The sequence below is a fragment of the Bradyrhizobium sp. USDA 4369 genome (genome assembly GCF_054056435.1).
Genome location: NZ_JBSRYH010000001.1, coordinates 5276303 through 5505439, shown reverse-complemented (window position 1 = coordinate 5505439; position 229137 = coordinate 5276303). Strand labels below are relative to the sequence as shown.

Sequence of the window (229137 nt, the reverse complement as noted above, 5' to 3'; positions counted from 1 at the left end):
GATGTTGTGCTCGAGGCACATCAGCACGATCTTGGCGGCGTCGACGACCGAGCCGCCGCCGATCGCCACAACGAGGTCGGCCTTCGCCTGCGCGGCATGGCCGGCGGCCTCGACCACCGAATCCCGCGTAGTGTGTTGCGGCACCTGATCGAACGTGCCCGCATAGCGCTCGCCGAGCGCCGACCTGATCTTGTCAATCTCGTCCGTCGTCGTGTTCAGCGTTCGGCTTGCGATCAGGAAGACGCGCTGCGCGCCCTTCCGCTCGGCCTCCTCGCGCAACGCGAGGCCCGCCGGCTTGCCGAAAATGACCTGCTCCATCGGAGGATATTGATGCAGTCCCACCTTGGTCATGGACGTTTCCTTGTTCGTTATCGTTTGTAGGAGCGAACGTGCTCCGTCGCTTCCGGCGGACCCTCGCCCGTCTGTCGGCCAAGCGACAGTCGCCGTCATGGCCTGCGACGAATTCCGGCACACCGCGTTCCAGCGGGACCGACATCGACGTGCCGATATTTAAAGTTCTTTTTTTGAACTCGTCAAGCAAGCAACATTCGAATGCTGGTCGACCTGCCGGGCGTGACGCGATGGCACCGCAGCTCCCCGCTGCAATGATGAGTATTTGGCTACACTATGATGGCGGTGGGTTCTGCATCCGGAAGCATAAGGATCCTTCGCGTAGCTGCAATCGACGCTTGAAGCTCAAGACATTTCACCAGCGCGTTGCACGGGCAATCAATAACATTCCAAAAAAGAACCATTGACGGAGGTGCTTGCATCAGCAAACCTTCGACGCGGGCCGTGGGCATCTTCCGTGCAGCCTCAAGGCGGCTCCGCAAGCGGTTCCTCGCGCTCGACCGGCTGCGGACGGAGGTCCTTGGACAACAAGGAAATCAATAAGGAAACAGACCCGATGAACGACCGCCCAGCGCCCACGCTGCTCTCACTCGGAGTCTTCACCGGGGTACCACAACACGAGAATTTCTGTCGGCTGAAGGATCTGCTGCCGAGCAGGCGGATGGCGGCCGCAACGACACCACGTCCGTTCGCGGCGGGCGAGCCGATCACGTTGCCGCCGTCCTACACCTTCGACGGGACAGCCAGACCGACCGCGGATTTCCTGGCCGCGACGGATACGGCCGCGCTGCTGGTGCTTAAGGACGGGCAAATCCGGCTCGAGCAGTACGCACTGACCGGCGGTCCGGACGTGCCATGGATGTCGTGGTCGGTGAGCAAGAGTTTTGTTTCCGCTCTGGTCGGGATCGCGATCGATGAAGGACTGATCGGCGGAATCGACCAGCCGCTCAGCGATTACGTTCCCGTCAAGCCCGGCTCGGCGTATGACGGTGTCAGGATCAAGGACGTGTTGCAGATGTCGTCCGGCGGCCGTTGGAGCGAGGTCTACAGCGATCCCAATTCCGATATCTTTCGGCTGGGCGCGGCGATGGCAGGTGCCATCACGCTGGACGAATTCGTTGCGACCACCGTTCCGGAATCTCCGCCCGGCACCGTCTGCCGTTACAGCTCGGCCGACACGCAGGCGCTCGGCACCCTCTTGGTGAAGGCCACCGGCCGCTCGCTGACCGACTACATGCGCGAGAAGATCTGCGATCCCCTCGGCTTCGAATCCGACAGCTACTGGCTGATCGACCCGTCGGGCCGCGAGATGGCGTTCGCCGGCCTCAATCTCACTGCGCGCGATGCCGCGAAGCTCGGCGAACTCTACCGCAACCACGGCCGCAGCCACGGCCGCCAGATCGTGCCGGAGGCATGGGCGAGAGCCTCTGTCCGGGCGGACGCGCCGCATCTGCAACCGGGGCGCACAATGATCGGCACCCAGGCGACATCGGTCGGTTATGGATATCAGTGGTGGCTGCTCGACGGCGATCGCAGCGAGTTCGCGGGAATGGGCGTGTACAATCAACTGATCTATGTCGATCCATCCCGCGGCGTCGTGATCGTCAAGCTCTCAGCCAACCGCAGCTACGGCACCTCGACGGAGGAGTCGGCCAACCGCAACGCAGAGAATTTCACCTTGCTTCGCGCCATCAGCGCCAGTCTCGGCGATTAGACCATGAAGCGGCCAGCGGCGGCCGCAACTTAGAGGGCGCGCCGGGCCGCACGGTCGGGCACGGCATGTCCGACGGCGAGACCCCGCTCGCTGAACATACCACCTCGATCTCCACCCCGCTCTCAGGAGAAGCGACATGAACGCACCGTTCCATCGCCGCACCGACATCGTGGTCATCGGCGCCGGAGCCGCCGGTCTTTACGCGGCGCGGGAGTTGAAGCGCGCAGGCAAACGCGTCCTCCTGCTCGAGGCCCGCGACCGCGTCGGCGGCCGCACCTTGAGCGAGACGATCGGCGGCGTCACCATCGACCTCGGCGGCCAGTGGGTCGGGCCAACTCAATCACGCGTCCACCAGCTCATTGCCGAATACGGCCTTTCGACCTTTCCGACGTTCTGCGAAGGCGACTCCGTTCTCTGGATGAAGGGCGAGCGGGCCGTCCACTCCGCGATGTTTCCCAGCCCAAATCCCGAGATCGGCGCCGAACTCGAAGCCGCGTTCGCGACGATCGACGCGGTCGGCGCGACCATCCCGCTGGAGACGCCATGGATGACCCCCGGGGCCGCGGAGCTCGACGGCAAGAGCTTCTACACCTGGGTGCGCGAAACCGTTCAAAGCGAGTTCGCGCGCTTTGTGTTCGACAGTCTTGCGGCGACGCTGTTCTCGTCCGATCCGCGCGATCTCTCGTTCCTCCACGTCGCCGCCTACATCGCTGCCGCGGGAGGCTTCGAGACGATCACTCAGACGGCAGGCGGCGCCCAGGACCGACGGTTCGTGACGGGCTTCCAGGATGTCAGCAAGCGGATGGCCGCGGAACTCGAGGCCGAACTGATCCTATCGAGTCCGGTGTTCAGGATTCAGCATGACGCCAAGGGGGCCGTCGTCCATGCGGAGAAGGCCACGATCCGCTGCGAGCATGTCATCGCCACGCTTCCACCGGCGCTTGCGTCCCGGATTGCCTATGATCCACCGCTGCCGGCGCTGCGCGATCAGCTCACGCAGCGGATGCCGATGGGCACCGCGGTCAAGCTCATGTTGTTCTACGAGCGGCCATTCTGGCGCGACGAAGGTCTCAGCGGCCTGGCCTTCTCCGATCTTCCCGTCGGCCTTACCTATGACAACTCTCCCGCGGATACTTCTTGCGGTATCCTTGTCGGCTTCATCGAAGGGAGCTACGGGCGTTTGTGGGGCGCGAAGTCTCCCGGGGAACGCCAGGCGGAGGCCCGTCGCAGCTTCGAACTTTACTTCGGAGCCGAGGCCGGTCGCCCGACCGGCTATGTCGAGAAGTATTGGGCAGACGACGAATGGTCGCGCGGTTGCTACGCCGGAATCATGCCGCCGGGCGGCTGGACCGGATTTGGTCCAGCGCTGCGGCAGCCGGTCGGCCGCATCCATTGGGCCGGCACCGAGACCGCGACCGAATGGATGGGATATGTCGAAGGCGCGCTGCAATCCGGCGAGCGCGCCGCGCGGGAGGTCCTCGCAGCGTGAACGTCATACCGGATGCGTTGCTCCGAACAAAGCTATCCGAGCAAGGCAAAACTAGGTGATCGGCGCACCGAAGACCGGACGCGCTGATCCCGCGCAATCAGCGCGTCGCCTTGCGGCCAGCCGCTATGATCAGTTCGCGGTTATGCGGATCACGACGATTTGGCACGGGGGCGGTGTTCGCCAGCAGATTTCGGCGGCTCAATCAGACACTGCTGCGTCTCGGTCGCAAGCAGTTCGCGCCGGAGATCGCTCGACGCCGGCATGGCGCGGGCCAGCATCAACGCCCCGACCATGCGGCAGATCAAGTCCACCGCCTCCTCGCGCGCCATGGGCGTCGCTGACGACGCGTTCTGCACCCAGTCGATCATGCGTTCGATGCCTTCGGCAAAGACCTCCTTGATGGCGTCCGGCTGCCGCGCAATATCGCCAGCCAGCGACGCGGCCGGGCACGTCGTGCCGGGCGCGTCGCGAGCCGCGTCCGACAGATAGGATTTCACAAAGGCCTCGCGCCCCGGCGTGGTCTCGCGGACACGCTCCATCTCGTGGAACGCATGCGCGAGCGCCTCGCCGGCCAGCGCGCTCTTGGACTCGAAATGATTGTAGAAGCCGCCATGGGTGAAGCCGGCGGCCTTCATCAGCGCCCCCACCGAAATATTCTCGAAACCGCGCTCTCGAAACAGCCGGGCCGCCTTCGCGACCACCTTCTGCCTGTTCTTCAGCGTCTGACTCTCGGTAATCCGCACCGATCATCCCTCCAATTACCATTCCCATAACAATGATAGACGTCATCAATGGAGATTGACAACCGCTGAAACAATGATGATGATTGTCATCATAGAGAGGCCGCCACGGGCCATGAGGGAGGTTTCATGCCGTTCTGGAAGATCTATCATCCGGTGGGAGCGTTCACCGCCGAGGATAAGCGCGCGCTGTCGGAGCGCATCACCGGCTGCTATCGCGGGCTGCCGAAGTTCTACGTCATCGTCCTGTTTCAGGAGGTGGCGCCGGACTCGTTCTACAAGGGCGGCGAAGAGGCGAGCAATTTCGTGCGGATCTGGGTCGACCATATCGCCCGGTCCTTCCCGCCTGATGCCAAGGAGCGGAAAGCCAAATGGCTGAGCTGGGCCGAAGCCGCTCTCGCGCCCTACATCAAGGACAGGGGATTCGATTGGGAAATCCACATCGACGAAACCCCGTTCGATCTCTGGCAGATCCAGGGCATCGCGCCGCCGCCGCCGCATTCCGACCACGAGAAGCTGTGGGTTCAGGAGAACAAGCCGGTGCCCTACCCCATCCAAGACCCGGCTCCAGCCGCTCAATCGGAGACTTGATCAATGAGTGATCACCAGCGTTTCGCAGTTGTCACCGGCGCGTCGTCGGGGATAGGCGTCGCCTATGCGGAGCGCCTCGCCGCCCGCGGCTATCATCTGATCCTCGTCGCGCGCCGCCGCGAGCGTCTCGAAGAGACCGCTCGCAACATTCGCGCCAGGACGAATGTCACGGTCGAAATCGTGACGGCCGACCTCGGCGACAGCAACGACCTGTCCCGCGTCGCCACGCTGATCGAGGGGCGCGAGGACATCGATATGCTCGTCAACAATGCCGGACTCGGCGCGCTCGGCCTGACCGCACAGGTCTCCGCGTCGGCACTCGACAATCTGATCAAGATCAACGTGCAGGCGCTGACGCGCCTGACCCAGGCGGCGCTGCCTGGTTTCCTGCGCCGCGACCACGGCACGATCATCAACATCGCCTCGATCATCGCGCTGATGCCGACCCCGACCGGCGCCGGCTATTCGGGTTCGAAGGCGTATGTGCTGAACTTCACCCGCTCGCTCCAGAGTGAGCTGGCGAACACCAAGGTGAAAGTCCAGGCCGTCCTTCCCGGCCCGGTCCGCACCGAGTTTTTCGAAGCCTCCGGCCTGAAGCAGGCGCCATTCCCCGACGAATTGTTCATGACGGCGGAGGAGCTGGTCGACACCGCGCTCACGGCGCTGGATCAGGACGAACTCATCTGCCTTCCCGCGCTGCAGGACCTGTCGGCGTGGACAGCCTACGAAGCCGCTCGCGGCGAGCTGATCCGCGCGCTGACCCAGTCCGGCCGGCCGGCGACGCGCTACGCCAAGCAGGCCGGCTGATACAGCGAGCCCATGCAGTCTGCAACGTCTCGGCGCCAGCCACGCGACCGGCGCCGAGGCTACGATGTCGTCGGGCAGCGAGTTCGCGATGGTTCCCGCGCGCCGGCAGGCCGCAGTGCTGCCGAGCGCCGGATCAAGCGTGTTGAACCTGCACTGCGGGATGGGGGCTCCAGACATCACGAGACGCGCGCCGCGAAGCTCGCTAAACATCTGACGATGACGGACACCGAACATGCGAACGCCCCGCCGGGGTTACCTCGGCGGGGCGTCTTCGGCATGTCCTGATGAGCTCGGCGCTTACGCGACTTTCCGCGCGCCCGAGATATCACCGTCCAGGAAGCCGGTCAGCCGGCTGCGGATCAGGCTCTCGGCCTCCGCCATGATCCGGTCGATCAGCTCCTTGACGGTCGGGATGTCGTGGATCAGGCCGACCACCAGCCCGCAGCTCCAGGCGCCCGCGTCCATGTCACCGTCGACCATCACCTTCGGGTAGACTCCGGCGACTTCGTCATGAATGTCCTGGATGGTGAGGTTCTTGCCCTTCTCGCGTTCGATCTCGATCAGACGCTCGACACCCTTGTTGGTCAGCACGCGTTCGGTGTTGCGCAGCGCCCGCATGACCAGCCTGGTATCGAGTTCGGTGGCTTTCAGCAGCGCGTCCTTGACGTTCTGGTGCACCGGCGCCTCCTTGGTCGCGATGAAGCGCGTGCCCATGTTGACGCCGGCCGCGCCGAGCGCGAGCGCGGCCACCAGGCTGCGTCCGTCAGCCATACCGCCGGACGCGATGAACGGAATCGCCAGCTCGTCGGCGGCGCGCGGCAGCAGGATCATGTTCGGCATGTCATCCTCGCCGGGATGACCGCCGCACTCGAAACCATCGACGCTCACCGCATCGCAGCCGATCTGCTGGGCCTTCAGCGAGTGTCGCACCGAGGTGCACTTATGGATGACCTTGATGCCTGCCGCCTTCAGCGCCGGCATGTACTGCTCCGGACTGCGGCCCGCCGTCTCGACGACGCGGACGCCGCCTTCCTTGATGGCGGCGATGTATTCCGGATAAGGCGGCGCGGTGAACGTCGGCAGGAACGTCAGATTGACGCCGAACGGCTTGTCGGTCATGTCGCGGCAGCGCGCGATTTCCTTGGCGAGCAGTTCGGGCGTGCGCTGCGTCAGGCCGGTGATGACGCCGAGGCCGCCGGCATTCGACACCGCGGCGGCGAGTTCGGCGAATCCGACATAGTGCATTCCGCCCTGGACGATCGGATGTTCGATCCCAAGCATTTCGGTGATGGCTGTCTTCACGCGCGTTTCTCCAATGTCTCTTGTTGTCGATGAGCCCTAGCGTTGGCCCTTAGTGCACGATTTCGAGCAGGCCCGCGGCGCCCATGCCACCGCCGACGCACATCGTCACGACGGCGTATTTCGCCTTGCGCCGCCGTCCCTCGATCAGCGCGTGGCCCACGAGCCGCGCCCCGGTCATGCCGTAGGGATGGCCGAGCGCGATCGAGCCGCCATTCACGTTCAGCCTCTCCGGGTCGATGCCGAGCTTGTCCCGACAATACACCACCTGCACCGCAAAGGCTTCGTTGAGCTCCCACAGATCGATGTCGTCGACCTTCAGCCCGTGGCGCGCCAGCAGCCGCGGCACGGCGAGCACCGGGCCGATTCCCATCTCATTCGGCTCGCAGCCCGCTGAGACGAAGCCGCGGAAGATGCCCAGTGGTTTCAGGCCCTTTTGCGCGGCCAGGGTGTCGCTCATGATCACGGCCGCGCTGGCGCCGTCGGACAATTGGCTGGCGTTGCCGGCAGACACGGTGAAGCCGGGTCCCTTGGCCGGCTTGAGTCCGGCGAGCCCCGCAGCCGTCGTGTCCGGACGCGGCCCCTCATCGGTCGACAGCGTCACCGGCTGATAAGAGGTGGTGCCGGTCGCCTTGTCGGTGACCGCCATGGTGGTGCTGATCGGCGCGAGTTCGTCATTGAAGCGACCCGCCTGCTGCGCCGCCGCGGTGCGCCGCTGGCTCTCGAGGCTATATTCATCCTGCCGCTCCCGCGAGATGCCATAGCGCTCGGCGACCACCTCCGCGGTGTCCAGCATCGCGATATAGGCGTCGGGCTTCATCGCGTGAAGCTCCGGATCGACCGCATGGAACGCGTTCATCTTGTCGTTCTGAACCAGGCTGATCGATTCACCGCCGCCGGCGATCGCCACCGTGACGCCGTCGAACAGGACGGAACGCGCCGCCAGCGCGATCGCCTGCAGGCCGGAGGCGCATTGGCGATCGATCGTCGTCGCAGCGACGCTCACCGGCAGGCCAGCCCGCAGCAGAGCCTTGCGGGCGATGTTGGAGCCCGTCGTCCCCTGCTGCATCGCGCAGCCCATCACCACATCCTCGACCTCGGCGCCGTCAACCCCCGAGCGGGACAGCGCCGCCGAGATCGCGTGGCCGAGCAACGTCGCGCCTCCGGTGTGGTTGAGTGCTCCCTTATAGGCCTTCCCGATCGGGGTGCGGGCCGTCGAAACGATCACAGCTTCGGTCACTTGTAGTCCTCCGGTTGAGGCCAGGCCTTGGGGGCGATGAGGCAAGCTCAGCTCTGCTGGGCGTAGCGCATCAGATGAAATGTGGGATCGCCGAACTGGATGTTGATCGCGCTGATCCGCTTGAAGTAATGGCCGACATTGAGCTCGTCGCTCATGCCCATGCCGCCATGCAGTTGGACGGACTGATCGGCGACGAAGCGCGCGGCTGTTCCGACCTTGGACTTGGCTCCCGACGCCAACCGCGAGAGGTGCGGTTCGTTGGACGCGAGACTGAGGTTCAGGTGCTGGGTGAGCGAAATCGACTCCTCGAGCGCGATGAACGTGTCCACCATCCGGTGCTGCAGCACCTGAAACGTTCCGAGCGTCACGCCGAACTGCTTGCGGGTCTTGCTGTACGCCAAGGTCGCGGCATTCAGCTCGGTCATCGCGCCGACAGCCTCGGCGCATTGGGCGGCGATCGCGCGGTCGCGGCAGGCTTCGAGCGCGGCCGCCCCCTCGCCCTCGGCGCCCAGCATGTCCTCCGCCGGAACCCTGACCTCCATCAGCACGAGTTCGGCGGCGCGCCGTCCGTCGATTGTCCGAAAGCTCTGCAGATGCAGATTGGCGGCATGACGGTCGACCACGAACAGGCTGAGCCCGCTGTTGCCGTCACCCGCGGTCCGCGCCGAGACGATCAGCCTGTCGGCCCAGGGCGCGGCTGTCACGCCGACCTTCTTGCCGCTCAGAACGTAATGCTCACCGTCGCGCCGGGCGGTGGTTTCGACCTTGTCGACATCGTAGCGCGACGGCCGCTCGGCCCAGGCCAGCGCCCAGATCGTGCTGCCGTCCATGATCTTCGGCAAGTAGTCGGCGCGCTGCGCGGCGCTCCCGATGGCGGCGATCAGGCCTCCGGCGAGCACCACCGTTTCGAAATAGGGCTCGACCACCAGATGGCGGCCGAACTCCTGCATCACGATCATGGTGGCGAGCGCGCCGCCGCCCAGACCGCCGACGCTCTCATCGAATGGCGCGGCGCAGAGCCCGAGGTCCGCGAGCGCCGTCCAATGCCTGCGACTGAAGCCTTCGTCGCTCGCCACGATCTTGCGGCGCGCATCGAAGGTGTACTGATCGTGCAGCAGCCGCTGGATGCTGGCACGCAGCAGCTCTTGTTCTTCGGTGAATTGAATGTCCATCGGTGCCTCGTGCGAACCGGTCAGAGACCGAGGACCGCTTTCGCGATGATGTTGTGCTGGATCTCGTTCGATCCGCCGTAGATGCTGAGCTTGCGCGCGTTGAGATATTTCTCGGCCGCGGTGTGGCCGTAGTCGGGCCCGGGCATGAAGCGATTGGCGCTGAACGGCTGCTCGCGCAGCGCCAGCCCGTCATTGCCGATCGCCTGATGCGTCAATTCGGTGATGCGCTGGAAAATCTCGGTGCCCCGGATCTTGAACAGCGACGCCGCAGGTCCAGGATCGATGCCGCGCGCCATCTGCGCGACGATGCGCAGCTCGGTCGCCTCCAGCGCGAGCAGATCGAGTTCGACCCGCGCGATCTCCCTGATGAACTCGCGATATGTCGAATCGTCTTCGGCGATCTCGGTTTTGACGATCTGCTTCAGCCGCTGCAGATAGCGGGTGGAGCGGCCGATGCCGGCCATGCTGGTGCGCTCATTGCCCAGCAGGAATTTGGCGTAGGTCCAGCCCTTGTTTTCCTCGCCGATCAGGTTCTCCACGGGAACGCGGACATCCTCGAGAAAGACGTCGTTGATCTCGTGCGAACCGTCGATGGTGATGATCGGACGGACCGTGACGCCGGGCGTCTTCATGTCGATCAGCAGAAACGAAATGCCCGCCTGCGGCTTGGCGGAGGGATCAGTCCGCACCAGGCAGAAGATCCAGTCGGCATGCTGGGCCAGCGTGGTCCAGGTCTTGTGCCCGTTGACGACGTAATGATCGCCGTCGCGCACCGCCCTGGTGCGCACCGCGGCGAGGTCGGAGCCGGCCCCCGGCTCCGAATACCCCTGGCACCACCAGTCGTCGCCAGAAAGAATGCGCGGCAGAAACCTGGCCTTCTGCGCCGCATTGCCGAAGGTGTAGATCACCGGTCCGACCATGGTGACGCTGAAGGCGAGCGGCGGCAGCGTGCCGGCGCGCGAGGTCTCCTGCTCGAAGATGAAGCGCTGCGTAATCGACCAGCCCGGGCCGCCATATTCCTTCGGCCAGAGCGGCGCAATCCAGCCCTTGCGATACAGGATGCGATGCCACAGCAGCGACTGCTCCTTGGTGAGATCCGTCTCCGGATTCGGCACGCGCATCTCGGCCGGATAATTGTCGGCGATGAAGGCGCGAACCTCATCGCGGAACGCCGCGTCTTCCTTCGACAGCTTCAGCTCCATCGCTGCGGCTCCCCCGTCACCATTTCTCGCCGAACGGGCGGATTTCCAGCTCGAAGGTCCAGGCACTGCGCGGCTGCTGATAGAGCTGCCAGTACGAACTGGCGACCGACGATGGCGGCATCAAGAGATCGGGATTGTCGAGCGCGGCCGGGCCGAGCGCCTCGAGCCGGCGCTGCCGCACCCATTCGGTGTCGACGCCGGAATCGATGATGAGATGCGCGACGTGAATGTTCTTCGGCCCGAGCTCGCGAGCCATCGCCTGCGCCACGGCGCGCAGGCCGAACTTGGCACTGGCGAACGCCGCATAGCCCGAGCCGCCGCGCAGGCTCGCGGTCGCACCGGTGAAGAAGATGTTGCCCTGCCCGCGCGGCACCATCAGGCGCGCCGCCTCGCGTCCGACCAGGAAGCCCGAATAGCACGCCATCTCCCAGACTTTGCGGAAGACGCGCTCGGTGGTGTCGAGGATCGGAAAATTGACGTTCGCGCCGATGTTGAAAATACAGACATCGAGCGGAGCGTGCTTGTCGGCGTCCTGCAGAAAGGCGACGACCTCCTCTTCCTTGCGGGCGTCGAGCGACCGCGCGTGGATTTCGCCGCCGGCCTGCTCGATCTCCTTGACGAGAGGCTCGAGCTTGGCGCCGTTGCGGCGCCCGGCGAACACCGTAAACCCTTCCGCGGCGAACTTCTTGGCGATCTCGCCGCCGATGTAGTCGCCGGCGCCGATCACGGCGACGGTTGCGTTCCTCTTCTGCAAGGGTCTTCTCCCGCTGGGTTGATTGGATGGCAAAGGCAATGCGCCGCACTCAGCCGGCGCGGCGCCGGACACCGCATCGGATCATCGGAACGGCCGCGACCCGCGCTGCGGCTGAAGCTTCCGGCATGGCGACCTCCCGATCGATGGGCGCCGGCTTCGTGGCGAGCGCACCAGGCGTTACAGTTCTTTTTTGGAATGAACTGGTCGTGAGCGTCATCACCGGATCCTCGCTGTTCGCGCAGCGGCAGGCTGCGAGACGCCGCTCGCGGCTACTCCTCAGCCTGTCTGCGACGCCGGCCGCCGGGTCTGCTCGACGATCGATTCCTCGACGTCGCGGAGCTGATCCTTGCCGAAGAACATTTCGTCGCCGACGAAAAAGGTCGGCGAACCGAACGCGCCACGACGGACCGCGTTTTCGGTGAGCTCGATCAACCTCTTCTTGACATCGTCCTGCTGCGCCCGGGCAGCGAGCCTGTCGATGTCGACCCCTGATGACAGAAACGCGCTGCGGAAGATCGCGGGATCGTCCATCTTCTTGGGCTCTTCCCACATGTGGTGATAGGCGGCGCGGAAATACGGCTCGAACAGGCCTTCGAACTGCGCCGCGACGGCGCCTCGCATGAGCATCAGGGTATTGACCGGAAAAAACGGATTGGAACGGAACTTGGCGATGCCGTGCCGGCGGATGAAGCGCTGGGTCTCGAGCGCCTGATACTCCGGCTTGTTCTTGATGCCGCGAAGCGAGTCGAATGGCGACATGTTGCCGGTCGCCTTGTAGATGCCGCCGAGCAGCACCGGCACGTAGTCGAACTTCACGCCGGTGCGCTGCTCGATACCCGGGATGGCGACCTCCGCCAGATAGGCATTGGGGCTGCCGAAATCGAACAGGAACTCAACCTTCACAGTCATGACCGCCTTCTCCCCGACCGCGTTTCTGGCCCGGCGCAGAGGCCCGACCGATTATCTGGCTGCCATTCTTATGGTTCTAAATTAGAACTGTCAAACGCATTGTAACTGGATTTTTCACGCCTCCGCGATCAGGCGGCGGAGATCTTCTCTGGCTTTGCTCGCGCCGCGCTTTCCGCGCGACGTCAAGACAAGCCGTCGCCGCGCCTGACAGCGCCGGGGTTGTTCGGGGCTCAGTACCGATCTAGAATGGATATTCCGGGGGAGCCGATGCGGCTCGGCCCCTCCGGCGGGGCGGGCTGGAGACGTGCATGAAGTGGAAGGAACTTGAGGAAGAACCGTGCTCGATGGCACGGACGATCGCGGTGATCGGTGATCGCTGGACTCTGCTGATCCTGCGCGAGTGCTTTCTCCGCAAGCGGCGCTTCGAGGCGTTTCAATCCTCGCTCGGCATCACCCGCCACCTGCTCGCCGAACGGCTAAAGAAGCTGGTGCGCCAGGGCATTCTGCGCCGCGTCCCCTATCAGGAGTCGCCGAAGCGCCACGAATACATCCTGACGCAGAAGGGCCTCGATCTGTACCCGATCATGATGGCGATCGTGCATTGGGGCGACACCCATATGGTCGACGAACGTGGCCGGCCCGTGCTGCACGAGCACAAGAAGTGCGGCAAGCACTTCGACCCGGTGATGGTCTGCTCGGAATGCGGCGAACCGCTGCTGGCCAAGGAAGTCCACACACATCCGGGACCGGGTGGGTGGGCCGGTTCGGCACCCCTGCCGCCCGATTCACCGCCCGAGCCAACCACCGGCCCCAAAGCAGACCGCGCCAAGGCAAAGTCGCGCGCCCGGGCGGCCTGAGCCGGCCCGGGGCACTCTCCGGCCTAGCGCCAGCCTAGCCTCACAAACGGACCACCTCGGAATATGGCTCGGCGGCGTACAGCCGTTCGACATGCTCGCCGCGGTGCTTGAGCACCGCGCGCTGGTTGACATAGGCCTTGTCGGTGATCTCCCCCGCGGCCATCGACGCGGGCTCCTTCAAGAGCAGGAACGCGCCCACCCGCTCGCTGCTGCCGACCGTGGCGTTGTACTCGCTGAGCCTCTCCTTGAGGAAAGCGGCCACGCCGGGGTCGGCGGTCAGGTCGGAGTCGGGATCCGCCGCCACGCGCTTGGCTTCTGCCGGATTGAGCCAGCCCAGCAGGGTGCAGGAGTCGCGGTTCTCTCCGGCGATGACGATGTCCAGCAACACGCCGCGGGTCGCCGCCAGGATCGAGGCGCGCATCGCGCCGATCGAGACCCAGGTGCCGTTCGCCAGCTTGAAGTTCTCCGAGATGCGCCCGGTGAAGCGCAGCCCGCGCTCCGGCCGGTCCGGATCGATGAACGAGACCGTATCACCGATGCGGTAGAACCCCTCCTCGTCGAACGCCATCGCGGTCAGATCAGGCCGGCCGAGATAGCCCGGCGTGACGTTCGGCCCCTTCACCCGCACCTCATAAGTATCGGACACCGGGATCAGCTTCAGTTGCAGCCCTGGCGCCGGCAGGCCGATTTCGCCCGGCTGATCGGTCGCCCAATGCGTCGTGCTGATCGTCGGCGCGGTCTCGGTCGTGCCATAGCCCGACATCACCGGAATTTGGCGGCCGGTGATCGACGACGTCAGCCGATACAGCTTCTCCAGCGTCCCCTCGGAGATGGCGGCTCCGGCGTAGCTCAGCCGATCCATGCGTTTGAACACCCGCGCACCGATGTCCGCATCCCGCTCGATCGCCTCGCACAGCAGATTGTAGCCGGCGGGCACGTTGAACATCGCCGTCGGCGAGATCTCGGTGAGATTGGCGATCGTCTTGTGGAAGAGTTGCGGCAAGGGCCGGCCATCATCGATATAGAGCGTCCCGCCATTCTTGAGAGTGCCGTGAAGAATGACGTTGCCGCCCATGGTATGATGCCAGGGCAGCCATTCGACCTGGATCGGATGCGGCGACGGCGACACCAGCAGGATGCCCATCTGCAGCGCGCTGGCCATCATGCGGTGGGTATTCAGGACGCCCTTCGGCAGGCCGGTCGAGCCCGAGGTGAACAGGACCTTGGCGACGGCGTCGCAGGGCAGTGCTGCGGCAGCCTGGGCGAACCCGTCTCCGGGCGCCTTGGCGGCGAGTGAGCGGAACGGAATCGTCTCGGGCGCACCGTCGACACTGATCCAGGTCGCTGCGGCCAATTCCGGAATGGCGCGCCCTGGGGAGAATTGCGGGCCGCTCTGCACGAACACGAAGCGCGGCTGCAGCACCTCGGCAATGTCCTTCAAGCGCGCCAGCCCGCCCGGCATCATCGAGTAGTTCGGCGACACCGGCGCCACGATCACGCCGATCGACATCGCAGCGAACGCCACGATCGCATGCTCGATCGAGTTGCCGGAGAGAATCGCCAGCCGGTCGCCCGTCGTGGCGCCCAGGTCGAGCAGGCTCTGGCCGACCGCCTGAACCTGCAGCCAGGCTTCGCCATAGCTGATCTCGTCCCATCCGCCGGCCTGGTTGCGCTGCGCGAGAAAGACGCGGTCCGGAGCCGCCCCGGCCCAGTGCGGAAGAAAATCAGTGATCCGCCATTCGCACGGACTCCATGCGATCGGCGAGCGCAGAATCAGCGTTCCATCAGCCCGGGCGTCGATCGACAGCTCCCTCGGCGCAAATGTCAGCGTATGTGTCGACATTGAGATCTCCCACCCGGATTGCAGCAAGAACCAAAGATGACGGCCCGGCATGGCGCCGGCCGCAAGCAGGGACGCACACCGCCGCAATCAGGCGGTACACCTCACCGGGTACGGATGCCGCCGCGGCGGCACCCGACTGGCGCGAAGGATCAGTCAGACTGTGTCAGTCAGACTTATCAGTCCGATTTGGCGTCCAGAACGTCGCCGAAGGCGTCCCAGGCCGAACCGGTCCAGCGTTGCAGACGCATCTGGGTCCAGATCATGTTCTCGGTCTCGCTGGTATTGACCTTGATGCCCGGAAGCGCCGTCGGCACGACGACGTCGCGCAGATTCTTGGCCTGGGCGAGGATGTTCTTGCGCGACAGGTCGTCGCCGCATTGCTTGAGAATCTGCTCCAGCACCAAGCCCTGCTGATAGCCGGTCAGATAACTGCCGTTGGACAGGTCGGCGCCCTGCAGATACTTGTCGAAGAAAGCCCGATAGGCCTGCACGCCCGGATCGCTCTTCCACGACTCGTCGAGCACATCCTTGTTGGTGCTGCCGACGATCACCCCGACCGACTTGTCGAGCCCCGCCGGCGCCAGCGTCCCGCCGACCGATCCGGAAGGAAAATTGACGATCACCGTGGCTTTCCAGCCGATCACATAAGCCTGCCGGATCGCCTGCGCGGCGAATTTCGGCGTGCCGGCGATCACCAGCGCCTCGGCACCCGAGCTCTTCAGATTGGTGACCTGCGAATCGATCGTCGGCTCGCTGACCTCATAGGAGGCGCTGACGACCTTCCTGTCGAAGTCCTTGCCGAGATAGGACCTGAAGGCGTTGAGGTAGTCTTTTCCGAGATCATCGTTCTGATAAAGAATGGCGTATTTGGCGTTCGGCAGCGCCTTCGTCAGGTACTTCGCGTAGATCTTTCCTTCGGTATCGTAGCTGACGAGCCCGGTGGTGATCAGCGGATAGTCCGCGACATTCGTGAACTTCGACGAGCCGCTGATGATGGCGATGCTGGGCACCCCCTTCGTCCGCAGATACTTCGCGGTCGCCGAGATTCCTGGCGTCCCGAGCTGGCCATACATGAAGGCGACCTCGTCGCTCTCGACCAGCTTGCGGACGTGCTCCACCGTCTTGGGCGGGCTGTAGCCGTCATCATAGGCGATGTAGTTGATCTTGCGCCCGTTGATGCCGCCGCGGTCGTTGAGCGACTGGATGTAGGCAATCAGCCCGCGGCCGACGAGCCCGAGCGACGAGGCTGGCCCGCTGAACGGGAACACGCCGCCGATCTTGATTTCCGTCGACGTAACGCCGGGCATGTCTGCGGCGACGGCCGCTTGGCCGGCGACAAGCGACAGCGCCGCAGCAATAATCCACTGTGTCTTCATTCGTTGTCCTCCCCAACCCGCACCTTTTGGCGCGTGGCACACGATTGTTCTCTGCGTGCTGGCGTCTCCCCGCGAGGGAGCGCGCACAGCGAAGCAGCATGGCCATCGCGTTCGGCACGGACGAGAGCCTACAGTTCTATTTTTGAACTCGTCAAGGGACAATCGGTCTCAGGCCTGTGCCGCAAACAGGATGTCGCTATCGCTCATTCGGGCTACATGCGCCGCTTCGCGTGACTCGTACGACGTCGTCAAGATCTGCCTCGACGCAAGCGGCCGCCATCGTTTCGGATGTTCGTTCTGATTTCGAACCGAATGCGCATTGGGTCGCGGCAGGCTGCGGCTTATGACGATTTCGTCGATGATGCTGGTGAGGCCTCGCAAGGGCGGTCCGGCCGCCATGGTCTGCGCACTCCATCGTGGAGCTACGGGCCGTTGTCGCGAGTTGGGGATATCGTCGCCGCCGGAAGCTCACGGCGGATACCGTCAGATCACGTCCGAGCCCCCGATGCGATCCAGTCGACACGCTGCCGGCCCTCGGCGGCCTGTCGATGACTCGAGGTGTCACGAGGTGATTGGATGGTGGGGGAGGCAGGACTCGAACCTGCGAAGCCATGAGGCGGCTGATTTACAGTCAGCTCCCTTTGCCACTCGGGACACTCCCCCGTGTCGATGGCAGTTGAAGGCCGGCCGCGGAACAGCGGTTGGGGACCATCAGCGCCATGGAGACGGTAAGACCGCGGAGCCCAAATGAGGGGCGTGCGCGGCCGGGGCCCTTATGATCGAACCGCCCCCTCAAAGTCAACCAAGGACGACGATTTTTCCCGCCTCGGCGGTGCCAAATTGCCAGAATCCGTTCGCCGTGACAGAAGCTCTGGCATGAGCGACCGCGACCGAAAGCCCCCGTTTCCCCGCCAAGGCGGCAAATCTTCCAGCAAATTCGCCGGCAAGCCGCGCAAATTCGAGCGTCCGCAGCCGTGGCGGGACCGCGACCAGGGGTCAGATGGCCCTGTCATCCTCTACGGCTGGCACACCGTGACGCTGGCGCTCGGCAATCCGAAGCGCAGGATTCGCAAGCTGTATCTGACCGAAAATGCCGCGCACCGGCTCGCCGACGAGCGGATCGAGACCAGAGTGACGCCCGAGATCGTGCGTCCGAGCCAGATCGACCAGCGGCTCGGCCCGGACGCCGTGCATCAGGGCCTGCTCGCCGAAGCCGATCCCCTGCCCTCGCCCGACATCGACACGCTGGCGGCCGAGGGCATGATCCTGGTGCTCGACCAGATCACAGATCCGCACAATGTCGGCGCCATCCTGCGGTCGGCGGCGGCGTTCGACGTCAGGGCGATCGTGACCACCGCGCGCCACAGCCCGGAGGCCACCGGCGTGCTGGCGAAGTCCGCGTCCGGGGCGCTGGAGCTGGTGCCGATCATCACGGTGCAGAACCTCGCCCGCGCACTGAGCCGGCTCGACGAGCGCGGCTTCCAGACGGTCGGCCTCGACAGCGCCGGTCCGACCGACATCGCCGCGGTGGCGCTGCGCGAGCCGCTGGCGCTGGTGCTCGGGGCCGAGGGCAAGGGCCTGCGGCAGCTGACGCGCGAGACCTGCAGCGTTGTCGCCCGGCTCGACATGCCCGGCGCGATCAAGAGTCTCAACGTCTCCAATGCCGCCGTGCTCGCGCTCTATATCGGCGCGAGCCGGCTTGGATTGATGCCCAAATGACGAAACGCCCGCGCGCCGGAGCGCACGGGCGTTTGCGATCAGCTCAGCCGAAGGCTCAGTAGTAGCGGCGCAGCACGCGGTGGCCGCGATAATAGGACGAGGCGCCCCAGCGATAGGCGCTGCGGGGATGGCCATACACCATGGGAGGGGCGACGCGGGTCTCCTCATAGGCGTGGTGGCGATGGTGATAGCGATACACCGGGATCGCGCTCTCCTGGTAGACGGGATAAGGCGCGAACGCGCCCGGACCAGTGTAGGTCGGCCCCTGGTTGACGTAGTAATATTGATGCGTCGGCTCGGCGAGACGCTCGTAACGCACGCCGCAGCTGCCGCAGCCCGCCGCGCCATAGGCATAGCCGTAATGATAGCTGTAGGCCGGCTGATAGGCGACGCTCGGCGCGCACGGGCTCGCATAGCCGCACGGCGCACATGAGGAATAGCCGCAGGCCATCGCGGGCGCGCTGCCCGCAAGAGCGAGGCCGGCAATGCCGATAAGTCCTGAAATCACGCGACGCATTATCTTCTCCTGGATCTGCTTTTTTGTTTCGAACTACGTCAACTCAACCGGCGCATCAGGCTGCCGCTAACGTCGATAGGGCCGCGGTGGCGTATCGTAGCCGCGCGGCCCGCCCCGCTCCGGCGCAAGGATGACGGCGGGCGGATACATCGGCACCTGCGGTTCAGCCGGCTGCATCATGGATTCGGCGCCCCATGAGCGGGAATAGCTCTCGGCCGGCTTCGGCAGCTTGCGCTCGGCCGGCGGCTCGATTTCCATCCGGCCATAGCCCGGCTTCGATCCGAGACTCGGATAGTAATGGCCGACATGCGGCTCGGGCTCGACCGGCCGGCCGCCATAGATCGTGGGCTGCATGTAGTTGCCTCTGCCGAGACCGTACTGGCCTTCGACCACGGCGTAGGAGGCGTCGATGCCGTTGATGACGACGGGTACGCCGGGGCGCTGCGGAATCACGATCTCGAAGCCTTCGCTGGCGAGGGCGAGCGGCGCGGTGCCGATCAGAATCGCAATAGCTGCTGCAAAACGCATGAATTCCCGCCCCGGTTGCCCTACCAGAATTACCGCAGCGCGCGCTCCGATGGGTTAAGAGCACGGCTCAATCTGACGGTAAGCCTAACGCATCGGCCATTCATCCGAGTTAAAGCGTAAGGCGGCTTCACGACGGACGGTTAACGACTCATCATCATGCGAACGTGGTGGTGAACACCGTGCGCAAGCCGATCGCGCGCGTGGCCAAGCAAAAACATTGGGGGGCGGCGGAACATCACAACGATCACGTGCTTAGGAGTCGGGGCGCAACGACGGAGTTACAAATGATCAGATCGGCAATTCTCGGCGCTTCCCTTGTCGCGACGGCCTTGGCCGGCCCGGCGATGGCACGCGACATGCACCACCGTCACATGGCCCGCCACGACGCCGCGATGATGCAGCAGCGCGACGATGCGGGAATGATGCAACGGCGCGGCGATGCAGGGATGATGCAGCGCCGCGGCGATGCGGGCTGGAACAATGCCGGCTGGAACAACAACGGCTGGAATAATGACTGGAACCGCCGCAGCACGGGATTCTGGCCGGCCGACGTCGCGGCTGGCGCCGTTGGCACCGCTGCCGGCGTGGCTGGCGCGGCGATCGGAACCGCTGGCGCCATCGCCACAGCGCCGTTCCGCACCCCTGACGCCTATGCCTACGATGCCGGTCCCAATCGATTTGGCCAGCCGACCTATGACCGCGGTCCGAACGGCTATTACGGCGACTGGAACAGCTACGCCACCCGCAACGGCCTGGTCTGCCGTCCCGGCACCATGTTCAAGGGTAGCGACGGCGCGATGCACATCTGCCAATAACGTCCACCGCGGACAGCGTCGTAAAGGGCGGCCTCACGGCCGCCCTTTTTATGACCTGCAAGCGACCGCCAAGACGGTGTGACGGCAGTAGCCTCGATCGAACAACTCTGGTAGGAACACCGCGCTTCGAGGCTCGCGCCCGCGATTTGAGCGCGAGACCTCCGCGCCACTCGCGTCGCCTCTCATGGTGCGATTCCTGGCGCCATTCGCCGGCTTAGCTCAGCGGTAGAGCAGCGGTTTTGTAAACCGAAGGTCGGGGGTTCAATCCCCTCAGCCGGCACCATCGACCAGCGCCGCCGGATCAGGGCTCGGCCCGCAGCTCGCGCTCAATTTGCCTTCATCTTGATCGGTGCTGCTGCCGGGGGCTTGACGGCCGGAAGCGCCTTTGGCGCGGCCCATTCTGGATCGGCCACCGGTCCCCCGCCCTCGCCGGTGGTGGCGACGAGTTGACCCGGCACCAGATCCGTCGTCAGCACCCAGCCCTGGGTGGCGCAGAACAGGCCGAGCAGGCAGCCTTTGACGGCGAGCATCTTCGGGCCCTCGCGCCAGATCGAGACGCTGTAGGTCTTGCCGTCCTCGGCGTTATAGACCTCGCCGGCATGGCGGCCATCTGCGCTCAACTTCAGGCCCAGCAGCATCTGATGGCCGAGCAATGGCCGGCTGCGCCGCGCCGGATCAGGGTTCAGCCGGTCGCGGAATGGCTGCCCCTTGGCGTCGACCGTCTCCTTCATCCAGACCACGTAGCCGCAAATGCGATCGATCATCGCGCCACAGCGTTCGATCCGGATCCGGGCGCGGCCGTCCTCCGTCAGCCAGGTGCCAAGCGGATCGCTGACGGGCGCGGCATGACCGCGGCCCTCCGCCATGGACAGGAGCAGGCTGACGACGATGCGCAGACCGACGCGCAAGACGAATCTCAATGTCATGTCCAGGACCCTCATTGTCTCCACCGCCTCGAGCCAGGCACTCGGGCGGCGCTTGCGATATTGCGGCCGGGGTGCCGCCCTGCAGCCCGGCTGATCGTCTGTCGCGATGCCGCGCGACCTCATCGCGATGCCGGTGCCTTCGATTCCAAGCCCTGCCCGAAGCCCTGCGCCCCCAGGCGCGGCACGACGCGGCAGGCACTGACATGCGCGCGCCGGCGCCCGGCGGCCGCTCACTGCAGCTGGGCGACCAGGGCATCGGCGCCCTTGTCGATCCCGGCTTCGGCGGCCGCGAGCGCGCCGACACTGGCCTTGATGTCGTAGGGGGTGGGATATTGCTTGCTGACGAAGGCGTTCAGTAGCCGGCCATCGGCGGCATCGAAGATCTCCGCGGCGTAGAACACCGATCCGGTGAGCAGGCCCTCGCCATCGCGCGCACTCTGCACGCCGTTGTAGACGGCGCCGGCGAGATCGAAGCGCGAGGCCGTGCCGAGCACCGGCGTGTTGGCGACCGCGCCCGTCAAAGTGAGCCGCACCCGCAGCGTGTTCGGGCCGCGCCGATGGACCGGCCGGAAGCGCGCCGACAGGCTGTCCAGGAAGCGCATCCGCATGTAGCCGGCGAGCCTCGCTTTGTCCGCCTCTGACATGTCGCCGAACTGGTGGTCCCTGCCGCGATAGATCACGACGGGATCGAGCATCACCTTGTCGTAGCTGCGCCAGTCGGCAGGCGCGCTGTAACGATAAGGCATCCGCCCCGAGGCATCGGCGGCGTTCGGCGCGAGATAGCGCGCCGATGCCACCTCGGAATAGGCTACCGGCGTCACCGTATTGCAGCCGGCGCAAAGCCCGGCCACGGCGACCGCCACAATACGGGACGCGCGGACTCGAACCGTCATCATCATCTCCCTTGCATGCTCCGGATGTTGCAAGCACAACCATCGCCATCAATAAAACCGACTAGACGGTTTGTAAAGAGCAACGATCTCCTCGAGAGAATCCCCCCGTTCCTGCCCTCTTCCTGCAAGGCGTGCTGGGCGGCTGCATGCCGGTGAAAGACCGGGCAGCTCCCGGCCGAGCGCCGGGGCTCAGCGCTGAGGATCGGCCTGCGCGAATCCGGCCCATTGCCGGTCATCGAGCAGCCGGGCGAATAGCCGATCCAGCTCCGCCTGCTCCAACGGCGAGACCCGCAGCATCGCCATCAACGCCAGCCCCCGCGCCGCCGCCCAGCGGAGCACGGCGAGATCGGCGTCTTCAGCCTCACCGCGGATCTCGGCCACCCTCTCGCCATCCTTGGTGCGGGCGTCGGCGAGCAGACCGGGCTCCTGAGCGAGCGCGCCCAGCATGGCCTGCGCCACCGAATATTGCTGGGCGATCAGTTCGCGCGAAATCGCGATCTGCGTGGCCAGTTCAGGCTGGTTTGTCGCTGGTCCTGCTTCAGCCCTGAACTTGCGGGCGAATTCGTCGAAATGCGCGAATTGCTGTTCAAGCAGAGCCTTAAGCACAGCCTCCTTGTTGGGAAACTGGTGCATCAGCCCCCCCTTGCTCAGCCCGCTCTCGCGCGCGATCGCGTCGAGCGTCAGCCGCCCCGGCCCATCGCGAGCGATGATGGTGAGAGCGGCGGTGAGCGCGGCCTTGCGCGACCGCTCGGAGCGCGACGGGTTGTCCATTGGGAAATTGCGGGGTGCGCCGGAGGCGTCCAGGTTGCGAGCTGCAGGCGTCCCGACGTCCGGGCTGCCCTGGCACGTCATGACGAGAGCCACCCTGCTCTGTCAAGCCGAGCAGAAAAAGCCTATATGCACGGGAACCATCTCAACGCGCTTTGCGTTGAGCGTACCGCTTTGGGTAGACGGCCTCCATGGCCGCCTCAAGTGTGGCGATATTGTTGCCACATCTCATAGCCGGCTCTCATTTGTCCCCAGAAGCTGCTGGTAGGTCAGCTTGATTTGAATCTCGGGCTTTGCTGCAATTGTGGCAGCGACGGGGGATGAGCGTGATGACCTGGAAGGAAGATCGCGACGCCTTGATCGCGCAGACGATGGCGTTTGTGCAGGCGGTCACCGGCAAGCCGGCTGATTTCTCGCAGTTCGAATTGCCGTCTGCGACGACGAAAGCACCGATCTCACCACAACCGCCCGTCACCGCACTCCCCGTCAGCGCACTGTCCGTCACACCGTTGCCTGATACGGCGCGCACCGCGTCGACGACGGCCGCACTGGCGTCCTTGGCTCCCGCTCCGGAGTGGCGCGAGCCGCCGCGTGACGTCCCCGAGCGATCGGGCCAGGCTGAGCCGTCCGATCTCAACCTCACAGCGGACGCCGAGACGCGTCGCCTCGATCTGACGCGGGCAGATCGGCCGCTGCGGGAGGCCTTCACCAGCATCGCCTCACAGCTTGATCTGCAGCGCGACATGCAGGCGGAAATTCGCGCCCGGGTCGCCCGTTTCCGGGCTCACCAGGAGCGCTTCAATCGTGAGCGCCAGGAATATTTCAGCGCGACGCTGGAACGGCTGAAGGCCTCGGCCGCCGGGACCGTGATCCCCGAGGATTGAGGCGGCCCGCAGCGCCGCCTGTCTTGAACCACCACGCCGCCATGACGATCGAAATGAAGCCGGACATCGACGTGCTTGCGCTACAGCCAGGCGCACAGCAGCGCCACATTGGCGACAAAGGCGAGCAACAGCCCAAAGGCGAGCGTGAGCTGGATCCGCCCGCAAAAGATGTGGAGATCGGTTCCCATGGCTTAACCATCTGGCGATTCTAGCCCGGGAGTCCCACGCTTTATTTTTCCAAAAATTTAGGACTCGTTTACGACTCGGACGAACCGAAAAGGCCGCTTTCCGGCCCAGAACACGCCTGTCTCTTGCTGCAACCGCCATTCATCCTCGGTTCATCCTTCGCCTCTTTGGAGCTGTTTGGAATGCCCTATGCCCTGTTCTGTAACGAAGCCAAGTTGAGCAAGGCCTATCCAACCGAGGGGGATGTCTGGAGATTAGCGCGGCAGAGCGGGCTTGTGGTTGACGTGACGATCAGCGCCCGCCGATCATCGGTGCATCTGCAGCTCGACAATGATTACGAGATCCGGGCCTGCGCCCCGGAGCCGGAGGAAGATCCCTGGCAGAACCGCGCCGAAGCCGAGCAGGAGTTCAACATCCCATTCGCGTCCTGACGCGCAGGTGATCGCGCGCCGAACACTTGTCGTTCAGACGCGCGAAGCATGCCCGGAACGACCGGTCGCTTCGCGCTTGGCGTCGGTGAGACCGCGCGCGATACAGCAGCCAATAGCGGGATGCAGCCTGTATCGGGATAAAGCGAATCGCCGGGCAGCCCTGGGAGCAGCCCGCCGGATAGTCGCCATGAAGGCAGACCCTTACGACGCAGACCTTACGGCGTCGCAGTTGCCAGCGAAGCGGTTTCGGCCGGGAGGGCGACACAGGAGCGCTTGCGGCTGACGCCGCGGATCGCCCCGGTCACCTTCAGCACCTTCCCTGACGGGCAGGATGCGGCTTGCACCAGCGCGACCTCGTAAGGCGCCAGCATCAACGGTTCGGACTTCAAGACGGTCTGGGCGGAGCACGGCAAAGCAGCCGCGGACAACAACAGCACGGACACCAAGATACGCATTTGGGATGATCCATCAAACCGGCGGACTCATAATAACAACTCGTGTCGAAAGTTTCACGACGGTGTGAAATTTTTTTTGCAGTGCGTGAGCGTCTTCGAAACCACCGCCCCCGCGCCCCGCCGGACAGCAAAACGCCCGCGGCTTGCGCGGGCGTTTCCAAATCCTTGACGTCCATATCGCCGGCCCCTGGGGGCCCGCGACGCGGTCAGTACTTGCTGGTCGGGCCACTCCACCCAAAGCGATAGTTCACACCGACCTTGACGGTATGCTCGTCGCTGTTGAAGCGGCTCCCCACCACCGGGGCTGGACCTCCCGTAAAGGTGGTATTGCCAAAATTATAGTACTGATACTCGGCTTTGGCTGACCAGTTCGGCGCAAACATGTATTCCAGGCCGCCGCCAACGGTATAGCCATCCTTGGTGTTGCCGCTGGTGGTGAACCCGGCGGGCACGCCGGCGACGTTCACGCCGAGCGCATTGCCGTCACGCCAAGCATAACCGCCCTTTGCATAGAGCAGCGCCGGTCCCCAGGTGTAGCCCAGCCGGCCGGTGACCGAGCCGAGCTGATTGGCCCCGGTCGAGCTCACCACCGTGGCCCCCGGGAAGCCGAAATTGGTCGTGTTGCGATCCATCCAGCTGTACTGGGCCTCGATACCCAGCACCCAATTCGGCGCGAACTGGTAATCGAACCCGCCCTGGACGCCCCCGAGGAAACGGCCGTTATTGCCCTCCAGGCTGTTGTTGCCCGCGAAGGCGCCGCCGAGATGACCGCCGATATAGAAGCCGGTCCAATTATAGATCGCCTGTGGCGGGGTGTAGACCGGCGCCTTGGTGTAGGTGCGGGCCGGCATGTCCGCGGCGAATGCCGGCGCAGCCAAAGCAGTCAAAGCCACTGCACTCAAAAAAACGCGTTTCATGGGACGTCCCCGTTCTTCATTTGCGACATCTATCGAACATCATGGCCGCATTTGGGTTGCCCGATGGCGGTGACGCAGCTGTGATTGGTCCGCGCATGTCACCAGCGAGCAACAAAGGCCTTTTGTTCCATAGGCTTCCCGAATATTTCGTGAAGCTGCACGCCACCCCCGATATTTGGTCGAGATGAGGCGGCAAAGCGTTTGAACCCGTCTCGCAGTTGTGATCGCCAAGCCGCCCCGACAAGCCCCTGCGACGACGTGGCAGAGATGCAAAGCTGCAGGGAGCGAGCAGCCCGCCAAGCCTGCCCGCGGCCCCCGTCTGTTGCTTCCGCCAGTGCCGATCGGCGCCCGCTCATCCGGGCAACGGCGGCGATGTGACGGGCGCTACCGGGTAAGGCTGGCCAGTTCGGGAAACGCAACATAGGTCGATCCGGCACAGAGCTCACCGGCCTCCTCGATCAGGCGATCGAAACGGCCGTCCACGAACACCGCCGCGCGCTCTCGCGGCGAACGGTAGCTCCCGTCGGACTCGCGCGCCGCAAAGCGCAGACAGCTGACATAGCGCAGGCGCCCGCCGACGGTCCTTTGCACAGGCTCTGCCATCACGCCGTCGCGCACACCGACCGGATTGTTCAGATAGGTTTTGAGATAGGCCAGGATTTCACTGCGGTAGTTCGGCGGAAAAGGCTGGGTGCCGACGCCGCGATCGCCCGTGTAGGAGATGCCGCGGCTATCCTCGCTCATGAACGCCGCGGGACCGCCGCTCGCACATCCCATCAGCAGCAGCGCCAGCAACGCCGGCCACCAGCTCGTTTTCCCTATGCCCAAAGCGCCCGACCCTGAAGACCTCTCCGCGGGTGCTTCTAGCCCAAAGCAGGCCGCGAGCCTATCCGTCACGCCTCACACTGGCGTCAGCCGGCTGCCGCCGGCCGCGCCCAGGGCGCTCCGGCGGCAGACTCCACTCTATCCGTGGCCAGGGATCGCCGCTCACCCGCGGCGGGTCGCCTGGGTCACGCGCTTGAGGCTCAGCTTGGCGTGGGCCGACTTCTTCACGGCGGCGTGCGAGACCTTCACGTTGTGGTGATGGCGCAGGTGAGCAACATGGCGATGCTTGTGACGGAGCAGCGACGCATGAGGCTTGCCCTTCGCCTTGTCGACGGCCGGCTTCATCTCGTTGCTCTTGTCGCCGGCCTGCGTTCCGCCGGCAGGCTTGGAGGCATCGGTCTTCGTCGCCTCGGGCTTCGTTGCATCGCTCTTGGCCGTGCCCGTGGTCTGGGTGGACTTCGCCGACGTATCGGTTTTTGCAGGACCAGCGGCGAAGGCAGGCGCAGCCAGGATGGAAGCGGCGAGCAGCGCAACGGACATTTTCTTCAGCATGGTCGTCTCCGTGATGTGAAGATCTGGAGGCACCATCCCGTCTGGATGGGCTCGTGATCATGGAAACGACGATAAGGAACCGGCACTGAACCCACCCTGAAGTAAAGCGGGGATTTCGGTTCATCGACATGAAGGGATGGTCATCGAGATGACTAGCCTGTCACCAAGTGGCCAGTATAATGCACCGATCGCGGCGCAAAATCCGCGCAAATGGCCGGGAATATTTCGCAGCTGCGGAAGTTCTTCTCCGCATGCAGTCACCTGTTGGATCGACAACTCGGGAGATACGAATGAAAAAGTCTGCGATCAGGATCGCCACGCTGGCGCTGTTCTCGATGGCCGTGGCCTCCGGGCCGCTGCTTCTGTCGAAGGCCTATGCCGCGGGCAGCGACACCCCGTCGTCGCCGCCGGCCTCGGATTCGTCCAAGAAGAAGAAGGACAAGAGCTCGAGCATCGAAGATCCCAAGTTCCTCGCAGCCTATCGCACGGCCTACACCTCGATCTACGACCGCGGCGACTACACCACCGCGATCGAACAGCTCAAGGCGCTGAACCGTGAGGACGTCGCCGACGTCGCCAACCTCATCGGCTATTCCTACCGCAAGCTCGGCAACTACCAGGCCTCCAAGCAGTATTACGAGCAGGCGCTGGCGGATGATCCGAACCATGTGCGCACCTGGCAGTATTACGGCCTGTGGCAGCTCGAACAGGGCAACCGCGAGCAGGCCAAGTACCACCTCGACAAGGTGGCGCAGCTCGCCGGCACCAACAGCGCCGAATATCGCTCGCTGGCCGACGCGCTAGCGAAGCAGCCGGGCACCGGCCTCGTCTACTGAGACGCGATCGGCCAGAGCCGATCTCGACAGTGGCGCAACCCGAAAGGGTTGCGCCATTTTCGTTTGTCCATCGCCGCTTGTCGGCTAAGGAGGAGCGATGGCTGCAGGCCATTTTCATTTCGTCTTTTGAACGGGAGATTGCCTCGTGGAGCCCTGGCTCGGTGCCGCCCTCGGTTACATCAAGGATTGGCTGGCGTTCCAGGTCGAGGTCTCCGACCAGCCGGGCTGCATCCTCGCGATCGCTCATCGCGGCGAGATCGTCCTGGAGGCAGCCTTTGGCTACGCCAATCTCGACAGCGGCGAGAAGCTGACGCCGCGGCATCGCTTCCGGATCGCCTCGCATACCAAGGCGTTCACGGCCGCCGGCATCATGCGGCTGCGCGAGCAGAAGCGGCTGAAGCTGGATGATCCGGTCGGCGACTACGTCAAGGATCTGCATCCGGACGTCGCCACGGCCACGCTCAGCCAATTGCTGTCGCATACAGCGGGCCTGATGCGGGACGGCGCCGATTCCGGGCAGTTCACCAATGGGCGGCCTTACCTCGACAAGGACGAACTGCTGACCGAGCTGAGGCTCGCGCCGGCGATCGAGCCAAACAGCCGCTTCAAATATTCCAACCATGGCTATGGCCTGCTCGGTCTCGTGATCGAACAGATCACCGGCGAGCCCTACCCGGCCTGGCTGCAGCGCGAGATCATGACGCCGCTGGGCTTGCGCGAAAGCGCACCCGACATGACGCTGCTTGGGAAGAGCGTCCCGTTCGCCCGCGGACATTCGCGCACCGTACCGGTGGGCCGCCGCGTGGTCATTCCCGGCGACAACCCGACCCATGCCATCATGGCCGCCGCCGGTGTGGTCGCCACCGCCGCCGACACCGCGCGCTTCTTCGCCCAGCTCGCGCCCAACGCGAAAAAGAGCCTGCTGTCGGTCGCAAGCCGCCGCGAGATGATCCGCCGGCAATGGCGCGTCCCGCAGGATGTCGAGGAAGCCTATTACGGCCTGGCGCTGATGAGCGGCACCACCGCGGGCTTCGACTGGTTCGGCCATGGCGGTGGCTTCCAGGGCTACATTTCGCGGACCTCGGTGATCCCCGCGCGGGAGATCGCGATCACCGTGCTGACCAACGCCATCGATGGCTGGGCGCCCGGCTGGGCCAACGGCGTCAAGTTCATCCTGCAGGCCTTCGCCACCCATGGCGCGCCCTCGCGCACCACCCGTGACTGGACCGGACGTTGGTGGACGCTCTGGGGCGCCGTCGATCTCGTGCCTTTCAACACGCAGGTGATGGTCGCCAATCCGGTGTTCATCAACCCATTCCTGGATGCCGCCCGCATCGAGGTCACCGGCCGCGACACCGGCCGCATCGTGCAGGCCTCCGGCTATGCCAGCCATGGCGAAGCGGTGAGACGTGTCCGCACCAAATCCGGCGTCAGCGAGATCTGGCTCGCCGGTGCGCGGGTCCGCCCCGAACGCGTGCTCCGGGCGGAAATGGAACGCAAATACCCGAAGGGCCGCCGCACGAAGGGGACCTAGCTGCGATAGTCCGGATGAGCGTAGCGACGTCCGGGGTCAAGCCATGCGCGACGCTCCCTCCAGCGTCATTGCGAGCGCAGCGAAACCCTCCCGCATTGGCGACTGGCCTGCCCTACTTCATCAGCGCCTCGGCCTCGGCGCGGAACGCCTGCCGTGCGTCGTCGCGCGAATAGAACATGTGGCCGCCCGGATAGACCACGAGCTTCACCCGCGGTGGCCGCGCGAAGGCGGGCAATTGGTCGAGCAGGATCTTGGAGCCGTAATACGGCGTCGCGAGGTCGAACAGACCATGGCCGACCAGGAGCTTGAGCTTGGGATCGAGCGCGAGGATCTGCCGAAGTTCGCTGGTCGACTCCGGCGGGCTGATGCCGCGGCCGAAATCCCAGGAGCGGTTCACCGCCGCGCTCAGAAGTTCGTAGGATCCGTCGGGCCGCCAGTTCAGCTTGCGAGTCGTCAATTCGACGGCCGCGCTGGTGAGCGGCGCCGTCAGCACATCGCCGGAGGGATCGGCGCTCCGTGATCGGCTCGAATCCGGATAGGGATCGATGCCCAGCACCGAGCCGTCATAGCGGCCGGCGATGCGGCTGTTCTTGCGATCGAACTCGCGGCGAAACTCGGAGACGTCGAAGCGCCCGGCCAGCCTGCGACTGACCGCCGGGTCGATCCCGGTCAGGCTCGCCACTTTGTCGGCGAGCCGGTTGGTCGCATCCATATCGGCCTCGCCCTTGACGAGATCGAGCAGGAAATCGCCGCTGGCGTAACGCTCGACATCGGCAAGATCAGCGCGGGTCACCGGTCCCTTGAGCTGCTTCGCCACGGCGGCATAGCTTGGCAGGCTGGCGACATATTGCATCAGGCTCGAGCCGGAATAGTCGCGGAAATCCATCAGCGGCGACAGCAGGATCAGGCCATTGATGCCGATGCCCTGATCGTGCTGCAGGTTGTTCACGATCTTCGGACCGCGGATGCCGCCATAACTCTCGGCCGCGATGAATTTCGGCGAGGCCAGCCGGTCGTGCTTCTCCAGCCAGCGGCGCATCACCAGCGCCAGCGAGCGCACATCGCCATCGACCGAAAAGAAGCGCTTGCGGACCTCGTCGCCGGACGCGACGAAGCGGCTGTAGCCGGTGCCGACCGGATCGATGAAGACAAGATCGGTGAAATCGAGCCAGGTGTCGGCATTGGGCATCAGATCAGGCTTCGATGAGGGCGTGATGCTGGCCGCATCGATCGAGATCCGCCACGGACCGGCGTTTCCGAGCTGCAGATAGGCCGAGGGACGCGCCGGGCCCGCCATTGAAGAAGAACGTGACCGGGCGGCTGGCGCGCGCGGTGCCTTCGAGCTGATATGAGGTGTAAGCGACGTCGGCCTGCGGCTCGCTCTTGTCGTCGAACAGGCGGATCGATCCCGCCGTCGCGCTGAAGGAGAGCGTGCGGCCGGGCAGTTCGATCGTCTGGCTGGTCGTGGAATCCGCCGGCAGCTTGTGCTGATCGGCGGTCGACGGCGAGGCCGGCGCGTTCGCGGCGCGGTTGCCGGCGGAACCGCTGCGCGGGCCGCTGCCGGACGCCGCGTGCTCCTGCGCCGCTGCTGGCGCATCCTGGGCATGCAGGGCCGGGCCGGCAACCATGAGCGCCAGGGCCAACACCGCCAGACCCGAGACCACCAGACCCGGCCGCACGACCACCGACTTCAAACCCGCCATCAACTCACTCCCTCAGCTGCGCATCAACGCGGTCGCGATCTCATGCAACGCATCAACCGCGGCTTGGGACCAACCTCAACCAACTCTTCCGTGATCCAGGTCACATCGGGGCGATGCCTGTTGCCCCTGGGTATGCTATGCGCTCGAACCTCTCGATCCCCTCCGACGTCCCACCACTGGGACAGCTGCGGTTGGGGACAAGGCGCCGCCGGTTGCGATCACGGAGCTCATCATGAAATTACCGACGTTCATCGTCGCAGCCCTGGCCGGGCTCGCCGCACTGGCTCCTGCCGGGCCGCAGGCCGCTTGGGCCGGGCCCGCCGCCGCCCTGGTCGAGGACGTCCAGGGTGAGGTCGCCGGCGCCGAGCTGATGGATTACGTCGCGCCCGGACAGGTCATCAAGCTCGGCCCCGATGGCGCGGTGGTCATGAGCTATCTCAAATCCTGCCGCCGCGAGAGCGTCAGCGGCGCCGGCAGCGTCACGGTCGGCCCCTCCGAGAGCAAGGTCGACGGCGCGACGCTCAAGAGCGACATCGTCAATTGCGACGCCAGCCACGCGCAGGCGACCTCCCGCGAGACCAGCGAAGTCGCGGCGACGATCGTACGCAGCGTCGGGCCGGACAGCGCGCCGGTGGCACAGGCGGTCATCTACGGCGCGTCGCCGATCTTTGAAGCCAAGGGCCGCGGCACCCTGATCGTCGAGCGCATCGACCAGCCCGGCGAGCGCCAGCAGGTCGAGCTCTCCGGCCGGCAATTCAAAGGCCGCTTCTACGATTTTGCCGGCACCAGCCACCCTCTGACTCCGGGTGGCATCTATGCCGCGAGCTTCGGCCCGTCCCGGATCGTCTTCAAGGTCGACGCACAGGCCAAAGCGGGCCCCGGCCCTGCGGTCGGGCGGTTGATCCGGCTCAACTGAGACTGAACGCAGGTGGCGGTGGCGATCGGACGCCGGACGCGCGACGCGCTCGCCGTGATCGCCATCGCGCTGGCCTGCGCGGCGTTGTTTGCGTCGCCCGCCTTCGACCGCGCCCGCGGCCTGTCGCTGGATGCGCTGACATGGCTGCGCTTCGAGGCCTTCGGCAACCGGCACGACGCCGCAACAAGTCCGGCGGTGGTGGTCGCCATCGACGAGGAGAGCTACCAGGCGGCGCCGTTCAAGGGCGCCCCGCTGCTGACCTGGACCGGCGAGATCGGCCGCGTCCTGACCGCGCTGCTCGACGGCGGCGCCAAGGTGGTCGGCTTCGACATGGTGTTCCAGACCTCGATCGAGCAGTCCGAAATTCCGCTCGGGGACGCCACGCTCGGCGAGAAGACCCGCGGCTTCGACCGCGATTTCCTGCGCGCGCTGGCGGCTGCCGCCGGCGGCGGCAAGGTCGTGCTCGGCGAGATCTTCGGCGAGCCGCCGATCCTGCCCGCTCCCGGCCAGCGCATCGCGGTGCGCCAGCAGCAAAATCTGCGACCGCTCAACACCTACACCGACAGCGACGATGTCGTCCGCCGGCACCCGCTGACGCTGTCGGCCGAAGGCAAGGCTGTGCCGAGCATGGCGCTGGAACTGGCGGCGCGCAGCCTCGGGCTCGCGCCGCGCATCGCGCCCGATGGCGTGACGCTCGGCGACTACACGGTCCCCGGCAGCGTGGCGGGCACCATGACGCTGAATTTCGCCGGCGGCGCGCAGGATATCCCGACCTATTCCTTCGCCGATCTGCGGAGCTGCGCGCTGAAAGGTGACAAGGACTATTTCCGCCGCGAGTTTGCCGGCAAGGTCGTCCTGATCGGCACCGTCGGCATCGAGGATCGCCGGCTGACCTCCAAGCGGTTCGCGACCCGGGCGGAGGGGGCGCGGCGGCCCCGCTGCGTGCTGGGCGAGCGCGCGGTGCCCCAGAGCTTCGCGCGCAGCACGATTGCCGGCGTCTACATCCACGCGACCGCGGTAAACAACCTGGTGAGGCAGGATGCCGCGGTCGAGCTGAAGCGGCCCGCGGTGGTCGCGATCGCCGCCGCGCTGGCGCTGTTGGCCGCGGCGCTCGCCCGCGTGCTGCGGCCGGCCTCTGCCGCCGCGATCCTGGCGCTGCTGGCCGTTCTCTACACCGCGCTGGCCACCGCCCTCTTCAATCACGCTTATGCGCTGCCGCTTGCGGAGCCGCTCGCAGCCGGCGTGCTCGCGCTGGCAGCCACCACCGGCTATCGCTTCATGGTCACCGACAAGGACCGCAGGCTGCTGCAGAAGAGCTTCGCGTATTATCTGGCGCCGCGCGAGATCGAGCGCATGCTGGCCTCGCGCCGCCTGCCGCAGCTCGGTGGGGAGACCCGCGAGGTCACCGTGTTCTTTTCGGACATTGAGGGCTTCTCGCGCATCGCCGAGCAGATGTCGCCGGAACAGCTGATGGCGTTGACCAACCAATATCTGTCGGCGATCACGGACGTGATCGAAAGCCATGACGGCTATGTCGACAAATATATCGGCGACTCCGTGGTCGCAATGTTCGGTGCACCGCTCGATGACCCCGACCATGCGCGAAGCGCCGCGCGGGCCGCGCTCGACTGCCGGGCCAGGCTCGCCGAGCTGAACCGCACATCGACGGCGTTCCAGGGCATCAAGGTGGCGCAGCGCATCGGCATCAACAGCGGCGCCGCGCTGGTCGGCAATTTCGGCTCGCAACGGCGTTTCAACTATTCGGTCATGAGCGATGCCGTGAACGTGGCATCGCGGCTCGAAGGCGCCAACAAGTTCTACGGCACCACAATCATCGCCTCCGACAGCACCGTGAAGCTCGCGGGCGACGAATTCGCCTGGCGCGAGCTCGACACGATCCGCGTCAAGGGACGTGAGCAGTCGCTGAGCATCTACGAGCTGCATGGCCGCGCCGACGCGCTGACGCCTCAGGACCGCCGCCTGCTCGACGGTTACGCCGCCGGTCTTGCACATTGGCGCGCCGGAGAGCTTGCGCAGGCTGCGGAGTGCTTTGCTGCTGCCGCGCCGGTCGACACGCCCAGCGCGTTGTTCGCCGCCCGCGTCACCGCCGCCTGTCAGGTCGGCCCCGCCGCCTGGGACCCGGTGCGCGCGCTGCAGGAGAAATGAGAGGTTTTTGGAATGACAGGCTTACGAAATGACAGGCCGATGACACGCTCTTGGCCGAAATGAGCGACAGCTGGCGCGCAACGCGCGGGCGTCGGCGTCGTCATTCGGCCACGCCGACGTTCCCCCGCCGCATTGCCGCCCTACCGCTCCCGATGGACAAGGACCGCCAAGGTCGGCTAGACGACACGGCGCCTTACCGGCAACCGACCAGCGAGCCCTGCGACGCATGACCACGCCCAAGCGATATGAGCGGATCGCCTTCGTCGCGAGCCCGAGTGCCGAGGCCCAGGCCGCGCTAACGCAGCTCACCGCCCTCTATGGCAATGCCGATCCGGATCTCGCCGAGGTGGTGGTCGCGCTTGGCGGCGACGGCCTGATGCTGCAGACGCTGCACGACCATATGCGCTCGGGGAAGCCGATCTACGGCATGCATCGCGGCACGGTCGGCTTCCTGATGAACGAGTTCAGCACGCACGACCTGCATGGGCGGCTGGCGGCGGCGCAGGAATCGGTGATCCACCCGCTTTTGATGCGGGCCACCGATGCCAGCGGCGTGGTCCACATTCATCACGCCATCAACGAGGTCTATCTGTTCCGCCAGACCGCGCAGACCGCGCGGCTGCGCATTCTGATCGACGAACGCGAGCGCATGCCGGAGCTGATCGCCGACGGCGTGCTGGTGGCGACGCCGGCCGGCTCCACGGCCTATAATCTGTCGGTGCAGGGTCCGATCCTGCCGATCAATGCAGCGCTGCTGGCGCTGACCCCGATCAGCGCCTTCCGGCCGCGGCGCTGGCGCGGCGCCCTGCTCCCGAACACCGCCTATGTGATCATCGAGGTGCTCGAAGGCGACAAGCGCCCGGTGGCGGCGGTGGCCGACCATGACGAGGTCCGCAACGTCCTGCGCGTCGAGGTGCTCTCCGACAAGACGATCTCGATGCGCATGCTGTTCGACGCCGGTCACAGCCTGGAAGAACGGATCCTGAGCGAACAGTTCGGGTATTAGCGGCAAGCCCGTCGCCCCTGGCACGGATGGCCGACAGCCGATGCCCGCAGGACGCGGGCGATCGCGAGATCCGGGCCGACGTCTCGTACCAGGCGACATCCCTCCACGCGTCATTGCGAGCGCAGCGAAGCAATGCAGAGTCCCGCCCACGACTCTGGATTGCTTCGCTGCGCTCGCAATGACGGAGAGAGAGAGTCGTGAGAAGCTGGCGAGCGTGGTGCGTGCCGTCGCCGCGCGCCCGAAACAGGCCGCGCCGCAACGCTTTGTTAACCCGGCACTCCGTATGGTTAATGCGCGTTGAGCACCGTCACCGGTGATGCCTTCAGGCCGACCAAATGTATCGCATCGACTTCAACAAGCTGCGCTTCCTCGTCTGCGACGACAACCCGCATATGCGCCGTATCCTGCGCACGCTGTTGCACTCCTTCGGCGCCCGCGAGGTCAATGAAGCCGAGGACGGCGCCACCGCGCTCGAAATGTACACCCATTTCTCGCCCGATATCGTGATCACCGATTGGGCGATGCCGATCTTCGACGGCCTGGAACTGGCGCAGATGATTCGCCAGCCGGAAGCGAAGGGCAATCCTTATGCCCCGATCATCATGCTGACAGGGCATTCGGAGAAGCGCCGCGTGACCGTGGCGCGCGATGCCGGCGTGACCGAGTTTCTGGCCAAACCGATCTCGGCCAAGGGCCTCTACCAGCGCATTCTCAACGTGGTCGCCAATCCCCGGCCCTTCATCAAGACCAAGACCTATTTTGGACCGGACCGGCGCCGCAACACCAACACCGCCTATATCGGCCCCGAGCGCCGCGTCGGCGGCGAGGCGGAGATCTTCCAGCAGCCGTCACTTCTGGATAAAGCGCGCTCCGCAGTTTGAAGCCGCGGCAGTGAGCCTCTGTTAACGGCGTCCGGGAATCGCGGACCAGCGCGCCCGCATCCTCGGCTATTGTTCACGTCACTCAGAGTGCGCTGGTCGGCATACGCAGGACATCGAGATGGCGAAAGACAAAGCCCCGGCGATCCAGGTCAAGAGCTATCCCACGCATCATGTGATCACCCAGCCCAATCCGCTGAAGAAGGTGCTGAGCCGCGCGGAGGAGAAGGATCTCGATGATCCCGTCGCGCGCGCCGAAGCCGCGCTCGCCGGATTGTCCGGCGAGTTCAAATCATGGATGGACACCGAAGCCGAGCGCCTGACGAAAGCCTACACGGCCGTGCTCAAGACCGGCTTTGACGACGACGCCTGCGAGGAGATGTTCCGCGCCGCCCACGACATCAAGGGCGATGCTGCGACCTTCGGCTATCCCGCCGCTGCCGAGGTCGCCGACAGCCTGTGCCGGATCATCGAGCATGCGCCCGATCTCGACAAGGTCCCCGCCGAACTGTTCGAGCATCACGTCAACGCCGTCCAGGCGATCGTGCATGATCACACCAGATATCACAGCCCCACTGTCGCCGCCGAGCTGAGCCGGCGGCTCCGCCGCGTCGCCGACGACTATCTGATCCAGGTGAATCGCAACCGCCCGGAGCATCTGGAAGCGATCCTGGCCCCGAGCCTCGTGCCGAGTGATCTGCCATAGGCTGACGAGCAGAGCATCGGCGCCGAAAATTCTGAACCTTCGCTGCGTTTACAATGACGATGGGCAGACTGCGAAGCCCCGGATGAGCGCAGCGACGGTCTCACGCGCTCCTCGTGAGGTCCCGGATGTCGCTCCCGCCTGCGCCCCTTTAAGGCGCAGCCGTCCGCTCATCCAGGCTACAACACGACGGCACGGAGCCAGGTTTCAGGCCGCGATCAGGCCGAACTCCAGTCCGGCGACGAAATCCTCCGCGATCACCTCGTCGCAGAATTCGCGGGCCTCGTCGCGGGCGGATTCGGTGGCGAAGCGGCGCAGCAGGATCAGAAGCGGCTCGGCGGCGTCGCGATCGGTCGCGCAATGCGTCAGCACGCGTTCGACCATCTTACGGCGCAGGATGGCCGCGCCGCTCAACGTATCGGCAAACCCATTCTCGCGGCAGACATCCAGCGCGATGGCGAAGGCCTCGAAGGTGGTGTCGGGAATCCCGGCCTTGCGCAACAGCCCCTGCAGACTGGCGCGGCCGCGATCGTTGAGCAGCGACGACACCCGCGCGCGCGGCATGTCGGCGAGCTCCGACAGCGCGGTCTCGAACAATTCGACATTGCCCGACAGCAGCGCGCGCAGGATGAGGCCGGCGGTCAGTTGCGCCGTCGCCCGCAGATGCTGGACGAGGCCACGCAGCTCCTCGCCTCCCGACCGCGCGGCAATCGTGATCGTCGAGCGGTCGCGCGCCTCGCTGGTGATGCGCCCTGCCCTGTCGGCGCTGAGCCAGTTCCGGGCGACCACGAACTGCGCCAGAGTCTCGGAGAGCTTGTCGACCAGCGCCGCACGGGTCGCGGCGGGCAGATCGTCCAGCACCAGCATGGCTTCGCGGATCGCGGCGAGATGGCCGTGGCGCTCGACGATGCGGTCCCAGGAGAACGGCGGCAGTTCGGCATAGGCGTTCTCGATCAGTTCGAGCGCGGCCGCCGCGCTGCCGACTTCGGCGATGGCGGCACAGACCGGCGCCGGCAGGCCGATCCGCCGCGCCACCGCGCATTGGGTCTCAGAATTGCCGGTCGCGACGATGTCGACGAGGTCGGCATCGATCAATAGCGGCGAATGTTCGAGGATGATGGCCGCGACGGACGGCTGGTCGGTGGCGAGCGCCTGAACGATGGCGGCCGGTGCATCCGCCGAGCGGGCGAACACGTCCGCCATGGCCTGGCGCACCAGCGGCGACGGATCGTCGAGGAGCATCAAGAGCGCGCCTTCGGCGGCACCCCGATCCTCATCAGAGAGATCCGACAGCAACCACGCGCGGGCCAGAGCCCGGGTGGCCTCTGCCCGCTCACCGGCGGGCGCGGTTCTGACCCAACTGAGAAACTGCCGAACGATCATGGTCTTTCCGGCTTACGCAACTTGCAAAACAAGGCCACGAGGGCCTCAACAGCACCGAAAATAAACCACGACGCTTAACAAAGCGTTCACCATAAGTAGCTGGTTTTGTTGATGTTTTGTTAAGACCGGGCATAAAATCCGCCTTATGATACCGTTCGACGTACCGTTTTGCCGTAATTGGACGGGGAAAATGCGGCTGCAAGCGGCGGCGCAGAGCGCAACCGAGCGGCAAACACGCATCTGTTGATCAAGTGGGCCTGTCGCCGCACGGCGTTCGGCCAGCGCCCCCGCCGCGCCCGGCGGCCAGGAGGATGCGCCGTCAGTCAGCCAAACAACGATCGTCCCGCCATGACCAGGACATCACTCCCCCCGGGCGATCCAGTGCGGACCGGAACGAGGTCGCTTTGGCTCTCGCGCGGGCTCAGCCAAGCCCCCGGCCTCTAGCCTTCGCCCGAGAAAGTCCCGCTGGGATCGCTGAACAGATCGAGCCGGCGCGACGCGCTGGTATTGGTATTGCTGCCCTCACCCGCGGCATTGGCCGCGGTGGACCCCGACGAGCGGCCCCACAATTCGCGCACGGTCGCGGAGACCGCTTGGTTCGACTGGCCGTCGACCTGGAACAGCGAACGAAATGTCGGATCCGCCGGCCGGTTCGCGCTCGATGCGTCGGCGGTGACGGCCGCACCGGACCCCCGCGCGTCCGGGAACATCGACAGGAAGGTCGCGGTGTCCGTGGTCGGCAGCGCGCCGCCGCCCGCCGCATTGGCGGACGTCCCGCCGCCATAGAGCGCCAGCGCGCCGCGGGTTGTCGAGGAGTTGGCCGCACCGGCATAGCGCGTGTTCAGGACCGAATAGACCTGGCCGACGCTGCGCGCCTGGCCGTCGCGATCATAGAAGATGGACCGGTTCGCCGCAGCGGCACTGGGAAAGAGTTGGGCCGCTGACGCGTTTGGCGTTTCCTGAGCGCTGGTGATCAGCTTCGCGGCCCCGCCGACCCCCATGAAATGCGCCATATAGAGTTCGGCATCGGTCGGCCGCCGGCCGATCTTGGCCGTCAGCTGGAAGCTGTTGGATTGCGTCAGCGCGGCCGCCATGGCCGACGACGCCTGCGGATCGTCGCGCAGCTTCATGATCGCCTGTCGCATCGCCGGATCGCTGACCGTGTAGTCGCCGGACGAGGTCTTGGTGATCGCGTCGGCATATTGGCCATAGCCGAGATCGGGGCCGGCTTCCTTGACGGTGCCGAGCCAGGTCTGGTCGATGAACTGGTAGAGCCCGCGCGCCGAAGACGTTGATGCCCCTGCGGTCGGGTTGAAATCCGACTCCATCTTGGCGGTCGACAGCAGATATTCGAAGCTGGCGCCGACGCTGTCGGCCGCCTGCTTGATCGCGCCGGCAACCCGCGCGCGGACGCCGTCGAGAATCCCGGTTGGCGATGAGTTGGAGGCGTCGACCGACATGAGATGACCCGCTGTTTGGCAGACGAACGCGCCGGAAACATCAGGCAAAATGCGGCCGTTATGGTTAATGCTCGGTTAACCCGGCGGCCGGATCAGGCCAATGGACGAGCCGTGCGCCACCGCAGGCAGGTCTCTGACCTACTTGCGATAGACCGCATCGGGATCGAACAGCCTGTCGGCATCGACGAAGACGAGACGAGCCCCGCCATCCGCTTCGGTCCGCTCGACCCGGCGATAGAAGCAGGAGCGACGCCCGGTGTGGCAGGCCGCCCCGGTCTGCTCGACACGCAGCCAGACCGCGTCCTGGTCGCAATCGGTCCGCATCTCGATCACGCGCTGGGTCTGCCCCGAACTCTCGCCCTTCCGCCACAAGGCGTTGCGCGAGCGGCTGAAATACCAGGCCTCGCCGGTCGCGACCGTGCGGCGCAGGGCCTCGTCGTTCATATGGGCGACCATCAGCACGTCGCCGGTCGCAGCATCGGTGGTGACGCAGGTGACGAGGCCGCCCGCGTCGAATTTCGGCAGGAAGGCCAGGCCCTCCTCGCGCTCGGCTGAGGATGAAGACAAGGGACTCTCGCTTGAAATCCTGGGGCAGCTCACCGTTGCGGCGAGCGCACCATCGACAGGAAACGGCTCTGCTCGGCCGGATTATCGCGGAACATGCCGGTGAAGCGGCTGGTGAAGGTCACCGCGCCATGCTTGGCAACGCCACGCACCGACATGCAGGTGTGCTCGGCCTCGATCATCACGGCAACGCCGCGCGGCTTCAGCACCTCGTCGATGGCCGCCGCGATCTGCGCCGTGAGATGCTCCTGCGTCTGCAGGCGGCGGGCGAAGATATCGGTCAGGCGCGCCAGCTTGGACAGGCCCACCACCCGCTCGACGGGCGTGTAGGCGATATGCGCCTTGCCGTAGAAGGGCATCATGTGATGCTCGCATTGCGACGTGAACTCGATGTCGCGAATCAGCACGAAATCGTCATAGCCGGCAGTTTCGCCGAAGGTGCGGTCGAGCACCTCGGCCGGGCATTGGTGATAGCCCTGGTACAGCTCGTCATAGGCTTCGACGACGCGGCGCGGCGTATCGACCAAGCCCTCGCGGGTCGGATCCTCGCCGATATAATTGAGCAGGGTATAGACCGCGGCCTCAGCCTCGGCGCGCGACGGCCGGGGGCGATCAGCCCGCACAGCGGCGGCCAGGAACTCGGCCGGGTCGAGCTCCGCAGCTCGGGCGTTGGCCTCGGACGGCTTGGTCTCCGGCTTGTTCGCGCGCAGCGTCTTGATCAAAGTGTCCATCTCATCTCCGTTCGACCGGCCGGAGATCCGACCGGAGTGTCACCGGCAGAGCGTCACCTTGAGGGCGTCACCTGCAGAGGTGTGACCCGCAGGCTTGGCGCTTATCGCGCCGGACGCCTGTGGATGTGGCTGGAATTCCTGCCAATCGTTTCCATATAGTCGCAATATAGGGCGATGAAACCCGGCCGCCAAGGCCGACCGCCGGTAATTCCGGGGACGTCAGGCACATGCTGAACGACATCTACAATAAGCGGATCATCGAACTTGCCGGCAATATTCCGCGGCTCGGGCGGCTCGACCACCCCGATGCGACCGCAACCGCCCATTCCAAGCTGTGCGGTTCGACCGTCAAGGTCGACCTCAAGATGGACGGCCCGGTGGTGACCGACTTCGCCCATGACGTGAAGGCCTGTGCATTGGGCCAGGCGTCCTCCTCGATCATGGCCCGCCACGTGGTCGGTTCCAACGCGGCCGAGCTGCGCGAATTGCGCGAGACCGTCCGCCGGATGCTCAAGGAGAATGGCGCGCCCCCGGAGGGCAAATGGGCCGATATCGCCCTGCTCGAGCCGGTGCGGGACTATAAGGCCCGCCACGCCTCGACCCTGCTGACGTTCGACGCGGTCGTGGATGCCATCAACCAGATTGAGGCCAAGGCGGAGGTCAAGGCGGAAGCCGCGCCGGGCTGAGCCCCACAAGCCCGCCATGCCGAGACCCGTAGCCCGGATGAGCGAAGGCATGCGCTCGAAAGGGCGAAGGCTGGAGCGACATCCGGGTTCGCCGAGACGGCGCGAGAGAACCCGGATATCGCTATCGCCTGCGCGCGTGCCGCGCACAGGCTGATGCTCATCCCGGCTACTGGACTGTACCGCGGACCGAAAGAACCGGGGCGCCGCTTATTGTTGCGGGGTCGCCGCGATCGTGGCTGGCGGCAAGGCTTCCGCCGTGCGCGACAGCTGTGCCTTGTCGCGATCGGTCGCCACCGGGAAGCGGTCCTGCTGCTTGTCCTTGACCTTTTCGGGCGCTTTCGGCGCGAGCTCGGCCACCGGCACCGTTCCCTTGGACGGCAGCACGTCGGCAATCATGTCGGTGGTGACGAGATTGGTCAGCCGCAGCTCGGCGCGCGACAGCTCGTGGAGATCCTCCCACGGCGGCACGTTCAGCGCCAGCGACAGCAGATCCCCCGCCCCGCCCATGTCGAACGTGTATTTGGCAAGACGGCCGATGTCGCGCTCGACGATCATGAGGTCCTGCGCGGTGTAGCTCGCGGCCTTGGCGTCGTCGGCGCGGTCGCCCATCCAGATCTGGTGAACGCGGACATGAGCCGCGTCGGGGACGTAGCGCGTGGTGCCAGCCAGCAGCAGGAACACGCACATCGACTCGCAATAGGCATCCGATGCTACCCGCGGCCGCTCATTGGTCCGGCTCGGCCGCAACGTCGTGCCGACCGTGGTACGCAGTTTCAGAGCGCGGAACCGCCGTCCCAAAGTGATCGCGTCGTTGACCGAGCCGCCGCTGGAATCGAGCACGAGGCTCGCCCCGCTCAAATCTCGATCCCTGGCAAATTCCTCGAAATCCTTGGGCGTGTCACCGGTGACGATGCCAACCGCGCTGACCCAGCCGCAATTGGGCTCACAGGCCACCCACTCGAACCGCATCGGCAGCTTGCGCTCTTCGAGCGCGCCCCCGGCGCGCGCCGTATTGGACATGACGGTGATCGCCCCACCGAGCACCGTCCCAAGCGCAGCGACACCGAGAAGTATCCAGCGCATTTCACGCGACCGCAGCAATTTCACGCCCAATCCGCCCCCCTCGCAAAGCTCGGTACGCAGTTCATCGTTTCCTTCGCGGCAAGACCTGACAGACTGGCCTCAAATCCGTTATTAGTCTGTCACATCCTTGTCGAGAAACGTATCCGGGCAATCCCCGACCGTCCAGCTGCGGTGTGCTGCAGCGCCGCTGAAAACCTGTCATTGTTGCATCACGTCACCACAAAAGCGCGCGAGCTGTGGTTCCTTGCCCGGGAACCGATCAAACGTTCGCTCAACGATCCGGCACGGCGCTCATGAAGCCCTCATCTTCTCATCCCGACGACCATCCGCTGCAACCGTCACCGGCCTTGCTGGCCCGACTCCCGCGACGCGCCGCGCGCGGGCTGATCTGGCTGTATCGCCACAGCCTGTCGCCGCTGGTCGGCTACAACTGCCGGCATCTGCCGACCTGCTCGGTCTATGCCGATCAGGCCATCGAAGCGTACGGGCTCTGGGCCGGCGGCTGGATGACACTCGCCCGTCTGTTGCGCTGCCAGCCGTTCGGCACCTCCGGCATCGACAACGTCCCGGCCGAAATCCCTCCCCGCGCCCGCTGGTACCTGCCCTGGCGCTATGCGCGCTGGCGCGGAGTCAACGGACCGACCTGATGTGCATCGCAACAGGCGGCCTCTGCGTCTCTTGATCTGCAGCAAGTCAGTTGAGCAAAACGTCGCGCTATGATGATGGTGATGAGATGAGGGGCGGCGCCGCCAAGAGGAACGCCGCCATTCGGTTCTGCATTGATGTGACACTTCCTGTCGGGAGGAAACAACGATGCGCTGGACAATCAGCCCTGGACCTGGCCGGTCCGACAAGAGCCCAGGCCATGACGGAACGGAGCACGACCCGCGCCAGCTGGACATGCTCTGCATCATCGCCCTTGTGATCGTCATCATCGGCGCCTGGCGCTATCTGGCCGACAGCAGCACCCTGCCCCCGACCACGACATCCTACATCGTTCCGAGTCAGAGCGTGCATTGGTGAGGCGTGCATGACGAGCCGCAACGCCCTCACCAGCGCGGCCAGAACATGAAGTCGTCGCGGCGCGGCGGCGGCGGATACATGGGAATGAACTCCGGCGGACGCGGCGTGCGGCGCGCACGCGGCGGCTGATAGCTTGTTTCCGCAGGGCCGGTCGCCTCGGCCGAGATCGTGGTGTCGCTCGACGGCGTTCTGACCGACAGCAGCAGGTTCGATTCCCGGGTCCGCCAGCGATAGCCGATCCCGAAATCCAAAGGCGGCGCGTGCTCAAACAGCGCGGCATAGCCCGGTTGATATTTGTCGGGAAACTTGTCGATCGGCCCGAGATAGCGGCCGAACGGAAAGAACCGCCAGGCCCTCGGATCGTAGCTCGCAAGCGGAATGCCGGAATCATCCTGGATGATCGTGGCGCTGTTCTTCAATAGCCAGCTGCGAACCTGCGAGAAGCTGCGCTCGTGCAGCAGATAGGAGGCGCTCTTTCAGCGGAGTCTCAGCAGGCTGTTGGCTGGCGCCAGCGGCTCGCAGAACTTGAGAAAGCCGCTCGCTTTCACCCCGGAGTCCGACAGGTCGGTGGAAAAGTAATCGAGTGTCTTTTCCACGCCGTCGGCGCCGGCGAATTTGATGCGGGCGCCCCTGGTCGCGTTGCGTGTCGCCGGCTCGTTGCCGGCATGCAATCCCCCGTTCTCATCCAGCCAGATCAAGCTCGCACTTCGGATGGTCTTGCCGGTGCGCGCCAGGAAGACATAGAGGATCGGCAGCGTCCCCTCGATCTCGCCGTCGCGCAGATCCGATTTCATATTCTTGGTGATGAAGAACGAGAAGCTCAGGATCGACTGCAAGGAGCGCTCGACATAGGACAGCGCGGGTCCGATGCTGCCGGGCGGCAATCTCGTGAGGTCCGGCACCGGACCCGGCGGTTCGAGCGCAGCCATCACATAGGTCGTGGCCTTCGAATGGAAAGCATCGGCGTAGAGAAAATCCGGACCTGAGAAGAAATAGAACATGGCCGGGCGCGGTGCCGCGAGATTGAGATCGGCCCAGCCCCGGATTCGCGACAATTGCCGCTGATCGAGCAGGTTGAAGGCATTGTCGAGGAAGGCCGCGTGGCGCCGCCACGCCGGGTCCTGCGTCACGGCGGCCAGCGGCGATCCCGCCGACGGCGCCATGCCCGCGAGCACGCGCGCGGTGTCGTCGGCTGTGACGGTTTGCGCCCGCGCCGGACCGCTCATCGAGATGAGCAGACAGGCGAGGACCAGCCAGGCTTTCGTCAGCACGCCCATGCTCACTCCGATCCCGACACGGCTGCGGCGTCGGCCCGGCCCGGCCGCGCGTGAGCGAACCAATAGATCAGCAATCCCGAGACCATGGCCAGCGCGCCGAGACCCGCCTGCCAGGGCCGCGCTGTGACGAGGTAGTAGATCATGAAGCCGGTGACGCCGAGGAAGACCAACGGCGTGATCGGATAGCCCCAGGCCCGGTACGGGCGCGCGAGATCCGGCTTGGTGACGCGCAACGTGATCAGGCCGAGCACCGTCAGGAACGAACAGCACAACAGCGAGAACTGGACGAGATCGAGAACCGCCTCGAAGCTCTCGGTGAACAGCATCAGGGTGGCCACGGTGAGCTGAAACAGGACCGCGTAAGTCGGCGCCCCGCCGCGCGAGCGGCGCGCAAAGACGGCCAACGCCGGAACGTCCTCGCCCATGGTCATCAGCACGCGCGGACCAATCCACATCATCGCGGCGATCGAGGGAATGAGCCCGACGCAGATCATCGCGGCCACGAACCGCCCACCCGTCTCGCCAAAGATGTGAGCGCCGGCAATGCTGGCCACCTGAAGTTGGCCGGCGAGATCCTGCATCGGAACAGCGCGGAGGAACGCCGCGTTCAGCGCCATATAGAGCACCAGCACAACCGCCGTCCCGACCAGCAGCGCGCGTGGCAAGGTCCGCTCCGGCGCGTGCAGCTCACCGATGATGTAGGTGGCCGCGTTCCAGCCCGAGAACGCGTACATCACGAATACCAGGCCGGTCGCGAACGCGGCACTGGTGACATAGCCGATATCAGCCGCCGCGGGCCGGAACGAGACCGGTTGCGGGACCGTGATGACGTAGCCCGCGATCAGGAAGGCCGCGATCAGGCCGAGCTTCAACACCGTGGACAGCAGCTGGAAATGGCCGGACCGGCGGATGCCGCCGAGCTGCACGGCTGTCACGAGCCACACCGCGCCGACCGCGAGCATGAGCGGGGACATGCCCGGCAGCACGGCGCGGCCATATTCGCCGAAGGCCATCGCCGCGAGCGCGACCGGCGCTGCGAAGCCGACGGTCGACGACACCCAGCCCGCCATGAAGCCGACCGCCGGGTGAAATGCCCGCGTCAGGAAATTGTACTCGCCGCTAGACCGCGGAAACATCGTGCCGAGCTCGGCGTAGGACAGCGCGCCGCACACGGAGACGAGGCCGCCGACGGCCCACAGCACCAGAATGGCAAATCCGGAGGGGATGTCCTTGACCTGAAAGCCGAGGCTGGTGAAGACGCCGACGCCGATCATGTCCGCGATCACGACGGCGGTCGCGACCGGCCATGACACGGACGCCACGACGGAACTGCCTGACCGGCCCGCCCAGGTCGCCTGATCCATCTCGGATGCAGCCATCTCGATCAGGGACGCCAAGCGCCCCTTTCCCCTGCTTTCGGGCCCATGTTCCGGCTGAAGCATTCAAGCATAGTTAACGCGCGTTAAATATGGCGGGCTTCGTTCGTTGAATGGTCATGGCGAACCGATGGCGCTCGCCGGGCGCTGCGCCCTGCATCGGGCGATGCCTCCCACAATCGCGACACAATCGCGTGGTGTGTCGTCGGTGCTGCGCCAGGGTATCCTTAACGCGACGTCAATTACGCCGGCGCAAATTGAGCGAAACCGTTGTCTGCGGGCCGCGATCCGGCTCGTTTCCTGGGGACGCATGATCGGGACCGGTCCGAGATCGTCGGGATGTCAGCAGCAGCGCGCCGCAGCGCGGCCGCGTCTGCGTGCCCCCCGCTCGGCCCATCCCTCTCGACGCGCAACCCTTGGCGCCGCTGCTGGCGCGCTCGGCCTGGGCCTGACACTTGGCCTATCCTTGACACAAGGCAGCCAGGCGCCCGAGCCCGCAGCGCTGGCCGCCAATGCCGCGCCAGCCAGCGAGTTCACCTTCGAACAGCGCTTCCCGCCCCCCGAATTTCGCGATCGCTTTCCAACGGCGAGCGAAAGCCTCGCGCTTCACACACAATCTGAATTTGCGCCCAAGCCGCCGCCCACTCAGCTCGTATCGCTCGAACCGCAGGCGCCGGCGTCTCCCCAGCGCGACAACGTCACCACGCTCGTCAGCATGGCGTCGTCAGCCTTTCCCTATTTCGGCAACAATCCGGCGTCCGACGCCCCCTTCCTCAACGTGTCGAGCGGCGACCGCCGCGGCCACCGCAGCTTTTCGGGACGGGTCTACTGGCAGGACCAGACCTACAATGACAGCCGCGTGCTGGTGCATGTCCCCGAACGATTCGACGCCCGCAAGCCCGGCGTGATCGTGGTGTTCTTCCACGGCAATGGGGCCACGCTGGAGCGCGACGTGCGCGACCGGCAGATGGTGCCGCAGCAGATCACCGACTCCGGCGTCAATGCGGTGCTGCTCGCCCCGCAAATGGCCGTCGATGCCGCCGATTCGAGCGCTGGCAAATTTTGGCAGCCCGGCGGCTTCAAGCGCTTCATGGATGAGGCCGCGGTGCATCTCGCCCGCCTGACCGGAGATCCGGCAAACGCCAAGACCTTCGCCGGCATGCCGATCGTGATCGTCGGCTATAGCGGCGGCTTCCTGCCGACGGCCTGGAGCCTCGAGGTCGGCGGCATCAGCGACCGTGTGCGCGGCGTCGTGCTGCTCGACGCGGTGTACGGCCAGCTCGATAAATTCGCCAATTGGATCGAGCGCCATCGCTCAGGATTCTTTATCAGCTCCTACACTCGCTATACCGCGCACCACGATCAAGAATTGATGGCCATGCTGCGCAGCCGCGGCATCGACCTTCTCGAAGGCGACGTTCTCAAGGGCCAGGATCGGCCACTGCGTCCGGGCAGCGTCGTCTTTGTCGAGACCGATGAAGCCATGACGCATCGGGATTATGTCACGCAGGCGTGGACGCGACTTCCGATCAAGGACGTACTGACGAGAATGGCGGCGGCGCAGCCACCCATCCGGATTGCCGCGAGCACGCCTGAGACGCGCGACAGATGACGACGCGCGATAGATGACCCGCACAGACGCTCAAGCATGAGCTGAGATCGCTGACACAGGCTGCGGGCATCGAAGAGAGACAAAGACATCTCTCAAAAGAAGTCACCGAACACCGAGCAAGGATCGCCGCCACGCACAGATCGGCACCGAGAGGCAATTCACGCCATATAGCCGCCATATAGCGCGTGCACGCAATGTGGCGCGGTTTAGAGTTGCGTGCAAATTCCACAAGCGGAACGCGGCAGGCCAGACCTTGCCGCGTTCCCTTACTTCAATCCAGCGTCGGAACGACTTGTCCGCGCTACTGTACGTGCACGCTTACTACATCGTGCACGCTACTGCATCGTGAAGGTGCCGGAGGCCGCGTTGGTGCCCGTCGTTCCATTTCCGCTGCAGTTCGGACGACCACCGGTCCCCTTATAGGCGGAGACCGACACAAGGGCGACCGGGAAGGGTCCGAATGGACCCTGGGACTGATACTGCAAATCGAACCGGCAGCCATTCGCACCGTTCTGATAGCTGACCGAACATTGCAGATCGCTCGAAGCTGCCGATGCGCTGAACGTCACCGTGGCGCCGCTGGCGATGCTTGCCGGCGGGGAGAAGGTGGTGCTCGGCGTGCAGCTCGACGTATCCAGAGTAATAACCGCCCCAAACGAATTCGTCACCGTGTAGTTGACGCTCACCGTCTGCGCCGATTGTGACGACGCGCTGCCAGCACCGGCAACTGCGATCGCAGCCGCCAGAACCGCAACGCACGCCCGTCTCGATCCATACTTGTTCATTTAAAACTCCTAAGGTTCACCCTTGCGCTGATCTCATGTCGATATCCGACCTCGGAGAAAACGCCATTCCATGAACTGCCACCCGGCGCTTCGCCGATCTGATCGGCTCGATTGGCCGACGCGGGCAGAAAGAGAATGAGACCAACACCAAGACCTTCAAATCGACGCGGCGAATAGACACGCCGGGCTCACCTAACTCAATCTTAGGTTTTATCAACTTGACACTCAAACGGCACCATGGAACGCGATTCCTCTGCAAAGCTGAACAGTTCAATACACGCATTCAGCGCTTGTGATTCCGACGTCGACCTCATCTTGTATGCCAACGCGTTCGTTCGCCTATCGCAACGCCCTTGTATCCGCATCAAAATCGCACTCGGCACAGCTCGAAAAATAATCAACCGATGGTTGAGGTAACTGCGTTCGCGACTCCGATCGATTGCAGTCTAACGCAGAAGTCATCACCGTTCGATCTTGTCACCGCAAAGCTTCATCTACTAACATTGCATTCAGCAGCGCGAGCCACATCTACGCTTGAGAACGATGCGCTTACAGGCAGGAAAACGATGAGTTGCAAATGCGAATCGGCATGTGAACGAATTGCGCGGACCACCTCTTTGAGCGAGCTCTCGAACGTGCTGTCAGAAACCCGTCACGAATATGAGCTCGCACATCTCGTCTACAATGCGCGACATTTGCCCCGGACGGAGGAACCGAATCCGCTCTTGCTGCTCACCTATGACGCCGAATGGGTTCAACGCTACAAGACTCAGGACTACTTCCAGATCGATCCCGTGATCAAACACGGCCTGACGAACCTGCTTCCACTCGACTGGAGCAACCTCGAGAGCGGCGAGGCCGACGTACGCGCGTTCTTCCGTGAAGCCCGATCGTTCGGCGTCGGCCGCAACGGCATGACCATTCCGATCCGCGGTCCTCATGGAGAGCGCGCGTTGTTTTCGCTGACGAGCAATCATTCCGCTGGCCAATGGCAGACCACGCGTCTCGCGATGATGCGTGACTTCATGATCATCGCGTATTTCTTTCACGATCAGGCCGTGCGGCTCAGCGGCATGCGCGATCTTCCCGGGATGGGGCGCCCGCTGTCGCGCCGCGAACGCGAGACGCTTCAGTTGGCGGCTCGCGGCTTCGCACCGAAGCAGATTGCCGCCGATCTGCGCGTATCGACGACAGCTGTCCGGCTCTATCTGCAGACCGCGCGGACCAAGCTCGAATGCACCACGCTGACGCAGGGGATTGCCAAGGCCATCAGCCTCGATCTCATCCGCGCCTGATCCGCTGCGACTGCGCGACAAGCAGACCTCAGACGCGTGATGTGTCGACCGTTGCCGAAACGAACCGATTCAATCGATTGCTCTTGGTCCGATCCGGCAACGCGACCCCATCCATCGCCTGGACTTAGTCACGCCTGGACTTAGTCACGACAGGACTTGGTCACGACAGGACTTGGTCAGTATCTGATGATCGAGATTCTCACGAGAGCAGATGAGCCGCGCGCTCCCGCCTGGTTCGACCAGATGTTTTGCGGCCGCGCCAAAGTGTTCCATGAACGCCTCCGATGGCGGGTGGTCGTCAGAGACGGCCGAGAAATGGACCGCTATGATGAGCACGAGCGGACCATCTATCTCATGGCCATCGACAGCGCCGGACAGGTGGTCGGCTCATTGCGCCTGCTTCGCGCTGTCGGCGAAACGATGCTGGACAACGAATTTCGCGATTTCTTCTCACCTCCCATTGTCATTCGGAGCGCGGAGATCCTGGAATGCACCCGGTTTTGCGTTCACGGCGACCAGACGTCCTCGAAGCCAAATGCAGTCTCCTCAGAGCTCATGATCGGGCTCTGTGAATTCGCGCTTGCCAACGGCATTCGCGAGATCATCGGGCTCTACACTTCCGGGATGACCCGCATTTATCGCCGTGTCGGCTGGGAGCCCCGTGAGATCGCCGTTGCCAAGCCGGAATTCGGGCGTCTCATGCTGGGCACCTGGGCCGTATCGACAGCCGCGCTGCAGACCATGACATTGCGAGCGGGCTCTTCTCGCGAGCGGGCTCCCTCCGCGCAATGAGCTGGTTGCCTGCCTCACTCGACCGCCACGACATCTCCCTCCTCTAGCCCGGAGAGAATCTGCACCGATGTCGGCGTCGTCACCCCAAGCCGGACTGAACGCTCCTGCGATTGTCCTGACGTCAAATCGATCAGCTTCACGGTTGTTGCGCCGGATGGGCCGCGCCGGACGGCCCCGATCGGAACGAACAGCGCTCCCGGCCGAGCATCCAGCTCGATGGTCATGCGCGCGGACATTCCGATCCGGATGCCCTCCTTCTTCGTGTCGTCGATCAGGACACGAACATTGAACATCGCGGTTTGATTGGCGCTGTCCTGGGCTGCTTCGGAGCTGACGCCCACAACATGTCCGCGCAGGGGAAGACCAGGAAATGCGTCGCTGGAAATGGCGACAGATTGGCCGATGCGGATTTGATTGACGTCGATTTCGTCGACCTTGCCGTCCACGATCAGGCTCGACAGGTCGGCGACCGAGAACAGGGTTTGGCCCCGCTGGACGCGTGCGCCGGCTTCGACGGTCTGCGGCACCGCTCCGCTCGCATTAACCGCTGGCGGCTTCACGATCACGCCGGCAACCGGCGCACGGACAATCGTGCCGTCCGCCTGACGCTGAACGTCCGCCAATCTCGCCTTCGCATTTTCAAGCTCGAGCTCGGCGAGACGCCGGGAATCGGCCCCGCCCCGCGCCAGGGTCGCGGTCAGGTCCTGCTCCGCCGTCGCAACGGTGAATGCTTGATTGTCGCGCTCCTGCTCGGCCGCCTCGAACTCGACCCGCGACACGATCCCGCGGTCGTAGAGTTGCCTGGTGTCGTTCACCTTGCGCTCGAGCCGGGCGAGCACGGTCCGGGCAGCCTCCACGCCTCGCCTGGCGCGCGTCACCTCGGGTCCGGCCTCCCAATGCGTCAACGCGTCCAGCGCAATGGCAGCCTTCAAGGTCGCCGACCTGGCTTCCCGCCCCCGGCTCTGGATGTCCTCAGCGTTCATGACAATCAGAACGTCCCGTTCGGCGACAGTGTCACCGAGCGCGACCTTCTTCTCAGCGATCGAACCGTCATAGGGCGCCGTAACCGCAACGCTCCGCGCAGGCGCCACGGTGCCCATCGCCACGAGCTGTCGGGCCGCCGTTCCGGCCGAGACCCGGACCGACCGCAGCGCCGGGGATGGCGGTGCGGCGCTGCCAGCCTTGTTGCCCCAGGGCGTTCCCAGCCATGCGGCAGCGGCGATCAGGATGAGCAGCGCAGCGCCGGCCGTGATCAGGCCGTGCCGGCCCCGAGGTGAGCTCGCGCTTGCGGCGAATGGCCCGGCGCGGGTCCGCGGATCAGTGTCGTGCAGCAGCGGAACAGGTCCGGCGATTGGGTCGCGGACTTCTAATCCGCGAGATCGATGTGCCATGTCTTCAGCGTGGTTCCGAGGGCCATGTCGAGCGTGGTCAGAGCGTTGAGGTAAGCGATGGCGGAGTTCAGCTGCTGCTGCTCGGCATCGCGAAGATCGGCCTCCAACGAGCGGATCTGAAACGCCGACGACCGGCCGGCCCGGAGCTTTTCGTTCTCGATGGCGAGCGCGCGTTCAGCCAGAGTGCGTGCCTTTCTTGCCACTTCGAGCTGACTCCAGGACATCTCGATATCGGTCACCGCGGAGCGCACCTGAAGCTCGACACCCTGCCGGATCGCGGCCAGTTGCAGCTCGGAGGTTCGCAGCGCGGTCGAGGCCTGTACGGCCGGCTGCTCGCGCTGCAGTCCGGTCAGCGGCATGTTGAACTGCACGCCGACGACGCCATCGGCGATGCGCTGGCTGTCTTTGGCCGCAGCGGTGGTGACTGTTCTGCCGCCGAAGCTGCCGCTGGCGAACACCGAGAGGTCCCACAGCTTCTGGTTCTCAGCGACTGTGAGGCCGAGCTTGTTCTGCTCCACCACACAGAGCTGCCCGAGGAAGTCAGGTCGCTCCGACAACGCGATCCGCATGACGTTGCGCAGATCGGGGCGGAGGCGCTCAGGGCTGGTGCTCTCTCCCGCGATGACTGCAGTCCCCAGATCGATCGACAGCAATTGCAGCAGATTCAACCGCGCGATCTCGATGCTCCTGGCCGCGGCGAGCACGCGGATCTGCTGGTTCTCGACATTGGCCTCGCTCTGGACGATCTCGACCGCCGCCATGCGGCCGGCCTGGATCAGCGACCGATTCACGTCGACGAGCTCGCGGGCGCGCTTCAGCGAATTCTGCGCCAACTGCCAGCTTTCCTGCGCCTGCAGCAGACTGCGGTAAGCGAGAATGACCTGCCCGATCGTGTTCGAGACCGTCCGCTTGAGATTGAGCCGATTGATCCGTTCGGTCAGGCGCGCAATTCCGAGCGGCGCCATGGTGACCTCGGTGCCTCCGCCGCGCAGCAGAGGCTGGCTGATCGTCACGTCGGCAGTCGATCGTCGCGTCTGGGTCCCCGCGACGTCGGTGAAGGAAGTGTTCCATGCGAAGCCGAGAGTCGCGCCGGTCGGCAGCAAGATACTGGCCCCAGGCGAGACTTGAACGGTGCTGGTACCGATCGCGCCGATCGACTGGCGCACGGCCGATCCGGACACGCCCAACTGCGGTGAGAAACGATCCTCAGCGACGCGAAGATCGAATTTCTGCGCGATCCTGTCGATATAGGCGCTCCTGATGGCGCGGTTGTCGCGCAGTCCGAGAAATACGGCGTCGGCGAGCGTCAGCGTGGAGCCCTTGATCGGACTGTCCTGCTCATCGGCGGCGCGCTTTTGCGGCATCGGAGATGGACGGCTGGACCGTTGCGCCTGGGCTCCCGCCCCCTCGGCCGGCGCCGCCTGACACCAGGCGCTGACGGTCACGCCCAGAACCAGCGCGCGGAATCCAGGCCCGCCAAAGCCATGCTGCGCGCGCCGGCTGCGGGGATGGCGGAACGGCGCGGATGGCAACCTGAGCACCATGTCATTCCGCTCGCAACGCATCGATCGGATTGAGGTTGGCGGCTCTGACGGCCGGATAAAGACCGAAGAACAGCCCGACACAGACGCTCATCCCGACGCCGAGAGGCAGGGCGGCCCATGCCGGGCTGAATGTCCAGCCGCTGATCTTTGCGAAGGCAAATCCGACGGCCGAGCCGATGATCGTCCCCACGACAGCGCCGATCGCCGACAACAACATCGACTCGGTCAGGAACATCACCACGATGTCCTGCTGCCTGGCGCCGATCGCGATCCTGACGCCGATTTCGCGCCGCCGCTCCATGACACTCATCAGCATCACGTTCATGACTCCGACGCCTCCGACGACCAAAGAGACGGCGCCAATCGCAAGCAGCAGCAGACTGTAGATCCGCACCTGTTCGTCGACACTGGCAATCAGTTGCCGTGCGGTCTGGATCTGCAGCGCGCCGCCCTGCGGCACTTGCTGCCGAAAGGCCGCAGCGATCGCCGAAGTCGCGACAGCACTGTCGACCCCTGCCGAAAACTTCGCAGCAATGCGCGAGATCGAAACGGCCGACGCCGGCACCAACCGCCGCGCAGCCATCAGCGGAATGACGACGGACCGGCTCAAATCGAGGTTGAGGACGAAGTTCTGTTCCGTCGGCTGAAGAACACCGACGACCGTCATGATCTGATCCTGAATCCTGATCTGATCTCCCGGACCGGGCTCCTGCCCTGTCGCCGCCCGCACCTCCCGGGCAATACCAGCTCCAAGAACCACGAACGGCGCAAATCCATCGAGGTCCGAGATCGCACGCCCGCGCGCAAAGTCCGCCTTGGCCAGTTCGAACAACTGATCATTGGATGCGATGAGGGTCGCACCAATGCGTTGGCGCCCGGCATGAAGCGTCGTCCCGGCGCTGATGATCGGGGCTGCGCTTGCGATTCCGAGAGACGGCTGCAACAGCATGTGGACGAAGCTCTCCGGAATGGCCGGGAGCCGGGTTGCCGTCCCCACCGCGACGATACTCAAGCGGTCGATTCCCAAGGATTGGAAACGACGCATCGATTCGACGCGTGCCGTGTGCCCGATGTGAAGCATCGCAATCACCGCAGCGGTCCCGATTGCGATTCCAATCAGTGCCAGCAGCGCGCGGCCTCTGAGGAGATGCACTTCGGCGATCGCCTCTCTGATGAGCTCCAGCAGCAGCGGAGAGGTCGATATCTCGGTCCCCTCAACAGGGTCCGGCATCGCGCAGCTCATCGCGATTGTCGTCGACGACGCGACCGTCACTCACGACGATCCGACGCGGACAGCGCGCCGCCACCGTCGGATCGTGCGTCACCAGAATGATCGTGGTCCCGTGATTCCTGTTGAGATCGAGAAACAGATTCATGATGCTCTCGGATGTCGCCGTATCCAGGCTCCCGGTCGGCTCATCGGCCAAAATGACGGCCGGTTGCCCAGCCAACGCGCGCGCGATGGCGACGCGCTGACATTGTCCTCCGGACATCTGGTTCGGGCGGTGGTCGATCCGGTCTTGGAGACCCACCCGCGCCAAAGCGGATCTCGCAATGTCCCGGCGCGCAGGTCGTGACACGCCGCGGTACAGCAGAGGGAGCGCAACATTTTCAAGCGCCGAAAGCCCCGGGAGCAAATTGAACGATTGGAAGACGAAGCCGATCAGCCGATTGCGCAGCCTGGCCTGCTCGTCCGCACCAAGGCGGTCCACCCTCAGGCCGGTGATTTCGATCCGACCCGCGTCCGGTCGATCCAGTAGCCCGATCATACTCATCAAGGTGCTCTTGCCGGAGCCGGACGCCCCCTTGATCGCGCACAATTCAGATCGGCCGACCACCAGGGAGACGTCCTGAAGAACCGGCAGCGCACCATGCCTGCTCGGATAGGTCTTCGAGACGCCGAAGACGGCAAGTACAGGCCGCTCTATCACGGGGCAGCCTCCGAACCCTCGTCGTTACGGGAGGCCATATCACCGGCGTGCGCGCGTCCGCACAATCTTGCGTTTTCTTAGCTTGACAAGTAGTTCGGCTCGCCCCGCGCGCCTCACAATGCAGCCAACTTTTTGCCGGGGAGGCCTCGCCCTCCCCGGACCTGGCATCACGTCTTGGGCAGCTTCGGCATGTTCTCGACGAAACCATTGAAGCAGGCGAGCCGCTCGTCCTCCTCCTTGGTGAACTTGCAGTCGGCCACCGCCTTCGCCTTCATCGCCTTCGGCTTGGCGGCGGGCGGGATCACGGCGTCATAGCAGTTCAACCGCTCTTTGGTTCCGTCGTCGATCTCCAGGCACGCCTGGAGCTTCACTGCGGCCGATTGCGGCTTGGCTGGCGCGGCGGCCGCGGTCTTCGCACCTTTCGGCTTCACCTGTACCAGCGGGCGATCACCGACCATCGGCGCGTTCTGGGCCAGCGCAGAAGTGCAAAACAGCGCTGCGGCAAGGCTCAATATCGTCTTTTTCATGCCATGTCTCTTTCATCCAAACCGTGGGCGCGCGAGATCGACCCGGTCGAGATGATCCGCCTCCTCTGGCGCCATCTCCGCCCCACAGCCTCCCACCACAGCGGCTTTAATCCGGTCCGACCGGTTTTGCCAAGCGCCAAGCCGCTGATCGCGGGGGACTTCAGGCCAGGACGGCGACGGGCAGCCGCGGCCGGCTGGCCAGGATGGCGAGCAGCGCCAGCATCGCGAAGCCCATCGCGGCATAGCCGGTGGCATCGAGCCAACCGTGCGCGAACAGGCTGCCGCCGAGCGCTGAACCGATCGCCTGGCCGATATAGAGCACGGAGGTGTTGAGCGAGACAGAGGCTGACGCCAGCGGCGGGGCCGCCGCCACGAGGCGGACCTGCTGCATGGAATTGGTGGACGCAAAGCCCAGGCCCCAGATCGCCACGGCAACCGCCATCAGGGAATAGGATCCCGCGCCGAGGGTCCAGACCGCGATTCCTGCGAACAGGAGGCAACTGAACAGGAGCGACGTCCGATAGGCTCCCCAGCCGTCGACGATCCGGGTGGCAATGACGACACCGAAGAAGCCGCAGGCCCCGTAGATCGCGAACACCAGCCCGACCTGGTTGGCATCGGCACCGGTCAGCCTGTTCAATAGCGGTCCCATGAAGGTGAAGATGACGAACTGCCCTGACATCTGCAGCGTCGTGATCAGAAGCAGCAGCACGACCATGCGGTTGCGGGCGAGCTCGGTCCAGGTCTTGAGCGCGACGGGCGCGCCCTTCAAGCCCGATGGCAGGCGCCATGTCAGCAGCAGCAGGCTGATCGCGCCGGCCGCCCCCACCGCGAGATAGGCCGCCCGCCAGCCGGAATGGCTGCCGATGAAGGTGATCAGCGGCAGTCCGACGGCGGCCGCCAGCGACCAGCCGAGAAACACATAAGCAATGGTGCTGCCGCGTGTCTCCACCGGGCTGATCAAGGCTGCGGTGCCCGCGGCCTGCGGCGTATACAGCGCACCGACCGCCAGCATCAGCAACCGCAGTGCGAGCAGACCTGCATAGTCCGGCACGAACGCAGACCCGAGATTGCCCAGGGTCAGCACGAGCAGGGTCGCCGCCAGCAGCAGGCGGCGATCGAAACGGCTGGTGAGCCACGCGGTCAAAGGCGAACAGATACAGAGCACCACCGCCCCGAAGGTGATCAGCAGGCCCGCGGTGTGAATGCCGATCCCGAGACCGGCGGCGAGTTCGGGCAACATGCCGGCGGGCGCGAGCACCGAACAGCCGGTGACAATGTTGCCGAGCATCAGTGCCGTCGGGGCGAAGCGGGGTGGAGTTTGATGGGACGTCATCGCCCTTCAATAGCAGAAAATTTAATGCACTTGCATGAAAATGTCTCATGGCGCCCATGACATTCTCGTCGATCGCACTCAGGGCGCTGGCTGAGCCGCCGCCTGTGGGGACGAGCCTTGCGTCCGGGAAACCGCCGCTCCGGGCGGTTGAGCGACCACTCTTGACGGCGGACAGGTATCCGCCAGCCGCTTCAGCGCGCTCTGCAGCCCGTCGCTCGCAACAGGGAACGGCCCGAGCTTGGGACGCGCAGCATTCGCTCCGGCATCGCCGAACTCGACCAGCGGCGCCGCGGCCAACGCCCTGATCTGACCAGCGTTCAGGAAGACGCCCCAGGTTTCGCGGTCGCCGGACCGTCGCGGCGGCCACAGGAAGTTGAGCTTGGCATTGCCGCTCGCTAAGACTAGGCCGGCACCGCCCAGTCTGGTGGGCGCGTTGCGCTCGACATCCAGCTCGAAGCGATCCTGGTCGAAGCAGACCAGCTGCAGCCGCATGGTCCGGAACGAGGTCTCGCCATCCTGGCGCGAAAGAACGGTCTTGTAGACAATGCCCCGGGCAGCGGCCTCGAACATCCAGGAGCTTTCCACACGGTCGCGGCGATCGAGCGCAAACCGCGCGATCTCCCTCCCGGGTCAGGATGCGCATGCCCTCGAACGGCACCGATCGCGCCACCGTCAGCAGACCCGGGTCCGCGCCGAGCCGAGCCATGTACCCGAGCACCATCTTGTCCGAGCGCTCCATTGCCCGCTGCATGGCCTGCGCCCTGAGCTCGCGGCTCGGCACCCCGCCGGTGAAGTTCAGGATGACCCGCGGCGAATGCACCGCGAGCGTGACGTCTGGAGCAATCTCACGCGAGGACGCGCCGAGGATGAGGTAGGGACAGGCCGAGTTGCAAATCGCGCCGCGGGTCCAGACATCGCCGTGCAGCTCGCGCCCGGATTGCTTGAGCCTGGTGCAGGCCTCGCCCTCCTGGGGCTCGAAGCCACACTCTTGCAGGGTGGTGCGACCCACCCGGACGGTGGCCTTCTTCTCACGCAGGATGTTGCCGATCGCGAGCGCCTGCTCGAGATTACCGCCGGGTGAGTTGAAGTAGATCGGCAGCTTGCGGCTGCCGATCTGCTTCATGAATTTGCGAAAGCGCGCCGCGGCGCTGTTGTCGATCTTGCCTTCGGCCGCGATCCAGCTGTCGCAGCCCGGTCCGCAGGCGTCAGGCGCGCCTTTGACGAGGGCAAAGGAAATGGCCGCGGCCCCATCCACGCTCCGCCGCGCGGCCGCCGCCGGTCGAGACGCCGGCTTGACCGGCATTGCCGGCTTGGCCTGATCGGCCGGCTTCGCCTGGGACGCTGGTCTGACCTGGATGGCTGACCTGGCCGGCGCTGCGGGTTTGCCCGTCGGCGCGACCGCCGCCTGCAGCGATGCACCCGGCGCGATGAGCGCGATGAGCGCGGCTGCAACCCGAATGCGGCCCCGCCGGAAGAAAACAGACAGCGGCGCCTCCCTTGCAGACACCATCGCCAACGCGTCCCCATATCCCAAACACTTGAAGTTGTATCATACCAGCCCGCCGCGACAATCTCCGCAGCGGCCTACCGGGTCGGATCGACCGGTTTTCCCGCCCTGCGCCGCCGGTTGCAGCCTCCGAATCCCCTGCTATACCGCTTTCTCCCGCTTACCTGCGCTCGTTCGCAGGAGTGAGCTCAAGGAGAGAGACAATGCCTGACTCGAAATCCCCCGATTCGAAATCCGACCATTCCAAATCCGGCTTCCAGTACAGCCTCAGCAATCTGAAGCCCGCCGCCCCGGTCGAGAAGATCACGATCGCCTTCCCCGACGGGGCCAAGCGCGAATATCCGCGGGGCACCACCGGCCTCGATATTGCCAAGGGCATCTCGCCCTCGCTCGCCAAGCGCACCGTCGCGATGGCGCTGAACGGCGACGTCGCCGACCTCAACGATCCCATCACCGAGGATGCCAAGCTCGAACTCGTCGACCGCGACGATCCGCGCGCGCTGGAATTGATCCGGCACGATTGCGCGCATGTGCTCGCCGAGGCTGTGCAGTCGCTGTGGCCGGGAACCCAGGTGACGATCGGCCCTGTCATCGAGAACGGATTCTATTACGACTTCTTCCGCAACGAGCCGTTCACCCCCGAGGATTTCGCCGCGATCGAGAAAAAGATGCGCGAGATCATCGGCCGCGACAAGCCCTTCACCAAGGAGGTGTGGGATCGCGAGAAGACCAAGCAGGTGTTCCGCGACAAAGGCGAGGCATTCAAGGTCGAGCTGGTCGACGCCATTCCGGGCGACGAGCCGATCAAGATCTACTACCAGGGCGACTGGTTCGATCTGTGCCGTGGCCCGCACATGACCTCGACGGGGAAGATCGGCAACGCCTTCAAGCTGATGAAGGTGGCGGGCGCGTATTGGCGCGGTGATTCCAACAATCCGATGCTGACCCGCATCTATGGCACCGCCTTCGCCAGGCAGGAGCAGCTCGACGCCTACCTCAAGCAGATCGAGGAGGCCGAGAAGCGCGACCACCGCAAGCTCGGCCGCGAGCTCGATCTGTTCCACTTCCAGGAGGAAGGTCCGGGCGTCGTGTTCTGGCACCCCAAGGGCTGGAGCATCTTCCAGGCGCTGATCGCCTATATGCGGCGGCGCCTCGCCGGCGAGTATGACGAGGTGAATGCGCCGCAGATTCTCGACAAGTCGCTGTGGGAGACCTCCGGTCACTGGAACTGGTACCGCGAGAACATGTTCGCGGCGCAGTCCGCCGGCGACGAGGCCGAGGACAAGCGCTGGTTTGCGTTGAAGCCGATGAACTGCCCAGGTCACGTGCAGATCTTCAAGCATGGGCTGAAGAGCTATCGCGATCTGCCGCTGCGGCTCGCCGAATTCGGCGTCGTGCATCGCTACGAGGCCTCCGGCGCGATGCACGGATTAATGCGCGTGCGCGGCTTCACCCAGGACGACGCGCACATCTTCTGCACCGAGGATCAGCTCGCCGAGGAATGCCTGAAGATCAACGATCTCATTCTCTCGACCTATTCCGATTTCGGCTTCGAGGGCGAGTTGACGGTGAAGCTGTCGACCCGGCCGGAGAAGCGCGTCGGCACCGACGAGATGTGGGACCATGCCGAGCGCGTGATGGCCACCGTGCTGAACGAGATCAAGGCGCAGCGCAACAACATCCGCACCGAGATCAATCCGGGCGAAGGCGCGTTCTACGGGCCGAAGTTCGAATATGTGCTGCGCGACGCCATCGGCCGCGACTGGCAGTGCGGCACCACGCAGGTCGACTTCAACCTGCCCGAACGGTTCGGCGCGTTCTATATCGACGCCGACGGCGCCAAGAAGGCGCCGGTCATGGTGCATCGCGCGATCTGCGGCTCGATGGAGCGCTTCATCGGCATCCTGATCGAGCACTATGCCGGCAGTTTTCCGCTGTGGCTCGCGCCGACCCAGGTCGTCGTCACCACCATCACCTCGGAAGGCGACGAATACGCCAAGCAGGTGCTGGCGGCGCTGCGCCGGGCGGGTCTGCGGGCGGAGATCGACCTGCGCAACGAGAAGATCAACTACAAGGTCCGCGAGCACTCGCTGCAGAAGATCCCGGCTCTGCTCGTCGTCGGCAAGAAGGAGGCCGAGACGCATTCCGTCTCCGTCCGCCGGCTCGGCCGCGACGGCCAGACCGTGATGCCGACCGCCGACGCCATCGCCGCCTTGGTCGACGAGGCGACGCCGCCGGACGTCCAGCGCCGCCAGCGCGAGGCGGCGTGAGGCCTGAATGGCCGCACGAGGCGTATAGCCCGCATGAGCGCCCGCCGAAGCCCAACGGGCTTCGGCGCAAGCGACATGCGGGTTCTCGGCCAGGGCACGAGAGACCCCTGCGGCTGGGTGACACCTGCGCTACGCCGACAGGCTGGCCGCAGCATCCGCCCCACGCCCTTCCCTCCCCGCCGCCTGCAGCGCGATCTCGGCGCATTCGGCCATGTAGAGAAACATCGTTGCCATCATGTGCGCGAGCGCCTCGCGTCCGCGCGGCAGGATGGTGATGGCGTCCATCGCGGCGCCGCCACGTCTGAGAAGTCCATTGGCCTCGGCTTCGCGCAGCAACGTCAGCACGTGCTTGCGCGACACCGAAAACTGCTTCGCGAGGGCGTTGATGGACAGCGGCACGGCGTCCACAGGCGGAAACGGCCGGTCCGCGGCGCCGGCCAACGCCAGGCTGAACAGAATGACCATGCCGGCCGTGCGCTCGGCAAACGGCTCCAGTTCTGGCGCGCCGTCGAGCACGCGAAGCCCGGCGATGAAGCGTTGGCCGAGCTCGCGCACGAAGGCCCTGACGAAGCTGGAATCGCGCAAGGCCGCCCGATAGGCGACAGCCGTCGGGATGACGGCGCTCATGGCGTCGAACTGCCCGCCCCAGCGCTCGCGATGCAGCGCCATCAGCCGCTCGGTCGGCACCAGCGGCCGCCGCCGTCGATCCTGACGCGGGGCCGCCGCCACGAGACCGACGGCACGCATCAGCGCCAGCATCGCCTCGCAGCGGCCGGGACTGCACAGATCGAGCCGCACGCACATGTCCTTCATGGCGCCGACCGTGAGTCCGCGCTCGCCCTCACACGGCCCAGCATAGTGCAGGTACAGCACGACATGGGGAAACAGCGCCCGCGCCCGGTCGCTCAACAGCGCATTGAGGATACGATCGCCGCGGTACAGGTAGACAGCCGCGGCGGCCGAGGCCCGCATCGCATCGGGAAAGCCAGGCTGGCTGCAAAGACGGAGCACGGCGTCAGGTGACAGTGTCAGCGGGGTCATTCCTACGGCAGATCCGGACTCTTGCCGGCCAGGGCCGGACGGTGTCGTCATCGTTTTACCGATCAGCCCGAGGGTCCACAATCGCGGCGGGGTTGGCTCGCGCGGACGGTTGGCCGCCAACCGGCAGTGCCGGCGCAAAGCCGAGAACCGATCAAAACGCCGTGCCACGGTCTCGTTGCCGGCCCTGGCCCATGCTATCTCTGCCCCGAAACGCAACAGAGACCCTGCCCAGTGCCCGACGCCCTTGAACTCCTGAAGACCCGCCGCTCCGTGAAGCCACGCGAGATGAGCGGTCCAGGCCCCTCGCCCGCCGAGCTCGACACCATCCTGACCATCGGCGCCCGCGTGCCCGACCATGGCAAGCTTGCGCCCTGGCGCTTCATCGTATTCGAGGGCGACGGCCGCCGCCGCGCCGGCGAGGTGATCGCATCGGTCTTCGCCAAGACGCACCCGCAGGCGACCCCCGCCGAGCTCGAGGTCGAGAGGAACCGCTTCATGGAGGCGCCGCTGGTGGTCGGCCTCGTCAGCTTCACCAGGCCGCATCCGAAGGTGCCGGCCTATGAGCAGGAACTCTCGGCCGGCGCCAGCGCGATGAACATCCTGACCGCCGCAACCGCGCTCGGCTATGGCGGCTGCTGGCTGTCCGGCTGGTTCATGTTTGACCGCGACGTGCTCGACGGCTTCGGCCTGAAGCCGGAGGAGAAGCTCGCCGGCCTCATTCATATCGGCAAGCCGACCAAGCCGAGCGAGGACCGCCCGCGCCCGGCACTCGCGGACATCGTGACGCGGTTTTGATGAGGGAGCGAGTGGCGAATAGCGCGTAGGGAGTGGCGTCCACTGCGCTCGCCTCTCGTCATTACGAGCGCAGCGAAGCAATCCAGACTGTCTCCGCGGATGGATTCCTGGATTGCTTCGCTGCGCTCGCAGTGACGTGGAGAGAGCGGAGCACCCTACTCGCCATTCCCTATTCGCTACTCCCCATTCGTCATTCGCTCCCCGGCTCACGCCGCCTTCGACGATCGTGCGCCGAACCGCGCCAACAGGCCTGCAATCTCCGAGGCGGGCCTGGCAGCGCTGAACAGATAGCCCTGCACCTGGTTGCAGCCTTCGGTGCGCAGCCAGTCGAGCTGGTCCGATGTCTCGACCCCTTCGGCCGTGGTGATGATGTTCAGGCTGCGGCCAAGGCCGGAAATGGCGCGGACGATCGCCAGGCAGTCGGAGCGTTGCGCCAGATCCTTCACGAAGGAGCGGTCGATCTTGATCTTGTCGAACGGGAAGCTTCTGAGATAGCTGAGGCTGCAATAGCCGGTGCCGAAATCGTCCATCGATATGCGGACGCCGAGCTGGCGCAGCTGATGCAAGGTCGCCAGGTTGGCATCGGTCTCGGCGAGCAGGATCGACTCCGTGATCTCCAGCTCGAGCCGCTCCGGGGCGAGGCCGGATTGCGCCAGCGCCTGCATCACGACCTGCACCAGGTTGCGGCTGCGGAACTGCACGGCCGACAGGTTCACCGCGACCTTGATGCCATCGGGCCAGCGCGATGCTTCGTGGCAGGCCTCGCGCAACACCCATTCGCCGAGCGGCACGATCAGCCCGATGTCCTCGGCAACAGGGATGAACTCTGCCGGCGAGATCATGCCCTTGTCCGGATGACGCCAGCGCAGCAGACATTCGAATCCGCTGATGATGTTGCTGGCGACATCGATGAGCGGCTGGTAGTGCAGCTCGAACTCGGCCTGCGCAAAGGCGCGGCGCAGATCGTGCTCCATGTCGCGCCGCTTCTGCGCCTGCAGATCCATCTCCCGCTCGAAAAAGCGGTGCACGCGGCCGCCGTGCTGCTTGGCGCGGTACAGCGCCATGTCGGCATTCTTCATCAGCTCTTCGCAGCTCGTGCCGTCCAGCGGGGACAACGCGATGCCGATCGAGGCGCCGATGACGAGCTCGTTGCCGTCGATGTCATAGGGCGCGCTGAGCACCGAGATCAGGCGGGCCGCGAACTCGCCCGGCTCATCAGCGTCGCCCTGACTGACGATCGCGGCAAACTCGTCGCCGCCGAGCCGCGCCGCCAGATTGCCGCCGTGCATCTGCTGCTTGAGGCGGCCGGCGACGGCCTGCAGCAGACGATCGCCCATCGGATGGCCGAACGAATCGTTGACGGTCTTGAACAGGTCGAGGTCGATGCACATCACGGCGAGCGGCCTCGCCCCTGACGCGGCTTCATCGAGCTCCTGCGCCAGGCGCTGCTGGAAAAACTCCCGATTCGGCAGGCCGGTGAGACCGTCGTGATGCGCCATATAGACAATCCGCGCCTCGGCGCGACGGCGCTCGGTAATATCGACGATGGCCATCAGCACGCCGTCGCGGCCGTCGTAACTGATCTCCCGTCCGTAGGTCAGGACCTCGATCTCGCTTCCATCGGCTTTGCAGTGGCGGCAGTCGCGGTGAAACAGATCGCCATCGGCCAGCCGCGTCAATGCATCGTCGACCGTGCCCCACTCGCCCGGCGGCCACAGATCCCACACGTTCATGCACAGGAGATCCGCGCGGCTGTAACCATAATGCCGGAGCATCGCATCGTTGACGTTGAGGATCTGCGCAGTCTTCCCGCCGAAGATGCACATCGGCATCGGATTGGCGTCGAACAGCAGCCGGAACGAGGCCTCACGCCGTTTGAGCGCGGTCACGTCGGCAATGGTCATCGAGACAATGTCACCGAACGCATGGACGCCGAGCCGGAGGTTGCGGTCGTCGCTATCGAGCTCGAACTGGTCGCTTCCTCCATGGGCCACGACCTCGAACAGCCGCGCCATCACGTCCGGGCCGCACAGCACGTGGCCGCCCTGCTTCAGGCGGTGCCATTGCAGGTCGCGCGACGGCAGCCTGAGCAGCTCGGCCGCCGCGCGATTGTGATGCACAACCTGGAAATCGCGCGGCGCTCCGGCGCTGTCGCGGATGGTTGCAAGCGAGATCACCCCGTCGTCCGTCGTCGAGAAGATCGCATCGAGCAGATTATATTGCGCGGCGCGCTCGTTGATATAGGTCCCCACCAGCGTGCTGCCCCAGCGCGAGCTGGTCGGCAGCGCCAGCACATCATAGGTGCGAACCATGCCATCGCGCACGCAATGCGCCGTCGCCGCATGCGGCTGCCGGCTCGACAGCGCGGAGCTCGCCGCCTCCGTCAGCACCGTGGCGCAATCCGGCGACACGGCTGCGACGGCGATGTCCCATCGCTCGTCCTGCAGCCATTGCTGGACATAACGGCCGCTGCGCGAGATCTCCAGCACGCCGCCGTCATTCTTCAACACCGCGATATGGTCGGCGAGACGACCGAGGCTGCCGAGCATCACGTCCTCATAGCGCGGCAATATCTGGCCCGGCTTCAACGCCGCCTGCCATTTGCGCTTGAGCACCGGGATATCGTCGAAGAGATCGTTGCTGATCTTTTCTAACGTCGTCTTGGCGGCACTCATTGCATTCCTCACGTCTTCAGTACGATCCGCCCTGCAGACGGTTCCTGCGTACCCATGCGTCGAGTGCGTCTAATGAGTTGTAAAGGCCGCGTGCGTTCTGCAGGCCACGCGCAACTATGACAGTTTTAAGTGTTTCCATGGTTAGTGCGCGTTAGCGACTATGACAGCGCGGCGCCGCTCTGAACGCATCACCATGACAGCGCGATCCCGCAGCGGAGATCCGCCCGGGTGGCAGATCGTTGAGTCCCTCAACGAAGGGCACAGGAAGGACCGGACCTCGACTGAGGCCCGTGGCCCGCCTGCGAAAAAGAATGCAGGCGGCAGGTACCACAGGTTCAGCCGGACAGACCCGGCCCTTCCTGCGCGATGGCTTTAGCGGCTGCTTCGCGTTCTCCCTGGTGCACCGGGCTTTCTGGCCACCATATCGCGACAATGCGCTTGCGCGCATTGCGCGGGACATCAGCATCGGGATGTCAGGACCGCGCGACTTGACCGTGCGCAGCAGATTGTTCGTCGGCGCGGGCAACCCGCGCTGCAATCCACCACGCCCACCGCTCCCCGCCCCGCGTGCCGTGACGACCGCGATACGCCCCTTGTCTCGGGACGGGAGGCGCGGAAAGATCGATCTGATTTGCCCGACGATGCAACGAAGAAGAAGTGCGACAAAGTAACCCGACGGGCCGTTTGCGCAGCGCTGAGATGCGATCAACGCTGACCAGGTGGGACGTGCCGATTTCAGATCCGCAAAGAACCTTGCGACGCGTCGTCGCTCCGTTGTTCAGATCCTGCGCCGCGGCCCGCCCTCCGCGATCCGCTTCGCATGCATGACATGCGGTCCTGCCTCCGGTACGCCCTCCGCGTCCAGCGCACCGAGATAGCGGCCGGTGATGGTGGCAAGGCCGAAATCATCCATCTCGTCAAAGCCGCATTTGCGCAGCGCGTCGGCCATATCGGAAGGATCGAAATAGCTCAGCCAGGGCTCGCCGATCGCGGCGGTGCGCGCCGCCAGCGCCGCGACATTGGCGCGGCGCTCCGGGGCGTAGTTGTGGAGCGGCTCGGTGTAGTCGAACACGACCTCGGCGCCGGGGACGCTGGCCATGAATGTCAGCACGGCCAGGATCGCCTCCCGCCTGAGATAGGGCACGACCCCGAGCCAATGAAAGAAAGCGGGCTGGTCCGGCCGAAAGCCGGCCACAGCGAGCGCCTCGCCGAGATGCTGCCGCTCGAAATCGACCGGCACAAAGGTGAGCGAGGCGGGCAGATCATGCCCGGCTGCGGCGATGCGCTCCCGTTTCCAGGCCTGCGTGGCTGCATGATCGGCCTCGAACACGCGCAGCCCGCTCGCTTCGTGGGGATTGCGCAGCGCGAATGAGTCGAGGCCCGCGCCGACGATCACGACCTGACGGACGCCGCGTGCCACGGCTGCGGCCAGCGCATCCTCAGCGAAGCGGCTGCGCGCGGCCATGAACAACCGCAGCTGCCGCTTGGTCTGGTCGGCCGAAGCGGCCGCGATAAGCGCGTCAGCCTCGTCACCAAGGAGCGCGCGGGCCAGCGGATCGACAAAGATGCAGGCGCCGTCGACAGTCTGATGCGCCGCGCGGAGAATTGCCGCTCCGAAGGCGGTCCGGCTGGGCTGTCCGATCTGCATGGTGATCTTCTCTCCTCGCGCACGGCGCCCCCTGTTGCGCAGTGTGATCTGATAACGCATAATTCTAACACTGTAAAGATTGAGCTGGGGGGCGTGGCGCATGGCCAAGCCGGCGAAGAAGCCGCGCAAGACCTATCATCATGGCGATTTGCGCAACGCGCTGCTGACGGCGGCGCGCCAGGTGCTGGAGGAGCGCGGCCCGTCGTTCCTCGGCCTGCGCGAGATCTCGCGCAGGGTCGGCGTGTCCGCGCCGTCCGCCTATCATCATTTTCCGAGCCGCGACGCCATCGCGCTCGGCCTCGCCGAGCAGGGCGCCGCGGAGCTCGCCGCCTGTCTCGCCGCCGCGCCCCCGAACTCAGGCGGCTCCCTCCTGACCTATGGCGAGGCCTATGTCGGGTTCGTGCAGGCCAATCCCGCACTCTACCGGCTGATGTTCGGCGAGGGCTTCCCGGCCGTCTCGCAGCACAGCCCGGCGATCCGAGCGCTGCGGACGCGCAGCTACGAAATCATGAAGGCGAGCCTCGCATCCCGGCTGCCCGCCGCCGAGCTGCCGATTGCGGGATTGTTTCTGTGGGCGCTCGTGCACGGCCTGGGATTGCTTCTCGTTGACGGCCAGATCGTGCGCGACGACAATCTGAATGACGTCATCCGCCAGGTTCTGACGCTGGCAGGAACGGGCCTCATGCAGGGCCAAGGACGTACCGATGGACCTCCAGCCCGCCCACCGTCACGACGGAGACCGCGTTCCGCATAGGCGCGGGGATCGGACGCGATGTGAGCGGGGCCTTTCCCTCCCCGTGCTTGCGAGCGCAGCGAAGCAATCCATCATCCCTCAACGAAGAGCGTGCGGCCGGCTCGTGCTCCGGGATATTTCCGTTTGGCAAGGTACGGCCGGCGGTGTTAGCCTGATGATTGTGACGGCCATGTTGCACATCTGTTTTCATGTCACGACTTTTCATGTCACGAAGACCATTATTGTGAGCGGTCCAGGTGGATACAGGTCCGGCGGACGGCAGGCTCATTGCAATTGTCGAATCGATCTATGATGCGGCATCGGATCCGCTGCGTTGGCCACAGGCGCTGAAAGCGATCGCCGACCAGTTCGGCGATGCCGGCGCCCTGCTGATGTGGCGCCGAGCCGACAATTCCTACGCTACAATCGTGTCGCCTGATCTCGTCGAGGCTCAGCGGGACTACGAAGCCAATGGCTGGATGATGCGCGACACGGGCGCGTTGCGGGCCACCGAGCGCGGCTATTTCTTCAGCGGGCATCCCTATGCCACCCGACACCTTTGCTCGGAGCAGGAAATCGACACCGATTCGTTCTTCGTGCAGTTCAGGATCAGGCATGGTCTCGGACCCTTTGCCGGCGTGGCGGTGTCGCCCGATGCCGAGATCGGCGTGCTGCTCAGCCTGCAGGGCAAGGTGGGCCGGCGCGACTATTCGGATGCGGAGCTCGATTTGCTCAGCCGCATCGGACGGCATGTCGAGAAATCACTTCGCCTCACCATCCGGCTCATCGATGCGGAGCTTGCCAAGTTCGGGCTCGGCGACGCGCTGGCACGGCTCGGCATCGGCGTGTTCGTGCTCGATTCCCTTGGCCGCGTCGTGTTCTGCAATCCCGCCGGACAGGCTCTGCTGGGGGGCGACCTGCAGATCGCGCGCGATCGGCTGCGCATCCGCACCGGGGCGACAGGCGCGGCAATCGACGACATGATCGCCCTTGCGTCGCGCGACGATCACCGTCATGTCGTCGCCGACCCCAAGCCGATCCTCGTCAGCTCCGGCACGACGAGCCGGCTCGTCGTGTATCTGTTGCCTATCTCGCCGCAAGCGAGCCCGGCCCAGATGTTGTTCTCCGATGCACGGACCATCGTGCTCGCGATCCAGCAGAAGCTCGATGAGCCGGCGGATCCGGCCGTCGTCCGCGACGTGCTCGGATTGACGTTGGGCGAGGCCCGGGTCGCGGCCCTGGTCGGCGCCGGACTACCGCCAAAGGATGCCGCCAGCCGGCTGGGCATCGCCGAAGACACGGCGCGCAACGTGCTCAAGCGGGTGTTCCAGAAGGTCGGCATTTCCCGGCAGAGCGAGCTGGTGGGCCTGCTGGCAAGGCTGGTGCTGCGCTAGAGCATGGCACGAAGTTCGTGCCCGAAGGCAGATCATGCCAGAGGGTCGAGAGCGACCTCGACGAGCAGCGTCAGCCCGGTGGCATCGCGCGCGATCCGCAGCCCGCACAGGTCGAAGCCGGCTTCTGCGACGAGCCTGGTGATGTCGGCCTCGGACCGGTGGATCAGGTGCCAGTTCGCAATCGCCTCCATCCAGACCCGGAACGGGTTGCCTTCGGCGATATTGGTGAACAGGACCGATCCCCTGAAGGTGAGGAGGCGTTCCCGGATGTCCTTGAGCAGGACGATGATCATGCGATCGTCCAGATAGTCGAACAGCCCGCCGCACACGACGCGTTCGAAAGGGCCGTCGTCCTGAGCCTTGCGCAGCCCTCTGCGGAGGTCTGCGCAGATGGTGCGGACGTCGCAATATCGCCTGAGCCGATCCTCGGCGAGCAGCAATGCGTCCTGATCCAGGTCGAGGAGCACGATGTGCGACCGTTCGAAACGATCCGGGCCAAGGTTGAAATCAGCGCCACCCCCGCATCCCAGCGCAAGAATATGCGCCGGCGTGACGGCGCTCATCCGCTGATATTGCCACCAGATCTTGTTGCGGTGCTGTTGGCCGATCGCCGTGTTGAGCGCGTACCAGTCGATCCAGCTGCGGGGGTCTGAGCTGGTGGGAAGCCCGGCTCCTTGAACCAGGAGCTCTATGGTCTCGAAATCGCCAGGATAGCCCCGCGGCCATTCGCGCAGACGGCGCAAGAAAGGCGATGCGGCGTGCAGCCTGATCGCAGCCTGGAGCACGTCCTGGATGTCGCGCGATCGCCACAGCTCCCGCGGATGCCGCGCCAGCGCGGCGCAGAGCGCGTGCATGTGTGACACGGTGCCGTGCATCGCCTCAGCCGGATTCGTCGGCATCGACGCGAAGAACCGGCAGAACGCGGCAACCTCGCGCTCCAGATCCGAAAGGTCCAGCCTGTCCAAGATATCGCTCTTCCCAGCCCACCGACGAGCTTGAGCTGTGCCACCGCCGGCGTGATCCGGCATGACCCAAATGGGCTAAGAGCGCGACCGGTTGAGCGGCTCTGCGGGCTACGGCACCTGCGCGCTCAGCGCGCCAGCACCTCAACTTCGCCGTCGACGCCGTTGACGACGCTGAAGGAGCGCTCGAACACCTTGCCTTCGTTCTTGGCGATGGCGCGGTAGTCGCCTTCGGACAGCACGACCTTCGGGAAGGCGCCGATCGATTCCTTGATCACGTCGCCGCCGGGGTTGATGACCGACCAGGCGGTGTTGGCGAGCGCCTCGCCGCCTTTGTCGGAGACGAGCTTCAAGGTGATCACGGCGGCGCGGTGGGTGACGGTGACGTCCGTCAGCTTGCTGGCCTGCACGCGAATGTCGGAGCGCACCACCGAATTGGCGTCGCCATAGTTGGAGACGATGTAATAGGTGCCCTCGGGCAGCATCAGCACGTCGCCGGCCGCGACGTTGGGAACGATCGGCGCCCGCTCGCGGCCGTCGAACTGGCTGCCCTTGTAGATGGCGAAGGAGATCTGGTTCGGCGGGATCTTGCTGGTTCCCACCCGCCCTTCGAGCCGCAATCCGCCGGCCGGCAGCACGAACGACTCGCGATCGGTCTCCGCCTTCAGGTTCACGGCCTTGACGGCGCTGACGAGACCGAGGGCGACATGAACGACGTAATTGCCGGGCGGCAGCACGATGTTGGGCGTCGCGCCACGATCCTCGCGCAGCATCTTGAAGGCGCCGCTCTCGTCCGGCCGGTCGGCGAAGACGCGCCAGATGAGACCGCCATTGATGTTCGGCAGATCCTTGCCGTAGCGCGCCGACAGCGACAAGACGCCCTGGTTGGGCGCCGCCGGCGGCGGAGCTGCGACCGGCGGCGGTCCAGCCGGCGCGCCCGGTGGAATCGCGGCGACCGGCGGCCCCGGCAAGGCCTGCGGCACGGCTGGTGGAGGCGAGACAGGACCGGCGCCGGGGCCAGAAGGCGGCGCCAGGTTGATCGCCGGGCCAGGATCGGGCACCGACGCCGGCGGAACCGGGGGCGGCCGATCACTGAACAGCTGGGCTGCGGCTGGCGATATCGCGAGGCCGGTGAGCGGGCACGACAAAGCGAGCACCAGCCAAAGCCGCCCGCTGCGCCGGAATCTGGAGAACCCGCGACCTGTCGTCATCATCCTGCTTTTGACCGAAAACGCGGCAAATTCAAGCCTCTACTGAGCGCACCCGGAGAACCCCCGCCGCGCATCCCCGCTCGCGCCTGTTGTCAGCTCGCGCGGCCGCTCATTGCGGCAACATCAAATCGGCGGCATCTCATAGCGCCGTCAACCGGTATAAAACGTGCTTCTGGTAGGATTGGCTTGAGACTCGGTGACGATGTGCCGCGGGCCGGTTCCTCGTCCCCGAATGGCGTATGCGTGGAGATGACCGTGCTGGACATGTTGATGGGACGCCGCCAGAGCGGAGCAGAGGGAAACAATGTCGGTCTTGGCACGATTCGCAAGCCGGTGATCGGCCTCGCCCTTGGCGGCGGCGCAGCCCGCGGCTTCGCCCATATCGGGGTGATCCGAACCCTGATGGCGCATGGCATCGTGCCCGATGTCGTCGTCGGAACCTCGATCGGTGCCGTGGTCGGGGGGGCCTATGCGGCCGGCCAGCTCGACACGCTCGAGGAATGGGCGCGCAGCCTGCAGATGCGCAACGTGCTCGGCTATCTCGACATCCGTCTCAACGGCTCCGGCCTGATCGGCGGCGAGAAGCTCGCCGCCCAGCTCGAGGCGTCGCTCGGGCGGGTCGCCATCGAGGAGCTGCCCATGAAGGTCGCCACGGTCGCGACCGAGATTCGCACCGGACACGAGATCTGGCTGACCCATGGCAGCCTGGTGGACGCGATGCGCGCCTCCTATGCCCTGCCCGGCATCTTTGCGCCGGTGCTGATCGGCGACCGCTGGCTGGTCGACGGCGCCATGGTCAATCCGGTGCCGGTGTCGGCCGCGCGCGCGCTCGGCGCCGAGATCGTGATCGCCGCCAACCTGTCGAGCGACGTGTTCACGCATTCGACCACGATCTATTCGCACGGCCAGCCGGTCGAGGTGCCGGAGACGGTGATGGAGAGCGCGCCGCCGCGGCGGCGATTCGGCAAGCTGTTCTCGCCCGAGCGCGCGGTGAAGCGGCAGTTCTTCGGCGGCGGCGGCCGGCCGGGCATCTCCTCGGTGATGGTGGACGCCTTCAACATCATGCAGGACCGCATCACCCGTGCCCGCCTCGCGGGCGACCCGCCGGACCTGTTGATCTCGCCACGCGTCGGCCAGATCGGCTGGTTCGATTTCCATCGTGCAGCCGATCTGATCGCGTTCGGCACCAGGGCGGCCGAACGTGCGCTGGATTCGATCCAGGAGGCGATCGGCCAGCCGACCGGAGCCGCGGCGCCGACCAGCAGCGGGGCTACGCCGTCTTGATGTACTGACGCAGCGCTTCCTGCTCGGCCTCGTATTCCTGGACGCGCCATTTCACGACGTCGCCGATCGAGATCAGCCCGACCACCAGTCCGCCGTCGATGACCGGCAGATGACGGAACTTGCCGGTGGTCATCGTCTCCATGATCGACGCAACCGTGTCGGCCGGCCGGCAGCTGACGACGCGGCGCGTCATCACGCCGGATACGGGCTCGGTGAGAACCGAGGCGCCGCGCTCGCCGAGCGAGCGCACAATGTCGCGCTCGGAGAGGATGCCCTCCATCCGCGAGCCCGACATCACCAGCACCGCGCCGATCTTGCGGTCGGCGAGCAGCTTGGCGGCGTCGGCAAGTGTGGTCTGGGGCTCGACGCTCTCGACCTGATGGCCCTTGATGTCGAGGATCGCACGTACTGTCATTGCTCGTCTCCTTGGAAGGCCGGTGCGCCCTTCTCATCGAGGCGTCGTGACGGCCGATGCTTGCAGCAGATTTCAGTCAGCGAGTCTTGAGGTAGTGAGTCTTAGGAGCAGTGAGTCTTAGGATCAGTTGGTCGACGCCGTGGACGCGAGCAGCACCATACGTCTCGGAGCCCATCTCACGCAGCGTCTATCGAGAGCCAGCGTCCACGAGTCTGACAATGCACCAGTCGCGTTCTGGTTGCACTGCACTGACAGGCCGCATCATGATCTCATGAAAACAGCCTGCTTTGTTCGCCCGGAGTCGTGCCCCGGTTGCACCTGTTCCAAATGATGAATGAAATCGGCACCGCTCGCAAGCGCAGGATTTCGGCAACTAACGATCGATCACATCCGACGGCAGCGCAGGTGCAGCATCATCACGCACATGCGGGATCGGATCGAACAGCGCGAACAGGATGAGGCCGGCGACAAAGCCGCCGATATGGGCCTGCCACGCCACATTGCCGCCCTCGGCGCCGATCGACAGGCCGCCTGCGCCGAACACGATGTTGACGCCGAACCAGATCGCCAGGAACGCCAGCACCCGCGGATTGCGCAGCGCACGCGACAGCGACAGTGCCGGCACTCTCGCTGCCGCATCCGCATCGCCGCGGCTGAAGGACAGGAAGCTGCCCTTCACGAACGCAAAGCGCATCGCGGCCGCCATCGTCCCGGACACCGAGGCTGAGGCGCCGATCATCGGGGCCAGCGCGTGCTCATGGGTGAGCAGATGCGCCAGCGCGCCGGCGGCCGCCGTGACCGCCATGAACAGATAGAACCTGAATGCGCCGAAGCGGCGCGCCAGCGCGCTGCCGAACGGCAGCAGCCACAGCACGTTGAAGCCGATATGCGCCAGATTGGCGTGCAGCAGCGAATAGGTGACGAACGTCCAGACCTTGGCCGGCGTCCCGCCGGGAAACGCCCCATCCATCAGCGTGGGGTCGTATCGTTTCGGGACGAAGGCGAACAGGTCGATGACCAAGGTGTCCCAATCCTCCGGCAGCAGAACGCGCAGATGGATGGCCGCGATCAGGACGATGTAGGCGGTCAGCGCCCCCGGCAGGTTCAGGATCGGTTCCCGCGGCGTAGCCAGCGGCGGATCTTGCGGGAGGTCTGACGGGGAATCCAAAACGAACGCCTTCCACGGGAGGAACAGACCCGTCAGATAGGCGGCTTCCGCCGATCTGCGCAAGCGCGCACATGCAGAGTTGAAGACGAGCGCGGCGGGCGGCGCGAGCCGCGACCCAAGCGACTGAAACAATGGACTAAAAGAACGGAACCAAATCAAAGCGACCAAATGAAAGAGGGAGGGTTCTGAGAAAACCCTCCCTCGATATCCGCCAGCCTTTCCATCGCGGGAAGCCCGGGGGTCGTTCCCCACCCCTCCCCGTCGCGGTGACCGGACTGTTTGACGCCGCCTCGTGTCTTCACCCGATCCGCGGCAGACCTTCCACCTTCCGCCGCGATTTGGTGAACGCGATCTTAACGGTCGCGGCGCCGTCGCCAAGCACATCGTTAATTTAACCTTAACGCGCGGAAGCCAAGGAGAAGGCCGGCACGATCGCACCATCGGCATGGACGCTGCACAGCCCCTCCTGCACAACAAACCAGGGAGGCGCCTGGACGAAAACGAGACAGCGATGTTTCGGGGAGCGTCGACGGCGCGAGGGGTCATCCAGATGAAACATCCGTCCAATCGCGAGTTCTTCGCCTATTGGAACGATCGGCGCGGCCATGCCAAGGCGCCGGAGCGCGGCGACTTCGAACCCGCCGCTGTGCGCGAACTGCTCGGCGACAGCTTTGTCCTGTCCTGCGATGCCGACAGCGGCTTTCCGTTCCGCATGGCCGGCACCCGGCTGTGCGCCCTGCTCGGCGGCGATGTGAAGGACAAGAGCTTTCCGGCACATTTCTCACCGGCGAGCCGCCGCGAGATCGAGGAGATCACGACCGTCGTCTGCGAGGAGACACTGCCCGCCATTGCGGGCGTGACCGCACAGGCCCCCGATCGCACGACAGCCCATTTCGAACTGCTGCTGCTGCCGTTCGCCACTCGGGCGCATGAACCGATCAGCCTGACCGGCCTGCTCGCGCCGTTCGAAACGCCGCAAGGCGCGCTCGGACCGCTGGAGATCGCGTCCTGGCGTTACCTCCATGTGCCGACCGAGCCGATCGTGCCGCGCGCGCTGCGCAAGCTCGCCCTCGCCCGCGGCCTGATGGTCTATGAAGGGCTGCGCTGAGGGCCGTCGTCGCCCGAAGCGCCCCTGACGGATGCGGGCCCGCGCTCACCTTGGCTTACGTAGTTCCCGTAAAACGCGAACCACATGCATGAGCGCGGTGCTGCGATAACGCTGAATTAACCCTGCAGCATTTAGTTTCGTTGCTGGATCGTCCGGCCCTGTTAAGAGCCGGCTTTGAGTGGCGAAACATGGCGTTGCCGAACAAAAAACTGTCTCTGCCGGCCGCCGAGGAGCGTCGCCGTTTCCAGCGGGTCAAGGTCCACCTGCTCGGCCGCTACATGCTGCCGGATCGCCGTGAGTTTCCCTGCCAGGTGATCAACATGTCGCCCGGCGGCTTGGCGCTGCTGGCGCCCGGCATCGGCAATGTCGGCGACCGCGTGATCGCCTATCTCGACCATATCGGCCGCGTCGAGGGCAAGATCACCCGCATCATCGACAACGGCTTTGCGATGACGATCGGCGCGACCGCGCGCAAGCGAGACAAGCTCGCCGCCCAGCTCACCTGGCTCGCCAATCGCGACATTCTCAATCTGCCGGAAGATCGCCGCCACGACCGCATCATTCCGCGCAACCCGATCGCGGTGCTGACGCTCGAGGACGGCACCAAGATGACCTGCCGCATCATCGACATGTCGCTGTCGGGCGCGGCCATCGCCGCCGAGACCCGGCCGCCGATGAAATCACAGGTGATGCTCGGCCGCGTGCAGGCGCGCGTGGTGCGAAATCTCGAAGGCGGCTTCGCCATCGAGTTTGTCCATCCGCAGCTTGCCGAAACGCTCGAAGAGAGCGTTACCGCGCGGTAAAGCCGCAAGTTCCGCAAATCCCGCAACTCCACGGAGCACACGGCGCCCGCCATCGCGGGCGCCGTGTCGCGTTCGGCCACCGCCCAAGCCGTCCATCGCAGTTAATGAGCGAGGCTGAGCGTGCGCGCAATGCTGCAATTACAGCCCTCCGCGGCTTAATGCAGCGCATTTGAACTAACTGCGATCGATTCAAATTTTAGGCTTATTCGATTCAACAGGGATTCGAATTATCCCTTTGTTTTATTTGGATTTACGTCAAATCCATCGTGGCGATTTAGCGGCAGCGAAAAATCTTTGTGAGACACATGGTCCCAACAAAACGGGGGCCAAAATGGTCAAGCGGACGGGACAGGCGAAAGGGTGGGCGGTGATCGCCATCCTGATGGCGATGGGGGCAGCTGCACATGCCGGTGATGACCGGGTGCTGTATGCGAGCCTCGGCGACACCACGCGGGCCCCGATCGGCTGGATCGAGTTCTGCACCGAGGCCCCCGAGGAGTGCCGCGGCGGCGCGTCACAGCCCCGCGACATCGTGCTGTCCCAGACGGCGTGGCGCGACCTGATAAAGGTCAATCGCTGGGTGAACGAGAACGTCAAGCCCATCACCGACATGGACCATTGGGGCGTGGTCGAGAAATGGTCGCTGCCGACCGATGGTTACGGCGACTGCGAGGATTACGTGCTGTTGAAGCGCAAGCTGCTGATCGATGCCGGCTGGCCCCGCGAGGCGCTGCTGATCACGGTGGTGCGCGACAAGAAGGGTGAGGGCCACGCGGTCCTCACCGTGAAGACCGACAAGGGCGAATACGTTCTCGACAATCAGAACGAGAACGTCGTCGCCTGGACCGAGACCGGCTACCGCTTCGTCAAGCGGCAGTCGCAGAGCGACCCGAATGTCTGGGTTTCGCTCGGCGACGGTCGCCCGGCCGTGGCAACCGCCAGCGCGAAGGAGCGCTGATCAGAAAGGCTTCGAGACCACATCATTCGAGTTACGCGACCCGGTCACATCCCCACCCCTCCCCGTCCCAGACCGGTTCGCGCGCGGCCAGGCCTCCCCCAAGGCCTGGCCGCAACTTTTTTCAAGCCTTGCTTGGCCCGGAGGTCAGGCCGCAGCGCGCTTGCTCCGACCGGCAGACATCGACCAACGCGATGGCGACATCTGGGGGCCGCCAATGGACGTGGCGGTCGATGCGTTGGATCGCGACGAGGGATATCGGCGTGGCAAGCAGCATTTGTTAGCTTCGCATGGCTGGCTCGAACGCCACGCAGCGCGCGACCGAAGGCAGGCAGTCCTGTCCGAGCACCGCTGCAAACGTTGGCCGCAACTTTTTTCGGCCTTGCTTCGCGTGTAAGTTCAGGTCGTGGCCGACTCGGCCAACCAAACTTCTTTCCCGGAACTGTCGGGGTCAGGTTATTGGCATGATGATCATCCTGCGAAGCGCGACGCTGCTGGCCGCGGCCCTGACGCTGGCGAATTGCTGCATGTCGGGAACCGTCTGCACCGGTCCGCTGGCCTCGGCCGACGTTCCCGCGGCCGCCCCAGCAATGGCGGCTGCGCCGACCGGCGCCGGCCCGCAGACGGCCATCGCTGCGGCCGATCTGGACGGCCGTCTCGCCTCCTCAGATACCGATCCGGTCATGGAGCCGGATATCAGCTCGCCGCGCAAAGGCGGCAAGCGCAGCAGAGGCGACTCGCGGGTCGACGTGATGTCCTCGCAATCGGGCTCGGCCTCCCGCGGCCGGATGAGCTGGGAGGAAGAACAGGCCGCAGACCTCGCCGACGAGGCCCGCTTGAAGCAGAAGCTCACGATCTGCCGGAACTGCAATTCCCCCCAATAGACAATAGCCTTCCGACGTTGCTGGCGCTGACGGCCTGAAGCGGCGCCGGCCCCGGCACCGACCGCGACATATCGGGACGATCCGGCCGTGCGGTTGCCCCGCCGCGTCCAACTCCGCCCGAGTTCGCGACCGCAGGGCGCGGGCGCACAGCACGGGCGCCGTTTTTTGGACGCACGAGCCTCTCTTTTGTCGGATTCCCCGATCAAACCCTCAGGACTTGGTTCGTCCGTTAGGCGCCAATGATCCGGGCTGAGCGGACAACATCCTTTGCTCGAGCTTTCCGCCTCTCCCGCATTTCGGGAGTGAATCCGAGAACCTGTTTTCGATTAGGGTGGTTTCGTGATGAACCCGGTGACGCGCGACACCAGACTGTATCTCGACAAATCCAGCACCAGCCCCGCGGGGAGCTCACAGCCGATCGCGCTCGCGGCCGCCACCTTGGCAGTGCTGATCGCCGGCATCGGCGGTATCATGCTATGGCGCGCCTATGGCGGCAGCCCACCCGAGACCGAACGCGCCGTCGCACTGACCAAGCAGATACAGGCCCGGACGGTGCAGGCGTCCGAGCAACTCGTGGAGAAGACCAAGGGCCTCGAAGCGAGCCAGCAGGAATCGATCGATCAGCTGCAGAGCATGCAGGAGGAGCTGCAGAGCATGCGCCGTCTGCTGGCCGCCCAGCAGGCCGATACCAAGCGCCTGACCGACCAGGTCTCGACCTTGAAAGACACGGTCGACGGGCTGCGGCAATCCTTCGCCAGCACCCAGGCGTCGGAGCAGGCCTCACCCGCGCCCCGGAATCGCAACATCCGAAGCCGCGCCCATGCCAGCCGCAGCGGTCACCGGCATCGCCGCAGCCGATCCTGACACCAAACGGTAGAATTGCTGCCGAATTTTTCCGGGGTCGTGTGAAGTGTTTCACAAAACCCCGCCACGAGTTGGGCCATCTTCGGCTTACCGGATGGCGAGCCAATTTCAGGATGGCGCAGGGCCAATTTCAATATCCGGGGCTGGCAAGGTCGTTGGCGTCATACTGCGCCGACGGCCTTGTTTTTTTGAGCTCCCTTTGCGGTGCAACAGGAATCTCGCAGTGCAGCAGGGATCTGATTGAGGGCGGCCGTCTCGCCGGCTGGTGACTTGCTTTTCACCGGTCATTCTCTGCTCAATACCACCCCCATGCAGAGGAGCTCCCCATGTCCGTCGAACCTGCCCCGACGTCCGATGTCATCGGACTGACCAAAGCCGCTCCCTTCTCGCGCCGTGGTTTCATGACGGCCTCCGCGGCCGTCACCGCGGGCTACACGCTGGCCGCCGGTCCGGTCAGGGCGGAGGTCATCACCACCGATACCAACGGCCTCAACGCTGGCGACGCCAAGATCAAGGTCGCCGACGGCGAGATGCCGGCCTATTTCGCAAGGCCCGCCAGCGCCAGCAATCCTCCAGTCATCCTGGTCGCGATGGAGATCTTCGGCCTGCACCAATACATCAAGGACGTCACTCGCCGCCTAGCCAAGCTCGGCGCGCTCGCGGTCGCACCCGACTATTATTTCCGCAAGGGCACCGACCTGACCAAGATCGCCGAGATCAAGGACCTGCTGCCGATCGTAAATGCAAAACCGGATGCGGAGTTGCTGACGGATCTCGACGCGACGGTGACCTGGGCGAAGTCACAGGGCGGCGACACCTCGCGGCTCGGTATCGTCGGCTTCTGCCGCGGCGGCCGGAATGTCTGGGAATATGCAGCCCACAATGCCGGGCTGAGGGCCGCCGTCGCGTTCTACGGTCCGCTGACCGATGCGCCCAACCCGCTTTGGCCGAAGAACCCGACGCAGCTCGCGCCCGAGATGAAGGCCCCCGTGCTCGGTCTTTACGGCGAAGCCGACACCGGCATTCCCGTCGCCAGCGTGGAGGCGATGAAGGCGGCGCTTGCGGAGAACAAGAAGACCGCCGAGTTCAAGATCTATCCCGCCGCGCCGCATGGCTTCCATGCCGACTATCGCCCGAGCTATCGCAAGGACGCCGCCGAGGATGCCTGGGCTCAGATGCAGGCCTGGTTCAGGAAATACGGCGTGCTGAGCTGAGCACGCCTGCCGACCACACGCTCGCCATCAAGATTTCGCTCCGGTACAGCAGCACCGGGCGCATCCCGCTTCGTACGGCGGCGAACCAGTGGGCTTGGCAATCAGCGGCCTTGGCAATCAGCCGATCCGGGGCGGGTCGCGGCGGATCTTCGCCGGCTGCCGCGCGCCCTGCTCCAGCTCATAGACCATCCAGACCAGCGCAGTGCCGAGGCTGAGGACGACGCCTATGAAAAGCATCGTAAGTTCGGGGGATGTGAGTGAGTTCATCATGCCTGTGTCCCATGCAAGGGTTTCGTTCGATGCAAGCAGTGCGCCAGCTCTGTCCCGATCGCCGCTCAATCCAGCGGAGCGGCGATCAAGGAAGACGGATCGTGACTAACGTCGGGTGATCGCCCAACGCGTCCCCCCGCGCTCGGGTTCACTCGCAAACTTCGACGCGGCGATAGCGCCAGCCGTGCGCTGTTCGCACGCGCTTGCGCGCGACATAACAGCCGCCCAGATCCTCGTATGTGTAGGGGTAGTAGTAGGTAGGGCCGTAGTAAAAGGGCGAACCGAAGCCGAACCCGAGTGCGAAGCCGGGACCGAAGCCGTGATAGAATCCGCCGTGATGAAAGTGGTGAAAGCCGCCCGGCCCGTGCGCCGAAGCCGTCCCCGGTGCAAGCATCATCGCCAGCACGCCGCCGGCCAGCAATCCCATTAATCTCATGCGCATCGATGCGTCTCCAAATCCAACCCACGCAATGACAGCATCATTGCGTCACCGCATCGTTTAAGCCGGATTTGGAACACGACGCAGGCAGGCCCGCTCACATCTGCGCGATCTTGGTATCTCGATATAGCCGCCGCCGCAGCGGGCAATCTTCAGCAACCGCGGCAGATGCTCTTGACCTTCCGATCGACGGTGCTGTTCTCCTGCTGGATCGCCGCATCGGTCGAATCCCCGGCACGGTGGGGTCCCGTGGCCGCCGTGCCTCCTGCGCCACGTCCAGCGCCGGTCGTAACACCCGCATTGGAGCCCGATCCGCTCGCGCCCGAGCCGGAGGGCGCCGTGCCGAGACTGTTGGTGCCATTGGTGCCGGGCGCGCCGGGTTGCGACAGCGCCGCGCCATTGCTGGCGCCGTTCGTGCCAATGCCGCTCGCCCCAATGCCGGTTGTTGCTGCATTGGCACCGCCGGCGGTGCCCGCCGCGCTCCCCGCTCGTTGTGCTGCCGGATGCCGCTCCGCCGCCACCAGATGCTGCCCCGCCGGCGCTGGCACCACCACCTGCTCCGCCGCCACCACCACCGCCGCCTTGCGCGAACACAGCGGTCGCCGTGGTGAGACCTGCAATCACGATCAAGGTGCCCAATGGAAATCTGGCCATAGGATGCTCTCCCTTTCCCCCTTCAACCCGACCGCGCAGGCCGCGTTCCGGAACGAAATCGGATCCAAGAGGATTGATGGGATGAGGATAGTAGAGGCGCTGCGCAGGCAGGGCCTGAAACATGCCTGCGCAAGAGCGCTGCTGATCGCGGCGCGTTGGCGGGCAAAGCGGGCCGCCAACCGACGACGAGGAGCCAAGTATCCGCATGAGCACCGACCCCGATCCGTTCGAACAGGGTGAGCGCGCCGCGCGTGAGAACATTCCAGCCGAGGCCAATCCCTATCAGGACGGCAGCGAGCAGCATGCGCTGTGGGCGAGTGGCCATGAGCGCGTTGCCAGCGCGCGCGAGGCGAATGAGTCCGAGGGGACGTGAAGCGAGCCCACCGCGCAACGCGCGGCAGGCCTCAGCCGATCTTCTTCAGGCCCTTGGTGTAGCGTGGCCCCTTGGCAATATAGGCCTTCGCGGCAATTCCCATCCGTTCGACCTGCTCGGGCTCCAGCGTGCGAACGACGCGCGCGGGCGCGCCGATGATCAGCGAATATTCCGGAAAGTCCTTGCCTTCGGTGATGATCGCGCCAGCCCCGACGACGCTGCCGCGGCGAATATGCGCGCCATTCATGATGATCGAGCCCATGCCGATCAGCGCGTCGTCCTCGACGGTGCAGCCATGCAGGATCACATTGTGGCCGACGGTGCAATTCCTGCCGACGCGCAGCGGGAAGCCCGGGTCGACATGGCAGGTGGCGTTGTCCTGGATGTTGGAGCCCTCGCCGATCTCGATCCAGTCATTGTCGCCGCGAATGACCGCGCCGAACCAGACGGTCACCTCCTTGGCGAGACGAACACGGCCAATCACGGTCGCGTTGTCGGCGATGTAGTAATGTCCGTCCGCCGGCAGCTCGGGCGCCTGCCCGTCGAGTTCGTAAATGGCCATCAAGGTCTCCCGTTCGCGGCGGACCTTCGCACAGCCTTGACGCGATGATCAAGCAACCGCGGAGCTGACAACAACGCCGGGAACTAGGTCAGCACCCCCGCGGCACGGAGTGTCATCACGACGAAGGTGCCGGACATCATGCTCCAGAAGCCGGCGATCACGGTGGCCAGCATCACGAACTCGAAGCGGCGGCGCTCGATGCGGGCGCCTCGCAGCGTGTTGCGCATGATGATGAAGGGAGCGGCAAATACCAGGAACGGCACGGCGGCGAAGCTGTGCGGCGTGACCCCCTGCTGCAGCAACTCGAAGCCGGCGGGGCGCTCGGAATAGGCCTGATAGCCGCTCGCCAAGGCGCCGGCCAGGGCGAAACCGATCAGAAGCGAGAACAGGGAATTGAACGCCTCGGCCGACATCGAACGCACCCTCACACTGCAGAACTTGCCGAGACAGGTTGGCAAAATCCCAGCCCGCCCGCCACATTAGCCTTAAGGAAGGGTTAATTCGGCCCGCGCGAGGCGCGCGGCCACCTGACGGCATGGGTCTGCAGAAACCGCATCGCCGTGGCATAGTCCGGACTGATTCGGTCCAGAGATCCCCTGCCCGCCATGACGATGTTTTCGGTCCGCAGTGCCCGTCCTTCGAACGGCTATGGTCATGCCGTGCCGATCATCGCCGGCGCCGTGCTGGCAACGCTGGCGGCGGCCTTGGTTGCCTATCTGTTGTGGCCGACATGGCGCGCCAGCGCGTTCAAGGGACCGGAGCGCCTGCCGGTCAGCATAGGCGGCACCGTGTTCAACGCGCCCGCGGCAGCCATTCGGGTGAAGATCCAGCGTCACACCGGCCCGCAGGAGCGCGTCGATCTCGGCTTCGACTATCCGTCGCTGACGCCACCGGAGGCACCGCATCACGTCAGCGCCGACCAGATCGATCAGGCACCGCACCCGATCGATCGCATCTTCGTGTCGATCGCAGCGCATCACGATGCGCTGTCGCCGGAAGCGCGGCTGAAGACGATCTATCCGCGCTATCTCAACCCGAATGTCGTGTCGGTGCAGGACGGGTTGAGCATGCGCAACTTCCGCTCCGGCACGCCTTACGATGTGGAGGATCTGTTCCTCGCAGAGCAGCCGATGCTGGTGGCGCGATGCACGCGTGATGCAGCGACGCCGGGCATGTGCTTGAGTGAACGCCGGGTCGAGGGAGCGGATCTCATCTTCCGCTTTCCACGCAGCTGGCTGTCGCAATGGCAAGACGTCGCGGCCGCGATGGATCGGCTGACCGCGCAGATGCACCCGACCAGGTAGTTCGCGCTGCAGAGTTGCCTGGCGACGCCTGGAATGTCGACAGGGTCGACATCCGCGATCTCATGCACTGTCCCGGTGACCCCCGCATGTCGCTTGCGCCGAAGCCCGCCGGGCTCCGGCTCACGCTCATGCAGGCGACGCCATCGCCCGGACGGACGCAGAATCCCTTGAGCGCGCGCGTCCTACTCGACGAGATCGTCTTCCAGGATGGCCATCTGGAATTGGAACGAACGATCATCGTCCTCGTCGTCGACGAACAACACGCCGATGAACTCTTCGCCGATATACACCTCGGCGGAGTCTTCCTTCTTCGGCCGCGGCACAACACGGATCTTCGGATTGCCGAACACGCGCTTCAAATACGCGTCGAGCTTCCTGACTTCCTGAACGTCCACGGGTGAATCTCCAATTGCAGCGAGGTTTGCGTGTTGTCTGAAGGACGTGACGGAGCGACACGCCCGTGTCCTTGAGCTCGATCATCCAGCCCGTTGATCTTGGCGAGGCAGCGCAAGCGTTATCGAACCAAGCGTTGTCGCACCAAGCGTTATCGAACGAAGCTGAAGGAGACGCCGTGGATCTCACATTCATTCCGCCGAGACAATGACGGATCGTCAGATCCACGGACGGTCCGTGTGTTCGCACGAAATTCCGCGGTTGAAAAGCTCTTGACTTCGAGATTGACGCAGCTGCCTTCCAGCTCAGATCCCGATCGCGTTGATCATCTGGTCCATGGTGCGCGACGGCTCCGCGCAGCCCGCCTCACCCACGATCTTGGCCGGCACACCTGCAACCGTGACGTTGTTCGGGACCGGCTTCACGACGACGGATCCAGCAGCGATACGCGCGCAATGACCGACCTCGATGTTGCCGAGCACCTTGGCACCTGCGCCGATCAGCACGCCATGGCGAATCTTCGGGTGGCGATCCTCATTCTCCTTGCCGGTGCCTCCGAGGGTCACGCCGTGCAGGATCGAGACGTTGTCCTCGATGATGGCGGTCTCGCCGCAGACGAAGCCGGTGGCGTGATCGAGGAAGATGCCACGGCCGATCCGGGCCGCCGGATTGATGTCGGTCTGGAAGACGGCTGAGGAGCGGCTCTGCAGATAGAACGCGAAATCCTTGCGGTTCTTGCGATGCAGCCAGTGCGCCAGACGGTGCGTCTGCAGCGCATGGAAGCCCTTGAAGTAGAGCAACGGATCGATGAAGCGCGCGGTGGCCGGATCGCGATCATAGACCGCGACGAGATCGGCGCGAAAGGCGTGGCCGAGGTCCGGCTCGTCGCGCAGCGCGTCGTCGAAGGTCTGGCGGATCAGGTCGCCCGACAACGCGGAATGATCGAGCCGGTCGGCCACACGATGCACGACCGAATCTTCCAGCCTGCTGTGATGCAGCACGGTCGAATAGATGAAGGTCGCGAGCTCTGGCTCGCGGCGGACGATCTCTTCGGCCTCGTGGCGGATCCGATCCCAGATCGGATCGAGCGCAGCAAGCTTTCCGCCCTGTGGGTTGGTCTGATGCATGGCCATGGCAGCTTCTCGCATATTCAATCGGCAGGGATTATAGCACAGCGCGTGAAACGGTGTCCTCCGCGAGCTGCTCGGGGTGACCGATCCATTCCAGCCTGCCTCGCCCCCAGAGAACACGGGATTGAGACAATTCCGTTACTTGCCGGCTATACCGCGGCGTCCGGCGGCCCCGCGTCGGCTCAAATTGGTCGGTCGGAACCGGAAATCAAGGCGAGGCACGCCCTCGCGGTGGCGGGTTCCGCCTGGTTCAGAGGCTTGACGTCAGGGTTGGCGTCAGCCTGGTGTCAGCTTGGTGCGAGACAAGTCCAGGCCTCGACCCGTCCGTTGCGGCAAAAAGGAACCACGGCAGCACAGATGACTGGCCGTCCCCCGCTGGAACACGGGGTCGGCTTTACCATCCATCATGCTGCGTCTATTGATGAATACCGCAAGGGCCATGTTTTGGCCATGGTGCTCCGAACCGGGGGACACAGGCATCAGCAACACTCAGATCCTGGACGAACGCGCGAGTGAGGCCGGATCGGCCTGGCTCCCCCTCATCGTCATTCCGCTCTTCCTGGTGGCGCCCGCGCTGTGGAACGGTTATCCGCTGCTGCAGTGGGACACCGGCGGCTATCTCGCGCGCTGGTATGAAGGCTATCTGGTGCCGAGCCGCTCGACCGTGTTCGGGCTCTATTTGCACTGGGGCGAAGGGTCCAGCTTCTGGCTCAATCTCGGCCTGCAGGCGCTGGCGACGCTGTGGATCCTGCAGCTGACCTTGCGTGTGCTCGGGCTCGCCCAGCCGCTGCGCCTGCTCTGGATCGGCCTGCTGCTGATCCTGACCACCGCATTGCCCTGGCTCGCCAGCATGCTGCTGACCGACATCTTTGCCGGACTGTCGGTGCTCGCGCTGTTCATCCTGGTCACGCAGGCGCGCCGCATCTCGCCGCTCGAAAAATGTGCGCTGTTCGGCTTCGTCGCGTTCGCCTCCGCCACCCATAGCGCCACGCTCGGCGTGCTGTTCGGGCTGTGCTGCGCCGGTTGGATCGGCTATCCGTGGCTGCGTCGGCAGATCGCGCTCTCCGGCCTTGTGCAGGCCAGCCTGACCATCGTTGCCGGAGCCGCGATGCTGCTCGCGGCCAACTTCGCCTTGTCGGGCCAGCTGGCATGGACGCCGGGCGGCACCGGCGTCGCCTTTGGCCGCATGCTCCAGGACGGCATCGTCACGCAGTACCTGAAAGACCATTGCGCGCGCGAGAAGCTCAAGCTCTGCCCCTATCGCAACGAGCTGCCGCCCACGGCGGATGACTTCCTGTGGGGCAACAGCATGTTCAACAAGCTCGGCCGCTTCGAGGGCATGAACGACGAGATGGGGTTCATCGTGAAGCAGTCGCTCACGGCCTATCCGCTGTGGCAGGCCAAGGCGGCGGCGGTCGCCACGGTCGAGCAGCTGCTGCATGTGGCGACCGGCGAAGGCACCAATGGCTGGGTGCCGCACACCTATGGCATCATCGAGCGCTACATTCCGTCCCAGACGAAGCAGATGCGCGCGGCGCATCAGCAGCACTGGGAGATCAATTTCGCGGTCGTGAACTGGCTCCACGTACCGGTCGCGCTCGGATCCATGCTGGCCGTGGCTGCCATCGCCGCCCATGCGATCTGGCGCCGGCGCCGCGATGACGTCGCCCTCCTGGCCGTCACCGTGACGCTCGCTTTGCTCGGCAACGCCGTGATCTGCGGCGTGATCTCAGGTCCCCACGACCGCTACGGCGCCCGCCTGGTCTGGATCGCCAGCTTCACCGCTTTGATCGCCGCTGCACGCTGGTTCGGCGGCGAACGCGTCGACGCAGCGCCGTAGAGCGTGGGCACCGCGGCCGCCTCCGCTGCATTGTTTGGTGGGTACAATCTCTCTCCACGTCGTTGCGAGCGAAGCGAAGCAATCCAGAGTCCCGCCCGAGCCCCTGGATTGCTTCGCTCGCAATGACGGAGGAGAGAGCGAGCGCGGATCTGGATCTACGACCGGGCCGTGACACAACGCCGAGCGCCGTGGCCGGCTGTTGGCCCATCAGCTCGCGCGTGGATCGACCGTCAGCGCCGTGAGAGGAAATCGATCACGCCGGCCTTGTAGACCTTGTCGCCGACGGCGCGCATGTGATCGCGGTTGGGAATGTCGAGCACCTCCGCGCCGGGAATGAGCGCGCCGAGCGCCGGCCCGGAGCCTGCGACCTCGTCGGCGGTGCCGACGGCGACCAGGACGGGCACGGCGATGCGGCCGACCTGTTCGCGCGAGATCAATCCGCGCGAGCCGCGCATGCAGGCGGCCAGGGCCAGCCGGTCGGAGCGGGTCTGGTCCGCAAAGGCGCGGAAGGTGCGTCCGACGGGATCGGTCACCTCGTCGATCGACGGCGCCTCCAGCGCCGCAGCGACGTTCTCGCCCGGCCCGCCGCCCTCGATCATCGCCATGCCGATGCCGCCGAAGATCGCCGAACGCAGGCGCTCGGGCGTGGCGAGGGCGATATAGGCGGCGATGCGACCGCCCAGCGAGTAGCCCATGACATCGGCGCTTGCGAGCCCGAGATGGTCCATCAGCGCGGTGACATCACTGGCCATCTCCGCGATCGCGTAGCTCGCGGGATCGTAGAGCTTGGCCGAGTCGCCATGGCCGCGATTGTCGAGCGCGATGACGCGGCGGCCGTCCTTGCGCAACTCGGACACCCAGGCCGGATAGACCCAGTTGACGTTCTTGGTCGACGCGAAGCCGTGGACGAGCACGATCGGATCGCCCTCCCCCTCATCGATGAAGGCGATTTCGACGGCGCCGTTGTGAAAGCTCGGCATCGGCCTGAGTCCTGGAATCGAGAATGAAAATGCTGCGACGGAGTTTAGCCGCAGGAGGCGGCGGCGACCAGTTCGGGTCTGGCCGCGGCGGCCTGCACCTGCCGCAATCGCCGCCGCTTGCCGCGATCGATCACAGCCTGCGTGGCGCGCTCCGCCATCGATTTGAGCGAGCCGAGCACCCCGAACAGCGTCATCAGGGCACCGAACAGCCAGAGTGCGAGGTTGAACGCACCCGCCGTCAGCAGCAGCGCGCCACGGCCGAGCAGTTTCAGGATCGCGCGCGTCTGGCCGCCCTTGGCCTCGGCCAGACGGGCCGCGCGGGCGACGTCCTTCGGCCCCTCCGCGAGCTTGAGCGAATCGAGCGCGCCGCGCGTTCCGGCCTTCTCGGTGATGCGGCCGACATCCTTGCCGAGCCGCACCAGGGCACCGGCCTTCTCGGCCCGGAACGCCGCCCTTATCGCAGTCGCGGTCTCTCCGGGACGCAGCACCGAGCCCGAGGCAACCGCCTGCTGCAGCATCGGCGCATCGACCACCTCGCGCGCGGACCGTCCGGCCCAGGCCGCCAGTCCCTCGCCGAGCCGGCCGACCTTGCGGGCATCCTTCACCAGGGTCAGACCGGCGCGCACCGGCGCCGCGGTGCCGGCAGAGACATAGGTCGCGGCGGTCACGGCAAGGCCGGCCGCGGCAAGACCCAGCACGAGGCGGTCGGTCTCCTCGCCCATCACCAGATGCTTGCCTTCGCGCACGGCGTCGCGGATGTCACCGAACACGAACAGATCGCCGGCGACAGTGCCGGAGAGGCTGGCGACATCATCGGCCTGGCCGGTAACGAGCCCGGTCGCAAAGCGCTTCGCCACGCTCGCCGGCGCCTTCTCCGCGGCCAAGGCATCAGTCACCCGCTGCACCTGGCTCTCATCGAGTGCGAGATGATGCGCGTTTGCGAGTGCGACGAAGCTGTCCGCGAGATCCGGATCGCCGGCGGCAAGCGCCTCGTCGATCCCGGTGGAGATGCGCACCGGATCGCTTTGCAACAGCGGCGCGATCTGCAGCTCCGAAAGCCGCGCCGGATCGTCTGCCGCGTCGAGCACGGCTCCGGCATGATAGGCATGCGGATACAGCGCCGCGCCGATGGCGATGCTGATGGCAAGGCCCGCCAATGCCAGACCGATACCGCGATTGATTCGATTTGAGATCACGCCGTGTTCACGTTTTCGCGTGGATATTCAGTTGAAAACATAGGATGTCCGGCCCGGGACACAACGGCCCCGACGAAAGAAGGGCTTCTCGGGCGCATCTGGTTTGTGTCGAATCCACAAGCGCAAAAATAACGGCGTGCGTCACACCCAACGCAGGTTCCCAATCCTAGGAATTGGCCTTATGGCTCAGTATGGTGCGCCGCCGTTTCGCGACGGCACGGCGTATCGTTCCTGTCCCGTCGGCCGATTCCCCGTGCTGATCCGCTCTGCTCTTCTTGCCACTCGAGGTGAAACCGATGGCCGATAACATCGTCCCGCATTTCCACAACGACGCCGGTGTGCCCGTCATCGAGATCGGCTCGCGTGAGTTCATGTGCGTGGGAGCGAACCCGCCGTTCGATCATCCGCACGTGTTCCTCGATCTCGGCAACGACAAGGAAATCATCTGTCCCTACTGCTCGACGCTGTACCGCTACGCGCCTGACCTCGCCGCCGGCGAGGCGCGGCCGCCGGAATGCGTGCTCAAGGACGTGGCCTGATCGGCCGATCGTGGCATCGCGTACCATCTTCGTTGCAGGCGCCGGGATCGGCGGCCTGACAGCAGCGCTCGCACTGGCCACCAAGGGCTTTCGTGTCGTCGTGCTGGAAAAGGCCGAGCGGCTCGAAGAGGTCGGCGCCGGGCTGCAGCTGTCCCCGAATGCCAGTCGCATTCTGATTGATCTCGGATTGGGGCCGCGGCTTGCCGCCCGCGTGGTGATGCCGGAGGCCGTCAGCATCCTCAGTGCCCGGGCCGGCGGTGAAATCGCGCGGCTGCCGCTCGGCGCGGCGGCGAGCGAGGCTGCCGGCGCGCCCTATTGGGTCGTACATCGCGCCGATCTGCAGGCGGCCTTGGCGGCCGAGGCGATGGCGCATCCGGACATCGAGCTGCGCCTGGGCTGCCAGTTCGAGGACGTGGCGGCCCACGCCAAGGGGCTCACCGTGGTGCATCGCCGCGGCGATGAGCGCCGGCAGGACGTGGCGCTGGCGCTGATCGGCGCCGACGGCGTCTGGTCGGCAGTACGGCATCATCTGTTTCCACAGGTCCGCGCCGAATTCTCCGGCCTGATCGCGTGGCGCGGCACGCTCGACGCCCGGCAATTGCCACGCGACCATGCCAGCGCGCGGGTGCAGCTCTGGATGGGACCCGGTGCTCATCTGGTCGCCTACCCGATCTCGGCCGGGCGGCAGGTCAACGTCGTCGCGGTGGTGCCCGGCACCTGGAACCGGCCGGGCTGGAGCGCCGAGGGCGATCCAGCGGAGCTGAAGGCGGCGTTCGGCCCGCCACGCTGGCCGGCCACGGCCCGCTTGCTGCTCAATGCGGTTGATGGCTGGCGCAAATGGGCGTTGTTCGGGGTTCCCGAGGGCATCGCGTGGACCGCAGGCAATGTCGCGCTGCTGGGCGACGCGGCCCATGCGATGCTGCCGTTTGCGGCGCAGGGCGCGGGCATGGCGATCGAGGACGCAGCCGTGCTCGCCAAGACCCTGAGCGAAGCGCGCCCGGATGGCCCTGGCGCCATCGAGGGGGCATTGCAGCGCTACGCCAGGCTGCGCCGCCCCCGCGTCGGCCGGGTACAGCGCACGGCGCGCCAGCAAGGGCGCGTCTACCACATGACGGGTCCGCTGGCGCTGGCGCGCGACCTCAGCATCAAGGCGCTCGGCCCGCAACGGCTATCGGCGCGGCAAAGCTGGATCTACGATTGGCGGCTGTAGCCCATGAATGCGTTGCCACGGAAACGCATCATGATCTGATGTTGCGGCCTCAATAGACCGAACCGTCCCGCGGCAGGGTCGAAGGACCGGCCGAACCGGTGGCGGCCATCGGCCGCGCCGGACGCGCCGGTTTGGCCGGCTTGCCACCCTTGGCGGCCGCAGGCGCCGGCGGTGGGCTTTCCTGGCACTTGTTGCGGCGCCACGCCTCTTCGGCGAATTGCGACTGGCCGCGGATCGCCACGTAATCGTTGCGATAAGCGAGCTCCGCCACCACGGCGCCGCCGGTCCCGGTCTCCGCCTTGGCCATCAGGCCCTGCAACTCGGCGGTGCGCGCAGCTAACGACTTGCGCTCGGTTTCGAGCTGCTTGCAGTCGTACAGATCGTATTTGGCCGGATCGGCGAAAGCCGTCGACATGTTGTCGCTCATGCCGGCACAACCGGACAGCAGCGATCCCAAAGCGATCAACCCCGCGGCGAGCGCAAGGCGCCGATGGCTTGGGCGGTGGCAGTCAGTGGTCATGCAGCCTCGTTAAAGCAGCCGTCTTAAAACATCGTCTCGCCCCGAAGGGAAGCGCATCGGGCTTGGCCTCGCCGACCGCACGATCCGCAGCATCGACAGTGCCCGCCCCGTCCGGATCCGGTTCACCCGCCCCGCCAGCTGGATCTGCCGAGCGCCCGATTTCAGAAAGACATCCGCATCTTGCAAGTGCCCTTTGGCGCAGCTGTTGAATGACGCGGCTCGCTTGCTTCAGATCAGATGCCATCTCAAAGCAGCTGGTGACGGCCGGATTGAGGCTTTACCAAGGCGACCGCCTTGGCTTAAGCAGAGGATGAGCCTCAGGGCACCGAAAGCTTCATTCCTTCTGCACGAAGGCTGGGCTAGGTCTCTGATCCCAAACGCGGACGTGGCGGAATTGGTAGACGCAAGGGACTTAAAATCCCTCGATGGCAACGTCGTGTGGGTTCGAGTCCCACCGCCCGCACCAGGCCCTCGCCGTTTCATCCTCTGCATGATGCGAGATTGCTGCAGCGTCAACGGCTGCACGGCGCGCGCCGGCCGGTCGTCTGATGAGACGATGAAGTCATCCGGCCGGCTCGTCCGTCATACCGGCTAATAGCCGGGCGGAGCCTGGAAGGGGCCGAGCTCGCGTTCGACCAGACGGGCAAAACGCAAGGTGGTGCGGTCGCCCAGGAACGGTCCGATGATCTGGACGCCTGCCGGCACCGGACCGACCAGCGCGCCGGTGGGCATCGCAGTCGCCGGCAGATGGGCGACCGTAGCGAGGCCCGGCCATGCCAGATTGTCGAGATAGGGGATCCGGCGGTCGCCTACCGCCACGGTGCGGACGAACTGGGCCGCAAAATCCGACCGCTCGAAGTCATGCGGGAACGCCACGGTCGGCGTCACCGGGCAGATCAGGACGTCGTAGTCGGCAAAGAAATCGCTCCACGCCTGGCGGAGCCGATGGCGCTCCTCCCGGATCGCGAGATAGCGCTGCAAAGGCTGCCGAATGGCATCGGCCACCTGCCGCGGATAGCTGCCGGCTTCCGCCGCATCCCCTTCCGCGAGCAGGGCCTCCTGGTCCAAGCGCGGAAGGCCAGCCCCGATGATCCCGAACAGAGTCTGAATGTAGGCGCGGTGGCTGGCCGCGGCGTCGATGGCCGGGCGGGCCGCTTCATCGACCTGGACTCCGCAACGCCTGAGACAACCGACAAGATGATCAATCGCCGCAGCATAGCCGGGATCGAGCGGAAAGGCGTCGGTCCACACCCCGACCCTGAAACTTTGCAATTCGTCGCGACGCGGGGCCGGCAATCGGAGCTCGGCTCCCGCGCGCTCGATCTCGGCAGGTCCGAGCAGGATGTCGAACAGCATTTCCAGATCCTCGGCGCTGCGCGCGAGAGGTCCGACGACAGAAAGCCCGGACGGCGCAATCTGTCCGGGCGGAGGCGGAACATGTCCTGCGATATCGACCAGACCGTAGCTCGGCTTGTGTCCGTAGACGCCGCAGAAATGCGACGGGACGCGGATCGATCCGCCGATGTCGCTGCCGAGCTCCAGCGGGGTCAAGCCCGCAGCCAGTGCTGCAGCCGAGCCGCCGGACGAGCCGCCCACGGTGCGCGTCAGATCCCACGGATTGCGGCTCAATCCGAACAGCGTGTTGTAGGATTGATGGTCCTTTGCCGCGGCCGGGACGTTGGTCTTGCCGAAGATGACCGCTCCGCTCGCCCGGATCCGCGCCACCGCCGCAGCGTCCCGCTGCGGACGGTAGTCACGCAGTTCCTCCATGCCGCAGGTCACCGCCATTCCCGTCACAGCGAACGAGTCCTTGATGGTCATCGGCAGACCAAGCAGGCGTCCCGCACACGGGTTTCGGACGATGGCCTCGTCGGCGGCGCGCGCGCTCCGCCGCGCCCCCTCCTCATCGAGAGCAATCACCGCGTTGCACTCCGGATTGAGCCGCTGCACGCGATCCAGATGCAGGTCCAGCAGCTCGGTCGCACTGATGCGCCGCTCCGCCAGCATTTTCAACTGCGCCGTCGCGCTGAGATAATGCGTGTTCGTCATGGTCTGAGAGTCCCTGGGCTATCGTTGTTCGGTTCGTCCTGCAGCAGAAGGCGCGGCGCTTTGCGTTGGACGCTCATGAAACGCAGGCCCCAGCGCGCACTCAGCGCCGGCCACAGCCCGCGCGGCGACCACAGCATCGTCGCCACCGCCGCGCTCCCCAGGGCGACGAGATACCAGCCGGCCGACAGTCCAAGCTGGCCGGTGACGATCTCGCGCAGAGCGAAGAACAGCAGCGTACCGATGATCGGCCCCTCCAACGTTCCAATGCCGCCGATCACGACGATGAACATCATGTCGACGACCCAGCTGACGTCGAACGCCGAAGCCGGGCTGAGATAGAGATTGCTGAGGAAGTTGACGGCGCCCGCCGTGCCACATCCGGCAGCGGAGACGACAAAGACGATGAGCCGATTGCGCTGGACATCGACGCCGACGCTCATGGCCGCAACGTCGTTGTCGCGCACGCTCATGATCCCGAGACCGAGTTCAGATCGCATCAACAGCAAGAGCCCCGCCGTCGCTGCCAGCGCCATCGCGCTCGCAAGCCAGAACAGCGTCGGCTCGAACCAGTCGAGATCGATCAGCCTGCCGGTCTTGAGCGGCACGCCGGCCGTCGCGCCGGTCAGGGATGATTTCGTGACGAGGGTCGCGACGATCTCGGAAAACACCCAAATGCCGATCGAGAAATAGGCCTCGCGCAACCGAAACAGCGGCAGCGCGATCAGCGCTGCCAGGCCCGCGGCCGCCAGCGGAGCCAAGGGCAACACCAAATAAGGCGAGACGTCCAACGCTTCCGCTGCGAGGAACAGCGCGTAAGCGCCGGCTGCCACGAACACCTGATGCCCGAGCGAGACGAGACCCGCATAGCCCGCGAGCTGGTTCCACATCTGCGCCATCGTGAGAATGAGCAGAGCCTCCGTCCATAAGCGCAGCGCGCCGTCGCCGAGCACGAAAGGCGCGACGGCGCTGAGCAGGATCGACAGGACGAGACCGGACACCAGACGGCGATGCATCGTCAGCTCCGGCTCGCCACCAGCCCCGACGGGCGGAGCAGGATCATGACGAAGAACAGCAAGTGACAATAAAGCAGGCCGGCGTTGGGATCCCATTTCAGGCCGACGAGTTGCGTGACGCCCAGCGCGAGACCGCCGATCAACGGTCCCCAGAACGAGCCGATGCCGCCCAGCACCACGACCTCGAACGCGATGAGCAGGCGCTCGACGCCGGAAAACGGCGTGAAGCTCGCGCGCACCGCGAGAAGAAAGCCGGCGATGGCGCTGAGCGACAGGGACATCGCCATGACACACGCGTACACCCGGTCGGGCTTCACGCCGAACAACCGAACGATATCGCGACGATCCGCCGTTGCGCGAATGATCCGACCGAATGACGTCCGCTTCAGCATCCATTGCAGCAGCAGAAACAGCACGACAGAGGTGACGAGCGTCAGCAGTGGCACGACACCGATGCTGATATCGAAGATCGCGATGCTGGCGCGCGACAGCGATCCGAGTTGCAGCCCACGCAGATCTGCGCCGAATAGCTCCACCATGACGTTGCGCAGGATGATCGACACCCCGAAGGTGAGGAGCAGCGGCGCGAGGGGGTCCGCAGACTGCATGGCTCGGTTGACGATCCAGCTCTGATACACATAACCGAGGCAGAAGGAGAATAGGATGGTGAGAGCGAGAATGATCAGTGGGTGGAGATCCGGTGCAGCTGCCACGACGATCACCGCGAAGAAAGCAGACAGCACCATGAACTCGCCTTGGGCGACGTTGACCACCCGCATGACTCCGAAGACGAGGGCAAGCCCGATTCCGATCAGGCCGTAGAGGCCTCCCAACAACAGGCCGTTCACCACGGTTTCGATCCACGCCATACTCACCCCTGCCCCGCTCTCAAGCGCCGAAATAGGCGCGCGTCAGATCCTCGACCCTCACGGCACCTGCGGCGGTCTCCAGTGAAATCCTTCCCTTGAGCAGGCAATAAAGCCTGTCCGCGGCAGCGGAGGCGCGCTTCACGTCCTGCTCGACCAGCACCAGGGCCGTGCCCTGCCTGCCGATCTGCGCGAATGCGGCATACATCTGCTCGACCATGAGCGGTGCCAGCCCGAGCGAGATCTCGTCACACAGCAGCAGTCGCGGGTTGCAGATCAACGCCCTGCCAATCGCGACCATCTGTTGCTGGCCGCCCGAGAGCTGACGCGGCATCGCGCTGCGCCGCTCGGCCAGGATCGGAAACAGATCGAAGACCCGCTTCAAGGTCCAATAGCCGCGGCGCCCGAGCACCTGCCCCATCATCAGATTTTCCACGACCGTGAGGCTGTCGAACAACATGCGGCCTTCGGGCACCATGCAAAGCCCTGCGCGAGCGATGTCCTCCGCGGATGCCGCGGAAATCTCGGCATCATCGAAGCGGACCCCCCCCTGCTTGCTGGCAATCAGGCCGACAAGCGCGCGCATCATCGTTGTCTTGCCGGCGCCATTCGCGCCGACGAGCGCAACCACCTCACCTTCGCCAACGCGAAGGTCGAGATCGAAGATCGCCTGGAGATCACCGTGAAAGACGTTCAGCCCGGACACATCAAGCAACGTCATCAGCAAGCCCCATATAGATCCGTCTGACCGCAGGACTTTCCATGACCTCGCGCGGCGCGCCTTCGAGCACCTTGCGGCCAAAATCGAGCACGAGAATGCGGTCCGCGGCTGCGCGCAGCGCATGCGGGATGTGCTCGATCCAGATCATGGCGTAACCGGCCTTGACGCTGCCGATTACCTCGGTGAGGCGCGCGACCTCCGGCTCCGTCAAGCCGGCCGCGATTTCGTCGAGCAGGATCAGCCGCGGCCGGGACGCCAACGCCTTGGCGAATTCCAGCCGCTTGCGATCGATCAATGGCAGCCCGCCGGCCAGCAGCTCCGCCTTGGCGGACAGCCCGGTCAATTGCAGCACCTCGATGGCCGCTTCCGCAGCAGCAGCGTCATGCATGCCACCGGCAAAGGTGGCTGCTGCGAGGACGTTTTCGTAGACGGTCAGATGCGGGAAAGGCTGCGGAATCTGAAAAGCGCGGCCGATGCCGCGACGCGCCCGGAGATGCGGCCGCAGCCCGGTGATGTCGCTTCCGTCGAGGATGATGCGGCCTGAGTCGGGCCGTATCAAACCCACGATCAGATTCAGAAGCGTGCTCTTTCCAGCTCCGTTCGGACCGATCACGCCGAGACATTCCCCCAGTTCGAGCCGGAAACTGAGATCGTCTGCGACCTTGATGGCACCGAAGCTCTTGCTCAGAGACCTGACGTTCAACACTTCGACCATGCGTCGCGCTCTGCCGCCGGCCTGCTCACGAGAGCTTGGACAGCAGAACGAGATCCGACTGCCTGGGAATAAAGGGCGCTGTCCCGTTATGGACGATCAACAATTCATATGGCGCCTTGCCCGCTTTCGCCTTGCGCCACTGCCCGCCGGACAGCGAGGTCACGGCAACATTCTTGATCGGACTGTCCTTGAATTTGACAGGACCAACCACGGTCTGCAGGTCGAGGCCGGCGATCGCATCGCACAGAGAAGTCCTGTCCTTGGGATCACTGTTGCGAAGCGCGGCGAGGCCGACCTCCCAGAGCGCATGTGCGTAGCCGATCGGCTGCGTCCACTGCCGTCCGGTCGTCTTCTCCCAATCGGCAGCGAGCTCGGCCGCGCTCTGCCCGGTCAAGGACGACTTGAACGGATAGGCCGGCGTCCACCAGACCTCGGTCGACATTCCGTCGCCACGTTCGCCCAGCGCATTGACCGCGCTGGGGAACAGAAACGCCGCAGCGACCGTACAGATCTGCGGCTTGAAACCAGCCTGCGCCGCCTGATTCCACAGCGTCACCCAATGCGGTCCATAGGCAAATCCGGATACGATATCGACGCCTTCATTCTTGAGCGCCGAAATCTGATTGGAGAAATCATCTGTCGTCACCTGGTAGCGACCGGCCGGAACTTCACGATATCCCGCTTGCGCGAGTCCTGCCGGAAGACCCTGTCTTGGATCTGCAAAGGCCACACCGGCCGCATTGTCGATGTACAGGGTTCCGACCTTCCTGTTGGACTCCACGGACTGCCACATGCCGATGAAGTTCTTCACGACATCATCGGCGCCCCAGAAGAAGTGGAACGTGTAGGGAAAGCCCTTGTCGGGCGTCGACTTGCGGGGAAACATCCAGGCCTGCCAGGGCAACATCGTGGAGATGGTCGGAACACCCCGCGCGTCGGCGAGTTCTCCGACCGGAATTTGCGCCTCGCCATCCTGGACGAGAATGAGATCGCACTTCTCTCTGAGCACGAGCTCGCTCGCCACCGTCGCAGATCGGTTCGGATCCGACTGATTGTCCTTGATAACGAGCTCGACATTGAAGGTCTTGCCACCAATCTTCAGGCCGTCCTTGAGATAGGCCTTCATGCGCTCATGGATCCAGGGATCCGGCTCCGCAAAGGGCGCACGAATGCCTGACAAGGAGCCCACCCAGCCGATCTTGATCGTGTTCGAGGCGGCCTTGGCAATGTTGGCAAGCGCGACGCTGCCCGAGCCGGCCAGCCCGAGCGCACCCGCCGCCTTGAGCAGCTGCCGACGGCTGATGCGGCGGCTCACCTTGGTCAAAGACTTGATCCTGTCACCCACGGATGTTCTCCCCAGAGGTCTGGTCGAATGAAAGCGCGACGGCGACGGCGCGCCGCTCGCAAGCGGCCTCACCACGAAGACCGCCGCGCGACGGCTCGACGAAGAGCTATTTCGTCACGAGCGGGCGCCGAGGGGCTGGCTGATCCGGCGCCCAGAGACGAAAGCTCACATTTGCGTAGACCGAGTAGCCCTTGGTGATGGATGCCGTATCGACACCCGGCCGCCCGGCCGTGCCGCCCGAAGCGGACGCAGCAAACTCATGCGTGGCCCATACGTTCAACTGCACCGGCCCGAAATCGTAGCCGACGAGCGCTCCCGCGGCCCAAAGCGAGTATCTGTTGTTCCTGATGGCTCCGCCATAGAACGCACTGGACTTGTCGTCGCTCACCTGGCCCGCATAGTAGGCAACCGGCCCGACCGTCCAGTTGCCGATCGCCTTGGTCGCCGTGAACTCGGCATGCAGCACGTTGCCGCTCCGATATTGCGTCCGCGGGTTCGTCGTATTGAACTCGGCAAAGATGTTGGCCGTGAGATTCCAGCCATCCTTTAAATAGGATACGATGAACTCCGGCTCGAACGTCCACCAGGGAACACCGACGCTGTCGAGCCCTGTCACTCCCTTGATCGTGCCGGTCGGCGCGTAGATTCCCAGCCCGGTCTTGACGAAGAAGCCGCTGTCACCGAGTTTCCAGCTCAATTCGGCCGGAACGATATAGGTATTGATCATCCCTGCCGGCGTTACGTTTATCGGACTTCCGACATCCGCCATCACCCATGGCTGCACGACGACTGCGTCATAGGTCGCACCGAAGATCGTCCATCCGGGGACCCATAGCAGTCCCGACGCTTCACCTGCCGCCCGCGACGGTGTCGCACCGCCTCCAGCATTCGGCGCTCCGGAGCCGACGATCCCGCTCTGATAGGTGAAGACCTGATTGAAGCTGTACAGACCGGGCGGCGGCGCTCCGGCCGTTCCTCCCCCCAGGGTGAGGCCGGGCTTCTGTGCCCACCCCACTGAGCCGAACTCGAACGCGAGCGCAGGTGTCGCGGTCGCCGCCATCCAGCCGCAGGCCATCGCGCCCGCGATGAACTTCAATGTCATCCTCTCCCCCTCTTATCGTTTTGACAGACGCGCATTCCAGGCCGCGGCTCGCCCCCCGGCGGCCACGCCATACGCATGCTCTCAAGAGGGAAGGTTATGAACGGACCGCATCGGCGCGTTATCCGAAATCGGCAACGGAGCGCTGCATCATCGAAAAATCATTCGGAGGCCGATCGAAGCGGCAACGACCGGGCGGGGAGAAACACACAGGACCGCGGTCAGTCACCGCAGCAGGGATCAACGCCGGGCCGCGCACATCATCTTTGCCTGTGCGAAACGACGATTAGTCCGCCCTCGCCCGCGCTCCAAACCGCCGAAACGTCTCGGAAGGGAGTTCGCCGAACAACCCGCGATAGTAGGACGTAAAGCGACTCCAATGCCAAAACCCCCACCGCGCCGCAATATCTCCGATCGAGGGCGGCACGCTGTTGCCGGCCGATGCCATCAGGTCACGGCGAACGGCGTTGAGTCGAACAACACGCAGGAATTGCGTCGGGGCCAGCCCGAACGCCCCCTGAAAGCCATCCTGTAAGCTCCGGCGGCTGACGCCGAGTTGCCGGCAAAGATCGGAAATGGTCGGCGGCTCATCTGGACTCGCCAGAACGAGCTCCCAGGCGCGATCCGCCAGGCGGCGTTGCAAGGTCACGCTCGTCAACGTCCGTCGTCGCGTCACACGCATCGACTGCATCAAAGCATGCAACAAATCGTCCTCGATGGCGCGCCGGCTTTGTTCGAAACCCAACACCCGCTCAGTGATGCCGCTGCTCCCGCAGAGCTGGAGACTCACATCCTTGACGACCGGCAGACTCGTCGGCTCGACCTGCAGACAAGTGAGTTGGCGCTTGCTGATCATCATGTCGGCCAATTCGGATTCGCCGAGCTCGGTCAACCATCGCAGGAGGTGGGCCTTGTCGACCACCAAGGTCGCGACATCGAGATATTGCGGAGTCCGAATGGACGGGAGGGCTCCGCCACCGAGCAGACAAGGGTCTGGATAGCCGATCATGTGGCCATTCACGTAGCCCGGCCCGGACGCCTGCAGAGGCTGCGAGAAGACGATCTGATCGTCGCCTGTCTCCACGTCCTTCAGCAGCGCCTGGGTCGTCCGCTCACGAACGAATTGAATGTTGTCGAGATGCAACCCGATGACTTCGGCTCTCAGCCGGCCCGCCGAGAGCTGCTGCAGGCGAATCTTCCATCCGCCAAGACCCTTGACGTGATCGAGGACATCGTCCGATTGCCGCACAACCAACCGTGGCCCAAACGTCTGCAGAGACTGTGTTTCAGGCGGCACTAACAGTCCCCTCCGGTCGCAGGGCGCTTCTCCGCAATGTCGTGCGAGTTGCACGCTCAACTCTCCGGGGGATCAGCACCGCGCCCCCCCCGACGCAAATGCAGATCCTGAAGTCCGGATGCCGATCGCAAACGCTAGCCTTGATGCCAGCAATAATCAACAAGCCGAACGATGCCGGTCGGGGCTGGCGCAGGGGGCGAGGAGCGCACGAACCGCGCGAGGGGCGAGGCGGCAACGCACCCCTCTTCGTGTGCGCCTGCAACTGCAGGGATCAGTCCGCACCGGCTCGGCTCATCAACAGTCCCGCCGCCGCGGCCGGATCGTTCTCATCAGCACGGCCGCGGCGTGCTGATCTCAGGCCGTGCTCGCGCCGGCCATCAAGCGCGCCATGGTGGTGGCCTGGAAGCTCGGCCGGGCCTCCAGCCGTTCGATCCAGGCGACGAGATTGGAATAAGCGGCGGTCAAGCTCGTCCATTCCGGCGTCAACGACAGGAAGCTCGCCTGCGGCGCGACCTGGACGTCGGCGAGCGACAGCTCGTCGCCGGCCATGAAGGGCTGGTCTGCGAGCAGCCGCGACAGCTCCGCGAAGACGGTCCGGGCCTGCGGCATGGCACGCTCGATCACGGCTTCATCCGGCGTGGTGCCGAAGAACTGCGGGCCGACAATGCGCTGAAAGGCGATGACGCTGCAGACGCCTTGAAACAGATACCAGTCGCTGATGTTCATCACCTGATCCATCCGCGCTGCCAGCCTCAAATCGGCGGGCGTCAGGGCCGGCTCGGGACACACGCGATCGAGATAACGCAGGATGGCCTGGGTCTCGTAGAGCACGAAGCCGTCATGATCGAGCACCGGCACGCGACCGAACGGATGTCGCGCGAGATGAGCCGGCGCCTTGGACTCGCCCGGCGCCAGCGCCGCAAGACGATACCGCGCGCCTTTCTCTTCCAGCGCAATCAGCACGCTGCGCCCGAACGGGCTTCCCGGCACGGAGTGAACGACGAACTCGGACATCACGATCTCCACGTTGATGGTGAGTTGCTCAAGACGGCGCGGCTTGGCGTTCCGCCTCTGCCACGAAGCGCTGCAGCAGGCCGGGCCAGCCGCCATCCACATCCCTGCGCATCGATGCGCCGGCCGCCTCGCCCATCGTTTCGAATCTGTGGTGCAGCAGTTCGACCCGCGTCGTCTCGGCGGTTTCGGCGAAGAAGCGCACATCGACCTCCGAACGCATCGCCGCATCCGGCTGCCATTGCGCATCGACCTGCCACAGCATGACGAAGCGATGCGGCGGCTCCCAGAGCGTAATGGTCGCGACCGCCGTCTCGGTGCCGTCCTCGGCGATCTCCAGCCAACGGCCGCCAAGCCTGGGCTCAAGCAGCACCTTGGTGATCGGCTTGCGGCCGACGCCATGCGTATGCGGCCACCATTGCGTCAGACCGCTGGTGAAGACCGCGAAGGCATGGTCGATCGGCGCCGTGACACGGACCTGCTTCTGCACCGGCGCGATCATCGCTCGCTCATTCATCCGTCTTCCCTTTCAACTGCCGGTGCGATCGCTCCGCTTCGATCTTGAACGCCAGCAGGGCATCGTCCCAGAAGCCGTCGAGCCACTCACGCAGCTCGGCGAGCCCTTCCCTTCGCAGCGCATAGATGCGACGGGCGCCTTCGCTGTGCTCCTCGACCAGCCCGGCGTCCTTCAACACCTTCAGATGCTGCGACACCGCGGGCCGCGACACCGGCAATCCGGCCGCAATGGCGTTGACCGGCCGAGGGCCGTCGCGGAGGCGCTCGAACACCTGCCGCCGCGTCGGATCTGCAAGCACTGTCAATGCTAATCCGTAAGCCATAGCTTACCGTAAGTCACGACTTACACCATGTCAAGCGCGCCGCCATACGCAAGGCCGAGCAGATCTCACCACCGGCAGTTGCAGCGGGAAACCATTTGGTAACCAAACTGCAAGCAAGTTGGAGCCGAGGGTCGCCGCCAGCCGAGTCGACGGCATGCAACGTGTGCAGCGGTCATCGCTGGAGAGGACACATGCTGGGTTTCCGCAGCCGCAAGAACGACCAACCGGATGCTCCCGCCCTGTTGGACGCAGCCGCGCTCGGGGCCTTCCAGGACACCTTGGCGCTGTGCCTCGACGATTGGGCCGCGGGCGAGCTCAACCGCGAGGTCGCCGACCTCGACGCGGCAGCGCTGCGCGCCAAGATCAAGCCTGAACTCATCGAGGCGATCCATCGCCTGGGCACTGCGCTTGCCGCACGCGCCTCCCAGGACCTGGATTCCATCGTCGATCTCTGCATCAACAGCAACGAGGCCTCAATCAGCGCCGCGCGCCTGATCGGCGCCTCGAACAATCAATCGGAGCGCTGCCAGAGTCTCGCCTCCGCGTCGGTCGAGCTGCAGGCCTCGGTCCAGACCATCAGCGCGACAACGACCGTAGCAGCCAATGAGGCGGCTGCGACCCGGCGGGCGGTGGAGGACAGCGTGACGGCGGTGCGTCACACGCTGCAGACCATGAACGGAATTGCGAGCTCGGTGCGGGACACCTCGTCCAAGATCGCCGATCTTAGCGCAGCCTCGGCAGAGATCGGCTCGATCGTCGGCACCATCGATGCGATCGCCAATCAGACCAATCTGCTGGCGCTGAACGCCACCATTGAAGCGGCGCGCGCGGGCGAGTTCGGCAGGGGGTTTGCCGTCGTCGCGGCCGAGGTGAAGAACCTGTCACAGCAGACCACGAAGGCCACCGAGGACATCAAGGGCCGCATCGAACGGCTGCAGGCGGAAATGAGCGGCATCGTCGAGGCGATGGCCGGCGGAGCCAAGGCCGTCGAGATCGGCATGACCGAGATGACCAATCTGGCGCAGACCATCGACGAGGCCGGGACCCGCACCGCCGTGGTCAGCTCCAAGATGGACGAGATCTCCGGCATTCTCACCGAGCAGAACGCGGCCACCGACGAGGTGGCGCAGGGCATCACCCTCCTCGCGGATCTGGCCACGGCCAATGCGAACGAGGTGATGTCGCTGGCCGACACGATGGGCAAGACCGATGCGAAGGTCGGCAAGATGCTGGCCGAGATCGCCAAGCTCTCGCTCGACAATCAGGTGGTGCGGCTCGCCAAGGCCGACCACGTGATCTGGAAGAAGCGGCTGGTCGACATGTCCGTCGGCCGGCTGCAGCTCAGGACCGACGAACTCAGTGACCATCACAATTGCCGTCTCGGCAAATGGTACTATGGCGAGGCCGGCCAGCGCCTCGCCGGTGACACCGCATTCCGCCGCCTCGAACGCCCGCATGAAGCGGTGCACCGCCACGGCAAGGAGGCCGCGCGGCTGTTCAGCGCGGGCCACATCGACGAGGCGCTCAACGAGATCGGCAAGGTCGAGATCGCCTCGACCGAGGTGCTGGCGGCGCTCGACGATATCAGGGCCTCATAGCGTAGCCCGGATGAGCGACAGCCGGCGCCCGAAGGGCGCGGGCGACAGCGACATCCGGGGTCTCACGCGCTGTGGAGGAGACCCCGGATGTCGCTACGCTCATCCGGGCTACAGGCGCCGCGGGCCGCGGCCGACATCACGTCACTCGCTCTTGTCGACGTTCCAGAACACGGGCACCGCCTGCCCTTCCAACATGCCGGTGATTGATTTCCGCCAGGCGCTCGGTGCGAACCACTGGCCTAGCGGGACATAGATCACCTGATCATAGATCTCCTGCTGAATATCGGCGGCGATCTTCTTCTGCTCGGCAAGGCCGGGAGCGCGGGCAAAGGCGTCGCGCAGCTCCTCGATCTTCGGATCGTTCGGCCAGCCGAACGGACTCTTCTGGCCGCGGGCGCTGACGAAGGTGCTGCCGATCGGATTGCCGGAATCGGCGATTACCGAATTGGTGAAGAACATGTTCCAGCCGCCTTCCTTCGGCGGCTTCTGGCTGGCGCGGCGCGTCACCACGGTCTGCCAGTCGGTGGTCTGAAGATCGACCTTGAAGCCGGCGGCGCGCAACAGCTGCGCGGCGACGACCGGCTGGGCCTTCAAGGTGATCGCGTCGCCCGGCGCCAGGATGACCACCGGCGTGCCGTCGTAGCCGGCCTCGGCGAGCAGCTTCTTGGCCTGCTCGACGCCATTGCCCTTGACCAGGGTCTCTGAGCCGACATCGGTCTCGAGCGGCGTGCCGCAGCCGAACACCGCGCCGCAGATGCGGTAGAATTTCGGCGTGCCGACCAGCGCATCGAGCACGTCCTTCTGGTTCAGCGCCAGGAAGGCGGCGCGGCGCAGCTTCACATTGTCGAATGGCGGAAACAGGAAGTTCATCCGGCCCAGCGTCTGATAGCCGAACTTGTTGAGCACATTCATGGTGAGGTCGGGATTGGCGGCCAGCACCGGCTCCAGATCCATCGGCGGAAATTCCATGAAGTCGATGTCGCCGGCCTGCAGCGCATTCACCGCCGTCTGCGCATCGGGCATCGAGATCCATTCGACGCGGTCGACCTTCACCACCTTGCCGCCGGCCGTCCAGCTCGGCGGCTCCTTGCGCGGCACGTAGTCGGTGTTCTTCTCATAGACCGCCTTCACGCCGGGCTGGAATTCCGTCTTGACGAATTTGAACGGGCCGGAACCGATCTGCTCGGCGATCTGCTGATTGGCCGGCGTCTCGGCCAGACGCTTCGGCATCATGAACGGCACGTAGGAAGACGGCTTGCCGATCGATTCCAGAACCAGACCGTAAGGCTGCTTCAGCTTCAGCGTGATCGTCTTGGCATCGGTGGCCTCGAGCGAGGCCGCCGCCTCCATCAGCTTCTGGCCCATGCTGTCATTGACGCTCCAGCGCTTCAACGAGGCGATGCAGTCCTCCGCGGTGACCGGCGTGCCGTCGTGCCATTTCAGGCCGTCGCGCAGAGTGAAGGTGTAAGTGAGCTTGTCGTCCGAGACCTTCCATTCCGCCATCTGCGGCTGCACCTGGAAATTGGCGTCGGTGCCGAGCAAGGTGTCGTAGACCATATAGCCGTGATCGCGGGTGATGTAGGCCGGCGTGAACACCGGATCGATCACGCGCAGATCGGAATGCATCACCGCCGTGATCGTCTTCTTGCCGGCCGCGAGTGCCGCCGGCGCAAGCCCTGCCGAGGACAGCGCCATGACCGAGGCGACGAGCCATGAAACGAGCGCGGAGGACGGCCGGCGCGGAGAATGTGACATGCGATCTCTCTTGACGTGAAGCTTTCATCGAACCGCTTGGCGCAGGCGCAAGCCGTCCTTCATCGTCGAGACTTGCAGCAGTTCCCCCGCGCGTCAATCGCCAGAGACGCATGGGCGGCGACGACCAACCATGCACGGGATGCCGGCGTGACGATCACGTCCCGCGTTCTGGAACTCGGCGGCTGCTCGCTCGTTTTCCAGCCAACGCAAGGAGCTCTTGATGCCCAACCAAGCCGACGCCCCCGAGCGCAATCGTCCGACACCGCCGCCCCCTCGGCCGCCGTCCCAGGATCAGGTCACGCCGCCCCTGATCGTCGACGGCGTGGAAGCCGTCCGCGATCCGTATTGTTGATGAGGACCCGGTCGCTCACGGGCACAGCGTGCGAGCGCGCGTGGGCGTAGCGATTACGGGCTCTCGCCCGCTCTCCGCCGTGATTGCGAGCGCGGCATCGCTGCGCTCGCAATGAATTGGGGAACGATCTTGGCTCCAAGCAAGACTCGTCGCTCAAGTCAGGTCGGCCTCCGCATGAGCAACAGCCTGCGCCATCACCGGCGAAGACCGCTGCTGATCGGGATCATGACGCCCGCCTACTGCTTCTTCTCGATGTTCCAGAACACCGGCGTCGCCGGACCGTCCAGCACGCCGGTCAAGGATTTGCGCCAGACGCTCGGCTGGAGATACTGGCCGAGCGGGATATAGATCACGCGCTCATAGTTCAGCTTCTGGATCTCGGCGGCGATCTTCTTCTGCTCGTCGAGCGAAGACGCGCGCGCATAGCCGTCGCGCAGCTTCTCGATCTCGGCATCCTCGGCCCAGCCGAACCAGCCGCCCTTGGTGCCCCGGCCGCCGACAGAGACATTGACGACGGGATTGGCGACGTCGGCGCCAACCCAGTTGGTGAAGAACATGTTCCAGCCGCCGTCCTTGACCGGCTTCTGGCTGGCGCGGCGCGTCACCACGGTCTGCCAGTCCGTCGCCTGCAGGTCGACCTTGAAGCCGGCCTCACGCAGCAGCTGCGCCGCCACGATCGGCTGCGGCTTCAGCGCACCGACATCGCCTGGCGCCATGATCGCGATCGGCGTGCCGTCATAGCCGGATTCGGCCAGCGCCTTCTTGGCCTCGGCCATGCCGTTGCCCTTGATCAGCGTCTCCGCACCGACATCGGTCTCCAGCGGCGTGCCGCAGACGAACACCGCGCCGCAGATCTTCTGATATTTGGCATTGCCGACCAGCGCGTCGAGCACGTCCTTCTGGTTCAGCGCCAGGAACGCCGCGCGGCGCACCTTCACATTGTCGAACGGCGGATTGAGGAAGTTCATCCGTCCCAATGTCTGAAAGCCGAACTTGTTCAGTACATCGATCTTCAAATCCGGGTTCGCTTCCAGCACGGGCAGAAGATCATAGGGCGGCGCCTCCATAAGATCGATATCGCCCGACTGCAGCGCGTTCACAGCGGTCTGCGCATCGGCCATGGTGATCCATTCGACGCGGTCGACCTTCACCACCTTGCCGCCGGAGGTCCAGCTCGCCGGCTCCTTGCGCGGCACATAGTCGATGTTCTTCTCGTAGACCGCCTTCACGCCCGGCTGAAATTCCGCCTTGACGAATTTGAACGGGCCGGAGCCGATCTGCTCCGGAATCTGCTGGCCCTGCGGCGTCTCGGCGAGGCGCTTCGGCATCATGAACGGCACCAGCGACGACGGCTTGCCGATCGACTCCAGCACCAGGCCATAAGGCTCCTTCAGCTTCAGCACGATGGTCTTGGCGTCCGCAGCTTCCAGGCTCGCGGTGAAGTCCATCAGCTTCTGGCCCATGCCGTCATTGCGGCCCCAGCGCTTCAGCGAGGCGACGCAATCTTCCGCCGTCACCGGCGTGCCGTCATGCCATTTCAAGCCATCGCGCAGGGTGAAGGTGTAGGTCAGCTTGTCGTCCGAGACCTTCCAGTCCGCCATCTGTGGCTGGATCTTGAAGTTCGAATCGGTGGCGAGCAGCGTGTCATAGACCATGTAGCCATGGTCGCGGGTGATGTAGGCAGTGGTGAAGCCGGGATCGATCACCCGCAGGTCGGAATGCATCACGGCGGCGATGGTTGTCTTGCCGGCGGCAAGCGCCTGCGGCGCAAGGCAGGGTGATAGCAGGACGGCGGACGCAACAAGCCAGGATGCGAGCACGGAATGAGCCCGGCGCGGATGAGGTGACATGCGATCTCTCTTGACGTGACGGGGTGAACGACTGCCTCGGAACTAAGCGAGACACGGCGATCCGCCGAGCGTCGCGGCCGCGTTCTGCGATCCTCGGCTCAGCGTTCATTCCGCGGTCGAAGAGTTGCAACAGTTCTGGTGCCCGTCAATCGGCTTTGCTGGCGCAGGCCGCACGGCCAGCGCCCCCGCCGCTCCCGCAAGATGGGCATTGGTACAGACATGCCATTTGAACGAGCGCCATGCGGGGCGGCGGCCCCGTCGTCGGCCTACCCCAGGCGACCTGCGGGTCTCCCCGTACCATCCGGACCGATGCGCTGGCTCCGTTGTCATTGCAAGCGCAGCGCGCGCTGCAATGTGGACGGCCTCAGCGGAGGAGTTCTGCGGTGCGTCGCTGCGTTCGCAATGGTGCAGGCCATCTTGCGATTGCAGCGAGGGGCGCGCATCGCAGCCGCGTTGTCTACTCTCACAGTCCCCGAAAACAAATGCGGCGGAGTTGCCTCCGCCGCAGGGTCGTATGCTGATGGCAGAGCCGTGGTGGCGCCCTACTCGCTCTTGTCGATGTTCCAGAAGATCGGCGTCGCCGGACCGTCCAGCACGCCGGTCAGCGATTTGCGCCAGCCGCTCGGCAGAAGATACTGGCCGAGCGGGATGTAGATCACGCGCTCATAGTTCAGCTTCTGGATCTCGGCGGCGATCTTCTTCTGCTCGTCCGGCGAAGACGCGCGCGCATAGTCGTCGCGCAGCTTCTCGATCTCGGCATCCTCGGCCCAGCCGAACCAGCCGCCCTTGGTGCCGCGACCACCGACCGACACGTTCACAACGGGATTGGCGACGTCGGCGCCGACCCAATTGGTGAAGAACATGTTCCAGCCGCCTTCCTTGACGGGCTTCTGGCTGGCGCGGCGCGTCACCACGGTCTGCCAGTCCGTCGCCTGCAGGTCGACCTTGAAGCCGGCCTCACGCAGCAGCTGCGCGGCCACGATCGGCTGCGCCTTCAACGTCGTGACGTCGCCGGGCGCCATGATCGCGATCGGGGTGCCGTCATAGCCGGATTCGGCCAGCGCCTTCTTGGCCTCGGCCATGCCGTTGCCCTTGATCAGCGTCTCCGCACCGACATCGGTCTCCAGCGGCGTGCCGCAGACGAACACCGCGCCGCAGATCTTCTGATATTTGGCATTGCCGACCAGCGCGTCGAGCACGTCCTTCTGGTTCAGCGCCAGGAACGCCGCGCGGCGCACCTTCACATTGTCGAACGGCGGATTGAGGAAGTTCATCCGTCCCAGCGTCTGGTAGCCGAACTTGTTCAGCACATCGATCTTCAGATCCGGGTTCGCTTCCAGCACCGGCATCATGTCGTAGGGAAGGTTCTCCATGAAGTCGATGTCGCCCGACTGCAGCGCGTTCACTGCGGTCTGCGCATCCGGCATCGTGATCCATTCGACGCGGTCGACCTTCACCACCTTGCCGCCGGAGGTCCAGCTCGCCGGCTCCTTGCGCGGCACATAGTCGGTGTTCTTCTCGTAGACCGCCTTCACGCCCGGCTGAAATTCCGCCTTGACGAATTTGAACGGGCCGGAGCCGATCTGCTCCGGAATCTGCTGGCCCTGCGGCGTCTCGGCGAGGCGCTTCGGCATCATGAACGGCACCATGGAGGACGGCTTGCCGATCGACTCCAGCACCAGGCCATAAGGCTCCTTCAGCTTCAGCACGATGGTCTTGGCGTCCGCAGCTTCCAGGCTCGCGGTGAAGTCCATCAGCTTCTGGCCCATGCCGTCATTGCGGCCCCAGCGCTTCAGCGAGGCGACGCAATCTTCCGCCGTCACCGGCGTGCCGTCATGCCATTTCAAGCCATCGCGCAGGGTGAAGGTGTAGGTCAGCTTGTCGTCCGAGACCTTCCAGTCCGCCATCTGTGGCTGGATCTTGAAGTTCGAATCGACCGCCAGCAACGTGTCGTAGACCATGTAGCCATGATCGCGGGTGATATAGGCGGTGGTGAAGCCGGGATCGATCACGCGCAGGTCGGAATGCATCACCGCCGTGATGGTCTTCTTGGCGGCGGCAAGCGCCTGGGTGCTCAGCGCCGTGGACAGCGAAAGCACGGAAACGGCCAGGCTCGTGGCGAGCGTAAGACCTTTCCAGCGCGGGATGTGGAACATTACGGAGTCTCCTGACGGGGATATTTTGATGCCAAACTGATCAGAGCCAGATCATTCGTTGAGCGGAGCGGTCAATCCTTGTGCGAACTAACAGACGCAAGCCGCTGAGATTCAACACTTGCACTGGCTGCCCTGCACGTCAATCCGCATTCGCTGCATGGCAACAATGGCCGGCAACGCCGTTAACGACTGCATAGCTTTCGCTTTACAAAGCTCGCGCGACTCCATCTCGTGTGAGCCGATCGTGACCAAACCTTGAAGAGACCAAGATGAATCCAGCCAATCTCCCGTTCGATACCGAGGCCATGCTGCAGGGTTTGCGCGGCTGGGTGGAGTGCGAAAGTCCGACCTGGGATGCGGCCGCCGTCGAACGGATGCTCGACCTCGCCGCGCGCGACATGGCGATCATGGGTGCGACGATCGAACGCATCGCCGGACGCCAGGGATTCGCCGGCTGCGTCCGCGCCCGCTTCCCGCATCCGAACCAGGGGCAGCCGGGCATCCTGATCGCCGGCCACATGGACACGGTTCACCCCGTCGGCACCCTCGCCAAGCTGTCCTTTCGCCGCGAGGGCAACAAATGCTACGGTCCCGGCATCTGCGACATGAAGGGCGGCAACTACCTCACGCTGGAGGCCATCCGCCAGCTGATCAAGGCGTCGGTGACGACGCCGCTGCCGATCACGGTGCTGTTCACGCCCGACGAAGAGGTCGGCACGCCGTCGACGCGGGACATCGTCGAGGCCGAGGCGCAGCGCAACAAATACGTCCTGGTGCCCGAGCCCGGCCGCCCCGACAATGGCGTGGTAACCGGCCGCTATGCGATTGCACGATTCAATCTCGAAGCGGTCGGCCGGCCGAGCCACGCCGGCGCCCGGCTCGGCGCCGGCCGTTCCGCCATCCGGGAAATGGCCCGCCAGATCCTCGCGATCGACGCCATGACCGGCGAGGACTGCACCTTCTCGGTCGGCATCGTGCATGGCGGCCAATGGGTCAATTGCGTCGCCACCACCTGCACCGGCGAGGCGCTGAGCATGGCGAAACGACAGGCCGATCTCGATCGCGGCGTCGAACGCATGCTGGCGCTGTCCGGCACCCATGACGATGTCAGCTTCACGGTCACCCGCGGCGTCACACGTCCGGTATGGGAGCCGGATTCCGGAACCACGGCGCTGTATGAACACGCGCGCGGCATCGCCGAGCAGCTCGGCCTGTCACTGCCGCATGGCTCGGCGGGCGGCGGCTCGGACGGCAATTTCACCGGCGCGTTGGGCATCCCGACGCTTGACGGCCTGGGCGTGCGCGGCGCCGACATGCACACGCTCAACGAGCACATCGAGGTCAACAGCCTTGCCGAGCGCGGCCGCCTGATGGCCGGCCTGCTCGCTACGCTCGCCTAGATGGTGACGAGATCATGACGCCGGACGCGCCGCATCAGCCCTGCAGCTGTGCATGGATGAGGCGGCGCGCTCATCCTCTCGCCAACGCTGATTTACGCGCGGCCGCCCACGCGGCCATGCCAAACGGCACCACGCAACTCCGGGCGCTGCTGCGCAGCAGTTTAGTTTCATTTTACGGGACGGCGACAGCGCCGGTGGACATTCCCGCGTCGGCGCGCAAGTAATGGCATGGGCCTTGCAAAGTTTGCGCGAGCTCCTTCGCACATGCGATGAAGCGCTATGATCGCGAGATGTCGCATCCGTCGGCCGGACAGCGGAGACCTTGAAAGCGATGGACATCAGTGACATGCAGACTCGGTCGCGCAATCTGCCTTCCCCAGGGATCATGAACACGGTTCTCTCACGATGATCGGTTATCTGCTTCGCCGCATTCTCGCATCCATCCCGGTGATGGGCGTGGTGGCGCTGTTCGTCTTTCTGCTGCTGCGCCTGACACCCGGCGATCCCGCAGCGATTCTCGCCGGCGACAATGCAACGCCCGAGCAGCTCGAGCGCATCCGCACCACGCTCGGCCTGAACGAGCCGCTCTACGTCCAGTTCCTCACCTGGATCAATCAGCTGCTGCATGGCGATCTCGGCGTGTCGCTGATCTCCAAGGTGCCGGTGCTGCAGATGATTGGCCAGCGCGTCGAGCCGTCGATCTCGGTTGCGATCTCGACCATCATCCTGTCGATCCTGGTCGCGGTCCCGCTCGGCGTCATCGCCGCATGGAAGCACGGCACCTGGATCGACCGCTTCGTGATGGGCCTGTCGGTGCTCGGATTCTCGGTGCCGGTCTTCGTGATCGGCTACATCCTGATCCAGATGTTTGCGATCAATCTGCGCTGGGTCCCGGTCCAGGGCTTCCGCAGCATCACGGTCGGCTTCGGCCCGTTCTTCGAGCGCATCATCCTGCCGACCTGCGCGCTGTCCTTCATCTACGTCGCGCTGATCGCACGCATGACGCGCGCCGCGATGCTCGACGTGCTTGGCGAGGATTTCGTGCGCACCGCGCGCGCCAAGGGCGTCAGCGAGGTCGCCGTGCTGCTGCGCCACGCGCTGCGCAACGCCGCGGTGCCCGTCATCACCGTGATCGGCTCCGGCTTCGCGCTGCTGATCTCCGGCGTCGTCGTCACCGAGAGCGTGTTCAATCTGCCGGGCATCGGCCGGCTCACGGTCGATGCCGTGCTGGCGCGCGACTATCCGGTCATTCAGGGCATGATCCTGCTGACCTCCTTCATCTATCTCGCGGTCAATCTGCTGATCGACCTTGCATACACGCTGCTCGACCCCCGCATCCGCTACTGAGGCCTTGTTCCGATGGCAATCGTCACCACTCCTGAGCCGTCGATTCCGGTCACCACGCGACTGGGGCCCAAATTCGGCTTTCTCACCTCGACCCCGATCATCGCCGTGGCCACGGTCTGCCTGTCGCTGATCGTGCTGGTCTCGATCCTGGCACCGCTGCTGGCGCCCCATGATCCGGTGCTGCTGGCGCCGGCGCAGCGGCTGAAGCCGTCGAGCGCGCAATACCTGCTCGGCACCGACGCCTATGGCCGCGACCTGTTGTCGCGCACCATCTATGGCGGCCGCATCTCGCTCCTGGTCGGCGTCGGCGCCGCCGTCATCTCGATCGCGATCGGGCTGGTGATCGGCCTCGTCTCCGGCTTCTTCCGCTGGGTCGACGCCATCATGATGCGGGTGATGGACGGCCTGATGGCGATCCCGAGCATCCTGCTCGCGATCGCCGTGGTGTCGCTGTCGGGCGCCAGCGTCGCCACCGTGATGATCGCGATCACCATCGTCGAGATTCCGCGCGTCGCGCGCCTGGTCCGCTCGGTCGTGCTGACCGCGCGCGAGGAGCCCTATGTCGAAGCGGCGATCTCATTGGGCACCTCGATGCCCAAGATCATGTGGCGGCATCTGATGCCGAACACGATCGCGCCGCTGATCGTCCAGGGCACCTATATCTGCGCCGCCGCGATCCTGACCGAGGCGATCCTGTCGTTCCTCGGCGCCGGCATCAGCCCGGAAACGCCGACCTGGGGCAACATCATGGCCGAGGGCCGCTCCTACTTCCAGATCAAGCCGTCGCTGATCTTCTGGCCGGGCCTGCTGCTGTCGATCGCCATTCTCTCGATCAATCTGATCGGCGACGCCGCTCGCGACGCACTCGACCCGCGCATGAAGCAGCGCGAGGCGAAATGACCATCTCACTTTTCGTCGTTGCGAGCGAAGCGACGCAATCCAGGGCCGCGCCTGGGACTCTGGATTGCGTCGTCGCTTCGCTCCTCGCAATGACTGCGGAGATTTAGCAAGATGACCGACACCATCCTCGACATCGACAATCTCGTCGTCACCGTCGGCAAGACGAAGAACCCGAATGGGCCGCGCATCATCGACGGCGTGTCGATCAAGGTCGCCAAGGGCGAGACGCTGTGCGTCGTCGGCGAGAGCGGCTCGGGCAAGTCCGTGACCTCGCTGACCACGATGGGCCTGTTGCCGAAGAACGCGCTGCATGCCGTCGGCGGCAGCGTCAAGCTGGTCGGCGAGGAACTGCTCACCGCCAGCGATCGCCGGCTGCGCGAACTGCGCGCCACACGGATGGCGATGATCTTCCAGGAGCCGATGACCGCGCTCAATCCGGTCGTTCCGGTCGGCCGCCAGATCGACGAGGTGTTGCGCGCGCATACGTCGCTCGACACAAGGGCGCGCCGCAAGCGCATCCTCGACATGATGGAGCAGGTCCACCTGCCCGACGTCGAGCGCATCTTCGCCTCCTACCCGCACCGCCTGTCCGGCGGCCAGCGCCAGCGCATCATGATCGCGATGGCTTTGGTGCTGGAGCCGAAGCTCCTGATCGCCGACGAGCCGACCACTGCCCTCGACGTCACCACGCAGAAGCAGATCCTCTCGCTGATCCGCGAACTGCAGCGCGATCACGGCACGGCGGTGCTGTTCATCACCCACGACATGGGCGTCGTCGCCGAGATCGCCGATCGCGTATCCGTCATGCGCCAGGGCCGACTGGTCGAGACCGGCCCGCTCGACAGGATCCTGCGCAGCCCGGAAATGGACTACACGCGCAACCTGCTCGCCGCGGTGCCGAGCCTGATCCCGCGGCCGCCGCGGCCCGAGACGAGCGAGCCGGTGGTGCTGGAGACCAACGAGCTCGGCAAGGTCTATCGCGAGCGCTCGTTCATCGGCAAAGCGCGCGAGGTCGTCGCCGCGCAGAACGTCACCCTCACCTTGCGCAAGGGCCGAACGCTCGGCATCGTCGGCGAGAGCGGCTCCGGCAAGTCGACGGTGGCGCGCTGCATCGTGCGCCTGATCGATCCGACTTCGGGTGGCGTCCGCCTGGCGGGCAACGAGATCTCGATCCTGACGCGCCGGCTGCTGCAGCCGCACCGCAAGCGCATCCAGATCGTGTTCCAGGATCCCTACCGCTCGCTCAACCCGCGGCTGACGGTCGGCGAGAGCATCGCCGAGGGCCCGGTCAATTACGGCACCCCGCACGACAAGGCGATGGCGCGGGCGCGCGAGCTGCTCGAGCTGGTCGGCCTGCCCGCGGACGCGATCTCGCGCTACCCGCACCAGTTCTCCGGCGGCCAGCGCCAGCGCATCGCGATCGCTCGCGCGCTCGCGCTCGATCCGGACGTGCTGGTGGCCGACGAAGCGGTCTCCGCGCTCGACGTCTCGGTGCAGGCACAGGTGCTGGAGCTGCTCGACGAGATCCAGCGCCGGCTCGGCATCGCGATCCTGTTCATCACCCACGATCTGCGCGTCGCCGCCCAGATCTGCGACGACGTCGTGGTGATGCAGAAGGGCCGCATCGTCGAACAGGGTCCGGCCGGCGAGATCTTGACCCATCCGAAGGAAGCCTACACCAGGTCCCTGCTCGAAGCCGCACCCGGCCGCCACTGGGATTTCGCCAACTTCCGTCCGGTATCGGAGGCCGTGGCGTAGCAGCGGCAGACACTGCTGTCATTCCGGGGCGTGCGCAGCACGAGCCCGGAATCCCTACGCTCGGACGGATGCGGTGGCCTCCGCTGGTCTATACGCGTGCCTCCCAACACCGGCCTGTGGTTATGGATTCCGGGCTCATCGCGACGCGATGCCCCGGAATGACAGGCGGAGAAAGTCTACCGTCTCAGCACGCGCGTCGGGCGCTGCCGCCGCATGCAAAACGGCATCGCTCCTTCGCTTGCCTGCGCCGCGAGCGACGGTCTAACGTCACGCCCAAATCAACGGCCTGAGGTTAAGGGATGGCGCGCGTCGCGATTGGCGGCTTCCTGCACGAGACCAATACATTTGCACCGACCAAGGCTGATTACGACGCCTTCATGCATGGCGGCGGCCGTGCCTCGATCGACGATGCAGCCAGCGTGCTCACGACCATGCGCGGCATCAATGCCGGCCAGGCCGGTTTCATCGCGGTCGCGGACGCCAATGGCTGGGACATCGTTCCCACCATCGCCTGCGCGGCCAGCCCCTCGGCGCATGTCACCGAGGAGGCGTTCGAGCGCATCACCGCAACGATGGTCGACCGCATCAAGGCCGCCGGCCCGCTCGACGGCGTCTATCTCGATTTGCACGGCGCCATGGTGAGCGAGCATCTCGATGATGGCGAGGGCGAAATCCTCGCCCGCGTGCGCCGGGTGATCGGTCCCGACGTGCCGGCTGGTCGCGAGCCTCGATCTGCACGCCAATGTCACGCCCGAGATGATGGCGCAGGCCGATGCGCTGATCGCCTATCGCAAATATCCGCACACCGACATGTCCGACACCGGCCGCGCCTGCGCCGAGCACCTCGCACTGCTGCTGCGGGCGCGCGCACCGCTGGCGAAGGCTTTCCGGCAACTGCCCTTCCTGATCCCGATCAGCTGGCAGTGCACCAACGACCAGCCGACCAAGGGCATCTATGAGAAGCTCGCGGCGCTGCAGAGCGATGTGGTGCCGACGCTGTCCTTCGCCCCGGGCTTTCCCGCCGCCGACTTTGCCCATTGCGGCCCCAGCGTGTTCGCCTATGGCCTGACACAGGCGGACGCGGACTCGGCGGCGGATGCGATCGCGGCGATCGTCACCGGCCACGAGAATGATTTCGACGGCCGCATCTACACCCCGGATGAGGGCGTGCGCCATGCGATGATGCTGGCCAAGACAGCGCGCCGCCCGATCGTGATCGCCGACACCCAGGACAATCCCGGCGCCGGCGGCGATTCCGATACGACGGGCATGCTGCGCGCACTGGTGCGCAACCGCGCCAGCCGCGCCGCGATCGGCATGATCTATGATCCGCAAGCGGCGCTGGCTGCGCATGCCGCCGGCGAAGGCGCGACGGTGACGCTGTCGCTCGGCGGCAAGAGCGGCATTCCCGGCGATGCGCCGTTCGAGGAGAGCTTCATCGTCGAGGCCATCTCCGACGGCCGCTTCATCGCGCCCGGTCCCTTCTATGGCGGCCGCAAGATGGAGATGGGCCCGTCGGCCGCTTTGCGCATCGGCGATGTCAGGGTTGTCGTAGCCTCGCACAAGTCGCAGCTCGCGGACCAGGAGATGTACCGCTTCGTCGGCATCGAGCCGACCGAACAGGCGATCCTCGTCAACAAGAGTTCGGTGCATTTCCGCGCCGATTTCGAACCGATCGCGGAAGCCCTGCTGATCTGCGCCGCGCCCGGCGCGATGCCCGCCGACCCCTCCACTTTGCCCTGGACCCACTTGCGTCCGGGCATCCGCCTCAGGCCGAACGGCCCGGCGTTCAAAGCTTAAACCTTTCCAAGGGAAACACACATCATGCCCACCATCGACCGCATCCAGGCCTACGCTGACGAGCTCACCGCCATCCGCCGCGACCTGCACGCCCATCCCGAGATCGGCTTCGAGGAGACGCGGACCTCCGGCATCGTTGCCGAGAAGCTGTCGCAATGGGGCATCGAGGTGCATCGCGGCCTCGGCGGCACCGGCGTGATCGGCGTGCTCAAGGGCAAGGGCGACAGCAGCAAGCGCATCGGCCTGCGCGCCGACATGGACGCGCTGCCGATGGAGGAGAACACCAACCTGCCCTGGCGTTCGACCATCCCCGGCCGCTTCCACGGCTGCGGCCATGACGGCCACACCACGATGCTGCTCGGCACCGCGCGCTATCTCGCCGAGACCCGCAATTTCGACGGCACGGTGCATTTCATCTTCCAGCCGGCCGAGGAAGGCCTCGGCGGCGCGCGCGCGATGATCAAGGACGGCCTGTTCCAGAAATTCCCCTGCGACGAGCTCTACGGCCTGCACAATGCGCCTGATCTTGCGCATGGCGAGATCGCCATCCTGCCCGGCCCCGCAATGGCCGGCGCCGACTTCTTCGACATCAAGATCTCCGGCTATGGCGCCCATGGCGCGATGCCCGAACGTTCCAAGGACGCGGTGGTGATCGCCACCAGCGTCGCGCAGGCGATCCAGACCATCGTGAGCCGCAATGTCGAGCCGCTGCAGGCCGCCGTCGTCTCGATCACCCAGATCCATGCCGGCTCGGCCTACAACGTCATTCCGGGCGATGCCTGGCTGTGCGGGACGGTGCGTGCGTTCTCCGATAGCGTGCGCGCACTGGTGCGCGAGCGCATGCGCGCGATCTGCGCCGGCATGGCCGCGGCCTTCAACTGCGAGATCGACGTCGACATCCGCGACACGTTCAGCGTCCTGGTGAACCAGGAGGAGCAGTCCAAGGTCGTCGAGGAGGTCGCACGCACCGTGGTCGAACCGTCCAAGGTGCTGACGCGCTCGACGCCGAAGATGGGCAGCGAGGATTTCGCCGACATGCTGCAGACGATCCCGGGCGCCTATTTCTGGGTCGGCCATGACGGCTCGGTGCCGGTGCATAATCCCGGCTACGTGCTCGACGACAAGATCCTGCCGATCGGCGCCAGCATGTTCGCCCGCATCATCGAAACCCGTATGCCGGCAGCTTAGCTTGATCTGACATGCGTCAATGAGCGGGTGTCGATCTCATACGAAGTTCGGTAACGGAGTCTCAGCATGCACAAGCCCGCCTCGGACGATGTCACCTCGCTGCACGACCTTTCCGCCGTCGATCTGATCGCCGGCTACCGCGCGCGCCAGTTCTCACCGTCCGAGGTGATGGACGATGTGCTGGCGCATGTCGCGGCCTGGGAGCCGCACATCAAGGCGCTGTACCTGCTCGACGTCGACGCCGCGCGCGCCGCCGCCAAACTCTCGACCGAGCGCTGGGCCAATGACGAGCCGACGGGCGTGCTCGACGGCGTGCCGGCGACAGTGAAGGACAACATCGCCACCAAAGGCCAGCCGATGCCGCTCGGCGCGGCAAGCGTCACGCGCACGCCGCTCGCGGCCGACGCGCCGCCGGCGGCGCGGCTGCGCGAGGCCGGCGCGATCATCTTCGCCAAGACGACGATGCCCGATTACGGCATGCTGTCGTCGGGTCTGTCGAGTTTCCATCCGCTGACGCGCAATCCGTGGGATCTCCGGATGAACCCTGGCGGCTCCAGCGCCGGCGCGGGCGCGGCCGCCGCGGCGGGCTATGGCCCGCTGCATGTCGGCACCGATATCGGCGGCTCGATCCGGCTGCCGGCGTCGTGGTGCGGCCTGGTCGGGCTGAAACCGAGCTTCGGACGGGTGCCGCTCGATCCGCCCTATGTCGGTCGCGTCGCCGGCCCGATGACCCGCATCGTCGATGACGCCGCGCTGATGATGAGCGTGCTGGCGAAGCCGGACCGCCGCGACGGCACCAGCCTGCCGCCATCCGACCTGCACTGGAAGATCGCGGAGAAGCCGGTGCGCAAGCTGCGCATCGGCCTGATGCTCGATCTCGGCGGCGTCGGCCAAGCGCTGGAAGAGCCGGTGCGGGCCACAACGCTCGCCGCGGCAAAGGCCTTCGCGGACGCCGGCGCCGTGGTCAGCGAGGTCAAGGGCTTCCTGACGCGGGAGATGCTCGACGGCCTCGACAATTTCTGGCGCGCGCGGCTGTGGGACGACCTGGCCCGGCTCGCCCCCGAGGTCCGCGCCAAGACCCTGCCCTACATCCTGCAATGGGCCGAGCGCGGCGCGACACTGTCCGGCGTCGAGGTGATCAGGGGCTTCAACGTGACGATGGTGCTGCGCGCGGCGGCGGCCAGATTGTTCACCGAATACGACTACATCATCTCGCCAGTCTCGCCCGGCGTGAAGTTTCCGGCCGAGTTCGCGTCCCCCGTCAACGATCCGCAGGCGCCGTTCGAACACATCACCTACACCGTGCCGTGGAACATGTCGGAGAACCCGGCGATCTCGCTCAATGCCGGTTACGACGCCGACGGCTTCCCGATCGGCCTCCAGATCGTCGGCCGCCGCTTCGACGATGTCGGCGTGCTGGGGTTGGCGAAGACGTTCGAAGGATTGCGCGGCGAGCAGCTTCCGTGGCCTGTGCCGCCGGCGCAGTAGCCCGGATGAGCGCAGCGACATACGGGTTCACCGACGCAGCCCGTGAGACGCCGCCTGTCGCGACGCTCATGCGGGCACCAGGCTTTTTGTCTGAGAGGGAGATGTTTCCACGCGTCATCGCGAGCGCAGCGAAGCAATCCAGGACGGGGAGAGAGCATGGGGCGTCGCTCGCATAAGTACAGGATAGCACCGTTCTTTTCGGTGCGTCTTGCGTGCAGCGGATGGGCACACCGTCGCGCGCCGTTCCATGCTACGGAATGATTTCGCAGGACCTTGCCGTGGCGTAACGCTGAACTATTGTATTCATGTCGCGGGTCTTGGTTGCGTCGTCATTCCGGGGCGTGCGAAGCACGAGCCCGGAATCCATACTCACGATCGTGATTATGGATTCCGGGCTCACGCCCCACGGGCGTGCCCCGGAATGACAGCGGCATTTCTGGCTCGCCTAACTAAGAACAACAACGGATCAGGAAACCCCCATGGCCTACCAGACCATCCTCTATGACGTCGCCGACAAGATCCTCACCATCACGCTGAACCGCCCAGAGAAGCTCAACGCCTTCACCGCGACGATGCAGCAGGAGCTGATCGACGCATTCGATCGCGCCGACAAGGACGACGACATCAGGGCGGTCATAGTCACCGGATCGGGTCGCGCGTTCTGCGCGGGCGCCGACCTCTCCTCCGGCGCCGACACGTTCGATCGCGATGCCAAGCGGGGGCCGGTGAAGCGCCATGCCGATGGCCGCGTCGACTACTCCGATCCGCAGGTGCGCGACGGCGGCGGCCAGGTGACGCTGCGGATCTTCAAATCGCTCAAGCCGGTCATCGCCGCAGTCAACGGCCCGGCCGTCGGCATCGGCGTCACGATGCAGCTCGCGATGGACATCCGCATTGCGTCGGACGCGGCGCGGTTCGGCTTCGTGTTCTCCCAGCGCGGCATCGTGCCGGAAGCCGCGTCGAGCTGGTTCCTGCCGCGCATCGTCGGCATCTCGCAGGCGCTGGAATGGTGCTACACCGGCCGCGTCTTTCCGGCGCAAGAGGCGCTCGCCGGCCGTCTCGTCAGCAAGGTCGTGCCACCGGACGAGTTGTTGCCGACTGCGCGTGCCCTGGCGCGCGAGATCGCCGAAAAGACCGCGCCGGTGTCGATCGCACTGATCCGCCAGATGATGTGGCGCATGATGGGCGCCGACGATCCGATGGAGGCGCACAAGATCGACAGCCGCGGCATCTACGCGCGCGGCCGCTCCGATGACGTCAAGGAAGGCGTGGTGTCATTCCTGGAGAAGCGCCCGGCCCAGTTCAAGAACACCGTCACCGCCGACATGCCCGACTATTTTCCATGGTGGGACGAACGGGAGTACAAATAGTCGCTGACCGTCATTGCGAGGAGCGGCGCAGCTTGTAGCCCGGATGAGCGCAGCGACATCCGGGTTCATCGACGCAGCTCGTGAGCCCTCGCATGTCGTTACGCTCATGCGGGCTACACGCTGTCATTGCGAGGAGCACTTGCGGCGAAGCAATCAAGACTCTTTCCGAAGCCCCTGGATTGCTTCGCGCTCGCAATGACGGCACCAAACAGGAGCTGTCGTCCCGGACAAGAGCGCAGCACGAGCGCGCCGTGCCTCAATCCATCACCAGCGCCACCCGGCCGATCGCCTTGCGATCGATCAGCAGCCGCATCGCGCGCGCATAGTCCTCGAACGGCACGCGATGTGAGACATTGGGACGCAGTCTGCCCTGCTCTGCCCAGGCGAGCAGCGCGGCCATGCGGCGCTCGCCGAGCGCGGGATCCTGGCGCACGGCCTCGCCCGCGCGGACGCCGAGCACGCTGGCGCCCTTCATCAGGATCAGATTGGTGCGGGCGAGCCCGATGCCGCCGGTGAAGCCGATCACCAGCATCCGCGCGCCCCAGGCGATGCAGCGGACGCTGTTCTCGAACACCTCGCCGCCGACTGGATCGAACACGACGTCGACGCCGCGGCCGTCGGTGATGCGCTTGACGGCATCGCGAAACGGCTCGCGCGCATACAGCACCAGATGATCGGCGCCGCGCGCGCGGGCGACCGCGAGCTTCTCCTCGGACGACGCAGCAGCGATCACCGTCGCGCCGAGGAGCTTGCCGAGCTCCACGGCAGCGAGCCCGACGCCGCCGCCGGCGCCGTGCACCAGCAGCATCTCGCCGGGCCTGAGCTGGCCGCGATCGACCAGCGCATGATGCGCGGTGCCGTGGCCGGCGAGATAGGTCGCGCCTTCGGCGTAGTCGAAGGTCGAGGGCAGCGGAGTGAGCTGGCTCGCGGCCACCACCGCCTCCTCGGCATAGGCGCCGAAGCGCATGCGCACGATGACGCGGTCGCCGGCCGCGTAACCGCTGACGCCGGCGCCCAGCTCGATCACTTCGCCAGCCGCCTCCACACCAGGCGTGAACGGCAGCTCGGGCTTGAGCTGATACCCACCTGCGGCCATCAAAATGTCCGGAAAGTTGATGCCGGCGGCGCGGATCTTCACCCGCACCTTTCCTTCCCGTAGTGGGCGCTGCGGCAGCTCTTCGAACCGCAACGACTCCGGCGGCCCGAGCTCGCGACAGACGATCGCCCGCGGCATCAGGCGGTCCGCCGCTTCGCCAGCGCCTCGCGGATCAGCGGCAGCCGGTCATTGCCGAAATACATGTCGATCACATCGACGAAGATGGTTGGCGAACCGAAGCCGCCGCGCTTCACCACCTCCTCGGTGTTGATGCGCAACTGGTCCTTGATGCCCTGCTGGGCGATGCCGTCGAAGAACGCCTTCGGATCGATGCCGACGCGCCGGCACACCTCGGTCAGCACCGCATCCTGCGAAATGTCCTGGTCCTCGCCCCAGTAGATCTCGAACACGGTCTGCGCGAACGGCACCATGTCCTGCCCCAGCCAGATGCAGCCGCGCATCGCCTTAACGCTGTTCACCGGGAACACCGATGGCGGCATCTTGATTTTGAGCCCGGCCGAGCGCGCCCAGTCGCCGAGGTCCTTCAGCATGTAGGCCGCCTTGGCCGGCACCGGCTTTTCGCGCTGGGCGTAGACGCTGGGATTAACCGTGTTGAAGATGCCGCCGACCAGAATCGGCCGCCAGACGATGTCGACGCCGAATTCTTTCGCGAGCGGCTGGATGTTGTGGAAGGCGAGATAGGTCCAGGGGCTGGAGCAGTCGAAGAAGAATTCGATCATGTGTGTTTCCTCAAGGTCTTGATGAGTCCGTCATTGCAGGCGCAGCGCGGTCATTGAGATCATTCTTGTGGCCCCTGGATTGCTTCGCTGCGTTCGCAATGACGGCGGAGAGAGTTGGCGTGAACGGTTATCTCCGTCATTGCGAGGAGCGGAGCGACGAAGCAATCCAGGGGCTGCAACGCACAGTCTGGATGGCTTGGCGCCACACCGCTCGCGCTTTTGCGAAGCCGCTCACGACCTCCCCATCATCTCCTTCGCCTGTCCGCCGAACATGACGTGACGCGACTGCTCATTGAACGGCTCTTTGACGAACTTGCCGATCGCAAGCCCGGCCTGCAGCTTCGGCCGGGCCCGCAAGGTCGCGTACCAGCGCTTGATGTTGGAGAAGTCGTCGAGCGTGAACCCCTGCGCCTTGTGCGTCATCATCCAGGGAAAGCAGGCGATGTCGGCGATCGAGTAGTCGTCTCCTGCGACATAAGCGCCGGTCCTGCCGAGCTGCACATCGAGCACGTGGAACAAACGCGCGACCTCGTCACGATAGCGCTGGATCGCGTAAGGGATCTTCTCCGCGGCGTAGAGCGCGAAATGTCCATGCTGGCCCATCATCGGCCCCAGCCCAGCCATCTGCCACATCACCCATTGGATCACGCGCGAGCGCGCCCGCATCTCCTGCGGCAGGAATGTCCCGGTCTTGTCGGCGAGGTAGATCAGGATCGCGCCGGTCTCGAACACCGAGAAGGGTGCCCCGCCATCAGCCGGCGCATGATCGACGATCGCGGGAATGCGGTTGTTCGGGCTGACGGCCAGGAAATCCGGCTTGAACTGGTCGCCGGCGCGGATGTCGACCGGAGTGACGGTGTAAGGCAGCCCGAGCTCCTCGAGCATGATCGAGATCTTCCAGCCGTTCGGCGTCGGCGCATAATAGAGGTCGATCATGCTTCCACGTTTCCCTGTCCCCTTGTCCTGCCCGGACGGTTATGCCGCGCCGCGGAACGCAAGCGGCGGCTTCGTTCTTCTGTACCTGAAGGGTAAGCCATGGCAGACAGGCGCTCAAGCCTGACTGCCCCCTCAGCCGGAGAGTCCGACCATGCTGTTTCCATCGACCATTGCGGGATCGCTGCCGAAGCCGGAATGGCTCGCCGAGCCGAACGTGCTGTGGGCCCCGTGGAAGGCGAAGGGCGAAGAGCTGGCCCGCGCCAAGCGCGATGCCACCATCCTGGCGCTGAAGCTGCAGGAGGATTCCGGCATCGACATCCTCACCGAAGGCGAGCAGTCGCGGCAGCATTTCGTGCACGGCTTCCTCGAGCGCGTCGAAGGCATCGATTTCGCCCACAAGGTCGAGATGGGCATCCGCAAGGACCGCTACAAGGCGATGGTGCCGCAAGTGGTGGCGCCGCTGTCGCTGAAGGGCCGCGTCCATGGCGACGAGGCGCGGATCACGCGCACGCATACGACGCGCGCCGTGAAGTTCACCCTGCCCGGCCCAATGACGATCATCGACACCATCGCTGACAACTATTATGGCGACCGTGTCAAGATGGCGTTCGCCTTCGCCGAGCTGTTGAACCAGGAGGCCAAGGCGCTGCACAACGACGGCATCGACATTATCCAGTTCGACGAGCCCGCCTTCAACGTCTACATGGACGAGGTGCGCGACTGGGGCATCAAGGCGCTGGAGCGCGCCGCCGAAGGCCTGACCTGCCCGACCGCGGTCCACATCTGCTACGGCTATGGCATCAAGGCCAACACCGACTGGAAAGAGACTCTGGGCAGCGAGTGGCGGCAGTATGAGGAGACCTTCCCGGTCATCGACGCCAGTTCGATCCAGCAGGTCGCGGTCGAATGCCGCAATTCGAAGGTGCCGATCGAGCTGCTCGGCCTGTTGAAGACCAAGATCGTACAGGCCGGCGTCATCGACGTCGCCAGCGATGAGATCGAGACCGCCGAGGACGTCTGCAAGACTCTCGAGGAGGTCATGAAAGTGGTGCCGAAGGAGAACATCATCGCCACCACCAATTGCGGCATGGCCCCGATGCGGCGCGAGGTCGCCGAAGCCAAGCTGATGGCGCTCGGCACCGGCGCGAAGCTGGCGCGGCAAAGGTTTGCCTGATCGGCTGTGAGCGGCAAACGCAAGCGCTCGGCCCGCCAGCACCCGCTGCCCACTCCTCACCCATGACGTGCGGCGAATTGCAGCACGCCATTGCAGCAGGTCTTGGCTGCACAGCCCAAATTGTCTCACACGAATCGCTGCACGGATGCGCAGCGTGCGAGGTGCGATCTCGCAAGACCCCGTAACTCAACGGATGAAGTCACGCGCGCGACATCGAGCGTCCTCACCAACGGTGGCTCCTGTGCATCCTTCCGTTCATTGAGAAGCTCGGACCCAGCACGAAGCGCGTCCGTCGTGCTGGCAAATTTGCCGCGATTAGTAACTTGATACCCAGCGTACAGTTTTGGAGACGCGCTGTGTCTCCGCTGCGCTTGACAATTGATGTACTGGCATTTCATTTCATTGCTACTGTTAGATGTAGTCGCAGCGAAGCCCGCTGCGCGAAACAGCTTCTGATTTCACTTGCCTTCATTGTTGGGGATGGGGATGGCTTGCTTTGCGAGAACGGTCTTTGCTGTGCCGAATTCAAAGCCGCGGCGCTGGCTCGCACTATCCTTCCTCCTTGCAGGCACGTTCCTAAGCACACAGGCCATGGCGATTGACGTCGCCAACCAGGCCGACTGGAATACGGCGGTGGCGGCAGTCGCAGCCGCTGGCGCCAATTCGACCGTGACGATCAACATCACCAGTGGATTCACGTTGTCGAGCTCGCTTGCGCAGTTGCAGGCCGCCAACAGCAACGTCACGGTGAACATCACCGGTAACGGCCAGACGATCAATGGCGCCTCCTCGTTTCAGGGCATCGTCGTCAACGGCACGAACGCCCCGACCGTCAACATCTCGAGCCTCGCGATCACCAACACGGCCGCCATCGGCGGCAATGGCACCAACGGTCAGGCCGGCTACTACAGCGCCGGTCTGGCCTACGGCTCGGGCGGCGGCGGTGGCGGCGGTCTCGGCGCCGGCGGCGGATTGTTCGTCGGCAGCGGCGCCAACGTCACGCTGGCATCGGTGACCTTCACCGGCACCACGGCGACGGGCGGCACCGGTGGCACCGGCGGCAGCGCGCAGAACACCGCGGCTGATCCGGTCAATGGCGGCAATGGCGGCACCGGCGGTGCTGCCAACAATGGCGGTGCCAGCGGCGGCGGCGGCTCCGGCGGCACCGGCGGACATGCCGGCGGACAGGGCACCGCCGGCACGGCGGGTGCATCGTTCGGCGACGGCGGTGGCGGCGGCGGCGGCTCCGGCACGACCAGCAGCACCTCCTACACGACCAACAACCCCGGCGGCGCCGGCAATGCCAATGGCGGCACCGGCGGCTCCGGTGGCGACGGCGTCACCAACAACAACGGCAGCCAGGGGCCTGGCTCGGATGGCGGCTTCGGCGGCGCCGGTGGCGCCGCCAATGGCGGCGCGATCTACGTTGCCACCGGCGGCACGCTGACCATCCTCGATTCGGGCATCTCGGGCGCCGCCGTCGTCGGCGGCGCCGGCGGCAGCTCCGGCATCGGCGCGGGCCCGAGCTCGTTCAACGGCACGGCGGGCGCGACGGGCACGGCTGCTGGCGCGGCGCTGTTTCTCGGCGGCGTCACCGCCAATATCGGCGTGTCCAGCGGCAACGTCACCTACGCCAACAGCATCGGCGGCACCGGCTTCACCACCGGCGGCGTCAACACTGCGCTCAACAAGACCGGCATCGGCACGCTGACGCTGTCCGGCACCAACACCTTCACCGGCAACCTCAATATCACGGCCGGCACGCTCTCGATCGCCGCCACCTCCAATCTCGGCAACGTCGCCAACGACGTGATCATGTCGGATGGCACAACGCTGGCCATCACCGGCACGACGACGCTGGCCAACGGCCGCGACTTCAAGATCACCGGCCTGTCGACGCTCGACATTGCCAGCGCCACCACGACTACCTTGCAGGGCATCGTCGCGAACGGCGCCTCGGCCGGCACCCTGGTCAAGACCGGCGGCGGCATCCTGGTGCTCGCCGGCACGAACACCTACACCGGCGCGACCCACGTCAATGGCGGCACGCTGCGCGCAGGCACGGCCAACGCATTCGGCGCCAGCACGGACTTCAGCGTGCTGTCCGGCGGCACGCTGGATCTCAACGGCTTCAACAAGACATTCGGGACGCTGAGCGGCGACGGCGCCGTGACCGGCGCCAATGTGACGATCGCCGGCACGTTCACGCCCGGCAATGGCAACCCGGCCTCGTCCATGGCAATCACCGGAAACCTCGCATTCCAGTCGGGGGCGATCTATCTGGTGCAGCTCAACCCGACTACCGCCTCACTTGCCCAGGTCACCGGCACCGCCAATCTTACCGGCGCCGCGGTCACTGCGAACTACGCCAACGGCACCTACATCTCCAAGAAGTATACCATTCTCACCGCGACCGGCGGCGTCAGCGGCACCTTCAGCGGCGTGACCAACACCAACCTGCCGGCGGGCTTCTCCTCAACGCTGAGCTATGACAGCAACAATGCGTTCATCGACCTCACGATGAACACGGCGTCGGGCAGCATCAACCAGCAGAACGTCAGCAACGCGCTCACCAACTATTTCAACAGGAACGGCAGCATTCCGGTCGTATTCACCGGCTTGACACCGACGGGGCTGACACAGATTTCGGGCGAGACCTCGACCGGCTCGCAGCAGACGACCTTCACTGCGATGACGCAGTTCATGGGCATCATGACCGATCCGTTCGTCGGCGGCCGCGGCGACCAGGGCTCTGCGCCCTCGGGCGCAATCGGCTATGCCGAGGAAACGCTCGCTTATGCGACCAAGCGCAATCCGAACGACGCCCTGGCGGCGATCTATACCAAGGCGCCGGCCGCGCCGGTGGCAAGGTCGAGCTGGAGCGTGTGGGCGGCCGGCTTCGGCGGCTCGCAGAGCACCGACGGCAACACCGCGCTCGGCTCCAACAACACGACCAGCAACATCTACGGCACGGCCGTCGGCGCCGACTATCGCTTCTCGCCTTTCACGATCGCCGGCTTTTCGCTGGCCGGCGGCGGCACCACGTTCAGCGTCGCCAATGGCGGCAGCGGGCGGTCCGACCTGTTCCAGGCCGGCGCCTTCGTCAGGCACACGATCGGCGCAGGCTATGTTTCAGGGGCACTGGCCTATGGTTGGCAGAACGTCACCACCAACCGCACGGTGACGGTGGCCGGCGTCGATCAGCTGCGAGCCAATTTCGATGCCAACACCTTCGCCGGCCGGCTCGAAGGCGGTTATCGCTTCATCTCGCCATGGATGGGTTTCGGCATCACGCCCTATGCCGCCGCGCAGTTCACCACCTTCAACCTGCCGGGCTATGCCGAGAGCGCGGTCGCCGGCGCCAACACTTTCGCGCTCCGTTTCGGATCACAGAGCTTGACCGATACGAGGTCGGAGCTGGGTGTTCGCACCGACAAGGCCTATGCGCTGACGGACGGCGTGTTCACGCTGCGCAGCCGCTTCGCCTGGGCCTATGACTTCAATCCCGGCCGTTCGGTCGGAGCCACGTTCCAGACCCTCCCCGGCGCGTCCTTCGTCGTCAACGGCGCGCGGCAGGCGCAGAACTCGGCGTTGACGACCGTCGCCGCGGAAATGAGGTGGAGAAACGGCTGGTCAGCCGCAGCAAGCTTCGAAGGCGAGTTCTCGGACGTGACCCGCAGCTACGCCGGCAAGGGCGTCGTGCGCTATAGCTGGTGAGGCGCAGGCGCGACAGTCGTCGTCCGTGGCCCCTCTCGTAGCCCGCATGAGCGACAGCCGGCGCGCGGCACACGCGGCGGCGATAGCGACATGCGGGGTCTCACGCGCTGTCTGGGAGAACCCGGATGTCGCGGCCGCCTTCGCCCTGCGGGCGCAGGCCTCCGCGCATCCGGGCTACGCGTTCGCGCTCGGGTGGAGGACGGGGCGATAGCCCGCCTGCAGGGCGCGCAGCGTGGACGGAGGCGTCAGCAAGCGCGCGGCCGCAGCGTCGTCGCGAGGTTCGCCGTAGCCATAGAAGGACCAGGGCCGGTAGAGGCCCGCGACGATCAGCAGACACGCCTCGCCGGCCTGCACCATGGTGCCGTCTGGCAGATTCGCCGCCGGCACCGTCAGCGCATGCAGTCGCTTTCGGCCATGGTCGAGCCGCTCGCGATGCAGGACGGTATCGATCTCGGAAGCGCGCACACCGCTGACGCCGTTGCCCTCCTCCCATGCCGCACGAAACCGGTTGGCGTCGTCGCGGCGGCAATAGAAGCATGGCCGATGTCCGCCGGCCAGGGCTGTGGCCTCGTCGAGGAAGAACAGTTCGGTCCAGCTCTGCGTGGCCATCACCTCGCGGCGGCGGCCGCGGAAGTCGCACAGGCAGACCAGCCATGCTCGGCTCGACCAGCGCTTCCGCAACAACGTCCTCGTCGCGGGATCATGGATGATGCCGCGATTGCCGGTAAACAAGCCGCGGTGCGGGGTGGCGACAATCTCGCCTGTCGGCGTGACGCGGTTCTGCAGAGGCATCGCGATGCCTTCGGCTGGCGAGGAGCGAATGGGGAGTCGCGAATGGTGAGTAGCGAATAGCGAACGACTCGCCCACCCGGATTCCCATTCGCTACTCCTTATTCGCCATTCGCCCTCTCTCACGCCGCCCCGTCGCGCAGCGGCGGCGCGAAGGACAGCGCGGTGTCCCAGGGGAAGAAGATCCAGGTGTCCTGCGAGACCTCGGTGATGAAGGTGTCGACCAGCGGCCGGCCCTTGGGCTTGGCGTAGACGGTGGCAAAATGGGCGTCAGGCAGCATCTCACGCACCAGCTGCGCGGTCTTGCCGGTGTCGACGAGGTCGTCGACGATCAGCAGCCCCTTGCCGGTGCCGCTGCCGAGCTTGAGCGTATCCTCGGAGATCGCCTTCAGGATATTGAGCTCGCCCTGGCGGGTGTGGTCGTAGCTGGCGATGCCCACCGTGTCGATCACGCGGATGCCGAGTTCGCGCGCGACGATCGCCGCAGGCACCAGCCCGCCGCGGGTGATCGCGATGATCGCGGCGAACGGGCCGGCATCGTTCAGCCGCCAGGTCAGCGCGCGGCAATCGCGGTGGAACTGGTCCCAGGACACCGGGAAGGCACGCCCCGCCCGCTCCTCTGCCGTCAACGTCTTATCCGCCATCTCGTCTCGTCCGTCTGTTCTCGAAGCCGCCTTCTGCTTAGCGCGTCACGTTGAGCCCGGCGAGCATCTCCTTCACCGCCGCCATCGCCGCCGACAGCTTGTCCTGGTCGCGCGAGCGCACCACCAGATGCGTGTTCGGCTTCTGGTCCTCGTCGATGAAAGGATAGCTGCCGATGATGGTGTCGGGATGCGCCTTGGCGATCTCGCGCAGGGGCCCGCCGATATCGCCCTCGCGGGCATTGGCGCGCACGGTCTCCGACAGCATGCGCACGCCCGATTTCAGCTTCGGCGCCACGATGTCCATCATCGCCTGCATGATCGAGGGCACGCCGGCCATGACGATGACATTGCCGAGCTTGAAGCCCGGGGCCAGGATGGTCGCGCTCTGGATCAGCTCGGCGCCATCGGGGATGCGCGCCATGCGCAGCCTTGCCTCGTTGAGGTCCTGCTCGCTCCATCGCTCACGGAACCGCGCCACGACCTCGGGATGATGGTCGATGCCGACGCCGAATGCCTTGGCGATCGCGTCGGCGGTGATGTCGTCATGGGTCGGGCCGATGCCGCCGGTGGTGAACACATAGGTGTAGCGGTGCCGCAGCGCATCGAGGGCCGCGATGATCTCCGGCTCCTCGTCGGCGACCACCCGCACCTCCTTCAGGTCGATGCCGAGATTGGTCAGGTATTCGGCGATGAAGCCGATATTCTTGTCCTTGGTCCGGCCGGACAGGATTTCGTCGCCGATGACCAGCAACCCCGCGGTGACGATCTCGCTCATGGTTTCTCCTCGCATCTGACGTCTCTTTTGGCCCGCGCCGAAGCCAATGTCATCCGTAACGTCGCAGCTTATGCCGCGGATTTGAGCATCATGCAGCCGGTTTTTAAGGCAGACCTCCCGGCGCCCCACGAAATGCCGCAGGAGAATGCATATCGCGCTGGCCCGGCCCTTGCTACCATCATGCAGAGTCATGCAGTGTATGACGAGGCTGGGACACACGGGCATCTATGGCAGTTGCGTTCGACGAAATGAACGAGCCGGGCGGCGACGTCCGTCAGGCCTATCAGGAGCTGTCGCGGTGGCTGAAGGAAACGCCACCGGAGGCGCTGGAATATCGCCGCCATGAAGCGGAGCTGTTGTTCCGCCGAATCGGCATCACCTTCGCCGTCTATGGCGAAGCGGAGGCGCAGGAGCGGCTGATCCCGTTCGACGTCATCCCGCGAATCCTCTCCGGCAAGGAATGGGCGCTGCTGGAGAAGGGGCTAAAGCAGCGCGTCAAGGCGCTGAACATGTTCCTGCGCGATATCTATCACGGCCGCGACATCCTGCGCGCCAATGTCGTGCCGGACGACCTGATCTTCCAGAACCCGGTGTTCCGTCCGGAGATGAACGGCCAGGACGTGCCGCACGACGTCTATGTCCACATCGCCGGCATCGATATCGTCCGCGTCGACGCCAACGACTTCATCGTTCTGGAAGACAATGCGCGCACGCCCTCGGGCGTGTCCTACATGCTGGAAAACCGCGAGATCATGATGCGGCTGTTTCCGGATCTGTTCGCGCGCCACCGCGTCGCGCCGGTCGAGCGCTATCCGGACGAATTGCTGTCGGCGCTGCGCTCGGTGGCGCCGCTCAGCGCCTCGGCCGAGCCGACGGTCGCGCTGATGACGCCCGGCATCTATAATTCCGCCTATTACGAGCACTCGTTCCTGGCCGACAAGCTCGGCATCGAGCTGGTCGAGGGCCGCGACCTCATCGTCAAGAACGAGGAGGTGTTCATGCGGACGACGGAGGGCCTGAAGCGGGTCGACGTGATCTATCGCCGCGTCGACGACGACTTCCTCGATCCCCTCACCTTCCGGCCGGATTCGGCGCTGGGCGTGCCCGGCCTGATGTCGGCCTATGCCGCCGGCAACGTCACGCTCGCCAATGCAGTCGGCACCGGCATCGCCGACGACAAGGCGATCTATTCCTACATGCCGGATATCGTGAAGTTCTACCTGGACGAGGAGCCGATCCTGAAGAACGTCCAGACTTGGCGCTGCCGCGAGCCGCAGGATCTGTCCTACGTGCTCGACCATCTCGGCGAGCTCGTCGTCAAGGAGGTGCACGGCTCCGGCGGCTACGGCATGCTGATCGGACCGGCCGCCACCAAGGCCACGATCGAGGCGTTCCGCGACAAGCTGAAGCGCGAGCCGGAGGGCTTCATCGCCCAGCCGACGCTCGCATTGTCCACCTGCCCGACCTGCGTCACCTCGGGACTTGCGCCGCGGCATGTCGATTTGCGCCCGTTCGTTCTGACCGGACGCGACCGCACCACCATCGTTCCCGGCGGCCTGACCCGCGTGGCGCTGAAGGAGGGATCGCTGGTGGTGAATTCCAGCCAGGGCGGCGGCACCAAGGACACATGGGTGCTGGATGAGTGAGTGTCGGTTTGCGCGCGTCGAGCCGCCAGCTCGCTCTCACCTCTTCCGGCCCGCGGCGGAGAACACGCATCAGGGCCTCATGGTTCGGGACGCGCCGCAAGCGGCGCTCCTCACCATGAGGGCCTCGGGTCTCGCCTCGCATGCAGCCATCGCCCCGAGGAGCACGCCGCAGGCGTGCGTCGCGAAGGACGGCCGCAGGCGCGTTCGTCGCAAACGCTCGACCCCACGATTCCCCGGATCCGCGCCTGCCTTCCCCGTCGCCGGGGCAGCTTCACTCCGCACCTTGTAGATTGCCCATGCTCTCGCGCACCGCCGAAAACCTGTACTGGCTGGCCCGCTATGTCGAGCGCGCCGAGTATCTCGCCCGCACCATCGACGCCACCTTGCGCGTCACCGCCCTTCCCGCGGCCTATATCGGCAAGACCAATGAGTGGGAATCGGCGCTGATGACCGCCGGCGTCAATGTCAGCTTCTACGAGGTCTATGCCGAGGCCAACGAGCAGAACGTCATCGAATATCTCTCCTTCAACCAGTCCAACCCGTCCTCGATCAAGAACTGCATCGAGGCTGCGCGCCTCAATGCCCGCTCGGTGCGCACCGCGCTCACCTCCGAGATGTGGGACACCCTCAACGGCTCCTGGATCGAGCTGCAGGAGGTGTGGAGCAAGGGCACCAAGACGCGCGAGGAGCTGGCGCGCTTCCTGCGCTTCGTGCAGGAGACCTCGCTGCGCTTCGACGGCTCGGCCTACCGCACCATGCTGCGCAACGACGCCTATTGGTTCTCGCGGCTCGGCCTGCATCTGGAGCGCGCCGACAACACCGCGCGCATTCTCGACGTGAAATATCACGTGTTGCTGCCCGAGGAGGAGCATGTCGGCGGCCCGCTGGACTATTACCAGTGGACCTCGATCCTGCGCTCGGTCTCGGCGCTCACCGCCTATCATTGGGTGTATCGCGAGACGCTGAAACCCTGGCTGATCGCGGACCTCCTGATCCTCAACGACACGCTGCCGCGCTCGCTCGCCAGCTGCTACGGCAACCTCGTGCGCAACCTCGACCAGATCGGCGTCGCCTATGGCCGCCAGGGGGCGGCACAGCGCCATGCCCGCGGCGTCCGCAACCGGCTGGAGCATTCCAACATGGACGACATCTTCCAGCGCGGCGTCCACGAGTTCATCCAGGAGTTCATCGGCGACAATTCGCGGCTGGGGGAGATCATCACCAAGCAGTATCTGATCTGAGCCGCTGTGCGGCCGAGCCCTGGGCTCTGCCGCCAGAAAGACGAAAAGGCGTGCTGCCGAGCTGTGTCCGCAAGACCACGGCCCCAGGCTTGGCGCCAATCCCTCCGCTTGAGGGCCCTTCTCCCCCTTTCAGGGAGAGTTGAAACGAGCTACCGCGGACAGCACACTGACGAAAACCGGTCGACCGCCATGCGCCTGCGTATCTCCCATTCCACCACCTACCGCTATGAGCCGGCGGCGACTGGCGCCATCCAGATCATCCGCATGACGCCCGGCAGCCATGACGGCCAATATGTGGCGGAGTGGCAGATCGATGTGTCGACCGATTCCCGGCTCGATATGCACGAGGACGCATTCGGCAACGTGACCCATGTGATCACCCATGGCGCACTGCAGGACCTCACGATCACCGCCGAAGGCCTGGTCGAGACGCACGACACCGGCGGTGTGCTCAAAGGCGCGGATGAGCGGTTTCCGCCCGGCTTCTTCCTGCGCACAACCCCGCTGACGGCGGCCAATGCCGCCATGGCTGCCGTGGTGCGCGACCTGCGCGCGGAATCCGAGAGCGACGTGCTCGGCTTCCTGCACACCCTGTTGACGCAGGTCTATGAGCACATGACCTTCGACGAAGACCCGACCCACAGCGGCACTTCGGCAGCCGAGGCTTTTGCCTTGAAGCGGGGCGTCTGCCAGGATTACGCCCACATCTTCATTGCCAGCGCACGCGCCGCGGGCATCCCGGCCCGCTTCGTGTCAGGCCACTTCCTGCGCTCCGATGGTGCAGTGCATCAGGAAGCTGGCCACGCCTGGGCCGAAGCCTATGTGCCGAATCTCGGCTGGGTCGGTTTCGACGCCGCGAACTGCATCTGCACGACGGATGCCCATGTTCGGGTGGCGATCGGACTGGATTATCTCGGCGCAGCGCCAGTGCGCGGCACCCGTTACGGCGGCGGGACGGAGACGCTGACCGTAAAGGTGAAGGTCGAGCAGGTCGGCCGCGGCAGCCAGTCACAATCGCAGTCGCAGCGGCAGTCCTGAAATTCGGGACGCGCACTCCACCATCGGTGTCATTCCGGGGCGCGCGTTAGCGCGAGTCCGGACTCCATAGGGCGGCGGAACGTGCGGAAAAGTGGATTCCGGGCTCGTCGCTTCGCGCCGCCCCGGAATAACGACCTCTTTTGGAGCGGCCGCTCGCCTGGGCGACATCAATCTCGTCGGGGTTGGAAGGGCGGCCGAATTTCGCTACTAATTCGCGCTCTGGCTCGGGGGACTGACGATGACCTATTGCTGCGGAATTCTGGTGCGTGACGGGCTCGTCATGATCGCGGACACCCGAACCAATGCCGGTCTCGACAATGTCTCGACCTTCCGCAAGCTGCACATCTTCTCCAATCCAGGCGAGCGCATCGTGGCGGTCGCCAGCGCCGGCAATCTCGCCATCAGCCAGTCCGTGCTGTCGACCCTGACCGAAGGCATGGAAGATCCTGAAACGGGCGAGGTCGAGACGCTGATGAACGCGCCGACCATGTTCCAGGCCGCGCAGCGCATTGGCAAGGCGATCCGCATGGTGCACGCGACCGAGGGCCCGGCCCTCAAGGCCGAGGACATCTCGTTCGATGTCTCCTTCCTATTCGGCGGCCAGATCAAGGGCTCGCGGATGCGGCTGTTCATGGTCTACACCGCCGGCAATTTCATCGAATGCACCACTGACACGCCGTATTTACAGATCGGCGAGCACAAATACGGCAAGCCCGTGCTTGACCGCGCTATGCATTACGATGTCGAGCTCTACGAGGCTCTGAAGACCGGTCTGATCTCGATGGATTCGACGATGCGCTCCAATCTCGGCGTCGGCCTGCCGATCGACGTGCTTGTGGTGCGCGCCGACGCCTGCGAGGCCGACCTCAACCATCGCATCGAGGCCGGTGAGCCCTATTTCCACGATCTCCGCTCGCGCTGGTCGGCGGCCCTGCGCGCTGCACATAACAACATTCCGCGGCCGCCCTATAAGACTCAGAGCGAAGTGAAACATTGACGCGGCACAACGCTCAAAACTGCAAAACGTGAAAACTGAAGGTGAGGACACATGGCTGAGGCAAAGAAGATCGCGCTGGTGACGGGCGCAGGCACCGGTGTCGGCCGCGCCGCATCGCTGGCGCTGATGAATTCCGGCTTCACCGTGGTGCTCGCCGGCCGCCGCAAGGAGATGCTGGAGGAGACCGCCAAGCTCGGCCCGGCCGGCATGAGCCTGCCCGTACCAGCCGACATGATGGACCCCGCCTCGATCGCGGCGCTGTTCGACACCGTGAAGTCGACCTATGGCCGGCTCGACGTGCTGTTCAACAATGCCGGCATGGGCGCGCCGCCGGTGCCGTTCGAGGACCTCACGATGGAACAGTGGCAGTCGGTGGTCGCCACCAACCTCACCGCGCCGTTCCTGTGCACGCAGCACGCCTTCCGCATCATGAAGGACCAGACGCCGCGCGGCGGCCGCATCATCAACAACGGCTCGATCTCGGCGCATGCGCCGCGGCCGTTCTCCTCGCCCTACACCTCGACCAAGCACGCCATCACCGGCCTGACGAAAGCGTCGAATCTCGATGGCCGCGCCTATGACATCGCGGTCGGCCAGATCGACATCGGCAATGCCGAGACGCCGATGACCGAACGCATGGTCGGCGGCGTGATGCAGCCGGACGGCCGCATGATGCCGGAGCCGCGCATGGACGTGAAGGCCGTCGCCGATGCCGTCGCCTACATGGCCGGCCTGCCGCTCAGCGCCAACGTTCTGTTCATCACGGTGATGGCCACCAAGATGCCGTTCGTCGGCCGGGGCTGACTGTCTCGTAGATGGCGTGAGTCTTGTAGCCCGGATGAGTGGATAGCTCCGCCCGAGGGGCGGAGGCGTCCGCGATATCCGGGGACACACGAACTGCGTGTGTGAACCCGGATATCGCTGCGCTCATCCGGGCTACGGCATCGAGATCGGTTCACCAAAATCCGCTCCATCGTCCTTCGCGTCCCCGGCCCAATCCTCCGGCAATACACCGTCGCGGACATAGTGATGAAACGACGAATGTGGCCAGTCGAGCACCCGCCGCGTTAGGCCGTGCTTGACCGGATTAAAATGAACATAGTCGACGTGCCGCTCGAAATCGTCGTCATCACGGATGGTATGCTCCCAGAACCGTCGCTGCCACAGCGCGAGTTCACCATTGCGTCGGCGCGGAACAACAAATCCGGCGTTCAATAAGGCGCTGCTGAAGGCCCCTTTGATCATGCGCCAGCGGCCTGGAAAGTCTGCATCTCCGGCCGGCAACGTCATCACAACATGCAAATGCTCGGGCAAAATCACGATGGCATCAATCTCGAACGGTCGCTTTACGCGCGCAGTTCGAAAGGCATCTTTCAACAGTTGGATGTGTTCAACGAGAGCGCACGAGCGACGATCAGCCAACGTGACCGTGAAAAAATAGGCGCCCCCCGACATGCGATGACGTCGATAGCGAACCATCGTGGCCCCGGGGAGGCGACCTTAACTTGATGAGATCAGAGGCGGCCGAACAGTATTCGTTCTTGGCCCGGGCGGATGTCAACATGCGAGTGCGTAGCCCGGATGAGCGCAGCGACATCCGGGACCTCACGAATTGCACATGTGAACCCGGATATCGCTGCGCTCATCCGGGCTACAAAGATGCGCCTATTCCAGCCGCTCGACCTTGCGCAGCGTTGGAAACAGCTTCATCCAGAGCAGCGCGATCGCGATGGTGCCGAGGCCGCCGAGCACGGCGGCGGGCATGGCGCCGAACAGCGCGGCGGTGACGCCGCTCTCGAACTGGCCGAGCTGGTTGGAGGCGTTGATGAACAGGAAGTTCACCGCGCCGACGCGGCCGCGCATCTCGTTCGGCGTGGCGAGTTGCACCAGAGAGAAGCGGATGACGACGCTGATCGTGTCGGCGGCGCCGAGAATGGCGAGTGCAAGGACCGACACCCACATCACATGCGACACGGCGAACACCACCGTGGCGGCACCGAACACGATCACGGCCTGGAACATGCGCAGCCCGACACGCCGCCTGATCGTATAGCGCGCCAGCACGGCGGTCATCGCCAGCGCGCCGACGGCAGGCGCCGCGCGCAGCACGCCGAGGCCGAACGGCCCGGTGTCGAGAATGTCCCGCGCATAGATCGGCAGCAGCGCCGTGACGCCGCCGAGCAGCACCGCGAACAAATCGAGCGAGATGGTGCCCAGGATCGCCGGATTGGCCCGGATGAAGCGGACGCCGGCGAACAGGTCGTCCTTGCTGCCGTCGAGGCGCTCGGCCGGCACGTCGGCCGGCACCCGCATCAGGCCGGTCAGCGCCATGCCGGCGAGCCAGAACAGCATCATGACGCCATAGGGCAGTCCAGGCGCGACCGCATAGGCGAAGCCACCGATGGCAGGGCCGGCGATGGTCGCCAGCTGCGCTGCCCCGCTCGACAGCGCGCTCGCGCGCTGCAAGGTGCCTTCCGGCGCGATCAGCGGCAGCAGCGCGGCCGTCGCCGGGCTCTCGAACGCCCCGGCGATGCCGAGCACGAAGGTGGCTGCGAACAGCTGGATTTCGCCGAGCTGGCCGGCGTAGGCGCCCCAGCACAGATAAAGCGCGGTGAGCGCCTCGGCGAGCTGGCAGAGCTGGACCACGCGCTTGCGCTGAAAACGATCGGCGGCGCTGCCGGCGACGAAAACCAGCAATGCCGTGGGCAGGAATTGGATCAGCCCGACCATGCCGAGATCGAAGGCGCGTCCCGTCAGATCGTAGATCTGCCAGCCGATCGCTACCGCCGCGATCTGGCTCGCGAAGCGCGACAGGCTGCGGGACGACAGGAAGAACAGGAACGCGCTTTGCTTCAACAGATCGCGCGCGCCGATCGGGACGGTGGTCGACATGATGGGGCCTGCGTGACGCAGGCCCAGATGCTTGTCAATCGCAAGTCCCGCATAGCGGCATGGCGTTGCGCGGGGCGGTTCCCTGCGCTCATAATCCACCGGTTGGTTTGGGGGATTTGATGCTTCAGCTGCAATCGGCGTTCGGAATCGTCGCGCTGCTCGCGATCGCCTGGGCGCTCGGAGAGAACCGGCGCGCGGTGTCGCTGAGGCAGGCCGCGTTGGGACTGGTGGTGACGCTCCTCACCGCGGTCGTGCTGCTCAAGGTCCCCGCCGTCGCCCGCGCCTTCGGCGCCATCAACGACGCGGTCGGCGCGATCTCGCAGGCCTCGCGCGCCGGCACCTCCTTCGTGTTCGGCTATGTCGGCGGTGGCGCCCTGCCGTTCGATCTGAAAGCGCCCGGCGCCGATTTCGTCCTCGCCTTCCAGGCGCTGCCGATCGTGCTGGTGATGAGCGTGCTGACCACCCTGCTGTTCTACTGGCGGGTGCTGCCGCCGCTGGTGCGCGGCATGGCCTGGCTGCTGGAGCGGACGCTCGGCGTCGGCGGCGCCGTCGGCCTCTCCACGGCCGCGAACGTCTTTCTCGGCATGGTCGAGGCGCCGCTGTTCATCCGCCCCTATCTGGCGCAGATGACGCGCAGCGAGTTATTTCTGGTCATGACCGGCGGCATGGCCGGCATCGCCGGCACTGTGCTGGTCCTCTATGCGACCTTGCTTGCTCCGCTCATTCCGGACGCAGCCGCGCATTTCGTCATCGCCTCGGTGCTCGGCGCGCCGGCCTCGATCCTGATCAGCCTGATCATGGTGCCGGAAACCTCGAAGCAGCTGACCGGGGGCGCGCTCGGCGATCCCGACATGCTGGCCTCCTCGACCATGGACGCCATCGTCAAGGGCACCAGCGCCGGGCTCGAGCTGCTGATGAACATCATCGCGCTGCTGCTGGTGCTGGTGGCGCTGGTGCATCTCGCCAACGCCATCCTGTCGCTCTTGCCCGCGATCGGCGGCGCCGCCATCTCACTGCAGCGGCTGCTCGGCCTGGCGATGGCGCCGGTGTGCTGGCTGATGGGCCTGCCGTGGCCGCAGGCGGTCACGGCCGGGAGCCTGATGGGCACCAAGACGGTGCTCAACGAGCTGATCGCCTATGTCGAGCTGTCCAGGCTCGACACCGCCGTGCTCGATCCCCGCGCGCGGCTGATCATGCTCTATGCGATGTGCGGCTTCGCCAACTTCGCCAGCCTCGGCATCATGATCGGCGGCCTCGGCACCATGGCGCCGACGCGCCGCGACGAAATCAACGCGCTCGGCCTGAAATCGATCGTCTCAGGCACGCTGACGACATGCTTGATGGGGGCGATCGTGGGGGTGTTGACGTAGCAACGCACCTCTTCGCCCGCGATGGCATGCGCGGCCGCGTGTCCGTCAGGGACGGACGAGCGACAGCGGGCGCAATTCAGAGAGGCATCTGCGACAAACAAGGCTGCTCCGGATCACCATGCGTTTCCACGAAAACGCATCCACATCTTATCTCTTTGTTGGAGCATGATCGTTTCGGAAAGCCGGCTCCCACCTTTGCGGATCATGCTCGAAAGCTCCACCGTCCGGTCAAGCGCACAGCTTGGTTTTCTTCAGGATCTGACGCATGTCGCCGAGCTGGGCACGGCACGACTCCGCTGCCAGAGCCTTCGCCTCCTTGTCCCGTCCCTGCGCGTACAGTGCCAGTGCCATCAGGGCCGACGCCCCGGAGCGCACCGGCCCGCCCGCCACGTCTGACGCCGAGATCGATATCGCGGCGCGCGCTGCCGTCTCGGCGGATGCGAAGCTGCCCTTGTCCATGAAGTAGATCGCACGGAACAAATGACTCCGCGGGTCCTTCGGATAGCGGGTGACGAGATCGAGAGACCGCCTGGTGATCTCGCTGCCATTCGCCGGCAGCTCCGACGCGCGGATGTAATTCTGGGCATCGGCCATATAGAACGAATAATGCGCAGCGGCGAAGCCGGCGCACACCAGACAGACAACGCATCCGGCGAGCAGGGTCATGCTGCAGCGCCGCGGCAGGCTGTCATAGGACCAGAAGACGAGCCACGGCATGATGGCAAGTGCGCCGCCGGCCAACGCCCCACCCGCATGGGCAAAATAGTCGACATTGCCGGAGGCGCCAAAGGCCAGCGGCAACAAGGCTGGAACGCCGAAGAACAGCGACGTCTTCAGTCTCGACATCGTCTGATCGGCGTCCGCTTCGGGATCGAAGCTCGCGACGAACAGCGCGGCGATGAGCCCGGAGATGGCGCCGGACGCGCCGACGCTGACGATGCCGGGAGCATTGCCCGAGAGCGAGCCCACCGTCCCGGCCAACGCGCTGGCCACAAAGATCAGCGAAAACCAGCCCCGGCCGATCAGCGACTCCAGCCTGACGCCGACGATGAACAGCGCGACGCAATTGCCGATCAGGTGCCCCTCGCTGCCATGCAGAAGCGGCGCAAGGCCGATCCGCCACCACTCTCCCCGTCCAACGATCAAGTCGTAGCTGGACGCGCCATACGCAATCAGCGAGCGGACATCGAGCGAACCGTCCGGCGCAACGTCGATCGCCAGACGGCGTTGCAGCGCGAAGATCAGGAGCAGAAAGACAATCAGGCCGATGGTGACGAAGGGAATATCGGCCAGAAGCCTGTTGCCGCGAAAAAGCGTTTCCTCATCGGATGAATCGCGATCGGTCACGGCGGCTGGAGCAATCGGCGCGGCGACGGGCTGAAACGCGGCTCTTGGGGGCGATGCCACGACACCGCGTCGGCCAAACGTGTTTGTCGCCATGAAAGCTTCCCCGCATTCTGACAGGATTGACCTAGCGCGGAATACTTTCGCAAAATTGGTGTCGTGCCCTGTGACAGCGGTTGAAATTATCCGATTGGTAACCGCCCGGTTGCACGGATATCGCGTTTTGTCGCGATCGATGCGTGACACTCAAGCACGATGGCGCCAGCGCCAACGATGTTTTCGCCTTCCAATTCAATCGTCTCGGGTTCCGTCACCACCTGCCTGATCGGAGCGCTCGCGGGCCTGCTCACGTGAGCTGAAGTCGGTCGTATCAGGCAACAGGCGTGGCGCCACCGCAGCCATCACATGCTCCGAGCCCTCGGCCGTCAGATGCGCATGGTCGAAGGACAGTGGGACATTGCTGGCCGTGAGCGGACAGCGCCGGTCCTCGCAGATGGCTGACAGGATCGACACGTAGGATAGTCCCTCTCGCGGCGGCAACGCCGCCTGCATCGCCGCGTCCAGCGCGAAGATGTCCGAGCGGACGAACGCCGCGGGCTCCGGTGTCACGCCGCGCAAGGTGGCGCGCGCCAGCATCGATGGCAGCCGCGCCCGGAACTGCAGCGAGGGGCCGAACAGAACCACCGGAATGCCGGCGTCGCGCAGACGCCCGATGGTTCGCCGGAGGTCCCGCACCATGCCCGCGAAGCGCGGCGGCCGGGCATTCTCGAGCCAATCCGCCGACATCACGACCAGGTCAGGTCGTGCCTGGGCGAAGTATTCTCCCATCTGAACCGCGAACGCCCGGCACACCCCGACGCCCTGGGTCTCGGCGCTGAAGGTCGGCATGCAGGTGGGCTGGCTCGCCTGCATGATATGGACCGTCTTCGGATCAAGGTGAGCCCTGAGGCCGTGAAAATAATGCGCAGCGAAGCTGTCGCCCCAAAGCAGAATGTTGGTCTTGCCCGAGACCGGACGCAGGCAGTCCTCGGCAACCCGCCCATCCGACGTCGTGAAGCACGCGCCATAGCGATAGACCGGCTTCATGTCGTAGCTGTTATAGGCATCGAAGCGCTGCGCGGCGCGGTCGGCCTCCGATACGGCGCCGCCGCGCAACAGCCCCACGCCGCTGCCTGCCAGCAGCAGCAGGCTCGCCAGCATAGCAAGGCTGAAGGCGGCGCGCGGCGTGGCTGCGATCTGACGAGATCGGAACGGCTGCTCGACGTAGCGCCAGGACAGCGCGGCCACGGCGACTGTCAGCGCGAACAGGCCCGCCCGCTCCCAGCCGTCGAGCGCGAGGCCCGGCTTGGCGAAGCGCGCAAACGCAAACAGCGGCCAGTGCCAGAGATACAGCGAGTAAGAGATGCGGCCGACGAACGCCGCCCATTTGAGCGGTGACATCCGATGGCGCGGCACGTTGGCCACGCCAGTCCCGCTCCACAGAAACAGCACCGCGCCGAGGCAGGGCGCGAGCGCGTTGAGGCCGGGAGAGCCTGGCCCGGGACGCAACGCCAGAATCGGGATCGCCATCAGGATGAGCGACAGCCCGCGCGCCGCGCGCTGCAGGCCGCCTGGCGGTGGCGCAGGCAGGCGCGACACGGCCAGCAGGCTGCCGAGCAGGAATTCCCACGCCCGCGGCGGGCTGAGAAAGAAAGCGCTCGCAAAGGCGCCGTTGCGCAACAAGAGCAAGCCGAGCGCAAAAGACCCCGCGGCGAACAGCGCCAGGACCCCAGGCAGCACCAGCCTGCGCCCCTGCGCCAGCAGCTGTGCACCCCAAACGACGACGGGAAGCACCAGATAGAACTGCTCCTCGACCGCGAGCGACCAGGTGTGCAGCAGCGGCTTCTCGACCGCCGCATGGTCGAAATAGCCGGACTGCAGCCAGAAGAAGACGTTCGAGGTGAAGGTGACGACGGCGGCGGCAGACTCGAAGAACTCCGCGCGTTCGGAGCTGAGCAGGTCGTGCGACGCCGGAATCGCAGCACAGGCGACCATCACATAGAGCGCGGGCAGCAGCCGCCGTGCGCGGCGCTCGTAGAAGCGGGCGAACGAGAATTGGCCGGTTGCGATCTCGGCCGCGATGATCCCCGTGATCAGATAGCCGGAAATGACGAAGAAGATGTCGACGCCGACGAAGCCGCCGAAGATCGCCGGCGCCTCGAAATGAAAGCCGACCACGGCGAGCACCGCGATCGCGCGCAGCCAGTCGATATCCTCACGGTGGCCCAAGCCCGTGCTGGCGCCCGCGACGCGGGCAGGCCCCGGCCGGCCCGACGCCGAGCTGAAAATCGCAGCCTGACGAAATCTGGAAACAAGCGGCGGCAACGGAATGGACATGCCCTGGGCAAGCCCACAGGCGAATGCGGCATGCGCGCGCATCTGCCCTGAGCCCATCCCGCCCGGTCGAGCGGGACGTCAACACACGTGCGATGCGACCGCCGTCCATCGCGCGTGAATTGTTTCCATCCGTTTCTGTCGGCTTTACGTCGTAAGTTCGACCGTTTTGAAGTCGGCCGGCAGGATGACCTCCAGCAGCTCAACGTCGTCGGAATAATCGAGGATCATGTGCCGGATCTTCGGCGGCTGCGTCCAGCAGCTGCCCTCCTTCATCAGCGTCTCGCCAACGCCTTCAAGATAACTCTTCACCCATCCCTTGAGCACGTAGACCATCTGGAAGTCGACGGCATGGGTGTGCAGCTTCGAAACCTCCTGCGGGTTGCACGGCGGCAGCATGCGGATGACATGCGCCCGCGCCAGACCATGGGTGGCCGCCGCAATGCCGAGATCGCGGTAATGCGCATAGGCGCGCAGGCCGTCGGCCTTGAAGTCCGCCTCGTTGAAATGGCTGATCGCGACCTTCTGTTTCGGCCGCCGCGCTGCGGGTGCTGGCCGGCTTTGGCTGGCGAGCGCCTTGCGCGCGGACGTCGCCGCCCGGCCCGGCTTGGCGGGCATTTTGGCTGCGGCTTTTGCGGTCGGCTTGGTCTTTGCGGTCTTGCGCGGCGCGGCCTTCGCGGCGGCGCGTGATGCTGACTTGGTGGTGCGGCTCTTCTTGGCCATGGCGCTCTCCCCTGCGAGTCCTCCAGGCAAGGTTAGCACACATTGGAGAAGCTCAGCAGCGCCTCCATATGAGGTCGTCATTCCGGGGCTTGCGCAGCACGAACCCGGAATCCATTTTTCAGCACGTTTCGAGGCCCGATGGATTCCGGGCTCGCGCTGCGCGCGCCCCGGAATGACAGCGGTGGTGTGGCTGTCAGCTCAATGCAGCACGAACACGCCGTCGACGGCGCGCAGCTCGGCAGGCTTGATCAGCTTGGAATGCGCCACCGTCACCGAGTACAGCGGGCCCTCGATCTTCTCCTGCCAGAACGCCAGAAAGTCCTGCAGCGCCGGGAATTTCGGAAACAGGTCGTAGTTCTGCCAGACATAGGTCTGCAGCAGCGAGCGATGGTCCGGCATCCGATACAGGATCTGCGCGGTCGTCAGCCCGTAACCCAAGACCTGTTTCCGAAAGTCCTCGGAAACCTCAACCCTCGACACCATGCCAACCTCCGTTTCTGGAGCGCATGTCCGTGTGGCCAACCGGGATGGAGCCACCCGGCAAAGATGCGCTCACTGCTTCGAAATGTGACGCATGTTCTCAACCCATCTCAAGCTTAAATGTTTAACGGCATGTTGAAAAATGCTGCATTAGCAGCGACTTAGCCCGGGTGCTAATACGGGGTTTCACGATCTGTTCCGGCTCTGTTAACGCTATCGGAACACTTTGGCAGAGCGCGCAGTTGACTGCTAATTTTTCTGCTACACACCCTTGCCCGGCCCCCAACTCTCCCCTAAATCCAGCCGGCGTGCTGGCACTCGCCGGCAGCGACTGCCAAAATTCCAGAAACTGACAATCGCCTCAATAGCTTAGGAGGACTGTATGGCTTTCCGTCCGCTTCACGACCGCGTCGTGGTCAAGCGCATCGACGCCGAAGAGAAGACCGCTGGCGGCATCATCATCCCCGACTCGGCCAAGGAAAAGCCCTCGCAGGGCGAAGTGATCGCGGTGGGCCCGGGCGCACGCGACGAGAGCGGCAAGCTGGTCCCGCTCGACGTCCAGGTCGGTGATCGCGTGCTGTTCGGCAAGTGGTCGGGCACCGAGGTCAAGATCGACGGCCAGGAGCTGCTCATCATGAAGGAAAGCGACATCATGGGCGTGCTCACCGACACCGCGTCGAAGAAGAAGGCCGCCTAAGCGCTGTTGCCCCTCATCCTGAGGAGCCGGCGCAGCCGGCGTCTCGAAGGATGAGGCCTCGACCACCTCCTCATCTCGTCCTTCGAGACGCCCGCCCAAGGTTCAATCGACCATGACGGGCTCCTCAGGACGAGGAGCAACGTTCAACCCAGGGAAACCCAATATGTCAGCGAAAGACGTAAAGTTCGGCGTCGAAGCCCGCGACCGCATGCTGCGCGGCGTGGACATCCTCGCCAATGCCGTGAAGGTCACGCTCGGTCCGAAGGGCCGCAACGTCGTCCTCGACAAGTCGTTCGGCGCTCCGCGCATCACCAAGGACGGCGTCACCGTCGCCAAGGAGATCGAGCTCGACGACAAGTTCGAGAACATGGGCGCGCAGATGGTGCGCGAAGTCGCCTCGAAGTCCGCTGATGCGGCCGGCGACGGCACCACCACCGCGACCGTGCTGGCCCAGGCCATCGTGCGCGAAGGCGCCAAGGCGGTTGCCGCCGGCATGAACCCGATGGATCTGAAGCGCGGCATCGACCTCGCGGTCGAGGCCGTCGTGGCGGATCTCGTCAAGAACTCCAAGAAGGTGACGTCGAACGACGAGATCGCCCAGGTCGGCACCATCTCCGCCAACGGCGACGCCGAGATCGGCAAGTTCCTCGCCGACGCGATGAAGAAGGTCGGCAACGAGGGTGTCATCACCGTCGAGGAAGCCAAGTCGCTGGAGACCGAGCTCGACGTCGTCGAGGGCATGCAGTTCGACCGCGGCTACATCTCGCCCTACTTCGTCACCAACGCCGACAAGATGCGCGTCGAGATGGACGACGCCTACATCCTGATCAACGAGAAGAAGCTGTCGTCGCTGAACGAGCTGCTGCCGCTGCTCGAGGCCGTGGTGCAGACCGGCAAGCCGCTGGTCATCGTCGCCGAGGACGTCGAGGGCGAGGCGCTCGCCACCCTGGTCGTCAACCGCCTGCGTGGCGGCCTGAAGGTCGCGGCCGTCAAGGCTCCGGGCTTCGGCGATCGCCGCAAGGCCATGCTGCAGGACATCGCGATCCTGACCGGTGGCCAGGCGATCTCGGAAGACCTCGGCATCAAGCTCGAGAACGTCAACCTCTCCATGCTCGGCCGCGCCAAGAAGGTGATGATCGACAAGGAGAACACCACGATCGTCAACGGCGCCGGCAAGAAGGCCGACATCGAGGCGCGCGTGCAGCAGATCAAGGCGCAGATCGAGGAGACCACCTCGGACTACGACCGTGAGAAGCTGCAGGAGCGTCTGGCCAAGCTCGCCGGCGGCGTCGCGGTGATCCGCGTCGGCGGCGCGACCGAGGTCGAGGTCAAGGAGCGCAAGGATCGCGTGGATGACGCGATGCATGCGACCCGCGCGGCTGTCGAGGAAGGTATCCTGCCGGGCGGCGGCGTCGCCCTGCTCCGTGCTTCCGAGCAGCTCAAGGGCCTGCGCACCAAGAACGACGACCAGAAGACCGGCATCGAGATCGTCCGCAAGGCGCTCTCCGCTCCGGCCCGCCAGATCGCGATCAACGCAGGCGAGGACGGCTCGGTCATCGTCGGCAAGATCCTCGAGAAGGAGCAGTACGCCTACGGCTTCGACAGCCAGACCGGCGAGTACGTGAACATGGTGTCCAAGGGCATCATCGACCCGACCAAGGTCGTGCGTGCGGCGATCCAGAACGCAGCGTCGGTGGCCGGCCTGCTGATCACCACCGAGGCGATGGTCGCCGAGCTGCCGAAGAAGAACGCCGGCGGCCCCGCGATGCCTCCGGGCGGCGGCATGGGCGGCATGGACTTCTAGGGTCCGGCTACTCTCGCGAAATACGAAGGGCGCAGCGCAAGCTGCGCCCTTTTCGTTTGGGCGCCGGCTCGTTGACTGCGATGCGCCACGTAACACATCATGGGCGAGGATCCGAGGTTTCGCTGCGCAAAGGAGAGGATGATGGCTCGTCGACGCCCTCATTCGGCGACACACGACGCGCTCTCTCCATCGTCATTGCGAGCGCAGCGAAGCAATCCAGAACCACGCAAGGACTCTGGATTGCTTCGCTGCGCTCGCAATGACGGGACAAGCTGAAGGAGCGGAGGACGTCAGCGACAGCGCTGCTCGTAGCCGGGATGAGCGACAGCGTGCGCTGCACGCGCGCAGGGCGATAGCATCCGGGGTCTCACGCGCTCTGTCTGAGAACCCGGATGTCACTGCGGCCTCCGCCCTGCGGGCGCAGGACTCCGCTCATCCCGGCTACAGCACTGACTACCTTGCGCGGGACTCAATCCCGCGTCTGATACGCCGCAAAACACTCGCGCAGCCAGCCGATCACGATCCGCGCGGCTGCGTCGCGCTTCAGATGGGTCTGCACCAGCAGCCAGACATCGCGCCGGCGCGGCAGCTGTGTCACGCGCAATGATTGATCGGCGAGCAGATCGCGGCAGGCATGTTCGGGCAGCACGGCCGCGGCCTGGCCGCTCCGCAGCAGCTCCGACATCACGCGCACATTGTCGGTGACGCAGCGGGCCGCAGCGAACAGCCCGCGCTGCTTCAGGACCTGCTGCTCCGGGATGCCGTCAAGATCGTCCGGATAGGCGCAGACGAAGCTCGGCGCGGCGCCGGCAGGCTCGATCAGAAAGAGCGCGATGGTGCCGAGCCGGGTGATGGTGAAATCGCCCTTCTCCGGCTTGCGCAGCCGGATCGCGAAATCCGCCTGCCAGCGCGAGAAGCTGACATTCTGGCTGGCGGTCAGAAGATGCAGCAGCAGACCGGGATGAGCCGCAAGCAGCGCTGCCAGGCGCGGCGCCAGCACGTTCTCTGCGACCGCTGCGGTCGTGGCAATCCGGAACCGGCCGCTCGGTCCCGACTGATCCGCCGCACTCCGCGCGATCGCCGCGGCATGGCCGGCCATCGCATCGACATGCGCCAGCACCGTCGCGCAGGCCGCGGTCGGGCGCCGTGCGCCGTCGGCGGCCTCGAACAGGCGCACGCCAAGCGCGGTCTCGATCCGCGCCAGCCGCCGGCCGACCGTCGTCTCGTCGATGCGCAGCCGGGCGCCGGCGCCGGAATAGCTGCCGGCGTCGCGCACCGCCGCGATGATGCGCAGATCGTCCCAGTTCATCCGGGAGCCGTAACACGCCGTGCGGCCCGCCTGCAAATCCGCAGCCATTGGCTGCAGCATCCTGCGTTGCTGCAGGCGCTGCTCGGCCTAGGATGATGCCCACCGCTCCACCGAGACGATATCCATGACCGCCCCCAAGACCCTGCTCGAGCTTGCCGGCGCCGACCTCCGCCTGCCGTCCCTCGCCAAGTCCAGCCTCGTGCTGATCGATATCCAGAACGAGTACCGCGACGGGCCGATCGCCCTGCCCGGCGCCGAGCCTGCGATCGCCTGCGCGGCGCGGCTGCTGGCCCGCGCAAGGTCCGCTGGCGCACAGGTGTTTCACATCGCCCATCGCGGCCGCGAGGGCGGCCTGTTCGACCGCACCGCACCGCGCGGCGCGATCGTCGATGCGCTGGCGCCGCGCGCCGACGAACCGGTCATCGAGAAGACGCTGCCGAATGCGTTTGCCGGCACCGACCTGTCGGCCCGGCTGTCCGCCTCGGGCCGCAAGAACCTGGTGCTCGCCGGCTTCATGACGCATATCTGCGTGTCGTCGACCGCGCGCGCCGCGCTCGATCTCGGCTACCGCGTCACCATCGACGCCGACAGCTGCGCGACGCGGGATCTACCCGACGGCCGCGGCGGCGTACTTGCGGCCGCCCTGGTGCACGACGTCGCGCTGGCCGAGCTCTCCGACCGCTTTGCCATCATCGCCCGCGACAGCACGGCTCTGGCGTAGCGCTGCCGGCAGAGGCCGACACCTACTTCACCAGCCACCGACGATACGCTTGATGCAGTCGGTCTCGCCGCCCCTGTGCCTGAACACGACGACATCGCGGCGCGCGCAACGGCGATGGGCGACCGGCGCCCGCAGTCAGCGCTTCTTCCGCCAGGGCGCGTCGTCCTCCCAATCGCCGGCCATGATCGAGCCATAAGGGATCACCTCATCGACGACCTCGCCGAGCCCGAAGCGGGCGATCTGCGCCCGCACCGCAGCCGCGTTCTTGTAGGCCTGCGGCAGTTCCGAGAGGTCGGGCTTGCCGCAATAGAAGCGCGCGTCGATGCCCTCGGGCAGCTCCGGGCGATGCGCGCGCAAAAATGCCTTGCGGCCGAGATTGCGGCCGGCGCCGTGCGGCGCGAAGCCTAGCGCGTCCTTGTTGTCGCGATGCTTGAGGATCAGCACCGGCTCGGCCATGTTGAGCGGCACGATGGTTCGACCGTCATCATCGGCCGAGAAGCCCGCCCAGTTCGGCGTTGCGCCCTTGCCGTGGTAGTACAGGCCATCGCTTTTCCGGAAAACGAAATTGTGCTCGTTCCAGAACCGGTCGGCGACGGCGTTGCCGAGCTTTGCCGCGGCGAGATCGTGGATCGCGTGATGATTGGCCCTGGTCCAGAGCCGCGCCACCTGCAATGCCTCCCAATAGGCGCGGCCGTCGTCGCTCGACGCCTTGATCCAGGCGCTGTGCTCCGGGACCTTCGGCGCATGGATCGCGGCGTGCTTGCGCGCTGCCGCCATGCCGCGCTTGTAGAGCTGCGCGCCGAAGCCGCGCGAGCCGTGATGCGTCACCAGCGCCGGCTGTCCGGACGATTTCAGGTGACCCACGTAGGCAAAGTGATTGCCGTCGCCCTGGGTTGCGAAGTGACCAACGGCGAAGCGCTCCAGGCCCTTCAGAAAAGGATTGCCCTCGAAACCTTTCATCACCTCGTCCGGCGGCATGTGCATGCGATCACGGCCGCCAGGGCCGAAATGGGTCACGGCGTGAACGGCGTCGAGGATGCGCTTCGGATCGTCCTTGCGGGCGAACACGGTCACTGCAACCGAGCAGCAGATGTCCGAGGAGTGGAAGCCCGGATGAATCGCGTCCTCGCAGGCGACGACGCCGCCGACGGGAATGCTGCCGAGCGCCGTCCCGGACGGGCAGGCGTCCGGCATCACCGCGCCAGCCACGATGGTCGGCACCCGCATCAGGACATCCATGTGCTGCGCCACCGCCGCGACGTTGGCACGCTCCAGTTCGTTCTCGGCCTCGATCAGCATCGCGAACGGCACGCCGTTGGTGCGCATCAGCGCCTCGGCCGGCTGTAACGCCTGCAGCGCGGCGAAGATCGCGTCGTCATCGGCGCCACCAGCGCGCATCGCATTCGCTGTCGCCAGCCCGTCCTTGAACCAGCGGCCGGGCTTGAAGCCCCAGGCAATCAAAATGTTTCCGTCGATCATGGCGGGTCTCGTGTTCAGGTCAGATGAGTTTGTTGCAGCGGGCGGTGAGTGCGTTCATTCCAGCGCGAGCCTGTTCAAGCGTTCGACCGCGCTCCCTCCCCGCCGTCATTCCGGGGCGCGCGCAGCGCGAGCCCGGAATCCATAACCACCAGCCGATCCGTGGTGCGAGATGTCCGTGGCCCTTGCCTTCAACCAAGTCTCGCTCGTGGTTATGGATTCCGGGCTCAGCCGCGACGCGGCTGCCCCGGAATGACGAGGAGAACGCACGCCCCTCACGTCGAGCGCCGATACATCACGTCGGTCCGCAGCACGTATTTGCGGCCCTTCGTCACCCGATCACCACGATGCATGATGGGGTGATGGAACAGCAGCGCCATCCCCTTCTGCGGGGTCACCCGCAGCGGGCCGTCCGGCATCTGGCCCGTATCGTCGCAGAACGACGTCGCGCCGCCTTCGAAATCATCATTGAGATAGATCAGGAAGGTGAACTGACTGCGCTCGCCATTGTCGCGCGCGAAATGGCCATCGCGGTGCCAGTCGAACTTCTGTCCGACATCGTAGCGATAGATCCGCAGCCGCTCGTTCAGCCCGACGGGCTGCCAGCGATGCTGGAAGGACGGTGCGAGATGGCCCGCGAGCCGCTGGTAGAGCGCCTGCGCGCGCTCGCGATCGTCGACCATGACCCGCTCGTTGTTGCGCACGTCCTTCGCCATGACCATGCCCATCGTGGTCGAGATCGGCGCGTCCTTGAAGCCGATGGCCTCGCCCCAGCTCACATAGTCGTCGCACTCTGCGGCCGAGAGGAAATTCGCAATCGTCTCGATGTTGTCGGCTCTCCAGGTCATCTCGGTCATGATCTCTCCTCCGTTGGCGGCGAGAGGCCGCCCTTGGGCGCCCCCTCTGTTTGGTCAAGCCGCATCCGGCATCTTCAGCCGGACGAGCCGCGTCAGCAGCGCATCGAGGCCTGCGCCGTCGCCGGCATGCAGATCGAGGCGGCCGACGACGACGCTCAATCCTTGAACGGATCGAACTCGCCCTCGCCGGCCATCACCACGGCGAACGGCCGCAGGGTGTGCACGACCTTCACCGAGCCGGCGTGCTCGGCCAGCACTTCGGGCAGACGGCGATAGGCCATCGGGCTCTCGTCGAGGTCGGCGCCGATCAAGGTGACGACGCGGCCCTGCAGCCAGGCGTCCATCTCCTCACGCGTGAAGCGGCGCTTGGCCTCACGTCGTCCGAACAGCCGCCCCGCGCCGTGCACCGTGGAGTACAGCGAGGCCTTCGCCTCCTCCGACTCCACGCCCTCGATGATGACGGCGTCGTCGCCCATCGAGCCGCCGACGAAACCGCGCTGGCCCGGAAAGGACGGCGTGGCGCCCTTGCGCACCACCCACAGATCACGCCCGTCATGGGTCTCCCGCCAGGCGTAGTTGTGGTGGTTGTGCACGCTGTCGGTGACCGCGCCGCCGATGATCTGGCGCACGCGCTCCACCACCCACTCGCGGCCCGCATAGGCATAGCGCCCGGCGAGCTGCATCGCGGCGATGTAGCGCTGCCCGATCTCCGACTCCTCGTCGACGACGGCGGGCGGCACGTTCATGCCGTCCTTGCCGCCGGCCGCCTTGAGGTAGCGCGTCGCCGAAGTGTGGCCGAGACCACGGCTGCCGAAATGCACGCCGATCCAGACGAAGCCGGCCTCGTCGCGCATCAGATCGACATAGTGGTTGCCCGAGCCGACCGTGCCGAGCTGCCCCACCGCCTTCTGCCGATACGTTTCCATGTCGGACGCGCGCCACGCATCGGCATCGTCGAACAATTCGTGCTCGACGCGCTCCGCGTTCTTGCGGCCGACTCCGAACGAGATCACGGTCGCGACATCCTTGATGATCGCACCGACCTTGTCCTCGATCGCGCTGAACGGCGTGTCGAGCCGCACCGCCATGTTACCGCAGCCGATGTCGAAGCCGACCCCGGAGATGCTGATCTGCTTCTCATAGGCGATGACGCCGCCGACCGGCTGGGCATAGCCGAGATGGCCGTCGGCGCAGATCACGCCGGCCACAGCGTTGCCGACCGCCATGCAGTTGCGCATCTGGGCGATGGTCGCGTCCTCATGCGTTCCGAACACCTTCAACGGGCTGTTCTGATACTGCGCCGCCTGCGGCCGGCTCGCCACGGTATCGGCGAGCGCCTCCGCCTCGCGCGCCAGCTGCTCCTTGCGCGCAGCGTCACGGAAGGTGCACCACAACGGCATCGAGCGCTGACCGGGCCGCTCGACCCGCGCGTCCGGATCGAGCCCGGCCTCGATCGCCAGCTCTCGCGCGCGTTCTTTGTAGGGATCGGCCCGCATCGGATCCTCCTGTCTCGCTCATGCATGACACGACGACGCCAACAGGCGCCGCCGTGATCGACGTCACCCGACCCCGGGCCGGATGACCAATTGTGCCGAGAGATGACTCTGAGGATGCTGTCCCGCGAAGGGAGGTCGCCCGGTGGATCGTCTCTCTGGCCTCGAAGGCAGAGGGACGGTCCGCTGCCTCAATTATGCTGCTGGTTGATTGGTGCGTAGCAGCGCGGCGCTTGCGGAGACCGCCGGCACGCGCACGAACAGATCACGGCGGCCGCAATGCGGCAGCGCGATGGTCTGTATCAGTCCTGCGTTCAGGTTCGGCATGGCACTCTCGCTGCGGATATCCGCTGACGAATATTGGCGCGTGCTCTTACAGGAATTATTGAGTTTGTAAAGTGAGATGCGCGTAGCCGACATGAAATCGTGCCGATGTGGCGCCGTTAGCGCACATCACGGGTGATCGTGGTTATGGACTCCGGGGCTCGCGCTGCGCGCGCCGCGGAATCCATACTCATTATGGCAATTTGAGGCACACACTTAGCGACAATTTCCCGGATACAGATCATCCCAATTCGGATTCCGCTCCTCGATCAGCCTGACCTTCCAGTCGCGCCGCCATTTCTTCAGCTCCTTTTCGCGGGCGATGGCCGTGACCGGATCGTCGTAGATCTCGAACCAGACCAGCTTGCCGATGTCATAGCGCGACGTGAAACCCGACGTCGCCTTGCTTCGGTGTTCGTAGACGCGCCGAACGAGATCATTCTTGACACCCAGATAGAGCGTGCCGTGCTTCTTGCTGGCGAGTAGATAGACGTAATACGCCATGAGACAGTCGTGGCTATGGATTCCGGGCTCAGCCGCTACGCGGCTACCCCGGAATGACGCGTGGAGAGAGCGAACTCACTCTCTCCTTCCGTCATTCCGGGGCTCGCGCAGCGAGAGCCCGGAATCCATACTCAAGACATTCAACTCGTCGTTCAACTGTCTCCTGCGCCTCTCCAAACGAAAGGCCGCCCGTAGGCAGCCTTTCTCATTAGTCCCTCCGCGGCCCTAAGCCGTGTCTGACGCCTTCAGCCGCACGAGCTTGGTGAGCAGCGCATCGAGGCCGGCGCCGTCGCCGGCGTGCAGGTCGATGCGGCCGACCTTTTCGACCAGGCGCTCCAGCGACTCCAGCTCCTTGAGCCGCAGCAGCAGCGGGTTGTCCTCCATCAGCTTGGCGGTGTTCAGGAGCGAGCGCGTTGCCGCGGTCTCCTCCTGGCGGCGGATCAAATTAGCCTTGGCCAGCCGCTCCGCCTCCACCACCTTGTTGACGAGGTCGCGGATCTCGCCGGGCAGGATCACGTCCTTGACGCCGAGCTCCGTCACCTCCACACCCGAACCACTGAGCCGCGCGCGCACATAGTCGCGCAGCTCGGCATCGAGCGTCGCCTTGGCCGCCAGCACCTCGTCGAGCGTGCGTGACGCCACCGCCTCGCGGATCGCGAACTGCACCAGGCGGTACAGCCACGCATCCACGTCGGGCGTGGTCGCGACCGCCGCCTCCGCATCGACGATCCGCCGGAACGCCGTCAAGGTCACCCGCAGCGCGATGCGATCCTTGGTCAGCATCTCCTGCGCGGTGATCTCGAGCGCGGTGGGCCTGAGATCGAGGCGCTTGACCTCGATCTTGCGGCCGACCGACCAGAACGCGTGCCGGCCCGGCGCCAGCCGCTCGCTCAGCCGGCCGTCGACATGCAGCAGGCCGGCCTCGTGGTTCTCGACCACGATTTCGGTCACGATGCTCGGACGGTTGCGCTCGATCATCGCCAGATGCCGCGCGCTCACGCGCACGTCGTCGGCAATGTCGATGCGCTCGACCTCGACCGTGGTCGCGACCTTCCAGAACACGCGGGTCTGCCACGGCGTCAGCAGATGCGCCGGCCGGCCATCGAGGCTGACGATCGCGATCTCGTTCACACCGGTCTCGACCGCTTCGAACAGCTCGGCGGCGAGATCGGGCCGCGCGGCCTTCAGCACCGCGTAGCGCTCGGCGGCGTACTCGGTGCGGACCACGTCGAACAGCTGCACCTTCAGCCGGTGCAGCGGATCGAGCAGCGTATGACGGCCGGGGCCGAGCACGCGCAGGAGCTGGCCGCTGCGCCACACCAGCGCCCGCTCGCCATCCGCCACCGTCTGCGTCTTCATCACCACATGCCAGCTCATGAGACTCTCCTGTCACGCAAGGTCCGGCCGTGTGCCGGGCGCTGCTTTGTTGGCTGCCGGCCCTCGTCGACAGCCGTTGAAATCCAAAGGACGTGAGGACCGGACGGCACTTCCTGCCTGAACCGAGCGGACCGCGGCTTGAGCGTCGCATGCTGCCGGGTGCACGCGCACATCACGCCCGCTGGTGCGGACGTGATAATGCGCAGCCTCCCCGGCCGCACGCGACGCGGTATCCACCGCGGCACAGAGCCGGCTCTGCAGTGTCCTGATCAGGTCGATGAGCCTTGCGGCAGACCAACCGGACCGCGACTGAAGCGCACGTCCGGTCCTCGTCAGAGGTGATTAGCTTTTCAGGCTAAACCGTCGCGCTGGAGCGGGAGTCGAACCCGCGACCCGATGATTTCTGGTCATCTGCTCTACCCAACTGAGCTATCCTTTGTGCAGCAGGGCCGGCCCAGAGGGAACGGCGACCTGCATCTTCTTCTCTTCAGCGGAATACGCCGCCGGAGACAGGAACGCACCAGTCGGGATCTCAGCGAGCCCGAACCCGTGGCCGAAGCGAAGGACCGTGCTCCTACACATGTTCCGTCTCCACAGCAAGAGACATCGAGAAAAAGTTATATCAGATTCACTGCGTGACTAATTAGTTTTACTCGTCTCTTCAAAAAAGCTTGTAGCCAGCATGAGCACGGCGACATGCGGGTTCACACGCCGCACCGCATGAGACCCCGGATGTCGCCACGCCGCCGCCCCGCGGGCGGCGACGTGGGCTCATCCAGGCCACGCATCTGCTACGCAGCTGCGACCATTTGATCATCGCTCCAGTTCCGCGTCCCAGTACAGATAATCCTGCCACGTCACGTGCAGGAATCGCGGCGGAAACAGGCGCTGCGCCGCCATCAGCTCGTGCCGCGTCGGCTCGAACGGCGGCCGCCGCGGCTTGAGGTGACGCCGGTCCTTGCGCGCGTTGCAGGGACTGCAGGCGGCGACGATGTTGGTCCACGACGTCTCGCCGCCATCGGCGCGCGGCACCACGTGATCGAACGTCAGCTCGCCATGGAGACAACGGCCGCCGCAATATTGGCACGTGAAGCGATCGCGCAGGAAGACGTTGAAGCGCGTGAACGGCACGCGCATCGCCGGCCTGACATAATCGCGCAGCGCGATCACTGACGGCAGCCGCATCGTGACGCTCGGACTGCGAACGACGCGGTCGTATTCCGCGACGACGACGTGAGATTCGCTGACGACAGCCTTGATCGCGTCTTCCCAGCTGAACACCGAGAGGGGGAAGTAGCTGAGCGGCTGGAAGTCGGCGTTGAGAACGAGAGCTGGATGAGGCGCTGACATCGTCGACCTCCTTTGCATTGAGCCGTAGCGAGATTCGTTGGCGCGCGGATGACGGTCCGGAGGCGAGCGATCAGTCGCGCGCCGACGGCGCGCCGGCGGACCCGACCCGGTTGATGTAGTCGAGATAGATCTGCCGGGCGCGAGCCTCGGTGACGCCGCGGCACGACATCACGATGCGCACGAAGGCTGTCGCCACCGGCGAAGCCAGCACGCGCGCAATGTCGCAAGTGTCGATGTTTTCGCTGCTTGTCCGGGTCATCGGACCCTCCGCTTGATGGTGCGGAGGGTAAGGTCCCGCCGCTGTTATGCTCTTGCTGGAATCCGGGGTCCCGACCAGGTCAGGACCGTCGACAGACCTTTCGGACCTTGACAGGCGACACGCATGCCCGACCAATCGCCCGACCGATTAAACGGTCGTTCGTTGGTGGCGGCGTTCGCGAGATGTGAGCGCAGGCTCAACACGGTCGTGGTCCTCAAGAGCGCGCCGACAATGTCGGCGGTCATTTCGATGGGGCAGAGCTATGCGCAGATTTCTTTGAAGCCGTCAAGCTGCAGGGGGAATCACAACGCCGCCGCGACATCCGTCCGGCGCCGACACTTCCCTCCCCAGCACTGTTCCTGATAAGCGTTGCCGACGCGACTGGGGTCGCGTCAAAGTCCCACGACCCGTCGAGAGCCCGCGCGCGCATTGGCCCGTCACGGAATGCCGACCGAAGGACGCGTGGGCGCTCAGTCGATGCGGGCGAGGACGGCGAGCTTGCGGATGCCCTTGTTCTTGTAGGCATCGAGGAAGGCGTAGTAGTCCCGGAACGACACGCAGCCGTTGGAATCGCCGTTCGGTCCGAGCATGAAGGTATGCGCCAGCAGACCGTTGCGGCCATGGATGGCGTCCTCGCCGCCGATCGGGTTCAACCGCAGCGCCGGCACGCCATGGAACAGCGCCTCGCGCGGCTTCAGCTCATAGATGTGCGGCGGCGTCACGCCGCGCATCTTGATCTTCTCCGAGCGCGGATTGTCGAGGTTGTCGCCGAGACCCGAATGCGCCTCGAGCTTGGTGCCGTCCGGCAGGTACACCGCCTTGGCCGAGATGTCGTAGACTGCGGTGCTCAGATCATAAGGCGGACGGCCGCCTCTGGTGGGGTCCTTGGCCATCGTCGCGGTGATGTTGGAATCAGCCGAGGCATAGGCCAGCAGACCGCCATCCTGGTTCTCCGGCTTGCCCCAGAGCTTCTCCTGGATCGAATGCCGCTCGCCGGCGATCGACAGCACCGCGGCCTTCGCGCGCTCGGTCATCGCGCGCAGCGAGAAGCCGTCCTTCGGCCCATTGGCCTCGGCCGCCTGAGCTGGCGTGGCGGTCTGCGGCTGGGCCGTCGGCTTGGCATTGGTGTTGGCGAGCGCCAGCCGCATCGGCGGGCGGGCGTCCTTCTTCGGGGCCTCGGCGGCGACCTTGGCGGGCTCGGCCGGCTTCGTCTCCGCCTGCTTGGCCTCCGCTTGCTTGGTCTCCGCTTGCTTGGTCTCCGCAGGCTTTGTCTCAGGCTGACGCGGGGCAGCCTCGGCGAACTTCGGCAGCGGCGGCGCGCCGGCTGCTGCATTGGAGGCGACGCCCTGTGGCACGGCCGCGCCGAAGCGGTCGTTGAACATCTGCGGAGTGATCGCTGCGACGCTGGTCACCGGCGCCGATTCCGGGAAGGCGGAGAACGCGTCGCTGACGGCATCCGACGCGCTGCGCGTGGCCAGCCGCGGCGCCGGACGCACGACCGGCTCATCCTGCTCGATGCTCCCCAGGGTCGGATAGGCATCGGCCGCGATGATCTTGGTGTAGACCGTCACAGCGCAGCCCCCGATCAGGCATGCGATTGCCGCGCCACCGATCAATTTGTGAGAGAACGCTGTCAGGGAGGACTTCCTGCGGTTTCGTGCGGCCAACGCAGCTCGACTGTTACTCATCACTCACGCCCGAACGAAGACTTCACTATTCGGCTCGATGCGTCGCGGGTTACCACTTGCATCTCGCAGAAGCACAGAGCTTCATTAAGGCGACTTTTAGTTAAATGCTGATTAAGTTTTGGCGAATTAGGGGCGAGTTAACCATGAAGGGCTGTTTTGCCGGAAAACAGGGCAGAAACAGGGCAAAACGACCGTGTGCCCCCAGAAAACAGCCCGGACAATTGCGGAGTCGCCGCTGATTTCTGTCCCAGAGCATTCATCAAAAGCCGCCGGTCTCGTTAACCAATGAGCCAGCGCGGCGGACACCAGCGATCGGCTCTCGACAAGCGGCGACAGTCGCGGAGCCATGGGGACGACGGCCGCGCAGGGGACCATCCGTAACAATCCGGAGTCCCAGAGCTGCGACCAGCCGCGGCAATATGGTAGTGAACGATTCCCAACAACATTCCGTCGGCAATCGTATTGCGTCCGCCCCTGCCGCGACCATTGAAGAGGCCCTCATGCAGACTGCCGACCGCAAGCTTGCCTTTGTGCTCGCCGCCACCAATCACGGCACCATGATCGTCAACCGGCTCGACTATCGCATGGTCGACGCCAACCGAGGCTACGGCGTCGGCTATCAGATGCTCGAGACCGGCGCATTCGATCCCGCCGAGATCCAGCTCGCGGTCCGCATGCTCGGCGTGCGTCGTCGTCACTATGGTGATGGCGCGGTCGCGATCGACTGTGGCGCCAATATCGGCGTCCACACCGTCGAATGGGCGAAGGCAATGACCGGCTGGGGATCGGTGCTCTCGATCGAGGCACAGGAGCGCATCTACTACGCGCTCGCCGGCAACATCGCGATCAACAACTGCTTCAACGCGATCGCCATCCACGCCGCAGTGTCCTCGGAGGGCGGCGTGCTCGACATCCCCAGCCCGAACTATCTGACGCCGTCGAGCTTCGGCAGCCTCGAGCTCCGCCAGCGTCCCAATACCGAGTTCATCGGCCAGGCCATCGACTACGCCAACGACACCGTGCAGGTGCGCAGGCTTCCGCTCGACGATTTCAACCTGCCGCGCTGCGACCTGATCAAGCTCGATGTCGAGGGCATGGAGCTCGAGGCGCTCGAAGGTGCTGCGGCGACGATCGAGCGCTGCGCGCCGATCATGCTGATCGAGAAGATCAAGAGCGATGCGGAGGCGCTGCGGCAATGGCTCGATCGCCGCGGCTACAGAATCGTCGACGCCGGCATCAACATGGTTGCGATCCATGGGCAGGACAAGGCGCTGCCCGACATCATTCCGCAGCAGGCGTGAGGCAGGTCAGCGCTGCAGCTCCGGCGGCGGCGTGCGGTCAAGGACCTCGCGCTGCGGACGGCTGACCGCGTAAAATGCGTAGGTCTCGATCGTCAGCGGGCCGCGCCGGCGTTCGGCTTCGCCGACCTTGGCAATCCCGGCGAAGGTCTCGGTGACGTAGAATCGCAGGCCGATCTGCGCCTCATCGACAAACAATTGCGTGCCTGAAAGCTGTCGCGGATCGGGCTCCGGAAAATTCACCCAGCGGATGCGCTGGATCGGCTGCAGCACGCAGGTGCCCTTCGGGAGATAGAACGACAGCCACGCCGTGGTGCCGTAATCCATCGCCAGCACGCAGGACGCGCCGGCGCGCTTACGCGCGTCCTCGACCGCAGCGGCCAGCGGCTGCCAGCCGACGCCGACGCTGCGCACCGTCGCATCGCGCCGGTAGCCTGACAGCCAGCCGGTGTTGGCCTGCACGATCAGCGCGACGAACATCACGATGCCGGCGGGCGCGGCCCAGCGCAGGCAGAATGCCACGGTGCGCTGCTCACGCGGCCGCCAGACGACGAGATGGGCGGCGGCCGCCGCCGCCACGACGAATGCCGGATAGATCGGCGCGAACCAGTTCGCCTCGACCCTGGCATGCAGCGAATGCCAGCCGAAATAGGCCGCGATGAGCCAGACCATGGCTTCGACCAGCACGCGCGCAGGCGCCTCGCCCGCCCGGCGCCGCGCGAGTCCGTACAGCCCCATGACGCCGAGGATGAAGACCAGCGGCGTTGCGAAGGCGAACTGGGTCGGGATCAGCTCGGCGATGTAGACGGGACGGAAGTCCTCGATCCGGGCGCGGCCGAGTTGCTTGATGAACGACACCCATTGATGATCGGCATTCCACAGCATGACCGGCGAGAAAATTGCAAACGCCAGGAGGCCGCCGAGATAGGGCCAGGGCGACGCCAGCCAGGTCCGCAGCTTCGGCACGACCACGAGCCAGATCAGGATGGCCGCGCCGAAGAACATCGCGGTGTATTTCGACAGCAGCGCCGCGCCGACCGCCGCACCGACGGCGAGCCACCAGACGCCCCTGCCCGTCTCCAGCAGCTTGGCGCAGAAGAACAGCACGAAGCTCGAGGCCACCAGCAGCGGCGCATCGGGCGTCACGATCAGGGTGCCGACCGCCGCCATCAAGGTGATGTTGAGCAGCAGCGCCGCAGTCGCGGCAGCCCGCACGCTACCAAACAGGATCTCAGCACTGCGATAGACCGCGTAGGTCATCGGCAGACCGAGCAGGACCGAGACCAGGCGCACGCCAAGCTCACGGTCGCCGGCGATCAGCGTGCCGAGCCGGATCACCCATGCGACCATCGGCGGGTGGTCGTAATAGCCGCCCGCCAGATGCTTCGACCACATCCAGTAATAGGCTTCGTCGAAGGTGATTGGCGTGACCGCTGCGGCGATCAGCCGGAGCACGACGAGGCCCGCAACGGTCAGCCAGACATTACGGACGAAGCGGGCGTCGTCGGCGCCTGCCGCAGGGGTCATCGCTTGCGCCAGACGAACAGTCCGGAGATGGCGTAATTCCAGACCACGCCCATCAGCGCGCCGGCTGCGCCCGCCAGCCACCAGATCGGCTCCTGGTCATAGACCGAGAAGGCGACACCGACATTGGCGAGCAGGCCGACCGAACAGACCAGATAGAACATCAGCAGGCCACGCAGGATGGCGAGGCCCTTCAGCCGCTGGTCCCGATAGGTGAGGAAGTTGTTGAGGATGAAGTTCGAGGTCATCGCGACGAAAGCACCGAGCGCCTGCGCTTCCGCGAACGGCAGGTCGAACAGATTGAGACCGAGAAACAGCGTGGCGAGATGCACGACCAGGCCGGTGCCGCCGACCATCGCGAACAGCAGGAAGCGCAGCGACACCACATCGTTGGTCATCTTGGCCAGGACGAGGCCGAGGAAGTCGAGCGCGACCATGGAATCGAGCTTGCTCTCGCCATGCAGGCGCGAGCCGAACGTATAGGGCACCTCGACGGTGCGCAGGCCACCCTCGGCGCTGGCGATGATGTCGAGAAGGATCTTGAACCCTTGCGTCGACAGCTTCGGCGCGATCTCCTCGAAGCGATCGCGGCGGATCATGAAGAAGCCGCTCATCGGATCGTTGACTTCGACCTTGAGCGCGCGCCGCGCGATCTCGGTGGCGAAGGCGCTGGCCCCGGCCCGCTTGCTGTCGAAGCTCGCGGCACTGCCGCCCTCGATATAGCGGCTGCCGACGACCAGTTCGGCCGCGCCGCTCTGGAGCAGCGCCAGCATCGTCGGCAGTTGGGTCTCGTCATGCTGCAGGTCGGCGTCGATCACCGCCGCGAACGGCGCGCTGGCGGCAAGAATGCCCTCGATGCAGGCGCCGGACAGGCCGCGGCGGCCGATGCGGCGGATACAGCGCACGCGGGGGTCATTGCGCGACAAGTCACGCACCACCTGCCAGGTCCCGTCCGGGGAATTGTCGTCGACGAACACGACCTCCCAGGGAACATCCTTGAACGCCGTCTCCAACCGCCGGTACAGCGTGGTGACATTGTCGCGCTCATTGAAGGTCGGGACGACCACCGAAACGATCGGAATATCAGCGGGTTGCAGCGACACAGGCGGGGCCGGTCTGAGGGCTTCGTTCATGGTGCGGATGCGTATATCCGCCGCATCCCACACTGCCAAGCGCAACAGCCTGCGGGAGGTGCAAAAGACCGGCCTGTGGTGCCGCCTTGCACCGCCCCAATGCGGGCGCCACACATGCCAACGACCACAAACAAAGGGCGCGCGTACATCCGGCGCAACCGCTCTGCCGTGGTCGTCTCGGTGCCGGAGCCCCAAAGCTCGACGACACCGTCCTGACTTAGATGGGGTACCCCGGCCGGATTGCAAGGGGCCGAAACGGCCTAGTTCGGAACTTCGCGGACGACAGGTCCGCGCGGCGCCGGCGCCACCGGGACCGTCTGCACCTGCGTCGGCGGCACCTCGACCCTGGCGGGCTGGACCGGCCGCGCCATCGGCCCGACGGGAACATAATAGAACGCGGCCGCAAGCACGGCGGCTGCAACAATCGCGCCCAGGGCGCCACCAACCGATTCTGCTCTCATGTGCTGATCTCCTCGCCCGGCCCTGTTCCCTGGATACACGAGCCTTCCGGCGGCTGGAAGAGTGCCAGGAGGCGGCGTCGAACTGGCCAGAACCGATCGGCTTGACTAGTGTCGCAGTCGTCCCCTTCGCATCAGCATTGGAACCGGTCGTGAGCAAAGCTCCTGCACGCGCAGCGCATCCCAAAAGCCACATCTATATCGGCATCGGCGGCTGGACCTTCGCGCCCTGGCGCGGCGTGTTCTATCCGGACAGGCTGCCGCAATCGAAGGAGCTGGAATATGCGGCGTCGCAACTGACATCGATCGAGATCAACGGCACCTATTACGGCTCGCAGAAGCCGGAGAGCTTTCGCAAATGGGCGCGCGAGGTGCCCGACGGCTTCATTTTCTCGCTCAAGGGGCCGCGCTTCGCCACCAACCGCCGCGTGCTCGCCGAGGCCGGCGATTCCGTGAAGCGCTTCTACGACACCGGCGTGCTCGAACTCGGCGACCGGCTCGGCCCGGTGTTGTGGCAGTTCGCGCCGACCAAGAAGTTCGACGAGGCCGATTTCGGCAAGTTTCTGGAGATCCTGCCGCGTGAGCTCGACGGCCGTCAGCTGCGCCATGTCGTCGAGGTCCGGCACGACAGTTTCTGCGTGCCCGGCTTCGTGAAATTGTTGCGCGAGTTTGCAACGCCGGTCGTGTTCGCCGAGCACGGCAAATATCCGGCGATCGCCGATGTCGCCGGGGACTTCGTCTATGTCAGGCTGCAGAAGGGCAATGACGAGCTGAAGACGTGCTACCCGCCGAAGCAGCTCGATGCCTGGGCCAAGCGCCTGCAGATGTGGGCCGAGGGCGGCGAGCCGGACGATCTGCCGCGGATCGATGACACGCCAATGAAGAAGACGCCGCGCGATGTCTTCGCCTATGTCATTCACGAAGGAAAGGTGCGCGCGCCGGCCGGCGCGATGGAATTGATCGAACGTGTCAGCTGAGGTGTAGCATGATGACCAAGGCCAAGGCTGCGGCCAGGACGGCGACCAAGAGCGCGGCCAAGACGCTCTTCACGATCGGCTATGAGCATACCCCCGCCAAGGCCGTGCTCGACGAGTTGCAGGCGGCCGGCGTCAAGCTGCTGGTCGATGTGCGCGCAGTTGCGGCGTCGCGCCGGCCGGGCTTCTCCAAGAGCCAGCTTGCTGCCGGGCTCGACGAGCGCGGCATCGCCTATGTCCATCTGCGCGGGCTCGGCACGCCGAAGGAAGGCCGCGAGGCCGCCCGCAGCGGCCAATACGACACGCTGCACCGGATCTACAGCGCACATCTAAAGACGTCACAGGCCAGGGAGCAGATGGATGAGCTGGCCGCGCTTGTGAAGAGCGCGGGCCCGGTGTGCCTGCTGTGCTATGAGCGCGACCATGCCCATTGCCACCGGCAATGGATTGCGGAAATCATCGAGGACCGCGACCAGGTCCGAGTCGAGAACCTGGTCGCGCCGCAGACCTGACGCGTCGCCCGCCCTACTCCGCGGCGCAGGTGAAGGACGACGCCTGCTCGACCTCACCGCCCGTATATTTGGCGAATTTCGGCCATGGGCACAGTGGCCGCGTCCGCTGCGGGCTCCAGCCCGAAGGCAGCTCCTTGTTGGCTGCATTGACCGAAGCCGTGATCGCCTCCGGCGCCTTGCCCTTCTCGACCCAGTCCATCAGCGCGCCCAGCGCATCGAACTTTTCCAAGGTGACGCCGCCACCACAATGCGTCTCGCCCGGCAACGCAAACAAGCGGGCGAATCCGTCGGCCTTGCCCGCCACATTGGCGTTCAGCTTCTCATACCAGCGAATCGTGTCGTTGACCGAGAATACCGGGTCGGCCTGGCCGTGATAGATCAGCATCTTGCGCGCACCGCCCTGGAACGCCGGCAGGGTCGGATTGTCCACCGCAGGCGGCGCCATGAACTCCATCGCCGACTCCGTGAACGGCCCTTCCTTCGCGTAGATCTTCGGCGCATCCTTGTCGAAGTCGTAGCTCTGCAGCTTCTCGACGAGCTTGTCGGGCGAGCCTTCGACCTCGACCGGCGGCGTCGAAAAGATGTAGTTGAGCGAGGCCCCGCCCATGGTGGCGATGATCGGCAGATTATTCCAAGGCGCGACCGGGCTCTCGACCTTCCAGGCGCGCCAATTGCCGGTGCCGACGCCGCCATCGACCGGCCAATCCGAATAGAGCGCCTCGCCCTTCGAATTTTGCGGGCCGGCGAAAACCTTCTTCAGGGCGTCGACCTTGGCGGACGGAAGGCACGCTTCGGTGCTGCCGGTCGCACAGCGCAAGCTGTCGAAGCTGAACGTCTTCTGGCACGCTTTCAGGTTTGCCGTGAGTCCGTCCCTGGCGCCGTCGAGCCCGTCGCAGGCCTCGATGATCTTGGACGAGATGAGCTTGGCATCCTCGCGGGTGATCGATTTGCGGATGTCGGCATCGGCCTTGGTCAGCGCCTGCACGTCCCAGGCGTGCTGCACGGCCGCGCGCGGCAGGTTGAAGCCGGGGTTGCCGACCAGGAAGCCGTCATATTGTTCGGGCATGCGCTCGGCCGCCACCATCGTGTGACGCCCGCCATTGGAGCATCCCGCGATGTAGGAATAATCGGGCTTCTTGCCGTAATGCGCGGCGATGATCGCCTTGGCGATCGGGGCAAGGGTCACGTCGGCGGCATAGCCATAGTCGCGCCGCGCCTGCGGATCGAGCCCGAAGGCCGAGCCGGCCGCGAGCCCGCGCGGCTTGTTGGCGGGATCGTTGCCGGAATGACCGCTGTCGGAGGACAGCACGGCGAAGCCGCGGGCGAGCGGCGTCACGCCACCGCTCACCAAGCCGTCCGCCTTGTCGCCGAGAGCCGGCAGCACGACGCCGTCATTGCCGCCATTGACCTGATGCAGGAAGCGACCGTTCCAGCTTTCGGGCAGGCGGATCTCGAACTGGATCGCATAAGCGTGGCCGTCGAGACCGGTGCGCTCGTTGACCTTGCCGGAGAGGATGCAGTGCCGCGGCAGGCCGTCGCCCGCCTCCTGCAGCTTCGATCCGGTCAAGGTCAGGCCGGGCATGTTGAGCGCTTCCGCAGTCACCTTGCTGCAGCCGCCCTCCTCTGCCCGCGCCGTCGTCGCAGCGCCGACCAGGCTCAATCCCGCCAACACCAACGCCCCGGTTCGGATCATGCCGTTTCCCCTGTCCTTCCTGTTCGTTGCCGCCAATTAAGCCCGCCGCCGCGACGATGTAAATCGGCGATCAGGCGTGAGGCGTATCCACCCGGATCCGAGGCACACCGCGGACAAATCATCGTAATGTTTTGCAACAACCGATCTCCGCCTGGCCGCATCGCGGTCGTTCGGCCGCGGGCTCTGTTGCTCGATGTTTCCAGGCTTCGATGTGGTCATTGCAATTGCCAGACCTCGAACCTGCGGTCGTAGCCGCGCACCGCCACCTCCCCGTGGAAGACCGCATCGCGCGCGCCGTCGCCGGCCGCGTCCCGCACCTCGCGCGAGATCAGGAGATGCGAGCCGAACTCCTTGTTGAGCGCTTCCAGCCGGGAGGCGAAGTTCACGGTGTCGCCGATCACTGTGTATTCCTTGCGCCGCGGCGAGCCGACGCTGCCGGCCACCACCTCGCCGACATGAATGCCGATCCCGATCCGCAGCGGCCAGGACGATGTGACGTTCACGCGGTTCATGGCCTCGACCATCTCACGCGCAGCGGCGACCGCCTGCGACGCCGCATCGCGGGTCTCGAACGGTGCACCGAACAGGGCCAGGAACCCGTCGCCGAGAAACTTGTTTACGATGCCGCCATGGCGCTCGAGGATTTCGACCAGCACGGCGAAGGCGCCGTCGAGCCGCTCGACGATCTCCTGCGGCGTCTTCGAGCGCGAGGCCGCGGTAAAGCCGCGAAAATCGACGAACATGACCGCGACCTCGCGGATGTCGCGCGCTTCCGCGGTCCCCTCCTTCATCAGTCGTTCGACGACCTGGGGCGAGACGTGCTGACCGAACAGATCAGTCACGCGATCGCGCGCCGAGGCGGCCGCGATGCTCGCCGCGAACTGGCGCCGCAGCTGCACGCCGACGGCCCCCGCCAGGATGCCACCCAGGAAAATGATGAAGCTGCGCTCGCCATGATAATAGATCTCGGGATTCTGGCTGACATCGATCGACGGCCGGTCCACCAGCGCCACCGTCAGCAATTCCGCCGCCGCGACGAACCCAGTGAAACTCGACAGCCAGAAATCCAGGCGAAGCGTCGAAAGAATGATGAAGATGAAGTAGACCAGCGGCGCGCCAAATCCGAGCGCCTTGTCCGGTCCGATCCCCTCGATCTGCATCATCAGGACCAGGGTCGGCAGCGACGTCTCGACCAGCACGCTGACATAGCGCCAGACGATCGGCACGTCGCGACCATGACGAATGTCGGATTTGATCCTGAACAGGACGAGCGTCTCGAACGCGACGAACGCCGCAATGATCCCGTAAACGGCGAGCACGCCGACGGTGCTCGGCCAGATCCATTGCACGATCCGCGGCTCGAAGACGTCCGTAACGCCTGATATCACCAGGAAGATCAGCGCCGTCGCGATCAGGGCCTTCACCCGCAACAGCTCGGTGTTCAACGTCTGGCGCATCAGCGCAGCGTTGAACTCGGCCGACGGGTCCGCTGGCGCTGCGGCCTCTGCCATTCCCTGGATCCGAATCATGCCACCGCCGCCCCCGCTCCCTCCGGGGCATAGTGCCTCAATCGAGGGTGCGGCGGAAGCGCAGGACGGCCACGGTCATGGCGAACAGCATGAGGCCGAACAGGGCGATCGTATCGTGCTGCAGGTTCGCCAAGGTCGAGCCCTTCAGCATGATGGCGCGGACGATGCGCAAATAGTGCGTCAGCGGCAGGCATTCACCGACGATCTGCGCCCATTGCGGCATGCCCAGAAACGGGAACATGAAGCCGGACAAAAGAATGCTCGGCAGGAAGAACATCATCGACAGTTGCATCGCCTGCAGCTGGTTCTGCGCCAAGGTGGAGAACGTATAGCCGATCGAGAGATTGGTCGCGATGAACAGCGTGGACAGCAGTGCGAGCAGCAGCAGACTGCCCATCACCGGCACGCCGAACAGGAACACGCCGATGCCGATGATGATCGAGGCCTGCAGGAAGCCGACCAGCACGTAGGGGATGATCTTGCCCAGCATCACCTCGACCGGCGTGATCGGCATCGACAGCAGACTCTCCATCGTGCCGCGCTCGATCTCCCGCGTCACCGAGAGCGCGGTGAAGATCAGCATGGTCATGGTCAGGATGGTGCCGACCAGGCCCGGCACGATGTTGAGCCGCGACGACGCGGCCGGGTTGTAGCGGGCATGGGCCCTGATCTCGAACGGCGCCGAAACCGGGTCCCCCGTGTAGAGATCATGCGCCAGCGCGGTCTGCACGATCATGCCGAGCGAGGACAGCGCCGAGGATGCGGCGACGGGATCGGTGGCATCGGCCGCGACCAGCAGCGCCGGACGATCGCCGCGGCGGACCGCGCGCTCGAAGCCGCGCGGGATCTCGACACCGAACAGCACCTTGCCCGACAGCAGCAGATCGTCGAACTCGGCGACGTCATGCACCTCGCGGGTGAAGCGGAAATAGGCGGTGTTCTCCATGGCCTTGAGGATCGAGCGGCCGAGATCGCTGTCCTCCTGCAGCAGCACCGCCGCGGGGAGATGGTGCGGCGTGGTGTTGATCGCATAGCCGAACAGCATCAGCTGCATCACCGGCAGCATCACGATCATGGCGAACGACACCCGGTCGCGCCTGAGCTGGATGAATTCTTTGACCAGCATCGCATAGGTCCGGCGCCAGAAGCCGAAGCGCGGCTCGGAGAAGCGATGCTGGACGGACGCGCCGTTCATTGGAAATTGTCCCGCGAGCGGTTCATCAGATCGATGAAGACGTCTTCGAGCGACGGCGCGGCCGACTGCCAGTGCAACCCCGGCTTCTCGCGCCAGGGCGCGATCGAGGCTTCCAACGCCGAATGGTCGCGCCCGGAGACATGCAGGCTGGTGCCGAACGGCGCCACCATGTCGATGCCCGGCTTGCCGGCGAGATCGGCCGCGAGCTCGCGCAGGTCATCGCCGCTGACCGTGTATGTCGCCAGCGCCGATTGCGCGATCACCTCGGGGACCGTGCCATGCGCCAACAGATGACCATAGGCGATGTAGGCGATCTCGTGACAGCGTTCGGCCTCGTCCATGTAGTGGGTCGAGACCAGCACGGTCAGCCCCTCGCCCGCCAGCGCATGGATCTCGTTCCAGAAGTCGCGCCGCGCCTTGGGATCGACGCCGGCGGTGGGCTCGTCCAGCAGCAGCAATTGCGGGTTCGGCAGGGTGCAGGCGCCGAGCGCGAGCCGCTGCTTCCAGCCGCCCGACAATTCGCCGGCGAGCTGCCGCTCGCGTCCGCCGAGGCCAAGCCGCTGCACCATGTCGCGCGCCACCCGATGCGGATTCGGCATTCCGTAGAGACGCGCGACGAATTCGAGATTCTCGCGCACCGAGAGATCCTGGTAGAGGCTAAAGCGTTGCGTCATGTAGCCGACGCGGCGCTTGATCTTGTCAGCATCGCGGCGGATGTCGAAGCCGAGACAGGTGCCCTCGCCGCCATCGGGAGTCAGCAGCCCGCACAGCATCCGGATCGTCGTCGTCTTGCCCGAGCCGTTCGGACCGAGGAAGCCATAGATCGATCCCCGCTTCACCTGCATCGACAGATCATGCACGACCTCGCGGCCGTCGAAGGACTTGCTCAGTCCCTTGACGTCGATCGCGATCTCGGTCGCCGCTTCGGTCATCGCTGGTCCGCCACCGGGGTCTTCGGGTTGGGATAGATGCTGACCGGCTGGCCGACGCGCAGCGCATCCGGCCGCGACGGCCGGGCCTGGATCAGATAGACGAGCTTGTTGCGCTCATCGAGGCTGTAGATGACCGGCGGCGTATACTCCGCCGTCGTCGCCAGGAAATAGACCCGCGCGGTGAGATCGGCGGCGCAATTGTCGCAGGTGACGCGGACCTCGTCACCAATGGCGAATTTCGGCAGCTCCGTCTCCGGCACGTAGAAGCGCAGCTTCATGTTGCCGGGCGGCATGATCGACAGCACCGGGCGTTGCGCCGCGACCATCTCGCCTTCGCGGAAATAGATCTGCTGGATGGTCCCGGCGACGGGCGCAACGCCCTTGCGCCGCGCCAATCGCGTCTGCGAGGTGACGACGTGGGCCTCGGCCACGCGCAGCGCCGAGACCGCGGAATCCAGCGTGGCCTGCGTGCCGGCTCCCGTCTTGCTCAAGGCGGCGGCGCGATCATAGGTCTGCTGCGCGTTGGCGAGCGTGGCCTTGGTCTGGTTAAGATCGGCCTGCTGCAGATCATCGTCGACCGCATACAGCGGATCGCCGACCTTGACCTCGTCGCCCTCGCGGACGTTCAGCCTGGTCACGCGCCCTGCCTCGTCAGGACTGACGAAGATCATGTCAGCCTCGACCCAGCCCTGATAACCAGGATCGCGCGTCTCCTTGCAGCCGTTGAAGGTGAAGGCCGTGACTAGCACGGCGAGGCAGTGCAGCAGGCTCATTGCGGCCTCCTTGCGCCAAAGATCAGATCGAGATGGGTCTGCAGCATCGCTTCCGCATCGAGCGGCGCATGGCGCTCGAACAGACTCTTCCAGAGCACCGCGACCATCATCGGCGCGATCATCAATTGCGGATACGCGACGAGGTTCGGCTCGCGGATTTCACCGCGCGTGATCGCGAGTTGGATCAGCGCGCGCATCGCGGCGAGACCGCGTGAGACAACCTCGCGATAGTAGAAATCGGCAATCGCCGGGAAGCGCGGTCCCTCCGCGATGATCAGCCGGACGAGATCGCCGCGCCGCGTGCCCGCGACCTCCTGAAGGAACATCTTCGCCAGCGCCTCGACCATGTCGCGCACCGAGCCCCCCGGCGCCGGCGGTGCCGTGAGACGGCTGACGAAAGGCACGATCGCGGTCCGGATCAATTCCTCGAACATCGATTCCTTGTCCTTGAAGTGCAGGTAGATCGTGCCCTTGGCGACGCCGGCGCGCCTGGCGATGTCGTCGAGCCGGGTCGCCGCAAAGCCGCGGACGATGAACTCGTCCATGGCCGCCTCGACGATCGCCGCGCGTCGCTCGGCCGCGCGATCGGCGCGCGAGGCGGCGGAACCACCCGCAGCCCTCCCCCGCTGCTTGATTGATGGTGAGGAGTCCGACATGCAACGAATATGACTGACTAGTCAGTCATTGTCAAGGAGAGCGCGCCTGGGCCGTGGGACGACGGCCACCCGGCGGTGCGCGCCCACGACCCGACCTGGCTCCGGACGCCATTGCGCGTGCGCCGCCCACATCCGGCCCGACGACGATCGCCGCGAAGCGACGCACGGAGAGAGATCGTCGCTCAGGATGGTGTCTGCCACGGTGAGCCCGGATCTCGCTTCCGCCTTCGCAGGCGTCCGCTCATCCGGGCCACGCACCTCGTCTCAGGTGAAATCCAGCACCACGCGGCCGTCGATCTTGCCGGCCTTCATGCGATCGAAGATGGTGTTGATCTCCGAGAGCGGCGCTGTCGTGATTTCAGCCTTCACTTTGCCTTCTGCGGCGAAGGCCACGGCCTCATCGAGATCGCGTCGCGTGCCGACGATCGAGCCACGCACGGTGATGCGCTTGAGCACGACATCGAAGATCGGCGTCGGGAACTCACCCGGTGGCAGCCCCACCAAACTGACCGTGCCCTTGCGACGGACCATCTTCAGTGCCTGCGCGAAAGCGGGCGTCGACACCGCCGTCACCAGCACGCCATGGGCCCCGCCGCCGGTGAGGGCGATGACCCGCTCGACCGCATCCTTGTCCAGCGCGTTGACGGCGTGATCGGCGCCTGCCTCCAGTGCCAGCTTCAGCTTGTCCTCGGCGATGTCGAGACCGATCGCCTTCAGCCCCATCGCCTTCGCATATTGGATCGCGACGTGACCAAGACCGCCGACGCCGGAAATGACCACCCATTCGCCAGGACGGGTATCCGTCTCCTTGAGGCCCTTGTAGGTCGTGACGCCGGCGCAGAGGATCGGCGCGATCTTGGCGAAGTTCACGTTCGCCGGAAGGCGCGCCGCGAAGGCCGCCGAGGCGATGACATATTCCGCAAAGCCGCCATTCACGCTGTAGCCGGTGTTGTGCTGATGCTCGCACAGCGTTTCCCAGCCGGTCTCGCAATATTCGCAGCGCAGGCAGGCATCGTGCAGCCAGGCCACGCCGACGGCGTCGCCGATCTTGAAATCAGTCACGCCCGGTCCGAGCGCGGCCACCAGGCCGGCGGCCTCATGTCCAGGAATGAACGGCGGCACCGGCTTGACCGGCCAATCGCCGGACGCCGCGTGAAGGTCGGTATGACACACACCGCAGGCTTTCAGTTTCACCAGCAATTCACCCGGCCCCGGCACCGGAACGGGGACGTCCTCGATGACGAGCGGCTTGCCAAAGGCTTTGACGACGGCGGCTTTCATGGTCTGCATCTGTCTGCTCCTCATGTTGAGGCGCAAACTATCCAAGCCGACCTGTCGCGGTCTTGATCGGTATCAAAAGACGGTGCTGCTTTGATGCGCAGCATGTAACAATCTCATGATAGCGCCATCGTGCGGCCGGCGATCTCAGGCGTGAAATTTCAGCCCGTCGACGATCTTGTCCGCCACCTTGCGCTCGGCGCGGAACGCCAGTCCCACCAGGTTGAGATCCATGCGCGGCACCGTCTTCACGGCCGCCCGATTGGCCTCATCATGCGTGGTCGTGAACATGTCCTCGGTATAGAGCGCCGGCTCCACCTCGCGCGCCAATGCGCGATCCAGAGCACGCGCCAACGCCGCGCGATAAGGCGCGCCATAGATGAGAATCGGCTGTCCGATCAGCGCGTGATAGTTCGTCGCCGAGCCATCTTCATAAGGCGCGCCGATACAGTCGGGAAAGGCAGCGGCGATGCCGCTGGCGAGGAACGCAGCCACGTTCAGCTTCTGCCAGGCGGCGAGATCGTTGCGGATGATGAGTGCGATCTTGGTATCGAATTGCATGTCGCTTCCAAGAGTTCGATATGCGCGAGCGCCCAGAATAGCCGAGCCATCCCAGGCGTGAAGCATCGACAATGCAAGCGATGGAAGTGGAACTTGCGATGATCCCGACTTGGCGACGATCGCTGGCGGTCAGCGCCTGGATCAGCCCTTGGCGTCGCAGACCCAGGCGCGGATGACGCATTCCTTGCCACCATATTTGTAGCATTCGCGCGTCGCGTCGTTGAGCGAGGCCGAGATCTTCGGCCGGACCGCATAGCCGTGCGGACCGCAGGGATTGGTGAGGTCGACGGCGAACGCCGCACAGGCCTTCTTCATCGTCACAGCGGTGCATTCGCCCTTGCATTGCTTGAGCGCCGCAGCCTTGGCGAGATGCTCGGCCGGATAGTCGAAGGCCTGGCCAAACGCGGCGCAGCGGCCGATGGCAAAGGCGCCGGCGGCATGCGCCGGGCTGATGGCGGCGTCGCTCACAATGCGTGCAGCGCCGACCATGACGGTCAATCCAAATGCAAACAGCGCGAAACGTCGCGCGGCCGTCGAAACGATCACTCTCTCCTCCCCCGAGGCCCAATGTCGGCAAATCTAGCCGGGGGTCGTTGAGACTTGGTGAATGAGAGGTTGAGGGCGAGCGGGCGTCTCGGTGACGATGGCGGGCGTGCGCCGTGCGTAGCCTGGATGTGCGAGAGCGATATCCGGGGTCTCACGAGCAGCGCGTATGAACCGGGATGATCGCTCTCGCTCATTCGGGCGACAGGCGTCAGCCGCGCCGCGCGGCTTCCAGCGCCTGCGGCGTATCGATGTCGAGGAAGGCGCTCTCGCCGTCGACGGGCACCTCGGCGACGGCCTCCGTGTGCTTGGCGATCAGATGCCGCGCGCCGACATCGCCGTCGAGGGTCTTAAGTTCCGCGAAGAAGCGGCGCGACCACAATACGGGATTGCCGCGACGCCCCTCGGAGACAGGCACGACGATCAAATTGCCGCGATCCGGTGCAAAGGCGGCGATCAGGCGGTCGAGCAGGCCCGACGACACCATCGGCATGTCGCCGAGACAGACCACCGCACCATCGACCGTATCGGGCACCGCGGCAATGCCGGCTTTCACCGAGCTGGCAAGGCCGCCGGCAAAATCGGGATTGCGGACAAAGCGGACGTCGAGATCCGACAGCGCCTGCTCGACCAGCTCGGCCTGATGGCCGGTGACGACGATGACCTCGCTGGCCTTCGAGGCCAGCGCCTGCTCGGTGACGATCCGCACCAGCTTCTTGCCGTCGAGCTCGGCCAGAAGCTTGTTCGGTCCGCCCATCCGGGTCGAGCGCCCGGCCGCGAGAACGATGGCTGCGACCTTGCGCTCACCCTCGACCTCCGGCTTGGCGCGCGGCTGCGGCCGCGTCACGATCTCCATCAGCAGGCCGCCGACGCCCATCGCCGTCAGCTCCGCCCGCGTCACCTTGATCCCGGCGAGCAGCCGCATCAGCACCCAATCGAAGCCGTTCTCGGCCGGCGAGCGGGCGCAGCCGGGCGCGCCCAGCACCGGCACGCCGGCGGCGCTGCCGATCAGCAGCAGATTACCGGGATCGACCGGCATGCCGAAATGCGCGATGGCCCCCCCGATGCCGGTGATGGCCGCCGGGATCACGTCGCGGCGGTCGGCGATCGCAGAGGCGCCGAACACGATGACGAGTTCGGCGCCAAGGCCGAGCAGGTCCTTGATGGCAGCGGCCAGTGGAGCCTGCTCATGCGCCACGCGGCGCTCGGCGATAATGGCCGCGCCCGCCGGCGCCAGGCGCTCAGCGGTGACCCGCAGCGTCTTGTCGATGACCTTCGGAGCCAGCCCGGGCAAAATGGTCGACACGACGCCGACGCGCTTGACGACATAGGGCGCGACCCTGAGCGCGCCCTTTCCGGCTGCCGCCACGGCGGCATCGCGCAGGCGGCCCTCGACGCCGAATGGAATGAGCTTGACGGTGCCGACCATCTCGCCTTCGACCACCGGCTTGAACGCTGGCAGGGTCGCGAAGGTGATCGCCTCATCGACCTCGTTGATGCGCTCGACCGCGGCGCGATCGATCACCAGCACACCGGCCTGCGCCGCAAACAGATTGGCGCGCCCCGTGAACGCGCGATCGACATGAATGCCCTCGCCCGCCACCACTTTGGCGACGTCAGCCGCGGCCTCGTCCTCGGAGACGTCGCCGGCCTCGAGCCTCACGACGACGATCTCCTTGACGCCTTCCCTGACCAGCGCCGCGACCTCGGTGGGGCCGATCAAGGTGCCCTTCTTGAGCACCAATGATCCCTTGCGCAGGGTGTGCACGGTCACCCCGCCGATCGCCTCAGCCGGACTGGCAGGACCGAATTTCATGCCGCCTGCTCTTTTTGCTTGGCCGGCAACCGCAAGGTGGCGGTGATCTCGGCCATGATCGACACCGCGATCTCCGACGGCGACACTGCGCCGATGGCCAGCCCGATCGGCGCATGGATGCGGGCGATGTCGGCATCGCTGACGCCCTGCGACCGCAGCCGTTCGCCGCGCTTGGCATGGGTCTTCCGCGAGCCCAGCGCGCCGATATAGAAGCAGTCGCGCGAGAAGGCATGCAGCAGCGCCGGATCGTCGATCTTCGGATCATGCGTCAGCGCTACGAACGCCGTGTAATGATCGACATTGAGCGGCGGTAGCGCCACATCGGGCCATTCGGCAATCAGCGGCACGTCGGGAAAGCGCTCGGGACTGGCGAAGGCCGTGCGCGGATCGACGACCGTGACGTCATAGCCGAGCGATTTGGCGATCGGCGCCAAGGCCTGGCTGATGTGGACGGCGCCGATGATGACGAGCCGCGCGATCGGCGCGTAGACGTTGAGGAACAGCCTCTTGCCGCCGGCTTCCACCATGCCGCTCTTGCCCATGCGCAGATGCGTCTCCAGCTCGTTGCGCAGCGGGTCAGTGGCGATGTCGACGGCCTTGACCAGGCGCTGCTCGCCGGAGGCGACGTCGGTGACGAGGATGGCCGGACGGCGCGCGGCGCGCTCGGCATTGAGCTCGGCCAGTGTTCCCAATTGCATCGTGTCAGCCCACCTTCTCGACGAACACGCGGATGGTGCCGCCGCAGGACAGACCGACATTCCAGGCGGTCTCGTCGGCGACGCCGAACTCCAGCATCTTGGGCTGGCCGCTGGAGATGACGTCGAGCGCCTCGGTGACCACAGCGCCCTCGACGCAGCCGCCGGACACCGAGCCCAGGAACGTGCCGTCATCATTGATCACGAGATTGGAGCCGACCGGCCGCGGCGCCGAGCCCCAGGTCTCGACCACGGTGGCCAGCGCCACGCCATGGCCGGATTTGTGCCAGTCCTCGGCGGCCTTCAGGATGTCTTCGTCGCGGTTGAGCATGGCAATCTCCTTCTCGGACGGGTCTCAGGCGGCGGGCCGGATCACGCGGCTGATGTGCGGCGGGAGCGGCGATGACAGCGCCGAGATCAGCGTCTCGATCGAGGTCAAGTTATGTACCGGGCGGAATTCGTCAACGTGGGGCAGCATGGTTTTGATGCCCTGCGCCTTGGCCTCGAAGCCGGAGTAACGCAGCAGCGGATTGAGCCAGATCAGGCGGCGGCAGGAGCGGTGCAGCCGGTCCATCTCGAAGGCGAGCTTGCTGTCGGCCTCGCGCTCCAGCCCATCGGAGATCAGGAGCACGATTGCCCCCTGCCCGAGCACGCGCCGCGCCCATTGCTTATTGAAGGTCTGCAGCGAGGTGGCGATCCTGGTGCCGCCGGCCCAATCCTCGACATTGGCTGAACAACTCGCCAGCGCCTCGTCCGGATCGCGTTGCCGGAGCGCCCGCGTCACGTTGGTCAGCCTAGTGCCGAACAGGAACACCGAGACGCGCTTGCGGGCGTCGGTGATGGCATGCAGGAAATGCAGGAACAGACGGGTGTATTCGCTCATCGAGCCGGAGATATCGAGCAGCGCCACGATCGGCGCCGGCTTCTCGATCCGTCCCAGGCGATGGAAATTGATGATCTCGCCCTCGGTGCGCAGCGCCTGCCGCAAGGTCTTGCGCATGTCGATGCGACGGCCGCGCGGATCGGCGGTGTGGCGGCGCGTCTTCAGCTCGGCCTGCGGCAGCCGCATCTTGGCGATCGCGCGCGCGACCTCGGCGATCTCGGCCGCGCTCATCTGGGCGAAATCCTTCTTCTGCAACACCTCGCGGTCGGACACCGACAGCCGCAGATCCTGCTCCTGCGTCTGCGGCTCCTCATGCATCTGCGGCTGGGCCATCGCCTCCTGCACCCGGCGCGACGCCGGCGGCGGCTTCTTCTTGGCGTGATCCGGCAGCGGCACGGAATCGAGCATCGACTTCCACTCCTCGGCGGGGCGGAAGAACAGGTCGAAGGCCTGGGCGAAGATCAGCGCGTGCTCGTGGCGCTTGACGAAGATCGATTCCAGCGTGGTGAAGACGTCCGCGCGCTTGCCGATATCGATGACCTCGAGCGCGGTCATGGCGTCGATCACGGCACCGGGTCCGACCGGAAGACCCGCCGCGCGCAGCGCCCGCGCAAAACCGGCAATGTTGTCGGCGATGCCGCCGGTGGGTGGTGCGAGGTGATTGATGCTGGTGGGCACGGCTCTATCCCCTCGTCATTCCGGGACATGCGAAGCATGGGCCCGGCATCCATAACCACGATCGTGAGCATGGATTCCGGCCTCGCCCTCCGGGCGCCCCGGAATGACGACCTTTGTTGTAGGCACCAGCGTGACCTACGTCTCGCTGGTCGCGTCCTTGATCACCTTCTGCAACGCATCGCCCTGCATGCGCGCAATGTCGTCCTGATACTTCAGCAATGCGCCCAGCGTGTCGCCGACCACCTCGGCATTCAGCGAGCGCGCGTCGAGCTCGGTCAGCGCGGTGGCCCAGTCGAGCGTCTCGGCGACACCCGGCGACTTGTAGAAGTCCTGGCTGCGCAGCGCCTGGACGAAGCGCACGATCTGCTGCGAGAGCCGCTGCGAGATGCCGGGCAACCGCGTCTTCACGATGGCGAGCTCGCGCTCGGCCGATGGGTAGTCGACCCAGTGATACAGACAGCGCCGCTTCAGCGCGTCGTGAATCTCGCGGGTGCGGTTCGAGGTGATGATAACGATCGGCGGATGCGGCGCCTTGACGGTACCGAACTCGGGAATCGTGACCTGGAAGTCGGAGAGGATTTCGAGCAGATAGGCCTCGAACGCCTCATCGGCGCGGTCGAGCTCGTCGATCAGCAGCACCGGGGCGCCCGCGACATCCGGTTCCAGCGCCTGCAGCAGCGGACGCTTGATCAAATAGCGGTCGGCGAAAATGTCCGACGACAATTGGTCGCGGTCGACGTCGCCGCCGGCTTCGGCCAGCCGGATCGCGATCATCTGCGCCGCCGAGTTCCACTCATAGACCGCAGAGGCGACGTCGAGCCCCTCATAGCATTGCAGCCGGATCAGCTTGCGGCCGAGCGCCGCCGACAGCACTTTGGCGATCTCGGTCTTGCCGACGCCGGCCTCGCCTTCGAGAAACAGCGGCCGGCCCATCCGCAGCGACAGATAGGTCACCGTCGCCAGCGATCGCTCGGCCAGATAGCCGCGCGACGATAGCAATTCGAGCATCGCATCGACCGATGCCGGCAGCGCTGCAGCACTCATGAGCGAGACCGCCTTCCCTGACCGCCCTCGCCCGTCACGACGCCGGAGCCTCGGGCGCAGCCGAATCGGATTCGGCGGCGTCCGATCCGGTCGAGGCCTTGGCTTCGGCATTGGCCGCATCGACCGCGCGACGCGCGAGCACGCCGATCAGATGGGCGCGATATTCGGCGCTGCCGTGAATGTCGCTGTTGAGACCTTCCGGCGAGACGTGGACGCCTTCCAGCACCTTCGGCGAGAAGCGCTTCTGCAGCGCCTCCTCGAAGGCGGTGACGCGGAACACGCCATTGCCGCCGGCGCCGGTCACGGCGACACGCACATCCGACGGACGGCGCGCCACGAACACGCCGACCAGCGCGTAGCGCGAGGCCTGGTTGCGGAACTTCACATAGGCCGCCTTCTTCGCCAGCGGGAAGCTGACCTTGGTGATGATCTCGTCCGGCTCCAGCGCAGTGGTGAACAGGCCGAGAAAGAACTCCTCGGCTTTCAGCTTGCGCTTGTTGGTGACGATGGTGGCACCGAGCGCGAGGCAGGCCGCCGGATAGTCCGCCGTCGGATCATTGTTGGCGATCGAGCCGCCGATCGTGCCGCGATGGCGCACGGCAGGATCGCCGATCAGCCCAGCCAGATGCGCGAGCGCGGGAATCGCCTCACCGACGGTGGCGGAGTTCGCCACATCGGCGTGACGCGCCATCGCGCCGATCACCAGGTTGCGGCCCTTCAGCTCGATCGTATCGAGCCCCTCGATGTGAGACAGGTCGACCAGATGCGGCGGGCTGGCGAGCCGCTGCTTCATGACCGGCACCAGCGTGTGGCCGCCCGCGACCAGCTTGGCATCCTCGTTCTTGGTCAGGAGATTGGCGGCCTGGCGCACGGTGGCCGGCCGGTGATATTTGAATTCGTACATGGGGATGTCCTGTGCGCGGCGGGCGGCTTAGGCGAGGTCCGACTTCGCCATGGCCTTGGCGCCGGCGGCGATCGATTGCACGATGTTCTGATATCCGGTGCAGCGGCAGAGATTACCCTCGAGCTCCTCGCGGATGACCTCTTCGCTGAGATCGTGGCCCTTGCGGTGAACGAGGTCGACCGCCGTCATGATCATGCCCGGCGTGCAGAAACCGCATTGCAGGCCGTGGTGCTCGCGGAAGGCCTCCTGCATCGGATGCAGCGGCGCGCCGTCGGCTGCCAGCCCTTCGATGGTCCTGACCTCATGACCGTCGGCCATCACCGCGAGGGTGGTGCAGGACTTCACCGCCTTGCCGTCGAGATGCACGACACAGGCGCCGCATTGCGACGTGTCGCAGCCGACATGCGTGCCGGTGAGGCGCAGATTCTCGCGCAAGAACTGCACGAGCAGCGTCCGCGGATCGACATTCGCCGTGACGGGATTACCGTTCACAATCATGGAAATCTTGGCCATTCAGGACTCTCTATTATCCGCGCCACAGCGTTGCACTACAGCGCAGCCCAGCAAAATCATTCGAAAACCATCATATGGGCGCTTCCGGCAGCCGGCAACCTGGCCACCGGACGCGCCTGAGGTCTGCGGTCAGCCCTGGACGGCTTTGGCGAAGTTCGCAAAGAACTCGTCGGCGAGCTTTTTGGCGGTGCCGTTGATCAGGCGCTGGCCGAGCTGCGCGAGCTTGCCGCCGATCTGGGCCTCGACATTGTATGTCAGAAGCGTGCCGCCGTCCTTCTCCGCCAGCGCGACGACTGCGCCGCCCTTGGCGAATCCGGCCACGCCGCCCTCGCCCTCTCCGGAGATCTTGTAGCCGTTCGGCGGATCGAGATCGCTCAAGGTGACCTTGCCCTTGAAGCGCGCGGACACCGGTCCGACCTTCATCTTGGCGACGGCGCGGAAGCCTCCGTCTTCGGTCTTTTCCAGTTCCTCGCAGCCGGGAATGCAGGCCTTGAGCACCTCCGGGTCGTTCAGCTTGGCCCAGACCGACTCTCGCGGAGCCGCCAGCTGGACCTCGCCCGTCATCGTCATTGCCATGTGCATCTCCCCCCGATTGGCGCGGTTAGAGGCATTCAAGTAAAGCACCAGGGGCCCAAAAGGAAGGGCAAGCAGCGCCAGGAAGCGTTGCAGATTCGCAGGAGCACCGCAGCATTGCGGGTCCGTCGCCCCAGGGTTTTGATTGGCAGACGGCTGCGGCAGTGGTTAGTTCGCCCTCAAATCTGCACGATTCCTCCGGCGGCGCGGCCGCCTGCGACGAAGGATCACGCCCATGCCGATGATCGATGCCGACGGTTGCCTGCTGAATGTCACCGTCGAGGGCCGCGACGGCGGGCCGACCCTGATGCTGTCGAACTCACTCGGCTCGACGCTGCAGATGTGGGAGCCGCAGATGCGCGCCTTCACCCAGGTGTTTCGCGTCATCCGCTATGACCGGCGCGGCCATGGCAAATCGCAGGTGCCGCCCGGCCCCTACTCCATCGAACGATTCGGCCGCGATGCGCTGGCCATTCTGGACGATCTCAACATCGAGAAGGTGCATTGGTGCGGCGTCTCGATGGGCGGCATGGTCGGGCAATGGCTCGCGGCCCATGCCCCCGGGCGGATCGGCAAGCTCGTGCTGGCCAACACCACCTGCTACTACCCGGATCCGGCGATCTGGGATGCGCGCATCAAGGCGGTTCAGGAGACAGGGCTCGCCGGCATCGCCGACACGGTGATCGCGGGCTGGCTGACGCAGGAGTTCCGCGATCGCCATCCGGACGTCGCCGATCGCATGAAAGCGACGCTGGTCGCGACCCCGGTGGAGGGTTACCTCGCCTGCTGCGACGCGTTGCGGGCGCTCGATCTGCGGGAGGACCTGCCGGGGATCAAGAGCCCGACGCTCGTCGTCGCCGGCCGCTACGACAAATCGACGCCGATCGCGATGGCCGAAGCGATTCGCAGTCGGATCCCCGGCGCCAGCATGACCATCGTCGACGCCGCGCACATTTCCAATGTCGAGGCGGCAGGCCCGTTCAACGACGCCGTGCTGGGCTTTCTGACGCAGCGCTGAGCGCTGCCGGGATCAGCACTTGGCGCCTGCGGTGCCGTGCGCCGCGCTCGGCTGCAGCGGCTTCGCGGGGACGATTGCGGAGGCCCGCACGGACTGGCTGACCGGCTTCTCCACCAAGAGGACGATGGCCGTGCCCAGCAGCATCAGGAGCTCGGTGGCATGCAGGCGCAACGCCTGTGCTTCACCGATCTGTGCCGCCATGATCATGCTGAAGAAGCTCAGCGCGCTGCCCAGACCAAGCCCGATCGACAGCGCCTCGACATAGCCAGCCACCCTTCGCACCTGCGGCACAAGGATCAGAACCAGGAACATCGCGAAGAAGCCTGCGACCGTCAGCCGCGCCAGCGCCAGCAGCCAGGCGGCACGGACCGTGTCGATGGCCGACAGATGCAGGTGATCGCTGATGAACAATGCGACCGCGATGTTGGGCCGCTCGAACAATCCCTGGACCGGCGCGACCATGATGTGGAAGGCAATAATGGTCCAGACCGGAATGAAATAGAGCGCCAGCAGCACGCCGTTGACGCAGCTCAGCCGCCAGTTCCTGATCGCGTCCATCTTGATCATGTCACGCCCCGCGTCACGCTCCCGCCCCTCGGGCCGGTTCCAGACGAGCTAACGCGCGGCAAACGCACCGGGCAATTTAAACCCTTTGTTTACCTTAATGGACGGCCCTAGCGCACCGGTGGTCCCGTAGCCGCAGCCCGTAGCCCGCATGAGCGACAGCCCCACCCCGAAGGGGTGAAGGCGACCGCAACATGCGGGGTCTCATGCCCCGCGATTCTTGTCCGTGAGGCTGCCCATGCGCGGCTCCCTGGGTGATCGCAATCACAACCAATGCGGGAACAGGGTCCGATGTTGCAGGGCGTTGCACGCTCGGCCCGGATTCGCACGCGGTCGTCCGCCTCAATCATGGCAACGGAACCACGCCATCAAAGCAGGCGGGATAAGCCCGCAATTGTGGCACTGCACGCTGTTGCGGCACCCGGTTCCTAGCTGTTAGTACTGCAAGGCGCGTCGCCTCCCGTCGCGGGTGTATGGCCAGCCAGCACTCGACCGGAAGGCCCCCGCCGCGTTGCGAACCAGTCTCGGACGTTCCAGCTCTCAGTCACGGCAGTTCATGGATTATTTCGCCCAGCAGCTCATCAACGGCCTCGTCCTCGGCTCGATCTACGGCCTGATCGCCATCGGCTACACCATGGTCTACGGCATCGTCGGAATGATCAATTTCGCCCATGGCGACGTGTTCATGATCGGCGGCTTCATCGCGCTGATCTCGTTCCTGGTCCTGGTGTCGGTCGGGCTCACCGCAGTGCCGGTCATTCTGCTGATCGTGCTGCTGGTCTCTATGGCGATCACCGCGCTCTATGGCTGGACCATCGAACGCATCGCCTACCGTCCGCTGCGCCACTCCTTCCGGCTGGCACCGATGCTGTCGGCGATCGGCATGTCGTTCGTGCTGACGAATTTCTCGCAGGTATCGCAGGGCGCGCGCGTCAAGCCGGTCCCGCCGATCGTCACCGGCGGCTACACGCTGCACGAGGGCGAGAGCGGCTTTGTCGTCCAGCTCTCCAACATCCAGATCGTCGTGGTGATCACCACGATCGTGCTACTCGGCTTGTTTACCTGGCTGGTGTCGCGCACCCGGCTCGGCCGCGACATGCGCGCCTGCGAGCAGGACCAGACGATGGCGGCGCTGCTCGGCGTCGACGTCGACCGCACCATCTCGATGACCTTCGTGATCGGTGCGGCGCTCGCCGCCGTCGCCGGCATGATGTACCTGTTGTATTATGGCCTGGTCGATTTCTTCATGGGCTTCGTCGCCGGCATCAAGGCCTTCACGGCCGCCGTGCTCGGCGGCATCGGCTCGCTGCCCGGCGCGATGCTCGGTGGTCTCGCGATCGGCCTGATCGAGACGTTCTGGTCGGCCTATTTCTCGGTCGAGTACAAGGACGTGGCGGCGTTCTCGATCCTCATCGTGGTGCTGATCTTCCTGCCGACCGGCCTCTTGGGCCGTCCCGAAGTCGAAAAAGTCTGACGACGGAGCCCGTGTGAGCGCGTCCCTTCCAGCCTCTTCGCCCCTCGCCTCGGATGGCTCCAAACCGGTCGGAGCCGGCTTCATCCTCAAAAAGGCCGTCCTCAGCGCGCTGGTCGCGCTCGGCCTGTTCTCGCTGATGGTCGGCGTCCGCACCGAGGCCGGCCAGAGCGGACAGCTCGAATATTGGACCCGCTTCGGCGAGCTCGCGAGCCTGGTCGGCGTTGTCTTCGTCGGCTCGATCGTGGTCGAGCTGCTGCGGCTGTGGCTCGGCCCGCGCGGCGGCCTCGGCAGTTTTGTGCCCGCCTCCGTGCAGAGCGGCCTGTCGGTCGCCGGCCGCTACGTCGCGCCCGCGCTGCTGATCTTCACCTTGCTGGTACCGGTGATCTTCTACAATCAGCGCTACATTCTCGACCTTGGCATCCTCGTCCTGACCTATGTGATGCTGGGCTGGGGTCTCAATGTCGTGGTCGGCCTCGCCGGCCTGCTCGACCTCGGCTATGTCGCATTCTACGCCGTCGGCGCCTATTCCTACGGGCTGCTCTCGACCACGTTCGGCCTGTCGTTCTGGATCTGCCTGCCGCTCGCCGGCATCCTCGCCGCATTCTGGGGCGTGCTGCTCGGCTTCCCGGTGCTGCGCCTGCGCGGTGACTATCTGGCGATCGTCACCCTCGCATTCGGCGAAATCATCCGCCTGGTGCTGATCAACTGGCAGGACGTCACCGGCGGTCCCAACGGCATCTCCGGCATTCCGCGCCCGAGCCTGTTCGGCATTCCGCTGACGCCCGGCCCCGACGGACTTGCCGCGATGCTCGGCATTCCGTTCTCGCCGACCCATCGCATCGTGTTCCTGTTCTATCTGATCCTGGCGCTGGCGCTGCTCACCAACTGGGTCACGATCCGGCTGCGCCGGCTGCCGATCGGCCGCGCCTGGGAAGCGCTGCGCGAGGACGAGGTTGCCTGCCGCGCGCTCGGCATCAACATCACCACCACCAAGCTGACGGCGTTCGCCACCGGCGCGATGTTCGGCGGCTTCGCCGGCGCCTTCTTCGCCACCCGCCAGGGCTTCATCAGTCCCGAGTCCTTCACCTTCCAGGAATCAGCGCTCGTGCTGGCGATCGTCGTGCTCGGCGGCATGGGGTCGCAGCTCGGCGTGGCGCTGGCGGCGCTCGCCATGATCGGCGGCTTCGAGCTGTTCCGAAGCCTCGAGGTCTACCGCATGCTGGTGTTCGGCCTCGCCATGGTGCTGGTGATGATCTGGCGTCCGCGCGGCATCGTTGGCCACCGCTCGCCGACCGTGTTCCTCGAAAAATCGAAGAGCATCTCTTCGGATCTCGTCAAGGAAGGCCACGGATGAGCTCCGCTCCCATTCTCGCGCTCGAGAACCTCACCATGCGCTTCGGCGGCATCGTCGCCGTCAATGCGCTGTCGTTTTCCGCCCAGCGCAAGCAGATCACGGCGTTGATCGGCCCCAACGGCGCCGGCAAGACCACCGTGTTCAACTGCATCACCGGCTTCTACAAGCCGACCTCGGGTGTGATCCGCCTGACGCATGATGACGGCACGCAATACGAGATGCAGAAGCTGAAGGACTTCAACATCTCCAAGCAGGCCAAGGTGGCGCGCACCTTCCAGAACATCCGGCTGTTTCCCGGCATGACGGCGCTGGAGAACCTGATGGTGGCGCAGCACAACGCGTTGATGCGCGCTTCCGGCCTGACGCTGCTCGGACTGCTCGGCGTCCCCTCGTGGCGCACGGCCGAGCAGAGCGCGATCGACAATGCGGTGTTCTGGCTGAAGCGCGTCGGCCTGCTCGACCGCGCCGACGATGCTGCCGGCAATCTTGCTTACGGCGATCAGCGGCGGCTGGAGATCGCGCGCGCGATGTGCACCGGGCCCGCCCTGCTCTGCCTCGACGAGCCCGCCGCCGGTCTGAACGCGCGCGAGAGCGCCGCGCTGAGCGAGCTGCTGCTGTCGATCCGTAGCGATCACGGCACGTCGATCCTCCTGATCGAGCATGACATGAGCGTCGTGATGGAAATCTCCGACCGCATCGTGGTGATGGATTACGGCGTCAAGATCGCTGAAGGCACGCCGCGCGAGATCCGCGACGATCCCAAGGTCATCGCCGCCTATCTCGGCACTGACGAGGAAGAGGCCGCAGCCGTCCTGGAGGCCGAGGCGTGAGCGCGTCCCTGCTCCAGATTCGCAATCTGCGTGCCTCCTACGGCAAGATCGAAGCGCTCAAGGGCGTCGATCTCGACATCAAGGCCGGGGAAATCGTCGCGCTGATCGGCGCCAACGGCGCCGGCAAATCGACCTTGATGATGTCGATCTTCGGCCGGCCGCGCGCCAGCTCCGGACACATCGTCTATGATGGCAGCGACATCACGCAGGTGCCGACGCATCAGATCGCCCGGCTCAGAATCGCGCAATCGCCGGAGGGCCGCCGCATCTTCCCGCGCATGAGTGTTGCGGAAAATCTGCAGATGGGCGCGGACGCCGGCGCCACCACCGAAGCGCAGCGCGCCGAGACGCTGGAGCGCGTGTTCGCGCTGTTCCCGCGGTTGAAGGAGCGTTTCGAGCAGCGTGGCGGCACGCTGTCCGGCGGCGAGCAGCAGATGCTGGCGATCGGGCGGGCCCTGATGAGCCGGCCGCGGCTCCTGCTGCTCGACGAGCCCTCGCTCGGGCTGGCACCGCTGATCGCACGACAGATTTTTGACGCCATTCGGACGCTCAATCGGCAGGATGGATTGACGGTGCTGATCGTCGAACAGAACGCCAATCACGCGCTGAAGCTCGCCCATCGCGGCTATGTGCTGGTCAACGGACTGATCACGCTGTCGGGCAGCGGCGCCGAGCTGTTGCAGCGCCCGGAGATCCGCGCCGCCTATCTCGAGGGCGGCCGCCACTGAGGCGGGCCCTCGCATTCCGGCCGAAATGGCCTTAGCCCTTCGTCGATCTGCCCGAAAAATGCCGGTGACTTCGGCGGAAAATCAGCCACAATGCGCGCGGTCTGCGGCCCGCCGTTCGGGCCGCTCCGTGTCGACCTACCCCCGCGAGGATTTCTCATGAAACCACTCAAACTCATTGGTCTGGCGCTGGGCGCGTCGCTTGCGCTCTCGACCGCCGCCTACGCCGAAGACATCACCATCGCCGTGGCCGGCCCGATGACCGGCGGCGAGTCGGCCTTCGGCCGCCAGATGCAGAACGGCGCCGAGATGGCGATCGCCGATCTCAATGCTGCAGGCGGCGTGCTCGGCAAGAAGCTCGCTTTGCAGGTGGGTGACGATGCCTGCGATCCGAAGCAGGCCCGCTCGGTCGCCGAGAAGCTCGCCGGCTCCGGCATTCCGTTCGTCGCCGGCCATTTCTGCTCGTCGTCGTCGATCCCGGCCTCCGAGGCCTATGCCGACAGCAACGTGCTGCAGATCACCCCGGCTTCGACCAACCCGCTGTTCACCGAGCGCAAGCTGTGGAATGTGGCGCGTGTCTGCGGCCGTGATGATCAGCAGGGCCTCGTCGCCGCCAACTACATCGCGAAGAACTTCAAGGGCAAGAACATCGCGATCCTCAACGACAAGACCACCTACGGCAAGGGTCTCGCCGACGAGACCAAGAAGGCGCTCAACAAGGCCGGCGTCACCGAGAAGATGTTCGAGTCGTACAACAAGGGCGACAAGGACTTCAACGCGATCGTGTCGCGCCTGAAGCGTGAGAACATCGACCTCGTCTATGTCGGCGGCTATCATCAGGAAGCCGGCTTGATCCTGCGCCAGATGCGTGATCAGGGCCTCAAGACCATCCTGATGGCGGGCGATGCGATGAACGACAAGGAATTCGCGTCGATCACCGGTCCGGCCGCTGAAGGCACGCTGTTCACCTTCGGCCCGGAGCCGCGCAACAAGCCGACCGCGAAGGCGATCGTCGACAAGTTCAAGGCCAAGAACATCGACCCCGAGGGCTACACGCTCTACACCTACGCCGCGATCCAGGTCTGGTCGCAGGCCGTGAAGAAAGCCAACACCACCGACGCCAAGAAGGTGATGGACACCATCAAGGCCGGCGAGTGGGACACGGTGCTCGGCAAGCTCGGCTTCGACGCCAAGGGCGACATCAAGCAGATCGACTATGTCGTCTACAAGTGGGACGCCAAGGGCAGCTACGCCGAGCTCGGCAGCAAGGGCTCCTGATCCTCATCGTTGCTCTTTAACCCAAGCAAATGCGAACGCCCAGGTCATGGACCGGGGCGTTCTGCCGAGATGAGTTGGATCGCGATCGCCTGCTTGGCGCCAGCGTGATCAGCCTGCGCAGGCAGCGAGCGTCGCTGCAGGCCTGTCCCGCACCGCTGTGCGCGCCGTCTCGACGGCGCGCATCAGTTCGTTCGGCCGGAATGGCTTCTGCAGATAGACCACGCGGGTCAGCTCCTCCGACATCGCCGCCCCGTCGAATGCACTCATGCCTGAGACGGCCACGACCGGCACATCGGGAACCAGCGCCCGCATCCCGCTGACCAGATCGAGGCCATTCGAATCATCGAGGTAGATGTCGACGATCACGGCATCGAAGGCCTGGTCGCGGAACAGCTGCAATCCTGCCGTCGCGGTTCCCGCCTCGACCACCTCGAACTGATTGACGCGGAGCACCATGCTGATCATGGCCCGCACGTCCTTCTGATCGTCGACCACCAGAATCCGCGACATCAACTTCTCCAAGACTTTTTCGTTGGACAGCCTACAACATAAAAAGAAATCAGCTACAACTACCGGTATATTTATCCCTTTTGCAGTAAAGGTACAGTTACTTCAGTTTTCGAGTCGGACCACCGCGGTTCCATGCGGGGTATTATGCAACCTCTATTTGAATAATCTTTTTTCGCGCAAGCGCTGCGTCAGAGCTACGGCTCGCACGTTGATGCCTGTTGCGCAGGGCCCTGTCGATGCAGAACGTCGAAGATACGCGGGAGATTTTTCTATCAGCAAGCCCTGCGACGCGCCGTGACCAATTAGTTGCCCTCGCCGCTGTTGCGATTTCCGCCAGTCTGTTCATTGCCGCCGCCCCCTTCGCCAAGGTGCAGCTCACGGCGATGCCTGCATTCGTAGCGAGCTATCAATCGGCGCTGGCGCTGAACGATCTGATCACGGCGTTCCTGCTGTTCTCTCAATTCGTCATGCTGCGCTCGCGGGCCCTTCTCTGGCTCGCCAGCGGCTATCTGTTCACCGCACCGGCTGCGTTTCTGCACACGCTGGCATTTCCCGGGCTGTTTTCGCCGACCGGCCTGATGGGCTCCGGACCGCAGACGGCGGTGTGGATCTACATGATCTGGCACGGCGGCTTTCCCCTGTTCGTCGCCGCCTATGCGCTGCACAGCCGCCGCTCGGTCCAAGGCTCGGTCCAAGGCTCGTTCCAAGTCGCGTCGGTGTCGCGATCGCTGCTGCTCGCGATCGTCGGGGTGTCGATCGTGCTGACGACCCTGGTCTGGTTCGTGATCACCGATGAGGCCGCGCTTCCCGCGCTCATCAGCGGCGGAACCGCCACCTTTGCCTTGAAGGTCGTGGTCGGCGCGATCTGGTGCGTGACCCTGGCCGCGCTGCTGCTGCTCGCTCAGCGACGGCCCTACACCATCCTCGATCTCTGGGTGATGGTCGTGCTCTGCGCCTGGCTGTTCAATCTCGCGCTGTCCTCGCTGCTCAACGCCGCGCGGTTCGATCTCGGCTACTATGCCGGCCGGCTCTACGGGCTCTTGGCAGCGAGCTTCGTGCTCGGCGTTCTGCTCGCCGACAATGTCGGACTGCAGGCGAAGCTCACCCGCCTCCTGCAGCAGCAGCGCCGACAAAGCCAGAGCGAGCGGGCGCACTTCATCGCCCGCGAAAGGCTGCTCAGCGCCGTCGTCGAATCGTCCAACGACGCGATCATCACGCTGACCCTGCACGGCAAGATCACGTCGTGGAACCGCGCCGCCGAGCAGTTGTTCGGATATGACAGCAGCGAAGCGCTGGGCAGCGACATCGGGCTGATCGTGCCGGCCGAGCGGCGCGGCGAGATCGATCGAATCATCGAGCGCATCGGCCGGGGCGAGAAGATCGCGCATCACGAGACCATCCGCCGTCACAAGGACGGCCACGACCTCGATGTGTCGTTGAGCGTCTCCCCTATTCTCGACGCACGCGGCGCCGTGATCGGCGCCTCCAAGGTTGCGCATGACATCACCGAGAGCAAGCGGACTCGCCACGCGCTGAGCCGTGAAACCGAGGAACGACGGCGCATCTTCGAAACGTCGCAGGACCTCATCCTGATCGCCGATTCGCAAGGCATATTGATCCAAGTGAGCCCAAGCGCGAGCGCCATCCTGGGTTATCGGCCCGAGGAGATGGTCGGTCGCAACGCCGGCGACTTCGTCTATCCGCCCGAATTGGAGTCGTTTCGCAGCCAGATGCTTGCCTGCCGGCGCGGACGCGACATCCACAATTTCGAGGCCCAGTTCCTGCACAAGGAAGGCCGTGCGGTCATCCTGAATTGGATGGCGAGCTGGTCCGAGCCGGTGCAGCGCCATTTCTTCATCGGGCGCGACCTCACGGAGAAGCGGGCCGCCGAAGCGCAGTTTCGCCAGGCCCAGAAGATGGAAGCGGTGGGTCAACTCACCGGCGGCGTCGCGCACGACTTCAACAACATCCTGACCGTGATCACCGGCAGCATCGGCATCCTTGCCGAGTCCGTCGCCGATCGCCCGGAGCTGGCGTCACTGGCGAAGTTGATCGACGACTCCGCCGACCGCGGCGCCCGCCTCACGCAGCAATTGCTGGCCTTCGCACGCAAGCAGCCGCTGCAGCCGGCGGATATCGACGTGAATGCGCTTCTGGTCGAGACGGCCGATTTGCTGCGACCGACACTCGGCGAGCAGATCGAGATCGAACGCATCCTTGCGGCCGATCCGTGCACGGCGCTGGCCGATCCGGACCAGCTCGCCACGGCGATCGTCAATCTTGCGCTCAATGCCCGCGACGCGATGCCGCAAGGCGGCAAGCTCACCCTGGAGACCGCCAATGTCGCGCTCGATCAGGACTACGCCGATGCCAATAGCGAGGTCGCGATCGGCGACTATGTCATGATCGCGGTCAGCGACACCGGCTGCGGCATTCCGCCGGCCTATCTCGACAAGGTGTTCGATCCGTTCTTCTCGACCAAGGGCGTCGGCAAGGGCACCGGGCTCGGCCTCAGCATGGTGTTCGGCTTCGTCAAGCAATCCGGCGGCCATATCAAGATCTACAGCGAGGTCGGCAACGGTACGTCGATCAAGCTCTATCTGCCGCGCTCGGCCGCGTCCTCGACGGCCGCCACTGCACGTCATGAGACGCCGGATTATCGCGGCGGCGACGAAACGGTCCTGGTGGTCGAGGATGACCCGCTGGTCCGGCAACACGTCATCGCCCAGGTCACGAGCCTCGGCTACCGCACCCTGGCGGCAGGCAACGCGGCCGAGGCGCTCGACGTGCTGGAGCGCCATCCGGAGATCGACCTGTTGTTCACCGACGTCATCATGCCCGGCGCCATGAACGGGCGGCAGCTCGCCGAGGCGGCCCTGAAGAAGCGGCGCAGCCTGAAGACACTGTTCACGTCCGGCTATACCGAGAATGCGATCGTGCATCACGGCCGCCTCGATGCCGGCGTGCTGCTGCTCGCCAAGCCCTACCGCAAGCCGGAACTCGCTCGCATGATCCGCATCGCCCTGGACGCGTGAGGCCGCAGGGGCGGCGGAGGCTCGCGCGGCACTCCCCACAGCTGCACCAGGCTGGCCATCGCGTGCGCGCGGCATTGAGACGCTGCGCCGGCCGCGCTATCCATTCGGCATCATCATTTGCTGCCGAGGTCGACCGTGCAGAACCTCCTCACCGATATTGCAGGCGTCCGCGTCGGCCACGCCGATGATACCGCGCTTGCCTCCGGCGTGACCGCCATCCTGTTCGATCAGCCGGCGGTGGCCGCGATCGACATTCGCGGTGGCGGGCCGGGCGTGCGCGAGGATGCCCTGCTCGATCCCGCCAACACGGTGGAGCGGATCGACGCGATTGCGCTGTCGGGCGGCTCGGCGTTCGGGCTGGAGGCCGCCAGCGGCATCCAGGCCTGGCTTGCCGAGCAGGGCCGCGGCTTTGCGGTGCGCGATGCGCTGATCCCGATCGTGCCCGGCGCGATCGTGTTCGACCTGCTCAATGGCGGCAACAAGGCCTGGGGCCGCTATGCACCCTATCGCGAGCTCGGCTATCAGGCGGCGGCCGCCGCCGGCCCCAGCTTCGCGCTGGGCAGCGCCGGCGCCGGGCTCGGCGCCACCACCGCCAACCTGCAGGGCGGCCTCGGCTCGGCATCGGCCACGACCACCAAAGGCGTCAAGGTCGCGGCGATCGCCGTGGTCAATGCGGTCGGCAGCGTCACCGTCGGCGATGGTCCGTGGTTCTGGGCCGCCCCCTATGAGGTGGATGGCGAGTTCGGTGGCCGCGGCCTGCCGGCGGCGTTCACGCCGGACATGCTGGCGATGCGCATCAAGGGCGGTCCGTCCGCATCGAGCGCGGAGAATACGACGATCAGCCTGGTCGTAACCGATGCCGTCCTGACCAAGGCTCAGGCCAAGCGGCTCGCCATGATGGCGCAGACCGGCATGGCACGCGCGATCTATCCGGTCCACCTGCCGCTCGACGGCGATATTGTGTTCGCTGCTGCGACCTGCACCAAGCCGATCGAGCCGCTGGTCGAGCTGAGCGAGCTCGGCATGATGGCGGCCAACGTACTGGCGCGGGCGATCGCGCGCGGCGTCTATCACGCCAGGCGGCTGCCGTTCGCAGGCGCCCTGCCCTCCTGGCAGGACCGCTTCGGCGGCTGAGCGTTACGCGGTCACCGACGTCGTCGATGTGGTGGAGCCCTGCAGCTTGGGCTGCCGCTGCATCAGCTGCTCGATCATGTTGTACGACGAGATCGCGGCATTCGACCCGGTGGTTGCCGCAGGCGTGATCAGCGTCATCTTTGACCCATCGGCATAGGTGATGATGGTGGTCGTCGAGCCGTCGCTGTTGGTGGACGACGAGCTTGATGCGCCCGAGAGCGCTTGCATCAGCGCATCGGCGCCCGCACTGCTGGACCCGCCCACGGCCGAGCTCGCGCCGGTACCCATGCCACCCGCATTGCCCGCCTGGTGACGGCGGCCATGATGGCCGCCCTTCAGCGCCGACCCCAGCTCGTTGAAGCTGACATTGCCGTCGCCGTCGCTGTCCAGCTTTCCGAACACCTTGTCGGCATTGGCCAGGTTGGTGCCGCCGGCGCCGAGCGCGGACTCGAATTCGGACTTGGTGATCTTGCCATCACCATCTCCGTCGATCAGCGAAAACAGATCCTGCAGCGGATCAGCCGCGCCTGCGCTGGATGACGTACCGGACTGGCTCTGCGCCGCGAGCAGCGCATTCATCGTCTCCGGCGCAATCTGTCCGGAACCGCTGCTTGACGAGCTCGACCACGGAGTGACCAGGCCCGAGCTGCCGGAGCCGCCGGCATTCAGGCCGAACAGGCCTCCGCCGTTTCCCGACTTGCCGGATCCCGACTTGGTCGATCCCAACGACTGCAGGCCATCCAGGACCGACGAGGCGGCCCCCAGCGCAAACCACATGGCGAAACTCCTGCAATGCCGCAACTTGCACGGCAAACCTTCTCCCCACGACGCTCGCAATCGCCGTGCCAGCACCAACGTGCTGATATGTCCGGATATTTCGCGATGTTGCGGTCGCAAGAGCCAGGCAATTCATGCCGCGCCCGGCAGATTTTTCCCGCTCGCGTTGCCGCAGCCGGCCCTGCATGATAGGGCGACAGACCCGATCGCACTGGAACAGCTTGCCCATGACCCAGTCCTTCACGCCGCGTCCGCTCGTCATCGCGCCATCGATCCTGGCGTCCGACTTCTCCAAGCTCGGCGAGGAGGTGCGCGCCGTCGATGCCGCCGGCGCCGACTGGATCCATCTTGACGTGATGGACGGCCATTTCGTGCCGAACATTTCCTACGGCCCCGACGTGATCAAGGCGCTGCGCCCGCACACCACGAAGATCTTCGACGCGCATCTGATGATCACGCCGTGCGATCCCTACCTCGAAGCCTTCGCCAAGGCCGGCTGCGACCACATCACGGTGCATGCCGAGGCCGGCCCGCATCTGCATCGCTCGCTGCAGGCGATCCGCGCGCTCGGCAAGAAGGCCGGCGTGTCGCTCAACCCGTCGACGCCGCTCAATGTGATCGAATATGTACTCGACCTGGTCGATCTCGTGCTGATCATGTCGGTCAATCCCGGCTTCGGCGGCCAGGCCTTCATCCCGTCCGCGATCGGCAAGATCCAGGATCTGCGCGCGATGACCGCAGGCCGGCCGATCGATATCGAGGTCGATGGCGGCGTCGGCCGCGACAATGCCGGCGCGCTCGCTGCCGCCGGCGCTAATGCCTTCGTCGCCGGCTCCGCCGTGTTCAAGGGCGGCACGATGGAGGCCTATCGCGGCAACATCTCCGCCATCCGCAGCGCCGCGGCGTCCGCCCGCGGCGAAGCGATCTGAGACGCGCGACGACGCATGCCCTCCCTGACGCCGCAACCGCTGACGAAGGCAGCCTTCGCTGCCTTCGGCGACGTTGTCGAAACCGACGGCGCCGCGCCGATCGAGATCAACCAGGGCTTTGCCCGCCGCTGCAACGGCCTCGCCAATATCGACGTGACCTCGGGCGGCGCCGCCGTGAACATCAGCCTCTTCGAGGCGAAGCCCCGCCCGCTGCCGATCGAGATCAAGCTGATGGAGCGGCACCCGCTCGGCAGCCAGCTGTTCATGCCGCTGCAGGACCGGCCCTGGCTGGTGCTCGTCTGCCACGATCCGCGCGATGCCGCGAGCTATCAGGCTTTCACAGCCACCGGGCGACAGGGCGTGAACTACGCCCGTAACGTCTGGCACCATCCGCTGCTGGTGTTCGACGACGGCGCCCGTTTCATGGTCGTCGATCGCATGGGCCCCGACAATCTCGAGGAAGTGTGGCTCGATCGACCGCTGTTCTTGAGCATCCCCTGACCAATGACGGCGCGCCCGATCTGACGATTCGCGCGCGCTTTGGAGAGACGATGATGGACAAGCCGAACTACTTCGTGCCGCAGGGCGGCCATCCGCCGCAGACCGACCTGCTCACCGGGCGCGCTGTGTTCACCGAAGCCTATGCCGTCATTCCCAAGGGCGTGATGCGCGACATCGTAACGTCGCCGCTGCCGTTCTGGGACAAGACCCGGACCTGGGTGATCGCGCGTCCCTTGTCGGGATTCGCCGAGACGTTTTCGCAATACATCGTCGAGGTCTCGCCCGGCGGCGGCAGCACCCAGCCCGAGCCCGATCCGGAGGCCGAGGGCGTGCTGTTCGTCGTCGGCGGCGAGATCGCGCTGACCATCGCCGGCACCGAGCATCGCCTGGCCAAGGGCGGCTACGCCTTCCTGCCGCCGGCCTGCAAATGGACCTTGCGCAACGACAGCACCGCGCCCGCGACCTTCCACTGGATCCGCAAGGCCTATGAGGCCGTCCCCGGCATCCCCGCGCCGGACGCCTTCGTCACCAACGAGGCGGCGATCGCTCCTGTCGGGATGCCCGGCACCGATGGCCGCTGGGCCACCACCCGCTTCGTCGATCCGCTCGACGTCCGCCACGACATGCACGTCAACATCGTCACCTTCGAGCCGGGCGCTGTCATCCCGTTCCTGGAGACGCATGTCATGGAGCACGGCCTCTACGTGCTCGAAGGCAAGGCGGTCTACAAGCTCAACCGCGACTGGGTCGAGGTCGAGGCCGGCGACTTCATGTGGCTGCGCGCCTTCTGCCCGCAGGCCTGCTACGCCGGCGGCCCCGGCCGCTTCCGCTACCTGCTCTACAAGGACTCCAACCGCCACATGAAGCTGCGGCCGTTCCGGTGAGATGAGAAGCGGAGCGGTCCTGTTGCTCCGTCATTGCGAGGAGCGTAGCGACGACGCAATCCAGAGTCGTCGGCGTAGCTCTGGATTGCTTCCGCTTCGCTCGCAATGACGCGTGGAGCAATCACGCCCCCTGATACTCCACCTCTTCCGCCGTGCCGCGGTCGAGCACGGCCTTGGCCTTGGCGAGGTCGAGATCGTCCTCCCATGCCGCGACCACGACGGTGGCGACGCAGTTGCCGATCAGATTGCCGACGGCGCGTGCGATGCCGACGAACCAGTCGACCGACAACACGAGCACGAGTCCGATCGCGGGGATCGCCGGCACCGCGCCGAGCGTGGCGGCGAGGATGACGATCGCCGAGCCCGGCACGCCATGCGCGCCCTTCGACGTCACCAGCGACACACCGAGCACCAGCAGCAGGTCGCTGACCGACAGCGGCGTGTTGGTGGCCTGGGCGATGAACACCACCGCTAGCGTCAGATAGATCGAGAACGCATCGAGGTTGAAGGAATAGCCGGTCGGAATCACCAGGCCGACGACCTCCTGCTTGACGCCCATCGCCTCGAGCTTGCGCATGATCTGCGGCAGCACGGAATCGGACGACGCCGTCGCCAGCACGATCAGCAGCTCCTCCTTCAGGTAGCGCAGGAACTTGAACAGGCTGAGGCCGGCCAGACGCATGACGATCCCGAGCGCGATGACCACGAACAGCGCCACTGAAACGTAGAACAGCACGACCAGCGCCAAGAGCTGCTTGAGCGAGCCGACGCCGTATTTGCCGACGGTGAAGCCGATGGCCCCGAGCACGCCGAGCGGCGCGACGCGCACGATCAGCCCCATCGCCTTGAACAGCACCTTGGCGATGGACTCGATCAGGTCGACCACGGGCTTGCCGGGCTCGCCGACCAGCGCAAGGCTGACGCCGAAGATCACCGCGAAGAACAGCACCTGCAGCACGTCGTTGCGGGCGAAGGCGTCGAACGCCGTCGGCGGAATGATGTTGAGGATGAAACCGCCGAAGCCGCCGCCCTGCAGCTTGTGGGCGTTGTCGGCGAAGCTCGCGAGCTGCTTGGCGTCGAGCTTGGAGACGTCGATGTTCATGCCGTGGCCGGGGCCGAAGACCAGCGCCAGCACGAGGCCGAAGGCCAGCGCGATCGTGGTCATGCCCTCGAAATAGACCAGCGACTTGACGCCGACGCGGCCGACCTTCCTGAGATCGCCGGCGCTCGCAATGCCGTGCACGACGACGCAAAACACGATCGGTGCGACCACCATGGCGATCAGGCGCAGGAAAGCGTCGCTGAAGAATTTGAGCCCCTGGGCGGTCTCGGGTGCCAAGACGCCGATCAGGATGCCGAGCACGAGCGCAGCCACGACCTGGAAGAACAGCGAGCCGAACAGGCCTCGCTTCGGCGCAGCTGTCCCCGCCATGCTCACATCCGTTGCCGCCATCGATCTCCCCCTCGTCAAACAGAAACGGCGCGCCCGACGCGCGTCACAATGTCACTGTGGCGGCGGAACTTGCGAAAGGCAATCGCAGCTGCGCCTCAAATTCATGCGGGAGATGCCGCTTCGGAGGTCATGGTTGAAAGGTGAAAGAATCCATCCGATGAAGGCGGGCGTCTCGAAAGGCGAAGCCAGGATCGGCCTCATGGTTCGAGACACGCCAGCGGCGCTCCTCACCATGAGGACAAGTCGTCTCCTTCATTCGCCCGACACGACCTTCGCCGGCACGTCATAATCGTCGCCTTCCGCCTCGCGCGCCACGTGGCGCGTGCGCACCACGGTCACCGTGCAGCCGGCTTCGGCGGCCACCTTTGCCGACACGCTGCCGAGCAGCGAGCGCAGCACCGAGTCACGGCGGGCGCCGATGATGATATGATCGATCTGGTTGACCTCGGCGAATTCGATGATGGCGGCGGCCGGATCGACGGCTTCGAGCACGTGCACCGTCAGCCGGCCGGCGTCGAGCTTGAGCGGCGTCGCCCAGTGCTTCAGCGCCACCATGCGGTCGATGTGCTTGTTGTTGCCCTCCTCGTCCAGGGTGCGGTCGATGGTCAGGCGGCCGAGCTTCAGCACATTGACACAGGCGAGCCGGGCCGCGGGGAGCGTGGCGAGAATGCGCTGCGCGGTCAGACGCAGCGCGCCGTTGAGCTCCTCACCGCCTTCAGAGGTGTCGATCGCGACCGCCACGATCGGGCTCGAGGCGATCTGCAGTGCGACGTCGGATGTCTTCTGCTCGGGCTGCACCAGGCCTCGATTGAAGCGGCGGCGCCAGACGGTCGTGATCGGATCACGCTTGACCTTCTCGGCGCGCGCGGTGAGCTTGACCTGGTCGGGATGGCCGAGATCGAAGGCGAGCTGCGCCGCGGTCGGATAGCGCCAGACCGGCTCGATCTCCAGGCAGCGCAGCACGATCTCCTGCAGCCAAGGCGGATAGTCCGGCTTCAGCTGGCGCGGCGGATAGGGATCGCGCCAGAGACGCCGGCGCATGCCGCGCAGGGTCTCGGTCTCGCCGAACGGCCGCACGCCGGTCGTGAAGAAGTACAAGAGCACGCCGAGTGAAAACAGATCGCTGCGCGGATCGCTGCGCGTGCCCATCATGCGCTCCGGCGCCATATAGGGCGCGGTGCCGTAAGGCAGGCGGAATTCCTCCTGCAGCAGGTCCGGCAGATGTTTGTGGCAGGACAGCCCGTAGTCGATCAGCACCGCCTCGCCTGTGGGACGAAACATGATGCTCGACGGCTTGATGTCGTGGTGGATGACATGCTGCCGGTGAATGTCGGCGAGCGCGGTGGCGATCTTCGCGACCAGCCCCCGCGCCTCCTCATAACCCAGCGGCAGCTCGGGCAGCCGCTTGTACAGCGTCTCGCCCGGAATCTGCTCGATCACGACATAGGCTTGCGTGACGAAATCGCCGGTGCCGAAACAGGCCGGCACATGCGGGCCGGACAGTTTTGGCAGGATCATCTGCTCCATCTCGAAGCTGACGATCGCCGCGGGATCCTCGCCCTCGGAGACGCGCGGCACCTTCATCAGGACGGGGCGGTCGATGTCCGGCCGGGTGACGCTCCACAACGTCGCCATGCCGCCGGAATGGACGCATTCGCCGACCGTGAAACCGTCGATGACAACGCCCGGCTGGAGCTTTGATCTCGGCATGCGCTAGCGCCCCATCGACAGCCGCTGCGCCAGCCAGGGCGGCAGGCCGTTGTCGCGGATGCGCTGCGCCGCCGCCTCGACGTCATAGGGCACGCGGCAATAGGTCAGCTCGCGGCTTTTCGTGTCGAACGTCACGAAGGACGCCGCCGGATCGCCGTCGCGCGGCTGGCCGACCGAACCGACCACGGCCAGCCATTGCCGGCCGCGCAAGAGCTGGATCGGCATGTTGGCCGTCGGCGTGAAGCTCGTCATCTTGGCGGTGGCAGACATCGAGTACAGCGCGGGACGGTGAATATGGCCGCAGAACGTCACCTGCGCCTCGGTCGCGATCATGCTGCGCGCGGCATCGGCCGAGCTCTGCACATAGCGCCAGCGCGGCGGGCTCGACGCCTCCGCGTGCACGAACAGCCGGTCGTCGTCACCGATGCTCATCGGCAGCTCGGCGAGAAAGCGCCGCTGCTCCGCGCTGAGCCGGCCGCGCGTCCACTCCATCGCCGCCTGTGCCTCGGCATTCATGGTCTCGCTCGCGGTGGAGACGGCGTTGTCGTGGTTGCCGCGCACGGCGAGCCCGCCAGCGGCGACCATCTCCATCACGGTGTCCACCGACCATTCCGGATCGGCGCCATAGCCGACGATATCCCCGAGGCAGATCAGGCGGTCGGCGCCCCGGGCGCGCGCCGCCTCCAGGCAGGCCGCAAAGGCCTGCCGGTTGGCATGGATGTCGGTGAATATCGCCAGCAGCACCCGTGTTCCTCCGACCGCACCGTACAAGCGGGCTTCGCATGGAATTTGAGCAACATCAAACCGGACGTCCGTGGGCAAGAGGATTCTGAGCAAGCGCTTCCCCTCGGCGAGATGCCGACCGGCGACATGGCGAGGCGTTCCCGCGGCGGATCACGCCCGAGCCATGCGATCGGTGTGCCCTCGAAAAAGCGCGAGGGCGCGGGGAATGCCGGGTGAAGGCCTCACCCATGGCCCGCCTGCAGAAAAAAAGCAGGCGGCAGTCACCACAGGTTCAGCCGAGCATCCGGCATTCCCCGCGCGACGGTTTTAACGCTTATATCGTGCTCTCCCCGGTGCGCCGGCTTTCTGGCCACCGTCGCCGCTCGGATCATCACCCGAGCAACTTGACACCAGCGTCGGGGTGTCAGGACCACACGACTTTGCGTCCGCAGGCTCAGCGTTCGTCTCACGCCAGCCCAACGTCCATCGCATCCCCGCCCCACGTGTCGTGACGATCGCGCGCTACGCCCCTTGCTCGGGACGGGATGGCGGTAGATAGCATGATTTCTGAAAAAAGGAAATAGAGAAATTCAATCGAGCGACTGCGGGCGCCGATCCCGGCCGTCGTTCGGTCGGACAGGGAGAAGATCCATCGGAGCTGCCGCAGGCTCGCGACCGAACAGCTCATCGCTGGCCATCACCCGCTCAGGTCGCATGCAGGCGCGATGCAACATCATGGGACAGTTCGATTGCCGCATCCCGTCCCATGTGCTGTAATCCGCAGCAGAGCAACATCATGCGCCATCGGTCTCGAACAGCCATCAACTCGGATTGATCAGGACCCTTTTGATCACTCCTGTGACGCAACGCGAGCATCGTACTGCAGGCCCCTTCCGAAACACCGATGAACAGCCTCGCCGCCGCATCGAACCTGGCCGCCATCACTCCCGAGCTCGACGCCCTCGCGGCAGAGGCGATGGACGAGTGGAAGGTCCCTGCCGCCACGATTGCAGTGGTGCAGAATGGCGAGACCGCCATTCTCAGGGCCTATGGTCAGCGCAACTGCGACTTCGGCCTGCCGGCCACACCGCAGACCCAGTTTACGATCTGCTCGATCACCAAGACGATCACGGCGACCGGTCTTGCGATGCTGGTCGGCGACGGCCGGCTCGACTGGACGAAGCCGGTTCGCGACTACATTCCGGAGTTTCGCCTGCATGATCCGGTCGCAACCGAGCGGGTCACGGTCCGTGACCTCTTGTCTCATCACAGCGGCCTGCCCCGGCACGACTGGATCTGGATGCCGGGCGGATTGTCGCGCGCGGAGATGCTGGCCGCCATGCGCCACATCGAACCGAGCCGCGACATCCGTACCAACTGGCAATACAGCAATCTCGGCTACAACGTTGCCGGCCTCGTCGCCGAGCGGATCAGCGGCCAGAGCTGGGAGGATTTCATCCGCAGCCGCATCACCGATCCGCTGCAAATGACGGTATCGATGACCGTCGACGATCTGGCGAAGGCGGAGGATGCCGCCACGCCCTATGTCGTCCATCGCGACGAACGGAAGCCGACGAAGCTCTGGCCACTTCACGCGACGGCCGCCGGCGGCATCAATACGTCGGTCGCGGCCATCGCCAATTGGATGACATTCCTGCTCGCCGAAGGCGAATTCGCGGGCCACCGGCTGCTCGATGCAACGCTGATCCATGAAATGCAGGCCCCGCGCGTGCCGTCGTCCGGGCCCGATCGCGAGTTCGGCCATTTTCACTATGGGCTCGGCTTCAGCACGACCACCTATCGCGGCGAGCGGATCGTCGGACATTCCGGCGGCTGGCTCGGCTGGAGCACGCTGATGCGGCTCATCCCCGAGAGAAAGATCGGCGTCGCCGTGTTCTGCAACGTCTCCGCTGCTCCCGTTCCCGCCATCCTGATCAACCGCGTGATGGACCGCGTCTGCGGCAAGGAGCCCGTGCCGTGGCTCGAACGGCTGCGCGATCTTCGCCGCAAGGCGCTGGCGCAGGCCGAGACCGACGAGCAGACCCGCATGGCGGCGCGCAGGCCCAACGCCCCGCCGGCCCATCCGTTGTCGGACTATGCCGGCAGCTATCAGCATCCCGGCTACGGCCGGATCACGATCACAGCGGCGAACGACGCGCTGCACTGGGCCTATCGGAGTTTTCAAGGCCCGCTCGAACATCGCCACTTCGAGACCTTCGAGACCCCGCAACTGCCCTATGACCTTAACCCCGACCGTCTCGCGCTCTCTTTCCACACCGACCGAGACGGCAACGTCGCCAGCCTCTCGGCGCAGTTCGAGCCGATGGTCGCCGACATCGTGTTTCAGCGCGCGCCGGGCGGCGACTGCATGGACCCCGCCTTTCGCGCCGCCTGCGCCGGCCGCTGGCAGCACGGTGCAACGACGCATGTCGTCACGTTGCAGGATGACGGCGAACTGACGCTGAAGTCCGACTTTCAGCCGCTGCATCACCTTCGGCCCTACCAAGGCGGCATCTTCAGCATCGTGGAGCTCGAAGGATTCCGTTTGGAGTTTCGCCGCGGCGCGACCGGCGCGGTCGACGAACTGGTATTTCATCAGCCCAACGGCGCGTTCGTCGCCGAACGGATGGAATCCGATCCCGCGGCGGCTTCGGCAGGATCATATCGTCCATCTCGAAGCTGACGACCGCGCGCGACGTCATCCGGATCTGCTGCAGTCTCTCCCCGTCATTGCGAGCGCAACGACGCAGCGTAGCAATGACGGAGTCTGGCGGACGAGCGGAGGACATGCCCGCCTACCGCAGCAACGCCTCGAGCAGATTGGCCAGCCTTGCGGCCGCGAGCGCGGCCTGTTTGCGGGCGGTGTCGCGGGCGTTGGTCTCGTAGTCGCGGGTCAGCTCGGCCGGCTGCTTGTCGGCGCGCACAGGCGGGGCGTAGGCGACGGTCTTGGCGAGCTCGAAGCTCTCCTGCGCCCATGTCGCGGGATCGACGATCTGGGCCTTTCCGGCATCCGGTACGACAGCGGACAGGCCGCCGTCCTGGTCGGCGTCACGGATCGCGCCGAACACTGTGGAATAGCCGCCGAAGATCCTGTCCCAATAGAAGTGCAGCGGCAGCTTCTCGCCATCGGCGGCGACGACCTGCACTTCGTTGCCGCCGCGGTCGCCGCCCTTGTCCGGCAAGGCGGCCGAATAGCGGGCGACGGCGTGCAGCGGCTGGTGCAGATCCCCGACCAGGTGGATCATCCAGCTGATGCCGTAGGAGCGCAGGGGCTCCGAGGCGTCGCTGTTCGCGGGCAGCTTGGCGATCATCAGCTTGAGCTGCGACACGGCGTCGACCGGATCCGGGCGCGGCAGCGGCGTCTCGTCCGCCGACAACAGCGTATCCTTGTAGTGCCAATAAGCGTGCTTGAGGTGGCCATAGGGAACGAGCTGCTTGGCCGTCGAATCCGTCACCTGATCGTCATAATAGTCCGTCTTCATCTTGATGTCGTCGGGCCAAGTCGCGGCGTGGATGAAGGCGTACAGCTTCTCCTGACCCGCGGGCGCGCCGGCGATCCAACTCGAATAGTCAGGGTTGAGCTTAAGCAGCGCATCCGCCCTGTCCCGCGCCGCGGGCGTCAGCTTCTTGTAGGCCACATAGGCAATCTGCATATGGCCTTCGTCCCACCAGGCGAGCGCCTGTCCGGCCGGCCACAGCAACGCAGCGGCCAATGCGATCGTCAGCGTGCGCATCGCAATGCTCCCTCAATATCCAATCAATCGAAAACGAATTCATGCGATCAGCAACTGATCCGCAGGCTAACGCGAATGGAGGCCGTTGGCAATTTCACCGAGCGAGAGGCTGAACGTGGCGACCGGGTCACATGCAGCGTCGCGCCTGCTCCTGCCGACAGCGACGCCGCGCGCGTGCGCATCCCCTGCTGCGCGAGCGCGCCGCGAGATGCAGGTGACGACGCACCTGCCCTTCCCCTCGATCGGCCGCGCCGCCGCCGATGGCGGCGTCTTCCGCTGGGTACCGGCGTTCCGGGATTATCGACAACTCCGCGGACCAGCCGCAACAGGGCGTCGACACCTGACCGTCATGGGTCGACGCCCTGGCGACGGCCGGTCATTTGCCATCGAGAAAGGCGCGAACCTTCTCCACGGTCTGCGCCGGTTGTTCTTCCATGATCCAGTGCCCTGAGCCGGTGATGATGCCGCCCTGGACGTTGCTCGCCACCTCGCGAAGGACCGCCGCCTGCTGATCGCCGAACGATTTCTCGGCGCCGAGGGCCAGGACCGGCATGGTCAGCTTCTGTTCGGCAAAAACCTTGTCGTCCTTGGCATCCTGGTTGAACGCAGCAAACTGCTCAAATGCGTAGTGCATGTTACCTGGCCGAGCATAGAGCTTTGCATAATGCTCGCGCGTGGCCTCGTCGATCTTCTTCGGATCCGCCGACAGCTCATTGTAGAAGCGATCGAGATAGATCCGTTCACGGCCCTTCACGAGCCGGTCGACATCGGGCCCGCGGAAATTGAAATGCCACAGCAGCGGGCTCTTCAGGATGTCGTCCCACGGCCCGATGCCGGGCAGCGGCGCATCGATGACGACCCATTTGGTGATACGATCGGGATATTGCGCAGCGAGTGCGTAGCCGACCATGTTGCCGATGTCGTGCGTCACGAGATCGGCCTTCTGGACGTTGAGCTTGTCCATCACCATGGCGATGTCGACGCCTTGCGTCTTCTTGTCGTAGCCGCCGGCCGGCTGCGACGACAGACCCATCCCGCGCAGGTCGGGAACAATGACGGTGTGGTCCTTGTAGAGCGCCCTGGCGAGCGGCGCCCACATATCGCCGGTGTCGGCGAAGCCGTGCAGCAGCACCACCGCCGGTCCCTTGCCGCCGACGCGGACATGCAGCGCGGCGCCGTTCACCGCGATGCTCTGGATCTTGAACTCCGCCGGAAACGGCTCGATGGCCAATACCGGCGACACGCCGAGCATCGCCACGAGGCAAGCCATCAGGACCTGGACCCATCCGACGGCCCAGTGGCGGGTCGCGGATATGCTAACAACGCTCATGCTCGACCCTCGCTGACTTCCATATCGATCGGTATATTAGTCTCCGCAATGGACGAGCCAAGTCAAGCTGAATATCGATGAGGAACTCTACCCATGCCGATCGGACGGCCGCGCGAATTCGACACTGAGAGGGCCCTGGACCTGGCGACCTCGCTGTTCTGGCGGAAGGGCTTTGAGGGAACATCGCTCTCCGACCTGACCGAGACACTGGGCATCACGCGGCCGAGCCTCTACGCCGCATTCGGCAACAAGGAAGCGTTGTTCCGGCTGGTGCTGGACCGCTACGAGGCGAAGGCGGGCGCCTATCGCACCAAGGCGCTCAAGGCGCCGACAGCCCTTGGGGTCGCGCGGCAGCTCCTGGAAGGCGCAGCGGAGCTCCACGGCGACAAGGCCAATCCGGTCGGTTGCCTCGGCGTGCATGGCGCGCTCGCGTGCAGCGATGAGGCCGACATGATCCGCCGGGACATGAGCGCGCATCGCATCGCCGGCGAGGCGGCCATCCGCCGGCGTCTGAAGCGGGCAAAGGCCGAGGGCGACCTGCCACCCGATGCGAGCCCGTCAGATCTTGCGCGCTACCTCTCGGTGGTGATCTACGGAATGGCGGTGCAATCGGTCGGCGGCGCAAGCCGCGCGGAGTTGCGCCGCGTCGCGGCGATCGCGCTCAGCCAATGGCCCAAACACGCGCGTTGACCTCGCCTGGATAGCGCCTTGGCGGCGTTCGCGCCGAGCGAATTGACATTCGCGGGCGCGCGAGACGATCAAGCCGGCCCCATTACTGCTCGTCCTTCGGCGGCATGCGCGGCGGCAGCAATGGCGTGAAGGACACGCCGTCGCCGGCCTTCAGCGCGGCCTTGAACTCGCCGGTCGAGGGATCGCCGCCGGCGGTCTCGACGATGGTCTTGGGCAGGATGTATTCACGCGCGGCATCGATGACGCCGCCGTCGCCGGTGCCGAAATCGGCGGCACGGCCGCCTTGCGGATGGCCGGCGGCGATCTGGTCGGCGGCGTGCTGGGCCTTCTCCGCAAGCGCGTCGCTGTAGGGAATCCGGTAGGCGCGCGGCACGCCGCTTGGCCGGTTGTCGGCGTCGAGCGTCTCGACCCACAGATAGACCGCGCCGGGATCGCCATCGAGTGTGTGCGGATCGACGATGCGCACCTGCAGCACCTTGAAAGTCTTCGGCAGCCGGTCGACGCTGGCCCAGCCGAGCAGGCCGCGGGCGCCGACGAAGCTGCCGACATAGAACGCGCTGGTGACGATCACCGCGGCCGCCTTGGCCTGCCAGGGCAGCCGCGCGTAGACCAGGACCAGCAGCAGCAGCGCGCCGATCAGGGCATAGCACACGGAGAGCGTGACGATGACGGTCTGCAGATGGCTCATCATCGGCTGATCATCCGGACGCCGGTCTTGGGATCGATATCGGCGCCATTGGCGCGGACATTGCGGAACGTCTCCAGCAGCGATTTCGGCCGGCGCTGCACGTCGATCACCTTGCCGGTCGCATCGAGCTTGAAGCGCAGCGCCGTCTTCTCGTCGCCCGAATGATCGAGCACGACCTTGTCGTCGAAGATCACCTGCGCGGTCGGGTTAAGCTTCTGCACCTTCACCTTGGCCTCGACCGGCGCGCCGCTGACATTCTGGAAATGCGAGATGTTGACGGTGTATTCGCCGGCGACGATGCCGCGGATCGTCACGATCTCCTCGCGGATCGGCGACGGGATCTTGAGGCCGTTGACCAGGATGAAGTCGTTGGCGCCGCCGCGATCGTCGCGGTCGAGGGTAAGAAAGCCGGCCTCGCGATGCCTGTACCAGGCGATGTTGCCGACGGGGTCCTGCACAAACAGATCGAGATCGTCAGGATGGTTGTCCGGCCAGTCCATCGTGATGAGGAACTCGGCCTTCGAATCGACCTTGCCATCCTTGGCGTCCGGCGAGATCGCGAGCACCGCGATGAAGAAGAAGAACGCGACGATCTGCAGCGCCTTGAACAGCATCACGCTGAACGGATCGAACTGCTCCTCGCGCGGAAAGAGGCCGAAATCATCCATCATGCGCCCTGCTCCGCGGCGCGGTCCATCGCACGCTCGAGCCGCGGCGTCACCCGCGTTTCCGTCAGCATCACGGCATCGGAGAACACCCGGCCGGTGGCCGCGTCCAGCATGTAGTACTGGATGCGCACCAGGATCGAGCCGACGAGGCCTGCAAGCGTTGTGTACATCGCCACCGCCATGCCGTCGCTCATCAGCCCCATCGACGATTTCATCGCCAGCTTGTCGTTGACGTCGAGGCCGGCGATCGGCGCCAACATGATGATGAAGCCGATGATGGTGCCGAGCAGGCCGAGCTTCATCAAAGTATCCGAGGCGAAGCCGCCGAAGCCGTTGGAGCCGCGCAGCCGGTCGGCCAGCGTGCGCAGCAGCAGCGTCTGGTCGAGCCGCCCTGCCCCTTGCGTCCGCGCCTTGGTGACCAGGCTGTGGATGTGGTTGGTGACGAGCCCTCTGGGCAGCAATTGCGCATCCGGTTCGAGCGCGCGCTCGGCATCGGCCCCGATCAGGACCGCACGGCAGCGCCGCGCCGCATCCGCCTCGCGGGCGATCGCCCTCGTCCGCCAGAAGCAGTGACAGCAGGTCACGAGATAGAGCACCGCCACGACGCTGGAGATGTAGGTGCGGTCGGAGGCGACCATCAGATGGAAATAGCCGTAGCGCGCCAGCACCACCGCGGCGAAGACGGTGAGCCCGGTAAAGATCATCCAGAGCAGCAGCGGACCGCGCTCGGCTGCGTCCCGCGCAGGTTCCACTCTGTCGGCACTGCTGACCACGCTCATGCATGAACTCCCCGGTGACACGCCGTGACGGCCGGCGCCTTGACAGCGAAGTTAAGCAGAGCGGCGGAACAGCGTCCAAAGACATCTGCCTCGCTGCCCTTGGGAAAATTTCCCAAGCTTGCGCTTGCTGCAGTGCATTTGCTTGGCGGCGCAGCGGCGCGTTGTTACGCTGCGGCAGAAGCCGTGGAGAGATCACATGCGTCTCGTGCTCCAGCTCATCGCCCGCCTGGCGCTGATCGTTATGCTCTGCCTGGCGGCCGCAGCCATCTGGGTCACCGTCGACGCCTATCGCAGCGTCGATCGCGCCACCACGGCCTCCGCCGACCGCGTCTCACAGGCGCTGGAGGCGCTGTATTGGCGCGAGCTGCTGCTGCGCAGCAACCGGACGCGCGATCATCTGCTGCCGGTGCCGGACTGGCGCACGACCGAGACGATGAAGCTGATCGCGCCCGGCATCTGCGTGCAGTTCAAGCCGGAAGCAGCCTTCGAAAAGCCGCTGTGTGGCCAGAGCAAAGGCCTCGGCGCGGCGCCGCCACGCTGGTTCTCAGGGCTGGTCGAGACAATCCTCGGCGATCACGCAGCGGTGGCGCAATCGATCAGCGCACGGGCGACGACGGCGGGAACCGTGTCGGCGGTGGCCGATCCCGATGCCGCAATCCAGCTCGCCTGGCTGCGCATCCAGGACAGTTTCGGCGTGGCGCTGGCGATGGCGGTCGCCATCGGCGTGCTCGCGTCGCTGGCGATTGCGCACGCGCTGGCGCCGGCGCGCAGCATCGTGCAGGCGCTGCAACGGCTGGCCGAGGGCGAGCACCGCCCGGCGCTGCCGCGCTTCCGCTCGATGGAGCTCGCGATGATCGGCCGCGCGGTCTCTGAGCTCGGCGACCGGCTGGCGCAGGCCAATGAGCAGCGCGCCGCGCTGACCGAGCGCCTGCTCGACATCCGCGACGAGGAGCGGCGCGCCCTCGCCCGCGAGCTGCATGACGAGTTCGGCCAGAACCTCACCGCGATCCTCGCTTTCGCCTCGACGATCGAGAGCGCCGGCAAGGACCGCAACGACCAGGTGGCGCAGGATGCGCGCATGATCACGCAGTCCGTCACCCATTTAATGGCCTGCCTGCGCGGCACCCTGAGCCGGCTGCGCCGGCCGCTCACCGAGGAGCTCGGCCTCGAAGCCGGCCTGGTGGCGCTGACGCAGAACTATCAGCACGCGGCACGTCCCGCGATCCGGCTCGACCTGCATGGCGATCTCGCCGACATCCAGGGCCCGGTCGCGGTGACCGCCTATCGCATGGCGCAGGAATGCCTGACCAACGCCTTGCGTCACACCGATGCCAGCGAGGTGTCGCTGCGGGTCGAGCGTCGCCCCGGTCCCGACAGCGCGCTGCTGATCTCGATCGAGGATGATGGCGGCGGCGACGCCTTGCAGCTGGCGCAATCCTCCGGCTTCGGCCTCACCGGCATTCGCGAGCGCATCGCCGCCGTCGGCGGCTCGCTGTCGATCGCGCCGGCCGCGCGCGGGCTCAGCGTGTCGGCGACCATTCCGCTCGCGGCCTGAGGGGCGCGGAATGGCCGAGCCGACAGCAATTTCGATTCTGCTGGTCGACGACCATCCGGTGGTGCGCCAAGGCTATCGCCGCGTGCTGGAAAGTCAGGCCGGTTTTCGCGTGATCGCCGAGGCCGACAGCGCCGCCGCCGCCTATGCCGCGTTCAAGGCGCATGCGCCGGATGTCGTGGTGCTCGACATCTCGATGAAGGGCGCCAGCGGGCTGGAGGCGATCCGCAACATCCGCGCGCGCGACAACCGCGCCTGCATCCTGGTGTTCTCGATGCATGGCGAGGCGCCGCTGGTGAAGGCGGCGTTTGCGGCCGGCGCGAGCGGCTTCGTGACCAAGAGCAGCGAACCTTCGGCCCTGGTCCGCGCCATCCGCATGGTGATCAGCGGCGAGCGCGCGCTCAGCGACGACGTCGCTCATGTGCTGGCAGCCGACAGCCTTGATCCGGTGCAGACGGTTCTCGATCGTCTGGGTGAGCGCGAGATCGAGATCCTGCGCCAGCTCGCCTCCGGGCTGACCACCGACCAGATCGCCACCAATCTGCACCTCAGCGTCAAGACGGTGCAGAACTATCATTATCTGGTGAAGGCCAAGACCGGGCTGCAGACCGACGCGCAGCTGGTGCGGCTCGCGGTCACCAGCGGACTGACCGATCTATAGCGGAGCTTACTCCCCGCACGCCGCTCGTTGGCAGGCGAGCTTTCTCAACCCGTCCTCGCGAGCGCAGCGAAGCAATCCAAAGTCCCACCCAAATCCTGGATTGCGTCGCTCGCAATGACGTGGTGGGAGAGTGTCGCCACACGGCCATCGACGCCTGCAGCTCATTTAGCGCTCACCGACAGGCCTCGTGCCCGTCGCCTACCGCGCCTGCAGTCCGCGCAACAACAAGGTCAGAACGGCATCGACCCGGGCCGAACAGGTGCAGTCGCCCCACTCCTCGGCGTGAGCCGGATGATGGAAGCTTCTGGTCGCGTCGAAGATCGCAGCGGCCGCGGTTTTCGGATCAGCGACCTCGAACGCGCCCTGGGCGACGCCTTCGGCGATGATGCCCTCGACCTGGGCGATCAGATCCTGCTTGTGCGCCTTGACCACCGAACACGCCTCGCGCGCCAGGGTCAGATAGGTCGCAAACATCTCGGGGTCTTCGCAGACCCGCTTGTGCTTGGCGTCGAACAGCTCGCGCAGCCAGCGCTCCAGCTTGGCCGGGGCCGGCCCCGGCTCGGCGGCGATCTGCGCCAGCGGCTTGCTGACGCGCTCGAGCCAGCGTTTCGCCACCGCTTCACGCAGCGACGCCTTGCTCGGAAAATGACGGTAGACGGAGCCGTGGCTGACATCGAGCGCCCTTGCGACGTCGACGACCGTCGCTTTGGCGAGCCCGTAACGGCGCAACACGTCCTCGGTGACCTCGAGGATGCGCTCGGATGTCAGAACCACGGCCTCATTCATGCGTGCACCATATCGGCATCGGCCGAATGCGCTTTGATCTGGATCGGCTCCGCCGTCGCGGTGGCTGGATCGGCCCCCAACCGGGCCGCCTGGGCCTCCAGATGACGGGCGATCTGCTGATTCAACCAGTCCTGGAATTGGGCGTGCAATAGTCTCTTTTCAATCTTCATCGAAGCGGTCCTTCGCAGTTCAAACCGCTGAACCCATGGTCAGACAGTAATCCTTCGCTGAAATCAACATACACCGTCTCGCTGACAGATTTCAATATCTGTCATCACGATTCTCAAGAATTGGTATCACAATCCCGTTTTCAGCCGCCCCATCCGACCGTCAGCCGCCGTTTGTGTCGCGAACATCCCTCTGCTAAGGCACGGCGTAAAACGCTGCCGGGGCCGCTTTGGCCGCTTCCGGCCTGCCTTCCCTCCCGCCTGGAGCGCCGTCGATGATCCCCCGCTATACCCGCCCCGAAATGGCCTCGATCTGGGAGCCGCAGACCCGGTTCAAGATCTGGTTCGAGATCGAGGCGCATGCGGCGGACGCGCTGGCCGAGCTCGGCGTGATCCCGAAGGACGCCGCCAAGACGATCTGGGCCAAGGCAAAGGACGCCACTTTCGACGTCGCCCGCATCGACGAGATCGAGCGCGAGACCAAGCACGACGTCATCGCCTTCCTCACTCATCTCGCCGAGATCGTCGGCCCCGAAGCGCGCTTCGTGCACCAGGGCATGACGTCGTCGGACGTGCTCGACACCTGCCTGAACGTGCAGCTGACGCGCGCCGCCGACCTGCTGCTGGCCGATCTCGACCGCGTGCTAGCCGCTTTGAAAAAGCGCGCCTTCGAGCACAAGATGACGCCGACCATCGGCCGCTCGCACGGCATCCATGCCGAGCCGGTGACGTTCGGCCTGAAGCTCGCTTATGCCTATGCCGAGTTCAGCCGCGCCCGCGAGCGCCTGGTCGCGGCCCGCAAGGAGGTCGCGACCTGCGCCATTTCAGGCGCGGTCGGCACCTTCGCCCAGATCGATCCGCGCGTCGAGGAGCACGTCGCCAAGGCGATGGGCCTCAGCCCCGAGCCGATCTCGACGCAGGTCATCCCGCGCGACCGCCACGCGATGTTCTTCGCCACGCTCGGCGTCATCGCCTCCTCGGTCGAGCGCTTCGCCACCGAGGTCCGGCACCTGCAGCGCACGGAAGTGCTGGAAGCCGAGGAGTTCTTCTCCGAGGGCCAGAAGGGCTCCTCCGCGATGCCGCACAAGCGCAACCCGGTGCTGTCGGAGAATCTCACCGGCCTCGCCCGCATGGTGCGCGCCTATGTGACGCCGGCGATGGAGAACGTCGTGCTCTGGCACGAGCGCGACATCTCGCATTCCTCGGTCGAGCGCATGATCGGCCCTGACGCCACGGTGACGCTCGATTTCGCGCTGGTGCGCCTTGCCGGCCTGGTCGAGAAGCTCCTGGTCTATCCCGCCAACATGGAAAAGAATCTCGACAGACTCGGCGGCCTGGTCCACTCGCAGCGCCTGCTGATCGCGCTGACGCAAAAGGGCGCTAGTCGCGAGGATTCCTACAAACTGGTCCAGCGCAACGCGATGCCGGTGTGGCGCGGCGAAGGTGACTTCAAGACCTTGCTGAAGGCCGATGCCGACGTGAAGAAATATCTCACGGACGCCGAGATCGACGAGCAGTTCGACCTCGGCTACCACCTCAAGCACGTCGACACGATCTTCCGCCGCGTGTTCGGCGAAGGCTGAAGAGCCTATTGCTCGGTCGCCTTCCGGCGCAGCGACACCGTAGCGCTGCCGTGGTTGTTGTCGTAGAACACGTGCCAGAACCACGGCAGGAAGATCGAGGTGTCGTTGACATAGACGAACACCTCGCCGTTACTGCGGGCGATGAACTCGGCGGTCCAGCGACTGGCGTTCGCCGGATCGTGCTTGAATTCGGGCAGATGCTCCTCCAGCCCGGTGCCGCCGACCCGGACGATCGGCGCGAACCAGTTCGACCAGATCAGCCGCTTGAACGGGATGCCCGGCACCTGGGCCAGCGTCCCGTATCCGAAGCCTGCGGGTGACGCCGGAATCTCGGCATCCGACCACGGCGTTGTGACATCCAGCGTGATCACATAAGTCTCGTCCTGGGCAACGCTCAGTCCGGTCGCGTAGCAGAGCTGGCTGGTCTCGAAGCCATTCTTGTAGCGCACGCTCTTCCTGGCCTCGATCGGCGTATCACCGACCTCGATGCCCTCGCCTGTCCCCTTGCAGAACAGGCCGAGCGTGTTGGCGGTGCCGAATGCGAGCCACCAGAACAGCCACCACATGATCGCAGTTGGAAAGATCCAATGCGTGAGCACGTAGAAGAACGCCTTGTAGATGCCGAGCCGTCGCAGGCGATAGACCGCGCTGTGCCAGCCGCTGAGCGCTGGAAAAGTGTGAGGCTCGTGCCAGGCGATGCGCGCGACGTCGCGCAGCGATTGCTGCAACCGCGTGCCCCACAGGCTCAGCACGGCGAGCACGATGACACCGATCAGAACGAATCCCGTGCCGTCGCGGAACGCCGCGAACCAGGGATCAAGCAGCTTCGGCAGGAACGACGCCGCGGCATTGACGATCGGATTCACATAGGGACCGAACGTGTCGTGGCCGAAGCGTGGCGCATAGATCACGAACAGGGGAATCGCCGCCACGAACAGTAGCGCGAACATGGTCGAGAAATAGACCACGCGCCTTAGCCAGACCCAGTTCCAGACGTCGTCCTGCACCATCGATCGCGCGGCGCCCGGGTCCGCCGGGTGCAATGCATCGACCGGCGTGTCGGTCGCGTCGGTGACGCGGTAGGTCTTCGGCACCACCACCGGAACGTAGCGATCGGTGCCCGATGCGATGCGTTCGAACACGGTGCGATGGATCGTCGCCTTTGGCGGCGGCAGCACCGTCTGCGGCATGCTCGGATGCAGATCGGCGAGAATCTCGACCTGCGGATCGGGCTGTTTCCTGATCAGGCGCCAGACGCGGTTGACGTCGGCACGAAACGACAATTTGTACGGCGGCGCCGCATAGATCTCCAGAAGATTGCGCGGCTTATAGCGGTAATAGGCCGCGAGCCCCGCGCGCGAATTGTTGAGCTTGTCGTTGGCGTCGATCTCGGGGTCGTAGAGCACCCGGCGACGTTCGTCGAGATAGATCAGGCCATACGCCTTGGCGCGGTCGAGCATCCAGTCGAGCGTCACATAGGACAGTCCATCCTGCGGATAGCCCCCGCCGATGTCGGAATGCACGCCGGTGAACCAGACCTGGCTGATGCGCTCGCGGTCACGCGGCGGCAAATCGGTGCGCAGCCGCGGCGCCGGCTCGGCGAGCTTCGCCGCCGCGCTGCGCGGGTCATGGTCGATGTCGAACAGCCAGTCGGTCTTGTCGGGCCTGTCGTCGACGACGGCCCGGGCGCGCACATAGCGCTCGTCCCAGATCACCGGCCGGAACGCGTCACGCTCCTCCTCCAATGCGAGCGCATGGCAGGCCCGATGGATCTTGGCGCTCATGAACCGGTCGGGCATCGAGAGCGGCCAGACCCAGTAGTCGATCGCCCGGATCATTTCCTCGATCGGTCCGCCATAGGCATCGACCGTGTCCCAGATGCCGACGAAGTGCACACTCTCCACCTCGATCGGCGGCGGCTCGGGCAACAGACCGCGCCAGCTGCGGAGCTCCCGGATGCCCCAGTCGCGAATGCCACGCAGATCGAGTCCGATCTTGCCGAGATATTTGAGGATGCCGCTGTTGTAGCGCTGACGGTAGCGGCGATAGGCATCGCCGGCAAAGCGCGCCAGATCGGCCTCGTTGTTGTTGTAGTCGACGAGCCCCTGCCCCGCGATCATCGCCGCCACGATGCGGATGGTGAAGGCGCCGCGGCTGAAGCCGAAGCAGTAGATGCGATCGCCGGGACGGTAGTTGCGGCAGCAGAAGCTGTAGAGCGCGATCACGTTGCGCTTCAGGCCGAAGCCGAAGATGCCGCCAAGCGCCGCGAACAGCTTGAACGACGACGTACCGACGCCGTCATCATAGAATGCAATCTGCCGGCCCGGATCACGCAGGTCCAGGAGCTGGAACAGCCGCCAGACATTGGTCTTGAACACAGCCTTGGCGCTGTTGCCGGTCCCATCCGACAGCAGCACGATATTTCTCGGCGCAGCGTTGGACATAAGGCCCCCCGACCAGAATGTCGTGTCGAGCTTGGCCCCCAATTGCAGGAAAAGCAAGACGCAATCATTGAGCGAGGGGCGCCGCCGTGAGCGGCCATCGCCGGCGTGCCTCCCAAGCTCGCCCAGCAAAGGCGGATCATGCGAGCCCTCTGCCGAGACGGCCGATGCCAGGCGCATCACCCAAAAATGATCGCAAGACCTACTCATCCAGTTGCCGCGCTGCGCGCCGTCGACCTCTGGTCCTTCGACATCGTGGACGCATCGCTCTATCCAGGCGCCTGCTTTGTCCAGGCGAGATGCAATCGTGACTGAAACGAATAAAGCCTATCATCCCCTGCTACGATGGATCCATTGGGTCACAGCCGTGCTGTTCATCGTGGCCATGCTGATCGGGCTGTATTGCGGCCTGCAGCCCGCGGGAACGTCGCCGCGGCGCGAATTGCTGGAGATCCACAAATCGCTCGGCATCACGCTGTTTCTGCTGGCGCTGCTTCGCGTTGTCGTGCGGTCGAGAAGCACGGCGCCGCCAGCGCCTGCCACCTTCGGTCCGCTCGTCCGCGCGCTGTCCCAGCTCAATCATTGGGCGCTCTATGCGCTGCTGCTGATCATGCCGGTGACCGGCTACATGTTCTCGTCGGCAGGCGGCTATTCGCTGCGCTATTTCTGGACCTTCAGCTGGCCGCGCTTGTTCGCCGGGGACAAGGCGATCGCCCATGCCGGCGAGATCGCGCATGATACGTTGGCCTATCTGGTCTATCTCGTGGTCGGCCTACATATTGCGGCGACGCTCTGGCACGCGTTCATCGTCAAGGACGAGACACTGGCCCGGATGTGGCCGCGGCGGTGAGAGGAGCTGCTGTAGCCCGGATAAGCGCAGCAACATCCGGGGTCATCGCAACACCGCGTGAGACCCTGCATGTCGCTCTCGCCGACGCCCTCCGGGCGTCGGCTATCGCTCATGCAGGCTACGAACCTAGATCGGCTTGGCAGCCGCGACGAGGTCGCCAGCGCGCTGGTCCTGCTTCAGGAGCGCGGCGAGCTCGCTTTCGTCGAGCGTCTCCTTGACGAGCAGGCGACGGGCGGCGCGCTCGAGCACGTCGCGCTTGTCCTGCAGCAGCTTGCGGGTGCGCTCCAGCGCCGATGTCACGATCGCGCGCACCTCGGCGTCGATCGCGTCGCCGGCGGCCTCGCCATAATCGGCGCTGCGCGAGGTGCCGGGCGCCAGGAACGACTGGTTGTCGCGCTCATAGGCCACCGAGCCGAGTTGCTCCGACATGCCGTAGCGCGTCACCATCGAGCGGGCGATGTCGGTGACGCGGCGCAGGTCGTCGGCCGCGCCGGTCGAGAGGTGACCATAGACCACGAGCTCCGCGGCGCGGCCGCCGAGCAGCACCGCCATCTTGTTCTCCAGCTCCTCCCGCGTCATCAGGAAGCGATCCTCGGTCGGCCGCTGGATCGTGTAGCCGAGCGCGCCGACGCCGCGCGGAATGATCGAGACCTTGTGCACGGGATCGGTGCCCGGCAGGCTCATCGCGACGATGGCATGCCCCATCTCGTGATAGGCGACGATCTCGCGCTCCTTCGGATTGAGCAGCCGGTTGCGCTTCTCAAGGCCGGCCACGATGCGCTCGATCGCATTGTTGAAGTCGTCGAGCGTCACCTCGTCGGCGCCGCGCCGCGTTGCCAGCAAGGTCGCCTCATTGACGAGGTTGGCGAGATCGGCGCCGGTGAAGCCCGGCGTCAGCGCCGCCACCTTCTCCGGATCGACATCGGCCGCGAGCTTGGCCTTCTTCAGATGCACGGCGAGGATCTGGATGCGGCCCGGCTTGTCCGGACGGTCGACCAGCACCTGGCGATCGAAGCGGCCGGCGCGCAGCAGCGCCGGATCGAGAATCTCCGGGCGGTTGGTCGCCGCCAGCAGCACGAGGCCGACCGAGGAATCGAAGCCGTCGAGCTCGACCAGCAGCTGGTTGAGCGTCTGCTCCTTCTCGTCATGGCCGCCGGCGAACGGACCCATGCCGCGGGCGCGCCCCAACGCATCGAGCTCATCGATGAAGATGATCGCGGGCGCCTTGGCGCGCGCCTGCTCGAACAGGTCACGCACGCGCGCCGCGCCGACGCCGACGAACATCTCGACGAACTCCGAGCCCGAGATCGAGAAGAACGGCACGCCGGCCTCGCCCGCGACCGCCTTGGCGAGCAACGTCTTGCCGGTGCCGGGCGGGCCGACCAGCAGCACACCCTTCGGCATCCGGCCGCCGAGACGGCCATAGGATTTCGGATCCTTCAGGAAGGCGACGATCTCGCGCAACTCGTCCTTGGCCTCGTCGACGCCGGCGACATCCTCGAAGCGCACACCGGTATTGGCCTCGACATAGACCTTGGCCTTGCTCTTGCCGATCTGCATCAGGCCGCCGCCGAGTCCACCGGCGCCACCCATCATCCGCCGCGACAGCCAGTACCAGACGCCGAAGAACAGCGCGATCGGCATCACCAGCGAGAGAATGTCGCCGAGAATGTTGCTCTCGACCCGGCCGGTGAAGGTGACATTGGCCTTGGCGAGCTCCTTGGCGAACTCCTGGTCCACGCGCGTCGTCGCAAAGCGCGTCTGCCCGCCGGGCAGCGGCTCCTTCAGCGTCCCTTCGAGATAGTTCTCGGACACGCCGACCTCCTTCACCTTGCCGGCGGCCAAGAGGTCCTGGAACTGGCTATAGGGAATGACAGCGACCTGGCGATAGCTCGTCCACACATTGTGGATCATCATCGCGACGAAGATCGCGACGATCGCATACCAGAGATTGAAGCGGGTCTGCTTGGTCATGGGTCTCTCAACGGGTGAATGAGTAAGTAACGCGTGACCGCAGGCTGCGGATTGGCCGGCGATCAGCTGCGGTCCTGGGATGGCGTCGCGGGCACGAACACGGTGACCGCGCGCGGCAGCACGTTGAAGCGCGCCGGGGTGAAGGTGACGAGTTCGCCATCGGCATTGATCGGACGCGGCCGGCGGGTGCGGATCTCGAACGAAGTGTCACGCGAGGCCCGCACCTCCTGCCACAGCCCGTGGCGGCCCTTGCGGAAGTCATAGGCCATGGCCAGCAGCTTCCAGACGCGGCCGATCTCCAGCGAATAGAGATCGAGATGAGAATCGTCGATCTCCGCGCTGTGCTCGACGGCCATGCCGCCGCCGTAGTAACGGCCGTTGCCGACCGCGATCTGCAACGTCTTCACGCGCACCGCGCCGTCCGAGGACACGATCATGGCGCGGAACGGCCGCGCATTGGTAAGCACCTTGAGCGCCGTGATCGCGTAGCCGAGCCGTCCGAACCGGCGCTTGGTCTCCTTGGTCAGCTGGCGTGCGAGATCGGCGCTGAGGCCGAGGCTCGCGACGTTGAAAAACGGGTGCCCGTTGACGTCGCCGAGATCGATCTGGCGGCGATGGCCGGTTGCGATCACGTCGGCCGCCGCTTCCATGTCCTCGGGCAGGCCGAGCGTGCGCGCGAGATCATTGGCGGTGCCGGCGGGAATGATGCCGAGCGGCAGCCCGGTCTTCACCAGCGCGGGCGCGGCGGCGTTGAGGCTGCCATCACCGCCGGCGACGACGACGGCTTGCGCACCGTCGGCATGGGCTTCGATCCACGGCGCGACCTCGCGCGGACTATGCGGCGCCGAGATCACGAGATCGTAGCCGGCGCCGCTCAGCCGCGACACGGCCACTCCGGCCGCCGTGCCGCCGGAGCGGCTGCCGCGGTTGATGATCATCAGCAGTCGGCGCGTTGCGACTGGCGGTCGCGATGGCGGCGCCGTCGCAACCAACACGTTCTCATCCCCGGCCGTCACGACCTGCTCCCGTACACCACATACCAGCCCGCCCGGACATCCAGGCGCGATTGCCTCACAAAGCGGCGAGCAGCCATTCGGGTTCCATCACGATCGGCGTTGGTGCCCCGATCCGGCGACGGTCGTGAGACGTTACAAGATGCGTTGATCAAAGCATACGGAGAGCAGGAGCAGCAAAGGTCCATGGTCACAAGCGACACGTGTGGCCGCATCTCATCAAACTCCCATTTGCGCTCCGAAGAGCGAAATACCGTCATTGGTATTTGTTACGAAAGAGAGTCCGACATCATAGCCGTGCAGACTATCAGAGGGGCCCGGATCTCCGGTTCATCACACCTAGTTCGGGTTTTCAGCGCCGCAAGACGCATGACACTCTGTCGCATTCGGTGAGGTCGCACCCGGTGGCATCACATTCAGCGGCGCGGCCTCGCGTCCTCTTGAATTCGCGCGGCAGGCGAATACATGGTGTGGCGACCCTGGTCCGGGCCCCTCTGGTGAAGCTGCCGGTGCTTTCACGATGTCGGACCTGACGACATCGATCACACTGGCTCAAAGAGGACCCGTCGTGGATTTCCTGTTCATCGCGTTTGCCGGCAAGCCTGTCTGGATGTGGCTTGCCTTTCTCGCAATCGTGCTCGCCCTGCTCGTTTTCGACCTCGGCATCGTTCATCGCAAGACGCGCGAAATATCGGTGCGCGAGAGCCTCGTCATGAGCGCGATCTACATCATGCTCGGCCTCGGCTTCGGCGGCTGGGTGTGGTGGCAGCTCGGCTCCGAGGCCGGCACCGCCTATCTGACCGCGTTCACGATCGAGAAGGCGCTGGCGATGGACAATGTCTTCGTCATCGCGATGATCTTCAGCTATTTCGCGATCCCCCGCGCCTATCAGCATCGCGTACTGTTCTGGGGCATCGTCGGCGTTATCGTGCTGCGCGCGATCATGATCGGTCTTGGCGCCGCGATCGTCGCCCAGGCCAGCTGGGTGCTCTATGTGTTCGCGCTCTTCCTGGTCGCAACCGGCGTCAAGATGCTCGTGTTCAAGGACAAGCCGCATGACGTCGGCGCCAACCCGGCGCTGGCCTGGATGCGGCGCCGCTTCGACGTGACGGATCGCCTGCATGAGGAGCGCTTCTTCGTGCGTCAGCCCAACGCCAGCGGCAAGATGACCTGGTTCATGACGCCGCTGTTCCTGGCGCTGATCCTGATCGAGTTCGCCGACGTCATCTTCGCCGTCGACTCGGTGCCCGCGATCTTCGCGATCTCGACCGACCCGTTCGTGGTCTACACCTCGAACATCTTCGCGATCCTGGGTCTGCGTGCGCTCTATTTCGCGCTGGCCGCGATGGTCGATCGCTTCCAGTATCTCAAGCTGGCGCTTGCGGCCGTGCTGATCTTCATTGGCTCGAAGATCTTCCTCGCCGACCTGCTCGGGCTGGAGAAGTTTCCGCCGGCGCTGTCGCTCGGCATCACGTTCGGCCTGCTCGGCGCTGGCATCGGCTATTCGTTGTGGAAGACGCGGCCCGCGGTCGAGCAGTTGAAGTAAGGACACGCAGAGGACACGAGGTCACGGCGTGGCGATGAACGATGGCGCATCCAACGATGAGGTCTCGTCGGCGCCACGCCGGCACAACGGCCCGATCAGCCGGCGGCTGCTCGCGATCGCGCGCACGGTGCGATCGGAGGAGCCGTCGGTCGGCGAGTTGTTCGACCGCCTGGAGTCGGAAGGTCTCGGCCTCACTTTGCTGCTGCTGACGATCCCGGCGCTGATCCCGCTGCCCGGCCCGTTCGGCATGGTGTTCGGCACCTTCGTCGCGCTGGTGGCGCTGCAGATCCTGTTCGGCGCCGAGCGGCTGTGGTTGCCGGAGACGGTACGGCGCCGGCCGGTCCCGCAGCGGCTGCTGCGCAAGGTCATCCGCGCCGGGCTCGACTGGGCCGGCTTTGCCGAGCGCGCCCTGCGCGAGGACCGTCTGGTCTGGCTGACCGGTCGCACCGCACGCATGGTCCTGGCGCTGCCGCTGCTGTTGATGGCGGTCACCATCATTCTTCCCATCCCGATGGGCAATGTGATGCCGGCGCTGGCGCTGATCGCCGCCTCGATCGGCTTCATGGCCGGCGACGGCCTGGCCGTGCTGGTGTCGATGCTGATCGCGATGGCCGCCGTGGTCTGGACGGCGGTGCTGCTCTACACCGGCGCGGCCGCGGCCGATTACGCGGCCACGCTGCTGACGCATCTGGGCCTCCATCTGCGCAGCATGATGCAGAGCCTGGGCGTCGATCTCGGCTTCGCTGCCGGCGTTGCGACCGTATTTGCGATCGCGACCGGGCTCACCGCGCTGGCTTTCTGGGTTCAGGCGGCGCGTCACCGGCGCGGCCGGCGCAGCCCGTTCGATCCGGCGGATGACCCGCGGGAGCGCTCGCGCGCGATGGCGCGGCGCGGGCGTAGCCTGGTCGCGGCCGCGAGCATTGCCACAGCCGCGGCGGCGATCTTGATCGCCACGCGCTTGATGCTGACGGGCTGGATTTGACCGATCCCCCGGCAGACGCGACGTCCCGCCGCACCAGTTCTCGCCGCCGACAACATTTTTTCGTGAGGCGCGTCGCGGCGGGGCCGCAGGGCGTCGGCATTGATCGGACGACGGAAAATCAGCTTGATGTCATATGGCATGCCAATGCCCGTCATCACGCTGAACAATTCGTGCTGTCTCATCCTGCTAATTTCGGGTAGCTTTTGGGGCAACAGTCATCAAACCGTTAAAGAATCAACACATGCCGGATTCGAACCCCGCGTCGATCCACGGCAGCGATCGCGCTATGCCTGGATCAAGCGTACAAGATACGACGAGCAGCAGCGCGGACTGCACGGCGGACCCTCTAAGCGGGATTGCCCCTTCCAGTCGGATCGACGCCGCTGGCGAGCCGGCCTCCTTGGCTGCAGATGCGGGCGCGGCGCCTCTCGATCCCGCGCCACCCGCGTTGCCCGATCCCGCAATCTCCGGCGAAGAGATCGAGCTGAAGCTGCTCGTCGCCCCCGAGCAGCTCGCCGATTTCAACAATGCGCCGATCGTCATCGCACACGCGCGCAACAAGGGGACGCGCAAGCATCTGACATCTGTGTATTATGATACGCCGCGGCGGCAGCTGTGGAAGAACGGCTTCACGCTGCGGGTGCGCCAGAGTGGCTCGCGTTTCGTGCAGACCGTGAAGTCGCAAGCCAGCGACGACCCGCTGAAGCGCGGCGAGTGGGAAGCGAGCGTCACCTCGCTCGCGCCGGACACGGCGTTGGCGGCGGCACTGCTGCCCGAGGAGCTGCGCGCAGCAGTGACCGACTCGCCGCTCGAGCCGGTGTTCACGGCAGACGTGCATCGTCATGCGCGGCTGCTCGATCTGCCCAACGCAACCATCGAGATCGCCTTTGACAGCGGCGTGATCAAGGCGGGTGAGCACAGCGAGACGGTCAGCGAGATTGAGCTGGAGCTCAAGAGCGGCAACCCGGCGACGATCTATGAAGCGGCGCTACGGCTCGCCGAGCACGGTCCGATCCGACCGACGATCCGCAGCAAGTCGGCGCGCGGCTTCGATCTCGCCGCAGGCGTAGCGCCGGGCGCCGAGAAACCGCAGAAGCTTCATCTCGATCCCGCGGTCTCGCTGGACGAGGCCTTTGCGGTGATCCTGCGCGGCAGCTTCCATCATCTGCTGCAGGCGCTGCCGGCAGCCGAGGACGGCCGCGATCCGGAAGGCGTGCATCAGATGCGGGTGGCGCTGCGGCGGCTGCGCGCCGCGCTGCATCTGATGCGGCCGCTCGGGGCTTCGGCGACGCTGGAGAGCCTCGAGACCGATGCACGCTGGCTCGCACAGAATCTGTCCGCGGCGCGCGATCTAGACGTCTTCCTGACCGAGACATTGCCTGAGATTGCCGAAGCCTGTCCGACAGTCGCCGGCTTCGACACGCTGCAGAGCCTAGCCGAGCGGCAGCGCGCGCTTGCTTATCGCAAGCTGCGCATCGCGGTCGCCGATCGCCGCTGCGCCGCCTTCGTGCTCGGGCTCGGCGCGTTGATTGCGACGCGTGGCTGGCGTAACGATGTCTCTCCGGACGAACTTGGGCGGCTCGCGGGGCCGGCGCTCGATTTTGCCGGACACGTGCTGGCCGAGCGGCATCAGACAGTGCTCAAGCGCGGCCGGCGCTTCAAGAAGCTACCGGCCGAGCGCCGCCATCGGGTGCGGCTGGCGCTGAAGAAGCTGCGCTACAGCATCGACTTCCTGCTGCCGCTCTATGGCGCAAGCAAGCCGGCGAAGAAATATGCCAGGACGCTCGCCGAACTCCAGGAACAGCTCGGCTACTACAACGACATGGCGGTGACCGCCGGCGTTATCGCGGATCTCGGCACGACCTCGACCGATGCGGCGATCGCCGCCGCCGCGATCACCGGCTGGCACGCCCATGCGATGGCCGGCGTCGAGCAACCGCTACGCGAGGCGTGGCGTGCATTCGCGAAAGCGCCGACGCCCTGGGGCTCCGAGGAGGCGTAGCGCCAGGGGCTGCCGACATAGTCATCATTGTGATCGCATTGATCTGCTTCAAGACGCATGATCGCGATGTGTGTCAGTGTGAACCTATGAAGATATCCAGCGTGACCTGCCCGCATTGCCATGCGGCCTACGAGATCGCCGAATCGACATCCGCCGTGGGCAGCCCCGGTCAAGCCGATTGCGGCGTTTGTGGAACGCTGCTGGTCGCGTGGGAGGAGCCGAGCCTGCGCGCCTTCCGGCTGGTGGTACCTCCCGAGCACAAATATCCGCGCGTGCCGACCCCGTCCTGCTTCGCCTGACGGCTTCGTTCCGGAATCCGGAACGCGCGATGCGGCGTGGCCGCGCATCGCTGCATGGCGCCATGGCGGGCGGCAGCTTGCCGGGCTTTTTAGACCGCGTCATAGTCGTCCGATCGCGCGGAGAGCCCCGCGCGGCCGACCCTGGCCGCGTGGACCGCAGCGTCCCAAATCCACATCGCGAGCAGTTCCTTCCTCATGCCCATTCTCAACAGCATCGCCGCATTGTCAGACGAAATGGCCGCCTGGCGGCACGATTTTCACGAGCATCCCGAACTGCTCTATGAGGTGCACCGCACCGCCGGCATCGTCGCTGACCGCCTGCGCGAATTCGGCTGCGACGAGGTCGTGACCGGGATCGGCCTCACCGGCGTAGTCGGCGTGATCCGGGGCCGCAAGTCGGCCTCCGGCAAGACCATCGGCCTGCGCGCCGACATGGACGCGCTGCCGATCGAGGAGACGTCGGGCGTTCCCTACGCCTCCAAGACGCCCGGCCTGATGCATGCCTGCGGCCATGACGGCCATACCGCGATGCTGCTCGGCGCTGCAAAATATCTCGCCGAGACGCGCAATTTCGACGGCACCGCGGTCGTCATCTTCCAGCCTGCGGAAGAAGGCGGCGCCGGCGGCAAGGCGATGGTCGATGACGGGCTGATGACGCGCTGGGGCATCCAGGAGGTCTATGGCATGCACAACATGCCCGGCATTCCCGAAGGCCATTTCGAAATTTCGCCCGGCGCGATGCTGGCGTCGGCGGACGCGATCCACATCAAGGTCACCGGCAAGGGCGGCCATGGCGGCGCCGGTCCGCACCGGGCAGTCGACAGCATCCTGATCGCCTCGCAGATCGTCAACGCGCTGCAGTCGATCGTCGCCCGCAATGTCGACCCGCTGAAATCGGCGGTGATCTCGGTCTGCTCGATCCATGGCGGCACCACCTTCAACGTCATCCCCGAGACGGTCGAGATGCTCGGCACCGTGCGTACGCTCGATCCGGAGATCCGCGATCTCGTCGAGAAGCGCATCATCGAGGTCACCGAGGCCACCGCCCGGGCCTATGGCGGCTCGGCCGAGGCGATCTATGAGCGCAAATATCCTGTCACGATGAACCATGCCGCGCAGGCTGCCTTCGCCGCCGACGTGGCCCGCGACGTCGCTGGCAATGAGCGCGTCAACGACCGCGCCACGCCCTTGATGGGCGGCGAGGATTTCGCCTTCATGCTGGAAGCGCGCCCCGGCGCATTCGTGTTCATTGGCATGGGTCCGGGCAACGAATGCCATCACCCGGCCTACCGCTTCAACGACAACATCCTCAGCGCCGGCGCCTCTTATTGGGTGAAGCTGGTCGAGAAGAGCATGCCGGCCAACTGATCGGAACGAGCGCGCACCACATTGCGAGGAACCGCAGACGACGAAGCAATCCAGATCGTCAGGGGATCGGCAGCCTGGATTGCTTCGCTGCGCTCGCAATGACGGGCGTGGCGGGCACCGGAATCCCTGCAAGCACCGTCATCGCGAGCGCAAGCGAAGCGATCCAGGGGCACAGCGCACGATCCGGAATGGCCGGGACTTCATTCCGGGCCAGAACAGTTCGTTCCCTATCGAAACATCGAGCGCGGCCGCGCGGCTAGGAGAAGGCGTCCCTCTCCCCGACCGCGAGGCCACATGCAGACCCGCTCCGATCTCACCCGCGAGCTCGCCCTCCTGCTCGTGCTGTCCACCTTTTGGGGCGCCTCCTACACCTTCATCAAGATCGGCGTCGAGACCATCCCGCCGCTGACCCTGATCGCTGCACGGACCTTGATCGCAGGACTGCTGCTCGCCGCGATCATCCGCAGCAGCGGCGTCGCCTGGCCGCGCGAGCGCGCGGTCTGGCGCCGTTTCGTCATCCAGGCTGGCCTCAACAGCGTCGTGCCGTTCACGCTGATCGCATGGGCCGAGCGCAGCGTCGAGGCCGGCCTCGCCACGATCCTGAACGCGACCTCGCCGATCTTCGCCTTCCTGCTGACCGCGCTGGTGACGCGCCACGAGCCCGTCACGCGGCGCAAGCTGGTCGGCGTCGCCGCCGGCCTCGTCGGCACCTTTCTCATCGTGGGCGTCGAGGCGCTCCACGGGCTCGGCCGCGAATGGTTGGCGCAGCTGGCGATCGTCGCCGCGACGATCTGCTATGCCGGCGCTGCGATCATGGGCAAGACGTTCAGGGGGCTCGACCCGATGCTGCCAGCGGCCGGCTCGCTGCTGTCGGGCGCCGTGATCCTGATGCCGCTCGCGCTCATCGTCGACCATCCCTGGACGCTGCAGCCGTCGCTGCGCTCGGCGCTGGCTCTGGTCGCGCTGGCGACCGTCTCGACCGCCGCCGCGATGGTGATCTATTTCCGCCTGGTGCAGACCCTCGGCTCGATCGGCGCGACCGCGCAATCCTATCTGCGGGTACCGATCGGCGTTGCGATCGCCGTGACCGCCCTCGGCGAGCACCTCGCGCCAACCGCCTGGATCGGCCTGGCCTGCATCGTCATCGGCGTGGTCGCGATGACGCTGCCGGCGCGCAAGGCGGCGAGGAACGAGCGAGCCAAAGGTTGACCGCGGACGTCTGCGCCACTTAGAATCGGACGGTAATGCTGGATCGCGCTATGCAATGCATCTTCGTCATGGCTCTCGTCGCGCTGGCGGCCGCGATCGCTCCTGCTGCCGCATCGGCCGATATTCCCTACGCGATGTCGGAGCATCCATCGCAGGATGGGCGCTGCAAAGGCGATCCCGGCAAGGCTGATCTCGATCGTGATGAGCAGGCGTGCCTCGATCAGCTCAAGGATGTCGTCAGGCGCCACGGCAAGGCGCTGGAGGTCACGTTCAGAGACGGCTTCACCCGCAGCTACGTGACACGGCTGCCGGACGATCTGCCGGGCCACGAGGGCAACTCGGTCGAGTACAAGCTCGTCGGCTATTTTCCGGAGCATGGACTGCTGCTGATCGAGATCGGCTATTGGGAAGGCGTCGAATGGATGCTGCTACGGCTCGACCGCGGCACGGAGACCAAGATCCATTCACCGCCGCATTATTCGCCCAGCCATCGCTGGCTGTTTTCGGTCTGCTCCAGCGACGGCCCGTCCGGCTGCGGCAACGGCATGGACATCGTCGCCGCGCCGTTCGATCTCAAGATGCATGGCTGGAACTATCTCGTTCCCGACGACGATTACACGCTTTATGAGTTCGCCGGTTGGGACGGTGACGACCGGGTCAAGCTCGTCGCAACCTTCAAGGTCGGCGCAGAGATGAAGCCCTTCCCCGCCTCGATCGAACGGGTCAACGGCGCCTGGCAGCTCAAGCTGCCCAAGCAGCACCGGCCACCACCGCGCCGCTAGCCTGATGCGACGGAAAGCACGTCGAGCGCACAAGCGCAGCGACGTGCGGAGATGGTCTCCCCGGGGTCGTCTCGCTCGCCCGGGCGACGCGAGCCGACCGAACAAGTCTCACCCGATCGCGATCGCCACCTTGCCGAGATGCGCGCCGCTCGACATGTAGTGGAACGCCGCGCGCGCCTCGCTGAACGGAAACACACGATCGACCACCGGCTTGACCTGGTGCAGCGCCAGCGCGTTCGCCAGCGCCTGCAGATCCTCGACGGAGCCGACGGTGACACCCTGCAGGCGCTGCTGCTGCATCACCATCAGCGGCAGGCGCAACTCGGCGGCCGGCGCGCCGGCGAGCACGCCGATGAAAGCGATGGTGCCGCCGATTTTCGTTGCGCGGATGGATTCGTTGAGCGTGCCGACGCCGCCGACCTCGACGACGAGATCGACGCCCTGCCCGGTGATCTCCCGCGCTCTCTTGCCCCAATCCGGCGTGGTCTTGTAGTTCAGCGTGATGTCGGCCCCGAGCGCCTGCAGCCGCGCGAGCTTGCCCTCGCTCGACGATGTCGCGATCACGCGGGCCCCGGCCATCTTGGCGATCTGCAGTGCAAAGATCGACACGCCGCCCGTGCCTTGCGTCAGCACGGTCTGGCCCGGCCGGATGCCGCCGAGCTTGACCACCGCGCTCCAGGCCGTGACGCCGGCGCAGGGCAAGGTCGCCGCCTCGATATCGCTGAGATGCGCCGGCGTCCTCACCAGCGCATGCGCCGGAAAGATGCGATATTCGCTCAAGGTGCCGTCGACCGCGCCACCGAGCGCGGCCCGCATCTTCGCTTCACTCGGCTCGCCAGCCGTCCAGCTCTCGAAGAAGCTGCCGATCACGCGCTCGCCGGCTGCGAACCCCGCCACGCCGGCACCGACCGCCTCGACCACGCCAGCGCCGTCGGACAGCGGCACCAGCAGAAATTTCTGCCGCGCGCCATAGCCGCCCTTCACCGTCAGCAGGTCGCGGTAGTTGATGCTCGCGGCCGATAGCCGGACCAGCACCTCGCCTTGGCCCGGCGCGGGCACGGGCTTGTCGACCAGCGCCAGCGCCTCGATGCCGCCCGGTCCCTGCAGCTCATAGCATTTCATCCGACGTCTCCTGCCCGCGGCGCGCTTCGCGTTTCGTCGCGGGATGGTGGAGCGTTTCGCGCCGGCGATCAAGCCGCGCCGCGTTCCGCGCGGCAGACAAACATGCGGCAAGCGCAGTGCGCGACGGCGGTCGATCGCGCATCGCCTCGTCACAATGCCGGCAGGTCGTGGCCAGGCTGCCGATCCTCGATCAGCGGGATCAGCAGCAGCGCGGCCAGCAGCAACATGTCGCGTCGATCCATTGAAGAACTACGCGGCAGCGGTACGGCCGTTTCAGGTCGGCCGCATCTGTTGCAGCGTCAACCATTGGAACCCGCGCCTGCTGCTCTCGAAAGGCTTACTGGATGATCCGCGGGCGACATCGCTGCTCGCATTCAAGGTCCGCGACATCCGTCGCAACTGATCGCAGCCCGCGCCTCACGCGCCCGCTTCGAACCTGATCCGGCAAACGAACCCA

Annotated in this window: 212 protein-coding genes, 3 tRNA genes and 5 pseudogenes (2 of these 220 only partly in view); 91 read left to right on the top strand and 129 right to left on the bottom strand. The window is 65.4% G+C overall.

Features of this window, described 5'->3' with window-relative positions:
* On the bottom strand, positions 1–351 hold the beginning of the coding sequence (locus ACVIJ6_RS24975) for an iron-containing alcohol dehydrogenase (RefSeq protein ID WP_456774876.1). Its footprint begins 819 nt before the window's first position; 351 of the gene's 1170 nt are visible here — the first part of the coding sequence; the start codon lies at positions 349–351; the stop codon falls past the left edge of the window.
* A gap of 556 nt (positions 352–907) precedes the next feature.
* Here ACVIJ6_RS24975 and ACVIJ6_RS24970 point away from each other — a divergent pair.
* Both ACVIJ6_RS24970 and ACVIJ6_RS24965 read left to right on the top strand, forming a co-directional pair.
* Positions 908–2065, top strand: a complete 1158-nt coding sequence (locus ACVIJ6_RS24970) for a serine hydrolase domain-containing protein (RefSeq protein WP_456774875.1) — start codon at positions 908–910, stop codon at positions 2063–2065.
* A gap of 136 nt (positions 2066–2201) precedes the next feature.
* Complete coding sequence (locus ACVIJ6_RS24965; RefSeq protein WP_456774874.1) at positions 2202–3554, top strand: flavin monoamine oxidase family protein; 1353 nt, start codon at positions 2202–2204, stop codon at positions 3552–3554.
* Between the two features lie 149 nt (positions 3555–3703).
* On the opposite strand, the gene ACVIJ6_RS24960 is transcribed toward ACVIJ6_RS24965, so the two are convergent.
* Positions 3704–4297 carry a TetR/AcrR family transcriptional regulator gene (locus ACVIJ6_RS24960; RefSeq protein WP_456774873.1) on the bottom strand — a complete coding sequence of 198 codons (594 nt, stop codon included), beginning with the start codon at positions 4295–4297 and terminating at the stop codon, positions 3704–3706.
* Between the two features lie 126 nt (positions 4298–4423).
* Between ACVIJ6_RS24960 and ACVIJ6_RS24955 the strand changes: the two genes are divergently transcribed.
* Positions 4424–4885, top strand: a complete 462-nt coding sequence (locus ACVIJ6_RS24955) for a tautomerase family protein (RefSeq protein WP_456774872.1) — start codon at positions 4424–4426, stop codon at positions 4883–4885.
* 3 nt (positions 4886–4888) lie between these two features.
* Complete coding sequence (locus ACVIJ6_RS24950; RefSeq protein WP_456774871.1) at positions 4889–5692, top strand: SDR family NAD(P)-dependent oxidoreductase; 804 nt, start codon at positions 4889–4891, stop codon at positions 5690–5692.
* Positions 5693–5989: 297 nt separating this feature from the next.
* Here the strand turns inward: ACVIJ6_RS24950 and ACVIJ6_RS24945 are convergent, their stop codons facing one another.
* From ACVIJ6_RS24945 to ACVIJ6_RS24920, 6 genes are all read right to left on the bottom strand, one after another.
* Positions 5990–6994 carry an NAD(P)H-dependent flavin oxidoreductase gene (locus ACVIJ6_RS24945; RefSeq protein ID WP_456774870.1) on the bottom strand — a complete coding sequence of 335 codons (1005 nt, stop codon included), beginning with the start codon at positions 6992–6994 and terminating at the stop codon, positions 5990–5992.
* A 49-nt stretch (positions 6995–7043) separates the two neighbouring features.
* Positions 7044–8231: an acetyl-CoA C-acyltransferase gene (locus ACVIJ6_RS24940; protein ID WP_456774869.1), complete on the bottom strand. Its 1188-nt coding sequence runs from the start codon at positions 8229–8231 to the stop codon at positions 7044–7046.
* 47 nt (positions 8232–8278) lie between these two features.
* A complete protein-coding gene (locus ACVIJ6_RS24935) occupies positions 8279–9403 on the bottom strand; it encodes an acyl-CoA dehydrogenase family protein (protein ID WP_456774868.1) in 1125 nt (374 codons plus the stop codon).
* Positions 9404–9423: 20 nt separating this feature from the next.
* Positions 9424–10605, bottom strand: coding sequence for an acyl-CoA dehydrogenase family protein (locus tag ACVIJ6_RS24930; RefSeq protein ID WP_456774867.1), 1182 nt, complete (start codon positions 10603–10605; stop codon positions 9424–9426).
* 16 nt (positions 10606–10621) lie between these two features.
* Entirely contained in the window at positions 10622–11359 is a 738-nt protein-coding gene (locus ACVIJ6_RS24925; protein ID WP_456774866.1) for an SDR family oxidoreductase, read from the bottom strand.
* A gap of 276 nt (positions 11360–11635) precedes the next feature.
* Positions 11636–12268: a DsbA family protein gene (locus tag ACVIJ6_RS24920; RefSeq protein WP_456774865.1), complete on the bottom strand. Its 633-nt coding sequence runs from the start codon at positions 12266–12268 to the stop codon at positions 11636–11638.
* A 308-nt stretch (positions 12269–12576) separates the two neighbouring features.
* Between ACVIJ6_RS24920 and ACVIJ6_RS24915 the strand changes: the two genes are divergently transcribed.
* Complete coding sequence (locus ACVIJ6_RS24915) at positions 12577–13125, top strand: winged helix-turn-helix transcriptional regulator (RefSeq protein WP_456774864.1); 549 nt, start codon at positions 12577–12579, stop codon at positions 13123–13125.
* 40 nt (positions 13126–13165) lie between these two features.
* Here ACVIJ6_RS24915 and ACVIJ6_RS24910 read toward each other — a convergent pair whose 3' ends face one another.
* From ACVIJ6_RS24910 to ACVIJ6_RS24895, 4 genes are all read right to left on the bottom strand, one after another.
* A complete protein-coding gene (locus ACVIJ6_RS24910; RefSeq protein WP_456774863.1) occupies positions 13166–14968 on the bottom strand; it encodes an AMP-binding protein in 1803 nt (600 codons plus the stop codon).
* 176 nt (positions 14969–15144) lie between these two features.
* Positions 15145–16344 carry an ABC transporter substrate-binding protein gene (locus ACVIJ6_RS24905; protein WP_456774862.1) on the bottom strand — a complete coding sequence of 400 codons (1200 nt, stop codon included), beginning with the start codon at positions 16342–16344 and terminating at the stop codon, positions 15145–15147.
* Positions 16345–16512: 168 nt separating this feature from the next.
* On the bottom strand, positions 16513–16743 hold the full coding sequence (locus ACVIJ6_RS24900; protein WP_456774861.1) for a hypothetical protein: 231 nt from the start codon (positions 16741–16743) through the stop codon (positions 16513–16515).
* Between the two features lie 178 nt (positions 16744–16921).
* Positions 16922–17007 (bottom strand) — tRNA-Tyr (locus tag ACVIJ6_RS24895).
* Between the two features lie 213 nt (positions 17008–17220).
* On the opposite strand from ACVIJ6_RS24895, the gene rlmB reads away from it, so the two are divergent.
* A complete protein-coding gene (gene rlmB / locus ACVIJ6_RS24890; RefSeq protein WP_456774860.1) occupies positions 17221–18063 on the top strand; it encodes a 23S rRNA (guanosine(2251)-2'-O)-methyltransferase RlmB in 843 nt (280 codons plus the stop codon).
* Between the two features lie 55 nt (positions 18064–18118).
* On the opposite strand, the gene ACVIJ6_RS24885 is transcribed toward rlmB, so the two are convergent.
* Together ACVIJ6_RS24885 and ACVIJ6_RS24880 are read right to left on the bottom strand one after the other, a co-directional pair.
* A complete protein-coding gene (locus ACVIJ6_RS24885) occupies positions 18119–18580 on the bottom strand; it encodes a hypothetical protein (RefSeq protein ID WP_456774859.1) in 462 nt (153 codons plus the stop codon).
* Between the two features lie 66 nt (positions 18581–18646).
* The gene (locus tag ACVIJ6_RS24880) at positions 18647–19108 is read right to left on the bottom strand and encodes a hypothetical protein (protein ID WP_456774858.1); all 462 of its coding nucleotides are present in this window, start codon (positions 19106–19108) and stop codon (positions 18647–18649) included.
* 284 nt (positions 19109–19392) lie between these two features.
* Here ACVIJ6_RS24880 and ACVIJ6_RS24875 point away from each other — a divergent pair, with 284 nt between their 5' ends.
* Positions 19393–19923 carry a hypothetical protein gene (locus ACVIJ6_RS24875; RefSeq protein ID WP_456777077.1) on the top strand — a complete coding sequence of 177 codons (531 nt, stop codon included), beginning with the start codon at positions 19393–19395 and terminating at the stop codon, positions 19921–19923.
* A 208-nt stretch (positions 19924–20131) separates the two neighbouring features.
* Positions 20132–20206 (top strand) — tRNA-Thr (locus tag ACVIJ6_RS24870).
* A gap of 43 nt (positions 20207–20249) precedes the next feature.
* On the opposite strand, the gene ACVIJ6_RS24865 is transcribed toward ACVIJ6_RS24870, so the two are convergent.
* From ACVIJ6_RS24865 to ACVIJ6_RS24855, 3 genes are all read right to left on the bottom strand, one after another.
* Positions 20250–20849, bottom strand: coding sequence for a DUF2147 domain-containing protein (locus ACVIJ6_RS24865; protein WP_456774857.1), 600 nt, complete (start codon positions 20847–20849; stop codon positions 20250–20252).
* Positions 20850–21079: 230 nt separating this feature from the next.
* Complete coding sequence (locus tag ACVIJ6_RS24860) at positions 21080–21745, bottom strand: DUF3313 domain-containing protein (protein WP_456774856.1); 666 nt, start codon at positions 21743–21745, stop codon at positions 21080–21082.
* Positions 21746–21931: 186 nt separating this feature from the next.
* Complete coding sequence (locus ACVIJ6_RS24855; protein WP_456774855.1) at positions 21932–22513, bottom strand: TetR/AcrR family transcriptional regulator; 582 nt, start codon at positions 22511–22513, stop codon at positions 21932–21934.
* Between the two features lie 326 nt (positions 22514–22839).
* On the opposite strand from ACVIJ6_RS24855, the gene ACVIJ6_RS24850 reads away from it, so the two are divergent.
* The 3 genes from ACVIJ6_RS24850 (at position 22840) to ACVIJ6_RS24840 (ending at position 24011) form a co-directional block, all read left to right on the top strand.
* Positions 22840–23394: a hypothetical protein gene (locus ACVIJ6_RS24850; protein WP_456774854.1), complete on the top strand. Its 555-nt coding sequence runs from the start codon at positions 22840–22842 to the stop codon at positions 23392–23394.
* A 41-nt stretch (positions 23395–23435) separates the two neighbouring features.
* Positions 23436–23606 carry a hypothetical protein gene (locus ACVIJ6_RS24845; protein ID WP_456774853.1) on the top strand — a complete coding sequence of 57 codons (171 nt, stop codon included), beginning with the start codon at positions 23436–23438 and terminating at the stop codon, positions 23604–23606.
* A 156-nt stretch (positions 23607–23762) separates the two neighbouring features.
* Positions 23763–24011 (top strand): hypothetical protein, encoded by a 249-nt coding sequence (locus ACVIJ6_RS24840; protein WP_012045127.1) that lies wholly within the window; start codon positions 23763–23765, stop codon positions 24009–24011.
* A 215-nt stretch (positions 24012–24226) separates the two neighbouring features.
* On the opposite strand, the gene ACVIJ6_RS24835 is transcribed toward ACVIJ6_RS24840, so the two are convergent.
* From ACVIJ6_RS24835 to ACVIJ6_RS24820, 4 genes are all read right to left on the bottom strand, one after another.
* Positions 24227–24466: a DUF6719 family protein gene (locus ACVIJ6_RS24835; RefSeq protein ID WP_012045128.1), complete on the bottom strand. Its 240-nt coding sequence runs from the start codon at positions 24464–24466 to the stop codon at positions 24227–24229.
* Between the two features lie 206 nt (positions 24467–24672).
* Positions 24673–25383 (bottom strand): outer membrane protein, encoded by a 711-nt coding sequence (locus ACVIJ6_RS24830; RefSeq protein ID WP_456774852.1) that lies wholly within the window; start codon positions 25381–25383, stop codon positions 24673–24675.
* A gap of 384 nt (positions 25384–25767) precedes the next feature.
* The gene (locus ACVIJ6_RS24825; RefSeq protein WP_456774851.1) at positions 25768–26211 is read right to left on the bottom strand and encodes a hypothetical protein; all 444 of its coding nucleotides are present in this window, start codon (positions 26209–26211) and stop codon (positions 25768–25770) included.
* Between the two features lie 159 nt (positions 26212–26370).
* A complete protein-coding gene (locus tag ACVIJ6_RS24820; protein ID WP_456774850.1) occupies positions 26371–26760 on the bottom strand; it encodes a hypothetical protein in 390 nt (129 codons plus the stop codon).
* Positions 26761–27050: 290 nt separating this feature from the next.
* Here ACVIJ6_RS24820 and ACVIJ6_RS24815 point away from each other — a divergent pair, with 290 nt between their 5' ends.
* On the top strand, positions 27051–27596 hold the full coding sequence (locus ACVIJ6_RS24815) for a tetratricopeptide repeat protein (protein ID WP_456774849.1): 546 nt from the start codon (positions 27051–27053) through the stop codon (positions 27594–27596).
* Between the two features lie 145 nt (positions 27597–27741).
* A complete protein-coding gene (locus tag ACVIJ6_RS24810) occupies positions 27742–29130 on the top strand; it encodes a serine hydrolase domain-containing protein (protein WP_456774848.1) in 1389 nt (462 codons plus the stop codon).
* 112 nt (positions 29131–29242) lie between these two features.
* Here ACVIJ6_RS24810 and ACVIJ6_RS24805 read toward each other — a convergent pair.
* Positions 29243–30833, bottom strand: a pseudogene (locus ACVIJ6_RS24805) (S10 family peptidase).
* A 232-nt stretch (positions 30834–31065) separates the two neighbouring features.
* Here ACVIJ6_RS24805 and ACVIJ6_RS24800 point away from each other — a divergent pair.
* From ACVIJ6_RS24800 to ACVIJ6_RS24780, 5 genes are all read left to right on the top strand, one after another.
* Positions 31066–31749 carry a hypothetical protein gene (locus ACVIJ6_RS24800; protein WP_456774847.1) on the top strand — a complete coding sequence of 228 codons (684 nt, stop codon included), beginning with the start codon at positions 31066–31068 and terminating at the stop codon, positions 31747–31749.
* Between the two features lie 12 nt (positions 31750–31761).
* Positions 31762–33915, top strand: a complete 2154-nt coding sequence (locus ACVIJ6_RS24795; protein ID WP_456774846.1) for a CHASE2 domain-containing protein — start codon at positions 31762–31764, stop codon at positions 33913–33915.
* Positions 33916–34141: 226 nt separating this feature from the next.
* Positions 34142–34921: an NAD kinase gene (locus ACVIJ6_RS24790; RefSeq protein WP_456774845.1), complete on the top strand. Its 780-nt coding sequence runs from the start codon at positions 34142–34144 to the stop codon at positions 34919–34921.
* A gap of 335 nt (positions 34922–35256) precedes the next feature.
* Entirely contained in the window at positions 35257–35802 is a 546-nt protein-coding gene (locus ACVIJ6_RS24785; RefSeq protein ID WP_006612921.1) for a response regulator, read from the top strand.
* Between the two features lie 118 nt (positions 35803–35920).
* Positions 35921–36505 (top strand): Hpt domain-containing protein, encoded by a 585-nt coding sequence (locus ACVIJ6_RS24780; protein WP_456774844.1) that lies wholly within the window; start codon positions 35921–35923, stop codon positions 36503–36505.
* A gap of 204 nt (positions 36506–36709) precedes the next feature.
* On the opposite strand, the gene ACVIJ6_RS24775 is transcribed toward ACVIJ6_RS24780, so the two are convergent.
* The 4 genes from ACVIJ6_RS24775 to folE form a co-directional block, all read right to left on the bottom strand.
* A complete protein-coding gene (locus ACVIJ6_RS24775) occupies positions 36710–37885 on the bottom strand; it encodes a DUF2336 domain-containing protein (RefSeq protein ID WP_456774843.1) in 1176 nt (391 codons plus the stop codon).
* Positions 37886–38325: 440 nt separating this feature from the next.
* Positions 38326–39345, bottom strand: coding sequence for a lytic transglycosylase domain-containing protein (locus ACVIJ6_RS24770; RefSeq protein ID WP_456774842.1), 1020 nt, complete (start codon positions 39343–39345; stop codon positions 38326–38328).
* A 138-nt stretch (positions 39346–39483) separates the two neighbouring features.
* Positions 39484–39912 carry a phosphoribosyl-AMP cyclohydrolase gene (gene hisI / locus ACVIJ6_RS24765; RefSeq protein ID WP_456774841.1) on the bottom strand — a complete coding sequence of 143 codons (429 nt, stop codon included), beginning with the start codon at positions 39910–39912 and terminating at the stop codon, positions 39484–39486.
* Between the two features lie 29 nt (positions 39913–39941).
* The gene (gene folE / locus ACVIJ6_RS24760) at positions 39942–40640 is read right to left on the bottom strand and encodes a GTP cyclohydrolase I FolE (RefSeq protein ID WP_012045143.1); all 699 of its coding nucleotides are present in this window, start codon (positions 40638–40640) and stop codon (positions 39942–39944) included.
* A gap of 227 nt (positions 40641–40867) precedes the next feature.
* Between folE and ACVIJ6_RS24755 the strand changes: the two genes are divergently transcribed.
* Positions 40868–41326, top strand: coding sequence for an iron-sulfur cluster assembly scaffold protein (locus ACVIJ6_RS24755; protein ID WP_456774840.1), 459 nt, complete (start codon positions 40868–40870; stop codon positions 41324–41326).
* A gap of 207 nt (positions 41327–41533) precedes the next feature.
* On the opposite strand, the gene ACVIJ6_RS24750 is transcribed toward ACVIJ6_RS24755, so the two are convergent.
* A complete protein-coding gene (locus ACVIJ6_RS24750) occupies positions 41534–42439 on the bottom strand; it encodes a hypothetical protein (RefSeq protein ID WP_456774839.1) in 906 nt (301 codons plus the stop codon).
* Positions 42440–42702: 263 nt separating this feature from the next.
* On the opposite strand from ACVIJ6_RS24750, the gene yidD reads away from it, so the two are divergent.
* Together yidD and ACVIJ6_RS24740 are read left to right on the top strand one after the other, a co-directional pair.
* The gene (gene yidD / locus ACVIJ6_RS24745) at positions 42703–43056 is read left to right on the top strand and encodes a membrane protein insertion efficiency factor YidD (RefSeq protein WP_456774838.1); all 354 of its coding nucleotides are present in this window, start codon (positions 42703–42705) and stop codon (positions 43054–43056) included.
* Positions 43057–43222: 166 nt separating this feature from the next.
* The gene (locus ACVIJ6_RS24740) at positions 43223–43432 is read left to right on the top strand and encodes a hypothetical protein (protein WP_456774837.1); all 210 of its coding nucleotides are present in this window, start codon (positions 43223–43225) and stop codon (positions 43430–43432) included.
* A 26-nt stretch (positions 43433–43458) separates the two neighbouring features.
* Here the strand turns inward: ACVIJ6_RS24740 and ACVIJ6_RS24735 are convergent.
* Positions 43459–44709, bottom strand: a pseudogene (locus tag ACVIJ6_RS24735) (hypothetical protein).
* A gap of 2 nt (positions 44710–44711) precedes the next feature.
* Positions 44712–46088 carry an APC family permease gene (locus tag ACVIJ6_RS24730; protein ID WP_456777076.1) on the bottom strand — a complete coding sequence of 459 codons (1377 nt, stop codon included), beginning with the start codon at positions 46086–46088 and terminating at the stop codon, positions 44712–44714.
* A 463-nt stretch (positions 46089–46551) separates the two neighbouring features.
* Here ACVIJ6_RS24730 and ACVIJ6_RS24725 point away from each other — a divergent pair, with 463 nt between their 5' ends.
* The gene (locus ACVIJ6_RS24725; RefSeq protein ID WP_456774836.1) at positions 46552–47697 is read left to right on the top strand and encodes an alpha/beta hydrolase; all 1146 of its coding nucleotides are present in this window, start codon (positions 46552–46554) and stop codon (positions 47695–47697) included.
* A gap of 335 nt (positions 47698–48032) precedes the next feature.
* Here ACVIJ6_RS24725 and ACVIJ6_RS24720 read toward each other — a convergent pair whose 3' ends face one another.
* Positions 48033–48482 (bottom strand): hypothetical protein, encoded by a 450-nt coding sequence (locus tag ACVIJ6_RS24720; RefSeq protein WP_456774835.1) that lies wholly within the window; start codon positions 48480–48482, stop codon positions 48033–48035.
* Between the two features lie 353 nt (positions 48483–48835).
* On the opposite strand from ACVIJ6_RS24720, the gene ACVIJ6_RS24715 reads away from it, so the two are divergent.
* Both ACVIJ6_RS24715 and ACVIJ6_RS24710 read left to right on the top strand, forming a co-directional pair.
* On the top strand, positions 48836–49777 hold the full coding sequence (locus ACVIJ6_RS24715) for a helix-turn-helix transcriptional regulator (protein WP_456774834.1): 942 nt from the start codon (positions 48836–48838) through the stop codon (positions 49775–49777).
* A gap of 186 nt (positions 49778–49963) precedes the next feature.
* On the top strand, positions 49964–50569 hold the full coding sequence (locus tag ACVIJ6_RS24710; RefSeq protein WP_456774833.1) for an acyl-homoserine-lactone synthase: 606 nt from the start codon (positions 49964–49966) through the stop codon (positions 50567–50569).
* Positions 50570–50583: 14 nt separating this feature from the next.
* Here ACVIJ6_RS24710 and ACVIJ6_RS24705 read toward each other — a convergent pair whose 3' ends face one another.
* The 7 genes from ACVIJ6_RS24705 to ACVIJ6_RS24675 all read right to left on the bottom strand — a co-directional run bounded on the left by ACVIJ6_RS24705 (position 50584) and on the right by ACVIJ6_RS24675 (position 57868).
* A complete protein-coding gene (locus tag ACVIJ6_RS24705; protein WP_456774832.1) occupies positions 50584–51960 on the bottom strand; it encodes an efflux RND transporter periplasmic adaptor subunit in 1377 nt (458 codons plus the stop codon).
* Positions 51936–53504 carry a TolC family protein gene (locus ACVIJ6_RS24700; RefSeq protein ID WP_456774831.1) on the bottom strand — a complete coding sequence of 523 codons (1569 nt, stop codon included), beginning with the start codon at positions 53502–53504 and terminating at the stop codon, positions 51936–51938. Before ACVIJ6_RS24700 ends, ACVIJ6_RS24705 begins: the two co-directional genes overlap by 25 nt.
* A 1-nt stretch (position 53505) precedes the next feature.
* Entirely contained in the window at positions 53506–54777 is a 1272-nt protein-coding gene (locus ACVIJ6_RS24695; RefSeq protein WP_456774830.1) for an ABC transporter permease, read from the bottom strand.
* Positions 54719–55435, bottom strand: a complete 717-nt coding sequence (locus ACVIJ6_RS24690) for an ABC transporter ATP-binding protein (RefSeq protein WP_456774829.1) — start codon at positions 55433–55435, stop codon at positions 54719–54721. The genes ACVIJ6_RS24695 and ACVIJ6_RS24690 overlap by 59 nt, the downstream gene beginning before the upstream one ends.
* Positions 55436–55602: 167 nt before the next feature.
* On the bottom strand, positions 55603–55962 hold the full coding sequence (locus tag ACVIJ6_RS24685) for a hypothetical protein (protein WP_456774828.1): 360 nt from the start codon (positions 55960–55962) through the stop codon (positions 55603–55605).
* Positions 55963–56122: 160 nt separating this feature from the next.
* Positions 56123–57298: an MFS transporter gene (locus tag ACVIJ6_RS24680; protein ID WP_456774827.1), complete on the bottom strand. Its 1176-nt coding sequence runs from the start codon at positions 57296–57298 to the stop codon at positions 56123–56125.
* A gap of 78 nt (positions 57299–57376) precedes the next feature.
* The gene (locus ACVIJ6_RS24675; RefSeq protein ID WP_456774826.1) at positions 57377–57868 is read right to left on the bottom strand and encodes a hypothetical protein; all 492 of its coding nucleotides are present in this window, start codon (positions 57866–57868) and stop codon (positions 57377–57379) included.
* A 551-nt stretch (positions 57869–58419) separates the two neighbouring features.
* Here ACVIJ6_RS24675 and ACVIJ6_RS24670 point away from each other — a divergent pair.
* Positions 58420–58617 carry a hypothetical protein gene (locus ACVIJ6_RS24670; protein ID WP_456774825.1) on the top strand — a complete coding sequence of 66 codons (198 nt, stop codon included), beginning with the start codon at positions 58420–58422 and terminating at the stop codon, positions 58615–58617.
* A gap of 391 nt (positions 58618–59008) precedes the next feature.
* Entirely contained in the window at positions 59009–61075 is a 2067-nt protein-coding gene (thrS, locus tag ACVIJ6_RS24665; RefSeq protein ID WP_456774824.1) for a threonine--tRNA ligase, read from the top strand.
* Positions 61076–61204: 129 nt separating this feature from the next.
* Here thrS and ACVIJ6_RS24660 read toward each other — a convergent pair whose 3' ends face one another.
* Entirely contained in the window at positions 61205–62116 is a 912-nt protein-coding gene (locus ACVIJ6_RS24660) for a hypothetical protein (protein ID WP_456774823.1), read from the bottom strand.
* Positions 62117–62347: 231 nt separating this feature from the next.
* On the opposite strand from ACVIJ6_RS24660, the gene ACVIJ6_RS24655 reads away from it, so the two are divergent.
* On the top strand, positions 62348–62911 hold the full coding sequence (locus ACVIJ6_RS24655; protein WP_456774822.1) for a nitroreductase family protein: 564 nt from the start codon (positions 62348–62350) through the stop codon (positions 62909–62911).
* Between the two features lie 206 nt (positions 62912–63117).
* Here ACVIJ6_RS24655 and ACVIJ6_RS24650 read toward each other — a convergent pair whose 3' ends face one another.
* Positions 63118–65586 (bottom strand): putative bifunctional diguanylate cyclase/phosphodiesterase, encoded by a 2469-nt coding sequence (locus ACVIJ6_RS24650; protein WP_456774821.1) that lies wholly within the window; start codon positions 65584–65586, stop codon positions 63118–63120.
* Positions 65587–66364: 778 nt separating this feature from the next.
* A complete protein-coding gene (locus ACVIJ6_RS24645; RefSeq protein ID WP_456774820.1) occupies positions 66365–67234 on the bottom strand; it encodes a class I SAM-dependent methyltransferase in 870 nt (289 codons plus the stop codon).
* Positions 67235–67334: 100 nt separating this feature from the next.
* On the opposite strand from ACVIJ6_RS24645, the gene ACVIJ6_RS24640 reads away from it, so the two are divergent.
* The gene (locus tag ACVIJ6_RS24640; RefSeq protein WP_456774819.1) at positions 67335–67988 is read left to right on the top strand and encodes a TetR/AcrR family transcriptional regulator; all 654 of its coding nucleotides are present in this window, start codon (positions 67335–67337) and stop codon (positions 67986–67988) included.
* 236 nt (positions 67989–68224) lie between these two features.
* A complete protein-coding gene (locus ACVIJ6_RS24635) occupies positions 68225–69361 on the top strand; it encodes a helix-turn-helix transcriptional regulator (RefSeq protein ID WP_456774818.1) in 1137 nt (378 codons plus the stop codon).
* 32 nt (positions 69362–69393) lie between these two features.
* Here ACVIJ6_RS24635 and ACVIJ6_RS24630 read toward each other — a convergent pair whose 3' ends face one another.
* Together ACVIJ6_RS24630 and ACVIJ6_RS24625 are read right to left on the bottom strand one after the other, a co-directional pair.
* Positions 69394–70389, bottom strand: coding sequence for a methyltransferase domain-containing protein (locus tag ACVIJ6_RS24630; protein WP_456774817.1), 996 nt, complete (start codon positions 70387–70389; stop codon positions 69394–69396).
* 62 nt (positions 70390–70451) lie between these two features.
* Complete coding sequence (locus ACVIJ6_RS24625; RefSeq protein WP_456774816.1) at positions 70452–71537, bottom strand: hypothetical protein; 1086 nt, start codon at positions 71535–71537, stop codon at positions 70452–70454.
* A 252-nt stretch (positions 71538–71789) separates the two neighbouring features.
* Here ACVIJ6_RS24625 and ACVIJ6_RS24620 point away from each other — a divergent pair, with 252 nt between their 5' ends.
* A complete protein-coding gene (locus tag ACVIJ6_RS24620) occupies positions 71790–72818 on the top strand; it encodes a patatin-like phospholipase family protein (protein WP_456774815.1) in 1029 nt (342 codons plus the stop codon).
* Here the strand turns inward: ACVIJ6_RS24620 and ACVIJ6_RS24615 are convergent.
* Both ACVIJ6_RS24615 and ACVIJ6_RS24610 read right to left on the bottom strand, forming a co-directional pair.
* Complete coding sequence (locus ACVIJ6_RS24615; RefSeq protein ID WP_456774814.1) at positions 72805–73233, bottom strand: CBS domain-containing protein; 429 nt, start codon at positions 73231–73233, stop codon at positions 72805–72807. The two genes, ACVIJ6_RS24620 and ACVIJ6_RS24615, sit on opposite strands and share 14 nt — an antisense overlap.
* A 373-nt stretch (positions 73234–73606) precedes the next feature.
* The gene (locus ACVIJ6_RS24610; RefSeq protein ID WP_456774813.1) at positions 73607–74401 is read right to left on the bottom strand and encodes a rhomboid family intramembrane serine protease; all 795 of its coding nucleotides are present in this window, start codon (positions 74399–74401) and stop codon (positions 73607–73609) included.
* 550 nt (positions 74402–74951) lie between these two features.
* On the opposite strand from ACVIJ6_RS24610, the gene ACVIJ6_RS24605 reads away from it, so the two are divergent.
* The 6 genes from ACVIJ6_RS24605 (at position 74952) to ACVIJ6_RS24580 (ending at position 80229) form a co-directional block, all read left to right on the top strand.
* Positions 74952–75509, top strand: coding sequence for a PAS domain-containing protein (locus ACVIJ6_RS24605; RefSeq protein WP_456774812.1), 558 nt, complete (start codon positions 74952–74954; stop codon positions 75507–75509).
* A 188-nt stretch (positions 75510–75697) separates the two neighbouring features.
* The gene (locus ACVIJ6_RS24600; RefSeq protein ID WP_041750866.1) at positions 75698–76312 is read left to right on the top strand and encodes a PilZ domain-containing protein; all 615 of its coding nucleotides are present in this window, start codon (positions 75698–75700) and stop codon (positions 76310–76312) included.
* A 331-nt stretch (positions 76313–76643) separates the two neighbouring features.
* The gene (locus tag ACVIJ6_RS24595) at positions 76644–77270 is read left to right on the top strand and encodes a transglutaminase-like cysteine peptidase (RefSeq protein ID WP_456774811.1); all 627 of its coding nucleotides are present in this window, start codon (positions 76644–76646) and stop codon (positions 77268–77270) included.
* Positions 77271–77731: 461 nt separating this feature from the next.
* A complete protein-coding gene (locus tag ACVIJ6_RS24590) occupies positions 77732–78151 on the top strand; it encodes a hypothetical protein (protein ID WP_456774810.1) in 420 nt (139 codons plus the stop codon).
* A gap of 342 nt (positions 78152–78493) precedes the next feature.
* Positions 78494–79015: a hypothetical protein gene (locus ACVIJ6_RS24585; protein ID WP_456774809.1), complete on the top strand. Its 522-nt coding sequence runs from the start codon at positions 78494–78496 to the stop codon at positions 79013–79015.
* Positions 79016–79341: 326 nt separating this feature from the next.
* Positions 79342–80229 (top strand): dienelactone hydrolase family protein, encoded by an 888-nt coding sequence (locus ACVIJ6_RS24580; protein WP_456774808.1) that lies wholly within the window; start codon positions 79342–79344, stop codon positions 80227–80229.
* 418 nt (positions 80230–80647) lie between these two features.
* Here the strand turns inward: ACVIJ6_RS24580 and ACVIJ6_RS24575 are convergent, their stop codons facing one another.
* Positions 80648–80941, bottom strand: coding sequence for a hypothetical protein (locus ACVIJ6_RS24575; protein WP_456774807.1), 294 nt, complete (start codon positions 80939–80941; stop codon positions 80648–80650).
* A gap of 149 nt (positions 80942–81090) precedes the next feature.
* Positions 81091–81558 (bottom strand): hypothetical protein, encoded by a 468-nt coding sequence (locus ACVIJ6_RS24570; RefSeq protein WP_456774806.1) that lies wholly within the window; start codon positions 81556–81558, stop codon positions 81091–81093.
* A 239-nt stretch (positions 81559–81797) separates the two neighbouring features.
* Between ACVIJ6_RS24570 and ACVIJ6_RS24565 the strand changes: the two genes are divergently transcribed.
* Complete coding sequence (locus ACVIJ6_RS24565) at positions 81798–81965, top strand: hypothetical protein (protein WP_012045183.1); 168 nt, start codon at positions 81798–81800, stop codon at positions 81963–81965.
* A 31-nt stretch (positions 81966–81996) separates the two neighbouring features.
* Here ACVIJ6_RS24565 and ACVIJ6_RS24560 read toward each other — a convergent pair whose 3' ends face one another.
* A complete protein-coding gene (locus ACVIJ6_RS24560) occupies positions 81997–82527 on the bottom strand; it encodes a gamma carbonic anhydrase family protein (protein WP_012045184.1) in 531 nt (176 codons plus the stop codon).
* An 83-nt stretch (positions 82528–82610) separates the two neighbouring features.
* Positions 82611–82940 (bottom strand): DUF6949 family protein, encoded by a 330-nt coding sequence (locus ACVIJ6_RS24555; protein WP_456774805.1) that lies wholly within the window; start codon positions 82938–82940, stop codon positions 82611–82613.
* A 192-nt stretch (positions 82941–83132) separates the two neighbouring features.
* On the opposite strand from ACVIJ6_RS24555, the gene ACVIJ6_RS24550 reads away from it, so the two are divergent.
* Positions 83133–83831, top strand: a complete 699-nt coding sequence (locus ACVIJ6_RS24550) for a hypothetical protein (RefSeq protein WP_456774804.1) — start codon at positions 83133–83135, stop codon at positions 83829–83831.
* Positions 83832–84013: 182 nt separating this feature from the next.
* On the opposite strand, the gene ACVIJ6_RS24545 is transcribed toward ACVIJ6_RS24550, so the two are convergent.
* The gene (locus ACVIJ6_RS24545; protein WP_006611186.1) at positions 84014–84226 is read right to left on the bottom strand and encodes a DUF3126 family protein; all 213 of its coding nucleotides are present in this window, start codon (positions 84224–84226) and stop codon (positions 84014–84016) included.
* Between the two features lie 303 nt (positions 84227–84529).
* Positions 84530–85357: a serine O-acetyltransferase gene (gene cysE / locus ACVIJ6_RS24540; protein WP_012045187.1), complete on the bottom strand. Its 828-nt coding sequence runs from the start codon at positions 85355–85357 to the stop codon at positions 84530–84532.
* Between the two features lie 436 nt (positions 85358–85793).
* On the opposite strand from cysE, the gene ACVIJ6_RS24535 reads away from it, so the two are divergent.
* Positions 85794–87194 carry a hypothetical protein gene (locus tag ACVIJ6_RS24535; protein ID WP_456774803.1) on the top strand — a complete coding sequence of 467 codons (1401 nt, stop codon included), beginning with the start codon at positions 85794–85796 and terminating at the stop codon, positions 87192–87194.
* 230 nt (positions 87195–87424) lie between these two features.
* Here the strand turns inward: ACVIJ6_RS24535 and ACVIJ6_RS24530 are convergent, their stop codons facing one another.
* Both ACVIJ6_RS24530 and ACVIJ6_RS24525 read right to left on the bottom strand, forming a co-directional pair.
* Positions 87425–88174: an alpha/beta fold hydrolase gene (locus tag ACVIJ6_RS24530; protein WP_456774802.1), complete on the bottom strand. Its 750-nt coding sequence runs from the start codon at positions 88172–88174 to the stop codon at positions 87425–87427.
* A 44-nt stretch (positions 88175–88218) separates the two neighbouring features.
* A complete protein-coding gene (locus tag ACVIJ6_RS24525) occupies positions 88219–89370 on the bottom strand; it encodes a hypothetical protein (RefSeq protein WP_456774801.1) in 1152 nt (383 codons plus the stop codon).
* Positions 89371–89666: 296 nt separating this feature from the next.
* Here ACVIJ6_RS24525 and ACVIJ6_RS24520 point away from each other — a divergent pair, with 296 nt between their 5' ends.
* Positions 89667–89909, top strand: coding sequence for a zinc-finger domain-containing protein (locus ACVIJ6_RS24520; RefSeq protein WP_012045191.1), 243 nt, complete (start codon positions 89667–89669; stop codon positions 89907–89909).
* 7 nt (positions 89910–89916) lie between these two features.
* The gene (locus ACVIJ6_RS24515; RefSeq protein ID WP_456777075.1) at positions 89917–91119 is read left to right on the top strand and encodes an FAD-dependent monooxygenase; all 1203 of its coding nucleotides are present in this window, start codon (positions 89917–89919) and stop codon (positions 91117–91119) included.
* A gap of 49 nt (positions 91120–91168) precedes the next feature.
* Here the strand turns inward: ACVIJ6_RS24515 and ACVIJ6_RS24510 are convergent, their stop codons facing one another.
* Positions 91169–91639: a hypothetical protein gene (locus tag ACVIJ6_RS24510; protein WP_456774800.1), complete on the bottom strand. Its 471-nt coding sequence runs from the start codon at positions 91637–91639 to the stop codon at positions 91169–91171.
* A 379-nt stretch (positions 91640–92018) separates the two neighbouring features.
* On the opposite strand from ACVIJ6_RS24510, the gene ACVIJ6_RS24505 reads away from it, so the two are divergent.
* Positions 92019–92105, top strand: a tRNA-Leu gene (locus tag ACVIJ6_RS24505).
* Positions 92106–92230: 125 nt separating this feature from the next.
* Here the strand turns inward: ACVIJ6_RS24505 and ACVIJ6_RS24500 are convergent.
* From ACVIJ6_RS24500 to ACVIJ6_RS24450, 11 genes are all read right to left on the bottom strand, one after another.
* The gene (locus ACVIJ6_RS24500; RefSeq protein ID WP_456774799.1) at positions 92231–93688 is read right to left on the bottom strand and encodes an amidase; all 1458 of its coding nucleotides are present in this window, start codon (positions 93686–93688) and stop codon (positions 92231–92233) included.
* On the bottom strand, positions 93685–94701 hold the full coding sequence (locus ACVIJ6_RS24495) for a branched-chain amino acid ABC transporter permease (protein ID WP_456774798.1): 1017 nt from the start codon (positions 94699–94701) through the stop codon (positions 93685–93687). Before ACVIJ6_RS24495 ends, ACVIJ6_RS24500 begins: the two co-directional genes overlap by 4 nt.
* 2 nt (positions 94702–94703) lie before the next feature.
* On the bottom strand, positions 94704–95570 hold the full coding sequence (locus ACVIJ6_RS24490; RefSeq protein WP_456774797.1) for a branched-chain amino acid ABC transporter permease: 867 nt from the start codon (positions 95568–95570) through the stop codon (positions 94704–94706).
* A 19-nt stretch (positions 95571–95589) separates the two neighbouring features.
* Positions 95590–96288: an ABC transporter ATP-binding protein gene (locus ACVIJ6_RS24485; protein ID WP_456777074.1), complete on the bottom strand. Its 699-nt coding sequence runs from the start codon at positions 96286–96288 to the stop codon at positions 95590–95592.
* Complete coding sequence (locus tag ACVIJ6_RS24480; protein ID WP_456774796.1) at positions 96275–97003, bottom strand: ABC transporter ATP-binding protein; 729 nt, start codon at positions 97001–97003, stop codon at positions 96275–96277. The genes ACVIJ6_RS24485 and ACVIJ6_RS24480 overlap by 14 nt, the downstream gene beginning before the upstream one ends.
* Positions 97004–97028: 25 nt before the next feature.
* Positions 97029–98348, bottom strand: a complete 1320-nt coding sequence (locus ACVIJ6_RS24475; RefSeq protein ID WP_456774795.1) for an ABC transporter substrate-binding protein — start codon at positions 98346–98348, stop codon at positions 97029–97031.
* Between the two features lie 106 nt (positions 98349–98454).
* Positions 98455–99450 (bottom strand): SphA family protein, encoded by a 996-nt coding sequence (locus tag ACVIJ6_RS24470; RefSeq protein ID WP_456774794.1) that lies wholly within the window; start codon positions 99448–99450, stop codon positions 98455–98457.
* Between the two features lie 283 nt (positions 99451–99733).
* Positions 99734–100798 (bottom strand): helix-turn-helix domain-containing protein, encoded by a 1065-nt coding sequence (locus tag ACVIJ6_RS24465; RefSeq protein WP_456774793.1) that lies wholly within the window; start codon positions 100796–100798, stop codon positions 99734–99736.
* Positions 100799–101098: 300 nt separating this feature from the next.
* Positions 101099–101758, bottom strand: a complete 660-nt coding sequence (locus ACVIJ6_RS24460; protein WP_456774792.1) for a glutathione S-transferase family protein — start codon at positions 101756–101758, stop codon at positions 101099–101101.
* Between the two features lie 28 nt (positions 101759–101786).
* Complete coding sequence (locus ACVIJ6_RS24455) at positions 101787–102272, bottom strand: SRPBCC family protein (protein WP_456774791.1); 486 nt, start codon at positions 102270–102272, stop codon at positions 101787–101789.
* Positions 102265–102594 (bottom strand): ArsR/SmtB family transcription factor, encoded by a 330-nt coding sequence (locus ACVIJ6_RS24450; RefSeq protein ID WP_456774790.1) that lies wholly within the window; start codon positions 102592–102594, stop codon positions 102265–102267. The genes ACVIJ6_RS24455 and ACVIJ6_RS24450 overlap by 8 nt, the downstream gene beginning before the upstream one ends.
* A 191-nt stretch (positions 102595–102785) precedes the next feature.
* Here ACVIJ6_RS24450 and ACVIJ6_RS24445 point away from each other — a divergent pair, with 191 nt between their 5' ends.
* Complete coding sequence (locus tag ACVIJ6_RS24445) at positions 102786–104192, top strand: methyl-accepting chemotaxis protein (RefSeq protein WP_456774789.1); 1407 nt, start codon at positions 102786–102788, stop codon at positions 104190–104192.
* A 141-nt stretch (positions 104193–104333) separates the two neighbouring features.
* Here ACVIJ6_RS24445 and ACVIJ6_RS24440 read toward each other — a convergent pair whose 3' ends face one another.
* Entirely contained in the window at positions 104334–105947 is a 1614-nt protein-coding gene (locus ACVIJ6_RS24440; RefSeq protein ID WP_456774788.1) for an ABC transporter substrate-binding protein, read from the bottom strand.
* Positions 105948–106167: 220 nt separating this feature from the next.
* On the opposite strand from ACVIJ6_RS24440, the gene ACVIJ6_RS24435 reads away from it, so the two are divergent.
* On the top strand, positions 106168–106299 hold the full coding sequence (locus ACVIJ6_RS24435; RefSeq protein ID WP_456774787.1) for a hypothetical protein: 132 nt from the start codon (positions 106168–106170) through the stop codon (positions 106297–106299).
* A 236-nt stretch (positions 106300–106535) separates the two neighbouring features.
* Here ACVIJ6_RS24435 and ACVIJ6_RS24430 read toward each other — a convergent pair whose 3' ends face one another.
* Both ACVIJ6_RS24430 and ACVIJ6_RS24425 read right to left on the bottom strand, forming a co-directional pair.
* The gene (locus ACVIJ6_RS24430; protein WP_456774786.1) at positions 106536–108149 is read right to left on the bottom strand and encodes an ABC transporter substrate-binding protein; all 1614 of its coding nucleotides are present in this window, start codon (positions 108147–108149) and stop codon (positions 106536–106538) included.
* A gap of 542 nt (positions 108150–108691) precedes the next feature.
* Positions 108692–110305, bottom strand: a complete 1614-nt coding sequence (locus ACVIJ6_RS24425; protein WP_456774785.1) for an ABC transporter substrate-binding protein — start codon at positions 110303–110305, stop codon at positions 108692–108694.
* Between the two features lie 269 nt (positions 110306–110574).
* Between ACVIJ6_RS24425 and ACVIJ6_RS24420 the strand changes: the two genes are divergently transcribed.
* The 8 genes and pseudogenes from ACVIJ6_RS24420 to ACVIJ6_RS24385 all read left to right on the top strand — a co-directional run bounded on the left by ACVIJ6_RS24420 (position 110575) and on the right by ACVIJ6_RS24385 (position 121556).
* Entirely contained in the window at positions 110575–111705 is a 1131-nt protein-coding gene (locus ACVIJ6_RS24420; RefSeq protein WP_456774784.1) for a M20/M25/M40 family metallo-hydrolase, read from the top strand.
* 405 nt (positions 111706–112110) lie between these two features.
* Entirely contained in the window at positions 112111–113052 is a 942-nt protein-coding gene (locus ACVIJ6_RS24415) for an ABC transporter permease (RefSeq protein ID WP_456774783.1), read from the top strand.
* A gap of 12 nt (positions 113053–113064) precedes the next feature.
* Entirely contained in the window at positions 113065–113952 is an 888-nt protein-coding gene (locus tag ACVIJ6_RS24410; RefSeq protein ID WP_456774782.1) for an ABC transporter permease, read from the top strand.
* A 111-nt stretch (positions 113953–114063) separates the two neighbouring features.
* Positions 114064–115710, top strand: a complete 1647-nt coding sequence (locus tag ACVIJ6_RS24405) for an ABC transporter ATP-binding protein (protein WP_456774781.1) — start codon at positions 114064–114066, stop codon at positions 115708–115710.
* Between the two features lie 299 nt (positions 115711–116009).
* Positions 116010–117510: pseudogene (locus ACVIJ6_RS24400) on the top strand (M81 family metallopeptidase).
* 24 nt (positions 117511–117534) lie between these two features.
* Positions 117535–118698 carry a M20 aminoacylase family protein gene (locus ACVIJ6_RS24395; protein ID WP_456774780.1) on the top strand — a complete coding sequence of 388 codons (1164 nt, stop codon included), beginning with the start codon at positions 117535–117537 and terminating at the stop codon, positions 118696–118698.
* 66 nt (positions 118699–118764) lie between these two features.
* The gene (locus tag ACVIJ6_RS24390) at positions 118765–120186 is read left to right on the top strand and encodes an amidase (RefSeq protein WP_456774779.1); all 1422 of its coding nucleotides are present in this window, start codon (positions 118765–118767) and stop codon (positions 120184–120186) included.
* A 479-nt stretch (positions 120187–120665) separates the two neighbouring features.
* Positions 120666–121556, top strand: coding sequence for a crotonase/enoyl-CoA hydratase family protein (locus tag ACVIJ6_RS24385; protein ID WP_456774778.1), 891 nt, complete (start codon positions 120666–120668; stop codon positions 121554–121556).
* A gap of 256 nt (positions 121557–121812) precedes the next feature.
* Here the strand turns inward: ACVIJ6_RS24385 and ACVIJ6_RS24380 are convergent, their stop codons facing one another.
* From ACVIJ6_RS24380 to ACVIJ6_RS24370, 3 genes are all read right to left on the bottom strand, one after another.
* On the bottom strand, positions 121813–122790 hold the full coding sequence (locus ACVIJ6_RS24380) for an NADPH:quinone oxidoreductase family protein (protein WP_456774777.1): 978 nt from the start codon (positions 122788–122790) through the stop codon (positions 121813–121815).
* Entirely contained in the window at positions 122790–123392 is a 603-nt protein-coding gene (locus ACVIJ6_RS24375) for a DsbA family protein (RefSeq protein ID WP_456774776.1), read from the bottom strand. Before ACVIJ6_RS24375 ends, ACVIJ6_RS24380 begins: the two co-directional genes overlap by 1 nt.
* Positions 123393–123623: 231 nt before the next feature.
* Positions 123624–124328 (bottom strand): glutathione binding-like protein, encoded by a 705-nt coding sequence (locus tag ACVIJ6_RS24370; protein ID WP_456774775.1) that lies wholly within the window; start codon positions 124326–124328, stop codon positions 123624–123626.
* A 151-nt stretch (positions 124329–124479) separates the two neighbouring features.
* Here ACVIJ6_RS24370 and ACVIJ6_RS24365 point away from each other — a divergent pair, with 151 nt between their 5' ends.
* Together ACVIJ6_RS24365 and ACVIJ6_RS24360 are read left to right on the top strand one after the other, a co-directional pair.
* A complete protein-coding gene (locus tag ACVIJ6_RS24365) occupies positions 124480–125502 on the top strand; it encodes a methionine synthase (protein WP_456774774.1) in 1023 nt (340 codons plus the stop codon).
* A 486-nt stretch (positions 125503–125988) separates the two neighbouring features.
* Entirely contained in the window at positions 125989–129219 is a 3231-nt protein-coding gene (locus tag ACVIJ6_RS24360; protein ID WP_456774773.1) for an autotransporter domain-containing protein, read from the top strand.
* Positions 129220–129393: 174 nt separating this feature from the next.
* On the opposite strand, the gene ACVIJ6_RS24355 is transcribed toward ACVIJ6_RS24360, so the two are convergent.
* The 3 genes from ACVIJ6_RS24355 to ACVIJ6_RS24345 all read right to left on the bottom strand — a co-directional run bounded on the left by ACVIJ6_RS24355 (position 129394) and on the right by ACVIJ6_RS24345 (position 131427).
* Positions 129394–130011 (bottom strand): hypothetical protein, encoded by a 618-nt coding sequence (locus ACVIJ6_RS24355; protein WP_456774772.1) that lies wholly within the window; start codon positions 130009–130011, stop codon positions 129394–129396.
* 119 nt (positions 130012–130130) lie between these two features.
* A complete protein-coding gene (gpt, locus tag ACVIJ6_RS24350) occupies positions 130131–130652 on the bottom strand; it encodes a xanthine phosphoribosyltransferase (protein WP_012045222.1) in 522 nt (173 codons plus the stop codon).
* A 37-nt stretch (positions 130653–130689) separates the two neighbouring features.
* Complete coding sequence (locus ACVIJ6_RS24345) at positions 130690–131427, bottom strand: competence/damage-inducible protein A (protein WP_012045223.1); 738 nt, start codon at positions 131425–131427, stop codon at positions 130690–130692.
* Positions 131428–131654: 227 nt separating this feature from the next.
* Here ACVIJ6_RS24345 and ACVIJ6_RS24340 point away from each other — a divergent pair, with 227 nt between their 5' ends.
* The 5 genes from ACVIJ6_RS24340 to ACVIJ6_RS24320 all read left to right on the top strand — a co-directional run bounded on the left by ACVIJ6_RS24340 (position 131655) and on the right by ACVIJ6_RS24320 (position 137153).
* Positions 131655–133073: a circularly permuted type 2 ATP-grasp protein gene (locus tag ACVIJ6_RS24340; protein ID WP_456774771.1), complete on the top strand. Its 1419-nt coding sequence runs from the start codon at positions 131655–131657 to the stop codon at positions 133071–133073.
* Positions 133074–133369: 296 nt separating this feature from the next.
* Positions 133370–134314 (top strand): alpha-E domain-containing protein, encoded by a 945-nt coding sequence (locus ACVIJ6_RS24335; RefSeq protein WP_012045225.1) that lies wholly within the window; start codon positions 133370–133372, stop codon positions 134312–134314.
* 189 nt (positions 134315–134503) lie between these two features.
* On the top strand, positions 134504–135352 hold the full coding sequence (locus tag ACVIJ6_RS24330) for a transglutaminase family protein (RefSeq protein ID WP_456774770.1): 849 nt from the start codon (positions 134504–134506) through the stop codon (positions 135350–135352).
* A 238-nt stretch (positions 135353–135590) separates the two neighbouring features.
* Complete coding sequence (locus tag ACVIJ6_RS24325; protein WP_012045227.1) at positions 135591–136349, top strand: proteasome-type protease; 759 nt, start codon at positions 135591–135593, stop codon at positions 136347–136349.
* A gap of 51 nt (positions 136350–136400) precedes the next feature.
* On the top strand, positions 136401–137153 hold the full coding sequence (locus ACVIJ6_RS24320; protein ID WP_456774769.1) for an SDR family oxidoreductase: 753 nt from the start codon (positions 136401–136403) through the stop codon (positions 137151–137153).
* A gap of 132 nt (positions 137154–137285) precedes the next feature.
* Here ACVIJ6_RS24320 and ACVIJ6_RS24315 read toward each other — a convergent pair whose 3' ends face one another.
* Together ACVIJ6_RS24315 and ACVIJ6_RS24310 are read right to left on the bottom strand one after the other, a co-directional pair.
* Positions 137286–137828 (bottom strand): REP-associated tyrosine transposase, encoded by a 543-nt coding sequence (locus ACVIJ6_RS24315; protein WP_456774768.1) that lies wholly within the window; start codon positions 137826–137828, stop codon positions 137286–137288.
* A gap of 186 nt (positions 137829–138014) precedes the next feature.
* Positions 138015–139241, bottom strand: coding sequence for an MFS transporter (locus ACVIJ6_RS24310; RefSeq protein ID WP_456774767.1), 1227 nt, complete (start codon positions 139239–139241; stop codon positions 138015–138017).
* 119 nt (positions 139242–139360) lie between these two features.
* On the opposite strand from ACVIJ6_RS24310, the gene ACVIJ6_RS24305 reads away from it, so the two are divergent.
* Positions 139361–140611 (top strand): NupC/NupG family nucleoside CNT transporter, encoded by a 1251-nt coding sequence (locus ACVIJ6_RS24305; RefSeq protein WP_456774766.1) that lies wholly within the window; start codon positions 139361–139363, stop codon positions 140609–140611.
* A gap of 228 nt (positions 140612–140839) precedes the next feature.
* Here the strand turns inward: ACVIJ6_RS24305 and ACVIJ6_RS24300 are convergent, their stop codons facing one another.
* The 4 genes from ACVIJ6_RS24300 to ACVIJ6_RS24285 form a co-directional block, all read right to left on the bottom strand.
* A complete protein-coding gene (locus ACVIJ6_RS24300; RefSeq protein ID WP_456774765.1) occupies positions 140840–142201 on the bottom strand; it encodes a rhomboid family intramembrane serine protease in 1362 nt (453 codons plus the stop codon).
* A 45-nt stretch (positions 142202–142246) separates the two neighbouring features.
* A complete protein-coding gene (locus ACVIJ6_RS24295; RefSeq protein WP_456774764.1) occupies positions 142247–144223 on the bottom strand; it encodes an acyltransferase family protein in 1977 nt (658 codons plus the stop codon).
* Positions 144224–144475: 252 nt separating this feature from the next.
* Complete coding sequence (locus ACVIJ6_RS24290; RefSeq protein WP_456774763.1) at positions 144476–145051, bottom strand: cupin domain-containing protein; 576 nt, start codon at positions 145049–145051, stop codon at positions 144476–144478.
* A gap of 198 nt (positions 145052–145249) precedes the next feature.
* Positions 145250–145534 carry an usg protein gene (locus ACVIJ6_RS24285; RefSeq protein ID WP_456774762.1) on the bottom strand — a complete coding sequence of 95 codons (285 nt, stop codon included), beginning with the start codon at positions 145532–145534 and terminating at the stop codon, positions 145250–145252.
* A gap of 379 nt (positions 145535–145913) precedes the next feature.
* Between ACVIJ6_RS24285 and groES the strand changes: the two genes are divergently transcribed.
* Positions 145914–146228, top strand: a complete 315-nt coding sequence (groES, locus tag ACVIJ6_RS24280) for a co-chaperone GroES (RefSeq protein WP_008966485.1) — start codon at positions 145914–145916, stop codon at positions 146226–146228.
* A gap of 163 nt (positions 146229–146391) precedes the next feature.
* Positions 146392–148032 (top strand): chaperonin GroEL, encoded by a 1641-nt coding sequence (groL, locus tag ACVIJ6_RS24275; RefSeq protein ID WP_456774761.1) that lies wholly within the window; start codon positions 146392–146394, stop codon positions 148030–148032.
* Positions 148033–148501: 469 nt separating this feature from the next.
* On the opposite strand, the gene ACVIJ6_RS24270 is transcribed toward groL, so the two are convergent.
* Entirely contained in the window at positions 148502–149341 is an 840-nt protein-coding gene (locus ACVIJ6_RS24270) for a LysR family transcriptional regulator (protein ID WP_456777073.1), read from the bottom strand.
* 124 nt (positions 149342–149465) lie between these two features.
* Between ACVIJ6_RS24270 and ACVIJ6_RS24265 the strand changes: the two genes are divergently transcribed.
* Positions 149466–150062 (top strand): cysteine hydrolase family protein, encoded by a 597-nt coding sequence (locus ACVIJ6_RS24265; protein ID WP_456774760.1) that lies wholly within the window; start codon positions 149466–149468, stop codon positions 150060–150062.
* Positions 150063–150197: 135 nt separating this feature from the next.
* Here the strand turns inward: ACVIJ6_RS24265 and ACVIJ6_RS24260 are convergent, their stop codons facing one another.
* The 11 genes and pseudogenes from ACVIJ6_RS24260 to ACVIJ6_RS24210 form a co-directional block, all read right to left on the bottom strand.
* Positions 150198–151541, bottom strand: a complete 1344-nt coding sequence (locus tag ACVIJ6_RS24260) for an RtcB family protein (RefSeq protein WP_456774759.1) — start codon at positions 151539–151541, stop codon at positions 150198–150200.
* Between the two features lie 272 nt (positions 151542–151813).
* Positions 151814–152395, bottom strand: a complete 582-nt coding sequence (locus ACVIJ6_RS24255; RefSeq protein ID WP_456774758.1) for a 2OG-Fe(II) oxygenase — start codon at positions 152393–152395, stop codon at positions 151814–151816.
* 54 nt (positions 152396–152449) lie between these two features.
* A pseudogene (locus ACVIJ6_RS24250) lies at positions 152450–152548 on the bottom strand (SPFH domain-containing protein); the annotation flags it as partial.
* Positions 152549–152550: 2 nt separating this feature from the next.
* Complete coding sequence (locus tag ACVIJ6_RS24245) at positions 152551–153891, bottom strand: RtcB family protein (protein WP_456774757.1); 1341 nt, start codon at positions 153889–153891, stop codon at positions 152551–152553.
* Positions 153892–154083: 192 nt separating this feature from the next.
* Entirely contained in the window at positions 154084–154215 is a 132-nt protein-coding gene (locus tag ACVIJ6_RS24240) for a hypothetical protein (protein ID WP_456774756.1), read from the bottom strand.
* Positions 154216–154428: 213 nt separating this feature from the next.
* The gene (locus tag ACVIJ6_RS24235; protein ID WP_456774755.1) at positions 154429–154716 is read right to left on the bottom strand and encodes a GIY-YIG nuclease family protein; all 288 of its coding nucleotides are present in this window, start codon (positions 154714–154716) and stop codon (positions 154429–154431) included.
* Positions 154717–154941: 225 nt separating this feature from the next.
* Complete coding sequence (locus ACVIJ6_RS24230) at positions 154942–156093, bottom strand: slipin family protein (RefSeq protein ID WP_456774754.1); 1152 nt, start codon at positions 156091–156093, stop codon at positions 154942–154944.
* Positions 156094–156522: 429 nt separating this feature from the next.
* A complete protein-coding gene (locus ACVIJ6_RS24225; protein ID WP_456774753.1) occupies positions 156523–156675 on the bottom strand; it encodes a hypothetical protein in 153 nt (50 codons plus the stop codon).
* Positions 156676–156906: 231 nt separating this feature from the next.
* Positions 156907–157443, bottom strand: a complete 537-nt coding sequence (locus ACVIJ6_RS24220; protein WP_456774752.1) for an HNH endonuclease — start codon at positions 157441–157443, stop codon at positions 156907–156909.
* Positions 157444–157513: 70 nt separating this feature from the next.
* Positions 157514–157702 carry a hypothetical protein gene (locus ACVIJ6_RS24215; protein ID WP_456774751.1) on the bottom strand — a complete coding sequence of 63 codons (189 nt, stop codon included), beginning with the start codon at positions 157700–157702 and terminating at the stop codon, positions 157514–157516.
* A gap of 470 nt (positions 157703–158172) precedes the next feature.
* Entirely contained in the window at positions 158173–159390 is a 1218-nt protein-coding gene (locus tag ACVIJ6_RS24210; RefSeq protein ID WP_456774750.1) for a tlde1 domain-containing protein, read from the bottom strand.
* Between the two features lie 500 nt (positions 159391–159890).
* Between ACVIJ6_RS24210 and ACVIJ6_RS24205 the strand changes: the two genes are divergently transcribed.
* Complete coding sequence (locus ACVIJ6_RS24205; protein WP_456774749.1) at positions 159891–160691, top strand: FkbM family methyltransferase; 801 nt, start codon at positions 159891–159893, stop codon at positions 160689–160691.
* 6 nt (positions 160692–160697) lie between these two features.
* On the opposite strand, the gene ACVIJ6_RS24200 is transcribed toward ACVIJ6_RS24205, so the two are convergent.
* The 3 genes from ACVIJ6_RS24200 to ACVIJ6_RS24190 form a co-directional block, all read right to left on the bottom strand.
* On the bottom strand, positions 160698–162215 hold the full coding sequence (locus tag ACVIJ6_RS24200; protein ID WP_456774748.1) for a glycosyltransferase family 39 protein: 1518 nt from the start codon (positions 162213–162215) through the stop codon (positions 160698–160700).
* Positions 162212–163345 (bottom strand): glycosyltransferase family 2 protein, encoded by a 1134-nt coding sequence (locus tag ACVIJ6_RS24195; RefSeq protein WP_456774747.1) that lies wholly within the window; start codon positions 163343–163345, stop codon positions 162212–162214. The genes ACVIJ6_RS24200 and ACVIJ6_RS24195 overlap by 4 nt, the downstream gene beginning before the upstream one ends.
* 260 nt (positions 163346–163605) lie before the next feature.
* On the bottom strand, positions 163606–163806 hold the full coding sequence (locus ACVIJ6_RS24190) for a hypothetical protein (protein WP_012045245.1): 201 nt from the start codon (positions 163804–163806) through the stop codon (positions 163606–163608).
* Positions 163807–163955: 149 nt separating this feature from the next.
* Between ACVIJ6_RS24190 and ACVIJ6_RS24185 the strand changes: the two genes are divergently transcribed.
* The gene (locus ACVIJ6_RS24185) at positions 163956–164780 is read left to right on the top strand and encodes a DUF72 domain-containing protein (RefSeq protein ID WP_456774746.1); all 825 of its coding nucleotides are present in this window, start codon (positions 163956–163958) and stop codon (positions 164778–164780) included.
* 8 nt (positions 164781–164788) lie between these two features.
* Complete coding sequence (locus ACVIJ6_RS24180) at positions 164789–165289, top strand: DUF488 domain-containing protein (RefSeq protein WP_456774745.1); 501 nt, start codon at positions 164789–164791, stop codon at positions 165287–165289.
* 13 nt (positions 165290–165302) lie between these two features.
* On the opposite strand, the gene ACVIJ6_RS24175 is transcribed toward ACVIJ6_RS24180, so the two are convergent.
* The 17 genes from ACVIJ6_RS24175 to ACVIJ6_RS24095 form a co-directional block, all read right to left on the bottom strand.
* Positions 165303–166982, bottom strand: coding sequence for a tannase/feruloyl esterase family alpha/beta hydrolase (locus tag ACVIJ6_RS24175; RefSeq protein WP_456774744.1), 1680 nt, complete (start codon positions 166980–166982; stop codon positions 165303–165305).
* Positions 166983–167197: 215 nt separating this feature from the next.
* On the bottom strand, positions 167198–168493 hold the full coding sequence (locus tag ACVIJ6_RS24170) for an adenylate/guanylate cyclase domain-containing protein (protein WP_456774743.1): 1296 nt from the start codon (positions 168491–168493) through the stop codon (positions 167198–167200).
* 55 nt (positions 168494–168548) lie between these two features.
* On the bottom strand, positions 168549–169706 hold the full coding sequence (locus ACVIJ6_RS24165; RefSeq protein WP_456774742.1) for an ABC transporter permease: 1158 nt from the start codon (positions 169704–169706) through the stop codon (positions 168549–168551).
* Positions 169703–170638 (bottom strand): ABC transporter ATP-binding protein, encoded by a 936-nt coding sequence (locus tag ACVIJ6_RS24160; RefSeq protein WP_456774741.1) that lies wholly within the window; start codon positions 170636–170638, stop codon positions 169703–169705. Before ACVIJ6_RS24160 ends, ACVIJ6_RS24165 begins: the two co-directional genes overlap by 4 nt.
* On the bottom strand, positions 170635–171411 hold the full coding sequence (locus ACVIJ6_RS24155; protein WP_012045252.1) for an HlyD family secretion protein: 777 nt from the start codon (positions 171409–171411) through the stop codon (positions 170635–170637). The genes ACVIJ6_RS24160 and ACVIJ6_RS24155 overlap by 4 nt, the downstream gene beginning before the upstream one ends.
* A complete protein-coding gene (locus ACVIJ6_RS24150) occupies positions 171408–172067 on the bottom strand; it encodes a TetR/AcrR family transcriptional regulator (RefSeq protein ID WP_456774740.1) in 660 nt (219 codons plus the stop codon). Before ACVIJ6_RS24150 ends, ACVIJ6_RS24155 begins: the two co-directional genes overlap by 4 nt.
* A 264-nt stretch (positions 172068–172331) precedes the next feature.
* On the bottom strand, positions 172332–173357 hold the full coding sequence (adhP, locus tag ACVIJ6_RS24145) for an alcohol dehydrogenase AdhP (RefSeq protein WP_456774739.1): 1026 nt from the start codon (positions 173355–173357) through the stop codon (positions 172332–172334).
* A gap of 135 nt (positions 173358–173492) precedes the next feature.
* Positions 173493–173906, bottom strand: coding sequence for a DUF2000 family protein (locus ACVIJ6_RS24140; RefSeq protein WP_456774738.1), 414 nt, complete (start codon positions 173904–173906; stop codon positions 173493–173495).
* Positions 173907–174047: 141 nt separating this feature from the next.
* Positions 174048–174395 carry a DUF4189 domain-containing protein gene (locus ACVIJ6_RS24135; protein WP_456777072.1) on the bottom strand — a complete coding sequence of 116 codons (348 nt, stop codon included), beginning with the start codon at positions 174393–174395 and terminating at the stop codon, positions 174048–174050.
* Between the two features lie 265 nt (positions 174396–174660).
* Positions 174661–176265 carry an NTP transferase domain-containing protein gene (locus tag ACVIJ6_RS24130; protein WP_456774737.1) on the bottom strand — a complete coding sequence of 535 codons (1605 nt, stop codon included), beginning with the start codon at positions 176263–176265 and terminating at the stop codon, positions 174661–174663.
* Positions 176262–176963 (bottom strand): XdhC family protein, encoded by a 702-nt coding sequence (locus tag ACVIJ6_RS24125; protein WP_456774736.1) that lies wholly within the window; start codon positions 176961–176963, stop codon positions 176262–176264. The genes ACVIJ6_RS24130 and ACVIJ6_RS24125 overlap by 4 nt, the downstream gene beginning before the upstream one ends.
* A gap of 4 nt (positions 176964–176967) precedes the next feature.
* Positions 176968–177291 carry an XdhC family protein gene (locus ACVIJ6_RS24120; protein ID WP_284419078.1) on the bottom strand — a complete coding sequence of 108 codons (324 nt, stop codon included), beginning with the start codon at positions 177289–177291 and terminating at the stop codon, positions 176968–176970.
* A 24-nt stretch (positions 177292–177315) separates the two neighbouring features.
* Positions 177316–178521 carry a vWA domain-containing protein gene (locus ACVIJ6_RS24115; protein WP_456774735.1) on the bottom strand — a complete coding sequence of 402 codons (1206 nt, stop codon included), beginning with the start codon at positions 178519–178521 and terminating at the stop codon, positions 177316–177318.
* A 135-nt stretch (positions 178522–178656) separates the two neighbouring features.
* A complete protein-coding gene (locus tag ACVIJ6_RS24110; protein ID WP_456774734.1) occupies positions 178657–179565 on the bottom strand; it encodes an AAA family ATPase in 909 nt (302 codons plus the stop codon).
* A 34-nt stretch (positions 179566–179599) separates the two neighbouring features.
* The gene (locus ACVIJ6_RS24105) at positions 179600–180469 is read right to left on the bottom strand and encodes an FAD binding domain-containing protein (protein ID WP_456774733.1); all 870 of its coding nucleotides are present in this window, start codon (positions 180467–180469) and stop codon (positions 179600–179602) included.
* A 27-nt stretch (positions 180470–180496) separates the two neighbouring features.
* Positions 180497–180982 (bottom strand): (2Fe-2S)-binding protein, encoded by a 486-nt coding sequence (locus ACVIJ6_RS24100; protein WP_012045264.1) that lies wholly within the window; start codon positions 180980–180982, stop codon positions 180497–180499.
* A 129-nt stretch (positions 180983–181111) separates the two neighbouring features.
* Positions 181112–181558: an SRPBCC family protein gene (locus ACVIJ6_RS24095; RefSeq protein WP_012045265.1), complete on the bottom strand. Its 447-nt coding sequence runs from the start codon at positions 181556–181558 to the stop codon at positions 181112–181114.
* A 232-nt stretch (positions 181559–181790) separates the two neighbouring features.
* Here ACVIJ6_RS24095 and pcaD point away from each other — a divergent pair, with 232 nt between their 5' ends.
* Positions 181791–182573 carry a 3-oxoadipate enol-lactonase gene (gene pcaD, locus ACVIJ6_RS24090; RefSeq protein ID WP_456774732.1) on the top strand — a complete coding sequence of 261 codons (783 nt, stop codon included), beginning with the start codon at positions 181791–181793 and terminating at the stop codon, positions 182571–182573.
* A gap of 12 nt (positions 182574–182585) precedes the next feature.
* Here the strand turns inward: pcaD and ACVIJ6_RS24085 are convergent, their stop codons facing one another.
* Positions 182586–183140 carry a hypothetical protein gene (locus ACVIJ6_RS24085; protein WP_456774731.1) on the bottom strand — a complete coding sequence of 185 codons (555 nt, stop codon included), beginning with the start codon at positions 183138–183140 and terminating at the stop codon, positions 182586–182588.
* 553 nt (positions 183141–183693) lie between these two features.
* Between ACVIJ6_RS24085 and ACVIJ6_RS24080 the strand changes: the two genes are divergently transcribed.
* The 5 genes from ACVIJ6_RS24080 (at position 183694) to ACVIJ6_RS24060 (ending at position 188798) form a co-directional block, all read left to right on the top strand.
* Positions 183694–184611: an ABC transporter permease subunit gene (locus tag ACVIJ6_RS24080; protein ID WP_456774730.1), complete on the top strand. Its 918-nt coding sequence runs from the start codon at positions 183694–183696 to the stop codon at positions 184609–184611.
* Positions 184612–184624: 13 nt separating this feature from the next.
* The gene (livM, locus tag ACVIJ6_RS24075; RefSeq protein WP_456774729.1) at positions 184625–185965 is read left to right on the top strand and encodes a high-affinity branched-chain amino acid ABC transporter permease LivM; all 1341 of its coding nucleotides are present in this window, start codon (positions 184625–184627) and stop codon (positions 185963–185965) included.
* Positions 185962–186795, top strand: a complete 834-nt coding sequence (locus tag ACVIJ6_RS24070; RefSeq protein ID WP_456774728.1) for an ABC transporter ATP-binding protein — start codon at positions 185962–185964, stop codon at positions 186793–186795. Before livM ends, ACVIJ6_RS24070 begins: the two co-directional genes overlap by 4 nt.
* A complete protein-coding gene (locus ACVIJ6_RS24065) occupies positions 186792–187523 on the top strand; it encodes an ABC transporter ATP-binding protein (RefSeq protein ID WP_172238338.1) in 732 nt (243 codons plus the stop codon). The genes ACVIJ6_RS24070 and ACVIJ6_RS24065 overlap by 4 nt, the downstream gene beginning before the upstream one ends.
* Positions 187524–187679: 156 nt before the next feature.
* A complete protein-coding gene (locus ACVIJ6_RS24060; RefSeq protein ID WP_456774727.1) occupies positions 187680–188798 on the top strand; it encodes a branched-chain amino acid ABC transporter substrate-binding protein in 1119 nt (372 codons plus the stop codon).
* A 108-nt stretch (positions 188799–188906) separates the two neighbouring features.
* Here the strand turns inward: ACVIJ6_RS24060 and ACVIJ6_RS24055 are convergent, their stop codons facing one another.
* Positions 188907–189308, bottom strand: a complete 402-nt coding sequence (locus tag ACVIJ6_RS24055; protein WP_456774726.1) for a response regulator — start codon at positions 189306–189308, stop codon at positions 188907–188909.
* Between the two features lie 236 nt (positions 189309–189544).
* Here ACVIJ6_RS24055 and ACVIJ6_RS24050 point away from each other — a divergent pair, with 236 nt between their 5' ends.
* Positions 189545–192343, top strand: a complete 2799-nt coding sequence (locus ACVIJ6_RS24050; protein WP_456774725.1) for a PAS domain S-box protein — start codon at positions 189545–189547, stop codon at positions 192341–192343.
* A gap of 135 nt (positions 192344–192478) precedes the next feature.
* Complete coding sequence (locus ACVIJ6_RS24045) at positions 192479–193477, top strand: P1 family peptidase (RefSeq protein ID WP_456774724.1); 999 nt, start codon at positions 192479–192481, stop codon at positions 193475–193477.
* Between the two features lie 3 nt (positions 193478–193480).
* Here ACVIJ6_RS24045 and ACVIJ6_RS24040 read toward each other — a convergent pair whose 3' ends face one another.
* Entirely contained in the window at positions 193481–194254 is a 774-nt protein-coding gene (locus tag ACVIJ6_RS24040) for an EF-hand domain-containing protein (protein WP_456774723.1), read from the bottom strand.
* A 227-nt stretch (positions 194255–194481) separates the two neighbouring features.
* Between ACVIJ6_RS24040 and rpe the strand changes: the two genes are divergently transcribed.
* From rpe to ACVIJ6_RS24025, 3 genes are read left to right on the top strand one after another with little or no spacing between them, the layout of a single operon-like run.
* Complete coding sequence (gene rpe / locus ACVIJ6_RS24035) at positions 194482–195183, top strand: ribulose-phosphate 3-epimerase (RefSeq protein ID WP_012045277.1); 702 nt, start codon at positions 194482–194484, stop codon at positions 195181–195183.
* A 15-nt stretch (positions 195184–195198) separates the two neighbouring features.
* Positions 195199–195684: an ureidoglycolate lyase gene (locus ACVIJ6_RS24030; RefSeq protein ID WP_456774722.1), complete on the top strand. Its 486-nt coding sequence runs from the start codon at positions 195199–195201 to the stop codon at positions 195682–195684.
* Between the two features lie 53 nt (positions 195685–195737).
* Positions 195738–196568 carry a bifunctional allantoicase/(S)-ureidoglycine aminohydrolase gene (locus ACVIJ6_RS24025; RefSeq protein ID WP_456777071.1) on the top strand — a complete coding sequence of 277 codons (831 nt, stop codon included), beginning with the start codon at positions 195738–195740 and terminating at the stop codon, positions 196566–196568.
* Positions 196569–196689: 121 nt separating this feature from the next.
* On the opposite strand, the gene ACVIJ6_RS24020 is transcribed toward ACVIJ6_RS24025, so the two are convergent.
* The 3 genes from ACVIJ6_RS24020 to ACVIJ6_RS24010 all read right to left on the bottom strand — a co-directional run bounded on the left by ACVIJ6_RS24020 (position 196690) and on the right by ACVIJ6_RS24010 (position 200475).
* Positions 196690–198021 carry a dicarboxylate/amino acid:cation symporter gene (locus tag ACVIJ6_RS24020; protein WP_456774721.1) on the bottom strand — a complete coding sequence of 444 codons (1332 nt, stop codon included), beginning with the start codon at positions 198019–198021 and terminating at the stop codon, positions 196690–196692.
* 252 nt (positions 198022–198273) lie between these two features.
* On the bottom strand, positions 198274–199731 hold the full coding sequence (locus tag ACVIJ6_RS24015; RefSeq protein ID WP_456774720.1) for a serine/threonine protein kinase: 1458 nt from the start codon (positions 199729–199731) through the stop codon (positions 198274–198276).
* Positions 199732–199734: 3 nt separating this feature from the next.
* A complete protein-coding gene (locus tag ACVIJ6_RS24010) occupies positions 199735–200475 on the bottom strand; it encodes a metallophosphoesterase family protein (RefSeq protein WP_172238356.1) in 741 nt (246 codons plus the stop codon).
* 883 nt (positions 200476–201358) lie between these two features.
* On the opposite strand from ACVIJ6_RS24010, the gene ACVIJ6_RS24005 reads away from it, so the two are divergent.
* A complete protein-coding gene (locus ACVIJ6_RS24005; RefSeq protein WP_456774719.1) occupies positions 201359–203137 on the top strand; it encodes a serine hydrolase in 1779 nt (592 codons plus the stop codon).
* Positions 203138–203249: 112 nt separating this feature from the next.
* Here ACVIJ6_RS24005 and ACVIJ6_RS24000 read toward each other — a convergent pair whose 3' ends face one another.
* On the bottom strand, positions 203250–204188 hold the full coding sequence (locus ACVIJ6_RS24000) for a S1/P1 nuclease (RefSeq protein WP_456774718.1): 939 nt from the start codon (positions 204186–204188) through the stop codon (positions 203250–203252).
* 205 nt (positions 204189–204393) lie between these two features.
* Here ACVIJ6_RS24000 and ACVIJ6_RS23995 point away from each other — a divergent pair.
* Positions 204394–204489, top strand: a pseudogene (locus ACVIJ6_RS23995) (MBL fold metallo-hydrolase); the annotation flags it as partial.
* Between the two features lie 75 nt (positions 204490–204564).
* Here the strand turns inward: ACVIJ6_RS23995 and ACVIJ6_RS23990 are convergent.
* Positions 204565–205458 (bottom strand): alpha/beta fold hydrolase, encoded by an 894-nt coding sequence (locus ACVIJ6_RS23990; protein ID WP_456777070.1) that lies wholly within the window; start codon positions 205456–205458, stop codon positions 204565–204567.
* A gap of 153 nt (positions 205459–205611) precedes the next feature.
* Here ACVIJ6_RS23990 and ACVIJ6_RS23985 point away from each other — a divergent pair, with 153 nt between their 5' ends.
* Positions 205612–206208: a TetR/AcrR family transcriptional regulator gene (locus ACVIJ6_RS23985; RefSeq protein WP_456774717.1), complete on the top strand. Its 597-nt coding sequence runs from the start codon at positions 205612–205614 to the stop codon at positions 206206–206208.
* 82 nt (positions 206209–206290) lie between these two features.
* Here the strand turns inward: ACVIJ6_RS23985 and ACVIJ6_RS23980 are convergent, their stop codons facing one another.
* The 3 genes from ACVIJ6_RS23980 to ACVIJ6_RS23970 are packed head-to-tail and all read right to left on the bottom strand — an operon-like array spanning position 206291 to position 208343.
* Positions 206291–206899, bottom strand: coding sequence for a hypothetical protein (locus ACVIJ6_RS23980; RefSeq protein WP_456774716.1), 609 nt, complete (start codon positions 206897–206899; stop codon positions 206291–206293).
* Positions 206896–207567 (bottom strand): hypothetical protein, encoded by a 672-nt coding sequence (locus ACVIJ6_RS23975; protein WP_012045290.1) that lies wholly within the window; start codon positions 207565–207567, stop codon positions 206896–206898. The genes ACVIJ6_RS23980 and ACVIJ6_RS23975 overlap by 4 nt, the downstream gene beginning before the upstream one ends.
* Positions 207564–208343, bottom strand: coding sequence for a MotA/TolQ/ExbB proton channel family protein (locus tag ACVIJ6_RS23970; RefSeq protein ID WP_456774715.1), 780 nt, complete (start codon positions 208341–208343; stop codon positions 207564–207566). The genes ACVIJ6_RS23975 and ACVIJ6_RS23970 overlap by 4 nt, the downstream gene beginning before the upstream one ends.
* A gap of 196 nt (positions 208344–208539) precedes the next feature.
* Here ACVIJ6_RS23970 and ACVIJ6_RS23965 point away from each other — a divergent pair, with 196 nt between their 5' ends.
* Both ACVIJ6_RS23965 and ACVIJ6_RS23960 read left to right on the top strand, forming a co-directional pair.
* Entirely contained in the window at positions 208540–209898 is a 1359-nt protein-coding gene (locus ACVIJ6_RS23965) for a histidine kinase (protein ID WP_456774714.1), read from the top strand.
* 10 nt (positions 209899–209908) lie between these two features.
* Positions 209909–210556 carry a response regulator gene (locus ACVIJ6_RS23960; RefSeq protein WP_456774713.1) on the top strand — a complete coding sequence of 216 codons (648 nt, stop codon included), beginning with the start codon at positions 209909–209911 and terminating at the stop codon, positions 210554–210556.
* Positions 210557–210754: 198 nt separating this feature from the next.
* Here ACVIJ6_RS23960 and ACVIJ6_RS23955 read toward each other — a convergent pair whose 3' ends face one another.
* Both ACVIJ6_RS23955 and ACVIJ6_RS23950 read right to left on the bottom strand, forming a co-directional pair.
* On the bottom strand, positions 210755–211342 hold the full coding sequence (locus ACVIJ6_RS23955) for a TetR family transcriptional regulator (protein WP_456774712.1): 588 nt from the start codon (positions 211340–211342) through the stop codon (positions 210755–210757).
* A complete protein-coding gene (locus ACVIJ6_RS23950) occupies positions 211339–211512 on the bottom strand; it encodes a hypothetical protein (RefSeq protein ID WP_456774711.1) in 174 nt (57 codons plus the stop codon). The genes ACVIJ6_RS23955 and ACVIJ6_RS23950 overlap by 4 nt, the downstream gene beginning before the upstream one ends.
* A 272-nt stretch (positions 211513–211784) precedes the next feature.
* Here ACVIJ6_RS23950 and purB point away from each other — a divergent pair, with 272 nt between their 5' ends.
* Entirely contained in the window at positions 211785–213092 is a 1308-nt protein-coding gene (purB, locus tag ACVIJ6_RS23945) for an adenylosuccinate lyase (RefSeq protein ID WP_456774710.1), read from the top strand.
* A 5-nt stretch (positions 213093–213097) separates the two neighbouring features.
* Here the strand turns inward: purB and ACVIJ6_RS23940 are convergent, their stop codons facing one another.
* Positions 213098–215593 carry a DUF2235 domain-containing protein gene (locus tag ACVIJ6_RS23940; RefSeq protein ID WP_456774709.1) on the bottom strand — a complete coding sequence of 832 codons (2496 nt, stop codon included), beginning with the start codon at positions 215591–215593 and terminating at the stop codon, positions 213098–213100.
* A 247-nt stretch (positions 215594–215840) separates the two neighbouring features.
* Here ACVIJ6_RS23940 and ACVIJ6_RS23935 point away from each other — a divergent pair, with 247 nt between their 5' ends.
* The gene (locus ACVIJ6_RS23935) at positions 215841–216383 is read left to right on the top strand and encodes a cytochrome b (RefSeq protein ID WP_456774708.1); all 543 of its coding nucleotides are present in this window, start codon (positions 215841–215843) and stop codon (positions 216381–216383) included.
* Positions 216384–216509: 126 nt separating this feature from the next.
* Here ACVIJ6_RS23935 and ftsH read toward each other — a convergent pair whose 3' ends face one another.
* Together ftsH and ACVIJ6_RS23925 are read right to left on the bottom strand one after the other, a co-directional pair.
* On the bottom strand, positions 216510–218357 hold the full coding sequence (gene ftsH / locus ACVIJ6_RS23930) for an ATP-dependent zinc metalloprotease FtsH (RefSeq protein WP_456774707.1): 1848 nt from the start codon (positions 218355–218357) through the stop codon (positions 216510–216512).
* A gap of 62 nt (positions 218358–218419) precedes the next feature.
* Positions 218420–219373: a lipid kinase gene (locus ACVIJ6_RS23925; RefSeq protein WP_456774706.1), complete on the bottom strand. Its 954-nt coding sequence runs from the start codon at positions 219371–219373 to the stop codon at positions 218420–218422.
* Between the two features lie 565 nt (positions 219374–219938).
* Here ACVIJ6_RS23925 and ACVIJ6_RS23920 point away from each other — a divergent pair.
* The 7 genes from ACVIJ6_RS23920 to ACVIJ6_RS23890 all read left to right on the top strand — a co-directional run bounded on the left by ACVIJ6_RS23920 (position 219939) and on the right by ACVIJ6_RS23890 (position 227558).
* Positions 219939–220916, top strand: coding sequence for a TerC family protein (locus ACVIJ6_RS23920; RefSeq protein ID WP_456774705.1), 978 nt, complete (start codon positions 219939–219941; stop codon positions 220914–220916).
* Between the two features lie 28 nt (positions 220917–220944).
* Positions 220945–221898, top strand: a complete 954-nt coding sequence (locus ACVIJ6_RS23915; protein ID WP_456774704.1) for an exopolysaccharide biosynthesis protein — start codon at positions 220945–220947, stop codon at positions 221896–221898.
* Between the two features lie 241 nt (positions 221899–222139).
* Positions 222140–223900, top strand: a complete 1761-nt coding sequence (locus tag ACVIJ6_RS23910) for a CYTH and CHAD domain-containing protein (protein WP_456774703.1) — start codon at positions 222140–222142, stop codon at positions 223898–223900.
* Between the two features lie 86 nt (positions 223901–223986).
* Complete coding sequence (locus tag ACVIJ6_RS23905) at positions 223987–224199, top strand: hypothetical protein (protein ID WP_456774702.1); 213 nt, start codon at positions 223987–223989, stop codon at positions 224197–224199.
* 195 nt (positions 224200–224394) lie between these two features.
* Positions 224395–225567, top strand: a complete 1173-nt coding sequence (locus tag ACVIJ6_RS23900; RefSeq protein ID WP_456774701.1) for a M20 aminoacylase family protein — start codon at positions 224395–224397, stop codon at positions 225565–225567.
* Between the two features lie 294 nt (positions 225568–225861).
* On the top strand, positions 225862–226776 hold the full coding sequence (locus ACVIJ6_RS23895; RefSeq protein WP_456774700.1) for a DMT family transporter: 915 nt from the start codon (positions 225862–225864) through the stop codon (positions 226774–226776).
* Between the two features lie 50 nt (positions 226777–226826).
* Positions 226827–227558, top strand: coding sequence for a hypothetical protein (locus ACVIJ6_RS23890; protein ID WP_456774699.1), 732 nt, complete (start codon positions 226827–226829; stop codon positions 227556–227558).
* Between the two features lie 108 nt (positions 227559–227666).
* Here the strand turns inward: ACVIJ6_RS23890 and ACVIJ6_RS23885 are convergent, their stop codons facing one another.
* Together ACVIJ6_RS23885 and ACVIJ6_RS23880 are read right to left on the bottom strand one after the other, a co-directional pair.
* On the bottom strand, positions 227667–228680 hold the full coding sequence (locus ACVIJ6_RS23885; RefSeq protein WP_456774698.1) for a zinc-dependent alcohol dehydrogenase family protein: 1014 nt from the start codon (positions 228678–228680) through the stop codon (positions 227667–227669).
* 417 nt (positions 228681–229097) lie between these two features.
* Positions 229098–229137, bottom strand: the 3' portion of a protein-coding gene (locus ACVIJ6_RS23880; RefSeq protein WP_456774697.1) for an HWE histidine kinase domain-containing protein. Its footprint extends 860 nt past the window's final position; the window shows 40 of its 900 coding nt (coding positions 861–900); its start codon lies beyond the right edge, outside the window; the stop codon is at positions 229098–229100.

Coding starts and splice junctions, on each gene's coding strand:
- ACVIJ6_RS24380 (WP_456774777.1), bottom strand. CDS start 122,790: ATGCCGCGGGCGATCGTCTGTCGCGAGCTCGGGCCGCCGGAGTCGTTG.
- ACVIJ6_RS24085 (WP_456774731.1), bottom strand. CDS start 183,140: ATGATCAAGATGGACGCGATCAGGAACTGGCGGCTGAGCTGCGTCAAC.
- ACVIJ6_RS24625 (WP_456774816.1), bottom strand. CDS start 71,537: ATGATGACGACAGGTCGCGGGTTCTCCAGATTCCGGCGCAGCGGGCGG.
- ACVIJ6_RS24560 (WP_012045184.1), bottom strand. CDS start 82,527: ATGGCCATTTACGAACTCGACGGGCAGGCGCCCGAGCTGCCGGCGGAC.
- ACVIJ6_RS24970 (WP_456774875.1), top strand. CDS start 908: ATGAACGACCGCCCAGCGCCCACGCTGCTCTCACTCGGAGTCTTCACC.
- ACVIJ6_RS24640 (WP_456774819.1), top strand. CDS start 67,335: ATGGCCAAGCCGGCGAAGAAGCCGCGCAAGACCTATCATCATGGCGAT.
- ACVIJ6_RS24680 (WP_456774827.1), bottom strand. CDS start 57,298: ATGACGTCCCATCAAACTCCACCCCGCTTCGCCCCGACGGCACTGATG.
- ACVIJ6_RS24520 (WP_012045191.1), top strand. CDS start 89,667: ATGGCCGATAACATCGTCCCGCATTTCCACAACGACGCCGGTGTGCCC.
- ACVIJ6_RS24710 (WP_456774833.1), top strand. CDS start 49,964: ATGATCGAGATTCTCACGAGAGCAGATGAGCCGCGCGCTCCCGCCTGG.
- ACVIJ6_RS24390 (WP_456774779.1), top strand. CDS start 118,765: ATGCACAAGCCCGCCTCGGACGATGTCACCTCGCTGCACGACCTTTCC.
- ACVIJ6_RS24705 (WP_456774832.1), bottom strand. CDS start 51,960: ATGGCACATCGATCTCGCGGATTAGAAGTCCGCGACCCAATCGCCGGA.
- ACVIJ6_RS23895 (WP_456774700.1), top strand. CDS start 225,862: ATGCAGACCCGCTCCGATCTCACCCGCGAGCTCGCCCTCCTGCTCGTG.
- ACVIJ6_RS24195 (WP_456774747.1), bottom strand. CDS start 163,345: ATGAACGAAGCCCTCAGACCGGCCCCGCCTGTGTCGCTGCAACCCGCT.
- ACVIJ6_RS24605 (WP_456774812.1), top strand. CDS start 74,952: ATGAAACATCCGTCCAATCGCGAGTTCTTCGCCTATTGGAACGATCGG.
- ACVIJ6_RS24965 (WP_456774874.1), top strand. CDS start 2,202: ATGAACGCACCGTTCCATCGCCGCACCGACATCGTGGTCATCGGCGCC.
- ACVIJ6_RS23990 (WP_456777070.1), bottom strand. CDS start 205,458: ATGGCTTGCCTCGTGGCGATGCTCGGCGTGTCGCCGGTATTGGCCATC.
- ACVIJ6_RS24000 (WP_456774718.1), bottom strand. CDS start 204,188: ATGCGCACGCTGACGATCGCATTGGCCGCTGCGTTGCTGTGGCCGGCC.
- ACVIJ6_RS24415 (WP_456774783.1), top strand. CDS start 112,111: ATGATCGGTTATCTGCTTCGCCGCATTCTCGCATCCATCCCGGTGATG.
- ACVIJ6_RS24365 (WP_456774774.1), top strand. CDS start 124,480: ATGCTGTTTCCATCGACCATTGCGGGATCGCTGCCGAAGCCGGAATGG.
- ACVIJ6_RS24235 (WP_456774755.1), bottom strand. CDS start 154,716: ATGGCGTATTACGTCTATCTACTCGCCAGCAAGAAGCACGGCACGCTC.
- ACVIJ6_RS24170 (WP_456774743.1), bottom strand. CDS start 168,493: ATGGCAGAGGCCGCAGCGCCAGCGGACCCGTCGGCCGAGTTCAACGCT.
- ACVIJ6_RS24290 (WP_456774763.1), bottom strand. CDS start 145,051: ATGGCCAAGAAGAGCCGCACCACCAAGTCAGCATCACGCGCCGCCGCG.
- ACVIJ6_RS24425 (WP_456774785.1), bottom strand. CDS start 110,305: ATGTTCCACATCCCGCGCTGGAAAGGTCTTACGCTCGCCACGAGCCTG.
- ACVIJ6_RS24180 (WP_456774745.1), top strand. CDS start 164,789: ATGATGACCAAGGCCAAGGCTGCGGCCAGGACGGCGACCAAGAGCGCG.
- ACVIJ6_RS24885 (WP_456774859.1), bottom strand. CDS start 18,580: ATGCGTCGCGTGATTTCAGGACTTATCGGCATTGCCGGCCTCGCTCTT.
- ACVIJ6_RS24835 (WP_012045128.1), bottom strand. CDS start 24,466: ATGCGTATCTTGGTGTCCGTGCTGTTGTTGTCCGCGGCTGCTTTGCCG.
- ftsH (WP_456774707.1), bottom strand. CDS start 218,357: ATGACCAAGCAGACCCGCTTCAATCTCTGGTATGCGATCGTCGCGATC.
- ACVIJ6_RS24330 (WP_456774770.1), top strand. CDS start 134,504: ATGCGCCTGCGTATCTCCCATTCCACCACCTACCGCTATGAGCCGGCG.
- ACVIJ6_RS24860 (WP_456774856.1), bottom strand. CDS start 21,745: ATGATGACGGTTCGAGTCCGCGCGTCCCGTATTGTGGCGGTCGCCGTG.
- ACVIJ6_RS24490 (WP_456774797.1), bottom strand. CDS start 95,570: ATGGCGTGGATCGAAACCGTGGTGAACGGCCTGTTGTTGGGAGGCCTC.
- ACVIJ6_RS24320 (WP_456774769.1), top strand. CDS start 136,401: ATGGCTGAGGCAAAGAAGATCGCGCTGGTGACGGGCGCAGGCACCGGT.
- ACVIJ6_RS23950 (WP_456774711.1), bottom strand. CDS start 211,512: ATGAAGATTGAAAAGAGACTATTGCACGCCCAATTCCAGGACTGGTTG.
- ACVIJ6_RS24060 (WP_456774727.1), top strand. CDS start 187,680: ATGAAACCACTCAAACTCATTGGTCTGGCGCTGGGCGCGTCGCTTGCG.
- ACVIJ6_RS24005 (WP_456774719.1), top strand. CDS start 201,359: ATGAACAGCCTCGCCGCCGCATCGAACCTGGCCGCCATCACTCCCGAG.
- ACVIJ6_RS24575 (WP_456774807.1), bottom strand. CDS start 80,941: ATGCGCATGAGATTAATGGGATTGCTGGCCGGCGGCGTGCTGGCGATG.
- ACVIJ6_RS24435 (WP_456774787.1), top strand. CDS start 106,168: ATGCCCAACCAAGCCGACGCCCCCGAGCGCAATCGTCCGACACCGCCG.
- ACVIJ6_RS24225 (WP_456774753.1), bottom strand. CDS start 156,675: ATGTGTAGGAGCACGGTCCTTCGCTTCGGCCACGGGTTCGGGCTCGCT.
- ACVIJ6_RS23885 (WP_456774698.1), bottom strand. CDS start 228,680: ATGAAATGCTATGAGCTGCAGGGACCGGGCGGCATCGAGGCGCTGGCG.
- ACVIJ6_RS24650 (WP_456774821.1), bottom strand. CDS start 65,586: ATGAGTGCCGCCAAGACGACGTTAGAAAAGATCAGCAACGATCTCTTC.
- ACVIJ6_RS24865 (WP_456774857.1), bottom strand. CDS start 20,849: ATGACATTGAGATTCGTCTTGCGCGTCGGTCTGCGCATCGTCGTCAGC.
- ACVIJ6_RS24500 (WP_456774799.1), bottom strand. CDS start 93,688: ATGACGAACACGCATTATCTCAGCGCGACGGCGCAGTTGAAAATGCTG.
- ACVIJ6_RS24700 (WP_456774831.1), bottom strand. CDS start 53,504: ATGGTGCTCAGGTTGCCATCCGCGCCGTTCCGCCATCCCCGCAGCCGG.
- ACVIJ6_RS24485 (WP_456777074.1), bottom strand. CDS start 96,288: ATGACGTTGCTTGATGTGTCCGGGCTGAACGTCTTTCACGGTGATCTC.
- ACVIJ6_RS24830 (WP_456774852.1), bottom strand. CDS start 25,383: ATGAAACGCGTTTTTTTGAGTGCAGTGGCTTTGACTGCTTTGGCTGCG.
- ACVIJ6_RS24270 (WP_456777073.1), bottom strand. CDS start 149,341: ATGAACTGGGACGATCTGCGCATCATCGCGGCGGTGCGCGACGCCGGC.
- ACVIJ6_RS24880 (WP_456774858.1), bottom strand. CDS start 19,108: ATGCGTTTTGCAGCAGCTATTGCGATTCTGATCGGCACCGCGCCGCTC.
- ACVIJ6_RS24645 (WP_456774820.1), bottom strand. CDS start 67,234: ATGCAGATCGGACAGCCCAGCCGGACCGCCTTCGGAGCGGCAATTCTC.
- ACVIJ6_RS24905 (WP_456774862.1), bottom strand. CDS start 16,344: ATGAAGACACAGTGGATTATTGCTGCGGCGCTGTCGCTTGTCGCCGGC.
- ACVIJ6_RS24590 (WP_456774810.1), top strand. CDS start 77,732: ATGATGATCATCCTGCGAAGCGCGACGCTGCTGGCCGCGGCCCTGACG.
- ACVIJ6_RS24315 (WP_456774768.1), bottom strand. CDS start 137,828: ATGGTTCGCTATCGACGTCATCGCATGTCGGGGGGCGCCTATTTTTTC.
- ACVIJ6_RS24950 (WP_456774871.1), top strand. CDS start 4,889: ATGAGTGATCACCAGCGTTTCGCAGTTGTCACCGGCGCGTCGTCGGGG.
- ACVIJ6_RS24255 (WP_456774758.1), bottom strand. CDS start 152,395: ATGACCGAGATGACCTGGAGAGCCGACAACATCGAGACGATTGCGAAT.
- ACVIJ6_RS24030 (WP_456774722.1), top strand. CDS start 195,199: ATGCCCTCCCTGACGCCGCAACCGCTGACGAAGGCAGCCTTCGCTGCC.
- ACVIJ6_RS24375 (WP_456774776.1), bottom strand. CDS start 123,392: ATGATCGAATTCTTCTTCGACTGCTCCAGCCCCTGGACCTATCTCGCC.
- ACVIJ6_RS23910 (WP_456774703.1), top strand. CDS start 222,140: ATGCCGGATTCGAACCCCGCGTCGATCCACGGCAGCGATCGCGCTATG.
- thrS (WP_456774824.1), top strand. CDS start 59,009: ATGCCTGACTCGAAATCCCCCGATTCGAAATCCGACCATTCCAAATCC.
- pcaD (WP_456774732.1), top strand. CDS start 181,791: ATGCCGATGATCGATGCCGACGGTTGCCTGCTGAATGTCACCGTCGAG.
- ACVIJ6_RS24790 (WP_456774845.1), top strand. CDS start 34,142: ATGACCACGCCCAAGCGATATGAGCGGATCGCCTTCGTCGCGAGCCCG.
- ACVIJ6_RS24920 (WP_456774865.1), bottom strand. CDS start 12,268: ATGACTGTGAAGGTTGAGTTCCTGTTCGATTTCGGCAGCCCCAATGCC.
- ACVIJ6_RS24040 (WP_456774723.1), bottom strand. CDS start 194,254: ATGTGGTTTGCGCTGGGGGCCGCCTCGTCGGTCCTGGATGGCCTGCAG.
- ACVIJ6_RS24120 (WP_284419078.1), bottom strand. CDS start 177,291: ATGCTCAACCGCGACGAAGACATCCTGAAGGCCGCCGAGGACTGGCAC.
- ACVIJ6_RS24430 (WP_456774786.1), bottom strand. CDS start 108,149: ATGTCACCTCATCCGCGCCGGGCTCATTCCGTGCTCGCATCCTGGCTT.
- ACVIJ6_RS24095 (WP_012045265.1), bottom strand. CDS start 181,558: ATGGCAATGACGATGACGGGCGAGGTCCAGCTGGCGGCTCCGCGAGAG.
- ACVIJ6_RS24340 (WP_456774771.1), top strand. CDS start 131,655: ATGGCAGTTGCGTTCGACGAAATGAACGAGCCGGGCGGCGACGTCCGT.
- ACVIJ6_RS24770 (WP_456774842.1), bottom strand. CDS start 39,345: ATGTCGGTCGACGCCTCCAACTCATCGCCAACCGGGATTCTCGACGGC.
- ACVIJ6_RS24840 (WP_012045127.1), top strand. CDS start 23,763: ATGCCCTATGCCCTGTTCTGTAACGAAGCCAAGTTGAGCAAGGCCTAT.
- folE (WP_012045143.1), bottom strand. CDS start 40,640: ATGGACACTTTGATCAAGACGCTGCGCGCGAACAAGCCGGAGACCAAG.
- ACVIJ6_RS23955 (WP_456774712.1), bottom strand. CDS start 211,342: ATGAATGAGGCCGTGGTTCTGACATCCGAGCGCATCCTCGAGGTCACC.
- ACVIJ6_RS24420 (WP_456774784.1), top strand. CDS start 110,575: ATGAATCCAGCCAATCTCCCGTTCGATACCGAGGCCATGCTGCAGGGT.
- ACVIJ6_RS24585 (WP_456774809.1), top strand. CDS start 78,494: ATGAACCCGGTGACGCGCGACACCAGACTGTATCTCGACAAATCCAGC.
- ACVIJ6_RS24460 (WP_456774792.1), bottom strand. CDS start 101,758: ATGTCCGAGTTCGTCGTTCACTCCGTGCCGGGAAGCCCGTTCGGGCGC.
- ACVIJ6_RS24565 (WP_012045183.1), top strand. CDS start 81,798: ATGAGCACCGACCCCGATCCGTTCGAACAGGGTGAGCGCGCCGCGCGT.
- ACVIJ6_RS24600 (WP_041750866.1), top strand. CDS start 75,698: ATGGCGTTGCCGAACAAAAAACTGTCTCTGCCGGCCGCCGAGGAGCGT.
- ACVIJ6_RS24325 (WP_012045227.1), top strand. CDS start 135,591: ATGACCTATTGCTGCGGAATTCTGGTGCGTGACGGGCTCGTCATGATC.
- ACVIJ6_RS24660 (WP_456774823.1), bottom strand. CDS start 62,116: ATGACCCCGCTGACACTGTCACCTGACGCCGTGCTCCGTCTTTGCAGC.
- ACVIJ6_RS24555 (WP_456774805.1), bottom strand. CDS start 82,940: ATGTCGGCCGAGGCGTTCAATTCCCTGTTCTCGCTTCTGATCGGTTTC.
- ACVIJ6_RS23985 (WP_456774717.1), top strand. CDS start 205,612: ATGCCGATCGGACGGCCGCGCGAATTCGACACTGAGAGGGCCCTGGAC.
- ACVIJ6_RS23890 (WP_456774699.1), top strand. CDS start 226,827: ATGCAATGCATCTTCGTCATGGCTCTCGTCGCGCTGGCGGCCGCGATC.
- ACVIJ6_RS24355 (WP_456774772.1), bottom strand. CDS start 130,011: ATGCCTCTGCAGAACCGCGTCACGCCGACAGGCGAGATTGTCGCCACC.
- ACVIJ6_RS24530 (WP_456774802.1), bottom strand. CDS start 88,174: ATGCCGAGCTTTCACAACGGCGCCGTCGAAATCGCCTTCATCGATGAG.
- ACVIJ6_RS24740 (WP_456774837.1), top strand. CDS start 43,223: ATGCGCTGGACAATCAGCCCTGGACCTGGCCGGTCCGACAAGAGCCCA.
- gpt (WP_012045222.1), bottom strand. CDS start 130,652: ATGGCGGATAAGACGTTGACGGCAGAGGAGCGGGCGGGGCGTGCCTTC.
- ACVIJ6_RS24780 (WP_456774844.1), top strand. CDS start 35,921: ATGGCGAAAGACAAAGCCCCGGCGATCCAGGTCAAGAGCTATCCCACG.
- ACVIJ6_RS24210 (WP_456774750.1), bottom strand. CDS start 159,390: ATGAGTAACAGTCGAGCTGCGTTGGCCGCACGAAACCGCAGGAAGTCC.
- ACVIJ6_RS24440 (WP_456774788.1), bottom strand. CDS start 105,947: ATGTCACATTCTCCGCGCCGGCCGTCCTCCGCGCTCGTTTCATGGCTC.
- ACVIJ6_RS24510 (WP_456774800.1), bottom strand. CDS start 91,639: ATGACCACTGACTGCCACCGCCCAAGCCATCGGCGCCTTGCGCTCGCC.
- ACVIJ6_RS23905 (WP_456774702.1), top strand. CDS start 223,987: ATGAAGATATCCAGCGTGACCTGCCCGCATTGCCATGCGGCCTACGAG.
- ACVIJ6_RS24470 (WP_456774794.1), bottom strand. CDS start 99,450: ATGACATTGAAGTTCATCGCGGGCGCGATGGCCTGCGGCTGGATGGCG.
- ACVIJ6_RS24165 (WP_456774742.1), bottom strand. CDS start 169,706: ATGAACGGCGCGTCCGTCCAGCATCGCTTCTCCGAGCCGCGCTTCGGC.
- ACVIJ6_RS24105 (WP_456774733.1), bottom strand. CDS start 180,469: ATGTACGAATTCAAATATCACCGGCCGGCCACCGTGCGCCAGGCCGCC.
- ACVIJ6_RS24630 (WP_456774817.1), bottom strand. CDS start 70,389: ATGCCGGATCACGCCGGCGGTGGCACAGCTCAAGCTCGTCGGTGGGCT.
- ACVIJ6_RS24550 (WP_456774804.1), top strand. CDS start 83,133: ATGACGATGTTTTCGGTCCGCAGTGCCCGTCCTTCGAACGGCTATGGT.
- ACVIJ6_RS24140 (WP_456774738.1), bottom strand. CDS start 173,906: ATGCAATTCGATACCAAGATCGCACTCATCATCCGCAACGATCTCGCC.
- ACVIJ6_RS24015 (WP_456774720.1), bottom strand. CDS start 199,731: ATGCCGAGATCAAAGCTCCAGCCGGGCGTTGTCATCGACGGTTTCACG.
- ACVIJ6_RS24310 (WP_456774767.1), bottom strand. CDS start 139,241: ATGTCGACCACCGTCCCGATCGGCGCGCGCGATCTGTTGAAGCAAAGC.
- ACVIJ6_RS24150 (WP_456774740.1), bottom strand. CDS start 172,067: ATGTCGGACTCCTCACCATCAATCAAGCAGCGGGGGAGGGCTGCGGGT.
- ACVIJ6_RS24935 (WP_456774868.1), bottom strand. CDS start 9,403: ATGGACATTCAATTCACCGAAGAACAAGAGCTGCTGCGTGCCAGCATC.
- ACVIJ6_RS24240 (WP_456774756.1), bottom strand. CDS start 154,215: ATGCCGAACCTGAACGCAGGACTGATACAGACCATCGCGCTGCCGCAT.
- ACVIJ6_RS24930 (WP_456774867.1), bottom strand. CDS start 10,605: ATGGAGCTGAAGCTGTCGAAGGAAGACGCGGCGTTCCGCGATGAGGTT.
- ACVIJ6_RS24820 (WP_456774850.1), bottom strand. CDS start 26,760: ATGCTGAAGAAAATGTCCGTTGCGCTGCTCGCCGCTTCCATCCTGGCT.
- ACVIJ6_RS23960 (WP_456774713.1), top strand. CDS start 209,909: ATGGCCGAGCCGACAGCAATTTCGATTCTGCTGGTCGACGACCATCCG.
- ACVIJ6_RS23975 (WP_012045290.1), bottom strand. CDS start 207,567: ATGATGGATGATTTCGGCCTCTTTCCGCGCGAGGAGCAGTTCGATCCG.
- ACVIJ6_RS24230 (WP_456774754.1), bottom strand. CDS start 156,093: ATGAGCTGGCATGTGGTGATGAAGACGCAGACGGTGGCGGATGGCGAG.
- ACVIJ6_RS24955 (WP_456774872.1), top strand. CDS start 4,424: ATGCCGTTCTGGAAGATCTATCATCCGGTGGGAGCGTTCACCGCCGAG.
- adhP (WP_456774739.1), bottom strand. CDS start 173,357: ATGCAGACCATGAAAGCCGCCGTCGTCAAAGCCTTTGGCAAGCCGCTC.
- ACVIJ6_RS24675 (WP_456774826.1), bottom strand. CDS start 57,868: ATGTTCGAGGCCGCTGCCCGGGGCATTGTCTACAAGACCGTTCTTTCG.
- ACVIJ6_RS24410 (WP_456774782.1), top strand. CDS start 113,065: ATGGCAATCGTCACCACTCCTGAGCCGTCGATTCCGGTCACCACGCGA.
- groES (WP_008966485.1), top strand. CDS start 145,914: ATGGCTTTCCGTCCGCTTCACGACCGCGTCGTGGTCAAGCGCATCGAC.
- ACVIJ6_RS24265 (WP_456774760.1), top strand. CDS start 149,466: ATGACCGCCCCCAAGACCCTGCTCGAGCTTGCCGGCGCCGACCTCCGC.
- ACVIJ6_RS24385 (WP_456774778.1), top strand. CDS start 120,666: ATGGCCTACCAGACCATCCTCTATGACGTCGCCGACAAGATCCTCACC.
- ACVIJ6_RS24100 (WP_012045264.1), bottom strand. CDS start 180,982: ATGGCCAAGATTTCCATGATTGTGAACGGTAATCCCGTCACGGCGAAT.
- ACVIJ6_RS24360 (WP_456774773.1), top strand. CDS start 125,989: ATGGCTTGCTTTGCGAGAACGGTCTTTGCTGTGCCGAATTCAAAGCCG.
- ACVIJ6_RS24855 (WP_456774855.1), bottom strand. CDS start 22,513: ATGGACAACCCGTCGCGCTCCGAGCGGTCGCGCAAGGCCGCGCTCACC.
- ACVIJ6_RS24775 (WP_456774843.1), bottom strand. CDS start 37,885: ATGATCGTTCGGCAGTTTCTCAGTTGGGTCAGAACCGCGCCCGCCGGT.
- ACVIJ6_RS24130 (WP_456774737.1), bottom strand. CDS start 176,265: ATGAAATTCGGTCCTGCCAGTCCGGCTGAGGCGATCGGCGGGGTGACC.
- ACVIJ6_RS24730 (WP_456777076.1), bottom strand. CDS start 46,088: ATGGCTGCATCCGAGATGGATCAGGCGACCTGGGCGGGCCGGTCAGGC.
- ACVIJ6_RS23980 (WP_456774716.1), bottom strand. CDS start 206,899: ATGATGAGCCATCTGCAGACCGTCATCGTCACGCTCTCCGTGTGCTAT.
- ACVIJ6_RS24595 (WP_456774811.1), top strand. CDS start 76,644: ATGGTCAAGCGGACGGGACAGGCGAAAGGGTGGGCGGTGATCGCCATC.
- ACVIJ6_RS24580 (WP_456774808.1), top strand. CDS start 79,342: ATGTCCGTCGAACCTGCCCCGACGTCCGATGTCATCGGACTGACCAAA.
- ACVIJ6_RS23900 (WP_456774701.1), top strand. CDS start 224,395: ATGCCCATTCTCAACAGCATCGCCGCATTGTCAGACGAAATGGCCGCC.
- ACVIJ6_RS24450 (WP_456774790.1), bottom strand. CDS start 102,594: ATGGCTTACGGATTAGCATTGACAGTGCTTGCAGATCCGACGCGGCGG.
- ACVIJ6_RS24755 (WP_456774840.1), top strand. CDS start 40,868: ATGCTGAACGACATCTACAATAAGCGGATCATCGAACTTGCCGGCAAT.
- ACVIJ6_RS24670 (WP_456774825.1), top strand. CDS start 58,420: ATGAATTTGCGAAAGCGCGCCGCGGCGCTGTTGTCGATCTTGCCTTCG.
- ACVIJ6_RS24395 (WP_456774780.1), top strand. CDS start 117,535: ATGCCCACCATCGACCGCATCCAGGCCTACGCTGACGAGCTCACCGCC.
- ACVIJ6_RS24535 (WP_456774803.1), top strand. CDS start 85,794: ATGTTTTGGCCATGGTGCTCCGAACCGGGGGACACAGGCATCAGCAAC.
- ACVIJ6_RS24245 (WP_456774757.1), bottom strand. CDS start 153,891: ATGCGGGCCGATCCCTACAAAGAACGCGCGCGAGAGCTGGCGATCGAG.
- ACVIJ6_RS24615 (WP_456774814.1), bottom strand. CDS start 73,233: ATGACAGTACGTGCGATCCTCGACATCAAGGGCCATCAGGTCGAGAGC.
- cysE (WP_012045187.1), bottom strand. CDS start 85,357: ATGGCCATGCATCAGACCAACCCACAGGGCGGAAAGCTTGCTGCGCTC.
- ACVIJ6_RS24370 (WP_456774775.1), bottom strand. CDS start 124,328: ATGATCGACCTCTATTATGCGCCGACGCCGAACGGCTGGAAGATCTCG.
- ACVIJ6_RS23965 (WP_456774714.1), top strand. CDS start 208,540: ATGCGTCTCGTGCTCCAGCTCATCGCCCGCCTGGCGCTGATCGTTATG.
- ACVIJ6_RS24055 (WP_456774726.1), bottom strand. CDS start 189,308: ATGTCGCGGATTCTGGTGGTCGACGATCAGAAGGACGTGCGGGCCATG.
- ACVIJ6_RS24215 (WP_456774751.1), bottom strand. CDS start 157,702: ATGACCCGGACAAGCAGCGAAAACATCGACACTTGCGACATTGCGCGC.
- purB (WP_456774710.1), top strand. CDS start 211,785: ATGATCCCCCGCTATACCCGCCCCGAAATGGCCTCGATCTGGGAGCCG.
- ACVIJ6_RS24190 (WP_012045245.1), bottom strand. CDS start 163,806: ATGAGAGCAGAATCGGTTGGTGGCGCCCTGGGCGCGATTGTTGCAGCC.
- ACVIJ6_RS24900 (WP_456774861.1), bottom strand. CDS start 16,743: ATGGCGGCCGGACCGCCCTTGCGAGGCCTCACCAGCATCATCGACGAA.
- rpe (WP_012045277.1), top strand. CDS start 194,482: ATGACCCAGTCCTTCACGCCGCGTCCGCTCGTCATCGCGCCATCGATC.
- ACVIJ6_RS24405 (WP_456774781.1), top strand. CDS start 114,064: ATGACCGACACCATCCTCGACATCGACAATCTCGTCGTCACCGTCGGC.
- ACVIJ6_RS24875 (WP_456777077.1), top strand. CDS start 19,393: ATGATCAGATCGGCAATTCTCGGCGCTTCCCTTGTCGCGACGGCCTTG.
- ACVIJ6_RS24260 (WP_456774759.1), bottom strand. CDS start 151,541: ATGATCGACGGAAACATTTTGATTGCCTGGGGCTTCAAGCCCGGCCGC.
- ACVIJ6_RS24080 (WP_456774730.1), top strand. CDS start 183,694: ATGGATTATTTCGCCCAGCAGCTCATCAACGGCCTCGTCCTCGGCTCG.
- ACVIJ6_RS24345 (WP_012045223.1), bottom strand. CDS start 131,427: ATGAGCGAGATCGTCACCGCGGGGTTGCTGGTCATCGGCGACGAAATC.
- ACVIJ6_RS24445 (WP_456774789.1), top strand. CDS start 102,786: ATGCTGGGTTTCCGCAGCCGCAAGAACGACCAACCGGATGCTCCCGCC.
- ACVIJ6_RS24110 (WP_456774734.1), bottom strand. CDS start 179,565: ATGAGTGCTGCAGCGCTGCCGGCATCGGTCGATGCGATGCTCGAATTG.
- ACVIJ6_RS24155 (WP_012045252.1), bottom strand. CDS start 171,411: ATGAGCCTGCTGCACTGCCTCGCCGTGCTAGTCACGGCCTTCACCTTC.
- ACVIJ6_RS24480 (WP_456774796.1), bottom strand. CDS start 97,003: ATGGTCGAAGTGTTGAACGTCAGGTCTCTGAGCAAGAGCTTCGGTGCC.
- ACVIJ6_RS24685 (WP_456774828.1), bottom strand. CDS start 55,962: ATGAAAAAGACGATATTGAGCCTTGCCGCAGCGCTGTTTTGCACTTCT.
- ACVIJ6_RS24070 (WP_456774728.1), top strand. CDS start 185,962: ATGAGCTCCGCTCCCATTCTCGCGCTCGAGAACCTCACCATGCGCTTC.
- ACVIJ6_RS24845 (WP_456774853.1), top strand. CDS start 23,436: ATGACGATCGAAATGAAGCCGGACATCGACGTGCTTGCGCTACAGCCA.
- ACVIJ6_RS24220 (WP_456774752.1), bottom strand. CDS start 157,443: ATGTCAGCGCCTCATCCAGCTCTCGTTCTCAACGCCGACTTCCAGCCG.
- ACVIJ6_RS24915 (WP_456774864.1), top strand. CDS start 12,577: ATGAAGTGGAAGGAACTTGAGGAAGAACCGTGCTCGATGGCACGGACG.
- ACVIJ6_RS23970 (WP_456774715.1), bottom strand. CDS start 208,343: ATGAGCGTGGTCAGCAGTGCCGACAGAGTGGAACCTGCGCGGGACGCA.
- ACVIJ6_RS24050 (WP_456774725.1), top strand. CDS start 189,545: ATGCAGAACGTCGAAGATACGCGGGAGATTTTTCTATCAGCAAGCCCT.
- ACVIJ6_RS24815 (WP_456774849.1), top strand. CDS start 27,051: ATGAAAAAGTCTGCGATCAGGATCGCCACGCTGGCGCTGTTCTCGATG.
- groL (WP_456774761.1), top strand. CDS start 146,392: ATGTCAGCGAAAGACGTAAAGTTCGGCGTCGAAGCCCGCGACCGCATG.
- ACVIJ6_RS24800 (WP_456774847.1), top strand. CDS start 31,066: ATGAAATTACCGACGTTCATCGTCGCAGCCCTGGCCGGGCTCGCCGCA.
- ACVIJ6_RS24305 (WP_456774766.1), top strand. CDS start 139,361: ATGCTTCAGCTGCAATCGGCGTTCGGAATCGTCGCGCTGCTCGCGATC.
- yidD (WP_456774838.1), top strand. CDS start 42,703: ATGAAGCCCTCATCTTCTCATCCCGACGACCATCCGCTGCAACCGTCA.
- ACVIJ6_RS24785 (WP_006612921.1), top strand. CDS start 35,257: ATGTATCGCATCGACTTCAACAAGCTGCGCTTCCTCGTCTGCGACGAC.
- ACVIJ6_RS24125 (WP_456774736.1), bottom strand. CDS start 176,963: ATGCAATTGGGAACACTGGCCGAGCTCAATGCCGAGCGCGCCGCGCGC.
- ACVIJ6_RS24175 (WP_456774744.1), bottom strand. CDS start 166,982: ATGATCCGAACCGGGGCGTTGGTGTTGGCGGGATTGAGCCTGGTCGGC.
- ACVIJ6_RS24285 (WP_456774762.1), bottom strand. CDS start 145,534: ATGGTGTCGAGGGTTGAGGTTTCCGAGGACTTTCGGAAACAGGTCTTG.
- ACVIJ6_RS24205 (WP_456774749.1), top strand. CDS start 159,891: ATGCAGACTGCCGACCGCAAGCTTGCCTTTGTGCTCGCCGCCACCAAT.
- ACVIJ6_RS24850 (WP_456774854.1), top strand. CDS start 22,840: ATGACCTGGAAGGAAGATCGCGACGCCTTGATCGCGCAGACGATGGCG.
- ACVIJ6_RS24160 (WP_456774741.1), bottom strand. CDS start 170,638: ATGACCGAAGCGGCGACCGAGATCGCGATCGACGTCAAGGGACTGAGC.
- ACVIJ6_RS24135 (WP_456777072.1), bottom strand. CDS start 174,395: ATGGTCGGCGCTGCACGCATTGTGAGCGACGCCGCCATCAGCCCGGCG.
- ACVIJ6_RS24025 (WP_456777071.1), top strand. CDS start 195,738: ATGGACAAGCCGAACTACTTCGTGCCGCAGGGCGGCCATCCGCCGCAG.
- ACVIJ6_RS24335 (WP_012045225.1), top strand. CDS start 133,370: ATGCTCTCGCGCACCGCCGAAAACCTGTACTGGCTGGCCCGCTATGTC.
- ACVIJ6_RS24455 (WP_456774791.1), bottom strand. CDS start 102,272: ATGAATGAGCGAGCGATGATCGCGCCGGTGCAGAAGCAGGTCCGTGTC.
- ACVIJ6_RS24495 (WP_456774798.1), bottom strand. CDS start 94,701: ATGCATCGCCGTCTGGTGTCCGGTCTCGTCCTGTCGATCCTGCTCAGC.
- ACVIJ6_RS24910 (WP_456774863.1), bottom strand. CDS start 14,968: ATGTCGACACATACGCTGACATTTGCGCCGAGGGAGCTGTCGATCGAC.
- ACVIJ6_RS24020 (WP_456774721.1), bottom strand. CDS start 198,021: ATGGCGGCAACGGATGTGAGCATGGCGGGGACAGCTGCGCCGAAGCGA.
- ACVIJ6_RS24200 (WP_456774748.1), bottom strand. CDS start 162,215: ATGACCCCTGCGGCAGGCGCCGACGACGCCCGCTTCGTCCGTAATGTC.
- ACVIJ6_RS24720 (WP_456774835.1), bottom strand. CDS start 48,482: ATGAACAAGTATGGATCGAGACGGGCGTGCGTTGCGGTTCTGGCGGCT.
- rlmB (WP_456774860.1), top strand. CDS start 17,221: ATGAGCGACCGCGACCGAAAGCCCCCGTTTCCCCGCCAAGGCGGCAAA.